The 222570-nt window shown below is 63.6% G+C and carries 214 protein-coding genes, 1 tRNA gene and 1 riboswitch (2 of these 216 only partly in view); of the genes, 120 read left to right on the top strand and 95 right to left on the bottom strand.

From position 1 onward, the window contains the following. On the top strand, positions 1-37 hold the 3' portion of the coding sequence (locus ACGYLC_RS08505) for a hypothetical protein (RefSeq protein ID WP_394422584.1). Its footprint begins 29 nt before the window's first position; only the last 37 of its 66 coding nucleotides appear in the window; its start codon lies off the left edge, out of view; its stop codon occupies positions 35-37. Between the two features lie 440 nt (positions 38-477). Here the strand turns inward: ACGYLC_RS08505 and ACGYLC_RS08500 are convergent, their stop codons facing one another. From ACGYLC_RS08500 to hemN, 4 genes are all read right to left on the bottom strand, one after another. Continuing rightward, positions 478-2262: a TRAP transporter permease gene (locus tag ACGYLC_RS08500; protein ID WP_394422558.1), complete on the bottom strand. Its 1785-nt coding sequence runs from the start codon at positions 2260-2262 to the stop codon at positions 478-480. A gap of 61 nt (positions 2263-2323) precedes the next feature. Then, a complete protein-coding gene (locus tag ACGYLC_RS08495) occupies positions 2324-3277 on the bottom strand; it encodes a TAXI family TRAP transporter solute-binding subunit (protein WP_394422557.1) in 954 nt (317 codons plus the stop codon). Positions 3278-3612: 335 nt separating this feature from the next. Continuing rightward, positions 3613-3957: a DUF3140 domain-containing protein gene (locus tag ACGYLC_RS08490; RefSeq protein ID WP_394422556.1), complete on the bottom strand. Its 345-nt coding sequence runs from the start codon at positions 3955-3957 to the stop codon at positions 3613-3615. Between the two features lie 161 nt (positions 3958-4118). Then, on the bottom strand, positions 4119-5474 hold the full coding sequence (gene hemN / locus ACGYLC_RS08485; protein WP_394422555.1) for an oxygen-independent coproporphyrinogen III oxidase: 1356 nt from the start codon (positions 5472-5474) through the stop codon (positions 4119-4121). 116 nt (positions 5475-5590) lie between these two features. Here hemN and ACGYLC_RS08480 point away from each other — a divergent pair, with 116 nt between their 5' ends. Both ACGYLC_RS08480 and ACGYLC_RS08475 read left to right on the top strand, forming a co-directional pair. Then, positions 5591-6304, top strand: coding sequence for a GNAT family N-acetyltransferase (locus ACGYLC_RS08480; protein ID WP_394422554.1), 714 nt, complete (start codon positions 5591-5593; stop codon positions 6302-6304). A gap of 56 nt (positions 6305-6360) precedes the next feature. Next, complete coding sequence (locus ACGYLC_RS08475) at positions 6361-6909, top strand: helix-turn-helix domain-containing protein (protein WP_394422553.1); 549 nt, start codon at positions 6361-6363, stop codon at positions 6907-6909. Between the two features lie 163 nt (positions 6910-7072). On the opposite strand, the gene ACGYLC_RS08470 is transcribed toward ACGYLC_RS08475, so the two are convergent. From ACGYLC_RS08470 to ACGYLC_RS08410, 13 genes are all read right to left on the bottom strand, one after another. Next, positions 7073-7819, bottom strand: coding sequence for an ABC transporter permease (locus ACGYLC_RS08470; protein ID WP_394422552.1), 747 nt, complete (start codon positions 7817-7819; stop codon positions 7073-7075). Next, positions 7819-8568: an ABC transporter ATP-binding protein gene (locus ACGYLC_RS08465; RefSeq protein WP_394422551.1), complete on the bottom strand. Its 750-nt coding sequence runs from the start codon at positions 8566-8568 to the stop codon at positions 7819-7821. The genes ACGYLC_RS08470 and ACGYLC_RS08465 overlap by 1 nt, the downstream gene beginning before the upstream one ends. Beyond that, complete coding sequence (locus ACGYLC_RS08460; protein WP_394422550.1) at positions 8565-9248, bottom strand: TenA family protein; 684 nt, start codon at positions 9246-9248, stop codon at positions 8565-8567. The genes ACGYLC_RS08465 and ACGYLC_RS08460 overlap by 4 nt, the downstream gene beginning before the upstream one ends. Beyond that, positions 9245-10192, bottom strand: coding sequence for an ABC transporter substrate-binding protein (locus ACGYLC_RS08455; RefSeq protein WP_394422549.1), 948 nt, complete (start codon positions 10190-10192; stop codon positions 9245-9247). Before ACGYLC_RS08455 ends, ACGYLC_RS08460 begins: the two co-directional genes overlap by 4 nt. Positions 10193-10229: 37 nt before the next feature. Then, positions 10230-11192: a HesA/MoeB/ThiF family protein gene (locus tag ACGYLC_RS08450; RefSeq protein ID WP_394422548.1), complete on the bottom strand. Its 963-nt coding sequence runs from the start codon at positions 11190-11192 to the stop codon at positions 10230-10232. Then, entirely contained in the window at positions 11189-11785 is a 597-nt protein-coding gene (locus ACGYLC_RS08445; protein WP_394422547.1) for a thiamine phosphate synthase, read from the bottom strand. The genes ACGYLC_RS08450 and ACGYLC_RS08445 overlap by 4 nt, the downstream gene beginning before the upstream one ends. Beyond that, entirely contained in the window at positions 11782-12543 is a 762-nt protein-coding gene (locus tag ACGYLC_RS08440) for a thiazole synthase (protein ID WP_394422546.1), read from the bottom strand. Before ACGYLC_RS08440 ends, ACGYLC_RS08445 begins: the two co-directional genes overlap by 4 nt. Positions 12544-12546: 3 nt before the next feature. Next, on the bottom strand, positions 12547-12744 hold the full coding sequence (gene thiS, locus ACGYLC_RS08435) for a sulfur carrier protein ThiS (protein ID WP_394400660.1): 198 nt from the start codon (positions 12742-12744) through the stop codon (positions 12547-12549). After that, complete coding sequence (locus ACGYLC_RS08430) at positions 12734-13714, bottom strand: FAD-dependent oxidoreductase (RefSeq protein WP_394422544.1); 981 nt, start codon at positions 13712-13714, stop codon at positions 12734-12736. Before ACGYLC_RS08430 ends, thiS begins: the two co-directional genes overlap by 11 nt. Continuing rightward, positions 13707-14510: a bifunctional hydroxymethylpyrimidine kinase/phosphomethylpyrimidine kinase gene (thiD, locus tag ACGYLC_RS08425; protein WP_394422543.1), complete on the bottom strand. Its 804-nt coding sequence runs from the start codon at positions 14508-14510 to the stop codon at positions 13707-13709. The genes ACGYLC_RS08430 and thiD overlap by 8 nt, the downstream gene beginning before the upstream one ends. A 67-nt stretch (positions 14511-14577) precedes the next feature. Next, positions 14578-14674, bottom strand: a riboswitch (TPP riboswitch). A 111-nt stretch (positions 14675-14785) separates the two neighbouring features. Further along, positions 14786-18115: an error-prone DNA polymerase gene (locus tag ACGYLC_RS08420; RefSeq protein ID WP_394422542.1), complete on the bottom strand. Its 3330-nt coding sequence runs from the start codon at positions 18113-18115 to the stop codon at positions 14786-14788. Beyond that, positions 18115-19602: a Y-family DNA polymerase gene (locus tag ACGYLC_RS08415; protein ID WP_394422583.1), complete on the bottom strand. Its 1488-nt coding sequence runs from the start codon at positions 19600-19602 to the stop codon at positions 18115-18117. Before ACGYLC_RS08415 ends, ACGYLC_RS08420 begins: the two co-directional genes overlap by 1 nt. Next, positions 19550-20284 carry an ImuA family protein gene (locus ACGYLC_RS08410; RefSeq protein ID WP_394422541.1) on the bottom strand — a complete coding sequence of 245 codons (735 nt, stop codon included), beginning with the start codon at positions 20282-20284 and terminating at the stop codon, positions 19550-19552. Before ACGYLC_RS08410 ends, ACGYLC_RS08415 begins: the two co-directional genes overlap by 53 nt. A 144-nt stretch (positions 20285-20428) precedes the next feature. On the opposite strand from ACGYLC_RS08410, the gene ACGYLC_RS08405 reads away from it, so the two are divergent. Continuing rightward, positions 20429-21067, top strand: a complete 639-nt coding sequence (locus ACGYLC_RS08405; protein ID WP_394422540.1) for an SOS response-associated peptidase — start codon at positions 20429-20431, stop codon at positions 21065-21067. On the opposite strand, the gene ACGYLC_RS08400 is transcribed toward ACGYLC_RS08405, so the two are convergent. Both ACGYLC_RS08400 and ACGYLC_RS08395 read right to left on the bottom strand, forming a co-directional pair. Beyond that, the gene (locus tag ACGYLC_RS08400; protein WP_394422538.1) at positions 21064-22494 is read right to left on the bottom strand and encodes a UdgX family uracil-DNA binding protein; all 1431 of its coding nucleotides are present in this window, start codon (positions 22492-22494) and stop codon (positions 21064-21066) included. The genes ACGYLC_RS08405 and ACGYLC_RS08400 overlap by 4 nt on opposite strands. Then, a complete protein-coding gene (locus ACGYLC_RS08395) occupies positions 22494-23729 on the bottom strand; it encodes a putative DNA modification/repair radical SAM protein (protein ID WP_394422537.1) in 1236 nt (411 codons plus the stop codon). The genes ACGYLC_RS08400 and ACGYLC_RS08395 overlap by 1 nt, the downstream gene beginning before the upstream one ends. Before the next feature lie 326 nt (positions 23730-24055). Here ACGYLC_RS08395 and ACGYLC_RS08390 point away from each other — a divergent pair, with 326 nt between their 5' ends. The 11 genes from ACGYLC_RS08390 (at position 24056) to choV (ending at position 36424) form a co-directional block, all read left to right on the top strand. Beyond that, entirely contained in the window at positions 24056-25573 is a 1518-nt protein-coding gene (locus tag ACGYLC_RS08390; RefSeq protein ID WP_394422536.1) for a malonyl-CoA synthase, read from the top strand. A 173-nt stretch (positions 25574-25746) separates the two neighbouring features. Continuing rightward, positions 25747-28605 carry a monovalent cation/H+ antiporter subunit A gene (locus ACGYLC_RS08385; RefSeq protein WP_394422534.1) on the top strand — a complete coding sequence of 953 codons (2859 nt, stop codon included), beginning with the start codon at positions 25747-25749 and terminating at the stop codon, positions 28603-28605. Positions 28606-28607: 2 nt separating this feature from the next. Continuing rightward, on the top strand, positions 28608-28955 hold the full coding sequence (locus ACGYLC_RS08380) for a Na+/H+ antiporter subunit C (protein WP_067260931.1): 348 nt from the start codon (positions 28608-28610) through the stop codon (positions 28953-28955). Continuing rightward, on the top strand, positions 28952-30496 hold the full coding sequence (locus ACGYLC_RS08375) for a monovalent cation/H+ antiporter subunit D (protein WP_394422533.1): 1545 nt from the start codon (positions 28952-28954) through the stop codon (positions 30494-30496). The genes ACGYLC_RS08380 and ACGYLC_RS08375 overlap by 4 nt, the downstream gene beginning before the upstream one ends. A 1-nt stretch (position 30497) precedes the next feature. After that, positions 30498-30998 (top strand): Na+/H+ antiporter subunit E, encoded by a 501-nt coding sequence (locus ACGYLC_RS08370; protein ID WP_394422532.1) that lies wholly within the window; start codon positions 30498-30500, stop codon positions 30996-30998. Further along, positions 30995-31282, top strand: coding sequence for a K+/H+ antiporter subunit F (locus tag ACGYLC_RS08365; RefSeq protein WP_067630872.1), 288 nt, complete (start codon positions 30995-30997; stop codon positions 31280-31282). The genes ACGYLC_RS08370 and ACGYLC_RS08365 overlap by 4 nt, the downstream gene beginning before the upstream one ends. Continuing rightward, on the top strand, positions 31279-31674 hold the full coding sequence (gene mnhG, locus ACGYLC_RS08360) for a monovalent cation/H(+) antiporter subunit G (RefSeq protein WP_394400692.1): 396 nt from the start codon (positions 31279-31281) through the stop codon (positions 31672-31674). The genes ACGYLC_RS08365 and mnhG overlap by 4 nt, the downstream gene beginning before the upstream one ends. Before the next feature lie 145 nt (positions 31675-31819). Further along, positions 31820-33442, top strand: a complete 1623-nt coding sequence (locus tag ACGYLC_RS08355) for a caspase family protein (RefSeq protein WP_394422531.1) — start codon at positions 31820-31822, stop codon at positions 33440-33442. Positions 33443-33570: 128 nt separating this feature from the next. Continuing rightward, positions 33571-34491, top strand: coding sequence for a choline ABC transporter substrate-binding protein (gene choX, locus ACGYLC_RS08350; RefSeq protein WP_394422530.1), 921 nt, complete (start codon positions 33571-33573; stop codon positions 34489-34491). A gap of 86 nt (positions 34492-34577) precedes the next feature. Further along, entirely contained in the window at positions 34578-35411 is an 834-nt protein-coding gene (choW, locus tag ACGYLC_RS08345; protein ID WP_394400700.1) for a choline ABC transporter permease subunit, read from the top strand. Further along, positions 35408-36424 carry a choline ABC transporter ATP-binding protein gene (gene choV / locus ACGYLC_RS08340; protein ID WP_394422528.1) on the top strand — a complete coding sequence of 339 codons (1017 nt, stop codon included), beginning with the start codon at positions 35408-35410 and terminating at the stop codon, positions 36422-36424. The genes choW and choV overlap by 4 nt, the downstream gene beginning before the upstream one ends. Before the next feature lie 69 nt (positions 36425-36493). Here choV and cueR read toward each other — a convergent pair whose 3' ends face one another. Further along, positions 36494-36886 (bottom strand): Cu(I)-responsive transcriptional regulator, encoded by a 393-nt coding sequence (gene cueR, locus ACGYLC_RS08335; protein ID WP_394422527.1) that lies wholly within the window; start codon positions 36884-36886, stop codon positions 36494-36496. A 9-nt stretch (positions 36887-36895) separates the two neighbouring features. After that, positions 36896-39415, bottom strand: coding sequence for a heavy metal translocating P-type ATPase (locus ACGYLC_RS08330; RefSeq protein WP_394422526.1), 2520 nt, complete (start codon positions 39413-39415; stop codon positions 36896-36898). Positions 39416-39757: 342 nt separating this feature from the next. Between ACGYLC_RS08330 and ACGYLC_RS08325 the strand changes: the two genes are divergently transcribed. Continuing rightward, positions 39758-44932: a GEVED domain-containing protein gene (locus tag ACGYLC_RS08325; protein ID WP_394422525.1), complete on the top strand. Its 5175-nt coding sequence runs from the start codon at positions 39758-39760 to the stop codon at positions 44930-44932. 235 nt (positions 44933-45167) lie between these two features. Further along, complete coding sequence (gene purU, locus ACGYLC_RS08320) at positions 45168-46052, top strand: formyltetrahydrofolate deformylase (RefSeq protein ID WP_394422524.1); 885 nt, start codon at positions 45168-45170, stop codon at positions 46050-46052. 130 nt (positions 46053-46182) lie between these two features. Here the strand turns inward: purU and ACGYLC_RS08315 are convergent. Then, a tRNA-Thr gene (locus tag ACGYLC_RS08315) sits at positions 46183-46258 on the bottom strand. A gap of 127 nt (positions 46259-46385) precedes the next feature. Here ACGYLC_RS08315 and ACGYLC_RS08310 point away from each other — a divergent pair. Then, on the top strand, positions 46386-47261 hold the full coding sequence (locus ACGYLC_RS08310) for a hypothetical protein (protein ID WP_394422523.1): 876 nt from the start codon (positions 46386-46388) through the stop codon (positions 47259-47261). Here ACGYLC_RS08310 and ACGYLC_RS08305 read toward each other — a convergent pair. Continuing rightward, positions 47258-48658: a pyridoxal phosphate-dependent decarboxylase family protein gene (locus tag ACGYLC_RS08305; RefSeq protein WP_394422522.1), complete on the bottom strand. Its 1401-nt coding sequence runs from the start codon at positions 48656-48658 to the stop codon at positions 47258-47260. The two genes, ACGYLC_RS08310 and ACGYLC_RS08305, sit on opposite strands and share 4 nt — an antisense overlap. Before the next feature lie 187 nt (positions 48659-48845). On the opposite strand from ACGYLC_RS08305, the gene hpaR reads away from it, so the two are divergent. Continuing rightward, a complete protein-coding gene (gene hpaR / locus ACGYLC_RS08300) occupies positions 48846-49316 on the top strand; it encodes a homoprotocatechuate degradation operon regulator HpaR (protein ID WP_394422521.1) in 471 nt (156 codons plus the stop codon). Between the two features lie 26 nt (positions 49317-49342). Here the strand turns inward: hpaR and ACGYLC_RS08295 are convergent, their stop codons facing one another. Beyond that, positions 49343-50221 (bottom strand): 2-dehydro-3-deoxygalactonokinase, encoded by an 879-nt coding sequence (locus tag ACGYLC_RS08295; RefSeq protein WP_394422520.1) that lies wholly within the window; start codon positions 50219-50221, stop codon positions 49343-49345. A gap of 180 nt (positions 50222-50401) precedes the next feature. Here ACGYLC_RS08295 and ACGYLC_RS08290 point away from each other — a divergent pair, with 180 nt between their 5' ends. The 14 genes from ACGYLC_RS08290 (at position 50402) to ACGYLC_RS08225 (ending at position 64590) form a co-directional block, all read left to right on the top strand. Next, positions 50402-52693 (top strand): bifunctional salicylyl-CoA 5-hydroxylase/oxidoreductase, encoded by a 2292-nt coding sequence (locus tag ACGYLC_RS08290; RefSeq protein ID WP_394422518.1) that lies wholly within the window; start codon positions 50402-50404, stop codon positions 52691-52693. Then, positions 52690-53421: an SDR family NAD(P)-dependent oxidoreductase gene (locus ACGYLC_RS08285; RefSeq protein ID WP_394422517.1), complete on the top strand. Its 732-nt coding sequence runs from the start codon at positions 52690-52692 to the stop codon at positions 53419-53421. Before ACGYLC_RS08290 ends, ACGYLC_RS08285 begins: the two co-directional genes overlap by 4 nt. Further along, complete coding sequence (locus tag ACGYLC_RS08280) at positions 53418-53879, top strand: MarR family winged helix-turn-helix transcriptional regulator (RefSeq protein WP_394400736.1); 462 nt, start codon at positions 53418-53420, stop codon at positions 53877-53879. Before ACGYLC_RS08285 ends, ACGYLC_RS08280 begins: the two co-directional genes overlap by 4 nt. Next, complete coding sequence (locus tag ACGYLC_RS08275; RefSeq protein ID WP_394422515.1) at positions 53869-54669, top strand: enoyl-CoA hydratase family protein; 801 nt, start codon at positions 53869-53871, stop codon at positions 54667-54669. The genes ACGYLC_RS08280 and ACGYLC_RS08275 overlap by 11 nt, the downstream gene beginning before the upstream one ends. Before the next feature lie 44 nt (positions 54670-54713). Next, entirely contained in the window at positions 54714-55865 is a 1152-nt protein-coding gene (locus ACGYLC_RS08270; protein ID WP_394422514.1) for an acyl-CoA dehydrogenase family protein, read from the top strand. Then, positions 55862-57484: an AMP-binding protein gene (locus ACGYLC_RS08265; protein ID WP_394422513.1), complete on the top strand. Its 1623-nt coding sequence runs from the start codon at positions 55862-55864 to the stop codon at positions 57482-57484. Before ACGYLC_RS08270 ends, ACGYLC_RS08265 begins: the two co-directional genes overlap by 4 nt. Beyond that, positions 57481-58308 carry a tryptophan 2,3-dioxygenase gene (locus tag ACGYLC_RS08260; protein ID WP_394422511.1) on the top strand — a complete coding sequence of 276 codons (828 nt, stop codon included), beginning with the start codon at positions 57481-57483 and terminating at the stop codon, positions 58306-58308. The genes ACGYLC_RS08265 and ACGYLC_RS08260 overlap by 4 nt, the downstream gene beginning before the upstream one ends. Then, on the top strand, positions 58309-59496 hold the full coding sequence (gene kynU, locus ACGYLC_RS08255; RefSeq protein ID WP_394422510.1) for a kynureninase: 1188 nt from the start codon (positions 58309-58311) through the stop codon (positions 59494-59496). It begins immediately after the preceding gene. Positions 59497-59578: 82 nt separating this feature from the next. After that, on the top strand, positions 59579-60724 hold the full coding sequence (locus ACGYLC_RS08250; protein WP_394422509.1) for an ABC transporter substrate-binding protein: 1146 nt from the start codon (positions 59579-59581) through the stop codon (positions 60722-60724). Positions 60725-60817: 93 nt separating this feature from the next. Further along, positions 60818-61735, top strand: coding sequence for a branched-chain amino acid ABC transporter permease (locus ACGYLC_RS08245; RefSeq protein ID WP_394422507.1), 918 nt, complete (start codon positions 60818-60820; stop codon positions 61733-61735). Positions 61736-61738: 3 nt separating this feature from the next. Beyond that, entirely contained in the window at positions 61739-62722 is a 984-nt protein-coding gene (locus ACGYLC_RS08240) for a branched-chain amino acid ABC transporter permease (RefSeq protein WP_394422505.1), read from the top strand. 4 nt (positions 62723-62726) lie between these two features. Beyond that, positions 62727-63482 carry an ABC transporter ATP-binding protein gene (locus ACGYLC_RS08235; protein WP_394400758.1) on the top strand — a complete coding sequence of 252 codons (756 nt, stop codon included), beginning with the start codon at positions 62727-62729 and terminating at the stop codon, positions 63480-63482. Then, positions 63479-64168 (top strand): ABC transporter ATP-binding protein, encoded by a 690-nt coding sequence (locus ACGYLC_RS08230; RefSeq protein WP_394422504.1) that lies wholly within the window; start codon positions 63479-63481, stop codon positions 64166-64168. Before ACGYLC_RS08235 ends, ACGYLC_RS08230 begins: the two co-directional genes overlap by 4 nt. Before the next feature lie 23 nt (positions 64169-64191). Continuing rightward, the gene (locus tag ACGYLC_RS08225) at positions 64192-64590 is read left to right on the top strand and encodes a RidA family protein (RefSeq protein ID WP_394422503.1); all 399 of its coding nucleotides are present in this window, start codon (positions 64192-64194) and stop codon (positions 64588-64590) included. An 18-nt stretch (positions 64591-64608) separates the two neighbouring features. Here the strand turns inward: ACGYLC_RS08225 and ACGYLC_RS08220 are convergent, their stop codons facing one another. From ACGYLC_RS08220 to ACGYLC_RS08210, 3 genes are read right to left on the bottom strand one after another with little or no spacing between them, the layout of a single operon-like run. Further along, positions 64609-65415: a metal ABC transporter permease gene (locus tag ACGYLC_RS08220; protein ID WP_394400765.1), complete on the bottom strand. Its 807-nt coding sequence runs from the start codon at positions 65413-65415 to the stop codon at positions 64609-64611. Then, the gene (locus ACGYLC_RS08215) at positions 65408-66169 is read right to left on the bottom strand and encodes a metal ABC transporter ATP-binding protein (RefSeq protein ID WP_394422502.1); all 762 of its coding nucleotides are present in this window, start codon (positions 66167-66169) and stop codon (positions 65408-65410) included. Before ACGYLC_RS08215 ends, ACGYLC_RS08220 begins: the two co-directional genes overlap by 8 nt. Next, the gene (locus tag ACGYLC_RS08210; protein ID WP_394400770.1) at positions 66166-66645 is read right to left on the bottom strand and encodes a Fur family transcriptional regulator; all 480 of its coding nucleotides are present in this window, start codon (positions 66643-66645) and stop codon (positions 66166-66168) included. Before ACGYLC_RS08210 ends, ACGYLC_RS08215 begins: the two co-directional genes overlap by 4 nt. Before the next feature lie 83 nt (positions 66646-66728). Between ACGYLC_RS08210 and ACGYLC_RS08205 the strand changes: the two genes are divergently transcribed. Further along, positions 66729-67835: a zinc ABC transporter substrate-binding protein gene (locus ACGYLC_RS08205; protein WP_394422500.1), complete on the top strand. Its 1107-nt coding sequence runs from the start codon at positions 66729-66731 to the stop codon at positions 67833-67835. Between the two features lie 110 nt (positions 67836-67945). Here the strand turns inward: ACGYLC_RS08205 and ACGYLC_RS08200 are convergent, their stop codons facing one another. The 4 genes from ACGYLC_RS08200 to ACGYLC_RS08185 form a co-directional block, all read right to left on the bottom strand. Next, complete coding sequence (locus ACGYLC_RS08200; protein WP_394422499.1) at positions 67946-69967, bottom strand: PhoX family protein; 2022 nt, start codon at positions 69965-69967, stop codon at positions 67946-67948. Between the two features lie 65 nt (positions 69968-70032). Continuing rightward, on the bottom strand, positions 70033-71091 hold the full coding sequence (locus ACGYLC_RS08195; RefSeq protein ID WP_394422498.1) for a YeeE/YedE family protein: 1059 nt from the start codon (positions 71089-71091) through the stop codon (positions 70033-70035). Beyond that, positions 71084-71422 (bottom strand): ArsR/SmtB family transcription factor, encoded by a 339-nt coding sequence (locus tag ACGYLC_RS08190; RefSeq protein ID WP_394400779.1) that lies wholly within the window; start codon positions 71420-71422, stop codon positions 71084-71086. Before ACGYLC_RS08190 ends, ACGYLC_RS08195 begins: the two co-directional genes overlap by 8 nt. Next, complete coding sequence (locus ACGYLC_RS08185; protein WP_394422497.1) at positions 71419-71790, bottom strand: hypothetical protein; 372 nt, start codon at positions 71788-71790, stop codon at positions 71419-71421. Before ACGYLC_RS08185 ends, ACGYLC_RS08190 begins: the two co-directional genes overlap by 4 nt. Positions 71791-71887: 97 nt before the next feature. Here ACGYLC_RS08185 and ACGYLC_RS08180 point away from each other — a divergent pair, with 97 nt between their 5' ends. The 14 genes from ACGYLC_RS08180 (at position 71888) to ACGYLC_RS08115 (ending at position 83326) form a co-directional block, all read left to right on the top strand. Continuing rightward, entirely contained in the window at positions 71888-72625 is a 738-nt protein-coding gene (locus ACGYLC_RS08180) for a cytochrome c biogenesis CcdA family protein (RefSeq protein WP_394400785.1), read from the top strand. A 27-nt stretch (positions 72626-72652) separates the two neighbouring features. After that, positions 72653-73237: a thioredoxin family protein gene (locus ACGYLC_RS08175; protein WP_394422496.1), complete on the top strand. Its 585-nt coding sequence runs from the start codon at positions 72653-72655 to the stop codon at positions 73235-73237. 136 nt (positions 73238-73373) lie between these two features. Further along, entirely contained in the window at positions 73374-73850 is a 477-nt protein-coding gene (gene soxX / locus ACGYLC_RS08170; protein ID WP_394422495.1) for a sulfur oxidation c-type cytochrome SoxX, read from the top strand. Between the two features lie 122 nt (positions 73851-73972). Then, complete coding sequence (soxY, locus tag ACGYLC_RS08165) at positions 73973-74392, top strand: thiosulfate oxidation carrier protein SoxY (protein WP_394400792.1); 420 nt, start codon at positions 73973-73975, stop codon at positions 74390-74392. 32 nt (positions 74393-74424) lie between these two features. Further along, entirely contained in the window at positions 74425-74754 is a 330-nt protein-coding gene (gene soxZ, locus ACGYLC_RS08160; protein WP_394400795.1) for a thiosulfate oxidation carrier complex protein SoxZ, read from the top strand. Between the two features lie 44 nt (positions 74755-74798). Beyond that, the gene (soxA, locus tag ACGYLC_RS08155) at positions 74799-75650 is read left to right on the top strand and encodes a sulfur oxidation c-type cytochrome SoxA (protein ID WP_394400798.1); all 852 of its coding nucleotides are present in this window, start codon (positions 74799-74801) and stop codon (positions 75648-75650) included. Between the two features lie 86 nt (positions 75651-75736). Then, positions 75737-77437, top strand: coding sequence for a thiosulfohydrolase SoxB (gene soxB / locus ACGYLC_RS08150; RefSeq protein ID WP_394422581.1), 1701 nt, complete (start codon positions 75737-75739; stop codon positions 77435-77437). A gap of 73 nt (positions 77438-77510) precedes the next feature. Beyond that, positions 77511-78773 carry a sulfite dehydrogenase gene (gene soxC, locus ACGYLC_RS08145; protein ID WP_394422494.1) on the top strand — a complete coding sequence of 421 codons (1263 nt, stop codon included), beginning with the start codon at positions 77511-77513 and terminating at the stop codon, positions 78771-78773. After that, positions 78757-79815: a c-type cytochrome gene (locus ACGYLC_RS08140; protein ID WP_394422493.1), complete on the top strand. Its 1059-nt coding sequence runs from the start codon at positions 78757-78759 to the stop codon at positions 79813-79815. The genes soxC and ACGYLC_RS08140 overlap by 17 nt, the downstream gene beginning before the upstream one ends. 121 nt (positions 79816-79936) lie before the next feature. Continuing rightward, complete coding sequence (locus tag ACGYLC_RS08135; RefSeq protein ID WP_067267539.1) at positions 79937-80593, top strand: ATP-dependent Clp protease proteolytic subunit; 657 nt, start codon at positions 79937-79939, stop codon at positions 80591-80593. A gap of 124 nt (positions 80594-80717) precedes the next feature. After that, positions 80718-81986, top strand: coding sequence for an ATP-dependent Clp protease ATP-binding subunit ClpX (clpX, locus tag ACGYLC_RS08130; RefSeq protein ID WP_271689851.1), 1269 nt, complete (start codon positions 80718-80720; stop codon positions 81984-81986). Positions 81987-82053: 67 nt separating this feature from the next. Continuing rightward, positions 82054-82422, top strand: a complete 369-nt coding sequence (locus ACGYLC_RS08125; RefSeq protein ID WP_394422492.1) for a Rid family hydrolase — start codon at positions 82054-82056, stop codon at positions 82420-82422. A gap of 102 nt (positions 82423-82524) precedes the next feature. Then, positions 82525-82908 (top strand): NADH:ubiquinone oxidoreductase subunit NDUFA12, encoded by a 384-nt coding sequence (locus tag ACGYLC_RS08120; protein ID WP_394422491.1) that lies wholly within the window; start codon positions 82525-82527, stop codon positions 82906-82908. 55 nt (positions 82909-82963) lie between these two features. Then, on the top strand, positions 82964-83326 hold the full coding sequence (locus ACGYLC_RS08115; protein ID WP_322329650.1) for a DUF2155 domain-containing protein: 363 nt from the start codon (positions 82964-82966) through the stop codon (positions 83324-83326). Here the strand turns inward: ACGYLC_RS08115 and aat are convergent. From aat to ACGYLC_RS08075, 8 genes are all read right to left on the bottom strand, one after another. Then, the gene (gene aat, locus ACGYLC_RS08110) at positions 83290-83925 is read right to left on the bottom strand and encodes a leucyl/phenylalanyl-tRNA--protein transferase (protein WP_394422489.1); all 636 of its coding nucleotides are present in this window, start codon (positions 83923-83925) and stop codon (positions 83290-83292) included. The two genes, ACGYLC_RS08115 and aat, sit on opposite strands and share 37 nt — an antisense overlap. A gap of 6 nt (positions 83926-83931) precedes the next feature. Further along, positions 83932-85284 (bottom strand): acetyl-CoA carboxylase biotin carboxylase subunit, encoded by a 1353-nt coding sequence (gene accC / locus ACGYLC_RS08105; RefSeq protein ID WP_394422488.1) that lies wholly within the window; start codon positions 85282-85284, stop codon positions 83932-83934. A gap of 9 nt (positions 85285-85293) precedes the next feature. Beyond that, positions 85294-85800: an acetyl-CoA carboxylase biotin carboxyl carrier protein gene (gene accB, locus ACGYLC_RS08100; protein WP_394400822.1), complete on the bottom strand. Its 507-nt coding sequence runs from the start codon at positions 85798-85800 to the stop codon at positions 85294-85296. Positions 85801-85997: 197 nt separating this feature from the next. Next, positions 85998-86750 carry an ABC transporter ATP-binding protein gene (locus ACGYLC_RS08095; RefSeq protein ID WP_394422487.1) on the bottom strand — a complete coding sequence of 251 codons (753 nt, stop codon included), beginning with the start codon at positions 86748-86750 and terminating at the stop codon, positions 85998-86000. A gap of 33 nt (positions 86751-86783) precedes the next feature. After that, a complete protein-coding gene (locus tag ACGYLC_RS08090) occupies positions 86784-87548 on the bottom strand; it encodes an ABC transporter ATP-binding protein (protein ID WP_067261818.1) in 765 nt (254 codons plus the stop codon). Between the two features lie 10 nt (positions 87549-87558). Then, positions 87559-88764, bottom strand: a complete 1206-nt coding sequence (locus tag ACGYLC_RS08085; protein WP_209218747.1) for a branched-chain amino acid ABC transporter permease — start codon at positions 88762-88764, stop codon at positions 87559-87561. Between the two features lie 3 nt (positions 88765-88767). Further along, entirely contained in the window at positions 88768-89796 is a 1029-nt protein-coding gene (locus ACGYLC_RS08080) for a branched-chain amino acid ABC transporter permease (RefSeq protein ID WP_394374192.1), read from the bottom strand. Positions 89797-89897: 101 nt separating this feature from the next. Further along, entirely contained in the window at positions 89898-91244 is a 1347-nt protein-coding gene (locus tag ACGYLC_RS08075; protein ID WP_093925940.1) for a substrate-binding protein, read from the bottom strand. A 234-nt stretch (positions 91245-91478) separates the two neighbouring features. On the opposite strand from ACGYLC_RS08075, the gene ACGYLC_RS08070 reads away from it, so the two are divergent. From ACGYLC_RS08070 to ACGYLC_RS08055, 4 genes are all read left to right on the top strand, one after another. Beyond that, positions 91479-92771: a helix-turn-helix domain-containing protein gene (locus ACGYLC_RS08070; RefSeq protein WP_394422485.1), complete on the top strand. Its 1293-nt coding sequence runs from the start codon at positions 91479-91481 to the stop codon at positions 92769-92771. Positions 92772-92887: 116 nt separating this feature from the next. Further along, positions 92888-93256 (top strand): response regulator transcription factor, encoded by a 369-nt coding sequence (locus ACGYLC_RS08065; protein WP_067261826.1) that lies wholly within the window; start codon positions 92888-92890, stop codon positions 93254-93256. A gap of 6 nt (positions 93257-93262) precedes the next feature. Then, entirely contained in the window at positions 93263-93553 is a 291-nt protein-coding gene (locus tag ACGYLC_RS08060; RefSeq protein WP_394422484.1) for a hypothetical protein, read from the top strand. Beyond that, the gene (locus tag ACGYLC_RS08055; RefSeq protein ID WP_394422483.1) at positions 93553-96252 is read left to right on the top strand and encodes an ATP-binding protein; all 2700 of its coding nucleotides are present in this window, start codon (positions 93553-93555) and stop codon (positions 96250-96252) included. Before ACGYLC_RS08060 ends, ACGYLC_RS08055 begins: the two co-directional genes overlap by 1 nt. A 32-nt stretch (positions 96253-96284) precedes the next feature. Here the strand turns inward: ACGYLC_RS08055 and ACGYLC_RS08050 are convergent, their stop codons facing one another. Together ACGYLC_RS08050 and ACGYLC_RS08045 are read right to left on the bottom strand one after the other, a co-directional pair. Then, positions 96285-96707: a TIGR01244 family sulfur transferase gene (locus ACGYLC_RS08050; protein ID WP_394400837.1), complete on the bottom strand. Its 423-nt coding sequence runs from the start codon at positions 96705-96707 to the stop codon at positions 96285-96287. 67 nt (positions 96708-96774) lie between these two features. Continuing rightward, on the bottom strand, positions 96775-97014 hold the full coding sequence (locus tag ACGYLC_RS08045; RefSeq protein WP_168612596.1) for a hypothetical protein: 240 nt from the start codon (positions 97012-97014) through the stop codon (positions 96775-96777). A 108-nt stretch (positions 97015-97122) separates the two neighbouring features. Here ACGYLC_RS08045 and ACGYLC_RS08040 point away from each other — a divergent pair, with 108 nt between their 5' ends. The 3 genes from ACGYLC_RS08040 (at position 97123) to tig (ending at position 99938) form a co-directional block, all read left to right on the top strand. Further along, complete coding sequence (locus tag ACGYLC_RS08040) at positions 97123-97407, top strand: DUF2312 domain-containing protein (protein WP_067261835.1); 285 nt, start codon at positions 97123-97125, stop codon at positions 97405-97407. A 127-nt stretch (positions 97408-97534) separates the two neighbouring features. Further along, complete coding sequence (locus ACGYLC_RS08035) at positions 97535-98452, top strand: calcium/sodium antiporter (RefSeq protein ID WP_394422482.1); 918 nt, start codon at positions 97535-97537, stop codon at positions 98450-98452. Between the two features lie 154 nt (positions 98453-98606). Next, positions 98607-99938, top strand: coding sequence for a trigger factor (gene tig / locus ACGYLC_RS08030; RefSeq protein ID WP_394422481.1), 1332 nt, complete (start codon positions 98607-98609; stop codon positions 99936-99938). A gap of 319 nt (positions 99939-100257) precedes the next feature. Here tig and ACGYLC_RS08025 read toward each other — a convergent pair whose 3' ends face one another. The 6 genes from ACGYLC_RS08025 to rpsF form a co-directional block, all read right to left on the bottom strand. Beyond that, positions 100258-102216 (bottom strand): bifunctional 2',3'-cyclic-nucleotide 2'-phosphodiesterase/3'-nucleotidase, encoded by a 1959-nt coding sequence (locus ACGYLC_RS08025; RefSeq protein WP_394422479.1) that lies wholly within the window; start codon positions 102214-102216, stop codon positions 100258-100260. A 71-nt stretch (positions 102217-102287) separates the two neighbouring features. Continuing rightward, a complete protein-coding gene (locus ACGYLC_RS08020; protein ID WP_394400849.1) occupies positions 102288-102773 on the bottom strand; it encodes a transglycosylase SLT domain-containing protein in 486 nt (161 codons plus the stop codon). A 129-nt stretch (positions 102774-102902) separates the two neighbouring features. Next, positions 102903-103193, bottom strand: coding sequence for a hypothetical protein (locus tag ACGYLC_RS08015; protein ID WP_394422477.1), 291 nt, complete (start codon positions 103191-103193; stop codon positions 102903-102905). 160 nt (positions 103194-103353) lie between these two features. Beyond that, positions 103354-103980, bottom strand: coding sequence for a 50S ribosomal protein L9 (gene rplI / locus ACGYLC_RS08010; protein WP_067261846.1), 627 nt, complete (start codon positions 103978-103980; stop codon positions 103354-103356). An 11-nt stretch (positions 103981-103991) separates the two neighbouring features. Further along, entirely contained in the window at positions 103992-104219 is a 228-nt protein-coding gene (gene rpsR / locus ACGYLC_RS08005) for a 30S ribosomal protein S18 (protein WP_005852865.1), read from the bottom strand. 29 nt (positions 104220-104248) lie between these two features. Next, complete coding sequence (rpsF, locus tag ACGYLC_RS08000) at positions 104249-104602, bottom strand: 30S ribosomal protein S6 (protein ID WP_067261847.1); 354 nt, start codon at positions 104600-104602, stop codon at positions 104249-104251. A 224-nt stretch (positions 104603-104826) separates the two neighbouring features. On the opposite strand from rpsF, the gene fabD reads away from it, so the two are divergent. The 24 genes from fabD (at position 104827) to cysE (ending at position 125472) form a co-directional block, all read left to right on the top strand. Then, positions 104827-105759 carry an ACP S-malonyltransferase gene (gene fabD, locus ACGYLC_RS07995; protein ID WP_394422475.1) on the top strand — a complete coding sequence of 311 codons (933 nt, stop codon included), beginning with the start codon at positions 104827-104829 and terminating at the stop codon, positions 105757-105759. Between the two features lie 68 nt (positions 105760-105827). Further along, a complete protein-coding gene (fabG, locus tag ACGYLC_RS07990) occupies positions 105828-106565 on the top strand; it encodes a 3-oxoacyl-[acyl-carrier-protein] reductase (protein WP_394400856.1) in 738 nt (245 codons plus the stop codon). A 202-nt stretch (positions 106566-106767) separates the two neighbouring features. Continuing rightward, positions 106768-107001: an acyl carrier protein gene (locus ACGYLC_RS07985; protein ID WP_067261852.1), complete on the top strand. Its 234-nt coding sequence runs from the start codon at positions 106768-106770 to the stop codon at positions 106999-107001. Between the two features lie 159 nt (positions 107002-107160). Continuing rightward, positions 107161-107694, top strand: coding sequence for a GNAT family N-acetyltransferase (locus ACGYLC_RS07980; protein WP_394422473.1), 534 nt, complete (start codon positions 107161-107163; stop codon positions 107692-107694). Between the two features lie 142 nt (positions 107695-107836). Continuing rightward, positions 107837-109096, top strand: a complete 1260-nt coding sequence (gene fabF, locus ACGYLC_RS07975; RefSeq protein WP_394400861.1) for a beta-ketoacyl-ACP synthase II — start codon at positions 107837-107839, stop codon at positions 109094-109096. After that, on the top strand, positions 109097-110281 hold the full coding sequence (mltG, locus tag ACGYLC_RS07970) for an endolytic transglycosylase MltG (RefSeq protein ID WP_394400863.1): 1185 nt from the start codon (positions 109097-109099) through the stop codon (positions 110279-110281). A gap of 221 nt (positions 110282-110502) precedes the next feature. Then, entirely contained in the window at positions 110503-110847 is a 345-nt protein-coding gene (locus ACGYLC_RS07965; protein ID WP_067261859.1) for a hypothetical protein, read from the top strand. Then, positions 110756-112126, top strand: coding sequence for a DNA-packaging protein (locus ACGYLC_RS07960; protein WP_394422580.1), 1371 nt, complete (start codon positions 110756-110758; stop codon positions 112124-112126). The genes ACGYLC_RS07965 and ACGYLC_RS07960 overlap by 92 nt, the downstream gene beginning before the upstream one ends. Positions 112127-112257: 131 nt before the next feature. Further along, positions 112258-113436, top strand: coding sequence for a phage portal protein (locus ACGYLC_RS07955; RefSeq protein ID WP_394422472.1), 1179 nt, complete (start codon positions 112258-112260; stop codon positions 113434-113436). Beyond that, positions 113426-113653 (top strand): hypothetical protein, encoded by a 228-nt coding sequence (locus ACGYLC_RS07950; protein ID WP_394400868.1) that lies wholly within the window; start codon positions 113426-113428, stop codon positions 113651-113653. Before ACGYLC_RS07955 ends, ACGYLC_RS07950 begins: the two co-directional genes overlap by 11 nt. Before the next feature lie 22 nt (positions 113654-113675). Further along, entirely contained in the window at positions 113676-114299 is a 624-nt protein-coding gene (locus ACGYLC_RS07945; RefSeq protein WP_394422471.1) for an HK97 family phage prohead protease, read from the top strand. Positions 114300-114319: 20 nt separating this feature from the next. After that, entirely contained in the window at positions 114320-115498 is a 1179-nt protein-coding gene (locus tag ACGYLC_RS07940; protein ID WP_394422469.1) for a phage major capsid protein, read from the top strand. Positions 115499-115664: 166 nt separating this feature from the next. Next, positions 115665-116264, top strand: a complete 600-nt coding sequence (locus ACGYLC_RS07935) for a head-tail connector protein (RefSeq protein ID WP_394400875.1) — start codon at positions 115665-115667, stop codon at positions 116262-116264. Next, the gene (locus tag ACGYLC_RS07930) at positions 116261-116599 is read left to right on the top strand and encodes a head-tail adaptor protein (RefSeq protein WP_394400878.1); all 339 of its coding nucleotides are present in this window, start codon (positions 116261-116263) and stop codon (positions 116597-116599) included. Before ACGYLC_RS07935 ends, ACGYLC_RS07930 begins: the two co-directional genes overlap by 4 nt. Continuing rightward, the gene (locus ACGYLC_RS07925; RefSeq protein WP_394422468.1) at positions 116596-117006 is read left to right on the top strand and encodes a DUF3168 domain-containing protein; all 411 of its coding nucleotides are present in this window, start codon (positions 116596-116598) and stop codon (positions 117004-117006) included. The genes ACGYLC_RS07930 and ACGYLC_RS07925 overlap by 4 nt, the downstream gene beginning before the upstream one ends. 35 nt (positions 117007-117041) lie before the next feature. Next, positions 117042-117464, top strand: coding sequence for a phage major tail protein, TP901-1 family (locus ACGYLC_RS07920; protein WP_067263135.1), 423 nt, complete (start codon positions 117042-117044; stop codon positions 117462-117464). 2 nt (positions 117465-117466) lie between these two features. Then, complete coding sequence (locus ACGYLC_RS07915) at positions 117467-117781, top strand: gene transfer agent family protein (protein WP_394422467.1); 315 nt, start codon at positions 117467-117469, stop codon at positions 117779-117781. Continuing rightward, positions 117778-117990: a rcc01693 family protein gene (locus tag ACGYLC_RS07910; protein ID WP_394422466.1), complete on the top strand. Its 213-nt coding sequence runs from the start codon at positions 117778-117780 to the stop codon at positions 117988-117990. The genes ACGYLC_RS07915 and ACGYLC_RS07910 overlap by 4 nt, the downstream gene beginning before the upstream one ends. After that, positions 117983-118642 (top strand): phage tail tape measure protein, encoded by a 660-nt coding sequence (locus tag ACGYLC_RS07905; protein ID WP_394422465.1) that lies wholly within the window; start codon positions 117983-117985, stop codon positions 118640-118642. The genes ACGYLC_RS07910 and ACGYLC_RS07905 overlap by 8 nt, the downstream gene beginning before the upstream one ends. 27 nt (positions 118643-118669) lie before the next feature. Next, positions 118670-119302, top strand: a complete 633-nt coding sequence (locus ACGYLC_RS07900) for a TIGR02217 family protein (protein WP_394422464.1) — start codon at positions 118670-118672, stop codon at positions 119300-119302. Continuing rightward, positions 119302-120189: a DUF2163 domain-containing protein gene (locus ACGYLC_RS07895; protein ID WP_394422463.1), complete on the top strand. Its 888-nt coding sequence runs from the start codon at positions 119302-119304 to the stop codon at positions 120187-120189. The genes ACGYLC_RS07900 and ACGYLC_RS07895 overlap by 1 nt, the downstream gene beginning before the upstream one ends. Continuing rightward, positions 120186-120632, top strand: a complete 447-nt coding sequence (locus ACGYLC_RS07890) for an NlpC/P60 family protein (protein ID WP_394422462.1) — start codon at positions 120186-120188, stop codon at positions 120630-120632. Before ACGYLC_RS07895 ends, ACGYLC_RS07890 begins: the two co-directional genes overlap by 4 nt. Continuing rightward, entirely contained in the window at positions 120632-124561 is a 3930-nt protein-coding gene (locus tag ACGYLC_RS07885) for a glycoside hydrolase/phage tail family protein (RefSeq protein ID WP_394422461.1), read from the top strand. The genes ACGYLC_RS07890 and ACGYLC_RS07885 overlap by 1 nt, the downstream gene beginning before the upstream one ends. A 98-nt stretch (positions 124562-124659) precedes the next feature. Beyond that, positions 124660-125472 (top strand): serine O-acetyltransferase, encoded by an 813-nt coding sequence (gene cysE / locus ACGYLC_RS07880; RefSeq protein WP_394403576.1) that lies wholly within the window; start codon positions 124660-124662, stop codon positions 125470-125472. Between the two features lie 70 nt (positions 125473-125542). Here the strand turns inward: cysE and ACGYLC_RS07875 are convergent, their stop codons facing one another. From ACGYLC_RS07875 to ACGYLC_RS07855, 5 genes are all read right to left on the bottom strand, one after another. Further along, the gene (locus tag ACGYLC_RS07875; RefSeq protein WP_394422460.1) at positions 125543-126901 is read right to left on the bottom strand and encodes a pyruvate dehydrogenase complex dihydrolipoamide acetyltransferase; all 1359 of its coding nucleotides are present in this window, start codon (positions 126899-126901) and stop codon (positions 125543-125545) included. Positions 126902-126911: 10 nt separating this feature from the next. After that, the gene (locus ACGYLC_RS07870; RefSeq protein WP_394403574.1) at positions 126912-128303 is read right to left on the bottom strand and encodes a pyruvate dehydrogenase complex E1 component subunit beta; all 1392 of its coding nucleotides are present in this window, start codon (positions 128301-128303) and stop codon (positions 126912-126914) included. 4 nt (positions 128304-128307) lie between these two features. After that, positions 128308-129315 (bottom strand): pyruvate dehydrogenase (acetyl-transferring) E1 component subunit alpha, encoded by a 1008-nt coding sequence (pdhA, locus tag ACGYLC_RS07865; RefSeq protein ID WP_394422459.1) that lies wholly within the window; start codon positions 129313-129315, stop codon positions 128308-128310. Positions 129316-129520: 205 nt separating this feature from the next. Then, the gene (locus ACGYLC_RS07860) at positions 129521-129820 is read right to left on the bottom strand and encodes a septum formation initiator family protein (RefSeq protein WP_067265383.1); all 300 of its coding nucleotides are present in this window, start codon (positions 129818-129820) and stop codon (positions 129521-129523) included. Positions 129821-129932: 112 nt separating this feature from the next. Continuing rightward, a complete protein-coding gene (locus ACGYLC_RS07855; protein ID WP_394422457.1) occupies positions 129933-131120 on the bottom strand; it encodes a phosphoglycerate kinase in 1188 nt (395 codons plus the stop codon). Between the two features lie 127 nt (positions 131121-131247). Between ACGYLC_RS07855 and ACGYLC_RS07850 the strand changes: the two genes are divergently transcribed. From ACGYLC_RS07850 to ACGYLC_RS07840, 3 genes are all read left to right on the top strand, one after another. After that, positions 131248-131754 (top strand): peptidylprolyl isomerase, encoded by a 507-nt coding sequence (locus ACGYLC_RS07850; RefSeq protein ID WP_174858656.1) that lies wholly within the window; start codon positions 131248-131250, stop codon positions 131752-131754. Next, a complete protein-coding gene (locus tag ACGYLC_RS07845; protein WP_394422456.1) occupies positions 131747-132301 on the top strand; it encodes a peptidylprolyl isomerase in 555 nt (184 codons plus the stop codon). The genes ACGYLC_RS07850 and ACGYLC_RS07845 overlap by 8 nt, the downstream gene beginning before the upstream one ends. A gap of 64 nt (positions 132302-132365) precedes the next feature. Beyond that, a complete protein-coding gene (locus ACGYLC_RS07840) occupies positions 132366-133328 on the top strand; it encodes a DUF3179 domain-containing protein (protein ID WP_394422455.1) in 963 nt (320 codons plus the stop codon). 76 nt (positions 133329-133404) lie between these two features. Here the strand turns inward: ACGYLC_RS07840 and ACGYLC_RS07835 are convergent, their stop codons facing one another. From ACGYLC_RS07835 to ACGYLC_RS07820, 4 genes are all read right to left on the bottom strand, one after another. Next, on the bottom strand, positions 133405-133905 hold the full coding sequence (locus tag ACGYLC_RS07835; protein ID WP_209217613.1) for a polymer-forming cytoskeletal protein: 501 nt from the start codon (positions 133903-133905) through the stop codon (positions 133405-133407). Then, on the bottom strand, positions 133895-135223 hold the full coding sequence (locus tag ACGYLC_RS07830) for a DUF5930 domain-containing protein (protein WP_394422454.1): 1329 nt from the start codon (positions 135221-135223) through the stop codon (positions 133895-133897). Before ACGYLC_RS07830 ends, ACGYLC_RS07835 begins: the two co-directional genes overlap by 11 nt. 193 nt (positions 135224-135416) lie before the next feature. Further along, positions 135417-136235 (bottom strand): ferritin-like domain-containing protein, encoded by an 819-nt coding sequence (locus ACGYLC_RS07825; protein WP_209217615.1) that lies wholly within the window; start codon positions 136233-136235, stop codon positions 135417-135419. Next, positions 136232-136705 carry a peroxiredoxin gene (locus tag ACGYLC_RS07820; RefSeq protein ID WP_394422452.1) on the bottom strand — a complete coding sequence of 158 codons (474 nt, stop codon included), beginning with the start codon at positions 136703-136705 and terminating at the stop codon, positions 136232-136234. Before ACGYLC_RS07820 ends, ACGYLC_RS07825 begins: the two co-directional genes overlap by 4 nt. A 108-nt stretch (positions 136706-136813) precedes the next feature. On the opposite strand from ACGYLC_RS07820, the gene ACGYLC_RS07815 reads away from it, so the two are divergent. The 8 genes from ACGYLC_RS07815 (at position 136814) to uvrA (ending at position 149595) form a co-directional block, all read left to right on the top strand. After that, positions 136814-140155, top strand: a complete 3342-nt coding sequence (locus tag ACGYLC_RS07815) for a DUF3971 domain-containing protein (RefSeq protein ID WP_394422451.1) — start codon at positions 136814-136816, stop codon at positions 140153-140155. Positions 140156-140195: 40 nt separating this feature from the next. Beyond that, positions 140196-141260, top strand: a complete 1065-nt coding sequence (gene queA, locus ACGYLC_RS07810) for a tRNA preQ1(34) S-adenosylmethionine ribosyltransferase-isomerase QueA (protein ID WP_394422450.1) — start codon at positions 140196-140198, stop codon at positions 141258-141260. A gap of 72 nt (positions 141261-141332) precedes the next feature. Then, complete coding sequence (locus tag ACGYLC_RS07805; protein WP_394422448.1) at positions 141333-142667, top strand: MFS transporter; 1335 nt, start codon at positions 141333-141335, stop codon at positions 142665-142667. A 65-nt stretch (positions 142668-142732) separates the two neighbouring features. After that, complete coding sequence (locus ACGYLC_RS07800) at positions 142733-143332, top strand: DUF924 family protein (RefSeq protein ID WP_394422447.1); 600 nt, start codon at positions 142733-142735, stop codon at positions 143330-143332. A gap of 97 nt (positions 143333-143429) precedes the next feature. Further along, positions 143430-144824, top strand: coding sequence for a dihydrolipoyl dehydrogenase (gene lpdA / locus ACGYLC_RS07795; protein WP_394422446.1), 1395 nt, complete (start codon positions 143430-143432; stop codon positions 144822-144824). A 73-nt stretch (positions 144825-144897) separates the two neighbouring features. Then, positions 144898-145461: a methyltransferase domain-containing protein gene (locus ACGYLC_RS07790; RefSeq protein ID WP_394422445.1), complete on the top strand. Its 564-nt coding sequence runs from the start codon at positions 144898-144900 to the stop codon at positions 145459-145461. A gap of 6 nt (positions 145462-145467) precedes the next feature. Next, positions 145468-146643 carry an MFS transporter gene (locus ACGYLC_RS07785; RefSeq protein ID WP_394422444.1) on the top strand — a complete coding sequence of 392 codons (1176 nt, stop codon included), beginning with the start codon at positions 145468-145470 and terminating at the stop codon, positions 146641-146643. A gap of 66 nt (positions 146644-146709) precedes the next feature. Next, positions 146710-149595, top strand: coding sequence for an excinuclease ABC subunit UvrA (uvrA, locus tag ACGYLC_RS07780; RefSeq protein WP_394422442.1), 2886 nt, complete (start codon positions 146710-146712; stop codon positions 149593-149595). 36 nt (positions 149596-149631) lie between these two features. On the opposite strand, the gene ACGYLC_RS07775 is transcribed toward uvrA, so the two are convergent. From ACGYLC_RS07775 to ACGYLC_RS07750, 6 genes are all read right to left on the bottom strand, one after another. Further along, on the bottom strand, positions 149632-150696 hold the full coding sequence (locus ACGYLC_RS07775; protein ID WP_394422441.1) for a transketolase: 1065 nt from the start codon (positions 150694-150696) through the stop codon (positions 149632-149634). Positions 150697-150775: 79 nt separating this feature from the next. After that, positions 150776-151660, bottom strand: coding sequence for a 3-hydroxyisobutyrate dehydrogenase (gene mmsB, locus ACGYLC_RS07770; RefSeq protein ID WP_394422440.1), 885 nt, complete (start codon positions 151658-151660; stop codon positions 150776-150778). Further along, positions 151657-152700 (bottom strand): enoyl-CoA hydratase/isomerase family protein, encoded by a 1044-nt coding sequence (locus ACGYLC_RS07765; protein ID WP_394422438.1) that lies wholly within the window; start codon positions 152698-152700, stop codon positions 151657-151659. The genes mmsB and ACGYLC_RS07765 overlap by 4 nt, the downstream gene beginning before the upstream one ends. Before the next feature lie 8 nt (positions 152701-152708). Next, a complete protein-coding gene (locus tag ACGYLC_RS07760; protein WP_394422437.1) occupies positions 152709-153851 on the bottom strand; it encodes an acyl-CoA dehydrogenase family protein in 1143 nt (380 codons plus the stop codon). A gap of 81 nt (positions 153852-153932) precedes the next feature. After that, positions 153933-155042 carry a carboxylate-amine ligase gene (locus ACGYLC_RS07755; RefSeq protein WP_394422436.1) on the bottom strand — a complete coding sequence of 370 codons (1110 nt, stop codon included), beginning with the start codon at positions 155040-155042 and terminating at the stop codon, positions 153933-153935. Between the two features lie 54 nt (positions 155043-155096). Continuing rightward, positions 155097-156596: a CoA-acylating methylmalonate-semialdehyde dehydrogenase gene (locus ACGYLC_RS07750; protein WP_394422434.1), complete on the bottom strand. Its 1500-nt coding sequence runs from the start codon at positions 156594-156596 to the stop codon at positions 155097-155099. A 108-nt stretch (positions 156597-156704) separates the two neighbouring features. Here ACGYLC_RS07750 and ACGYLC_RS07745 point away from each other — a divergent pair, with 108 nt between their 5' ends. The 3 genes from ACGYLC_RS07745 to coaD all read left to right on the top strand — a co-directional run bounded on the left by ACGYLC_RS07745 (position 156705) and on the right by coaD (position 158743). Beyond that, a complete protein-coding gene (locus ACGYLC_RS07745) occupies positions 156705-157625 on the top strand; it encodes a LysR family transcriptional regulator (protein WP_394422433.1) in 921 nt (306 codons plus the stop codon). A gap of 61 nt (positions 157626-157686) precedes the next feature. Next, a complete protein-coding gene (locus tag ACGYLC_RS07740; RefSeq protein ID WP_394422432.1) occupies positions 157687-158121 on the top strand; it encodes a CBS domain-containing protein in 435 nt (144 codons plus the stop codon). A gap of 124 nt (positions 158122-158245) precedes the next feature. Next, positions 158246-158743 (top strand): pantetheine-phosphate adenylyltransferase, encoded by a 498-nt coding sequence (coaD, locus tag ACGYLC_RS07735; RefSeq protein ID WP_394403856.1) that lies wholly within the window; start codon positions 158246-158248, stop codon positions 158741-158743. A 137-nt stretch (positions 158744-158880) separates the two neighbouring features. Here coaD and ACGYLC_RS07730 read toward each other — a convergent pair whose 3' ends face one another. Beyond that, on the bottom strand, positions 158881-159024 hold the full coding sequence (locus ACGYLC_RS07730; RefSeq protein WP_394403857.1) for a hypothetical protein: 144 nt from the start codon (positions 159022-159024) through the stop codon (positions 158881-158883). Between the two features lie 59 nt (positions 159025-159083). Next, positions 159084-160085, bottom strand: a complete 1002-nt coding sequence (gap, locus tag ACGYLC_RS07725; protein WP_394403858.1) for a type I glyceraldehyde-3-phosphate dehydrogenase — start codon at positions 160083-160085, stop codon at positions 159084-159086. 218 nt (positions 160086-160303) lie between these two features. On the opposite strand from gap, the gene ACGYLC_RS07720 reads away from it, so the two are divergent. After that, complete coding sequence (locus ACGYLC_RS07720; RefSeq protein ID WP_394422430.1) at positions 160304-161278, top strand: DUF808 domain-containing protein; 975 nt, start codon at positions 160304-160306, stop codon at positions 161276-161278. 78 nt (positions 161279-161356) lie between these two features. Here ACGYLC_RS07720 and tkt read toward each other — a convergent pair whose 3' ends face one another. Then, entirely contained in the window at positions 161357-163372 is a 2016-nt protein-coding gene (gene tkt, locus ACGYLC_RS07715; RefSeq protein WP_394422429.1) for a transketolase, read from the bottom strand. A gap of 338 nt (positions 163373-163710) precedes the next feature. On the opposite strand from tkt, the gene ACGYLC_RS07710 reads away from it, so the two are divergent. The 4 genes from ACGYLC_RS07710 to rpiB all read left to right on the top strand — a co-directional run bounded on the left by ACGYLC_RS07710 (position 163711) and on the right by rpiB (position 165605). Beyond that, entirely contained in the window at positions 163711-164280 is a 570-nt protein-coding gene (locus ACGYLC_RS07710) for a hypothetical protein (protein WP_394422427.1), read from the top strand. Further along, positions 164280-164672, top strand: coding sequence for a cell division protein ZapA (locus ACGYLC_RS07705; protein ID WP_168613525.1), 393 nt, complete (start codon positions 164280-164282; stop codon positions 164670-164672). Before ACGYLC_RS07710 ends, ACGYLC_RS07705 begins: the two co-directional genes overlap by 1 nt. Next, positions 164669-165004 (top strand): MliC family protein, encoded by a 336-nt coding sequence (locus ACGYLC_RS07700; RefSeq protein WP_394403862.1) that lies wholly within the window; start codon positions 164669-164671, stop codon positions 165002-165004. Before ACGYLC_RS07705 ends, ACGYLC_RS07700 begins: the two co-directional genes overlap by 4 nt. Before the next feature lie 151 nt (positions 165005-165155). After that, positions 165156-165605, top strand: coding sequence for a ribose 5-phosphate isomerase B (gene rpiB / locus ACGYLC_RS07695; protein ID WP_394422426.1), 450 nt, complete (start codon positions 165156-165158; stop codon positions 165603-165605). Between the two features lie 82 nt (positions 165606-165687). Here the strand turns inward: rpiB and grxD are convergent, their stop codons facing one another. From grxD to ACGYLC_RS07680, 3 genes are read right to left on the bottom strand one after another with little or no spacing between them, the layout of a single operon-like run. Continuing rightward, entirely contained in the window at positions 165688-166050 is a 363-nt protein-coding gene (gene grxD, locus ACGYLC_RS07690) for a Grx4 family monothiol glutaredoxin (RefSeq protein WP_394403912.1), read from the bottom strand. A 1-nt stretch (position 166051) separates the two neighbouring features. Beyond that, positions 166052-166396: a hypothetical protein gene (locus ACGYLC_RS07685; protein WP_394422424.1), complete on the bottom strand. Its 345-nt coding sequence runs from the start codon at positions 166394-166396 to the stop codon at positions 166052-166054. A gap of 3 nt (positions 166397-166399) precedes the next feature. Further along, on the bottom strand, positions 166400-166636 hold the full coding sequence (locus ACGYLC_RS07680) for a BolA family protein (RefSeq protein WP_394403914.1): 237 nt from the start codon (positions 166634-166636) through the stop codon (positions 166400-166402). Positions 166637-166780: 144 nt separating this feature from the next. On the opposite strand from ACGYLC_RS07680, the gene ACGYLC_RS07675 reads away from it, so the two are divergent. From ACGYLC_RS07675 to ACGYLC_RS07650, 6 genes are all read left to right on the top strand, one after another. After that, positions 166781-167740: an XdhC family protein gene (locus ACGYLC_RS07675; RefSeq protein WP_394422422.1), complete on the top strand. Its 960-nt coding sequence runs from the start codon at positions 166781-166783 to the stop codon at positions 167738-167740. Beyond that, on the top strand, positions 167737-168738 hold the full coding sequence (locus ACGYLC_RS07670; RefSeq protein ID WP_394422421.1) for a molybdopterin-binding protein: 1002 nt from the start codon (positions 167737-167739) through the stop codon (positions 168736-168738). Before ACGYLC_RS07675 ends, ACGYLC_RS07670 begins: the two co-directional genes overlap by 4 nt. An 86-nt stretch (positions 168739-168824) precedes the next feature. Beyond that, positions 168825-169310 carry a (2Fe-2S)-binding protein gene (locus tag ACGYLC_RS07665; protein ID WP_394422419.1) on the top strand — a complete coding sequence of 162 codons (486 nt, stop codon included), beginning with the start codon at positions 168825-168827 and terminating at the stop codon, positions 169308-169310. A 105-nt stretch (positions 169311-169415) separates the two neighbouring features. Continuing rightward, positions 169416-171791 (top strand): xanthine dehydrogenase family protein molybdopterin-binding subunit, encoded by a 2376-nt coding sequence (locus tag ACGYLC_RS07660; RefSeq protein WP_394422578.1) that lies wholly within the window; start codon positions 169416-169418, stop codon positions 171789-171791. A 65-nt stretch (positions 171792-171856) separates the two neighbouring features. Next, the gene (locus ACGYLC_RS07655) at positions 171857-172645 is read left to right on the top strand and encodes an FAD binding domain-containing protein (protein WP_394422418.1); all 789 of its coding nucleotides are present in this window, start codon (positions 171857-171859) and stop codon (positions 172643-172645) included. 162 nt (positions 172646-172807) lie between these two features. Further along, positions 172808-174742, top strand: a complete 1935-nt coding sequence (locus ACGYLC_RS07650) for an OmpA family protein (RefSeq protein WP_394422417.1) — start codon at positions 172808-172810, stop codon at positions 174740-174742. 112 nt (positions 174743-174854) lie between these two features. On the opposite strand, the gene infC is transcribed toward ACGYLC_RS07650, so the two are convergent. Further along, positions 174855-175403, bottom strand: a complete 549-nt coding sequence (infC, locus tag ACGYLC_RS07645; RefSeq protein WP_209217843.1) for a translation initiation factor IF-3 — start codon at positions 175401-175403, stop codon at positions 174855-174857. A 199-nt stretch (positions 175404-175602) separates the two neighbouring features. On the opposite strand from infC, the gene ACGYLC_RS07640 reads away from it, so the two are divergent. Then, positions 175603-175872 (top strand): hypothetical protein, encoded by a 270-nt coding sequence (locus tag ACGYLC_RS07640; RefSeq protein WP_394422416.1) that lies wholly within the window; start codon positions 175603-175605, stop codon positions 175870-175872. Positions 175873-175956: 84 nt separating this feature from the next. Here ACGYLC_RS07640 and purF read toward each other — a convergent pair whose 3' ends face one another. The 5 genes from purF to alr all read right to left on the bottom strand — a co-directional run bounded on the left by purF (position 175957) and on the right by alr (position 181850). Further along, a complete protein-coding gene (purF, locus tag ACGYLC_RS07635; protein ID WP_394402698.1) occupies positions 175957-177441 on the bottom strand; it encodes an amidophosphoribosyltransferase in 1485 nt (494 codons plus the stop codon). Positions 177442-177674: 233 nt separating this feature from the next. Further along, the gene (locus ACGYLC_RS07630) at positions 177675-178229 is read right to left on the bottom strand and encodes a CvpA family protein (RefSeq protein ID WP_067629130.1); all 555 of its coding nucleotides are present in this window, start codon (positions 178227-178229) and stop codon (positions 177675-177677) included. A 29-nt stretch (positions 178230-178258) separates the two neighbouring features. Then, positions 178259-179626 (bottom strand): DNA repair protein RadA, encoded by a 1368-nt coding sequence (gene radA / locus ACGYLC_RS07625; protein WP_067268243.1) that lies wholly within the window; start codon positions 179624-179626, stop codon positions 178259-178261. A 104-nt stretch (positions 179627-179730) separates the two neighbouring features. Then, positions 179731-180528, bottom strand: coding sequence for a DNA repair protein (locus ACGYLC_RS07620; RefSeq protein ID WP_394422415.1), 798 nt, complete (start codon positions 180526-180528; stop codon positions 179731-179733). Positions 180529-180806: 278 nt separating this feature from the next. After that, complete coding sequence (gene alr, locus ACGYLC_RS07615; protein WP_394402605.1) at positions 180807-181850, bottom strand: alanine racemase; 1044 nt, start codon at positions 181848-181850, stop codon at positions 180807-180809. A gap of 129 nt (positions 181851-181979) precedes the next feature. Here alr and ACGYLC_RS07610 point away from each other — a divergent pair, with 129 nt between their 5' ends. Together ACGYLC_RS07610 and ACGYLC_RS07605 are read left to right on the top strand one after the other, a co-directional pair. Next, positions 181980-182705: a sterol desaturase family protein gene (locus tag ACGYLC_RS07610; RefSeq protein WP_394422414.1), complete on the top strand. Its 726-nt coding sequence runs from the start codon at positions 181980-181982 to the stop codon at positions 182703-182705. Between the two features lie 88 nt (positions 182706-182793). Further along, a complete protein-coding gene (locus ACGYLC_RS07605) occupies positions 182794-184113 on the top strand; it encodes an alpha/beta hydrolase family protein (RefSeq protein ID WP_394422413.1) in 1320 nt (439 codons plus the stop codon). Between the two features lie 145 nt (positions 184114-184258). On the opposite strand, the gene ACGYLC_RS07600 is transcribed toward ACGYLC_RS07605, so the two are convergent. The 9 genes from ACGYLC_RS07600 to ACGYLC_RS07560 all read right to left on the bottom strand — a co-directional run bounded on the left by ACGYLC_RS07600 (position 184259) and on the right by ACGYLC_RS07560 (position 194521). Further along, the gene (locus ACGYLC_RS07600; protein WP_394422412.1) at positions 184259-184684 is read right to left on the bottom strand and encodes a DsrE family protein; all 426 of its coding nucleotides are present in this window, start codon (positions 184682-184684) and stop codon (positions 184259-184261) included. A gap of 589 nt (positions 184685-185273) precedes the next feature. Further along, entirely contained in the window at positions 185274-186773 is a 1500-nt protein-coding gene (locus tag ACGYLC_RS07595) for a replicative DNA helicase (RefSeq protein WP_067268251.1), read from the bottom strand. Between the two features lie 150 nt (positions 186774-186923). Continuing rightward, the gene (locus ACGYLC_RS07590; protein ID WP_394422411.1) at positions 186924-187601 is read right to left on the bottom strand and encodes an orotate phosphoribosyltransferase; all 678 of its coding nucleotides are present in this window, start codon (positions 187599-187601) and stop codon (positions 186924-186926) included. A 56-nt stretch (positions 187602-187657) separates the two neighbouring features. After that, the gene (pyrC, locus tag ACGYLC_RS07585; RefSeq protein ID WP_394422410.1) at positions 187658-188689 is read right to left on the bottom strand and encodes a dihydroorotase; all 1032 of its coding nucleotides are present in this window, start codon (positions 188687-188689) and stop codon (positions 187658-187660) included. 46 nt (positions 188690-188735) lie between these two features. Beyond that, entirely contained in the window at positions 188736-189695 is a 960-nt protein-coding gene (locus tag ACGYLC_RS07580; protein ID WP_394412479.1) for a phosphoadenosine phosphosulfate reductase, read from the bottom strand. Positions 189696-189825: 130 nt separating this feature from the next. Then, positions 189826-190470 carry an FkbM family methyltransferase gene (locus ACGYLC_RS07575; RefSeq protein WP_394422409.1) on the bottom strand — a complete coding sequence of 215 codons (645 nt, stop codon included), beginning with the start codon at positions 190468-190470 and terminating at the stop codon, positions 189826-189828. Positions 190471-190524: 54 nt separating this feature from the next. Further along, positions 190525-192879: a glycosyltransferase family 2 protein gene (locus ACGYLC_RS07570; RefSeq protein ID WP_394422408.1), complete on the bottom strand. Its 2355-nt coding sequence runs from the start codon at positions 192877-192879 to the stop codon at positions 190525-190527. Further along, positions 192879-193505, bottom strand: a complete 627-nt coding sequence (locus tag ACGYLC_RS07565; protein ID WP_394422407.1) for a sulfotransferase — start codon at positions 193503-193505, stop codon at positions 192879-192881. Before ACGYLC_RS07565 ends, ACGYLC_RS07570 begins: the two co-directional genes overlap by 1 nt. Next, positions 193502-194521 (bottom strand): glycosyltransferase family 2 protein, encoded by a 1020-nt coding sequence (locus ACGYLC_RS07560; protein ID WP_394422406.1) that lies wholly within the window; start codon positions 194519-194521, stop codon positions 193502-193504. Before ACGYLC_RS07560 ends, ACGYLC_RS07565 begins: the two co-directional genes overlap by 4 nt. A gap of 185 nt (positions 194522-194706) precedes the next feature. On the opposite strand from ACGYLC_RS07560, the gene ACGYLC_RS07555 reads away from it, so the two are divergent. Continuing rightward, the gene (locus ACGYLC_RS07555; protein ID WP_394422405.1) at positions 194707-195615 is read left to right on the top strand and encodes an AAA family ATPase; all 909 of its coding nucleotides are present in this window, start codon (positions 194707-194709) and stop codon (positions 195613-195615) included. Positions 195616-195619: 4 nt separating this feature from the next. Next, on the top strand, positions 195620-196879 hold the full coding sequence (locus tag ACGYLC_RS07550) for a VWA domain-containing protein (protein ID WP_394422577.1): 1260 nt from the start codon (positions 195620-195622) through the stop codon (positions 196877-196879). A 211-nt stretch (positions 196880-197090) separates the two neighbouring features. Here ACGYLC_RS07550 and purL read toward each other — a convergent pair whose 3' ends face one another. Together purL and ACGYLC_RS07540 are read right to left on the bottom strand one after the other, a co-directional pair. Next, positions 197091-199250, bottom strand: coding sequence for a phosphoribosylformylglycinamidine synthase subunit PurL (gene purL, locus ACGYLC_RS07545; RefSeq protein WP_394422404.1), 2160 nt, complete (start codon positions 199248-199250; stop codon positions 197091-197093). Positions 199251-199533: 283 nt separating this feature from the next. After that, positions 199534-200445 (bottom strand): LysR family transcriptional regulator, encoded by a 912-nt coding sequence (locus ACGYLC_RS07540; RefSeq protein WP_067260717.1) that lies wholly within the window; start codon positions 200443-200445, stop codon positions 199534-199536. 169 nt (positions 200446-200614) lie between these two features. On the opposite strand from ACGYLC_RS07540, the gene ACGYLC_RS07535 reads away from it, so the two are divergent. The 10 genes from ACGYLC_RS07535 to ACGYLC_RS07490 all read left to right on the top strand — a co-directional run bounded on the left by ACGYLC_RS07535 (position 200615) and on the right by ACGYLC_RS07490 (position 211877). Next, positions 200615-204031 carry an indolepyruvate ferredoxin oxidoreductase family protein gene (locus tag ACGYLC_RS07535; protein ID WP_394422403.1) on the top strand — a complete coding sequence of 1139 codons (3417 nt, stop codon included), beginning with the start codon at positions 200615-200617 and terminating at the stop codon, positions 204029-204031. Between the two features lie 57 nt (positions 204032-204088). Further along, positions 204089-204961, top strand: a complete 873-nt coding sequence (locus ACGYLC_RS07530) for a lysophospholipid acyltransferase family protein (RefSeq protein WP_394422402.1) — start codon at positions 204089-204091, stop codon at positions 204959-204961. Positions 204962-204970: 9 nt separating this feature from the next. Continuing rightward, positions 204971-205780 (top strand): glutamate racemase, encoded by an 810-nt coding sequence (murI, locus tag ACGYLC_RS07525; protein WP_394402632.1) that lies wholly within the window; start codon positions 204971-204973, stop codon positions 205778-205780. A gap of 38 nt (positions 205781-205818) precedes the next feature. Continuing rightward, on the top strand, positions 205819-206847 hold the full coding sequence (gene argC, locus ACGYLC_RS07520) for an N-acetyl-gamma-glutamyl-phosphate reductase (RefSeq protein WP_394422401.1): 1029 nt from the start codon (positions 205819-205821) through the stop codon (positions 206845-206847). After that, positions 206844-207287, top strand: coding sequence for a cytochrome c maturation protein CcmE (gene ccmE, locus ACGYLC_RS07515; protein WP_394402635.1), 444 nt, complete (start codon positions 206844-206846; stop codon positions 207285-207287). Before argC ends, ccmE begins: the two co-directional genes overlap by 4 nt. An 83-nt stretch (positions 207288-207370) precedes the next feature. Further along, on the top strand, positions 207371-207982 hold the full coding sequence (locus tag ACGYLC_RS07510) for a holin-associated N-acetylmuramidase (protein WP_394402699.1): 612 nt from the start codon (positions 207371-207373) through the stop codon (positions 207980-207982). Next, a complete protein-coding gene (locus ACGYLC_RS07505; protein WP_394422400.1) occupies positions 207973-208548 on the top strand; it encodes a holin family protein in 576 nt (191 codons plus the stop codon). Before ACGYLC_RS07510 ends, ACGYLC_RS07505 begins: the two co-directional genes overlap by 10 nt. A gap of 74 nt (positions 208549-208622) precedes the next feature. Further along, positions 208623-210587, top strand: coding sequence for a heme lyase CcmF/NrfE family subunit (locus ACGYLC_RS07500; protein WP_394402639.1), 1965 nt, complete (start codon positions 208623-208625; stop codon positions 210585-210587). Beyond that, complete coding sequence (locus tag ACGYLC_RS07495) at positions 210584-211036, top strand: cytochrome c-type biogenesis protein CcmH (RefSeq protein WP_394422398.1); 453 nt, start codon at positions 210584-210586, stop codon at positions 211034-211036. Before ACGYLC_RS07500 ends, ACGYLC_RS07495 begins: the two co-directional genes overlap by 4 nt. A gap of 67 nt (positions 211037-211103) precedes the next feature. After that, positions 211104-211877 (top strand): enoyl-CoA hydratase-related protein, encoded by a 774-nt coding sequence (locus ACGYLC_RS07490; RefSeq protein ID WP_394422397.1) that lies wholly within the window; start codon positions 211104-211106, stop codon positions 211875-211877. Positions 211878-211880: 3 nt separating this feature from the next. Here the strand turns inward: ACGYLC_RS07490 and ACGYLC_RS07485 are convergent, their stop codons facing one another. The 3 genes from ACGYLC_RS07485 to gltX form a co-directional block, all read right to left on the bottom strand. Further along, the gene (locus ACGYLC_RS07485; protein ID WP_394402643.1) at positions 211881-212180 is read right to left on the bottom strand and encodes a hypothetical protein; all 300 of its coding nucleotides are present in this window, start codon (positions 212178-212180) and stop codon (positions 211881-211883) included. 471 nt (positions 212181-212651) lie between these two features. Continuing rightward, entirely contained in the window at positions 212652-213947 is a 1296-nt protein-coding gene (locus ACGYLC_RS07480; RefSeq protein ID WP_394422396.1) for a citrate synthase, read from the bottom strand. Between the two features lie 114 nt (positions 213948-214061). After that, positions 214062-215462 carry a glutamate--tRNA ligase gene (gltX, locus tag ACGYLC_RS07475; RefSeq protein WP_394422394.1) on the bottom strand — a complete coding sequence of 467 codons (1401 nt, stop codon included), beginning with the start codon at positions 215460-215462 and terminating at the stop codon, positions 214062-214064. A 115-nt stretch (positions 215463-215577) separates the two neighbouring features. Between gltX and ACGYLC_RS07470 the strand changes: the two genes are divergently transcribed. After that, positions 215578-217605, top strand: a complete 2028-nt coding sequence (locus tag ACGYLC_RS07470; protein ID WP_394422393.1) for a ComEC/Rec2 family competence protein — start codon at positions 215578-215580, stop codon at positions 217603-217605. On the opposite strand, the gene lexA is transcribed toward ACGYLC_RS07470, so the two are convergent. The 7 genes from lexA to ACGYLC_RS07435 all read right to left on the bottom strand — a co-directional run. Then, on the bottom strand, positions 217599-218294 hold the full coding sequence (gene lexA / locus ACGYLC_RS07465) for a transcriptional repressor LexA (protein WP_394422391.1): 696 nt from the start codon (positions 218292-218294) through the stop codon (positions 217599-217601). The genes ACGYLC_RS07470 and lexA overlap by 7 nt on opposite strands. 72 nt (positions 218295-218366) lie before the next feature. Next, positions 218367-219539 carry a gephyrin-like molybdotransferase Glp gene (glp, locus tag ACGYLC_RS07460; protein WP_394422389.1) on the bottom strand — a complete coding sequence of 391 codons (1173 nt, stop codon included), beginning with the start codon at positions 219537-219539 and terminating at the stop codon, positions 218367-218369. Beyond that, on the bottom strand, positions 219536-220009 hold the full coding sequence (moaC, locus tag ACGYLC_RS07455; protein ID WP_394422388.1) for a cyclic pyranopterin monophosphate synthase MoaC: 474 nt from the start codon (positions 220007-220009) through the stop codon (positions 219536-219538). Before moaC ends, glp begins: the two co-directional genes overlap by 4 nt. Further along, positions 220009-220821, bottom strand: coding sequence for an indole-3-glycerol phosphate synthase TrpC (gene trpC / locus ACGYLC_RS07450; RefSeq protein WP_394422386.1), 813 nt, complete (start codon positions 220819-220821; stop codon positions 220009-220011). Before trpC ends, moaC begins: the two co-directional genes overlap by 1 nt. Before the next feature lie 7 nt (positions 220822-220828). Next, positions 220829-221488 carry a uracil-DNA glycosylase gene (locus ACGYLC_RS07445; RefSeq protein WP_394422385.1) on the bottom strand — a complete coding sequence of 220 codons (660 nt, stop codon included), beginning with the start codon at positions 221486-221488 and terminating at the stop codon, positions 220829-220831. Beyond that, positions 221485-222501 (bottom strand): anthranilate phosphoribosyltransferase, encoded by a 1017-nt coding sequence (trpD, locus tag ACGYLC_RS07440; RefSeq protein ID WP_394422383.1) that lies wholly within the window; start codon positions 222499-222501, stop codon positions 221485-221487. The genes ACGYLC_RS07445 and trpD overlap by 4 nt, the downstream gene beginning before the upstream one ends. Further along, positions 222498-222570: the end of an anthranilate synthase component II gene (locus ACGYLC_RS07435; RefSeq protein WP_394402659.1), read on the bottom strand. It continues 509 nt past the right edge of the window; only the last 73 of its 582 coding nucleotides appear in the window; its start codon lies off the right edge, out of view; the stop codon is at positions 222498-222500. The genes trpD and ACGYLC_RS07435 overlap by 4 nt, the downstream gene beginning before the upstream one ends.

The raw sequence follows: 222570 nt of genomic DNA, 5'->3' as shown, positions 1-222570 counted from the left end.
CGTGCTCGACGTAGCCGTTATCGGCATTCCACATTAGGTTTTTGGTGAAGCCCTGCATGCTGGCCTGCAGTTCCTGCCAGATGTCGACGCTTCAGATGACCTGCGTGACGCCTTGTTTGAATTTTGCGAAAAAAGCTGTCTTAGATCAAATGCCTACGGAGTATCGACGGAGGGATGTGAAGTAAATTGCTTGATGAGACCAAACATAACGCCTGCGTTCGGCATTGAGCTATCTGACCCCGGCTGATTACGGCGAACCCTGACCTCCGCAATCGCTCGCCTTGCCGTGCGAGATGAAAGCGCCGCGTGTTTGGCCATTCCTCAACCTGCGCCAATTGGCGTCAACACTTACGGCGCTCAGGACGGGGCTGGATAAAAGCTCAGCCGCAGGTCATGCCTCCAATCGAACGCGAGTTGGTTTGCGGGTGTGCTGCAAGCTATCGAAATGACTAATCTCCCGCTTCTAACGCCGCGTGATCAAACCCACAGACCAGAAAAAACCACAGCAAGCCCACCTGCGCAGAGCGCGAGCGTCGGCAAGGGCCGTCGTGCTCCGATCAAACCGGATGAAAGCAGGGTCAGCCCCAATGCGACACGACCCGCCGCGAATAGAGCTGCCAGTGGGGCGTCCGAAAGGCTCAGCATATCCGGGTTTGCGACCATGCCGAGCGGGATGATGTAGAGCCCAATGCCGAGCGCCATCGCTGTCAGAGCGACCTTCAGCCAATTCTCACCAATCATTCCCGCGGCGATAAAAACAGCGCCGCAGACCGGAGGGGTGATTGTCGACAGAAGCGCGAACCAAAAGACGAAGAGATGCGCTTGGAGCGGCGACAGACCCAGTTCGATGAGCGCAGGCCCGGCGACGGAGACGCAGATCACATAGGCCGCCGTGGTGGGTACTTCCATGCCCAAGATGAGGCAGGCAAGCGCAGTAAGCAGCAGGGACGGCCAAAGAAGCCCCCCGGACCCCGCCAAAATGAGAGAGGTGATCTTCACGCCAAGCCCGGTGATCGACAGCACACCGATGATGATTGAGGCGCAAAGGATGATGGAGGCGATCAGAGCGACCTGCCGCGCGGCATTGAGAACTGCGCTTGCCAGTCGCGTGGCGATCTGGCGCGGCTCGAAAGTGAGCTGCGCGTTGAAGAACAAGAGCAACGCCGCGGCAAGGATCGCCATAGCCGCCGCATATTCCGGCGTGAACTGCGCGACGAACATCCCCCATAGCAGAACCCAAAAAGGGACGAGGAAGAAGAGCGATGTGACCACCACGTCGCGCAGTGCAGGACGATCCGCCTCTGCGATACCTTTGAGGGAGAAGCGCCGCGCGTAGGCGTTGATGCCAACCCAGACCGCCACGAAGTAAAGCACCGCAGGAAGCGCGGCGGCAGCCATGATGCCGGTGTAGGGTACGCCGGTCAGTTCGACCATCACGAAAGCGCCTGCGCCCATCAGGGGCGGCATGATTTGCCCCCCTGAGGAGGCCACGGCCTCGACCGCGGCGGCGAGGCGTTTGGGATAGCCGAGTTTGGTCATCGCAGGCAGGGTGATCGCGCCGGTGGACGCGACATTTGCAGAGGCTGAGCCAGAGATCGACCCAAAGAGTGCCGACGACAAAACAGACACTTTCGCCGCGCCGCCTTTCAGCCGGCCCGCGGCGGCGGCGGCGACATTCATGAAGCCTTCCCCCGCTTCACCGGCGTTCAGAACTGCGCCGAAGATGACAAAGATCGCCACGACAGAGACCGAGACACCGGTGAGCGTTCCCCAGATGCCGCCCTCAGCGATGGTCAGTGTTCCGAAATAGCTTTCTATTGGCGTGCCGGAATGCCCGAACTCGCCGGGAATATGCTGCCCAAACAGCCCATAGAGCAGGGCCAGAGCGGCGACCAGTGGCAAGGGCCAGCCGATCACGCGCCGCGCCGTTTCCAGCACCACCAAAAGCAGGGTCACCGCCACGGCGAGCTGGAAGTTGCTCTCGATGAACCCGTATTGATCGCCAAGCGCATCGCTGTTGATTGCCACCCAAAGCGCTGCGGCGATGCCCAATGCCGCCAATATGCTTCCGGTGATCCGCCGCAGCGGGGTCTGCGCGTCAAAGACCAAGGCGAAGGGCAGGATAAAGGCCATATGCAGCGGCCTGCTGATGAGGTTCGGCACCAGCCCCGAAAACACCAGCGCCAAGTGATAGCCAACCAGCGCGATGGCCAGCGCGATCCAGAAACTCGCCGCCAATCGGCTTTCGGGGAGGTTTGTCATCTATGGGGGTCCGGCTTTGGCTGGGCAAGCGCGGCGCGGAAAACCCGCGCCGCGCGTCCTGTTATTGCGAGGTCTCTGTCGCGATCCCGGCTTCTTCGTAATAGCGCAGCGCGCCGGGGTGCAGTTCAGTGGTGATATTGGCCATCAACTCGGGCGTGACATTGCCCCACCACGGCGAAGTATCGGCCATCTTGGCTTTGTTTTCCCAATAGGTCTTCGTCAGTTGATAGGCCGTCTCATCGTCCATCTTGGTTGTCGTGAAGGCGACCACGGGCAGGGACGTTGTGGTGACATCTTGCTCTTGCCCCGCATAGGTGCCTGCCGGAATGACAATGCGGGTCCGTTTGGATTGGGTGATCTGCGCGTCCGACAACGGGATCACGGTAACGGGGGTGGAAGCGGCGGCTTCGACGACATTTGGCGCCGGGAAGGAACCCGCTGTGACAAACCCGTCAATCTGCCCGTTTTTCAAAGCGGCCACGGCGTTGCTCAATTCCGCATCCGCGATCTCGACACTGTCCGCCAGTCCGAACATATCCAGATACTTCGCGCCTTCGGTCGCGCCGAAAGACCCTTTGCCCAGCAGGATGCTTTTGCCTTCCAGGTCGGCAAGCGCAGTGGCGCCGCTGTCCTGAGACATCACGAAATGCATGGTCAGCGACGGGATCGGGAAAAGCGCGCGAATCTCATCGAAAGCAGGTGCGGTCTTGCCTTCAAACATGGCTTTGCCGTTCTGTGCCAGACCAACGAGGGAAGGCGGGGTGGTAAAAACAAAGTCGGCCCCACGCGCGCGGACTTCCATGACGTTCTGAACCGACCCTTGGCTCTCTTCCACGGTAACCGAGATGTCTCCGCCGCTGCCCGCTTTCATGGCTTCGGCAAGCTCCACGCCCATTTGATAGTAGGACGAGCCCGATTTGGCCGACTTATAGGTCACTCTGGTTTCGGCGCTCGCGGCACCCCCCACAAGCCCCAGGGCCAATGCCGCACAAATAGTCTGTCTCAACGCATTCATGGTTTTTCCTCCTCCAAGCGCAAGGCCAACGTTCTCCCGGCGAAACTTATGCCGGGCTGCCTTTAGGTGACTTTCTGGCAGCACACTACGGCATTGTCGAGAATGAGGTTTCGCTGTCGGGAGGGCTCGTGAACCAACACGGCGGTCCGCTTTGGTCTCGCGGGGGCGAAGGTATGTGACGAGGGCAGAGGTCGGCGGTTTGCTGCACCCCCGCAGCAAGTTCTGCGGTGCGCGCATCACAGGCCATAAGGGGGGCGGAGATATCGACGCTCAAACCGCGAAGAGGCGCCGCCGCCTGCGCTTCTTCGCAGATCACTCGGGCAAGGCGCAGATCGTCAGCTATCGCCCTTCAAAGGATCATGGCCCCAATTCATCAGCGAATAGCGCCATTTCGAGTCTTCAACACCATCCTTCGGCCCGCCTTGGGAGAGGTGTCGTTTGATATAGCCAACGACGGTTGCCATGTGATCCCACTGATCGTCGGTCAGGTCGTCCTTGTTGGTGCGTTTGATCTTGACGATCCGGCGGCCGGATTTGAGCCCGGTGCTTTCACCGGTTCCGCTGTCGCCCACGGACTTGGAGTCCTCGGTCTCCAACCAGTCCTCCAGTTCCGCCGGTGCCATGTTCACCAGATCGCGCCACTCGTCCCAGATTTCGTCCTTCGATTTCGATGAAGACATTTTCTTTCCCCACTTCATTACTGGGAAGAAACCGGCCCGCGCGCGCATTGTTCCGATCGGTCACGGCGGTCTGCCACAGCGAGTTGGACGCGCGCCCTTCGGCCTGCCGTTAACTGGCGAGAGCCCGAACCGCTCCGGGCCTTGGGCGAGCCGGTCAAAGCTCAGGAAGCTTGCGAATAGCGCATACCCTCCGGCACCTCTCGGTCCAGCATGGATGCGATCATGCGGGTCAGGGCGCGACCTTCGGGCAGGATGTCGAGGCGCGTTCCGGACAAGCGCACGAAGGGCATGTAGCGGGTCGCGATGGCTTTCAACTCGAGCGCGAGATCGAAGGCCCGCGCGCCGAAGGTTTCTGCCAATGCGTTCAGGTCGAGGCTGAAGTCGCACATCAAACATTCGATCGCCCGCGCGGTCAGGCGGTCCGCGTCGTTCAAGGCGTAGCCGCGCGTGCCGGGCAAGTCGCCAGCCGCGATGCGCGCGGTGTAGGCTGCCGTCGCGGGGGCGTTCTGAACGTAACCCCCCGGAAAGCGCGAGATAGACGAGGCGCCGAGGCCGATCAGGGTTTGGCAATTGTCATCCGTGTAGCCCTGGAAATTCCGGCGCAGGCGGCGGTTGTCCCTTGCATGGGTCAGCCCATCCTGCGGCGTGGCGAAATGATCGATGCCGATTGCCTCCATGCCCGCGGCGGCGAAGCGTGCCGCGGCCTCTTCGGCAAACTGATAACGTGCGACCGCGTCGGGCAGTGCCGCCTCGCGGATGAGCTTCTGCCGTTTCGCGACCCATGGCACGTGCGCATAGCCGAAAAGCGCCACGCGATCCGGGGCAAGGGACAGGGTGTTTTCGATGGTATCCTCCAGCCGCGCCATGGTCTGATGCGGCAGACCGTAAACCAAGTCAGTATTGAGCGAGGTGACCCCCGCGGCGCGCAACTGGTCGACACAGCGGCGCGTGACCTCGAAGGACTGGAGGCGCCCGATGGCCTGCTGCACCTCAGGGTCGAAATCCTGAATGCCGATAGAGGCCCGTGTCTGACCCGCGGCGCGAAGGGCCGCAATCTTGGCTGGGTCGATCTGGGTGGGGTCAATCTCGACAGAGAACTCGAAATCCTCGGTCGGGGTGAAGAGCCGATGGAGGGCGCGGTTCAGGCGGTCGATGAGGGCGGGCGGCAGGATGGTCGGTGTCCCGCCACCCCAATGCATCCGCCCCATCCGCATGCCCGCCGGCAGCGCGGCGCGTAGAAGCTCAAGCTCGGCCTCAAGGGCTTCGATATAGCGCTCGACGGGGCTGAGCGTCTTGGTGCCCTGCGTGTGGCAAGCGCAGAAATAGCACAAGCGCTCGCAAAAGGGGACATGGACATAGACCGAGACCGGCGCGCCGGTGGCCAAGGCGCTAAGCGCTGACAGCTGAAACGCGGCACCCTCCGCGGGGGTGAAGGCCGCCGCGGTGGGATAAGAGGTATAGCGCGGCACGCGCGCGTCGAAAAGGCCGAGAGCCTCGAGCATCTGTATCTGTTCCATGGCACTGGTTTAGAGGGGCGGGGTGGCGTGGTCTTTGCGCTGGATCAAAACGACTGCAAATATCAGGGCGGTCCCGCGAGGGCGACGCGCTGCGGCCTTTATGGGTTTGTGCGCCCATGTCGGCATTTGCCGCCCACTCCCTATCCAGCAACGCCCATCGCGGAATTGAAGCGCGCCTCGCCTGCGGTTTTTCGGAACTGCCCGAAGGGCAACAGAATGACGAGCGCGGCAGCCCGCTATTCGCGCGGCGCGGGCCACAGGCTGGATACGCAGGCGTTCCGGCAACCTATGCGAACAGCGCATTTCTCCTGCCCTTTTCCATATCTTCTCCGGGCGAGGCGGCTTCCCATCTTGGAGTTGAGATTGGAGACATCATGCACACCGCCGTTCCAGAACCTCGTTCCGTTCCCTTTCCGCATTTAAAGCAGACCCTCTGCGAACATTACCAAAGGCTTAGCCCCGCCTCGCGAGAGCTGAGGTTCATGGGCCAGCTTAACGATGATGCATTGCTGCGCGTGGTTCGGGGCTCAAGCCCCGACCTGACCCTCGGTGTCGAATGCGATGATGCTCTGCGTGCAATATTGGAGCTTCATTGCATCGACAGCACCCATGCGGAGATCGGGCTTTCGGTTGAGGACGCCTATCAAGGGCGCGGCTATGGTCGAAGGCTATTCCATCGCGGTCTGGCCGAAGCGCGCGCGCGCAATATTGAGACGGTGGATGTGAACTTCTTGCGCAGCAATATCGCGATCAGAAAACTCTGCATCGAAGAAGGGGGAGAGATACGTTGCCGCGGGGCCGAATGTGTTGCGCAGTTGTCGTTGAACTGACCGGAAAAAATACGAGAGGGGCATGCGTAATCTTCCGGCGGCCAATTTTCCCGTCTTTGATTTTTCTTGATGGTAAACCCGCGGCCGACGGGGTCGGTTTCATCGATCAACCATTTGGCATAGCCGATAACTTTGGCGGTGCCCGGATGTTCTTGGACGCTGAGGCGCGGATCACCTGCGCAGGCTCCACTGGGGCATCGGACCTTGCTGTGATGATGCAAGGCCAGCGGGCGGGAACCTTCCCCCAAGCACATTTTTCGAAGAGCACCCATCATGTGAAAGATGAGGTGGTACGGCGCTGTGCTGCATTGATGGAGCAGAAAATCAATATGCCCCCGTCGATGGATGTGCTGGCCGCTGAGGTGGGGATCAGTGTCCGTCAACACGATCGGCGGTTCAATCAGGCGATGGGGCAATCCCCGTCTCGGTATTTCCGTTCGATGCGGCTTAGCTATGCGCGTTGGCGTTTGACGCATACCACGGACCGGATCGCAGAGATTGCCGCCGATGCAGGGTTTTCCGACTCTGCGCATTTTCACCGTGAGTTTCGCAAGTCTTATGGCACGTCTCCGAGCCTGTACCGTCAGTCATCGAATGCTGTCTGATCGGTGGGGGAAACGAGCGCTCTTTCGACATGGTGCTATAGGTCTGCTTTAAGCAGTCGAAAGCTTTATCGGGCTGTTTGCAGTGCACCTCCTGCAAGGTGATAGACAATCGCTCAAGTTGTGGCACATAGGGGCACCACGCGGTTCTGGGGTTCCAAGGGGCCTAATACCGCCGTGCCGTCCAGCGGGCGAGCGCTTCGACCGCGGACCAAAGCAGCAGCGACAGCGCCGCCAAGACGATCAGGGCCGCAAACATCAGGGCGGTTTGGCCGCGGCCGTTGGCCATCAGCATCAGGTGCCCCAGCCCGCGGGAAGAGCCGACCCATTCGCCGATCAGCACCGCGAGGGGGCCGTAGACCACCGCCAGACGCAGGCCCGAGATCAGGCCCGGCAGGGCGTGGGGCAGACGCAGCAGCAGGGTTTCGCGCCAACGGTTGGCGCCCGACAGATGCGCCAGATCGCGCAGCCCTGTGGGCAGCGCCATCAGGCGATCAAAAAGGGCCGAGGCGATGGGAAAATATGTGACCAGCGCGATGGTTGCGATCTTGGAGGGCATCCCGTAGCCGAGCCAGAGGGTAATGACCGGGGCGAGGGCGAAGACAGGCACGGCCTGAGCCACCACCAGCATGGGGCGCAGCAGCCAGCGCGCGCGGCGCGAGAGGGTCAGAAACAGCGCCGTCTCGATGCCGAGAAAAATGCCCAAACTCAAGCCCAGCGCCAGATTGCCCGCCGACCATAGCGCATTCTGCCATAGCAGCGCGGCATTCCCGCCCAGGGCTTGCAAGACAAGCCATGGCCCCGGCAGGATGAAACGCGGCACGCCGCTGAGGGTGACGACAAGCTGCCAAATCGCGAGCGCGAGCGCGAAACAGACCATGCCGCGCCATAATCTATGCAGCGTAAATACCATCAGGCGACCTGCGCGGGGGCGGCCAGCCCCATTTCCAGCCCCATGTGGCGCAGCAGGTCAGCTTGGGCGGCAAGTGTCTCGGGGGCGTCGATCCGGCGCGGTGGCGGCGTTTTGGGCAGGGGGCAGGGGGTCACCCCATCGCGGCTCACGATCCAAGCGTGATCGGCGAGCCTCAGGGCCTCAGCCGGGTCATGGGTGATCAGCACGACGGTTCGCCCGCAAAGCAGTCGTGCCGTCAAATCCTGCATTTTTAGGCGGGTCACGACATCGAGGGCCGAGAAAGGTTCGTCCAGCAGGACCACGGGGCGGTCTTCGTAAAGCGTGCGCGCGAGGGTGACGCGCTGGCGCTGACCGGCGGAAAGCGCGGCAGGTTTGCGGCGCAGCTCCGCGCGCAGCCCGACCTCGGCCATCAGTGCTGCGGCGCGGGCAGGGTCCGCCCGTTCTCCGCGCAGCCGGGCGGGGATGGTGACATTCTCAACCGCATTCGCCCAGGGCAGCAGTTGATCGTCCTGCGCCATCATCGCGACACGGGGGGCGAGGGGGTGATTGTCACGGGCAGCAATACGGCCCTCCAGCCGGGCGGCGGTGGGCAAACCCGCAAGCAGACGCAACAGCGAGGTTTTCCCAACACCCGAAGGGCCGAGCAAGACGTTCCATTGCCCGGCCTTGAGGGTGAAATCGAAATGGTCGATCAAAGGGCCAGCAGCGCCGTGAAGCGCGCCTGATAAATGCACCGCAGGGGCGGTCATGCTGCCGCGGGCGACAGCGCCATGTCCCAAAAGTCAACTTCAAGCGCCGTGGCCGTGCTGAAACGCTCTTGCAAGGTCTTGGCTCGGGGCAGGCTCTGCCAATCCGCGCCCAGACGCCGCGCCAGCGCGCCGTCAATCAGCGCGCCCACATCGCGGCACAGCGCTTGGTACTCTTCATTGCCATAGACGGCGCACCAATCGGCATAGGGGCCGTCATTGCCCCGCAGGGCCAAGCCGATCTCACCATAGCCCAGAACGCAGGGGGCGAGGGCGGCCATCAGGTCAAGGAAATCCCCGGAATAGCCCGCTTCCAAAACATAGCGCGTATAAGCGAGGTTGCCGGGGGCCTCTGCCGTGGCCTCAAGCGTGGCGCGGTCGATGCCTTGGCCTGCACAGGTCTCTACATGGAGGGGCATCTCCACATGCACCAGCGCATGGACCGTAGCACTCGCGGCGGCCATTTCATCCAGCGTTTCCGCCTTGGCGGCGGCAAGCGCCCAAGCACGGGCGAAGTGGATCAGAAAGACATAGTCTTGCCGCAGGTAATGCAGATAGCTGTCCTGTGGCAGGCTGCCGTCGCCCAGCTGTTCGACAAAGTCATGGCGGGTATAGGCCCGCCATGTTTCTCCGGCACTATCGCGCCAAGCGGCAAAGGCCTTGCCATAATCGGGTGCCGTCATGGTTTCGCCTGCGCTGTGACGTCGACCACCAGATCGGCGGCTGGGATCACGGTTTCCACAACGCTGCTGTCCTGCATGAAGGTCTCGAACCGGTCGTAGCGCCCGTGGTCCACTGCGGCGGGGCGGGTGGCGAAACGGGGCCATGTGTCTTCCCATGCGCGGGTGTTCAACTCGTTGCGCAGCTCGGCGTCGGAGGCAAAGAAGACCTCTCCGCTGGCCGCCGGGTCATTCACGATATCGGCGGCGGCGCGTTCGGTGGCGCGCAGGAAGCGGGCGATCATGTCGCGGTCCATCTCTTCGGCATGGGCGACGTAGATCAACTCGTCATAGGCGGGCACACCCTCGGCTTCGGGGTAAAAGCAACGGCCCTCATGGCCTTCGATCGCCATCTGGTTCAGCTCGAAATTGCGGAAAGCGCCGATCACCCCGTCGACTTGGCCCGACATCAGAGCGGGGGAGATCGACCAGCCAATATTGATTTGCTCGACCTCGGCAGGGTCCACGCCATTGTGGTTCAGCATCGCATCCAGCAGCATCTCTTGCACGCCCGCCACGGCGAAACCCACCTTTCGGCCTTTCAGGTCCGCCATTTCTTGCACCGGCCCATCGGCGCGGACGACGAGGCAGGTAAGCGGTGTCTCAATCAGCGTGCCCACGCGGCGCAGGTCCAAGCCCTCGCGCTGGGCGAGATGCAGTTCCGGCTGGTAGGAGACCGCCAGATCGACCCGGCCCGCCGCCACCATGCGCGGCGGCTCATTCGGGTCGGCGGGGGAGACCAGTTCGACCTCCAGCCCCGCATCGGTGAAATAGCCCTTTTCCTGCGCCAGAATGATTGGCCCGTGATCGGGGTTCACGAACCAGTCGAGCATGACGGTCATCTTGTCTTGGGCCAAGGCGGGGGCCGCGATCAGCGTCAGAGCAAGGGGGGCGAGGATGTTTTTCACGAAGGGTCTCCAGTTTATCGTTTGTGCGGGGAAAGGGTTAGGCGCCCGGCAGGGCCAGCAGGGCAATCTTGCCCGGCCAGCGGGGGCGGAGGGTGTTGGCGGCGTGATGCGCGCGCAGGCCGGTGCGGCAGGCGAGCACGATGCGGGGGGTGTCGGGCGGCAGTGGCAGGTCCGGCAGCGCCTCGGGCGGGACATGGCGCGCTTGGGGTGAGAAAGGCACGGGCGCCTCGGCGCGCAGGTCGATGACCATATCGCGCGGGGTGATATGGCTTTCGGCGATGAAACCCGCGGCGCGCGCGGGCTCGGGCGCGGAATCGAACCGAAAGCCCGACATGGGCCATTGCGCGGCGTCCCAGATCAAGAGTTGCCCCAGCGGGGAGGGCGTGAGACCCAGCAGGGCCGAGAGCGCCATCTGCGCCTGTGCCGCGCCGATCATTCCGACCACGGGCCCCAAAACACCCGCCGTGTCACATGTCGCTGCCGTTTGCGGCAGGTCGGGGAAAACAGCGCGGAGCGAGGGGGCACCCCCGCAGAAACCACCGACATAGCCCGACAGCCCAAGGGCCGAGGCTGAAATCAGCGATTTGCCCTGCGCGCGGGCTTCGTCCGACAGGGTCAGGCTGGCGGCGAATGTGTCGGCGCAGTCAAGGGCGATATCGCAGTCCGCCAGCAGCGCGGGCGCATTGGCGGGGGTGAGCCATTCGGCTTGCGGGACAAGGGTCACCTCGGGGTTCAGCGCCGCCATCGCCTCGGCAGCGGCACGGACCTTGGGCCTGCCGATATCGTCCATCCGGTAGAGCGGTTGGCGGTGCAGATTGCTCAATGCCACCTGATCGCCGTCGACCAATGTGATCCGCCCGACACCGGCCCCGACGAGATATTGCAGCACGGGCACCGCCAGCGCACCGGCCCCGACGACCAGCACATGCGCCGCCGTCAGCCGGGCTTGCCCCGCGGCGCCGACCTGCGGCAGAGCGGTCTGGCGGGCATAGCGGCTCATGCGGTCACCTCGAGCCATTCGCGCATCCGCGCCTCGGGGTCTGCGTTCAGCGTGATATCCGTGACCGCCGCCACCGTATCGGCCCCGGCGGCAAAGGCCCCCGGCGCGCGGGCGACTGACATGCCGCCGATGGCGCAAAGCGGGATATCCTTGATCCGCGCCTTCCATTCCGTCAAACGGTCGAGGCCCTGTTCGGTCCATTTCATCTTTTTCAGGATGGTCGGATAGACGGGGCCGAGGGCGATATAATCGGGGGCGAGGGCCAGCGCGCGGTCAAGCTCGGCGTGGTCATGGGTCGACAGGCCCAGTTTCAGCCCGGCGGCGCGGATCGCGGGGATGTCGGCACTGTCCAAATCCTCTTGCCCCAGATGCAGCCAATCGGCCCCCAGTTCAATCGCCAGTTGCCAGTGGTCATTCACCACCAGCAGCGCGCCGTGCCGGCGGCAGAGGTCGAGCGCGGTTGTGATCTCGGCTCGCAGCCAGTCTTCCGGCGAGTCCTTGATGCGCAGTTGCACCAGCTTCACGCCCAAGGGCACGGCCCGCGCGACCCATGCGGCACTGTCGAAGACGGGGTAGAAACGCGGCAAGCTCATAGCCAAGCCTTTCCGATGACGGGGGTGGAGGGCACGGCCATGTCACGCTGGCCCATAGGGCCGGAGGCGGCGGCAAGCGCGCCCGCCCGGCAGGCCAGTGCAAAGGCTTCGGCCATGGCGGCGGGATCGCGGGCCTCGGCCACGGCGGTGTTCAAAAGCACCGCGTCAAACCCCATCTCCAACGCCTGCGCGGCATGGCTGGGCAGGCCGAGGCCCGCGTCGATCACCATGGCCACATCGGGAAATGCTGCCCGCAGACTGCGCAGCCCGTGCAGGTTGTTCAGCCCCAGCCCCGAGCCGATCGGCGCGCCCCAAGGCATCAGCACCCGGCAGCCCGCATCGACCAGCCGCGCGGCCAGCACCTGATCCTCGGTGGTATAGGGGAAGACCTCGAAGCCGTCGGAGCAGAGCGCCTCGGCAGCCTCGACCAGCCCGAAGGGGTCAGGTTGCAGGGTGTCGGCATCGCCGATGACCTCCAGCTTGATCCAATTGGTGCCGAAATACTCCCGTGCCATCTGCGCTGTGGTGATCGCCTCGCGCGCCGAATGGCAGCCGGCGGTATTGGGCAGCAGATGCACGCCCAAGCCGCGCACCATCTCCCAAAACGCCTGTCCCGCGCCCTGTTCGCGGCGCAGGGAAACCGTGGCGACCGGCGCGGCGCTTTGACGAAATGCGGCCTCCATCACCGCGGGCGAGGGGTAGCGCGCGGTGCCCAGCATCAGCGGCAGGGGCAGGGTGGTGCCGTAGAAATCGCGCATCTCTCAGCCCCCCTGCATGGCGCTGAGCACTTCGAGCCGGTCACCGTCGCGGAGCATGGTCTCACCCCGCGCGCCTGCGGGGACGAAACTGCCGTTGAGCGCGGTGGCGACCTTCGCCTCGCCCCAGCCAAGCTCTGCCAATGCCGCGTCAAGCGGCGCGGCGGTGACCTCACGCGGCGCGCCGTTCACTTCAATCTTCACGGAATAAATCCCCCGTTGTCGCTGTTGCCAGAAAGCCCGCCGCCTGTTCGGCCAAGGCGGGTGCCATGAGAAAGCCGTGCCGGAACAGCCCGTTCAGATGCAGCACCGCCCCGCGTTGCACGATGCCGGGCAGATTGTCGGCAAAGGCGGGGCGCAGGTCGGCGCCCATCTCGATGATCTCGCCTTCGGCAAATCGCGGGTCGAGCGCATAGGCGGCTGAGAGCAGTTCCAGCGCCGAGCGGGCGGTCATGCCGCTGCGGCTGGCGCTTTCGATCTGGGTCGCGCCCAGCATGTAGATCCCATCACCGCGCGGCACGACGTAGAGTGGGTGGCGCGGGTGCAGCAGGCGGATCGGGCGGGTGAGGGTGACATCAGGGGCGCGGAGCAGGATCATCTCACCGCGCACCGCACGCAGACCGGGCAGAGCGTCGCTGGCCACCATGCCGCGACAGTCGATCACCGGGCCTGCGATCTGCGTCGGGGCGAGGGCCGTGGTCTCGACCTTTACCCCTTGGGCGATAAGGGTTTGAGATAGATCATACAGCGCTTGGCGCGGGTTCAAATGCGCCTCCTCGGCAAAGAACAACCCGCGGCGATGACGCCCGGCGAGGTCCGGCTCGCATTCTGCAACGGCCTCGACATCGCAGTCGCTGTGGCCTTCGGTGCGGGCGGCGAAGCGTTGCAGTTCCGCGCGGTCCCGCTCGGGGGCGAGGACCAGCGTGCCCCTATGGGTGACCTCCGTGACCTCCCCCCATAGCGCCGCGGCACGCCGCCCGTGGGTCACCACCGCAGGCTCGCTCAGCGCGCCTTCGCAAAAGGGCGCGAGCATGCCGCCCGCCCACCACGAGCAGCCATGCGGCCCGGGCGTGCCTTTGCGGTCAACGAGCCTTGGCCGCAGCCCCTGCGCCAGACAGGCCCGCGCGGCCCAAAGCCCGGCCACGCCCGCGCCGATGATGGTGACGTCACTCATGGGACCAAACGCCGTGAAAGTGATGCACCGGCCCGTGGCCATGGCCGATGTTGAGGGCATCCGCGGCGGCAATGGCGCGTTGCAGATAGCGATGGGCGGCCTCCACCGCCTGCGGCAGGGGCAGGCTCCGCGCCAGCCCGGCGGCAATGGCGGCAGAGAGCGTGCAGCCGGTGCCATGGGTGTTCGTGGTTTGCTGGCGCGGCGCGGAAAGGCGCAGGGTCTCGGCCTCGGAAATCAGCAGGTCGACACAGGTGCAGCCCTTGCCATGGCCGCCCTTCATCAGCACCGCGCGGGGGCCGAACGACAGCAGCGCGCGCCCCTGTGCGAGCATGGTGGCCTCGTCGGAGGCTTCTTCGGTGTCGAGCAGCCGTGCGGCCTCGGGCAGGTTCGGCGTCAGCACATGGGCGCGGGGCAGCATCCGGTCGCGCAGGGTTTTGACCGCTTCGGCAGAGAGCAGCGTATCGCCGGATTTCGCCACCATCACCGGGTCGAGCACAACAGGCGCGGCGCAGTCGGCCAGCCCCTCGACCACGGCGGAGATCGTCGCCGGGTCGCCCAACATGCCGATCTTGACCGCGCCGATGGCCAGATCGTCAAAGACCGCCGTCATCTGTGCGCGGATCATCGCAGGGGTGATCATCGCGACCCCGGTGACGGCGCGGGTGTTCTGCGCGGTCACGGCGGTGAGCACACTTGCCCCATAGACGCCGAGCGCGCTGAAGGTCTTGAGATCGGCTTGTATCCCCGCCCCGCCGCCGCTGTCGGAGCCCGCAATCGTCAGTGCTTGAAACGCCATTCGGCCCCCCATTCGTGAGATGGGCCAAGGGCATGGAGATACGGGGTAAACGACCGCCCGGATGGGGCTGATGCTTGCTTCCGTTCCCTACGCCGGTACGACCCGGATCAGGTTCGATGGGTCGGTTTTCACCTCTCAGCCTTGCGGCACCCCAACGGATTTCCGGCAGGCTAGCGAGGGGCGTTCATAGGGTCAACAGGGGATCGGTTATTTATTAGTTCACGTTTTATATCATACAGTTGTACTGCGTGCCTCATGTATCACGTGAGGATTCGTCAATGAAAATCGCGCGATCTGGGGATCACTTTGGCATCGCGCGGATGGCCATGCATGGCCACCTGACCGGGCAGCGGATGGGTCGGGTGATCGCCCCGCGTCGTGATGCCGGGCATGGGCGCGTCCGAGAGCGCCGCTAGCCGGTCCGAGCGGTTCTCGAGCCGGTCGGCCACCACATGGATCACGCGCCCGTCGGTCTGCACGCGCCCTTCCACGACCAGAAGCCGCGCCGACATGATCGTGGGCCGGTAGAGCTTGAACATATTGGGCCAGATCACAAGGTTGGCGACGCCAAACTCATCCTCCAGCGTAATGAAACACACCCCCTTGGCGCTGCCGGGCTTCTGCCGCACCAGCACCAGCCCCGCCAGCTTTACCCGCCGCCCGTGGCCCATGCGCGAAAGATCGCGGGCGGAGGCGAACCCCTGCGCGGCAAGGCTGGCGCGGTAGAAGGACATCGGATGCGCCTTCAGCGACAGGCGCAGCGTCTGGTAGTCGGCCACCACCTGTTCCGCCTTCGGCATCACCGGCAGATGCACCTCCGGCTCCGGGCCGCGGGCCGAAGCCTCAACATGGTCGAAGATCGGCAGGGCGGGCGCATCGCGCAGCCCCTGCGCCTGCCAAAGCGCTTGGCGCCGGTCGATCCCCATGCTGCGCATTGTGTCGGCGGCGGCGAGTTGTCGGATCGCCTTGGCATCTAGCCCCGCGCGGGTCTTGAGGTCTTCGACATCCGCAAAAGGCGCGTCGCGCCGGTCCATGATCCGCGCGCCCGCCTTCTCCTGCAGCCCATCCACCATGCGCAGGCCAAGGCGCAGGGCGAAACCGTCGCCACAAGGCTCCAGCGTGCAGTTCCAGTCCGAGAGGTTCACGTCCACATCGCGCACCTCGACCCGGTGCTCACGGGCGTCGCGCACGATCTGCGCGGGGGCGTAGAACCCCATTGGCTGGGAGTTCAAGAGCGCGCAGGCAAAGGCCGCCGGGTAGTGGCATTTCATCCAGGATGAGACATAGACCAGCTTGGCAAAACTCGCGGCATGGCTTTCGGGAAAGCCGTATTCCCCGAAGCCCTTGATCTGGTCGAAACAACGCTGCGCGAAAACCGGATCGTAGCCGCGCTTGGTCATGCGGCCCACCATCTTGTCCTGCAGCTTCTCGATCGTCCCGCGCGAGCGGAAGGTGGCCATGGCCTTGCGCAGCTCATTGGCCTCGGCGGGCGAGAAGCGCGCCGCGTCGATGGAGATCTTCATCGCCTGTTCCTGAAAGATCGGCACGCCCAAGGTCCGGCTGAGGATGCTGAACAACTCGTCCTGCGGATAGGCCGGGCCGGGGGCGGGGTAGACGACGCTTTCGAGCCCCTGACGGCGGCGCAGATAGGGGTGGACCATGTCGCCCTGAATGGGGCCGGGGCGGACGATGGCGACCTCGATCACCAGATCGTAGAAGACCCGTGGCCGCAGTTTCGGCAGCATCGCCATCTGCGCGCGGCTTTCGACCTGAAACACCCCGAGGCTGTCGCCCCGGCAGAGCATGTCGTAGGTGGGCCGCCCAGTGGCGTCGTCCTCGTGATCCTCCACCGGCACCGTGGCCAGTTCCAGCGGGCGGTCGTAATGCGCCTCGATCAGATCGAAACATTTGGCGATACAGGTGAGCATCCCGAGCGCGAGGATATCGACCTTGAAGATTTGCAAGGCGTCGATGTCGTCCTTGTCCCACTCGATGAAGCTGCGCTCGGGCATGGCGCCGTTGCCGATGGGCACGATCTCGGTCAGGGGGCGCTCGGTCAGGATGAAGCCGCCGACATGCTGGCTCAGGTGGCGCGGCATGCCGATCATCTGGCTGGCCAGTTTCAGCACCATGCGCAGGTAGGGGTCTGACAGGTCCAGCCCGGCCTCGCGCACGCGGGCGTCGTCCATCTCACCCTCGAAACTGCCCCAGACGGTGCCGGCGAGCTTCGAGGTCACGTCTTCCGAGAGCCCCATCGCCTTGCCGACCTCGCGAATGGCCGAGCGCGGGCGGTAGTGGATCACCGTGGCGCAGAGCCCGGCGCGGTGGCGGCCGTATTTGCCGTACATGTACTGGATGACCTCCTCGCGCCGCTCATGCTCGAAATCGACGTCGATATCGGGCGGCTCGTCGCGTTCCTCGGACAGGAACCGCTCGAACAGCAGGTTGTGCACCGCCGGGTCGACCGAGGTGATGCCGAGGCAGAAGCAGACCGCGGAATTGGCCGCCGAGCCGCGCCCCTGACAGAGGATCGGCGGCTGCGCCTCCTCGCGGGCGAAGCGGACGATGTCGTGGATGGTCAGGAAATAGCGCGCGATCTTCTTGGTCTCGATCAGGGCGAATTCCTTCTCGATGGTCTTTTTCACCGTCTCGGGCAGGCCTTCGGGGTAGCGCCGGGCGGCGCCCTCCCAGGTGAGGCGGGCGAGTTCCTCCATCGGGCTGCTCCCCTCGGGGACGATCTCATGGGGATATTCATAGGCCAGATCGGTGAGGCGGAAGTCGATCCGGTCGGCAAGGCGGCGGGTCTCGGCGATGGCATGGGGCCAGTCGGCGAAAAGGCGCATCATCGCCTCGGGGGATTTCAGGTGCCGTTCGGCATTGGCGGCCAGCAGGTAGCCTGCTTTCGGCACGATCACCCCCTCGCGGATCGCCACCATCACGTCCTGCAGGGGGCGGCGGTGGCGGGCGTGGTAGAGCACGTCGTTGGTGGCGAGGAGCCTCAGCCCATGGGTGCGGGCCAGCGCATCCAGCCGGTTGATCCGCGCCCGGTCATCACCACGGTAGAGGAAACTCGCGCCGATATGGCGCATCCCCGGCAGCGCTTTCAGCAGCCGGGGCAGGCCGGCGGCGAAGAGATCGAGGTTCTCGGGCGGCATGACGATCAGGTGCAGCCCTTCGGCATGGCTTTGCAGCATCTCCAGCGTCAGATGGGTCTCGCCCTTCTGCTGCCATTCGCCATCGACCGATTGCATCTTGCCCGCCGAGAGCAGCGTCGAGAGCCGCGCATAGGCGGCGCGGTCCTGCGGATAGGCGAGGATCTCGGTCCCGCAGAGCAGCACCAGACGGGCGCCGATTAGGGGCCTGATATGGGCCTTTTCCGCCTCCACATGCAGGCGCACCACACCCGCCAGCGTGTTGTGATCCGCGATGCCGAGGCTGTCGTAGCCGTGGTGATGCGCCGTCTCGACCAGATCGACGGCGTCCGAGGCGGCGCGCAGGAAGGAAAAGCAACTGGCCAGCCCGAACTCGACGTAGTCCGCCCGCGGCGGGGCGGCAAAACCGTCCTCGCCCAGGGTGCGGCGCTTATGTCCCTCCTGCTGCGGCATCAGGCGAACATCCCGTGCAGGAACCAGCGCGGCTCGGCGCCGCGGCCGTCGTGGATCACCCCCTCGCGGTAGAGCCAGAAGCGTTGGCCGCCTTCGACCTCCACCTTGTAGTAATCGCGCAGCCGGGTGCCGGGGCGGTCGCGCCACCATTCGGGGGCGATGCGTTCGGGCCCGGCGTGGCGGGTGGTCTTGTAGGTGACGCGGCGCCAGTTGAATTGCGAGGGCGGGCCTTCGGGCACGGCGTAGATCACGCGCACTTCCTCGGGCGGGGTAAGCAGGCGCAGCGGGCGTTCGCGCAGCAGCACCGGGGCGGCGGCGGGGGTGGCCTGCAGGGCCGGGGCGCGTTCCTCCACCGCCTCGGGCTTGTGGGTCTCGCGCCACTGCGGCCAGTTGACCTTGTCGCTGCCCAGTTTCGCCACCAGACGGTCGAGCAGCCCGGCCACGTCGGCCGAGGGGTCGCGCTTGCCGTCGAGGTGGTCCTGCATCAGCGGTAGCGGTTCGCTCGCCAGTGCCTCCAGCGTCAGCAGGTCAAAGCCAAAGCCGCTGTCGATGGTTTCGAGCTTGCCGTCGAAGAGCCGGCGCAAATGCGCGGCGTCGCGGCTGGCGCGGGCGGTGGCAGTGTCGAGGCCGCGCCAATCGCCGTCGATGCGGTAGACGGTCAGCCGCAGCCGCCGCGCGCCGAGTTCGGCCCGGGCCAATTGCCCGCAGAGGTCCTCGACCAGCGCGGGCAGATGCGGGGCGGGGTCGAGCACCGGTTCGGGCAGGCGGCTGCGGGCCATGAAATGGCGGTGATCGGGCGGGGCGTTGAGCGGATCGGCGGCCTTGCCGAGCGCCTTGTCAAGCAGGATCAGCGGGTTGCGCTCGGGCTTCAGGCTGGCGAAGCGGCGCATCAGCGCGGCGCGGGGCAGATCGCTCAGCGCGCCGATGGTTTTGAGGCCGAGCCGGTCCAGGAGCCGCGCGGTCTGCGCGTCGAGCCGCAGGGCGGCGACGGGCAGGGGGGCGAGGGCGGCGCTCACATCCTCGGCCCCGCAGATCTGCGCGCCGGAGCCGAAACGCGCCAGGGCCTGCGCGGCACCGGGTGTGGGGGCCATGGCCACCCGCGCGGTCAGCCCCTGCAGCGCGAAACGGCTGCGGATGTCGCGCAGCATCGCCGCCTCGCCGCCGAAAAGATGCGTGCAGCCGGTCACGTCCAAGAGCAGGCCGTGATCCACGTCCCGCGCGGTCCAGGGGCACCAGCGCCGCGCCCAATGCACCAGCCGCTTGATCAGCGCGGCGTCGCCTTCCAGATCGGCGGGCTCGACATGCAGATCGGGGTGGATGGCCTGCACATCGACCACCCGTGCGCCCGTCTCGATGCCGCGGGCGCGGGCGGCGGCGCTCAGCCCATGGACCACCGGCCCATGGGTCCCGTCGCGCGACAGGACCACCGGCACATCATCCCCCGGAACGCTGCGGTATTGGCTGATCACCCGGCGCCAGCGCTCCATCGTCAGCTCGGGGAACCAGACGGAGACGATCCGCGGCGCGGGGGCTGTGGCGTTTCTCGGGCTCATGGGCGGCCACCCATCGGCCCGGCGCATGGCCGCGCGCGCGAAACAGCTCCAGATCCCACCGCGCCGCGCCCGGCGCCTGCGGGTCGTGCGGATGCGCCTGCGCGGGCAGGGAGGCGATGCGCCAGCGCATCCGCGCCGCGCTCAGCCCGCCGGGATCGCCGCTGCGGATGAGGTAGAGCGGCACGCCCGAAGCCTCGGCCCGCAGCGAGAGCCGTTTGGTGGCGGTGAAATCCAGCACCTCCGGCCCGCCATGCACCTCGCCCACCACGGCGGAAAGACCGGCGCAGGCCGCGCCTTCCTCCATCGTCCAGAGCACGTCGCGCGGGTGGCTGGCACTGACCAGAAGCACCGGCTGCTCCAGCCCGAAAGTCGCGAGGCTCGGGGTATAGGGCGCGCCGTTCTCGCGCCGCGACAGGAAGTCCTGCACCCAGAGCACCGGCCCCTTGCCGCGCGGCAGCAGCGACAGCACGAAGGCGCTGGCCGGTGCCGTGGCGAAGGGGGCGGGAAAGACATCCGTGAGCGGCGCATATGCGGCCAGAACCCCCGGTTCGGGGGGTGTCGACGGCCGCCGCCGCGGCAGGGTAAGGACCTGCCCATATGTAGAATCGGTTGTCATGCACGACTCCATATGTTCACATTTTGTTCTATTCATAAACGACGAACTGCGGTTCTGTCAAAAATTTGAGCCGGGCCGCGAAGCCCTTGCCGGGGCGCGGAAAAACCGCATCTACTAGGCCCAAGGCGGCGACAGGAGGCGAAAATGTGCAATCTTTACTCCCTCACCAAGGGACAGGACGCGATCCGCAGCTGGTTCGACGGGATTGAGGACCAGACCGGAAACCTCGCCCCGATGCCCGGCATCTACCCCGATTACCCCGCCCCGGTGGTGCGCCATGGCGAGGCCGGCCCGGTGCTGCAGATGATGCGGTGGGGGATGCCGTCGCCCGCCTTTGCGCTCAAGGGCAAGAAGACCGACCGCGGCGTCACCAACATTCGCAACATCGCCTCACCGCATTGGCGGCGCTGGCTGGTGCCGGAGCACCGCTGCGTCGTGCCCTTCACCGCATTTTCCGAGCCGCTGAACCGCCCCGGCGAACGTTCTCGCCCGATCTGGTTCGCACTTGGCGAGGACCGCCCGCTGGCCTTCTTCGCCGGGGTCTGGACGCAGTGGACCTCCGTCCGCAAGCTGAAGGATGGGGAGACCACCGACAACCTCTATGGCTTTCTGACCACCGAGCCCAATGCCGAGGTCGCTGCCGTGCACCCCAAGGCGATGCCGGTGATCCTGACCACGCCCGACGAGGTGCAGGCGTGGCTCGGCGCCGAGACCGCCGACCTCCCAAAACTGCAACGCCCGCTGCCGGATGGTGCCCTGCAGGTCATCGACCCCGAGGATTAAGCCGCCTCTGCCATCATCCGCGCGGCCATTGCGAGGTCCGAGCGGAACTGCGCCTCGGCCTCCTCGCGCACGCGGGGATCGGGGACGCGCAGCAGGTAGGAGGGGTGAAGGGTGATCAGCACCGGGATGCCCTCGGGCCCCGCCTCGATCGTGCCGCGCCGTTTCAGGATGCCCGTGCCCTTGCCGGTCAGGCTCTGCGCCGCCGTGGCGCCCATGGCGAGGATCAGCTTGGGCTGCACCTGCGCCACCTCGGCGTTCATCCACCAGCGGCACTGGTCGATCTCCGGCGTCTCGGGGCGCTGGTGAATGCGGCGCTTGCCGCGGGCGGTGAACTTGAAGTGTTTGACCGCATTGGTGACGAAGGCGGCCTCGCGATCCAGCCCCGCTTCCCCGGCGATGCGGTCGAACATCTGGCCTGCCGGCCCGACAAAGGGGCGACCCGCCAGATCCTCCTGATCGCCGGGCTGTTCGCCCACCACCATCAGATCGGCATCTCGCGGCCCTTCGCCCGGCACGGCTTGGGTAGCGTGGCAATGCAGCGGGCAGCGGGTGCAGGCGCGGATCGCGGCGGGCAATTCTTCCATCGGGCCTTCCCACGCGGAATTGAAGGCCGAAAGCTGCGCCTGCACGCGGTCCATCCGCACCGGCGGCAGTGTCGGCGCTGCCTCGGCCATGGCGCGGGCGCGGGCCGGGGCCTCGGCGATCATCTGGGGGATGAAGGCGGCCTCGGGCATGTTCTTCCAATATTTCTTAGGCATCTCCGACTGCATCGCCTTCACCATCAGGCGGGCGGGGTTGAAGATGTTCTGGAAGTAGGTGATCCACAGTTGCTCGCCCGCGTCCTCGGGCAGGTCGGGCTTGGCGTGGCCCTCCTGAAAGCTGAGCTTGCCGCCCTCGAAGATGGCCGAGACGTCGGGCGTCAGGATGCGCCAGTCCATGTCGGAAAACCGCCGCACGAAGAAATCCGCCGTCGGCTCCACCGTGTGATGCGTGGGCTCGAACCAGGCGGCGAAGCTGCGGCGCGGGGCCTCCGGATTGCCGATCTCGCGGAAACGGACGAAGGCTTTCATCTTGTGCTGGCAGCGGCGGACGTTCTTCTCCATCCCCCGCAGCACGGCGAGGTCGGCATCGCCCCGGTCCGACATCAGATGCGGCGCGTCCTTCACGCGCCAGAGGAATGAATAAAGCCGCGCGAAGCGTTCCGGATCGCTGTGCCAGACCGCCGTCTCGGCCATTGAAACAAAGCTGCGCGGCACGGCGGTGCGGCCCGTGGCAGCGGGCGCGGCTTCCCCGCCGAAAAGGTCGGGGGCAGCGGCATGATCGCCCCAGAGGATCTGCTCGGGCGGGACACCGGCGGCGAGAAAGCCGCGTGCCGCCTCGCGCCATGCCCTGGCGGTGCCGATGGGGGGCAGGGAAACGCGGTGCATCAGAACAGGGTCAATTGCTCGGGCGGCGGCGCGAAACGCGCGCGCAGGTCGGCGCTGTCGGTAAGGCCCCCCGGCGACCAGCCCCCGGCGGTGACGAAAGCGCGGGCCTTTTTCATCGAAGCGCCCATGCGGGTCAGGTCCTCGTAGCGCAAGCTGCGATGCCGCCGCGCGGCGAGGATGCGGTTGACGGTCTTCACCCCGAAGCCGGGCACCCGCAGCAGCATCTCGCGGCTGGCGCGGTTGACGTCGAGCGGGAAATGCTCGCGGTGCACCAGCGCCCAGGCGAGTTTCGGGTCGACCTCAAGATCGAGGTTGCCGTCGCGGGTGACCGAGGTGATCTCGTCGAGTTGGAAGTCGTAGAACCGCAGCAACCAGTCGGCTTGATAGAGCCGATGCTCGCGCTGCAGGGGCGGGCGGATCAGCGGCAGTTTCGCGGAACTGTCGGGGATGGGCGAGAAGGCGGAGTAATAGACCCGCTTGAGCTTGTAGCTGGAATAAAGCCGCGTCGATTGCCCCAACACAGTGGCGTCGTTCGAGCCGTCCGCGCCAATAATCATCTGCGTCGATTGCCCCGCGGGGGCAAAACGCGGCGGGCGCTTGCCGGAAAAGGATTTGTCCTTACTCGCCTCCTTGGTCATCCGCACGTTGGCCATGGCCCGGCGGATCTGCTCGGGCTTCTTCTCGGGCGCATATTGCTGCACCGCCGTGTCGGTGGGCAGCTCCACGTTGACCGAAAGACGGTCGGCCAGACGCCCGGCCTCCTCGATTAACTCGGGCGAGGCGTCGGGGATCGTTTTGAGGTGGATATAGCCGCGAAAGTTCTCCTCATGCCGCAGCTTGCGGGCGATCTGGACCATGTCCGACATGGTCGCATCGGGCGAGCGGATCACGCCCGACGACAGGAACAGCCCCTCGATATAATTGCGGTGGTAGAACTCGATGGTGAGTTTCACCACCTCGTCCACGCTGAAGCGCGCACGTTCCACGTTCGACGACACGCGGTTGATGCAATAGCTGCAATCGTAGATGCAGAAATTCGTCATCAGGATCTTGAGCAGGCTGATGCAACGCCCGTCCGGGGCGTAGGCGTGGCAGATGCCGCTGCCTTCGTTGGACCCAAGCCCCTTGCCATCGCGCGAGTCGCGCTTGGTGGAGCCCGAGGAGGCGCAGGAGGCGTCGTATTTCGCCGCGTCGCTGAGAATCGCCAATTTTTGATCGAGGGTCTGTTTGGTCATGCGTTCTATATATGTTCTCGGAGGGGCGGCGTCATCAACCTATCTTAATGCCGCGACAATTTGCGCGGGGGGCTGCCGAGGGGGCGGCGTGATTTCGCGCGGTCGATGTTCCTGCGGGTTTGCCTACGGGACGCTAACCTTTTGGGCGGCACTTCTTAGCATCGCCCTGCAAGGGCGTGTCAGCATCGCCCTACAAGCTATTGCGTCGGTTCGACATTCCCCCTCACCGTAGCCCTCCGCCTGCTTGCATTACCTCGCGTAATACGGTTGTAATTCCGGGAGGAGGCAATCGGCTTTCCCAAGAACAGCACGCGAGGAGCACCGTGATGGCAAACCCCCTTTATGACACTCTGTTTGGCCGTCACGCGGGCAAGACGACCGCCTTTTTGCACCTCGAAGGCGGGGTGACGCTGACTCATGCGGGCTTTCTGAGCCGGGCGGCGCGCTTTGCCAATGTGCTGAGCGGGCTGGGGGTGAAGCCGGGCGACCGGCTGGCGGTGCAGATCGACAAATCCGCCGATGCGCTGGCGCTCTATGCCGCTTGCGTGCAGGCGGGGGTGATCTTTTTGCCGCTCAACCCGGCCTATACGGCGGATGAGGTGCGCTATTTCGTGACCGACAGCGGGGCGGCGGCTTTTGTCTGCCAGCCTGCGCGGCGCAACGAGATGGGGCCGCTGGCCAAGGACACGGGCTGCCAGCTTGAGACGCTCGGCACCGAAAACGATGGCAGTTTTGCGGAGCGTGCGGCCTCGGTCACCGATCAGTTCGAGACCGCCCCGCGTGGGGCAGATGATCTGGCGGCCTTCCTCTATACCTCCGGCACGACGGGGCGCTCAAAGGGGGCGATGCTGACGCAGGCGAACCTTTTGTCGAACGCGCAGACGCTGGCCGATCTGTGGCGCTTTACGAATGCGGATGTGCTGCTCCATGCGCTGCCGATCTTCCACACCCACGGGCTTTTCGTGGCCACCAATGTGACGCTGGTGGCGGGGGGCGCGATGATCTTCATGCCCAAGCTCGACATCGACCGATTGATCGACCGGATGCCCCATGCCACCGCGATGATGGGGGTGCCCACATTCTACACCCGGCTGTTGGACGACGCGCGCTTTACGAGTGAGACGGCGGCGAAGATGCGGCTGTTCATCTCGGGCTCGGCCCCGCTTTTGGCCGAAACCCATGTGGATTTCGAGGCCCGGACCGGCCACCGTATCCTAGAGCGCTACGGCATGACCGAGACCAATATGAACACCAGTAACCCCTATGAGGGCGAGCGCCGGGCGGGCACCGTGGGCCTGCCTCTGCCGGATGTGGAACTCAAGATCACCGACCCCAAGACCGGCGCGACCCTGCCGGATGGCGAGATTGGCAGCATCGAAGTGCGGGGGCCGAATGTCTTCAAGGGCTATTGGCAGATGCCCGAGAAGACCGCCGCCGAGCTGCGCGAAGACGGCTTTTTCATCACCGGCGATCTGGGGCGGCGCGATGCGGATGGCTATGTCACCATCGTGGGCCGCGACAAAGACCTGATCATCTCGGGCGGCTATAACATCTACCCCAAGGAGGTCGAACTGCTGCTCGACGACCAACCGGGCGTGTTAGAAAGCGCGGTGATCGGCGTGCCGCATCCCGATTTCGGTGAAAGCGTCGTGGCGGTGCTGGTGGCGCGCCGGGGTGTGGAATTGGACTTGGAAAAGATCGCTTCGGACGTGGCCGGATCGCTGGCCAAGTTCAAACAGCCCCGCAAGTTGATCGTGCTGCCGGAACTGCCGCGCAACACCATGGGCAAGGTGCAAAAGAACGTGCTGCGCGAAAACTACCGGGATCTCTTCCAGCCGGGGTGACGCGGCCCGAGGGGCGCTGTCTCACGGTCAAAGGCACGGGCATCCCCTCCCACGGGGCGGGGCGGGGGTGTAACCTGCGACAATCTGGCGTTTAATGCCCGGTTTCGCTTGAGGTGCCGGGAAAATTTCTACAGAACGTGGTGACCTTTCAGTCCGCTAGATCAGGAGTTCGCGTGTCCCTCTTCCTTATCGTTGCCTTGCCTTTCCTTGGTGCTTTGCTCCCCGGACTGATGAATTCCGCAGGGCGCCAAGCCTGCGCCGGGGTGACCTTCATGGTTACCCTCGTGGCCTTTGTGGGCCTGCTCACCCATCTGCCCGCCGTATTGGCCGGAGAGGTGCTGACCGCGCGGGTTGATTGGATCCCGCAGCTTGGCCTGAACCTGACCTTGATGCTCGACAGTCTTGGCTTTTTCTTTGCCTGCCTGATCCTTGGCATCGGTCTGCTTATCATCGCCTATGCGCGCTCTTATCTGTCGCGCGATGATCATATGGGTGAGTTTTTCACCTATCTCTTGCTCTTCCAAGGCGCGATGGTGGGCATTGTTCTGAGCGATAACGTGTTGATACTGCTGATTTTCTGGGAGCTTACCTCGCTGTCGTCCTTCCTGCTGATCGGCTATTGGAAGCATCTGCCCGAAGGCCGCCAAGGCGCGCGGATGGCGCTGACCGTGACCGGCATGGGCGGGCTTGCGATGATCGGTGGCATGCTGCTGCTGGGTCAGATCGTCGGCAGCTATGACCTGAGCGTGATCTTGGAAAACCGCGAGGCGATCCAAGCCTCGCCGCTCTATGTGCCTGCGCTGATCCTGATCCTGCTGGGCTGTTTCACCAAATCCGCGCAGTTCCCTTTTCACTTCTGGCTGCCACACGCCATGGCCGCGCCGACGCCGGTCTCGGCCTATCTGCACTCCGCCACGATGGTGAAGGCGGGGATCTTCCTGATGGCGCGGATGTGGCCGGTGCTTTCGGGCACGCCGGAGTGGTTCGTCATCGTCACCACGGCGGGGCTGATCACCATGGTGCTGGGTGCGGTGATCGCGCTGTTCAAACATGACCTGAAGGCGCTCTTGGCTTTCTCGACCGTCAGCCACCTTGGCCTGATCACCATGCTTTTGGGCACCGGCACGGCCTTTGGCGCGCTGGCGGCGGTGTTTCACATCCTGAACCACGCGACCTTCAAAGCGGCGCTTTTCATGTCGGCGGGGATCGTGGATCACGCGGTGCATACGCGCGACATCCGGCGTTTGGGCGGGCTGCGGCATCTGATGCCGGTGACCTTCGTGATCGCCACGCTGGCGTCGCTTTCAATGGCGGGTATTCCGCTGCTCAACGGCTTCTTGTCGAAAGAGATGATGCTGGAAGAGACGCTGCACACGACGCTTTTCGATCTGCCGTGGCTGGTGCCTGCGCTTGCGACCTTCGGCGCGCTCTTCTCTGCGGCCTATAGCTTCCGGCTGATCGGCCACACCTTTCTTGGCAAGGAGCGCGACGATTACCCCGATCATCCGCATGATCCCAAGCCCGGCCTCTGGCTGCCGCCGGCGCTGTTGATCATCCCCGTGGTGGTGATCGGCCTCGCGCCGTTTCTGGCCGAACCTTTCGTCAAACTGGTGACCGCCTCTGTTCTTGGTGACGCGGCCGAGATGTCTTCTGCGCATTTCAAAATCTGGCACGGGCTGGGGCCGGCGCTTTATATGTCGATCGTCGCGGTGGTGGGCGGGCTGATCTTGCTGGCGCTCTTCACCCCGCTGCTGCGCATCTGGGATGCCGCCCCGCGGCCCGAGGCCAAGCGCATCTTTGACCGGATCATCGCGGCCGCTGTCGGCCTGTCGCAGGCGGTATCGCTGCGGCTGCACAATGGGGCTTTTTCGCGCTATGCCGCCGTGATGGCGGTGACCGTCGTGGGCGTGGGCTATTACGCTTGGGCCACCGGCACGGTGGGCGCGGCGAGCCGTGCGCTGCAGCCGACGAATGCCGTGCAGATCGCAGGCTGGCTGATGTTGGTCGCGGCGGCCTGCGGCCTTGTTTTCCTGCACCGCAACCGCCTGTTGTCGCTGATCTTGATCGGCATCGTCGGGCTGATCGTCTCGGCCGGTTTCGTTTTCTTCAGCGCGCCGGACTTGGCGATGACCCAGCTGACGGTCGAGGTGGTGACGATCATCCTGCTGCTCTTGGCGCTGAACTTCCTGCCCAATCGCACGCCGATCGAAAGCAGCGTGCTGCGCCGGACGCGGGACGTTGTCGTCTCTCTCGCGGCGGGGGCGGCGACCATGGCGCTGTCCTATCACTACCTGCTGCGCGACACCGTGGCACCGAGCATTTCCGAATTCCACCTTGCCAACTCCTACAAAGGCGGCGGCGGCACCAATGTGGTGAACGTGATCCTCGTCGATTTCCGGGGCTTCGACACCTATGGGGAGATCATCGTTCTGGGCATCGCGGCCCTGCTGATCTACGCGCTGACCGAGACGCTGCTCTCGGGCCCGGTGCGTGCGCTCTTGCTGAACCGCAAGCCCGACCAGCCGCGCGCGGGGGACCGTCACCCGATGATGATGGTGGTGATGACCCGCGTGATCATGCCGGTGGTGCTGATGGTAGGTTTCTACATCTTCCTGCGCGGCCATAACGAGCCGGGGGGCGGTTTCATCGCCGGTCTGATCGTCTCTATCGCCGTGGTGATGCAATATATGGCCAGCGGCTTTGCCTGGGCCTCGGCGCGGCTGCGCTATCCCTATCATGGGATCATCGGCACCGGCGTCTTGATCGCGGGGCTGACGGGGATCGGATCGTGGCTCTTTGCCAAACCGTTCCTGACGTCGGACTTCACCTATGTGCGCATCCCGCCGTTCTACAAGTTCGAACTGGCCACGGCGGCGCTTTTCGATCTGGGCGTGTTCCTTGCCGTGGTGGGGGCGGTGATGCTGTCGCTTGAAAGCTTCTCGCGGCTGGCGCGACGGGCGCATGTGCCCGAAGCCGAACATGCGATGGACATCGACCCCTCGCGCGAAGACACCACCAAGGCGGAGGCATAAACATGGAACTTCTCGTCGCATCCGCCATCGGCATCCTGACGGCCTCTGGCCTCTATCTTGTGCTGCGCTTGCGGAGCTTTCCGGTCATCATGGGCACCTCGCTGCTGACCTATGCGGTGAACGTCTTTCTCTTTGCCTCGGGCCGTTTGACCGTGGGCGCGCCGCCGATCCTTTCGGATGCCGCACGCTATACCGATCCGCTGCCCCAAGCGCTGGTGCTGACCGCCATCGTGATTTCCTTTGGCATGACCGCCGTGGTGGTGATGATCGCCCTCGGCGCCTATCTGGGCAATAAGGATGATCATGTGGACGAGCCGCTGACCGATACCAAGGCGGAGGACCGCACATGACCCATTGGCTGATCCTGCCCATCGTGCTGCCCGCGTTTATCGCGCCTTTCATCGTGCTGGCGGCGCGCTATCACATCACCATCCAGCGGGTGCTGTCGCTGTTCGGGGTGCTGGCGCTGGTCGCCGTGGGCCTTGGCCTCTCGGTCGAGGCGGCGAGCGGCAATGTCATGCTCTACCGTCTCAGCGATTGGGCCGCGCCCTTTGGCATCGTGCTGGTGGGCGACCGTCTGTCGACGCTGATGGTCACGCTGACAGCGGTGCTGGCGCTCTTCGTGCTGCTCTATGTCATCGGGTCGAAATGGGACGAACGCGGGCGGCATTTTCATGCGCTGTTCCAGTTCCAGCTGATGGGGATTATGGGCGCTTTCCTGACGGGCGACCTGTTCAACCTCTTCGTCTTTTTCGAAGTGCTGCTGATCGCCTCCTACGGGTTGATGATCCACGCGGGCGGCACGCCGCGTCTGCGGGCGGGGGTGCAATATGTGCTCTATAACCTGCTGGGCTCGACGCTGTTTCTCTTTGCGCTTGGCGCGATCTATGCCGAGACCGGGACGCTCAACATGGGCGATCTGGCGCAGCGCGTTGCCCTGATCGACGCGGGCGCGACCGTGGGCATCCGCATCGCGGCGGTGTTGCTCTTGATGGTCTTCGCGGTCAAAGCCGCCGTGGTGCCGCTGCATTTCTGGCTCCCGTCGAGCTATGCCGAAGCGCCCGGCCCGGTGGCGGCGCTTTTCGCCATTATGACCAAGGTCGGCGCCTATGCGATCATCCGCGTCTATACGCTGATCTTCCCGCCCGAACTGGCCGTGACGGCGGATCTACATACCACATGGCTGTTGCCTGCCGCACTGCTGTCGCTGGCGCTTGGCATGATCGGCGTGCTGGCGGCCAAGCAGTTGGACCGTATGGTGGCCTTTTCCGTCATCGGCTCCATGGGCATGGTGATGATCTCGATCGCGCTGTTCACGCCCGAAGGGATCGCCGCGGCGCTCTATTATATCGTGCATTCGACACTGGCCGCTGGCGCGCTGTTCCTGATCGCCGATCTGGCGCGGGCCGGGCGCGACAATCTGGACCTGACGGCGCAGCCGCAGGTGGCGGGGGCCAAGCTGACCTCGGCCCTGTTCTTTGTCGCCGCCATCGCCATGGTCGGCGTGCCGCCGCTTTCGGGCTTTCTGGGCAAGCTGCTGATCATGGATGCCGCCGCCGCCAGCGATGCCTGGGTGTGGATCTGGGCCGTGATCTTGGGCGCGAGCCTTTTGAGCCTCGTGGGCTTTGGCCGCGCGGGCAGCGTGGTCTTCTGGAAGGCGCGCAGCGTCACCCCGCAGGAGGGGGCGACCCCGGCCGCGCGCCCCTCGGCGCTGAGCTATGTTGCGGTGGGCGGGCTCTTGGCCCTTTTGGTGGCGCATACGCTGCTGGCGGGTCCGGCCACCCAATATGCCACCGCGATTTCAATGCAATTGTTCGGGCCGGAGCGTTATCTGACCACCGTGCTGGAAACCCCCGGCAAACTGTCGGACGGCAAAGAGGAGGCCCATTGACATGATGCGACCGATCCGTTGGCTTTTGCCGCACCCGTTTCTGACCCTGCTGCTCACCATCGTGTGGATCTTGCTGCAAAACAAGTTCAGCGCAGGCATGTTGGTCTTTGGCCTGATCCTCGGGATCGTGATCCCGGTGTTGACCGCGCGGTGGTGGACCGACCGGCCCCAAGGCATCCGCCCGCTGCGCATGATCGCCTATGTGATCTTGGTCCTGTGGGACATCATCATCGCCAATATCCAAGTGGCGTGGATCATCCTGACCAAATCCAACGCCAGCATGTCGCCGGCTTGGGTCGTCGTCCCGCTCGACCTGAAAGAACCCGAGGCGATCACGATCCTTATGGGCACCATCACGCTGACCCCCGGCACCGTCTCGGCGGACCTGTCGGACAATGGGCGCTACCTCTTGGTGCACGCGCTGGACGCAACCGATCCCGATGCGGTGCGGGATGAGATCAAAGACCGCTACGAACGCCGCTTGAAGGAGATTTTCGTATGACCCAAGCGACCGACCTTTTGACGCTGGCGCTCTACGGCGCGCTGACCCTCGTCGCCATTGCGCAGTTCATGGCGATGATCCGCCTGTGGATCGGCCCCGGCACGGGGGACCGGATTCTGGCGCTGGACACGATGTTCATCAATGCCATCGGCATCATCGTGCTGTTGGGCATCTTGCAAGGCACGCAAATCTATTTCGAGGCGGCGCTGATCATCGCCATGCTGGGTTTCGTCTCGACCGTGGCCTATGCCCGTTTCGTCCTGCGCGGAGATATCATCGAATGAGCCCTGAGATCATCGCTACCTATTTCGTTATCGCACTGCTGGTGATCGGCAGTTTCTTCGTGCTGGTCGCCGGGATTGGCTTGCTCAAACTGAACGACCCGATGACCCGACTGCACGCGCCGACCAAAGCCGCGACGCTGGGGATCGGGGCTTATCTGTTGGCGGCCATGGTAAACTCCTTCCTGTCGGGCACGGGGTCGCTGCATGAGCTGCTGATCATGGCCTTCATCTTTGTCACCGCGCCGGTTTCGGCCAATTTCATGGCCAAGGCGAACATCCATCGCCGCGATTGCCTGCCGAACCCGCCGGAACTTCCGGAGGGCGATACTTGGGCCACGCTCAACGTGCCGGAGGAAGACCGCGAGATCGAAGAGATGTCGCCGCAGGCCTGAGCATGACGCCTTGGCCTCCGGGCGGATGCCGTGGGGCCAAGGTCGGATTCATTTCAAACTGTTACGATGGTGGAAACCTTTTCCTGCCAGCATAGGTTAATGGGCGGTGCTGCCCAAGCTAAGCTGACCGAAAGGATCCTGCCATATGCGTCTGACCTTGCTCCTGCTGATGTTGCTCCTGCCCCTCGCCGCGGCGGCGCAAGACCGTGTGGCGATGGTGATCGGCATCTCCGCCAATGAGGATGCCGCTGCCGCCACGCCAGATCGCCCGCGCGCGGATGCGACGCGCCTGTCTCAGGCGCTTGAGGGGCAGGGTTTTGACGTTACCACCCTGATCGACGCCGACAGCGCGGCGTTCAAACAGGCGCTTTCCGACTTTGCCTTTCACGCCGAAACAGCGGATGTCGCCCTGATCTACTACGCGGGCCGCCGTGTCGCCTCTGGCGGGCAGAGCTATCTGATCCCGGCGGATGCGCCCTCGGCCCCGGCTTCGGCCCTGCGGCGCGAGGGGGTGGCCCTGCCTGCGCTCCTGCGTGCAGCGGGCAAGGCGCGGCAGATACGGCTTGTTCTGCTCGACAATTGCCACGCCGCCCCGCAGCAAGCCGCCGCGCCCCTGCCACCGCCTGAACCGCGTCTCGGCACTTTGGTCGTGACTTCTGGCGAGGTAGGCGCTTGTGACGAAGGCGGCGAGAACGCGGGCCTTTTCGCCGAAACGCTGGCCGAGGTTTTGGCGCAGCCGGAGGTCGAGGTCGGGGCCATGCTGGATGATTTCCGCGCCACTCTGCGCAGCCGCAGCGGCGGCAGCCTGTCGGCCCGCCGTTTCGGGCGGCTGAACCCCGCGCCGTTCTTCCTCGGCAGCGGTGACGGGGAAGCGGCCCCAGAGGGGTGGGCCGATTTGAACGAGACACAGGGCCAGCGTTTGGCCGAATTGGCGCGGCAGGGCGATACCCGCTCGCAACTCGGCCTTGCCGCCCTGCAAAGCGATCCCGACGATCCGCGCTATGATCCGCAGAATGCGGCGGCGCAGCTGATGCGGGCGGTCGAGACCGGCTCGGCCGAGGCGCGCTATCAACTGGCTCAGCTTTACGAAGAGGGGCGGGGCGTGGCGCAGGACGAGAGCCGTGCGATGCAGCTTTATCGTGACGCTGCCGCGCGGGGCCATGCGGGGGCGTTGAACGATCTGGGCTTTATCCATTTGCAGGGCGAATTGGGGCAGGAGGCCGACCCCGAATTGGCGCTCGACTACTTCCGCCGTGCAGCCGACAGGCGACACCCCGCCGCGATGTTCAACTTTGCCGCGATGATCGACGACGGCAAAGTGCCGGGGCGCGGGGCGGCGGATGCCGCGCTCTACCTCTATCGCGCGCTGCGGGCAGGGGATGGCACCTTGCTGGGGCTGATGCAGGAAGAGCCGCGCTTGTTCGACAGCGACACCCGCAAAGCGCTGCAACGCAAACTGTCGGATTTCGGGTTCTACGATGGCGCGATCGACGGGCTTTATGGCGACGGCACCCAAGCTGCGATCCGCGCGGCATTCGGGTTGGAGGCTGGCGCGATTGAGGGCGAAGATACTGAAGTTTCTGAACAAACGCCCGAACAGGAGACTTCGGAAACGTCTCCGATAACATCCGAGACGCCGCAGGAGGAGCCTGCCCAAGAGCCGGCAACCCAAGCCGAAGACACCCCCGAAATCAACGCCGAGCCAGAGCCCGGCGCGGATGAAAATGTCACCCCGGTTCTGCGCCCGAAACAGGCCGCGCGGGAGTGAATTTTGAAACAAGTAGTATTGCTTTTTCCCCTCCAGTAAGTTGGCAAAATTAATCCGGTTGCAATATCGCGGCCGATGGCTTTTGATTGGCGCATCAGTCAATAAAAACTTCTCTGGGGAGAACACCAATGAAAAAACTGCTTATGACATCCGCTCTGGCGACAGTCGCCGCGACCTCGCTGGCCGCTGCCGAGTGCAGCGAAGTCACCTTCTCCGACGTCGGCTGGACCGACATCACCGCCACCACCGCCGCCGCCTCTGTCGTGCTCGACGCGCTTGGCTATGACACCGAGACCAAGATCCTCGCCGTGCCGGTGACCTATACCTCCATGGCGTCCGGCGACATCGACGTGTTCTTGGGCAACTGGATGCCAACGATGGAAGGCGATATCGCCAAATACCGTGAAGAGGGCAGCGTCGACACCGTGCGCGCGAACCTCGAAGGCGCGAAATACACGCTGGCCGTGAACAAGGCCGCCGCCGACATGGGCATCAAGACCTTCGCCGACATCGCCGCCAATGCCGACGCGCTTGATGGCAAGATCTACGGCATCGAGCCGGGTAATGACGGCAACCGCCTGATCCAGTCGATGATCGACGAGAATGCTTTTGAACTCGGCGAATTCGAAGTCGTTGAATCCTCTGAGCAGGGCATGTTGGCTCAGGTCCAGCGCGCCAGCCGCAAGGAAGAGCCCGTGGTCTTCCTTGGTTGGGAGCCGCACCCGATGAACGCGAACTTCGACCTGACCTACCTTGAGGGTGGTGACGATTACTTCGGCCCCGATCTGGGCGGTGCGACGGTTTACACCAACACCCGCGCCGGTTTCGTCGAAGAATGCCCGAACCTTGGCAAATTCCTCCAGAACCTCGAATTCAGCCTTGCGATGGAGAATGAGATCATGGGCGCGATCCTCGATGATGGCGAAAAGCCGGAAGAGGCCGCGGCCGCTTGGATCAAGGCGAACGCTGACGTGCTCGACACATGGCTGGACGGTGTGACAACCGTCGATGGTGGCGATGCGATGGAAGCTGTCGCTTCGCTGAAGTGATCCGCAGGCTATGATGGACAAGACCCGCCCCAGATCGATGGGGCGGGTCATTCTCATGCGCAATTCTCCAATCCTGAAGGACTGACATGGACTGGCTGACAGAAAACAAGATCCCCGTGGCCGATGTGGCCGAAGACGCGCTGGATTGGTTGCAAACGAACGGGGCGTGGTTCTTTGACGGGCTGTCGGACCTGATGGAACGGCTGATCGACGCGATCCTCTGGCTGCTGCAAACCCCGCATCCGCTGATCCTGATCGCCGTCTTCGCCGCGATCACTTGGGCCATTCAGCGCAACTGGAAAACCGTGGCCTTTGTGGTGCTCGGCTTTCTGTTCATTCTGAACCAAGACTACTGGGAAGAGACGATGGAGAGCCTGACGCTTGTGCTCTCGGCCTGTGTGGTCTGTATGGGCGTCGGCGTGCCGATTGGCATCGCCGTGGCGCATCGGCCCCGGCTTTACGCATGGGTGGCCCCGGTCTTGGACCTGATGCAGACGCTGCCGACCTTTGTCTATCTGATCCCCGCGATCGTCTTTTTCGGCATCGGCATGGTGCCGGGGCTGATCGCCACGGTGATCTTCGTGCTGCCCGCGCCGATCCGGCTGACGCAACTGGGCATCTCCTCGACCCCCAAGGCGCTTTTGGAGGCGGCGCAGGCGTTTGGCGCGAAACCGCGCCAGACGCTGTGGAAGATTGAGCTGCCCTATGCGCTGCCGCAGATCATGACGGGTCTGAACCAGACCATCATGCTGTCGCTGTCGATGGTGGTGATTGCGGCATTGGTGGGCGCAGACGGTTTGGGCGTGCCGGTGGTGCGTGCCCTGAACCAAGTCAATACAGGCTTGGGATTTGAATCCGGGTTGGTGATCGTCGTCGTGGCGATCATGCTCGACCGTATCCTGCGGGTGGGACGGAAATGACGAAAGCAGTAGAATTCGATAACGTATCCATCGTCTTTGGCGACAAGCCAGAGAAGGCGCTGCCCTTGATGGACGCGGGCCAAAGCCGCGCCGAGATCGAGGCGGAAACGGGGCAGGTGCTGGGCGTGCACAATTGCTCGCTCACCGTCGAGAATGGCGAGATCCTTGTGCTGATGGGCCTGTCAGGCTCGGGTAAATCGACGCTTTTGCGGGCGGTGAACGGGCTCAACCCCATGGTGCGCGGCACGGTGCATGTGCATGATGAAAACTGGTCTTGCGACATCCACGCCAGCAATGCCGCCGAGCTGCGCCGTGTGCGCCGTGAATGTGTGTCGATGGTGTTTCAACAGTTCGGCCTGCTGCCCTGGCGCACGGTGCGCGACAACGTGGCGCTTGGGCTGGAACTGTCCAATGTGCCCAAGGGCGAGCGGCTGGAGCGGGCCGAGCGGCAGTTGAAGCTGGTCGGTCTCAGCGATTGGGCCGACCGCAAGGTGGGGGAGCTTTCGGGCGGGATGCAGCAGCGTGTGGGTCTTGCCCGCGCCTTTGCCACCGAAGCGCCGATCCTGCTGATGGACGAGCCTTTTTCGGCCCTCGATCCGCTGATCCGTACGCGGCTGCAGGACGAGTTGTTGGATCTGCAACGCGATCTTAACCGCACGATCATTTTCGTCAGCCATGACCTTGATGAGGCGTTCAAACTTGGCGGGCGTATTGCCATCATGGAAGGCGGGCGGATCGTGCAGATCGGCACCCCGCGCGAGATTTTCTCGAACCCCGCTTCAGACTATGTGGCGGAATTCGTGGCCAATATGAACCCGCTTGAGGTGTTGACCGCCCGTGATGTGATGGGGCCAGCCGAGGGTGCGGCCCTTCCCGAAACCAGCGCCGAGACGCCGGTGCGGGATCTGATGGACGGGCTGCGCGGCCCCGACGCGGGTTTTGCGGTGATGGAAGATGGCAGGCAGATCGGCACGGTGACGGCCCATAGCATCGTGGAACGGCTGAAACGCTAGGGCGGGGGCCACGCGCCCGGCAGCGCTGTCTCACGGAGGGCAGCGCTGCCCTCCGTGGTCACTGGGGCATCAGGTCGCCGCTGTCCCAAGTGTTTTCAAAATCGGACAATCCGGCCGGTCATCGCCCGCACAGTCGCGCACCAGCGTGCTGAGCGTGTCGCGCATTTCTTGCAGGCCGCTGATCTTGGCCTCGATCTGGGCCAGATGGTCCTTGGCGATGGCGCGCACATCGGCGCTGGCGCGGTTCTTGTCCTCCCAAAGCGCCAGCAGGTTGCGGCAGTCTTCGATGCTGAACCCCAGCGTGCGGGCACGGCCCAGAAAGGCCAGCTTGTGCATCTCGCTTTCGCGGAAGGCGCGGTAGCCATTGGCGTCGCGCAGCGGTTTGACCAGCCCGATATCCTCGTAATAGCGGATGGTTTTGGGCGGCAACCCGGTGTGTTGTGAGACTTCTCCGATGTTCATGGGACGATCCTATTCTGCAGCTACGTCTGCGGCCACGGGGGCGGCGACCCGCTGGCCGTGGGATGGGGGGGTGCTTTCGGTCAGAGGGGCGGCGATCCAGCGCAGGCGCAGGGCGTTGCTGAGAACGAAAACGCTCGACAGGGCCATCGCCCCGGCAGCCAGCGCGGGCGACAAGAGCCAACCCGTTAGCGGGTAAAAGGCGCCGGCGGCGACGGGGATCAGCAAGACGTTATAGCCGAAGGCCCAGAAGAGGTTCTGCCGGATATTCGCCATGCTGCGCTGGCTCACGTCGATGGCATTGACCACGCCGCGCAGATCGCCCGACATCAGCACCACATCCGCCGCTTCGATCGCCACATCGGTGCCGGTGCCGATGGCGAGCCCCACATCGGCCTGCGCAAGTGCGGGGGCATCGTTGATCCCATCGCCGACGAAAGCGATTCGATTGTCACCCTCTCTGAGCTTGTCGATGGCGGCCACTTTGCCATCTGGCAACACTTCCGCGATCACCCAATCAATGCCCAGTTGTGCGGCGATCGCGTCTGCCGTGATCCTATTGTCGCCGGTGATCATCGCCACTTCGAGGTTAAGGTCGTGCAGCCGCGCGATGGCCTCTGGCGTGCCGGGTTTGATCGGGTCGGCCACGGCGATGACCGCCGCCAATTTGCCGTCGACCGCGGCGAAAAGCGGCGTTTTGCCCGCCTTGGCTAGTTCCGCGCTGATCGGCGCCGAAGTGCCCAGATCGATCCCCTCGCGCGTCATCAGCCGGTCCGCGCCCAGAGTGACCCTGCGGCCTGCAACCAAGGCGCTGACGCCGTAGCCGGTATAGGATTGGAAGCCGCTCACTTCGCGGGGCACGGGGCCAGCCGCCTCGGCCCGGCGCAGGATGGCTTGGGCGATGGGATGTTCCGAGCGCGCCTCGACCGCGCCGATCAGCGGCAATAGCGCCTCTTCGGTCATGTCGTTCATCAGCACCAGATCGGTGAGTTCGGGGGTGCCCTTGGTCAGCGTGCCGGTTTTGTCCAAGGCGACGGTCGTGACGCCCTGCAGGCTTTGCAGCGCATCGCCTTGCCGGAACAGCACGCCCAGTTGCGCCGCCCGCCCAGTGCCGACCATGATCGACGTGGGCGTGGCCAGACCCATGGCGCAGGGGCAGGCGATGATCAGCACCGCCACCGCCGCCACCAAAGCGTGGCTGAGCGAGGGTCCGAAGGCCAGCCAGCCGCCAAAAGTGACCAGCGCCACGGCGATCACCGCGGGGACGAACCAAAGGGTGATGCGGTTGACCAAGTCCTGAATCGGCAGCTTCGCGCCTTGGGCTTCTTCGACCATGCGGATGATCTGTGCCAGAACCGTGTCGCCGCCCACTTTGGTGGCGCGATAGGTCAGGCTGCCCGTGCCATTGACCGTGCCGCCGACAAGTGCCGCACCGCCGGTCTTTTCCACCGGCACAGGCTCGCCGGTGATCATGCTTTCATCGACATAGGATCGCCCATCGACGACGATGCCGTCGGTGGCGATCTTCTCGCCGGGGCGGAGGTAGATGGTGTCGCCAGTCCTGATTTTTTCCAAGGGCAGTTCGATGACGGTGCCGTCGCGCTCGACCCGCGCGCTGGAGGCGCGCAGGCCCATAAGCTTGGCAATCGCGGCCCCGGTGCGCCCCTTGGCGCGGGCCTCAAGATAGCGGCCCAGCAGGATCAGCGTCACGATCACGGCGGCGGCTTCGAAATAGACCACGCGGCTGCCTTCGGGCAACAGCCCCGGCGCAAAGAGCGCGGTGACCGAAAAGAGCCATGCCGCCCCCGATCCGAGTGCCACGAGCGAGTTCATATCCGGCGCGCCCTTCGCCAGCGCACGCAGGCCATTGCTATAGAAATGCCGCCCCGGCCATGCCAGCACGAGGGTGGTGAGGAGGAATTGGATAAGCCAGCTTGTCTCCCTCCCGATGGTTTCCGCGGTCCAATGGTGGAAAGCGGGCACCAGATGGCCGCCCATTTCAAGCACAAAGACGGGCAGGGTGAGCGCGGCGGCCAGCAGGGTCATCCGTTTGAGGTGGATGGCCTCCGCTTCCTTGCGCGTCGCGGCGTCGGGGGTGCCCGCCGCGGTTGCGTCGACGTTCGCGGGATAGCCCGCCTTTGCTGCTGCATCGCGCAAGGCGGGCAAGATATCGGCATCTTCCAAGGTTTCGACCCGCGCCTCCTCGCTGGCGAGGTTCACGGTGGCCGAAAGCACCCCCGGCACCGCAAGCAGCGCGCGTTCCACACGGCCCACGCAGGAGGCGCAGCTCATGTTCGACAACCGCAACCGATGGGTGGTCTTGCGCGCCGGGTAGCCCGCCTGCGCCAAGGCGGCGTCGAGCCTGCCCGCGTCAAATCCCGGATTTGCCGTCACGCGCACCGTCTCTGCTGCAAGGTTCACCCGCGCTTCATTGATCCCGTCCAGCGCGCTCAACGCTTTTTCAACACGCCCCACACAGGACGCGCAGCTCATGTTCTGCACGCCGAAAGTGAGTGTTTCCACCTTGCCCATATCAAGCCCTCTATCTGTCTTGAGACAAAGATGGGGCTTCCAGCTGCTGGAGGGTCAAGGGGTCATTTTCGAAAAATTGGTGAGGAGGCTTTGCGACGCACGGGCGGGCGCCGCGCGACGGGATAGGGGCACGGCAGTTGAGCCTGTGCGCAGGGGCAGGGGCATATGCGCAAAGGGGAACGGCGCTTATCCTTTCGCCGCCCGTATATCCGGAAGCATATCTTAATACCTTTCTGCGTAAGTCCTCAGAACCCGCTTCGTCGCTAGACTGAGTCTCAAAAGGTTGTGAGCAAAGATATGCATTTTTACATTCATTCTCTTGGCAGGTTCGCGGCTCAGCGTTTGCGCCGCCTTTCGGCTTTGGCAGGGCAGGGTCCGTGGCTTCGGTTGATCTCGGCATCGGTCTGGTCGCTGTTTTTGCTGGCGGTGCTGACCAAGGCGGCTTTGGCGCAGCAGTTGATTCTCAACCCCGTCGCCGCGCCCACCGTGGTCGGGGCGGGCGTGGGAGAACGGGCCTTGTGGCGCAACGCGGGCACGGTTGGCGGGGTGTCGGTCGATATTGTCGGGGAAATGGCCTTTGCCGCGCAGGATCATGTTTTCGCCTCGGGCAATGGGCAAATCCAGATTACCTCGACAGGGCAAGACCCGCATTTCATGGATTTCTACCTCTATGAAGCAGGCACCCATGACATCACGACCAATACCGGCGGGGTGCCGGTGGTGGCGGATGTTTTCTTTCAGATCAATGACATCGACGGGCCGTTGAATGAGCAGGTCTATGTGAACATTTGCGACGGTACGGTCGAATATGTCCGCATTGACCGCAGCGCGACGACCTATCGGGGCTATATCGAAGGGCCGGATGCAAACCTCGGGACAGAGGTGTTCTATCTCGCCGGGGACCGCAACTATAGCAACCAGCCGGTATCTGGTCTTGAAATTTTCTACCCGCAGACTTCGACCTTCCGCTTTGGTCGGACCGCCAACAGGGGCTTCCTCGTCCGGCTCGCCAATCCGACCTATGACGAAGCGCAGACCTATGACCTGCAATGCGGTGACTTCAAAGCGCCCGTTTTGCAGGACGATCTGAAAGAACAGGTGCTGAGCGAGCCTGTGGTGGTCAACATCCTGTTCAACGACAGTGTGGCGACGGAAAACAACAATGCACCGGCCAATAATTCGGGCCAGCCCAGCGAATACTCCAAACAGGCCATTGATCTGATCCCCCCTGCCGGGGCGCAGAACATCGTGACAGATTCCGAAGGCCACCGGGTGGGTTTCGACATTCTGGGGGAGGGCACATGGAGCTATGACGACCTGACCGGGGAACTGACCTTTACCCCCTTTGTCGCCTTCTTTGCCGCGCCGACGCCGATCGGCTACCGCTATCAGTCGCCCATCATCCTGCCAAATGAGCCGCGGGCCTATTCCGCGCCCGCGCAGGTCTCGATCGATGTGGGCTCTGTCGGTTTGCTGAAACTGGCGCAATTGGTCGATACCAACCTCAACGGCTACGCCGACCCCGGTGAGACCATCGCCTATGTCTTTACGGCTGAGAACTTCGGCAATGTCGATCTGACCAATGTGCAGCTTGCTGAAACGCAGTTCAGTGGCAAGGGCGTGCCCCCAGTGATCACCTTTCAGGCGGCCACGGCGCTGTCGCCCGAAGGCACGCTGCTGGTCGGGGAAAAGGCTGTCTATACGGCGACCTACACGCTGGTGCCTGAGGACTTGGACACCACGATCAGCAACCAAGCTGTGGTCACGGCCGAGACACCGGGCGGCACGCCAGTCTCGGATCTGTCGGATTCCGAGAACCCCGGCGACGGGGATGGCGTGGCGTCGAACGGGCCGGGCGCAGGGCGTGATGATCCCACGACGATCTATGCAGGCTCTGGCCCCGACCGGGGGGATGCGCCAGTCACCTATGGCGATCCGCAGCATGCGGACACCGCGCAATATTGGATCGGCGCGCTCAACGGGGATGGCGACGGCTCGGCGCAGCATTCTGTCGATGGCACCGGCGATGACCTCGATGGCAAGGATGATGAGGACGAAGAGAGCTTTCCCCAGCTCTACGGTGATCTGACCCGCACTGTGACCGTGGTCGTAAACGAACCCACCCCCGGCACTGGCTACCTGCAGGCTTTCGTCGATTTCGGCGGCGATGGCCTCTTTCTTGGCGATCAGGTCGCGACGGATATCCAAGACGGCGGGGCGCAAGACCTCGACGGGGTGGTGAATGGAGAGATTTCATTCCCCGTCAGCGTGCCGGTCACCGCCGTGCTGACCCCGACCTTCGTTCGGCTGCGCTGGTCTTCGACCGCGGGGCTCGATGCGATCACCCCCGCCCCCGATGGGGAGGTCGAAGACTATGGCATCACCATCAAGACACCGCCCGACGCCGACCGGGGCGATGCCCCGGCGAGCTATGGCGATCCGCAGCATATCATCGAAGGCCCGGGCGCGCCTGAGGTCTATCTGGGCAGCACACCGCCGGACATCGATCTGCTGACGCAGAACTCCATCGGGGCCACGGGGGATGATGCCGACGGGTCGGATGATGAAGACGGGGTGATCCTGCCGCAATTCTACCGTGGCGGTCTGGCTGAGATCACGGTGACGGTCAGCGATCTGATTGCCGCGCCGGGGTCGTCTTATCTGCAAGCCTTTATCGACTTCGATGGCGATGGCACTTTCAACCAAGCCGGGGAGCAGGTGGCGGTGAACCTGCAAGACGGCGGCCCGCAGGACAAGGACGGCCTCAGCAATGGCACGATCCTGTTCGAAGTGGCGGTTCCCGCGGGGGCAACGACACTGCCCACCTATGCCCGCTTTCGCTGGTCGACCGACAGCACTGGCCTTGTCACAGCCTTTGAGGGGGAGGTGGAGGATTATACGCTCACCATATCAAGCGATCCCCCGCCGCTGGTCTGCGATGCCTCGCTCTATGCCATCGTCGACAGCCCCTCGGCGCTGAGGCGTATGACCTTCCGCGACGGCGGGGGGAGCTATGCCACAACGGTGGAGACGTCGGGCAGCACCGGGCAGAACCGCGATGGCGCATGGGGCTATAACGCGCTGGACGGCTATATCTACGGCGTCGATCAGAACAGCCGACGGCTCTACCGGATCGACGGGGCGGGGGATATCACGGATTTCGGCAATATTTCTGGTGCGGAGGATGCTTTGAATGCCGGGGATATCCTGCCGAATGGGCGGCTGATCTACGAGGTTGATCAAAATACATGGCAGATCGTCGATCTGACCAATCCCGCCACGCCCATCGCTCTGGGCGAGATCAACCTCTCTATCGGCGTCAATCCCGAAGACCTCGCCTTCAACCCCGTTGACGGCATCATGTATGGGATCGACAGAAACTCGGGCTTCCTGTTCCGCGCGGCGGTCAACAACGGCACCCCGGGGAGCGTGACACCCCAAGCGATCGGCCCTGCCGTCTATGCGGGCATGTTCGACGCGCTCTGGTTCGACCGTGACGGCAGGCTCTATGGCTATTCCAATACCACCAACAACCTCTTCGTCATTTCCACGGCGACAGGCGTGCCGCAACTGGTGTCTGGCATTCCGGTCGATGAGGGCGGACGCAGCGATGGCATCTCTTGCCGGGGGCCGGCACCGATCCCGCTGGGCGGCATTTCGGGCAATATCTACGAAGATGCAGATGCTTCGGACGTGAAAGACAATGGGGAGACGAATTTCGGGGCGGGCGTGGGCATCTCGGTCTATGCCGACAATGGCACCCCGGCCAATACCGCCGATGACATCTTTCTGGTGACCACGGATACTTTGGCCGATGGCACCTATGCGGTGGGGGAGTTGATGGTGAACTCGACCTACCGTGTCGCACTGGACGAAGCGGACCCCGATCTGCCGCCGGGGCTGACCATCGGCACGTCCAATCCGCTGCTTGGCGTTCCGGTGTCCGGCAATAGCGTGACCAGTGACCAAGACTTCGGCTTCGATCCGGCAGGCAGTGACCTTGAACTCAGCAAAATCGCCGTTGCCACCGGGACGACCACGCCGATCACCAATGTGTCGGAAGGGGATACCATTGATTGGATCATCACCGTCACCAATGTCAGCGGCGGCTCGCCCTCGGGGGTCAAGGTGATCGACCAGATCCCGAGCGGTTTTGCCTATGTCTCGGATGATGCGCCCGCGACGGGGGATACCTATGACCCCGATACAGGCTTGTGGTTCGTGGATGAATTGCTGAGCGGAGAGAGCGAGACCCTGACGATCACCACCACCGTACTGGGCAGCGGTGATTTCACCAATCAGGCCGAGATCATCTATAGCTCGCTGCCCGATCCCGACAGCGATCCCAGCACGGGGCCGCTGACCGATGACCTGTTCGACCAACTGCCCGATGATGACGAAGCCTCGTATTCCGTGAACCTCGTTACCGGAGAGCGGATTTTGACAGGCCGGGTCTTTATCGACAATGGGGCAGGCGGCGGCACTGCCCATGACGCCCTGCGCAACGGCAGCGAAGGGGGGGCATCCTCGGCGGTGTTGGAGATCCTCGACAGTGGCGGCGCGTTGCTGGCCACCCCCGGTCTGGCGACGGATGGCACGTGGAGCTATGGGCTCTCTGGCAGCTACAGCGGGCCGATCACAATCCGCGCGATCCCGGCGAATGATTACCGGGCGATCTCGGAAGCGACGGCTGGGTTGCCCGATCTGGTCGACACCAACCCGCATGACGGTGAATTCACCTTCACGCCCGAGGCTTTCGGCAATCGCATGGGGTTGGACATCGGACTGCTCCAACTGCCCAGCCTGTCCAACGACCGGACAACGACCGTCGCACAGGGGCAGGTCGCGACCCTGCCGCATATCTATACCGCCACTTCAGACGGGCAGGTGACCTTCTCCTACGCCGGGGCTACCTCGACCCCTACCGGCGCCTTCAGCGCAGCGCTGTTCCAAGATATCGGCTGTGACGACAGCGTCGACGGGCCGATCACCGGCCCCATCGCCGTCACCACGGGGCAGACCATCTGTATCGTCTCACGGGTGTCAGCCGGTTCGGGCGCTGGGCAGGGCAGCACTTATGTCTATCAAGTGCTGGCGACCACGGCATTCGCCCGGACCACGGTAACCAGTTCGGCCAGCAATACCGATGAGGTCTCGGTCGGAGGGCGCTCCACCCAGATCGAACTGCGCAAAACGGTCGAGAATGAGACCCAAGGCACTGGGGAGGGCACCACCAACCTCGGCAGTGTGAACGATATCCTCCTCTACCGCATCTATCTGCAAAACAACGCGACCACGCAGGCGTCGAACGTCAAGATCTACGATAGAACCCCGCCCTACACTCAGTTGTCGGAGCCTATCGTCGATCCGCAACAGGTCTCGCCCAACCTCAGTTGTGATCTGGTGGTGCCGGCAAGCAATGTGGCCAGCTATGCCGGGACGATCGAGTGGAATTGCACGGGCCAGATGTTGCCGGGGGAAACCGGGGCCGTGCAATTCAGGGTCGGCATTCAATAGGTCGATCGTTCTTGCCGTGGCGGCGGTGCATTTCGATGCGCCGCCGCTCGGTTTTTGGCGGATCATCAACATTGATGCGCATAGGAAATCGTCACTTGGGCAGGGGTGTCGATCTGGCTTGGGCGCGTGCTGTCATACGCGCGCTATCGCTTGCCTTCCGCCGCGGAGCTTGCAAACGGTGAGGCAAGTTAAACAGATCCTTCCGCCCCCGACAAAAGCCCTCAAGGACCGCCCGATGACCAAGTTCTGCCTGACCGTGACCTGCCCCTCGCAACGCGGGATTGTCGCCGCCATCGCCAATTACATCGCCGAAACCGGCTGCAACATCACCGACAGCGCGCAGTTCGACGACACCGAAAACGGCCAGTTCTTCATGCGCATCAGCGCCGAGGCCGAAACCGGTGCCACGCTTGATACCCTGCGCGAGGGGTTCACAGCGGTCGCGGACCCCTTCGGCATGACTTACGAATTCCACGACCAAGACACCACGATGAAGGTCGTGGTCATGGTCTCGCGCTTTGGCCATTGCCTGAACGATCTGCTCTACCGGGTGCGGATCGGCGCGCTCCCGATTGAGATCGTCGCCGTGATCTCGAACCATATGGATTATCAAAAGGTCGTGGCGAACCACGACATTCCATTTCACTGCATCAAGGTGACGAAAGAGAACAAACCGCAGGCCGAAGCGCGGATCATGGAGGTGGTTGAGGACACCGGCGCGGAGCTGATCGTGCTGGCGCGCTACATGCAGATTCTGTCGGACGCCATGTGCCAAAAGATGTCGGGGCGGATCATCAACATTCACCATTCCTTCCTGCCGTCTTTCAAGGGGGCGAACCCTTACAAGCAGGCCTATGAACGGGGCGTGAAATTGATCGGTGCCACGTCGCATTACGTCACCGCCGATCTGGACGAGGGGCCGATCATCGAACAGGACACCGTGCGCATTACCCATGCGCAAAGCGCCTCGGATTATGTCTCGCTCGGTCGCGATGTGGAGGCGAGCGTCTTGGCGCGGGCGATTCACGCCCATGCCCACCACCGGGTCTTTCTGAATGGCAATAAAACCGTGGTCTTTCCCGCATCGCCCGGCAGCTACAGCTCCAAGCGGATGGGCTAGGGGCCACGGCCCCGCGTCTGCCCCATGCGGCGGGGGCGCGGGGCCATCGGGCGGCTTGGCCGAGTCCATCGCCCGCTACAAACCAGCCCCTTGGGGCCGCGGACCGATGTATCTTATTTAGAGAGAGAAGTGGTGCCCCCACACGGACTCGAACCGCGGACCTACTGATTACAAATCAGTTGCTCTACCAGCTGAGCTATAGGGGCACTGAGGGCTCATTTAGAGAAAGGAGCCGGGGGGTGCAAGAGGGGAAATGCGAGATTCTTTCGGATTTTACACGCGCGGCGGGACGGGCTATTCAACGCCAAGATCTTCAGGGGTAAGCAGAGTATCATGCAGCTCGTTTTGCACACAGGTGTCCATTTCACGGAAGACGAGCGGCTGCTGAAATGCCTGCTGCGCAATCAGGACGATTTCGCCAAAGTGGGCGTCAAAGTGCCCGGCCCCAGCACCTATCGCAACCTGTTTCGCGACACGCTCAACGCGATGCATAAGGCGGAGCCGTCGGAGGTGGCGCGGGACGTTCTGCTCGATGCCATTTTGGATGAGGGCGCGGCCAGCCGGGTGATCCTGTCGGATGCGAATTTCTTCCGCTCTCCCGCCACGGCCCTGCAAGAAGGCCTGCTCTATCCCGCCGCCGCCGTGCGCATGTTGCGCATGGCGCAGCTTTTCCCCGAGGATGAGATTCGCATCTTCATGGCGATCCGAAATCCCGCCTCCCTCGTGCCGGTGCTTTACGAGAAAGCGGCGGATAAAACCTCGGCGGCGTTCTGGGGGGAGCGGGGGCCGGAAGACCTGCGCTGGTCCGAGACGATCGGCCAGCTGCGCGAGGCGGCGCCGGGGGTTCCCATCACCCTTTGGTGCAACGAGGATGCGCCGCTGATCTGGGCTCAGATCATCCGCGAAATGGCCGGATTGGTGCCCGAGACCAAGATCAAGGGCGGTTTCGATCTTTTGCAGACGATCATGTCGGAAGAGGGGATGAAGCGTTTTCGCGGCTATCTCGACACCCACCCCGATATGTCCGAGGCGCAGAAGCGCCGCGTGATCACCGCGTTCCTCGACAAATACGCGCTGGAGGAAGAGATCGAAGAAGAGCTCGACATGCCTGGCTGGACCGAGGAGTTGGTCGAGCGGATGACGGCGATCTATGACGCGGATGTCGAGGCCATCCGCGCCATGCCGGGGGTCTCCCTGATTGCGCCCTAAGCCTCGGCCAATTCGGTGATCACGTCATGGGCCATTGCCACATCTTCGGCCGTGGCGGTGAAGGCACCTGCTTGAAAGCGGATCACCAGCGCCCCGTCGATCCGGGTCTGGGTCAGGTAAATGCGCCCGTCGTCATTGATCCGGTTCAGCAGGTCTTGGTTATGGGCATCAAGGTCGTCGCCGCCGAGATGGCGGAAGGTAAAGAGCGAGAGCATCGGCGGGGTCACGATCTCGAACCCCTCCGTCGCCTCCAGCCGCGCGGCCAAGTCCTGCGCCCATGAGACGTGATTGCGGATCATCTCGCGCAGCCCCTCCAGCCCGTGGGCACGGATCAGGAACCACAGTTTCAGCGCGCGAAACCGGCGGCCCAGCGGCACGGACCATTCGGAATAGTTCACCACACCATCCGCGCCATGGGTTTTCAGGTACTCCGGCTGGATCGCCAAGGTGCGGACCAGATCGCCGGGATTGCGCAGGAAATGCGTGGTGCAGTCAAACTGCGCCCCAAGCCATTTATGCGGATTCATCACCACCGAGTCGGCCCGTTCGACCCCGGCCCAAAGGCTGCGGAATTCAGGACAGATCATCGCCGACCCGGCCCAGGCGGCGTCGACATGGGTGTAGAGCGCTTCGGCCTCGGCCACATCCATCACGGCGGCGATATCATCGCTGGCCCCCGCGCTGGTGCCCCCGGTGCAGGCGATGATGCCCGCAGGCAAATGCCCCGCCGCGCGGTCGGCTTCGATGGCGGCGCGGAGCGCTTTTGCATCCATCGCGCGGGTCGTGCCCTGGGTCGGAATGCGAACAAGGTTCTCTTCGCCCAGCCCTGCGACCCAGATGGCCCGGTCGACCGAGGTATGCACCTCTGCTGAGCAATAGACCCGCAGGCGCGGCTGGCCCGACAGACCCGCCTTGTTGCCCTGCCAATCAAGCGCGCGTTCGCGCATGGTCAGCACGGCGCAAAGCGTAGCGGAACTGGCGCTGTCTTGGATCACCCCGGTGAAGCCATCCGGCAGACCGATCGCCTGACGCATCCAATCGCAGACGCGGGTCTCCAACTCCGTCGCTGCCGGAGAGGTCTGCCACAGCATGCATTGCGCCGCGATGGCCGAGACGAAATATTCCGCCAGCACCGAGACCGGCGCGGCATTGGCGGGAAAATAGGCAAAGAAGCGGGGGTGCTGCCAATGGGTTATGCCCGGCATGAGGGTCTGTTCGAAATCGTCGAAGATCGCCTGCATCGCCTCGGCCCCTTCGGGCGGGGCGTCCGGCAGGGCGGAAAGCACCGCGCCGGGGGCCACCTGTGCGCGCACCGGACGATCGCGCAGACCTGCGTGGTAATCGGCGGCCCAATCGGCGGCGCGGCGGCCCCAAGCTCGGAAATCCTCCCAATTCATGCGCGGCTCCCGTGGTGTGGGATTCTGGTTGTCATACGCATTTCCTGCCCCATGTTGTTGTATTGTCTCACTGTTGTTCCGCTGAGCCTGGCCTCTTCAAGAATGTCGTCGCAGCGGCTATGGTGGTCGTCACGCCCTTTCCGGGCGGTCTTTGACTTGGTAAGTAGCGATCAGGAATCCGTCAAGAATGGCCACAATGCCCCCTCTGCGCCGCACGGCCCGCTCCCTTCCGATTGCGCTTTTGCGCGCGCGCGAAAGGGTGATGGGACCGATCCGCGAAATCTTGAACGAAAGCGGCATCTCGGAACAGAAGTTCCGCGTGCTGCGCGTGGTCGAGGAATCCGGCCCGATGGAGCAAACGGCGCTGGCGCAGCAGGCCTGTTTGCTCCTGCCGAGCCTGACCCGCATGTTGCGTGCAATGGAGGAAGAGGGGCTGCTCAATCGCGCCAGCGATCCCGATGACGGGCGCAAATCCATCGTGACAATTACCGAACAAGGGCAACAGATCTTGCAAGACCACGCCGGCGATGCCGCGGCACTGTTTTCGGATTTCGAGGCCCGCTTTGGCAAGCAGCGGATGGAAGACCTGCTGGATATGCTCGAAGACCTCGTCAATCTGGATATGCAGAAAAAGACCGACGGGCAAAAGACCGACTGACGGAATTGTCACGGGCGGGCAGGGGGTTAGCCCCCTTGCGTTGCCCGCCGCACCGCGCAAATTCCCGCCAGCGCCATGCGGCTGCCATCGGCCTCGGTCGCCGGTGCGCCCTGTTGCGACAGAGCCCGCAAATAAAGCGGCACAGCCCCGCCCGTGCCAATCACCGCCAATGTTTGCCCCAGCCAATAGGCCCGCGCCGCCGCCAGTTCCGCGCCGATCAAAGTGCCCGCCAGCCGCGCCTCTGCGGTAGGCGGCGGGATGTCCTGTAAGGCCAGATCGGCCCGGATGGAGGCAAGCCGCCCCGCCATACGCTCAGGCCGCGACAGCCCATCGCTAAGCGCATCGTCAAAGGCCGTGTCGTCCAGCGCCGTGCCCTCGGCAGGGGTGCCATCGCCCAAAAGGCCCAGCAACTCCCCGGTCAGGAAGGTTTGAAAGCTCACCACCTCGCCCGCGCTGATCTGCGCCCAGACCGACGTGGCCCCCGGCAGGCAAATCACCCCGTCCCAGTCTTTGTTGAGGCTTAGAAACCCCGCAATCCGCGTCTCGGCCCCTTGTAGAAGGCCGCTGGGGTTTTGCTGGCGCAGGGGCGGGATAACCTGAAGGTCGAAGTTCTCGGTGGTGACAGCCATCGTGCGCTCTGCCGTGGCGGTACAGGGCACCATGCGCGGCGCGGGATCGGTCCAGCCGATGGGCATGCCAGCGACGATAACCGGCAGGCGGGGCAGTTGCCACGGCGCGGTGAGCTTCGCCAGCGCGGCGTCGAAGGTCGCAAGGCCGCCGGGTTCGGCAGTCCCGCTATCGCTCATGGCGCACTCAAGCACCGATCCGCCCTGCATGGCCCAGACCTGCAAACGCGCCTCGTGAACCTCAACCGCCAGCCAATCTGCATTGCTCAAACCCGTCATCGCGCTGCCCTCGTCGTGGAATGTCCCAACGGCATAGGCCCTATGGCCTGCGGGTTCAACGTGTCCGCCACGCACAACAAAGACGCGCCGCCAATTTGCTTCAAGCCTAAAATATTTATTCTTGAACGAAAAAGCGACTCGCCCTAGGCTTCCTCAAACGAGAACCGGAGGGGATATTCGATGCGTGCAATCTGTCTTGGCGGCGGTCCTGCGGGGCTTTACTTCGCGATCTCTCTCAAGCTGCGCCAGCCCGAGGCCGATGTCACCGTGCTGGAGCGCAACCGGCCCGACGACACCTTCGGCTGGGGCGTCGTGCTCTCGGACGAGACGCTGGACAACCTCGAGGCCAACGATCCGGTCTCGGCCAAGGAGATCCGCAGCCATTTCGCCTATTGGGGCGACATCGCGCTGCACCACAAGGGCAACACGATCCTCAGTTCCGGCCATGGTTTCTGCGGCATCGGGCGCAAGCGCCTGCTGCTGATCCTGCAGGAGCGGGCGCGCGAACTGGGTGTGAACCTGCAGTTCGAGACCGAGGTGAAAGCCGCCTCGGACTACATGGCCGACTACGATCTGGTGGTCGCCGCCGACGGTCTGAACTCCAAGACCCGGATGGAGTTCGAGGAGACCTTCAAGCCCGATATCGACGTGCGCCGTTGCCCCTTTGTCTGGCTCGGCACGCATCAGAAGTTCGACAACGCCTTCACCTTCATCTTCGAGAAGACCGACAAGGGCTGGATCTGGGTCCATGCCTACCAGTTCGACAAGGACACAGCGACCTTCATCGTCGAATGCAGCCAAAAGACCTTCGACGCCTACGGTTTCGGCGAGAAGTCGCAGGAAGAGACCATCGCGATCTGCGAGGAGATCTTCAAGGACCACCTCGACGGGCATAAGCTGATGACCAACGCCAGCCACATCCGCGGCTCGGCCTGGATCAAGTTCCCCCGTGTGCTTTGCGAGAAATGGAGCCACGAGAATGTCGTGCTGCTGGGCGATGCCTCGGCCACGGCGCATTTCTCGATCGGTTCGGGCACGAAACTGGCGCTGGAATCGGCGATCTCGTTGGCGAAACATGTCACCGACGACGCCGATCTGCCGACCGCCTTCGAGAAATACGAGGAGGCCCGCCGCCTTGAGGTGCTGCGCCTGCAATCGGCGGCGCGCAACTCCGTCGAATGGTTCGAGGATGTGGAGCGCTATCTAGACCTGGACCCGGTGCAGTTGAACTATTCCATGCTGACCCGCAGCCAGCGGATCAGCCACGAGAACCTGCGCGAGCGTGACCCAAAGTGGCTCGAAGGGGCCGAGAAGTGGTTTTTGGAACAGGCCGGTGCCGACACCAACGGCCCCGTGCGCGCCCCGATGTTCGCCCCCTTCCGCCTGCGCGACATGAAGCTCGAGAACCGCATCGTCGTCTCGCCCATGGCGCAGTACAAGGCTGTCGACGGCTGCCCGACCGACTGGCATTTCGTGCATTACGCCGAACGCGCCAAGGGGGGCGCCGGGCTGGTCTATACCGAGATGACCTGCGTCTCCCCCGAGGGCCGGATCACCCCGGGCTGTCCCGGCCTCTACGCGCCCGAGCATGAGGCGGCGTGGAAGCGGCTTACGGATTTTGTCCATGCCGAGACCGACGCGAAGATCTGCTGCCAGATCGGCCACTCGGGCCGCAAGGGCTCGACCCAGCTCGGCTGGGAAGAGATGGACGCGCCGCTGAAAGAGGGCAATTGGGAGATCATCTCGGCCTCCGCGATCCCGTGGTCCGAAAATAACGCCGTCCCGCGCGAGGCGACCCGCGAAGACATGGACAAGATCCGCGACGAATTCGTCGAAGCCGCCCGCATGGCCGACCGCGCCAATTTCGACATGATCGAATTGCACGCGGCGCACGGCTACCTGATCTCGTCGTTCATCTCGCCGCTGTCGAACCGGCGCGAGGATGAATACGGCGGCAGCCTCGAGAACCGCATGCGCTACCCGCTGGAGGTCTTCCGCGCCATGCGCGACGCCTGGCCCGAGGAAAAACCGATCGCGGTGCGCATCTCGGCCAACGACTGGGTCGAGGAGGATGGCGTCACGCCGGAAGAAGCGGTCGAGATCGCGCGCATGTTCCATGAGGCGGGCGCAGACATCATCGACGTCTCGGCAGGCCAGACCTCGACCGATGCGAAGCCCGTCTATGGCCGCATGTTCCAGACCCCCTTCAGCGACCGCATCCGCAACGATGGCGGCATCAAGACCATGGCCGTGGGCAATATCTATGAGGCCGACCACGTGAACTCGATCCTGATGGCGGGCCGCGCCGATCTGGTCTGCCTCGCCCGCCCGCATCTGGCCGATCCCTATTGGACCCTGCACGCCGCCGCCGCCATCGGCGACCGCCACGCCGATTGGCCGCTGCCCTACGGCCCCGGCCGCGATCAGGCATGGCGTCTGGCGGACCGCGCCGCCGAGATGGAGAAGGTATGAGCCATATCGTCATCACCGGCGGCGGCACCGGCGTGGGGGCCGAGATCGCCCATGCGGTGGCCGGAACCGGCGCCAAGGTGACCATCATGGGCCGCCGCGAAGCGCCGCTGCGCGATCAGGGGCTGCCGTTCCAGACCTGCGACGTGACCGATCCGGAGGCCGTGCAAGCGGCCTTCGCCGCCGCGCGCGTAGAAAACGGCCCTATCACCGGCGTCATCGCCAATGCAGGCGCCGCCCATTCGGCGCCTTTCCACAAGATCACCGCGCAGGATATGAGCGACATGATGGCGGTCAACGTCACCGGCGTCTTCAACGTCTGGCAGGCCGCACTGGCGGAGATGAAGGACGCCGGGCAAGGGCGGCTCATCGCCGTGGCCTCCACCGCGGGGCTCAAGGGCTACCCCTACGTTGCGGGCTATGTCGCGGCGAAACACGGTGTCGTGGGCCTCACCCGCGCGCTGGCGCTGGAACTGGCGCGCACGGGCATCACTGTGAACGCGATCTGCCCCGGTTTCATCGACACACCGCTGCTGGAGCGCTCGGTCGAGAATATCACCAGCACCACCGGCAAGAGCGCCGAGGAGGCCCGCGCCCTGCTGAAACGCGCCAGCCCCCAGAACCGCTTTGTCGAAACCTCCGAGGTCGCCGGCGCCGTGCTCTATCTGCTGTCGGACGCGGCGGCTTCCGTCAACGGGCACGCGCTGGCGCTATCGGGGGGCGAGGTGTGAGCAATGCGGCCAAGGATCGTGTAAGGCTCTGGCTGCGGCTGCTGAAAGTGGTGCGCGGGCTGGAGCAGGAGTTGCGCGATACACTGCGGCGCGAGCATAACACCACGCTGCCGCGGTTCGACGTGATGTCGGCCCTCTCGCGCCATCCCGAGGGGCTGAAAATGAGCCAGCTTTCCGGCGTGCTGCGGGTCTCCAACGGGAATGTGACCGGCATCGCCGACCGCCTCAGCGACGAGGGGCTGGTGGAACGCATCCCCGTGCCGGGCGACCGCCGCGCGATGATGCTGCGGCTGACGCCTGAGGGGGCGGCGCAATTCGCCCGCCAAGCGCAGGCGCATGAAGACTGGATCAACGAAAAACTGCGCGGAATCTCCTCCGAGGAAGCCCGCGCCATGGCGGCCCGCTTGCAAGCCTTCGCCGCCCAAACGGAAGAAGAGGAAAAAGCCAATGCGCAGTGATGTGACGCATTTTCAATGCGAGATCAAAGACCGGATCGCCACCGTGCGGCTCGACCGGCCCGACCGCAAGAACCCGCTGACCTTCGACAGCTACGCCGAACTGCGCGACTGGTTCCGCGATCTGGTCTATGCGGATGACGTCGATGTGGTGATTTTCGGCTCCAATGGCGGCAACTTTAGCTCCGGCGGGGATGTGCATGATATCATTGGCCCTTTGACCAAGATGAACATGAAGGAGCTCTTGCGCTTCACCCGGATGACCGGCGATCTGGTCAAGGCCATCGTGAACTGCGGCAAGCCGGTGATCGCCGCCGTCGACGGTGTCTGCGTCGGCGCGGGCGCGATCATCGCCATGGCCTCGGACCTGCGGCTGGCGACGGCGGAGGCCAAGACGGCCTTCCTCTTCACCCGCGTGGGCCTTGCGGGCTGCGATATGGGCGCCTGCGCGATCCTGCCGCGCATCATCGGCCAGACGCGCGCGGCGGAACTGCTCTACACCGGCCGCTCAATGTCGGCCGAGGAGGGCGAACGCTGGGGCTTCTACAACCGTCTCGTGACGGGCGAGACGCTGGAAGAAGAGGCCATGACGCTGGCCAAGAAAATCCAAGCCGGCCCCAATTTCGCGCATATGATGACCAAGACGATGCTGGCGCAGGAATGGGCCATGTCGATCGAACAGGCGATCGAGGCCGAGGCACAGGCGCAGGCGATCTGCATGCAGACCGGCGACTTCGAGCGCGCCTACAACGCCTTCGTCGCCAAGGAACGCCCGGTCTTCGAAGGGGACTGAGCCGATACCGAAAGCCAAAAGAAAATACGCGGGGAGGCGTAACCATGGCTGACAAAAGTTTTCTCGACTGGCCGTTTTTCGAGCCGCGCCACAAGGAGCTGGCGCTGAAGCTCGACGATTGGGCCGGGCGCGAGCTGAAAAACGTCGATCACGGCGATACCGATGGCGCCTGCCGCGATCTGGTGACGATGATGGGGCAGGACGGCTGGCTGCGCCACAGCGGTGCCGAGGGGGATGAGGTGCTCGACGTTCGCACCCTCTGTCTGATCCGCGAAACGCTGGCGCGGCACGACGGGCTGGCGGATTTTTCCTTTGCGATGCAGGGGCTTGGCACGGGCGCGATCTCGCTCTTCGGGAGTGATGCGCAGAAAGCCGAATGGCTGCCAAAGACCCGCTCGGGGCAGGCGATCTCGGCCTTTGCTCTGACCGAGCCGCAGTCCGGCTCCGATGTGGCCAATTCTACCATGACCGCCAAGCCTGATGGCAACGGCTATGTGCTCGACGGGCGCAAGACGTGGATCTCCAATGGCGGGATCGCGGATGTTTACACTGTCTTCGCCCGCACCGGGGAAGCGCCGGGCGCCAAGGGGCTTTCGGCCTTCATCGTGCCCGCCGACACGCCGGGGCTGAAAGTCGAGGAACGGCTCGAAGTCATGGCCCCGCATCCACTGGCGACGCTGCATTTCGATGGGGTGAAACTGCCCGGCTCGGCCCTTCTGGGCGAGGCGGGGCGCGGTTTTGCCATCGCCATGTCGGTGCTAGACGTTTTCCGCTCCACCGTCGCTGCCGCCGCCCTCGGCTTTGCCCGCCGCGCGCTCGACGAGGCGCTCACGCGGGTGACCAGCCGTCAGGTGCAGGGCGCGCCTTTGAGCGAGTTGCAGATGGTGCAGGGCCATATCGCGGACATGGCGCTCGATGTCGATGCCGCGGCGCTGCTGGTCTACCGCGCGGCTTGGACCAAGGACAGCGGCGCGCCGCGCGTCACCCGCGAAGCCGCGATGGCCAAGCTTTTTGCCACCGATCAGGCGCAGAAGGTCATCGATAAGGCCGTGCAACTGCACGGCGGCGATGGTGTGCGCAATGGGGAGGCAGTCGAGCGACTTTACCGTGAAATCAGGGCCTTGCGCATTTACGAGGGCGCCTCGGACGTGCAACGTGTGGTCATCGCGCGACAGACTTTGGGAGCCATGTCATGAAGCTGCATCCAACCGGACATGAGGACACTTTCGCCCGCGACAACCTGCCGCCCTTCGACCAGTGGCCGGACCTCCTGCTGGAGCGCTTCGATTACCCAGAGCGCCTGAACGTCGGCGTCGAACTCACTGACAAGATGGTGGAAAAGGGCTTTGGCGACCACACAGCGCTGATCGGAAACGGGCGGCGGCGGACCTACAAGGAGTTGTCGGATTGGACCAACCGTCTGGCCGCCGCGCTGGTCGAGGATCTGGGCGTGAAACCCGGCAACCGGGTGCTGATCCGCTCCGCCAACAACCCCGCGATGGTGGCCTGCTGGCTGGCGGCGACCAAGGCGGGCGCGGTTGTGGTCAACACCATGCCCATGCTGCGCGCGGGCGAGCTGTCGGCCATCGTCGACAAGGCCGAGATCACCCATGCCGTCTGCGACACGCGGCTGATGGATGAAATGACGGCCTGCGCCAAGACCTCGAAGTTTCTCAAGACCGTCGCGGGCTTCGACGGCACCAGCAATCACGATGCCGAATTGGACCGCCTCGCGCTGGAAAAACCGGTTCATTTTGAGGCGGTGGACACCGCACAGGACGATGTGGCGCTGCTCGGGTTTACATCAGGAACGACCGGTAACCCTAAGTCCACAATGCATTTTCACCGCGATCTTCTGATCATCTCGGATGGCTATGCCCGCGAGGTGCTGAACGTCACCCCTGAAGATGTCTTCGTCGGCTCCCCGCCCTTGGCCTTTACCTTCGGCCTTGGCGGGCTCGCCGTCTTCCCGCTTCGCTTCGGCGCCGCGGCGACGCTGTTGGAGACCGCCAGCCCGCCCAACATGATCGAGATCATCGAGAAGTACAAAGCCTCCGTCTGTTTCACCGCCCCCACCGCCTACCGCGCCATGCTGCAGGCGATGGAGGAGGGCGCGGACCTCAGCAGCCTGCGCGCCGCCGTTTCTGCCGGGGAGACGCTGCCCGCGCCTGTCTACCACGAGTGGCAGGAGAAGACCGGCAAGCCCATGCTCGACGGCATCGGCGCGACGGAGATGCTGCATATCTTCATCTCCAACCGTTTTGACGACCACCGCGCGGCCTGTACCGGCAAGCCGGTGACGGGCTACGAGGCCAAGGTGATCGACGCGGATGGCAAGGAGGTGCCGCGCGGCGAGGTGGGCCGTTTGGCAGTGCGCGGGCCGATCGGTTGCCGTTATCTAGGGGACAAGCGGCAGGCCGATTACGTCAAGGACGGCTGGAACATCACCGGCGACAGCTTCATCATGGACGAAGACGGCTACCTGCATTTCGCCGCCCGCAACGACGACATGATCATCAGTTCGGGCTACAATATCGCGGGGCCGGAGGTAGAGGCCGCACTTCTGAGCCATCCTTGGGTCAGCGAATGCGGCGTGGTCGCGGCCCCCGACGAGGCGCGCGGCTCAATCGTGCAGGCGCATGTGGTTCTGGTCGAGGGGGCGCCGGAAGATGCCAATACGATCAAGACCTTGCAGGATCATGTTAAAGCGACGATCGCGCCTTACAAATACCCGCGCGACATTCGTTTCATCAAGGAACTGCCCAAGACTGCGACCGGCAAGATCCAGCGTTTCGCGCTGAGAGAGGACAAATGAGCACTTTCGACGAAGCCTCCCGCGGCGCCAAGATGGATTTCGCCAAGGACAAGTCCTATGGCGATTACCTTGGGCTGGACCAGATCCTGACAACCGAAAACCCGCTCGACATGGCGCATGACGGGCTGCTCTTTATCATCCAGCACCAGACCTCGGAGCTTTGGATGAAGCTCGCGATCCACGAGCTAACGGCTTGCCGCAAGGCGTTGCAGGCCGGCGATTTGCGCCCCAGTTTCAAGATGTTGACCCGGGTGGCGCGGATCTTCGAGCAACTCAATTCGGCCTGGGACGTGCTGCGGACCATGACGCCCAGCGAATACAGCCAGTTCCGCCCCTACCTTGGCGCTTCCTCGGGCTTCCAGTCCTACCAGTATCGCTTGATCGAGTACCTTCTGGGAAACCGCATCGCGGCGCTGACCAAGCTGCACGAACATACGCCCGCGCCACATGCCGCGCTGGTGGCGGAGATGCAGCAGCCGAGCCTTTATCAAGTGGCGATCGACCTGATGTGCGACCGGATGGGGGTGCCCGCGTTGGCGGGCGATCCCGAGCCGCGCGCATGGGAGGCCAAGCAAGAAGTGCAAGACCTCTGGCAGAAGGTTTACGAAGACCCGACAACCCATTGGGAACTCTACGAATTGGCGGAAAAGCTCGTCGATCTCGAGGATTACTTCCGGCGCTGGCGGTTCAACCACGTTACCACCGTGGAACGTATCATTGGGTTCAAGCGCGGAACCGGGGGCACCTCGGGGGTGACCTACCTGCGCAAAATGCTCGAAGTGGAGCTCTTCCCCGAGCTTTGGCATGTGAGAGGAGCACTGTAAGTGTCTGTTTTGAAAAAAGATCAGTTCGTCTTGCCCGAGGGCGTCATCTACCTCGACGGCAACTCTCTGGGACCATTGCCAAAGGCCGCCGCCGCGCGGGTGCAGGAGATGATCACCGGCGAATGGGGCGAGATGCTGATCCGCGGCTGGAACAAGGCCGGCTGGATGGAGCAGCCCGCCCGTGTCGGCAATATGGTGGCGAAGATCGTCGGCGCGCCGGAAGGCTCGGTCGTCATGGGCGACACGCTGTCGATCAAGGTCTTTCAGGCGCTGGCCTCGGCGTTGAAGCTGCGCCCGGGCAGGAAAGTGATCCTGTCCGACAACGGCAACTTCCCGTCGGACCTCTACATGGCCGAGGGGCTGGTGGGGCTCTTGGAGCAGGGGTACGAGCTGCGCACCGTGGCGCCCGAGGAGGTGACGGAGGCCATTGGCGAGGACATCGCCGCCGTGATGCTGACGGAGGTCGACTACCGCACCGGGCGCAAGCACGACATGAAGGCGGTCACCGAACTGGCCCATGCCAATGGCGCGGTGATGATCTGGGACTTGGCGCATTCGGCGGGCGCGCTGCCGGTGGATTTGGCGGGCTCCAACTGCGAATTCGCCGTGGGCTGCACCTACAAGTATCTCAACGGCGGCCCGGGCGCGCCGGGCTTCATCTACGTGCGCCCCGATCTGGCCGACGAGGTGCAGCCGGCGCTGGCGGGCTGGCTCGGCCATCGCCAGCCGTTTGCCTTTGAGCAAAGCTATCAGCCGGGACTGGGGATCGAGCGGATGCGTGTCGGCACCCCGCCGGTCATTCAGCTCACCGCGCTGGAAGTGGCGATGGAGCTTTGGGCCGATGTCGACATGCAGGCGCTGCGTGAGGCCTCGGTGGCGCTGCAAGAGCAGTTCATCGAGGAGGTCGAGCGCGACGTGCCGCAGCTGACGCTGGCGAGCCCCCGCAACAGCGCCGAGCGCGGCAGTCAGGTCTCCTTCCGTTTCGAGGAAGGCTATGCCGCGATGCAGGCGGTGATTGACCGCGGCGTGATCGGCGACTTCCGCGCGCCCGACATCATGCGCTTTGGCTTCACGCCGCTCTATCTGGATGCCGAGGATGTCTCCAAAGCCGTCGCGATCATCCGCGACGTGATGGAGAACCGCCTCTGGGACAACGAAAAATACAAGACCCGCGCGCGGGTGACCTGACAGCGTCAGGCACCCTCGCTAAGCTGGCGAGACGACCAACCAAACGGACCCGGAAAAGAGGTCCAAACTTAGGGAGAGAAAGATGAAATTGAAGTCATTCGTGATGGCGGCCTCGGTCGCGGCATTGGCGGCGGGCGGCGCATGGGCCGAAGAGGGCAAGGTGAAGGTCGGCATGATCACCACCCTCTCGGGCGGCGGCGCGGGCCTTGGTATCGACGTGCGCGACGGGTTCCTGCTGGCCACCAAGATGGCGGGGAACGAGAACCTCGAGGTCGTGGTGGAAGACGACCAGCGCAAGCCCGAGATCGCGGTGCAACTGGCCGACAAGATGATCCAGTCCGAGAAGGTCGACGTGATGACCGGCATCATCTGGTCCAACCTCGCCATGGCCGTGGTGCCGGCGGCGACGGCGCAGGGCAAATTCTACCTCTCGCCCAACGCCGGTCCTTCCGCGCTGGCGGGCAAGGGCTGCAACCCGCTTTACTTCAACGTGGCATGGCAGAACGACAACCTGCATGAGGCCGCGGGCGCCTATGCGAACGACGCGGGCTATGCGAACACCTTCATGCTGGCGCCGAATTACCCGGCGGGCAAGGACGCGTTGACTGGCTATAAACGCACCTATGAGGGCGAAGCGGCGGGCGAGGTCTATACCGATCTGGGCCAGACCGACTACGCCGCCGAGATCGCGCAGATCCGGGCCTCGGGTGCGGACAGCGTGTTCTTCTTCCTGCCTGGCGGCATGGGGATTTCCTTCCTTAAGCAATACGCCAACTCGGGCGTGGACCTGCCCGTGGTGGGCCCGGCCTTCAGCTTTGATCAGGGCATCCTTCAGGCCGTGGGCGAGGCCGCACTGGGCATCAAGAACACCAGCCAGTGGAACAAGGACCTCGACAACGAGGCCAACAAGACCTTCGTCGAGGCTTTCCAGGCGGAATACGACCGTTTGCCTTCGCTCTACGCAAGCCAGGGCTATGACACCGCCAACCTGCTGCTGAGCGCGATGGAAAAGGCCGATGTATCGGATCAGGACGCCTTCCAGGCAGCGCTGAAAGAGGCCGATTTCGAGAGTGTGCGCGGCAAGTTCTCCTTCGGTAACAACCAGCACCCGGTGCAGGACTACTACGTGCGCGAAGTGGTCAAGGAGGGCGATATCTATACCAACAAGCTCATCGGCCCCTCGCTGACCGACCACGCGGACGCCTACGCGGCTGACTGCAAGATGTAATCCCGCGCGGCCCCGGTGCGCCTTGCGCCGGGGCCGACGGTCCAACGCTTTCACGCCGGTCCCTCGGTCCGGCGCGCCGGGAGGCTTTGCCAAATGTCATTCATCCTGCTCGTCGAACAGGTGCTGAACGGGATCCAGTCCGGGGTCATGTTGTTTCTCATGGCCGCGGGGCTCACGCTCATTTTCGGGGTTATGGGGCTGATCAACCTCGCCCATGGGTCGCTCTACATGGTCGGCGCCTTTGCCGCCGCGGCGGTGGCGGCGGCCACCGGGTCGTTCCTCCTGGCGCTGGTGGCGGCCCTTGCCGCGGCTGCGCTGGCAGGTTGCCTCATAGAGATGACGGTGATCCGTAGGCTTTACGACCGCGACCATCTCGACCAAGTGCTGGCGACCTTCGCGCTGATCCTGATCTTCTCCGAAGGCACGCGCTTCCTCTTCGGCTCCTTCCCGCTGTTTCTCGACATGCCGGACGCCGTCGCCGGGCCGGTGACCCTGCCGGGGGGCATCCAATATCCGCTCTACCGCCTCGTCATCATCGGCGTGGGCCTTGCCATCGCCGCCGGTCTCTTCCTGCTGATCGCGCGCACCCGCATCGGCATTCAGATCCGTGCAGGGGAGGCCGACCGCGAGATGATCGCGGCGCTCGGCGTCGATATCGCCAAGCTCTACACGCTGATCTTCGCGCTTGGTGCCGCTCTGGCGGGGCTCGCCGGTGCGCTCGTGGGGGCGATCCAGTCGGTGCAGGTGGGCATGGGCGAGCCGGTGCTGATCCTTGCCTTCGTGGTCATCGTCATCGGTGGCATCGGCTCGATCAAGGGCGCGCTCATCGGCGCGCTGCTGGTGGGGCTGACGGATACGCTGGGCTCGGTCCTGCTGCCGCTGTTCTTTGCCAATTTCATGGAGGCCTCGGCGGCCACTTCGGTCGGCTCCTCGCTCGCCTCCATGTCGATCTACATTCTCATGGCGGGGGTCTTGCTGTTCAAACCCACCGGCCTGTTCGGGGAGGCCTGAGCCATGATGCGCGAAACACTTCTGAACGTCTTCCTCTTCCTGCTCCTGCCGGTGACGGCGCTGGCGGCCTTTGTGCTGGATGAGCCCTTCATCATCACGCTGGCGACCAAGGCCGCGATCCTCGCGCTGGCCGGCGTGGGGCTGAACATCGCGCTCGGGCTGGGCGGGTTGGTCAGCTTTGGCCACGCCGCCTTCTTCGGGCTTGGCGGCTATGCCATGGGCATCCTTGCCGCCCATGCGCAGAGCTATACGCCGATCATGGAAAGCCCGTTCCTGATCGAGGGCACGAAGTCGATGCCGGTGATCTGGCTGGTCGCGATCGTGGTCTCGGCGCTGGCGGCGCTGTTGATCGGCGCGCTGTCGCTGCGCACCTCAGGCGTCTATTTCATCATGGTCACGCTCGCCTTCGGGCAGATGCTGTTCTACTTCTCGATTTCTTGGCCGGCCTATGGCGGCGAGGACGGGCTGTCGATCTATGTGCGCAATGGCTTTCCGGGGCTGAACACGCTGGACCCGCTGACCTTTTTCGCCATCGCCTTTGCCGTGCTGGCGCTGGTGCTGTTGTTCGCAGGCCGTTTGGCGCGCGCGCCCTTTGGCCTCGCGCTCTCGGCGGCGCGCCAAAACGCCGAGCGGGTCGAGAGCGTGGGCCTCGCGCCCTTCCGGCTGCGGCTGGTGGCTTTTGTCATCTCGGGTGCTGTCACCGGGCTTGCGGGCGCGCTGTTCGCCGATCTCAACCGCTTCGTGAGCCCAACGATGTTTTCGTGGCAGACCTCGGGCGAGATCATGATCTTCGTGATCCTCGGCGGGGTGGGGCGGCTGTTTGGTCCCGTGGCCGGGGCGGCTCTGTTCATCTTGCTGGAGCATGTCTTGGGCGGGCTGTCGGAGTTCTGGCATATCTATCTGGGGCTGCTGCTCCTTATGGTCGTGCTCTTTGCCCGGGGCGGCATGATCGGCCTGATCGCCGGACGGGAGGTGGCCCATGACTGAGCAGATGACTGATGTGCTTTTGGACGTGCGCAACCTGCACAAGAGCTTCGGGGCGCTGAAGGCCACCGACGATGTCTCCATCACCCTGCGCCCGGGCGAGATCCATGCGCTGATCGGCCCCAACGGGGCGGGCAAATCGACGCTGATCAAACAGATCGCGGGCGGGCTGCGCTCGGACAGTGGCACGGTGCATTTTGCGGGGCAGGACGTGACGCCGCTCAGCACCGTGCAGCGCGCGCGGGCCGGGCTGGGGCGGACCTTCCAGATCTCCTCGCTGGCGATGGAATACACGGTGCTGCAAAACGCGGTGCTGGGGGCGCTTGGCCAATCGGGCCGGGTGATGCGCTTCTTCGCGCCGGTGATGCGGCAGCCTGAGTTGCGGGCCGAGGCGATGCGCGCGCTGGAACTGGTGGGGCTGGCCGATCACGCGGCCAAGCGCACCTCGGACCTGTCGCACGGACAACGCCGCCAGCTCGAGGTGGCGGTGGCGCTGACGCTGCGGCCCAAGGTCTTCCTGATGGATGAACCGATGGCCGGGCTTGGCGCAAGTGGGTCGCGCGAGATGACCGGCTTTCTCGATGGCCTTCGGGCCGAGGCGCCGATCCTGCTGGTGGAACATGACATGGACGCGGTCTTCGCACTCGCCGACCGCATCTCGGTGCTGGTCTACGGGCGCATCATCGCCAGCGGCACGGCGGCCGAGATCAAGGCCGATCCACAGGTCCGCGTGGCCTATCTGGGCGAGGAGGACGCGGCATGAGCCTGCTGGAACTGAAAGACATCACCGCCTCCTACGGGCCGACACAGGCGCTTTTCGGTGTCGATCTGACGCTGGAGGCGGGCGAGGTCTGCGCGCTGATGGGGCGCAACGGGATGGGCAAATCCTCCACCATCAAGGTGATCTGCCGGATGCTGAAACACGATGGCGGGAGCCTGCGGCTGAATGGGCGCGACATTGCCGGGCTGCCGTCCTTTCGTGCGGCTCAGGCCGGGCTGGGGCTGGTGCCCGAAGGCCGGCGCTGTTTCGCGCCGCTGACGGTGCATGAAAACCTCATCGCCGCCGCGCGCTCCGGCCCGTGGGACGAGGCGCGGGTGGTCAAGCTCTTCCCCCGCTTGGGCGAGCGGCGCGACCAGACCGCAGGCTCCCTCTCGGGCGGGGAGCAGCAGATGCTGGCGATCGGCCGCGCGCTGATGACCAACCCGCAGCTTTTGCTGTTGGACGAGGCGACCGAGGGGTTGGCCCCGGTGGTGCGTCAAGAAATCTGGGCTGCCGTGGCCGAGTTGAAGCGCGACAGCGGTCTGGCGCTTCTGGTGGTGGACAAATCCCTCGCCGAGTTACGGCGCGTGGCCGATCACGCCGTCATCCTTGAACGGGGCCGCTCGGTCTGGGCCGGTCCGATGCCCGCGCTCGACACCCAAATCGCCGATCAATTCCTCGGCGTGTGACTGTTAACAAAAAGGAACACGACATGTCGCATCAAATCATTCAGCCCGACGGCTGGGCCCCCGCGAAAGGCTATGCAAACGGCGTGCTGAGCGCGGATGGCCATCTGTTCGTCGGCGGTCAGATCGGCTGGACCGCCGAGCAGACGTTTGAATGTCATGACTTCATCGGTCAGATGAAACAGGCGCTGCAAAACATCCGCGATGTGGTCGAAGCCGCCGGCGGCACGCCCGAGGATATCACCCGTCTGACGTGGTATGTGACGGATAAGAAAGAATATCTCGCCGCGCAAAAGGACGTGGGCCGCGCCTATCGCGAGGTGATGGGCAAGCATTTCCCGGCAATGGCGATGGTGGTCGTCGCCGGTCTGGTCGAGGATGAAGCCAAGCTTGAGATCGAAGCCGACGCGGTGATCGCGCGCTAAGCCAAGCCGCCATCGGGGTCAGCCCCGGCGGCGCAGCGCCGGAAGGGCCGCCGAAAAGGCCGAGGAAAGCGCAAAGAGACCCGCCGCGATGCTGACAATGCTCGGCCCCGTGGGCGTGTCGAACTCCAGCGAGGCCATCAGCCCCCCGAGGGCCGCCACCGCGCCCAGACCCATGGCCCAAAGGGCCATGGTTTCCGGCGTGCGGGCAAAGGGGCGGGCGGTGGCGGCGGGGATGATCAGCATCGCCGCGATCAGCAGCGCGCCGACCACCTTGATCGCCACGGCCACCATGATTGCCAGCGCCAGCGTCAGGATCAATTGCTCGCGCCGCGGATTGCCGCCAGCGGCCTGCGCCAGATCGGGGTTCAGCGTCGCCGCCAGCAGCGCCGACCAGCGCCAGGCCAGCAACAGCGCCACCGCCACGGCGCCGCCCCAGATCACGCCAAGGTCAAAACGCGTCACGGCGAGGATCTCACCAAAAAGATAGGACGACAGATCGACCCGTTGCCCCGGCAGCAGCGACACGGCCACGAGGCCAAGGGCCAGTGCGGAATGGGCCATCACACCCAAAAGCGCGTCGGCGCTGACATTGCGGCCCGACAGCGTGCTGATCACCAGCGCCATGACGAGTGCCACCAAAAGCACGCCCGCGGTGATCGGCAGATCGGTCGCCAGTGCCAGCGCCACGCCCAGAAGCGCGGCGTGGCTGGTGGCATCGCCGAAATAGGCCATGCGCCGCCAGATCACGAAACAGCCCAAGGGGGCGGCGGCCAGCGCCACGCCGAGGCCGGCGAGGGCGGCGCGCAGAATGAAATCGTCAAGCATTCTCAGTCTCTTGGTGGTGGCCGTCACAGACAGCGCCGTGATGGTGGTGGTGGTGATGGTCGTGATCGTGCCGGTAAAGCGCCAGCGCCCCTTGGGTGCCGCTGCCAAAGAGGGCGCGGTATTCGGGCGCTTCGGAGACGGTCTCGGGCGTGCCTTCGCAGCAGACATGACCGTTGAGGCAGAGCACACGGTCGCTCGCCGCCATGACGACATGCAGATCGTGGCTGACCATCAGCACAGCGCAGCCGAGGTCTTGGCGCACGGCTTCGATCTGGCGGTAAAAGGCGGCGGAGCCGGGTTGGTCCAGCCCCTGCGTCGCCTCGTCGAGGATCAGCAGATCGGGCCTTTCCAGCAGTGCGCGGGCCAGCAGCACGCGCTGGAACTGCCCGCCTGAGAGGTCGACCATCTGCCGCTCGGCCAATTCCGGCACGCCAGCGGTGGCCAGCGCCTCGCGGATCGTCTCGGGCTTCTGGCGGCGGGGCAGGTTGATGAAGCGGCGCACGGTAAGCGGCAGGGTCGCGTCGATCTGCAATTTTTGCGGCACATAGCCGATGCGCAGCCCCGGTTTGCGGGTGATCTTGCCCGCCGCCGGTCTTAACGCGCCGATCAGCGCGCGCAGCAGGCTGGATTTGCCTGACCCGTTGGGGCCGACGATGGTGACGATCTCACCGGCGTCGATGTTGAAGTTCACGTCGCGCAGGGCGATCTGACCGTCATGGCGCAGGGTCAGGCCGCGCGTCTTGATCAGGCTCATACACCGGGCTCCTGACAGGCGGGGCAGAGGCCTTCGGCCTCGACCACGCTGCGTTCGATGCGGAAGCCTGCGGCGCGGGCAGCATCGCCAAGGCGGCTTTTGTTCGGGGTGGTCTCGGCCTCGGCCACCGAGCGGCAGCTGCGGCAGATCAGAAAGGCGGGCGCGTGATCCTCGCCCGGGTGCACGCAGCCGACATAGGCGTTGAGCGCTTCGATCTTATGGGCAAGCCCCGCCTTCACCAGAAAATCCAGCGCGCGATAGGCCACGGGGGGCTGTGCGCCCAGCCCCTCGGCCGACAGGTGGGCGAGCAGGTCATAGGCGCCCAAGGCGCGGTGTTCCGACAGCAGGATCTCCAGCGCGCGGCGGCGTACCGGGGTCAGCCGCAGCCCACGTTCGGCGCATTGCGCCTCGGCAGCCTGCATGGTGCTGCGCATGCAGGCGGCGTGGTCATGATCACTAAATCCAATGGGGCGCATGGGGGGCCTCAACTCGTTTCGGTGTTGATATGTTATAACAGCGGTGTTAGCAAGGTGATACTATAACATTTTGAAGGTCTGCCATGTATCGTTTCTCGCTTCCCGCCGCTGTTCTCGCCGCTGCCGCCTTGCCGCTTTGGGCGGATGTCCCCGCCGTTGCGACAGATATCGCCCCGGTGCATGGGCTGGTGTCGCAGGTGATGGAAGGGGTCGGCGCGCCCGATCTCATTGTGCCGCCGCGCAGCTCGCCCCATGGCTATGCCATGCGCCCCTCCGAGGCGCGCGCGCTGAGCGGGGCCGATCTGGTCGTCTGGGTCGGCCCGTCGCTGACCCCATGGCTGGTCGATCCGCTGCAATCGCTGGCCGGCAGCGCCAGCCATCTGGCCTTGATGGAACAGCCCGGCACGCGGGTTCTGGCCTTCCGCGAAGGGGCGACCTTCGAGCCGCATAGCTATGGTGACGAGGGGCAGGGGCAGCACGCGGGTCATGATCATGCCAAGGAAGGGCATGACCACGACGCGCATGGGCATGAGGAACATGACGACGCGCATGACCACGGGGCGCAGGACCACGAAGGACATAACCACGAGGACCACGGCGATCGGGACGATCACGGACATGGCGAGAAGGATCACGACGATCACGGCCACGAAGGTCACGATCACGCCCATGGCAGCGATGATCCCCACGTCTGGCTTGACCCGCGCAACGGGCAGCTTTGGCTCGGCCAGATCGCCGAGGCGCTGGCGGAACTGGACCCTGAGAACGCCGCGCAATACCGTGCGAATGCCGAGGCCGCTCAGGCCGAGCTTGGCGTCTTGGAGGAAGACATCGCCGAGACTCTCGCCCCGGTCAAAGACCGCCCCTTCATCGTCTTCCATGACGCCTACCACTATTTCGAAGCGCGTTTCGACATCGAAGCCCGTGGTGCCATCAGCGAAAATGACGCCCGCGCCCCGGGGGCGGCACGTGTGGCCAAGCTGCGCGACTTCGTGGCCGAGAGCGGCGCGAAATGCGTCTTTGCCGAACCGCAGTTCAACCCCGGCCTGATCGCCGCCGTGACCGAGGGGCAGGAGACCGGGACCGGCACGCTCGACCCGATCGGCGCAGACCTAGAGCTTGGCGTATCTTTCTACCCCGATCTGCTGCGCGGCATGGCGCAGAGCATGTCTGACTGCCTGTCGAACTGATTTGGCCACTGGCAAGGAAACGGCCTATAGGAACAGGCCAATGAAAAGTGGTGCAGCCGGGGAAGCTGCACCACATCTTACATGCTGAAATGACTTTTATGGAATTCTGATCAGACGGCGATCTTACCGCCGCCTTGCTTGGTAATGACGACCACCGCAGGGCGCGGGGGCATCTTGGGGTCGAAGTCGGGCCAGCGGGTGGCCGGATCTTCAAAGGTGCTTTCCCGTTCGAAACCGGGGATGTCCTTGGTGCCATCCGTCCCCGGGTGCTGCACCGCGACGAAGAGCGTCTCGCCATCCTCGGTAAAGTAGGGGCCGCACATCTCACCGCCCACGGGGCAGCGGAAGAAGAGCTTTGAGGTGCCACGCGCCTCGCCTTCGGTCTCAAGCGCATACAGCCCATCGGATTTGCCGGTCTTGCCCCAGCCGCTGCCCTGATCGGTGCTGATCCAGAGCCGCCCGTCGGCATCCATCGCGGCATTGTCGGGGCTGCCGAACCAGCCGTTCTCCGATGCCTCGGGGTTCCACTGGGCGCCGACCTCGGCCACCTTCGGGTCACCGCATTGCACGAGGATCGACCAAGTGCCGCTGGTGGCCGCGTGGTCGGCATTCGCCTCCTTGATCTCGATGATATGGCCAAAGCTGCTTTCCGGGCGCGGGTTGGCGGCGTTGGTGTCGCCCTGTTTGCGCTTGGTGTTGTTGGTCAGCAGGATATAGGCCGTGCCATCGCCGCGCGGCTGCGCGTCTTCGGGGCGGTCCATCGGGGTGGCGCCCAGCAGGTCGGCGGCAAGACGGGTGTCGATCATCACGTCGCCTTGGTCGTTGAACCCATTCTCGGCGGTCAGCGGCCCGGTGCCATGCACCAGCGGCAGCCAATTGATCGTGCCGTCCTCCTCAAACCGCGCGACATAAAGCGTGCCTTCGTCCAGCAGATCGCCATTGGCCGCCGGATCATCGGAAACGGTCCCGGCGGAGACGTATTTGTATTGATAATCAAAGCGGTTGTCGTCGCCCATATAGACCACGAGCTTGCCGTCTTTGCTGACCGTGGTCTCGGCGCCCTCATGGCGGAAACGGCCCAAAGCGGTGCGTTTGACGGGGGTCGAACTCGGGTCCATCGGGTCAACCTCGACCACCCAGCCGAATTTATTGGGCATATTCGGCTCGGCATCCACATTGAAACGGTCGTGTTTCTGACCCCAAGCGTACCACATGCCCGGCACGCCGTAGCGGTCCCATGATTTCTCTTCCGCGGCACCGGTGATGTCGGGCTTGCCATCGGCATCCAGCTTGTCGGTCCAGAAATAGCCGTGGAAGTTCTCCTCGGCCATCAACCATGTGCCCCAAGGGGTCAGCCCGCCCGCGCAGTTGTTGAGCGTGCCGATGACCTTGGTGCCGCTGGGGTCGTCGTTGGTTTGCAGCCGCGCGTGACCGGCGGCGGGGCCGCTCAACGTCATCGCAGTGTCGAGCGGGGTGATGCGGCGATTCATCTTGCCGTCGCGCACCACTTGCCACTTGCCCGCCGCGTCGCGGGCGATCTCGACGACCGAGCCGCCGTGGGCTGCCATCTCGATGTCGATCAACTCAGGCGTCATGCCTTTGAAGTTCACCTTGTCCTGACGGCCAAGGCCGGGGAACATGACCTCTTCGTTGGTGTATTCGTGGTTCACGCAGAGCAGCCCGCGGCTGGCGTCGTCGTTCAGGGGCACGAAGCCGACATAGTCGTTGTTATAGCCGAACTGTTTCGACTGCGCCGCGGCGGTCTGGTTCATCACGTCGAATTCCGGCGCGTCGGCGGTGATCGGATCGCCCCACCGCAGCAGGATCTGCGCGTCATAGCCGGGGGCGACGTGGTGGGTTTCATCATTGCCCCAAGCCAGTTCGTCAAAGACATAGCGGCTTTCGGCGGCGCGGGCCTTGGACGGGGCGAGGGCGGCGGCACTGCCGAAAAGGGCGGTGGTGGCCGACACCCCAAGCATCCCGCGCAGAATGTCGCGGCGGCCATAGCGGGCGTTGATCACATCGCCGATGGTGCGCGACAGGTTCGCATTGGTGGGGATGTCGTCAAAGGCTTCAAAGGCTTCGGCCTTGTTGCCGATGGCGGGGTCGTTGAGAATCTCGCGGCGGGTCATCATATGTCCTTTGGTGACTTGGCTGGCCCCCATCTGCACCATGACTGTCACGGTTTTATGACGCGTCAGACGGCGCTGCGGCGAAATCCTACGATGAGTTGGCGCAGGCCCAAAGCCGCGCCCGCAAAGATTGCAGCGAGGGTCACCGGCCCGCTGAAGGCCAGCACCGAGATGGCCGAGATGCCTTGCCCGATGGTGCAGCCCATGGCGATCACCGCACCCGCCCCCATGAGCCCCGCGCCGAATATCTGGCGGCGGAGTTCGCGCGGGTCTTCGCAAGCTTCCCAGCGGAAATGCCCCTGCCAGAGCGACCCCAGAAAGGCTCCGATCCAGACCCCGGCGACCGAGCCGATGCCAAAGCTCAGCGGGCGGACCGACCCCTGCATCGCATAGAGCAGTGTCTCTCCCACGGGGGCGGCATAGCTATGCGACATTAGCGTTTGCGCGCCGAACCCGGTTTGCGCCAGCCATGCCGTGCCCGCCCAGCCCGAGGTGATGGCCAGCCCGGCCACGGCGCCCCAGACCACTTTGCGCAGATCATGCCGGAAGCTGCGGGCGCTGAGCATCAGCAGGCAGACCGCAAGGCCCAGCAGAATGCCGACCAGCGCCACCGATCCGCCCGTCAGCGCGGCGACCGCATGGGCGATCCCATCGGGCAGGCCGGTGTTCATCTGGCGCGGAAAGAGCAGGGCGCGCGCCGGGGCAAGCGGGCCGGAGAGTACGGCGAAGGCCGCAAGCCCCATCACCAAGACGATCACGAAGGCGCGCAGATCACCCCCGCCCAACCGCGCCAAAGCGCCAAAGCCGCAGGTGCCCGCCAGCGCCATGCCATAGCCGAAGATCAGCCCGCCGAAGACCGCAGGCGCCCATGCGAAGGCAATCGTCAGATGAAAGGCGCGGTCGAGGTTGATCAGGCCCAGCCCCGAGAGGGTGAAACTGCCCAGCATCGCCATGCCGATGGCCAGTCCCCACATCCGCATCCGGTCGCCCGATCCGCCATAAAGCAGGTCTTCGATCGCGCCCAGGGTGCAAAACCGCCCCAATCGTGCGGCGAGGCCCAGCAACACGCCGCCCAGCCCGCCCAGAAGGGCGGCGGTCAGCGGCTGGCCCCAAAGCTCAATCATCCTTGCAGAACAATTCGTAGACCAGTTCCAGCATCCTGCGCGGGCGGTCGTCGGCCAGCCGGTAATAGATCGTCTTGCCATCGCGGCGCGGCGTGACCAGACCTTCGAGCCTGAGCCGCGACAGTTGCTGCGACACCGCCGCCTGCCGGGTGGACAAAAGCGCCTCCAACTCGCTCACCGATTTTTCGCCAGAGACGAGGTGGCACAGGATCATCAACCGCCCCTCATGGCTGATCGCCTTGAGGAAATTCGACGCGGTCACGGCATTTGTCAGCATCCGGTCCATGTCCTCTTGGGACATGTCGGGGGTCATCACGGGCAAGGTTGTCATTCGCTCGGATCCTCGAAATCGGTCGTGTCGTGCAAGAGCTTATCAAGCATGGGCCAGAAGAACTCCGCACCGGGGTAGCCTTCGAGGCGGCCCAATTCGACATCGTCTTCGACCAGCAAAAAGGTCGGGGTAAAGATCACCGCACGTTGCGGGGTGACGCTCTCTTCCACGGCAGAGATATCGACGCGGCGCAGCGGGGCGAATGCTCCTTCGGCGGTCTTGGGATAGGCGGGGGCGATCTCTTCGTCCCAACGCTGGCAATAGATGCAGCCGGGTTGTTCGACCATGACCAGTTCCACCGCCTGTAGGGGCTGGGCGGGCAGGGCGGTCAGGGTCGCAAGGCTCAAGGCGGTCAGGGTGCGGATCATCGGCTTGCCTGATTGACGTTTGGACGACACTCAACGTAATTTGAATATGTGAATTGTTCAAGCGCGGCGGACCAGCGCGGCGTGGGCGGGGGGTAACATGTTCGACATCACCTATGCAGGCGCGCTTTTCGCAGGGCTGCTCAGCTTCTTTACGCCCTGCATTCTGCCGATGGTGCCATTCTACCTCAGCTATATGGCGGGGCTCAGCGTGACCGAATTGCGCGGCGATGGTGCAATCGCGCCGGGGGCGCAGCGGCGCTTGGTGCTGTCTTCGCTGCTCTTCGCGCTTGGGGTCACGACGATCTTCGTTCTGCTCGGCATGGGTGCCACGGCCATCGGGCAGGTGTTCACCCAGTACCTCGAGCCGCTGAGCTGGGTGGCGGCGGCGATCCTGATGGTTTTCGGTCTGCACTTCCTCGGCGTGATCAAAGTGCCGCTGCTCTACCGCGAGGCGCGGCTGGAGGGGGGCGGCAAGCCCACTTCGGTCTGGGGCGCCTATGTCATGGGGCTGGCCTTCGGCTTTGGCTGGACACCCTGCGTCGGCCCCGCGCTGGCGGCGATCTTGATGATTGCCTCGGGCATGGGCGATGTCGCGCGGGGTGGGCTGTTGCTGGCCGCCTATGGCGCGGGGATGACCGCGCCCTTCGTGGTGGCGGCGCTTTTCGCCAAACCGTTTCTCAATTGGGCCGCGCGGCATATGGCGCTGGTGCAAAAGGTGGAAAAGGCGATGGGGGTGATGCTGATCCTCTTTGCCGTGCTGATCGTGACCGGCGGGGTGCAACTAATCGCGGATGCGATGATCCGTTGGTTCCCCAGCTTCACGACGCTAGGATAGACGCACAATCAGGAGGAGGACGCCAAGATGATTGGATCGAGGATAGGGGCCGCGGTGGCGGCGGCGACGCTGGCTTGGCCTTTGGCCGCGGCGGAACTGGGCGACGACGGGCTGCACAAGGCGCCTTGGATGCGCGACACCTTCAAAGACCTGCGCGAGGATCTGGAGGAGGCTCGGGGCGAGGACAAACGTCTGATGCTGATGTTCGAGCAACGCGGCTGCATTTATTGCACCAAGATGCACGAAGAGGTTTTTCCCACCCCCGAAATCGCCAATTACATCGATGAGAATTACTTCGTCGTGCAGCTGAACCTGCACGGCGATATCGAAGTGACCGATTTCGACGGGGAGACGCTTTCGGAAAAGCAGATGGCGCGGAAATGGGGGATTCTCTTTACCCCGACGCTGATGTTCCTGCCCCATGAGGTGCCCGAAGAGGCGACCGCGCCGCAGGCCGCGGTGGCGGTGATGCCGGGGGCCTTTGGCAAGGGAACCACGCTTGATATGCTCACATGGGTCAACGAGGAACGCTACGCGCTCGAAGGGGGTGAGGATTTCCAACGCTACCACGCGCGGATGATCCAAGAGCGCAACAATGGCAGCACGGATTGACCGGGGGAAAGCGGCGCCGCACGGGGAAAGCTATTCAAAAGTTTGAATTTGTTGTTGCGCCGCGCCGCATCCCTGTCTTAGGGTCAGGTAAACCGGATCACACATGACCGTGATCGGCACTGGGAGGAAGTTTTCGATGATGAGATGGATCGCCGCCGCAATTGTGTCGGGCGCGCCCGTTCTGGCCGCCGCTGAAACCGTGGCACCTGCCGACGTGACCTATGATGACTATGGTTCGGTTGAACAATCCCTGACAGGGACACCCGGCGATGCCGCCAAGGGGGCGGCCATCGTCGGCAGCAAGAAGGCGGGCAACTGCGTGGCCTGCCACCAGATCAGCGCGCTTAGCGAGGTTCCCTTTCAGGGCGAAATCGGTCCGATGCTCGACGGGGCGGGCGACCGCTGGAACGAGGCCGAGTTGCGCGGCATCGTGGCCAATAGCAAGATGACCTTCGAAGGCTCCATGATGCCTTCCTATTACAAGACCAGCGGCTATATCCGCCCCGGCGACGGCTTCACCGGGAAAGCGGGGACAGAACCGTTGCCACCGCTGCTCGACGCGCAGCAAATCGAGGATGTCGTGGCCTTTTTGGCGACGCTCAAGGACGAGTAACGCGGCCCCGCCACCCTGCGAGAGCAGGCGGCGGCGGTGGACCGGCGCAAGAGATCGCGAGCCTAAGCCTCGTGGAACGGAACGACGGCGCCGCGCGCCGCAGACGAACAAGGAGATGCGAGATGAACTTCTCAAGACGTGAAACTCTGGGCCTCGGCCTTGGCGCCATGGCGCTGACCATCCTGCCGGTGGGGGCTTCGGCCGCCACGGTGGACGAACTGATTGCGGAATTCACCGGCGGGGCCGACATGGCCGAGACCGGCGTGACCCTGACCGCGCCCGAGATCGCCGAGAACGGCAACACCGTGCCGATCTCGGTTGAGGCGCCCGGCGCCTCGGCGATCATGGTGCTGGCCGCAGGCAACCCGACGCCGCCCGTGGGCACCTTTAACTTCGGCCCGCTGGCAGGCTCCCGCAGCGCCTCCACCCGCATCCGGTTGGCGCAGACCCAAGATGTCATCGCCATCGCCAAGCTGGAAGACGGGACCTTCGCCCGCACCAGCGCCGAGATCAAAGTCACAATCGGTGGCTGCGGCGGCTAAGCCCGCGCGCCCCATATTCAGGAGTCAAGAAAATGGCAGAAGGTGTAACACCCCGCGTCAAAGTGCCGAAATCGGCAGAGGCCGGTGAGGTGATCACGATCAAGACGCTGATCAGCCACCCGATGGAATCGGGCCAGCGCAAGGACAGCGACGGCAACCCGATCCCGCGCTCGATCATCAACCGCTTCACCGCCGAGTTCAACGGCGAGAGCGTGATCGACGTTAAGATGGAACCGGCGATGTCGACCAACCCCTATTTCGAATTTGACGCCACCGTGCCGGAAGCGGGTGAGTTCAAGTTCACGTGGTACGACGACGACGGCTCGGTCTACGAAGAAGTCAAATCCATCACTGTCGGCTGACCTTTCGGGTCAGCCAGACGGCGCATGGAACAGGGAGGAAAGACATGAAATTCAAGGCAATGACCGCGGTCGCGGCGCTTTTGGTGGCCGCCCCCACGCTGGGGGCCGCCGATGAGGAGGCCGAGCTTGTCGTCAACGGCGAGATCGAGATGGTGACCAAGACCGAACCGCCTGCGCATCTCGACGGCGCCTTGCCCGAGATCATGTCTGGCTGGCGCTTCCGCTCGGACGAGACGCAGCAGCTTCAAATGGACGACTTCGACAACTCCGGCATGATCTTCGTCGATCAGGCGCAGGCGGCGTGGGACACGGCAGAGGGCAGTGAGGGCAAGTCCTGTGCGTCGTGTCATAACGAGGTGGAGACCTCTATGAAGGGTGTCCGCGCGGTCTATCCGAAGTGGAACGAGGACGCGGGCGAAGTGCGCACGCTGGCGCAGCAGATCAACGACTGCCGCGAGAACCAGATGGGCGCGGAACCCTACAAATACACCGGCAGCCAGATGACCGCGATGGAGGCGCTGATCTCGGTCCAGTCGCGCGGCATGCCGGTCAACGTGGCGATCGACGGCCCGGCCCAGAGCACATGGGAGCAGGGCAAAGAGATGTATTACACCCGCTACGGCCAGCTTGAGCTGAGCTGCGCCAATTGCCACGAGGACAACTACGGCAACATGATCCGGGCCGACCACCTGAGCCAGGGCCAGATCAACGGCTTCCCGGTCTACCGTCTGAAAAATACCAAGCTCAACAGCGCCCATGCGCGTTTTAAGGGCTGCGTCCGCGACACGCGGGCTGAGACTTTCAGCCCCGGCAGCCCCGAGTTCGTGGCGCTGGAACTCTACGTCGCCAGCCGCGGCAACGGCTTGTCGGTCGAAGCGCCTTCGGTGCGTAACTGAATTAACATCCGGGCGTTTCGCCTGACATGATCCCGCCCCTCACATGGGGGCGGGCCTTTCCCTGTTTTCAAGTGCTGGAGCGTAACATGCTGTCTCGCCGTGATTTTCTGCAAATGTCCATGGCTGCGGCCTCCATCTACGGCGGCTCGGGCTTCGGCAACTGGGCGCGGCTCGCGGCACAGGACAAGTTCGATCAGGACGCGCTACTGGAATTCGAGACCTTCGGCAATGTCACTCTGATGCATGTGACCGACATCCATGCCCAGCTGAAACCGATCTATTTCCGCGAGCCTGCCGTCAACATCGGCGTCGGCGAAAACCGCGGCAAGGTGCCCCATATCACTGGCGAGGATTTCCGCATCCGCTACGGCATCGGCGGCGGCACGCCGCTGGATTACGCGCTGACCTATGACGATTTTGTCGCCCATGCGCAGGCCTACGGCAAGGTCGGCGGGCTTGACCGCGTGGCCACCGTGCTGAACGCGATCCGCGCCGACCGTCCCGATGCGCTGCTTCTGGACGGCGGTGACACCTGGCACGGCTCGATGACCTGCCTGAAGACCCAAGGGCAGGACATGGTCAACGTGATGAACGCGCTGAAGCCTGACGCGATGACCTTCCACTGGGAGTTCACGCTCGGCTCCGAGCGGGTGCAGGAGATCGTCGAGGGGCTGCCCTTCGCCGCCCTTGGCCAGAACATCTTCGACCGCGAATGGGACGAGCCGGCGGAACTGTTCAAACCCTACGAGTTCTTCGAGCGCGGCGGCGTGAAGATCGCCGTGATCGGGCAGGCCTTCCCCTATATGCCGATCGCCAACCCCGGCTGGATGTTCCCCGAATACTCCTTCGGCATCCGCGACGAGCACATGCACCAAATGGTCGACGAGGTGCGCAGCAAGGGGGCCGAATTGGTGGTCTGCCTGAGCCACAACGGCTTTGACGTCGACAAGAAGATGGCAGGTATCGTCAAGGGGATCGACGTGATCCTCTCGGGCCACACCCATGACGCGCTGCCCGAGCCGGTGCTGGTGGGCGCGACGCATATCATCGCCTCCGGCTCGAACGGGAAATTCGTCTCCCGCGTCGATCTTGACGTGCGGGACGGCAAGATGATGGGGCTGCGGCACAAGCTCATTCCGATCTTCTCGGACCTGATCACGCCGGACGCGGAGGTGGCCAAGCTGATCGACGCGCAGCGCGCGCCCTTCCTTGAGGAACTCACTCATGTGGTGGGACAGTCGGATGCGCTGCTCTACCGGCGGGGCAACTTCAACGGCACATGGGACGACCTCATCTGCGACGCCCTGCTGAGCGAGCGCGACGCCGAGATCGCGCTCAGCCCCGGGGTGCGTTGGGGGCCGTCGATCCTGCCGGGGCAGGACATCACCCGCGAGGACATTTTCAACGTCACCTCGATGACCTACCCGAACGCCTACCGCACGGAAATGACGGGCGAATTCCTGAAAGTGGTGCTGGAGGACGTGGGCGACAACCTATTCAACCCCGACCCCTATTACCAGCAGGGCGGCGACATGGTGCGGGTCGGCGGCATGGGCTTCAAGATGGACATCGCCAAGCCGCAGGGTGAGCGGATCAGCGAGATGACCTTGCTCAGCACCGGGGAGCCGATTGATCCGCAGCGCAGCTATGTCGTTGCCGGCTGGGCCTCGGTCAACGAGGGCACCGAAGGCCCGCCGATCTGGGACGTGGTGGAAAGCCATATCTCGAAACTGAACACCGTGGGCGAAGGCGCCCGGACCCCGGTGAAAATCGTTCTGCCAAAGTAAGAAAAATGAGAATAGGGGTTCTCACATAGATACAAATTCAATAAAATGAATTTGAATATGTGAGGGCCACGACATGACAGAAGAGAACCACAAGGGGCCATCGCGCCGTGCCTTTCTGACGGGGGCAGGGGCGGCGGCTGCGGGGACATTCGCGGGGCAGGCCAGCGCTGCCCAGATCGATCCGGGCATTGCAATCCATCCATGGATGCAAGAGTTGGGCGACGGCGTCGACGTCGCGCCCTACGGGATGCCCTCGCCGCATGAGGCGGACGTGAAACGCCGCACCGTGGAATGGCTGACCGCCGACCCGGTAAGCTCGATCAACTTCACCCCGCTGCACGATCTAGACGGCACCATCACGCCCAATGGGCTGTGTTTCGAGCGGCACCACTCAGGCGTTGCCAAGGTGGACCCGGCCAAGCACCGTCTGATGATCAACGGGCAGGTCGACAAGCCGCTGGTGCTGACAATGGACGACCTGCACCGCTTCCCGCGCGAGAACCATGTCTATTTCCTCGAATGCGCGGCCAACTCAGGTATGGAATGGCGCGGCGCGCAGCTCAACGGCTGCCAGTTCACCCACGGCATGATCCACAACGTCCAATACACCGGCGTGCCGCTGCGGCTGGTGCTGGAAGAGGCCGGTGTGAAGCCCGAGGGCAAGTGGCTTCTGGCCGAGGGCGCGGATGCCGCGGCGATGAGCCGCTCGATCCCAATGGAAAAGGCGCTCGACGATTGCCTCGTCGCCTTCAAGATGAACGGCGAGGCGCTGCGTCCCGAACAGGGCTACCCAGTGCGCCTCGTGGTGCCCGGGTGGGAGGGCAACATGTGGGTCAAATGGCTGCGCCGGCTCGAGGTTGGCGATCAGCCCTGGCACCACCGCGAGGAGACCAGCAAATACACCGACCTCATGGCCGACGGCGTGGCGCGGCGGTTTACCTGGGAGATGGACGCGAAATCGGTCATCACCAGCCCCAGCCCGCAGGCGCCGATCACCCATGGACCGGGGCCAACCGTGCTTACCGGCCTCGCGTGGTCGGGCCGCGGCACGATCCCGCGCGTGGACGTGACGCTGGATGGCGGCATCACGTGGCATCAGGCACGGATGGACGGGCCGAGCACACCCAAGGCGCTGCACCGCTTCTACTTTGACTTCGAATGGGACGGCAAACCCCTGCTGCTACAGAGCCGCGCGCATGACAGCACCGGCTACGTCCAGCCCACCAAGGACGCGCTGCGCGCGGTTCGGGGCGAGAATTCGATCTATCACAACAACGGCATCCAGACCTGGGCGGTCGATGCAGACGGAAAGGCCGAAAATGTCGAGATTTCTTAAAGCTGCCCTCCTGACCACCGCGCTGGCAAGCCCGCTGGCCGCCGAGCCTTTGGGCCTCGGCCGCGCCGCCACGCCCGAGGAAATCGCGCTGTGGGACATCGACGTGCGCCCCGATGGTCTGGGCTTACCCGAGGGCCGTGGCGACGTGATGACCGGGGATGAGATTTACACCGCGAAATGCGCCTCCTGCCACGGCGTCTTTGGCGAGGGCACGGGCCGCTGGCCGGTGCTGGCAGGCGGGCAGGGCAGCCTGACCAACGCCCGCCCCGTCAAGACGATCGGCAGCTATTGGCCATATCTCTCAACGGTTTACGATTATGTGAACCGGGCGATGCCCTTCGGCGATGCGCAGTCGCTGAGCGATGATGAGGTCTATGCGATCACCGCCTATCTGCTCTATCTCAATGACGAGGTGGAGGAGGATTTCGTGCTCTCGTCAGAGAACTTCGCCGGGCTGCGCCTGCCGAATGAGGCGGCCTTCAAACCCGATGACCGGGCGGAGGTCGAGCTTGCGTCCTTCAAGCAAGAGCCCTGTATGAGCGATTGCAAACCCTCGGTCGAGATCACCATGCGCGCCGCCGTGTTGGACGTGACGCCTGAAGAGACCGCCGCTAAGGCCGCAGCCGTGGAGGCTAAGGCCGAAGAGACCAAAGCCGCGGCGGAGCCTGCGCCCGAGGAGACCCCCGCGCCGGTCGAAGTGGCCAAAGCCCCCGCCGCCGATCCGGTCCAGATCAAGGCCGGAGAGAAGGTGTTTCGCAAATGCAAGTCCTGCCACCAGATCGGCGCCAAGGCCAAGAACCGTGTCGGCCCGATGCTGAACGGCATCGTGGATGGCCCGGCGGGTGCGGTCGACGGCTTCCGCTACTCCAAAGCCATGCAGGCCGCAGCGGCAGAGGGGTTGGTCTGGTCTCACGATGAGTTGAGCGCCTTTCTGGCGGACCCTAAGGGCTTCATGAAAGGCACAAAAATGTCGTTCCGGGGCGTGCGCAAGCCCGAGGATATCGACGCGTTGATCGCTTACCTGCGCGACGCGTCGGAGTGATCGGCGCGATTAGCGCAGACTGTCGTGCCTGCCCCCCTTGAACCCCCATACCGGGGGGACTAATCTCTGGGTAACAGTTTTGCGGGTATGGTCCCGCGAACAGGAACTGAGGCAGGCACGCATGAACGATCCGATCAACACCTATATGAACACGCTTGTCCCGATGGTGGTTGAACAAACCAGCCGGGGCGAGCGGTCCTACGATATCTTCTCGCGTCTGTTGAAAGAACGGATCATTTTCGTCAACGGGCCGATCCACAGCGGGATGAGCCATCTGGTCGTCGCTCAGCTGTTGCACCTTGAGGCCGAAAACCCCTCCAAGGAAATCAGCATGTACATCAACTCGCCCGGCGGCGAGGTGACGGCGGGCCTGTCGATCTACGACACGATGCAATACATCAAACCCAAGGTCTCGACCCTGATCTGCGGCATGGCGGCCTCCATGGGGTCGGTCATTGCGATCGGCGGCGAGAAGGGGATGCGTTTTGCACTGCCCAATGCCGAGGTGATGATCCACCAGCCCTCTGGCGGCTCGCAGGGCATGGCCGAAGATATCCTGATCTCGGCGCGCCACATTGAACGCACCCGTGAGCGCATGTACCAGCTCTACGTCAAACACTCCGGCCAGCCGCTGGAGACCGTTCAAAAAGCCCTCGACCGTGATTTGTGGATGACGCCCGAGGAAGCCAAGGAATGGGGCCATCTGGACGAGATCGTCGAAAGCCGTGGCAAGGCCGATGAGGCCGCTGCCGGTGGCAAGGACAAGAAAGACAAGTAATCGAAGGGGTCCGGCGCTGCATATTTTGCGATTGTAGCGCCGGGGTCACTGGCCTAAGCTTGAGGCCAAATCTCGCGGCCCCAAGACCGGGGCGGACATACACGACAGACCTGAAAGGTTTGAGATGGCGAATAATTCCGGCAACGACAGCAAAAATACGCTCTACTGTAGCTTCTGCGGCAAGAGCCAGCACGAGGTGCGCAAGCTGATTGCGGGGCCGACCGTGTTCATCTGCGACGAATGCGTCGAGCTGTGCATGGATATCATCCGAGAAGAGACCAAAGCCTCGGGCCTCAAGGCGACCGATGGCGTGCCCACGCCCCGCGACATCTGCGGCGTGTTGGACGACTATGTCATCGGTCAGGCGATGGCCAAGCGCGTGCTCTCGGTGGCGGTCCACAACCACTACAAGCGGTTGAACCACGCCCAGAAGGGCGGCGATATCGAACTGGCGAAGTCCAACATCCTGCTGATCGGTCCCACCGGCTGCGGCAAGACGCTGCTGGCGCAGACGCTGGCGCGCATCCTTGATGTGCCCTTCACCATGGCCGATGCGACCACGCTTACTGAGGCCGGCTATGTTGGTGAGGACGTGGAGAACATCATCCTCAAGCTGTTGCAGGCGTCGGAATACAATGTCGAGCGGGCGCAGCGCGGCATCGTCTATATCGACGAGGTCGACAAGATCACCCGCAAGTCGGAAAACCCCTCGATCACCCGCGACGTGTCGGGCGAGGGCGTGCAACAGGCGCTCTTGAAACTGATGGAAGGCACCGTGGCCTCTGTCCCGCCGCAGGGCGGGCGCAAGCATCCGCAGCAGGAGTTCCTGCAAGTGGACACCACGAACATACTCTTCATCTGCGGCGGTGCGTTTGCCGGTCTCGACAAGATCATCGCGCAGCGCGGCAAGGGCTCTGCCATGGGCTTCGGCGCCGATGTGCGTGACAATGACGCCCGCGGCATTGGTGAGATTTTCACCGATCTCGAACCCGAAGATCTGCTGAAGTTCGGCCTGATCCCGGAATTCGTAGGCCGTCTTCCGGTTCTGGCGACGCTCGAAGATCTGGACGAGGACGCTTTGGTCACCATCCTGACCGAGCCGAAGAACGCTTTGGTCAAGCAGTATCAGCGTCTGTTCGAACTGGAGGACACGCAGCTGACCTTCACCGATGACGCGCTGCAAGCCATCGCCAAACGCGCCATCGAGCGGAAAACCGGCGCCCGGGGTCTGCGCTCCATCCTCGAAGACATCCTGCTCGACACGATGTTCGAACTGCCGGGGCTGGAAACGGTGAGCGAAGTGGTCGTCAACGAAGAGGCCGTCACATCCGAGGCCAAGCCGCTGATGATCCACGCCGACAGCGAAAGCAAAGAACCGGCCAGCGCGGGGTAAGCGCGCCAAGCGAAGGCATAGGGGCGGGCCATCTGGTCCGCCCTTTCGCGTTTCAGGGGAGGGTTTGATGCGGCGCATTTCATCGGGCGGCATCTATGAGGACAAGATCGGCTATAGCCGCGCAGTGGTGGCGGGGGGCATGATCCATGTCTCGGGCACCGTGGGTGAGGGGGCAGAGGTGACGGCGCAATGCGCGGCGGCACTGGCAACGATCGGGGCCGCCTTGGCCGAGGCGGGCAGTGATTTCGCCCATGTGGTGCGCGTCACCTATATGCTGCCCGACGCGGCGGAGTTCGAAGCCTGTTGGCCGCTTCTACGGGCGGCCTTCGGCGCGCATCCGCCCGCCGCGACGATGATCGAATGCGGGCTGATCGACCCGAAATACCGGATTGAGATTGAATGCACGGCCCTTCTGCGCGCGGCGGCAGAAGGTTAACTTTCGGCGGTGAATCCTGCCGCGCGGGGAACTCCTGCGCGGTGAGGCTGGACGCCAAAGCCTCCATGGTGCATATAACGGGCAACAGGAACGGAGACCTCGATGGGCATTCTCAATTCACTTCTGCGCGGTGTCACATGGTGGAACGGCCAGACGCTGAACACCCAGCTTTTCACTTGGCGCAAGGGCAGCAAGGTGGGCGAAGACGCGCAGGGCAACATCTATTACCGCAACGCCGATGACAGTAAACGCTGGGTCATTTTCAACGGTGAGGCCGAGGCGAGCCGCGTGAGCCCCGATTGGCATGGCTGGCTGCACCGCACATGGGATGAGCCGCCGACCGACAAGCCGCTGGCGCATAAGCCGTGGGAAAAGGCCCATGTGGAGAATCGCACCGGCACCGCCATGGCCTATGCGCCCGCCGGGTCGCTGCGCCGCGCCGAACCTGTCGAGCGTAAGGATTACGAGGCCTGGCAGCCTGAATGATCGGTTGGCCGCGTCTTTTGCGCGGTCCCAAGTCTCACGCAATCCGGGTGGTCCCATGAAAAAGCTTCTCTTGGCCGCGCTTGTGCTGGCCGCGCCGCTTCACGCTCAAGAGGGGGGGCAGGTCGCTAGTGCCTCGGGCGGCGTGTTGCGCGCCTTGGACAAGATTTCGGGCGATACGACCGATCTGGAGATCGCCAAGGGCGACCGGCTGACCTTGGGCAATTTGCAGATCACCATGGTCGATTGCCGCTATCCGGCTGGGGATCCGGCGGCCAATGCCTATGCCGCGCTTGAGATCACCGAAGAGGGCAGCGACAGCGCGTTGTTCTCTGGTTGGATGATCGCCTCCGCGCCCGCGCTGCACGCGCTTGAGCATTTTCGCTATGACATCTGGGTCATGCGCTGCAGCACGTCCTGAAAGCTGTCCAAACTGGGCGCGCTGAACCGCGCGTTGCCTCGTTTCGCCACATCAAGCTGCGCGTGATAGTCCGCCCGCGAAATCTCCACCGCCCCGAGAGAGGCGAGGTGATCGGTCAAAAACTGCGTGTCGAAGAGGGTGAACCCCGCGCGGCGCAGCCGATCCACCAGCGCTGCCAGAGCCATTTTTGACGCATTGGTGCGGCGTGAGAACATGCTCTCGCCAAAAAACGCGCGGCCCAGCGTCACGCCATAGACGCCGCCCACCAGCGCATCACCGTCCCAAACCTCAAGCGAATGGGCATAGCCCGCGCGGTGCAACGCAGTGTAGAGCGCGGTGATCTCGGCATTGATCCATGTGTCTTCGCGGTCGGCACAACCGGCGACGACAGCTTGAAAATCACGGTTGATCGTATGGTGGAACGCGCTGCGCCGCATGGCGCGGGCCAGAGAGCGCGAGATGTGGAAACCATTGAGCGGCATCACCCCACGGCGCCGCGGGTCGACCCAGAAAATTTCCGGGTCGTCGCGGTGTTCCGCCATGGGGAAAATCCCGATGGAATAGCCGTGGAGCAGGATCTCGGGCGTCAGATCCGACATGTCATGTCAGCCGTCGCCGAGGTTGTTTTCCAGCCAATGCTCAAGCCAATGGATGTTGTAGCCACCCGACTGGATGTCTTCCTCGGCCAGCAGCGCGTGGAACAGCGGCACGGTGGTGTCGACACCATCCACGATCAGCTCACCCAGAGCGCGCCCCAGTCGGGCCAGCGCCTCGGGCCGGTCGCGGCCGTGCACGATCAGCTTGCCGATCAGGCTGTCGTAGAAGGGCGGGATCGAATAGCCGTCGTAGAGCGCCGAATCCATCCGCACGCCAAGCCCGCCGGGGGCGTGGTACTGCGTGATCTTGCCCGGGCAGGGCGCGAAGTTCGGCAGACGTTCGGCGTTGATCCGCACCTCGATGGCATGGCCGTTGATGCTCAGATCGTCCTGGGTGAAGGACATCGGCAGCCCTTCGGCCACGCGAATCTGCTCGCGCACCAGATCGACGCCAAAAATCGCCTCGGTCACCGGGTGTTCCACCTGCAGGCGGGTGTTCATCTCGATGAAGTAGAACTCGCCGTTCTCGTAGAGGAACTCGATCGTGCCGGCGCCGATGTAGTTGATATTGGCCACGGCGTCGGCGCAGGTCTTGCCGATGCGGGCGCGCTCTTCGGCGGTGATCGAGGGGCCGGGTGCTTCCTCGAAAACCTTCTGGTGGCGGCGCTGCAACGAACAGTCCCGCTCGCCCAGATGCACGGCGTTGCCCTTGCCGTCGCCAAAGACCTGAATCTCGATGTGGCGCGGCGTGGTGAGGTATTTCTCGATATAGACTTCGTCGTTGCCGAAGTTCGACTTGCCCTCGGCGCGGGCGGTCTGGAAGGCCTTTTCCATGTCCTTGGCGGTCTTGGCGACCTTCATGCCCTTGCCGCCGCCACCGGCGGTGGCCTTGATGATGACCGGATAGCCGATCTCCTCACCAATGCGCTTGGCCTCTTCCAGCGAGGTGACCCCGCCGTCGGAGCCGGGCACGCAAGGCACGCCGAGCTTCTTCATCGTGTCCTTGGCGGTGATCTTGTCACCCATGACGCGGATATGCTCGGCGGTGGGGCCGATGAAGGTAAGGCCGTGATCCTCGACCACCTGAACGAAATTGGCGTTTTCCGACAGGAAGCCGTAGCCGGGGTGGATCGCCTCGGCACCCGTGATCTCGCAGGCTGCGATGATCGCGGGGATCGAGAGGTAGGATTGCGTCGAGGAGGGCGGGCCGATGCAGACGGATTCGTCGGCCATGCGCACGTGCATCGCGTCACTGTCGGCGGTGGAATGCACCGCGACGGTCTGGATGCCCATTTCGCGGGCCGCGCGGATCACGCGCAGCGCGATCTCTCCCCGGTTGGCGACTAGGATTTTGCTGAACATGTCCGGCCCTTATTCGAGAATGACCAGCGGCGCGCCGAATTCGACGGCATCGCCGTCACCGACGAGGATGCGTTTGACGGTGCCTGCGCGGGGGGCGGGAATATGGTTCATCGTTTTCATCGCTTCGACGATCAGAAGCGTGTCACCTTCGGAGACAGAGGCACCGACCGAGATGAAGGCGGGCGCGCCCGGCTCACCTTGCAGGTAGACGGTGCCGACCATGGGCGATGTGACCGCGCCGGGGTGATCCGCGGGATCGGCATCGGCGGCAGGGGTCGAAGCGGCGGGCGCGGCTGCGGCAGGCGCCGGTGCCGCGGCAGGCGCGGGGGCGGCTTGGTACTGCTGCTGGGGGGCGGCCATGATCTGCTGCGGGGGCTTGCGGCTGACGCGCACGTTCAGGCTGTCATCCTCGGCATAGTCGCGTTTCACCTGAAGCTCGGTCAGGTCGTTTTCGTTCAGCAGCTCGGCGAGGGCCTTGATGAAGGCCACGTCAGCGTCATGGGTTTTGTTTGTCATTGGATCCTCGAAGATTTCGGCAGGCCTGCGGCCCGTCGCTGCGCGATTGATTGGCACGCTTATAGGGCATGGGCAAAGCCATGAAAAGCCAACTGTTGTCTAGGGGGTAGGATCGGTTTTTTGTCGCCAAAGCGGTCCCGGGGCGCGAGATTGAGGCTGTGCCCCAGCCCCGCGCCCCGGACCTGAGTGACCTTGGGTCAGATCGCGAGGTATTCCGCGCGCAGTTCCGCGTTGTCCAGCACCTCGGCGGCGGTGCCGTCGAAGACCACGCCGCCGGTGTCGAGGATCACCGCCCGGTCGGCCAGTTTCAGCGCCCGCACCGCGTTTTGTTCGACCAGAATCGTGGTGATGCCCTGCGCCTTGATCAGCCCGAGCGTCTTTTCGATCTCATCCACGATCACCGGCGCCAGCCCTTCGTAGGGTTCATCGAGCAGCAACACCTTGATGTCACGGGCCAAGGCGCGGGCGATGGCGAGCATCTGCTGCTCCCCGCCCGAGAGGGTCACCCCCTCTTGATGGCGCCGCTCACGCAGGCGGGGGAAGAGATCGTAGAGCCGGTCGAGCGACCAGCCGATGGGCGGGGCGATCTGGGCGAGCTTGAGGTTCTCTTCGACGGTAAGGCCGGAAATGATGCGGCGGTCTTCGGGCACCAGCGCCAGCCCCGCGGCAGACGCTTGGTGGCTGGCCATATTGTGCAGCGGCTGATGGTCAAGCCAGACCTCCCCGCGTTTCAACTCCGGGTCGCTCACCCGCGCGATGGCCCGCAGGGTCGAGGTCTTGCCCGCCCCATTGCGGCCCAGCAGGGCGAGAATCTCCCCCTCATGGACGTTAAAGCTCACCCCCTGCACGATGTAGCTTTCGCCGTAATAGGCGTGAATGTCCCAGATCGAGAGGAAGGCCGGGGCGGTTTGGGCGTGGTTGGCGTTTTTGTCGAGCGTGCTGGTGGTCATATGCTGTCCTAGATCTGCGGCAATAGGAGGGGGTCAGGCGGCGTCTTGGCTTTCGCCGAGATAGGCTTCGCGCACCTTGGGGTGGCCCTTGATCCGGTCGGGGGTGTCTTCGACCAGTGGCGTGCCTTGGGCCAGCACGGTGATCCGCTCGGCAAGTGAAAAGACGACATGCATGTCGTGTTCGATGATGGCGATGGTGATGTCGCGCTCGTCCTTGATCTGTTTGAGCAGGTCGATGGTGTTGTTGGTATCGGCCCGCGCCATCCCGGCAGTCGGTTCGTCCAAAAGCAGCAGGCGCGGATCCTGGGCAAGGCACATGGCGATTTCCAGCCGCCGCTTGTCGCCCCGCGACATGGAGGCCGCGGGCATGTGCCGTTTGTCGATCATACGCATGTCCCGGAGCATTTCCTCGGCCTTGTCTATCATGTCGCGCTGGCCCACGACCCGCGACCAGCCGTTCAGTTGAAACGCCCCGTCGCGTTTGGCAAGGCAGGGGATCAGCATATTCTCCATCACCGTGAGATCGCCAAAGATCTCGGGCGTTTGGAACACGCGGGAAATGCCCATCTGGTTGATCTCATAGGGTTTGCGCCCCAGCACCGACTGCCCGTCGAACATGACTGAGCCGGTGTCGGGAATGAGCTTGCCCACCAGACAGTTCAGCAGCGTGGATTTGCCTGCCCCATTGGGGCCGATGATCGCGTGGACGGAGTTCTCCGCCACGCTGAGGTTCACATCGCTCAGCGCCTGCAACCCGCCAAAGCGCTTGCCGACATTTTTGACTTCGAGAATGGCCATGATGTCTCTCCTATTCCGCGGCTTCGCTGCGTTGTTGGGCGGCGTCGGCCTCGACCGAGCCTGCGTTCTTGTCCCGGCGGCGGAAGACCCGGCCCAGACGTTGCCCACCCTCGACCAGCCCACCGGGCAGGAAGATCACGACCAGCATGAACAGAAGGCCAAGCGTCAGGTGCCAGCCCTTGCCGACGAAGGGGTGAATGATCGCGACCATCGCGTCTTCGATCCCGTCGGGCATGAAGGCGAACCAGCCGTGCAGCACGTTGTCGTTGATCTTGGCGAAGATGTTCTCGAAATACTTGATGAAGCCCGCGCCCAGCACCGGCCCGATGAGCGTGCCCGCGCCGCCAAGGATCGTCATCAGCACCACCTCGCCCGAGGCGGTCCACTGCATCCGTTCGGCCCCCGCCAGCGGGTCCATCGCCGCCAGCAGACCGCCCGCAAGCCCGGCATACATGCCCGAGATGACAAAGGCCGCCAGCGTATAAGGCCGCGTGTTCAACCCGGTGTAGTTCATCCGCTGCTGGTTCGATTTCACCGCCCGCAGCATCATGCCGAAGGGCGAGCGGAAGATGCGGATCGCCAGATAGAAGGCGAGAATCAGGAAGACCGCGCAGAAGTAGTAGCCGACCGAGAAGGTGAAGGTCCAACCGCCGAAGAAGAGTGTCGTCGAGGAGTTCATCGCCGCCCCGAAAAGATTGGGGAAGCTGGGCGCATCTACGGATTGGAGGTATTGCGGATCGGAAGTGTAGATCTGCAGCCCCGTCTCACCATTGGTGATCGGCGTCAGCACTGAATAGGCGAGGTTGAAGGACATCTGCGCGAAGGCCAGTGTCAGGATCGAAAAGTAGATGCCCGAGCGCCGCAGGCTGATGTAGCCGATGAGTGCCGAGAACAGCCCGGCCATGATGACGGCGAGTACCAGCGCGGGCACGACGTTGTAGCTGAGCAGTTTGAACATCCAGACGGCAGAGTAGGAACCGACCCCCAGAAAGGCCGCATGGCCAAAGGAGAGATAGCCGGTCAACCCGAAGAGGATGTTGAACCCGATGGCGAAGATGCCAAAGATCACAAAGCGTTGCATCAGGTCGGGGTAGCCGGCGTTGAACTGTGCAAGGCCCGAATCCGCCGGAAAGGGGTTGAGGATGAAGGGGGCGAAGAGCGTGAGAACGATCACGACCCCCAAGAGAAGCGTATCGCGTTTTTCCAGTCCGAACATGTCTTATTCCTCCATCACGCCGCGGCGCCCCATCAGACCGCGCGGGCGGACCAGCAGGATCACGATGGCAACGACGTAGATGATGATCTGGTCGATACCGTAGATGATGTTTTTGATTTCATTCATGGATGCGAGGCTTTCGAGGATGCCCAAAAGGAACCCCGCCAGCACTGCGCCGGGCAGCGAGCCCATGCCGCCGACCACGACGACGACGAAGCTCAGCACCAGAAAGTCCATGCCCATGTGATAATTCGGCGAGTTGATCGGCGCATACATCACGCCCGCAAGCCCCGCCACGGCGGCAGCAATGCCGAACATGATGGTAAAGCGGCGGTCGATGTCGATGCCCAGAAGGCCCACGGTCTCACGATCCGCCATGCCGGCGCGGACGACCATGCCGAAGGTAGTGAATTGCAAGAAAGCAAAAACCGCAGCGATGATGAGGGTGGAAAAGCCAAAGTAGACCAAGCGCCAATAGGGGTAGGCTAAAGACGTGTCCAACCCCAAAAGCGGGGCAAAATCGAAGCTGCCCACGAAAGCCTGCGGCGCAGGGGTGGGGATCGGGTTTGCGCCGTAGAAATATTTGACGACTTCCTGCAGGACGATGGCAAGGCCGAAGGTCACGAGGATCTGGTCCGCATGGGGACGCTTATAGAAGTGCTTGATCAGTCCGCGTTCCATGATGAAGCCAATCAGCAGCATCACCGGGATCGCAAAGAGGATCGCCAGCGGCACCGACCAGTCAATGATCGCCTGTCCCGTTTCCGGCCCGAACCATTGTTCGACATAGGGGGTTTTGACCTTTAGCGGATTGCCGAGGAAATCCTTCTTGGTCTCGTCGATGGTCTCGACGCTCAGCGTCAGAATGCGTTGCAGCGTGACCGAACAGAAGGCCCCGATCATGAAAAGCGCCCCATGGGCGAAATTGACCACGCCAAGGGTGCCAAAAATCAGCGTCAGCCCGAGCGCAATGAGCGCATAGGCCGAGCCTTTGTCGAGGCCGTTGAGTATTTGCAGAAGGATTGCGTCCATGGTCCCCACCTGTAAGGGAAGCGTTTACAAGCGGCCTTGCCGCTTGCAGCGATAAAAAGGGCGCGCAGGATCAGGCCCGCGCGCCATCTGATGTCAGCGGATCACGCGCCGGGGTTGCATTTGCCCAGATCACCGCCCGCGAACATCGGGTGATCGGGGGCATATTCGACCTGTGCACGGGGCGTCTGTTCGACGATCTCCAGCGTGTCGTATTCGTTGGTCGGGTTCTCCGCCCCCTTCATCACGAGCACGTCCTTGAAACACTGGTGATCGTCCGCACGGTAGAGCGTCGGCCCGTTGCCCAGACCGTCGAACTCATAGCCCTCAAGCGCCTCGACCACGGCGCAGGGGTTGAACGAGCCTGCGCGTTCCACCGCATCGGCATAGAGCAGCGTTTGCACGTAGCAGGTATGCGCCGAGTTCGAGGGCGGGCGGCCATATTTCTCACCAAAGGATTTGGTGAAGGCCTTCGACCCCTCATCCTGCAGCTGCCAGTTCCAGTTCATCGAGCCGATAACCCCCTGCACGTTGGCCCCGGCACCGGCGGCCATCAGTTCGGAGTAGAGCGGCACGACGATCTCGAACTTCTTGCCGTTGACCTCTTTGTCGAGCAGGCCGAACTGCACCGCGTTGGTGAGCGAGTTCACCATGTTTCCGCCGTAGTGGTTCAGCACCAGCACGTCGGCGCCCGAGTTCAGCACCGGCGCGATATAGGAGGAGAAATCGGTCGAGGCGAGCGGCGTCAGCACGTTCTCCACGGTCTCCCAGCCCATCGCCTCGGTCGCGGCGGCGATGGATTCCTGCTGGGTCCAGCCCCAGTTGTAATCCGCGGTCAGGTGATAGGCGCGACGCTCAGAGCCATAGGCGTTTTTCAGCACCGGGGCGAGGGCGGCAGCGGACATATAGGCGTTGAAGAAATGCCGGAAGCCATTGGCCTTGCGGTCCTTGCCGGTGGTGTCATTGGCGTGGGTCAGACCCGCCATGAAGATCACGCCCGCCGATTGGCAAAGGTCTTGCACCGCCACGGCCACGCCCGAGGACGAGCCGCCGTTGATCATCACCGCGCCGTCTTTTTCGATCATCGACTTGGCGCTGGCGCGGGCGGCGTCGGATTTGGTCTGGGTGTCGCCGGTGACATATTCGACCTTCTTGCCCAGAATGCCGTTCCCTTTCAGCGCCTTGGAGCTGAAGGTGTTCATCATGCCGCCGTCGCCCCCGCCATTGAGGTGTTCGACCGCAAGCTCCTGCGCGCGCAGCTCATCCAGACCTTCTTCGGCATAGGGGCCGGTCTGGGGCACGTTGAAGCCAAGCGTCACGGTGCTGCCCGTGGGGGCGTTGGTAAAGCCCGCGTGATTTTCCGCGCGCAGATAGGTCGGCAGCGCCAACCCTGCACCGGCAACCGCGCCGGTCTGGATAAGTCCGCGGCGTGTCAGTTTCGTAAACGACATGAAGTCCTCCCTTTTTTGTAAGTCGCGGCAGCGGAACCTCCCCCCGATGCCACAACACGCAATAGTGCAAAGAAACTATGGCGCGGAAAATGAAAACCGATCAATAAGGCGCTTGATCGAAACGATTTTTTTGTAAATATATTCGCAATACTGCCGGGAGGATTGTAAAGAATATGATATTGCGGCGCAGAAAGGCCTTGAAACAACGGGCGAAACATAGGGCCAGGACGTCCCATGCGTGAGGGTCTGACCGGCAGCCGCATTCGTGAGCGGCGTGTGATGGCGGGGCTGAAACAGGCCGAGCTTGCGCAGCAAAGCGGCATCTCGGCCAGCTATCTTAACCTCATCGAACACAATCGGCGCAGAATCGGCGGAAAGCTCTTGCTCAATATCGCCCATGCGCTTGGGGTCGAGCCGCAGGCGCTGACCGAAGGGGCCGAAGCCGCGCTGATCGCCACACTGCGCGAGGCGGCAGAGGATGCGGGGCTGACCGGGCCCGAGGGCGACCGGGCGGATGAATTCGCGGGGCGGTTTCCGGGCTGGGCCAAGGTGCTGGCCAACAGCCAGCGGCGCATTGCGGCGCTGGAGCAGACGGTCGAGGCGCTCTCGGACCGTCTGGCCCATGATCCGCAACTTGCCACCTCCATGCACGAACTATTGAGTACCGCCGCGGCGATCCGTTCTACCGCCGCTATTCTGGCCGAAACGGACAGTTTGCAGGCCGAGTGGCGCGACAGGTTTCACGCCAATATCCACCAAGACAGCCGCCGCCTGTCCGACAGCGCGCAAGCGCTGGTGACCTATTTCGACAATGCCGCCGAGACCCGAGAGGTCGCTCATTCGCCACAGGCCGAGGTTGAGAGTTTCCTCGCCGCGCATGACTACCGTTTCGACCCTTTGGAAGAGGCGCGCGCCCCGCAGGCGGCGATTGCGGCGCTGGTCGAACAGGCCGAAACGCTTAAAACCAAGGCCGCGCAGCATATCGCGACGGGAGTGTTGCAACAGATCGCCCGCGACGCGGCGGCGCTGCCTTTGGCAAGGCTGGAGCGGGCGACGGCGGAGGCGGGGCATGACCCTGCCGAACTGGCGCGGGCACTCGATCAACCGATGGGCCGGGTGCTGCGGCGCTTGGCCTCACTGCCCGACCTCGGCGCGGGGCTGGTGGTTTGTGACCGCTCTGGCAGCGTCACATTCGCCAAGTCGGTCGAAGGTTTCACCGTGCCGCGCTTTGGCGCCTGCTGCCCGCTTTGGCCGCTCTTTGCGGTGCAGGGGCAGCCGGGGTTGGTGATGAAATCCCGCGTCATGCAGATGGGGCGCGGGCAGGCGCAGTTCGAGGCGATTGCCACCTGTGAGGTGCAGGCCGCCGCCGCCTATAACACGCCGCCGCTGAGCCAGTCGGTCATGCTGCTCTTGCCGGTGCCCTCGGGGGCGGCGCCTGCGCAGCCGGTGGGGGCGACCTGTCGCATTTGCCCGGTCGAAGGATGCCGCGCGCGGCGCGAGCCTTCGATCCTGCGCGAGGGGATCTAAGGCCGCGCGGAAGGCAGTTTTTGACAGGGCTGGCAAACCGATGCATGCTCCCCCCGGTGCGCGAGACCCCGCAGCAAGACGGGGCGGCCGCACACCGAGGGGGAGACTTTTTGCCGATGAGCAAACTCGTAGTTCTGGTGGAGGACGAGGTGAATATCGCCGAGGCCATCCGCTTTTTGCTAAGCCAAGAGGGCTGGCGTGTGGAGACCTTGGCCAATGGGTCGGGGGCGGTGGAGGTGATCCGTAAGGCATCGCCGGATCTGGTGATGCTCGACGTGATGCTGCCGGGCAAAAGCGGTTTCGAGATATTGGACGAGCTGCGCGGTGACCCCGAAACCGGCGCGTTGCCGGTGCTGATGCTGACCGCGCGGGGCCAGAGCCGGGACCGTGCCATGGCCGAAAAGGCGGGCGTCAGCCGCTTCATGACCAAGCCGTTTTCGAATGCCGAAATGCTCGACGCGGTGCGCGACCTGATCGCCAGTTGATCCGCCATGCCCCGTAGGCCGATCTTTCTGGAAAAACGCGGCTACCGTCAGCGGCGGATGATGGATGCGGTGCGCCTGCTGCCGTTTCTGGGGTTGATGCTGTGGATGGTGCCGCTGCTCTGGCCCGTGCCAGCGGACAGCCCGGACCCCACGGCACCGACCATCCCGATGAGCGTGGCGCTGCGCTATCTCTTTGGGGTTTGGGCGCTGCTGATCTTGGGGACATGGGCGCTTTGGCGGCGGACGCGGGATGTGGTCTCGGGTGAGGATGCAGCGCAGCCGGACGGGCCGCGCTGATGGTGTCGCTCAACCAGTTGGTGGCGGTCTGCCTGATGTATGTGGCGGGGCTGTTCATCGTGGCCTTCGCCGCCGAACGCGCGGCGCTGCGCGGGCAGGGCGGCTGGCTGCTGCGCTCGCCACTGGTTTATACCCTGTCGCTGTCGATCTATTGCACCGCTTGGACCTTTTACGGCGCGGTGGGATATGCGGCGCGCTCGGGGCTGGAATATGTGACCATCTACCTCGGCCCTTCGCTGGTGATGATCGGCTGGTGGTGGGGGCTGCGGCGTTTGGTGCGGATCGGGCGAAGCCATCGCGTCACCTCGATTGCGGACCTGATTTCATCGCGCTACGGCAAGTACAACACGCTGGCGATCGTCGTGACGGTCATGGCCGTGATCGGTGTGACGCCCTATATCGCGCTGCAATTGCAATCGGTTATCCTGTCGCTGTCGATCTTCGCGGCCGCCGACGTGCCGCTGGCCGAGGCAGGGGGCGATGTGATCAACCGGGGGCAGGCGGCGCTTTGGGTCGCAGCGGGGCTGACGCTCTTTACCGTGCTTTTCGGCACTCGGAACCTGACCGTAAACGAACGGCATCACGGCGTGGTCATCGCCATCGCGGTGGAGGCGGTGGTCAAGCTCTTGGCGCTGGTGGCGGTGGGGGTCTACGTCATCTGGGGGCTGGCCGGCGGCTTGGGCGAGACTTTGGCCCGGATAGACGCCTCCGCCATCGGCCAATGGGAGGTGCAGGGCAGCCGTTGGGCCGCGTTGACCGTGCTTTCGGGGGCCGCGCTTTTGTGCCTGCCGCGCATGTTCCAAGTCATGGTTGTCGAGAACGACGACGAGCGGCAGTTGCAAATCGCAAGCTGGGCCTTCCCCCTTTACCTCATGCTGATGAGCCTTTTCGTCGTGCCCATCGCGGTGGTGGGGCTGGACCTGATGCCCGAAGGCGCGAACCCCGATCTTTTCGTGCTGAGCCTGCCGCTCAGCCAAGGGCAAAACGGACTGGCGATGCTGTCTTTCTTGGGCGGTTTCTCTTCGGCGACCTCGATGGTGATCGTCGCCACGCTGGCGCTCTCGACCATGGTCAGCAACCATATTGTCATGCCGATCTGGTTGGCCCTGCGCCGCGATGGTGCGACGCAGTCGGGGGATGTGCGCAATATCGTCATCCTTGCGCGGCGGCTGTCGATCTTCTGCGTGGTGGGCTTGGGTTATCTCTATTATCGCGCCTCGGGCGGCAGCGGGGCGCTGGCAGCGATCGGCACGATCTCTTTCGGTGGGGTGGCGCAGTTTCTGCCCGCGATGCTGGGCGGGGTGCTCTGGCGCGGGGCCACGCGGACCGGCGCGCTTTGCGGGCTGGGCACGGGCTTTGTGCTTTGGGTTTTTACCATGTTGCTGCCGAGTTTCGGCCCGGATGTGGCCCTGTCGACCGCGACTTTGGAGCAGGGGCTTTGGGGCCTCGCTTGGCTGCGGCCCGAGGCGCTTTTCGGACTGCCGGGGATCGACCCGACGGTGCATGCGGTGGTCTGGAGCCTCGCGCTCAACGCGCTGGTTTTCGTGGTCGTGTCTCTCTTTAGCTTCCCCACACCGTTGGAGCGGCTTCAGGGCGCGCAATTCGTCAATGTCTTTGACCATTCCGGCCCGGCGCGGGGGTGGACGGCCTCGGTCGCGGGCAGCGAAGACCTGATGATCATGGCGCAGCGTATCTTGGGCGCAACGGAGGCGCAGGCTTTTTTCACCCGTGAGGCCGAGCGGCAAGGGCAGGGGCAGCGTCTGCCGGAGCCCACGCCGCGATTCGTGCAGGCGCTGGAGCGGGAGTTGGCGGCCTCTGTCGGGGCGGCCACGGCCCATGCAATGGTGGCGCAGATCGTCGGCGGAGCCTCGGTCTCGGTCCAAGACCTTTTGGCCGTGGCCGACGAATCCGCGCAGATGCTGGAGTATTCCAGCCAGTTGGAGGCCAAGTCCCGCGAGTTGACCGAGACGGCGGCGCAGCTGCGCGCGGCGAATGAGAAGCTGACGCAGCTGTCGCTGCAAAAAGACAGTTTCCTCAGCCAGATCAGCCATGAATTGCGCACGCCGATGACCTCGATCCGCTCGTTTTCCGAGATCCTGCGCGATGCGCCCGGTCTCACGGACGCCGACAAGAACCGCTATGCCACGATTATCCATAGCGAGACGATCCGCCTGACGCGGCTATTGGATGACCTGTTGGACCTCTCGGTGCTGGAGAACGGGCAGGTGACGCTGAACCAGCGCGAGGGCAACCTGCGTGATCTGCTGGATCTGGCGGTGACCACGGCGCAGGCGGGGGCCACGCGGCCGCTCAAAGTGCTGCGTGATCCGCAGGCCGAGGATATCGTGCTGACCAGCGATCTCGACCGGCTGGTGCAGGTCTTTATCAACCTCGTCACCAACGCCCGTAAATACTGCGCCGCCGATCACCCACAATTGGTGATCACCCCGCGGGTGACGGCGCAGGGGCTGGTGATTGATTTTGTCGACAACGGCCATGGGATCGACGCAGGGTCAGAGGCGCTGATTTTCGAGAAGTTCTCGCGCATCACGGGGGAGGGCGATGGCGCGGGGCTTGGCCTTGCCATCTGCCGTGAGATCATGTGCCGCTTGGGCGGAGAGATCAGCTTCCTGCGCGATGTGCCCGGCACGGCCTTCCGGGTGCAACTGCCCGCCCGTGCCTTGACCGCAGCGGCGTAAAATACCGGCCCCCGATGGGACCGGCAGAGACCTCAGGTATAGCTTTGCCCCAGCATGGGGCGCATGTTTTCAAGGTCATACCCGCCCTGACGCGCCGCTTCGATGATCGCGTCGCTGTCCATCGCACCGGCTTGGCCCAAGGCCCAAGCGATGGTGGAGCGGGTGCCCGAGGCGCAATAGGCCAGCACGGTGTCATCGGTCTCCACGCCAAGGGCGCGGTTCTGGGCGATGACATCGGGGGTCATGGTCTGATGGGTCAGCGGCTGTTCGGCAAAGGCAATCCCTGCGGCCTCGGCCGCGTCGCGCATGGCGGCGGCCTGATGGCTGGGCGGCACTTCCGCGTCGGGGCGGTTGCACAGGATGCGGGTGATGCCTTGGGCGCGCAGGCTTTCCATGTCACCGGGCTCGATCTGCGGGGCGACGAAATAGCGGGGGGTGATTTGGCGAATATCCATGGGCCGATTTAAGCAGATGCAGCGGCCCTGTCCAGCACCGCCGAAGCGGGCCGTTCAAACCTGCCGATCAGCCCAGCGAAATCCCGAGGATCACCAGCATCAGGCCGATGACAGAGAGAAACAGCGCGCCCATGTTCAGCGGCACGACCTTGCGCAGCACCACGCGCATCTCCTCATCGTCGAGCTGCGCGCGTTTTGCACGGCTCACCTTGATGATGCACCAGCCCAGACCGAGCAATCCCAAGAGGGACAGACCCGCACCGCCCCAGACCATGAGATCGAAAATAGATGTGTTTGCGCTTTCCATGGGGCCAGAGCTACGCCAAACCGCCAAGGGGGGCAAGTCCCGCTTGCGGGCTAGGCGTGCAGCCTGTAGTCAAACCCGCCAGAGCCAGCCATTCCGTGAGGACTTCCCATGAGCGATACCAGCACCAATCCCGATGTCGTCGAATCCCAGGGCGACGCGACCTACCGGGTCACCGCCAATGAGCTGCGCCAGTTCGTCGAGCGGATCGAGCGTTTGGACGCCGAGAAGAAAGACCTTGCCGAACAGCAAAAAGAGGTGATGGCCGAAGCGAAATCGCGCGGCTACGACACCAAGGTGCTGCGCAAGGTGATCGCCTTGCGCAAGCGCGACAAGGACGACATCGCCGAAGAAGAAGCGGTGATGGAGATGTACAAGGAAGCCTTGGGCATGTGAGCGCCCTGCCGCAGCGGACCTGAATTTTCCGCGCGGCCTTGAACGCCTGCGGCCCATCCCCATCTGCATCGGGCGTCTGCGCGGTCTCCGCGGCGCCCGATGGTCTGAGGCCGGTGAGATTTTTCCCGTGAACATTCTATTTGTCCTTGGTGGTCTGCTGGGGCTCGTGCTCGGTGGTGAGTATCTGGTGCGCGGCGCGGTGGCGCTGGCGCAGAGGGTGGGCTTGTCGCCCTTGGTGATCGGGCTGACGGTCGTGGGCTTTGGCACCTCGGCACCTGAATTGGTGACCTCGGTTCAGGCGGCTTTGCTGGGTGCGCCGGACATCGCGCTTGGCAATGTCGTGGGATCGAACATCGCGAATATCCTGCTGATTCTCGGCCTTGCGGCGGTGATCGCCCCGGTGGCCATCTCTGGGCGTAGTTTCGCGCGGGACGGGACGGTCATGCTGGCGGCGAGCCTGCTGTGCCTCGGCGCCGTGCTGCTGGGGCAGGTGGATCGGCTTGCGGGGGGTGTCGCCCTCATGTGGCTGGCGGCCTATCTGATTTACACCTTTCGCAGCGACCGAAGCGCGGCGGAGGCGATGGCGCCGCTGCCGGATCAAGCGCCGTTTTGGCGGGCGCTCGTCTGGCTGCTTGGGGGGCTTTTGCTGACCATTCTTTCGGCGCGCTTTCTCGTCACCGGGGCCGTGGCGCTTGCGCAGGCCGTGGGGCTGTCGGAGGCGGTGATCGGGTTGACCATCGTGGCCGTGGGCACCTCCATGCCGGAATTGGTCACGTCCATCATCGCCGCACGGCGCGGGCAGAGCGATGTGGCATTGGGCAATGTCGTCGGCTCCAACATTTTCAACATCCTCGGCGTGCTGGGCATCACCGCGCTGATCCAGCCGGTGGGGGTGGGCGCGCAGATCGCCACGCTCGACATCTGGGTGATGCTGGGCGCCACCGTGGCGCTGATCGCCTGCGCCTTTGGCGGGCGGCTTTCACGCGGGCAGGGGGCGCTCTTTGCGCTGGCCTATGTGGCCTATGTCGCCGTGCTTTTGGTCTAGCCCGGCACTGGGTTGTCCGGCGGGGCTGGGGGCGAATTCTGCGGATGTGGCGCGATGGGCCGCGGACCCCCTTGCGCAGGCGGTTCAACACCCATAGAAGGACACAAATTTTCGCCCGCGCCCCCGCCGCGCGGCCTTACCCTATGGAGCACACATGCAGGTCAACGAGACGCTGAACGAAGGTCTGAAACGCGGTTACAACATCACCGTCACCGCCGATGAGCTTGAAGCCAAGGTCAACGAGAAGCTGGCCGAAGCGCAGCCCGAAGTCGAGATGAAGGGCTTCCGCAAGGGCAAGGTGCCGATGGCGCTGCTGAAAAAGCAGTTTGGCCAGCGGATCATGGGTGAAGCGATGCAGGAAAGCATCGACGGCGCCATGAACGAGCATTTCGAGAAGACCGGTGACCGCCCCGCGATGCAGCCCGAGGTCAAGATGACCAATGAGGACTGGAAAGAAGGCGATGATGTCGAAGTCTCTATGTCCTACGAAAAGCTGCCTGAGATTCCCGAAGTTGATCTGAGCAAGATCGAACTGGAAAAGATGGTGGTCAAAGCTGACGATGCGGCTGTCGAAGAAGCGCTGGCGAGCCTTGCCGAGACCGCGCAGGACTTCAAAGCCCGCGAAGAGGGTGCCAAGGCGGAAGATGGCGATCAGGTTGTGATCGACTTCAAAGGCTCCGTCGACGGCGAAGAATTCGAAGGCGGTGCGGCGGAAGATTACCCGCTGGTGCTGGGCTCCAACTCCTTCATCCCCGGTTTCGAAGAGCAGCTGGTTGGCGTGAAAGCGGGCGAAGAGAAATCTGTCGTCGTCAACTTCCCCGAAGAGTATCAGGCCGCGCATCTGGCCGGTAAGGAAGCGACCTTCGCTTGCACCGTGAAAGAAGTGAAAGAGCCCGTCGCCGCTGAAGTGAACGACGAGATGGCCAAGAAATTTGGTGCCGAGGATCTCGAAGCGCTGAAAGGTCAGATCGCTGAGCGTCTGGAAGCGGAATATGCCGGTGCATCGCGTGCCGTGATGAAGCGTAACCTGCTGGACGCGCTCGACAAAGAGGTCAGCTTCGACCTGCCGCCGTCGCTGGTCGACGCCGAAGCCAAGCAGATCGCGCATCAGCTGTGGCACGAGGAAAACCCCGACGTTCAGGGCCATGACCACCCCGAGATCGAGCCCACAGACGAGCACAAGACATTGGCCGAGCGCCGCGTCCGTCTGGGCCTGCTGCTGGCCGAGCTGGGCCAGAAAGCCGACGTTCAGGTGACCGACGCCGAGATGACCCAAGCGATCATGAACCAGGCGCGTCAGTACCCGGGTCAGGAGCGCCAGTTCTTTGAATTCGTGCAGCAGAACCAGCAGATGCAGCAGCAGATGCGCGCGCCGATCTTCGAGGACAAGGTTGTCGATCACGTGGTCGAACAGGCCAAGGTGACCGAGAAAGAAATCTCGAAAGAAGAGCTTCAGAAAGCTGTTGAAGAGCTGGAAGACGAGTAAGTCTTACCAGATCGGAATTTGGGGCAGGGGCGACGGGCAACCGTCGCCCCTGTTTCCTTTGGACCGCACGATAAGCGTGACCTTTGCCTGCCACGCTGGATGGGCTTGAAGGATTACCGAACCTACTGCCGACGGCCCGCCCGGGGGCACCCCGGGCATCGCCCTCCCTCCCCCCCCGGAGGGCGATTTTGCGAGGTCTCGGTTGAGTGCGGCATTGGTGGAGGCGGCGCCGATCCGTCGAACTCAAACGCGGCAACGCCCCCCGAGGGAGGGCGCTGCCCTTTGTGGCAGTGTCAGATGCTGATACGTATCGGGGATGTCACAAAGTAATCCGGAACTGCGCGAAACCGTCTTCCGTGTCGCCTACCTGTTCCATCTCTACGCCGGTCACCTCATCGACGTATTCCGCCGCCTTCGGCCCTGTTTCGAACAATACGCTCGTCCCCTCCAACGGCGAGAAACGCCAGTTGCCATCTGCGCGGGGGCTGATGGTGCCTTTCTCGACGATATAGCGCACGATGACATCGCGGTTGGTGTCTGGCCCCTCGAACACGATGGTATCGCCCATGGCACCGGGGAAGGCACCGCCGCCGCTGGCGCGGTAGTTGTTGGTGGCGATGATGAATTCGGCCTTCGGATCAACGGGTTTGCCTTCGAACTCAAGGTTCACGATCCGGCTCGCCTCAGGGTTTGCCACGGTGCCCTTGGGGCCGAATTTGGAAGGCTGGCTAAGGTCGATCTGATAGCTCACCCCGTCGATCACGTCGAAATTATAGCTGGGGAACTCCGGGTTCAGCAGTGGTTGGTTGGCCTTGCCGGGGGTGATCTGGTTGAACATGCCAGCAGAGCGTTCGAGCCAATCCTTCACCTGCGCCCCGGTCACGCGCACCGCGCGGGCGGTGTTGGGGTAGAGGTAGAGGTCGGCAACATTCTTGATCGCCACATCGCCTTTGGGCACATCAGTATAATACTCCGACCCGCCACGGCCACCGGCCTTGAAGGGGGCGGCGGCAGAGAGGATCGGCAGCCCCTCATGCGCGGTGCCCTTGAGCATCTGTTCGATATACCAGCGCTGCGCGTTTGAGACGACCTGCACCGAAGGATCATCCGCCACCAGTGCGAAATAGCTGTGCAGATTGGCATCTGTCTTGCCCACGGCGCGGCGGACATAGGCCAGCGTCTCGTCATGGTCCTGCTGGACGGAGGCGAGCACCTCGGCATCGCTTTCCACCAGCGGCATCACTGAGCGGTCTTCGTTGCGCTGCGAAATGGCGCGGGCCTCGGCGCTGTGGCTGGCGATGCGCCAGCCGCTGCCGTCACGTTCAAGCATCAGGTCGATCAGGCCGAGGTGGCTGCCCCAGAATCCGCCCATGGTGGCGGGCTTGCCGTGGATCGTGCCCTCGCTAACGTCCACGCCCGGATAGTCCGCATAGCTGCCCGAGGGGAAGACGAGGTGGCTGTGCCCGGTCATGATGGCGTCGATCCCTTCCACAGCGGCGAGGGGGACAGAGGCGTTTTCCATCATATCCTCTTCCTTGGCCGCACCGATGCCCGAGTGGGACAGGGCAATGATGATGTCCGCGCCTGCCTCTTTCATCTGCGGCACCCATGCGCGGGCAGCCTCAAGGATATCGCGGGCCTGCACCTTGCCTTCGAGGTGGCGGCGGTCCCAACTCATGATCTGGGGCGGGACAAAGCCGATGATGCCGATCTTGATGGGATGCGTCTCGCCCGCGCCATCGGTCAGCATACGGTCCAGCAAGACATAGGGTTTGACCAGCGTCTGGTCGTCGCTTGGCTTGGCGCCGATCTTTTTGACGACATTGGCGCTGACCACGGGGAATTCGGCCCCGGCGAGGGATTTCATCAGAAAGTCGAGCCCGTAATTGAACTCGTGATTGCCCAGGGTCGAGGCGTCATAGCCAAGCGTGTTCATCGCTTGGATCACCGGATGCATATCGCCCTCTTTCATGCCGCGCTCATAGGCGATGTAATCGCCCATCGGATTGCCCTGCAAAAAGTCGCCATTGTCGAGCATCAGCGTATTGGTCGCCTCGGCGCGGATCGACTTGACGATGCTCGCGGTGCGGGCAAGGCCCACGGTGTCGACATCCTTGTCGGCGTAATAGTCGTAAGGAAAGACATGCACATGCAGGTCCGTCGTCTCCATCAACCGCAGATGGGCTTGATTGGCCGCGGCGCGGAGAGAGAAGGGGTGCAGGGCCAGCAATCCGGCAGTGCCGGCGAGGAAGTGACGGCGGTTGAGGCGGAGGGTCATGCGGCGTTCCTTCTGTCGTGGTCAACACCTACCTGAGGCGAAGCGAGAGGCCGCGCAAGCCCGAAAATTAATCACCCGTCCCGTAGGCCGGTTTCCACAAGCATGCCGCGGCGCTTGGCCTCGTAATAGTAACCGCGGGCGTACCATTTGATGGCGGTGCCATGGTCACCGTCCGACAGGAGCCAGGCGCCGCGCAGGTATTTTAGCGCGTATTTCAGATTGGTATCGGCATCCAAAAGATCGGAAGGCTGGCCCTGAAATCCCATCGACCGCGCGGTGGCGGGCAGGATTTGCAGCAGCCCATAATAGGGGCCGTTTCGGGCGCGGGGATTGTGGGTGCTTTCGCGGATGGCCAGACGGTGAACCAAGGGGCGCGGCAGCTCATAGAAGTCGGCCCAGTGGTTGATCTTGCGCCGCAGTTCGGGCGTTTCATTCGGGTGCAGCGGCAGGGCGGGGCGCTGCGGCGGCGCGGGAGAGACATCGGGCGCGGCACTGCACGCGGTGATCGTGCTGGCGGCGATGAACGAAAGGAACATGCGGCGTGTGGTCTGAGGCATGATGCACCGGAGGCTTGTTATATCCGGCGCGAAGATCACCCCATGGGGGCAATCGGGCAAGGGTGCAGGCGCAGGATACGCGGCCCCTTGCCCAAGCTTCGAGGCGTCAGGCGCGGCTTTCCGCCACGCTTAAACGTCGGCGACGATTTCGCCTTTCATTTCGCCGGTCATGCGGCTTTGATCTTCGCGCTTTACCGAACGGCGGACCTCGTCGATCTTGAGTTCGGCGGCGTCGCGCGTGGCCCTGTCGGGCCATTCGGTGATCACGGCACTGGTCCGCTCAGAGGTGCGGACCACGGTGATGCGGTTGGCGCCAAAACCCTTGAGGGCGGGCAGGCGCTTTTCTTCGATGGCGCGCAGGGCCAGGTCGTAATCCGCCCCGTCGGTGAGTTCCCAAGTGGTGATGGTGATGTAACGCATGTGTCATCCTCCATGCTGAATGGAGGTATCATAGCATAAATCGCGCTGTTTTTGCAGGGCTTTGCGTCAGAGGCGCAGGCCGGGCGGTTCTCGCTCCGTCACAAAAGAAAACGCCGCGCGGGGACCGCGCGGCGTTTCATGTCAGATCGGACAGGCCGGATCAGCTGTTGCTGTCGTCCTGTGCGTCGCCCTCGGGGGTGCGCACCACGTCCGAGTCGCCGTCTTCGTCAGCGGCGGAGCCGATGTCGTCGAAGAGTTCGGAGATCTCGAATTCAGCGGCGGCTTCCTCTTCGGCGGCCAGTTCCTGAATCGATTTGCCCGATGCCTGAAGCTCGGCCTCTTCGGGCGAACGGGCAACGTTCAGCTCGATCGTGGCGTCGACTTCAGGGTGCAGGATGATGCGCACGTCGTGCACGCCCAGTTCCTTGATCGGGTTGCCTAGAACGACCTGTTTGCGGTCGATCGAGAAACCTTCGGCGGTCGCGGCTTCGGCGGCGTCACGGGTGGTGACGGAGCCGTAGAGCGCGCCGGCGTCGGAAGCGGAGCGAATCACGACGAACTGCTGACCGTTCAGCTTCTCGGCGAGTTTCTCGGCTTCTTTCTTGGTCTCGAGGTTCTGTGCTTCGAGCTGGGCTTTCTGGCCTTCAAAGGCTTCGACGTTGGCCTTGGAGGCCGACAGCGCCTTGCCCTGCGGCAGCAGGTAGTTGCGGGCATAGCCGGGCTTTACGTCCACGACTTCGCCCATCTGGCCCAGTTTGGCCACACGTTCCAGAAGGATAACTTGCATGTGCTCTCTCCTTACTTGACGGCGTAGGGCAGCAGGGCGAGGAAACGGGCGCGTTTGATGGCACGGGCCAGCTCGCGTTGTTTCTTGGCCGATACGGCGGTGATGCGGGAAGGAACGATCTTGCCACGCTCAGAGATGTAGCGTTGCAGCAGACGTGTGTCCTTGTAGTCGATCGCAGGTGCGTTGTCGCCCGAGAAGGGGCAGACTTTGCGACGGCGGAAAAATGGTTTTGCAGCCATGGTTTATGTCCTCTTCTTCAAGCTGGCGATCAACGGCGCTCGCGACGGTTGTCGCGTTCGTCACGTTTCTGCATCTGCACGGAGGGCAGTTCCTTGTGCTCGTCGACCTTGATGGTCAGGACGCGCATCACGTCATCATGCAGACGCATCAGGCGTTCCATTTCCTGCACGGCGGTCGCGGGTGCGTCCGAACGCAGGAAGGCATAGTGGCCCTTGCGGTTCTTGTTGATCTTGTAGGCCATCGTCTTGACGCCCCAGTACTCGCTGTCGACGAGCTTGCCGTCGTTGTCCGCGAGGACGGTGCCAAAGTGTTCGATGAGGCCTTCTGCTTGCGTGTTGGACAGGTCCTGACGCGCAATCATAACATGCTCATAAAGCGGCATGTGCACTCCTATTTGTATCAAGGCGCATTTCATAGGCGGGGCGGTCATCCTTGCTCCCCACCACGAGAGTCTGCGCGGTTCATATGCTGTGCAAGGAAGCGCCCGTATACACGGTTTCCCGGCTACGGCAACCCCTTGGTGGGGCCGCGTGGGCCGGGACGGGCTTGCCCTTGCGGCATGGGACGCGATACATCGGGTGAAACCGCTAATAAGAGGCTGCAACCATGAGCATCGCATTCGTTTTCCCCGGGCAGGGCGCCCAGACCATCGGCATGGGCCGCGATCTGGCCGAAGCCTACCCCGAGGCCCGCGCCGTTTTCGACGAGGTCGATGCGGCCTTGGGCGAGAAGCTGTCGGAGCTGATCTGGGAGGGCGACATCGAGACGCTGACCCTGACCGAAAACGCCCAGCCCGCGCTGATGGCGACCTCGATGGCTGCCATGGCCGCGCTGAAGGCTGAGGGTGTGACCGTTGAGAAAGCCGCTTTCGTGGCCGGTCACAGCCTCGGCGAATATTCCGCGCTCTGTGCCGCAGGTGCCCTGTCACTGGCCGACACCGCGCGGCTGCTGCGGATCCGCGGCAAGGCCATGCAGGCCGCGGTGCCGGTGGGCGAGGGCGCCATGGCGGCGATTCTCGGCCTTGGCATCGAAGAGACCGAGAAACTGGCCGAAGCCGCTGCCGAGGGCGCGGTCTGTCAGGTCGCCAATGAAAACGACCCGAGCCAGAACGTGCTCTCGGGCGAGAAGGCCGCGGTCGAACGCGCCGTCGCCATGGCCAAGGACGCCGGGGCCAAGCGCGCGCTGCTGCTGCCCGTCTCCGCCCCTTTCCATTGCCCACTGATGGGGCCGGCTGCGGAAGAAATGGCGAAAGCACTTGGCGAGGTGACCTTCAACGACCCCGTCGTGCCGCTGGTGGCCAATGTCACCGCCGAGGCGGTTTCGGACGCCGCCCGCATCCGCGAGTTGCTGGTCGAGCAGGTCACGGGCCCGGTGCGCTGGCGTTCCTCCGTCGAATGGATGGCGGCTCAAGGCGTGACCGAGGCTTGGGAGATCGGCGCGGGCAAGGCGCTTTCGGGCATGATCCGACGCATCGACAAGAGTCTCGCCACCCGCAGCATCGGCACGCCGGATGAGGTAAAAGCCGCTTCTGACGTCTGAGGCATAGAATAAGCGGCATTTCCGCCGCATCGGGGCCTCGCGCCCTTTAAGGGAATAAAGGAAGAGACATGTTCGATCTTACAGGAAAGAATGCCCTGATCACCGGCGCTTCGGGCGGCATTGGCGCGGATATCGCGCGCAAGCTGCACGCCCAAGGCGCCGCCGTTGGTCTGTCGGGCACGCGGACCGAACCGCTTGAGGCGCTAAAGGCCGAGTTGGGCGAACGCGCCCATGTGCTGCCGTGTAACCTGAGCGATATGGAGGCCGTCGACGCGCTGCCGAAACAGGCGGCGGAGGCCATGGGTTCGGTCGATATTCTGGTGAACAACGCGGGCATCACCCGCGACAATCTTTTCATGCGCATGTCGGATGACGAGTGGAATTCGGTGCTGAACGTGAACCTCACCGCGACCTTCAAGCTCTGCAAAGGGGTGATGCGCGGCATGATGAAGGCGCGTTGGGGCCGGATCATCAATATCTCCAGCGTGGTGGGCGCCACAGGCAACCCCGGTCAGGCGAATTACGCGGCCTCGAAGGCGGGTGTCGTGGGCATGTCCAAGTCGCTGGCCTATGAGGTGGCAAGCCGCGGGATCACCGTGAACGCCGTGGCGCCGGGGTTCATCACCACCGCCATGACCGACAAGCTGACGGATGAGCAAAAGTCTGGAATCATGGGGCAAATTCCCGCAGGCCGCATGGGCGACCCGGATGAGATCGCCGCCGCCGTGGTCTATCTTTCCAGCGCCGAGGCCGCTTATGTGACAGGGACCACCTTGCATGTGAACGGCGGTATGGCCATGTTGTGACCCTGCGCCTCAATAGCGTTTGCCAAGCCCGGCGCATGTGCTAAAGGGGGCGCAGAATCGAAACGGAGGGTGCTTGATCACCCCCTGCGCCTTGTGCGAACAAGGAAATAGCCGCCCCTTTTGGGGCATCCTCCAAACGCTGATCATCGGCGGGCGGAAACCAAAAGGGGCCTTGAATGGCCCGAAGACATGAGGACTTATTATGAGCGACGTCGCAGACCGCGTGAAAAAGATCGTTGTAGAACACCTGAGCGTGGAAGAGGACAAAGTGACTGAGAATGCGTCGTTCATCGACGATCTCGGCGCAGACAGCCTCGACACCGTGGAACTGGTGATGGCGTTCGAAGAAGAGTTCGGCATCGAGATCCCCGATGACGCGGCTGAGAACATCCAGACCGTTGGCGATGCGGTCAAGTTCATCAAAGAAGCCTCCTAAGGCTTTGCCGGGCGACCGGCGGATTTGAGTTTTGAAAACGGCGTTGTTCCTAGCGGAATGACGCCGTTTTTATTTGTCTGGACGGGGTGGGCTTGTCCCTTGGAGGCGGAGGCCGCATGTCTGCGCCAAGAAGTCTCAAGCGTGAAGGCAATTCACCCCATGTCCCGCACGATCCCGACCATCAACACCGCCAGACTGACCCTGCGCGCCATGCGCGCCGAGGACTTTCAGCGCTATGCCGAGATTTGGGCGATGCCCGATGTGGCGGACCGGATCCTCGACCAACCTCGGCCCAAGGGGCAGTCATGGGACGCTTTTCTGCGCAACGCGGGCCATTGGCAGATCACGGGATTTGGGCAGTGGGCGGTGCAGCTCCATCGCCAGCGCGAGATGTTGGGCCAGACCGGTTTCGTCTTTGGCACCCGCAATTTCGGTGAGGATTTCGACACTTATCCCGAAGCGCGGCTGGTCTTGGCCCCTCAGGCGCAGGACCAGCGGCTGGGAGCCGAGGCCGCCCGCGCCGCGCATGAGTGGTTTGATCGGGTGATCACGGGCCGGACGGTTTGCGTGATCTCTGCGGGGAACGAGGCCGCTTTGCGGATCGCGGGGGCGCTTGGCTATCAGGCGCTGCGCGACGTGACAACGGCAGGCGGCGCGGTGCATCTGATGACCCGGCGCGGCCCGCCGGACTGAGCCCCAATCGGGCGGCGGCCCCTGAGATCTGACCCATCGGCGTTTTTGCGCTTTGCCTGCGGACCCCTGCCGATATGCTTGTGCCTACAGGCTTTTGCAGGGTAAGAGGTTCGCCGAGACATTATCGGCAAGGGGCACTGAGATGCGCAGAGTTGTAGTAACGGGTTTGGGTTTGGTTACCCCGCTCGCGGACGGCGTGGAAGAAAGCTGGAAACGGATCCTCGATGGGCAATCCGGGGCCGGGCCGATCACCGGCTTTGACGCCAGCAAACTGGTGACCCAATACGCTTGCGAAGTCCCTTTGGGTGACGGCAGCGATGGCACCTTCGATGCCAATAAATACATGGAGCCGAAAGAACAGCGCAAGGTCGATACCTTCATCCTCTTCGGCATGGCGGCCGCCCAGCAGGCGGTTGAAGATTCGGGCTGGATGCCGACCGAACAGGAAGATCAGGAGCGCACCGGCGTTCTGATTGGCTCGGGCATCGGGGGGTTGAACTCCATCGCCAATACTGCCGTGATGATGCACGAAAAAGGCCCGCGCCGGGTCAGCCCCTTCTTCGTACCGGGCGCGCTGATCAACCTGATCTCGGGTCAGGTGTCGATCCGCTATGGTTTCAAGGGGCCGAACCACTCGGTCGTGACCGCCTGCTCGACCGGCGCGCATGCCATCGGCGATGCGGCGCGGCTGATCAAATACGGTGATGCGGATGTGATGATCGCGGGCGGTGCCGAGGCGGCGATTTGCGAGATCGGCATGGCGGGCTTTAACGCCTGCAAGGCGCTGTCGACCAAACGCGGCGACGATCCGCAAAAGGCCAGCCGCCCCTATGACGTGGACCGCGACGGTTTCGTCATGGGCGAGGGCGCGGGCATCGTGGTGCTGGAAGAGTATGAACACGCCAAGGCGCGCGGTGCCAAAATCTATGCCGAGGTCTTGGGCTATGGCCTTTCGGGCGATGCGCATCACATCACCGCCCCTTCCGAGGATGGCGAGGGCGGCGAACGCTCCATGCGGGCTGCGCTGAAGAACGCGGGGCTGGAGCCTGCGGATGTGGATTACATCAACGCGCATGGCACCTCGACCATGGCCGACACGATTGAATTGGGCGCGGTCGAGCGTCTGATGGGCGATGCGGCGGGCAATGTGACCATGTCTTCGACCAAATCCGCCACCGGGCACCTTTTGGGCGCCGCGGGTGCGATCGAGGCGATCTTCTGCATGCTCGCGATCCGAGATCAGGTGGCGCCGCCGACGATCAACCTCGACAATCCGGCGGTGGAGACCAAGATCGATCTCGCGCCGAACAAGAAGGTCGAGCGCAAGATCGACGTGGCGCTTAGCAACTCCTTTGGGTTCGGCGGCACCAACGCTTCGGTTCTGTTCGGGAAAGTCAGCTAAATGTGGCGTCATATCGCCTCTAACGCCGTGACGTTTCTGTTGGTCGGCCTGTTTCTGCTTGGGGGGATCATCCTCTGGGGCAAGTCGGCCTATGTCTCGGAAGGGCCGTTGGAGCAGGCGATCTGTGTGCAGGTCGAGCGCGGCTCGAATATGCGGCAGGTGAGCCAGAACCTTGAGGAACAGGGCGCGGTTTCCTCGCCCGCGATCTTTCGCATTGGCGCGGATTATGAGGAGAAGTCGAGCAGCCTGAAAGCGGGCAGCTTTCTGGTGCAGCCCGGCACCTCGATGCAGGGGATCGTGGATATCGTGACCCAAGGCGGGGCCAGCACCTGCGGCACCGAGGTTGTTTATCGCGTGGGCGTGAACCGGGTGAGCGTGCAGGTTCGCGAGTTGGACCCGGTCACCAGCCGTTTCGTCGAACGCGCAGAGTTCACGCCGGGTGAGGAAGAGGCCCCTGAGGCATATTCCGAAATCTCCAGCAAGAACGACACGCGGTTTCGTGTGGCATTGGCCGAAGGTGTGACCAGCTGGCAAGTTGTCGAAGCGCTCAAGCAGGTCGAGCAATTGACTGGCGAGGTTGAGGAGCTTCCGGCCGAGGGCAGCCTCGCGCCCGATAGCTATGAGGTGCGCCCGGGCGACGACCGCGCCGAGGTGATCGCACGAATGGCCGCAGCGCAAGAGGTGCTCTTGGCCGAAGCCTTTGAGGCGCGCGACCCCGATCTGCCGATCGAGACGCCCGAAGAACTGTTGATCCTTGCGTCGATCATCGAAAAGGAAACCGGTGTCGCTGCCGAACGTGAGCAGGTGGCGAGCGTTTTCGTGAACCGTTTGAACCAAGGGATGCGGCTTCAGACCGACCCCACGGTGATCTACGGGGTAACCGAGGGCAAGGGCGTGCTGGGCCGGGGACTGCGGCGCTCGGAACTGCGGGCAGAGACGCCGTGGAACACCTATGTGATCGACGGTCTGCCGCCCACCCCCATCGCCAACCCGGGCCGGGCGAGCCTGATGGCGGCGGCGCAACCGGCGGAGACGGATTTCGTTTTCTTCGTGGCGGATGGCACCGGGGGGCACGCTTTTGCGGAAACCTTGGACGAGCATAACCGCAATGTCGCACGCTGGCGCGAGATCGAGGCGGAGCGCGGCGCGGAAGCGGCGGGCAATGCCTCAACGGGCGGAAACTGAGAGATTTGAAAACCCCGCTGGAGACAGCGGGGTTTTTATTGCCCGGGTACTTTACCGAACGGCGCTGTAAGGTCTTGTTAACACAGTTTTTCTTGACTTTGCGCACGGTCTGACGTAGGGCTTGTGGCACGCTAGAGGACATGGGCGAACGGCCCCGGGGGGACCCGGTGGTCGTTTTTTTGTGTCTGCTCGGTTGGGGATAACCAACAAGAGGTAAAGCGATGACGATCATTACCCCGGAGCAAGAGACGGAAGACAGCGCGGAAATCCTGCGCGGTCTCCAAGAAGCAATCGGCGCGTTGCGCCGGGAAATCGAAGGCCTGACGGAACAGGCCCGGTCCGGGGGGGAACTCAAGGAAACTGCGGTGTCTGGCAAAACGTCCAAAGTGGCGGGATTGCTGGCGCATTGCCTGAAAGCGGAGAACACGCTGAATGACTGTCGAAACCGACAAGCTGGAATCGCGCGCGGGGGCTATGCCCTCGACATGGACAAAGCGCGGGCTGACATCGGGTGCAAGCTGGATCGCCTGCGCCGATGCTCAGACCCAGGCGCAGTTTCTGAATGACCTCGGTGAGGGAGAGCTTCTGGCTCTCCCTTTTTTGTTCGAGTTCTGGGCGCTTGACCACCAATTGCCGCCCAAGGGCGATTGGCGGACATGGGTGATCATGGGCGGGCGCGGCGCGGGCAAGACGCGGGCCGGGGCGGAATGGGTGCGCAGCAAGGTTGAGGGGAGCCGACCGCTTGACCCCGGTGCGTGTAGTCGCGTGGCGCTGGTGGGCGAGACCATCGAGCAGGTGCGTGAGGTGATGATCTTTGGCGACAGCGGCATTCTGGCCTGTAGCCCGCCGGATCGGCGGCCCGATTGGGAGGCGACGCGCAAGCGGTTGGTCTGGCCGAATGGGGCGATTGCTACGGTGCATACGGCGCATGACCCTGAAGGGCTGCGCGGCCCGCAGTTTGATGCGGCTTGGGTGGATGAATTGGCGAAGTGGAAACGCGGGCAGGAGGCTTGGGACCAGTTGCAGTTTGCGCTGCGCTTGGGGGAGCGGCCTCAGGTCTGTGTCACCACGACGCCGCGCAATGTGGATGTGTTGAAAGCGCTTTTGGCCGCGCCTTCGACGGTGACGACCCATGCGCCGACAGAGGCGAATGCGGCCAATCTGGCGGGGTCGTTTCTTGAGGAAGTACGGGCGCGCTACCGCGGGACGCGGTTGGGGCGGCAGGAGTTGGATGGCGTGCTCTTGGCGGACGCAGAGGGGGCGCTCTGGACCTCGGGCTTGTTGGAAGCGGGGCGCCTGCGAGAGGCACCGGAGTTGGACCGCATTGTGGTGGGCCTCGACCCGGCGACGACCAGCGGGGCGGGGTCGGATGAGTGCGGCATCCTGGTGGTGGGCGCACAGACCAAGGGGCCGCCGCAGGATTGGCGGGCGGTGGTGCTCGCTGATTGCACGGTGCAGGGGGCCACGCCCAATGGCTGGGCGCAGGCGGCGATTGCGGCGATGACGCGCTATGGGGCGGATCGCTTGGTGGCCGAGGTCAATCAGGGTGGGCAGTTGGTCGGCGAGGTCTTGCGACAGGTCGATCCGCTGGTCTCGCTCAAGACCGTGCATGCGGCGCGGGGCAAGGTGGCGCGGGCAGAGCCAGTGGCCGCGCTTTATGAGCAGGGCCGGGTGAGCCATTTGCCGGGGCTCGATGCGCTGGAGGATCAGATGTGTCTGATGACGGCGCGGGGGTACGAGGGCAAGGGCAGCCCGGACCGCGTCGATGCGTTGGTTTGGGCGCTGCATGAGCTGATGATCGAACCTGCTGCGCAGTGGCGCAGCCCGGGGGTGCGAAGCCTGTGAGCGGGCCGTTGCGCGGGGCAGCGCACGGTGGGTTTCTCCAGCGTTAAGAGATTTCAGGGACAGTCTGACAACGCCGGGCAATGCGGGGCAGGTCTTCGCCGCCGGGGCCGGGCAGAATGAGGAGCGACGACATGGTATTCGATTTTCTACGGCGGGGCGCGGCGGGTGAGACAGCGGAGCGCAAGGCATCTGCCACGGGGCCGGTCGTCGCCTATCAGACCTCGGGTCGTGTCGCCTGGAGCCCGCGCGATAGCGTAAGCCTGACGCGCGCCGGGTTCTGCGGCAATCCGGTGGGGTTCCGCTCGGTCAAGCTGATTGCCGAGGCTGCGGCGGCGCTGCCGCTGGTCGTGCAGGACAGCGCACGGCGCTATGATGAACACCCGCTGATCGAGCTGATGCGCCGCCCGAATGCGGGTCAAGGCCGGGCGGAAATGCTCGAGGCGCTCTATGGGCAGATGCTTTTGAGCGGCGATGGCTATGTCGAAGCCGTGGGCGGTGAGAGCGGTTTGCCGGTAGAACTGCATGTGCTGCGCTCGGACCGGATGAGCGTGGTGCCGGGGGCGGATGGCTGGCCTGTCGCCTATGAGTATGCGGTGGGCGGGCGCAAGCACCGTTTTGATGCGAGCGGTGCGGCGACGCCGGTTTGTCATATCCGCAACTTTCACCCGCAGGACGATCACTACGGGTTCAGCCCCATGCAGGCGGCGGCCATGGCGATGGATGTGCATAACGCGGCGAGCCGGTGGTCGAAAGCGCTGTTGGACAATGCCGCGCGGCCCTCTGGTGCGATCGTCTATCGCGGGGCCGAGGGGCAGGGCAAGCTGAGCGAGGACCAGTATGACCGGCTGGTGAGTGAGATGGAGAGCCATCATCAGGGCGCGCGCAATGCCGGGCGGCCGATGCTGCTGGAGGGCGGGCTCGACTGGAAGCCGATGGGCTTTTCGCCCTCGGACATGGAGTTTCAAAAGACCAAGGAGAGTGCGGCACGGGAGATCGCGCTGGCCTTTGGTGTGCCGCCGATGCTGATCGGCGTGCAGGGCGATGCGACTTACGCGAATTATCAAGAGGCGCATCGGGCTTTCTATCGGCTGACGGTGCTGCCCTTGGCGACACGGGTGACGGCAGCATTGGCGGAGTGGCTGAGCGGGTATCTGGGGGCGGCGGTGATGGTGAAGCCGGACCTTGACCAAGTGCCTGCATTGGCGGCGGAGCGCGATGCGCAATGGGCGCGGGTCTCTGCTGCGGCGTTTCTGAGCGATGCCGAGAAGCGCAGCCTGTTGGGGCTTCCGGCGGTGGCCGATGATGCCTGAGCTGCGTGAGATCGAGCGTTTCGAATGCGCGCCGGGGTTGCGGCTTCAGGCGCATGAGACGCTCAGCGCGGTGCACCGCGAGAACATGCAAAAGCGGCTCGACCGGATCGAGCAGATGATGGAGCGGTTGGAGCGGCGGCTGTGGCTTACGGTCTACGGCGTGGTGGCGGTGATCTTGGCGCAGGCGATGCAATCCTTTCTGGCGGTGGCGCCGTAGTGGGCTGAACGAGGGAAAAACGATGACGTATCAATTGGATGCCTCTGGCGGCTGGCCGGAGAACGGGGAAGCTGTGCCTGTGGGAAGCGGGTTGGAGCATAAATTTGCCCGTTTCGGCAGCGTGACGCCGGTGGAGGATGGGCTGGAGATCAGCGGCTATGCCAGCCTCTTTGGCGCGGTTGATCAGGGCGGCGATGTGGTCGAAGCGGGGGCCTATGCCGCGAGCCTTGCGGCGGTCGCGAAGGCGGGCCGCAGCGTCAAGATGCTGTGGCAGCATGACCCGGCCCAGCCCATCGGCGTTTGGGACGAGGTGCGCGAGGATGGCCGGGGTCTTTGGGTCAAGGGGCGTATCCTCAGCACTGTGGCCAAGGGTCGAGAAGCGGCGGCGCTGATTGAGGCGGGGGCCATCGACGGGCTCAGCATCGGCTACCGGACCGTTAAGGCGGGCAAGACCACCAAGGGGCAGCGGCTGCTCTCGGAGCTGGAGCTTTGGGAGGTGTCTTTGGTGACCTTCCCGATGCTGCCGTTAGCGCGGGTCGCGGCCAAGGGAGAGTTCAGGGCCGTGGGCCATGTCCTGCGCGAGATGGCGGCGGCCTTTGATGCCGCGCGGGCCGAGATGGCGCGGGCTGTGCCTGAGTTTGACTGAGCAAGATCAGAGGGAAAGCGATGACCAAGAGTGAGATGAGCACAAAGGCGGGCAAAGACCTGTCCCCGGCAGAGGAAGTGCGGCAGGCCGTGAGCGGTTTTGTCAGTGACTTCAACGGCTTTCGGGCCGAAATCAATACGAAACTTCAACAATCAGAAGAGCGAATTGCCATGATGGACCGCAAGATGACCCTGCCTGCCCGCAGCCCTTTGGGGGGCGCGATCGATCACGATGCGCCGCATAAGAAAGCCTTTGACGCCTATCTGCGCAACGGCGACGACGACGGGCTGCGCGGGCTGGAACTGGACGGCAAATCGATGTCGACGGCGGTTAATTTGGATGGTGGCTATCTGGTGGATCCCCAGACGGCAGACCGGGTGCAATCTGTGCTGAACGCAGGCGCGTCGATCCGCGCGATTGCCTCGGTGGTGCAGGTGGAGGCCACGTCTTATGACGTGCTGGTCGATCACGCCGATGTGGGCGCTGGTTGGGCGACCGAGAGCGGCGCGCAGGCCGAGACGGACACGCCCCAAATCGACCGGATCACCGTGCCGCTGCATGAGCTGAGCGCGCTGCCTAAGGCGAGCCAGCGTCTGCTGGATGACAGCGCCTTTGATATCGAAGGTTGGCTGGCGGGGCGTATCGCCGACAAATTCGCACGGGCCGAGGCCGCGGCCTTTGTCAGCGGTGACGGGATCGACAAGCCCACCGGTTTTTTGACCCATCCGGCGGTCGATAACGACGTCTGGAGCTGGGGCAATCTGGGTTATGTTCCCAGCGGCACCAATGCCAACCCCGAGGCCGATGCGATTATCGAATTGGTGTACGCCCTTGGCGCGGCCTACCGCAAGAACGCGGTCTTCGTGATGAACTCCAAGACCACGGCCAAGGTGCGCAAGTTGAAAGACACCGACGGGCGGTTCCTGTCGTCGGACGGGTTGGCGGCGGGGGAGCCTGCGCGGCTCATGGGCTATCCGGTGCTGGTGGCCGAGGACATGCCCGATCCGGCGACCGATGCGATGGCCATCGCCTTTGGCGACTTCTCGGCAGGCTACACCGTGGCCGAGCGCCCCGATCTGCGGATCCTGCGCGATCCGTTCAGTGCCAAGCCGCATGTGCTTTTCTATGCCACCAAACGTGTCGGCGGCGACGTGAGCGATTTCGCGGCGATCAAGCTGATGAAATTCGGCCTGGCGTAAGCTGGTGCCGAAGCCGGGGCCGGGGCAACTTGGCCCCGGTCCGGACGTGCGCCTGCAAGGTTGCGTTGTCTAGCTGCTCCCCTCCGACCGAGCAATGCAACCGGTGCGCGTCCGGGATTAACCGCATGGCCCCAAGGGGCGCGGGAGCGATTTTTGGAGACGTTCGATGATGTTGATCGAAGAGACAAATGTGCCGGATGCGGTCTTGCCGGTTGAGGCCTTCAGAATGCATCTGCGCCTTGGCACCGGCTTTGCGCAGGACGGCCTTCAAGACCCGGTGTTGCGCAGTTTCCTGCGCGCGGCGATGGCGGCGGTGGAGGCGCGGACGGGCAAGGTGCTTATCGTTCGGCGTTTTGCCCTGTCGCTGACCTTCTGGCGCGATGCGGCGGCGCAGGTCTTGCCCGTGGCACCGGTGCAAGAGATCGCGCGGGTGGCGCTGGTGGCGCGAGACGGGGTGGAAACGTCGGTGAACCCCGAGCGCTACTGGCTGGAGCGCGATGCCCAAGCGCCGCGTTTGCGCGCCAGCACCGCGGCCCTGCCGCGCATCCCGAGCGCCGGAGCCGCTCTGATCAATTTCGACGCGGGCATGGCCGCCGATTGGAGTGGATTGCCCGATGATCTGGCCCAAGCGGTGATGCTGCTGGCGGCGCATTACTATGAATACCGCGACGATACGGCGCTTGGCGAAGGGTGCATGCCCTTTGGCGTCAGCAGCCTGATCGAACGCCACCGCCGGGTGCGCCTCGGCTTTGGGGGAACGGCATGAGCCGCCCGCAGTTGAACCGGCCCCTTATATTGGAAGCGCCGCAGCGCGTGAGCGATGGCGCGGGGGGGCATCGCGAAGTCTGGCAGCCCTTGGGCACCCTCTGGGCCGAGCTGCGCGCGCGCACGGGGCGGGAGACCGCGCAGGGCGGTGTGGCCGTCAGCCGGATGGGGGTCAAGATCACAGTGCGTGCGGCGCCGGAGGGCACCCCGCAGCGACCGACCCCCGCGCAGCGGTTTCGCGAGGGCACGCGGGTTTTCGTGATCCGGGCCGTGGCCGAGAGCGATGCGGGCGGGCGGTATCTGATCTGCTTTGCCGACGAAGAGGTGGCGGTATGACCTACGCGCTTTCAGGGGCTTTGCAAGCGGCGGTTTATGATCTGTTGCAGGGTGATCCAGGGCTCACCGCGTTGATCGGTGACGCGGTCTATGACGCGGTGCCGGGGGGGAGCTTGCCCGAGACCTACGTTCTGCTTGGGCAGGAGATGGCGAAGGATGCGTCAGACCCTGAGGGCGCGGGCGCGGAGCATCGCCTGACCCTGTCTGTCGTCACCAGCGCGCCGGGGTTCAGCACGGCGAAGGGCTGCGCGGCGGTGATCTCGGACCTGTTGCATGGGGCGGAGCCGGCGCTCGGCCGGGGGCGTGTGGTGGATATGGCTTTTCTCAAAGCTGCGGCGCGGCGGATTGACGGGGCCTCGGCCCGGCGGATCGACCTGCAATTCCGCGCCCGGGTCGCGGACGCATAAGACTTTAGATTTCAGATTGGTGCGAGGAGACAGTGATGGCAGTTCAAGCGGGCAAAGACCTATTGGTCAAAGTGGATATGACCAGCGATGGGCAGTTCGAGACGATCGCCGGGCTCAGGGCCAAACGGGTGAGTTTCAACGCTGAGACGGTGGATGTGACCTCGCTCGATTCAAGTGGCGGTTGGCGGGAGTTGCTGGCGGGTGCGGGTGTCCGCTCAGCCGCGATCAGCGGGTCGGGAGTATTTCGCGATGCGGGCACGGACGAACGGGCGCGGCAGTTGTTCTTCAACGGGCTGACGCCGGATTTTCAGGTAATCATTCCGGATTTCGGCGTGGTGCAGGGGCCGTTTCAGGTCTCCGCTTTGGAATACGCGGGGTCGCTGAATGGGGAGGCCACCTTTGAGCTTAGCCTGCAATCGGCGGGGGAGCTGATCTTTACCCCCGATGTGGTGGTGTGAGCATGACCAACCCGTGGCGCGGCGAGGTGAGCATCGTGATTGATGGTGAACGTCATGAGGCACGGCTGACCCTTGGGGCTTTGGCCGAGTTAGAGATGGCGTTGCAGTCCGACAGCCTTGTCGCGCTGGTCGAGCGGTTTGAAGGCAATCGTTTTTCGAGCCGGGATGTCTTGGCGCTGCTGCTGGCCGGGCTGCGCGGCGGCGGGGCGCAGATGGATGCCGCGACGCTTGAGCACGCGCAGATCGAGGGTGGGCCGATGGCGGCGGCACGGGCCGCGGCGGAATTGCTGGCGCGGGCCTTTACGGTGCAGGCATGAGCCCGGCACGCGGCTTTGACTGGTCCGCGTTGCTGCGGGTGGGGCTGTCGCGATTGGGGCTGCTGCCGGACCAATTCTGGGCGCTGACGCCGGCGGAGTTGCAGTTGATGCTGGGGCCGAAGTCCGGCCCCGCGCCGCTGCTGAGCGACGGTCTCGCCGCGCTGATGGCGGCCTATCCAGATGAGACGAAAGGGGCCGGTGATGGCTGACTTTGACGATTTCGAGAACCTTGAGAGCCGCGCCGAGGGGTTGAATGAGACGTTGGCGCAGACCAGCGGCTTGGTGGCCGGGTTCGATGGTGAGCTAAGGCGGATGCGCGGCGCGCTTGCCGCGACGGGCAAAGACGTGGCGACCCTTGAGAAGGGGCTGAGCCGTGGGTTGCGGCGGGCCTTCGACGGGGTGGTCTTTGACGGGGCCAAACTCTCGGACGCGCTGAGCGACTTGGCGCAGTCGATGATCCGCACGACCTACAATGCCGCGATGCGCCCGGTGACGGACCATTTCGGCGGGCTGATCAGCGAGGGTGTGGGCAGCATCGTGGAGGGGATATTGCCCTTCGCCGATGGCGCGCCTTTCTCGCAAGGTAAGGTCATGCCCTTCGCGCAGGGCGGTGTGGTGACCTCGGCCACGGCCTTTCCCATGCGCGGCGGCACGGGGCTGATGGGGGAGGCCGGGCCGGAGGCGATCATGCCCTTGGCGCGGGGGGCGGATGGCAAGCTGGGCGTGCGCGGCATGGGCGGCGGCGCGACGACCGTCGTGATGAATATCACCAGCCCCGATGTGCAGGGGTTTCAGCGCAGCCAAAGCCAGATTGCCGCACAGTTGAGCCGTGCCCTCAGCACCGGCAACCGCAACCGATAGGCCACGCGGCGGATAAAGGAGTAGATCATGCAGTTTCACGAGGTCAGATTTCCCCCGTCGTTGAGCTTTGGTTCTGTCGGGGGGCCGCGGCGGCAGACGGATGTGGTCACCTTGGCCAACGGCCATGAGGAGCGCAACACGCCATGGGCCCATTCGCGGCGGGTTTACGATGCCGGGTTGGGGATGCGCTCGATCGACGATCTACAGGTGCTGATTGCCTTTTTCGAGGCGCGTATGGGACAGATGTACGGCTTTCGCTGGAAGGATTGGGCCGACTATAAGTCGGGGAAGATGGCGCTTCCGGTGGCTTTCGACGACCAGAGCATCGGCTATGGGGATGGGGTCCGGGCGGCGTTTCAACTGACCAAGACTTACCGCTCGGGCGCGCAATCCTATCGCCGTCCGATCACCAAACCGGTGGCGGGAACGGTGCGCGTGGGGCTTGAGCAAGATGAGTTGCGCGAGGGTGTCGAATATGAGGTCGACGCAGAGAGCGGGATCATCACCTTTGCGCATCCGCCCGACCCTGAGATCGAGATTTTCGCGGGTTTCGAGTTCGACGTGCCGGTGCGCTTTGACACCGACCGCATTCTGGTCTCGGTCGAGAGTTTTCAGGCCGGACAGGTGCCCGATGTGCCGGTGATCGAGGTGCGGGTTTGATGGCGGGGCTGGATAGGGATTTTGCCGCCCATATCGCGCAGGGCGTGACGACGCTCTGCCATTGCTGGCAGGTGACGCGCGCGGATGGGGCGGTGTTTGCCTTTACCGACCACGACATGCCGCTGGTGTTCGACGGGGTCACCTTTCGCGCCGATACCGGGCTGAGCGCGCGGGCGCTGGCCCAAACCAGCGGGCTGTCGGTTGATAACACAGAGGCGCTTGGCGCGCTCAGCGATGATGCGATCCGCGAGGATGAGATCGAACAAGGGCGCTTTGATGGGGCCGAGGTGCAGGCGTGGTTGGTGAACTGGGCGGACCCCGCGCAGCGGCTGCTGCAATTTCGCGGCTCAATCGGTGAGTTGCACCGCGCGGGAGGCAGCTTTCGCGCTGAGTTGCGCGGGCTGACGGAACCGCTCAACCGGCCCTTGGGGCGGGTCTATCAAAAGCCCTGTTCGGCGGTCTTGGGGGATAGCGCGTGCGGGTTCGATCTCACCGCGCCCGGCTATGCAGAGACGCGCGCGGTCGAGACGGTGTCGGAGGCGCAGTATTTCCGTTGGGCAGCTTTTCCGGGCTACGAGGAGGGTTGGTTCGCCCGGGGGCGGCTTGATGTGCTGGAGGGGCCGGCGGCCGGGCTCTGGGGCATGGTCAAACGTGACTACCGCGAGGACGGGGAGCGCGTGATCGAGCTTTGGCAGCCGATCCGCGCCGCGGTGGCGCCGGGCACCCGTGTTCGGATTACCGCAGGCTGCGACAAGCGGATGGAAACCTGTCGGTTGAAGTTCAACAACCTGCTGAACTATCGCGGCTTTCCCGATCTGCCGGGGGACGATTGGATGATGGCCGTGCCCCGGTCGGACGGTGCGAACGGCGGCGGGTCGCGCCGATGAGCGCGGCGGGGGAGGGTTTGGTGCAGGCCGCCCGCGGATGGATCGGGACGCCCTATGTGCATCAGGCCGCAACGAAAGGGGCGGGCTGCGATTGTCTCGGGCTGATCCGGGGGCTTTGGCGGGAGTTGCTGGGCGCGGAGCCTGAGGCGGTCCCGGCCTATTCGATGGATTGGTCCGAGCCGCAGGGGGAGGAGCGGCTCTGGGCGGCGGCCTTGCGGCATATGGCGGTAAAAGACAGCGGCGATGCTGCCCCTGGTGACGTGTTGCTTTTCCGAATGCGGCAGGGCGCGGTGGCAAAACATCTTGGGCTGCAGGCCCGCGTCGGGGCCAACGCCAGTTTCATTCACGCCTATGCGCGGCACGGGGTGGTGGAAAGCCCGCTCAGCCCGCCATGGCAGCGGCGCGTCGTGGCGCGATTTCTATTTCCTGAGGAGGTCTCCTGATGGCGACGATTGTTCTTTCGGCAGCGGGGGCGGCGGTTGGCGGCTCCATCGGGGGCACGCTGGCGGGGCTGTCTTCGGTCGCGGTGGGCCGCGCGGTGGGGGCGAGCCTTGGGCGATTGGTGGATCAGCGCCTGCTTGGCCAAGGCGGGGAGGCGGTCGAGACCGGTAAGGTGGATCGCTTTCGCCTGACAGGCTCGGGCGAGGGGGCGGCGATCGCGCAGCTATACGGGCGGATGCGACTGGCGGGGCATGTGATTTGGGCCTCGCAGTTCCAAGAGGTCACCCAAGTCAGTGGCGGCGGCAAGGGCGGCCCGCCGTCGCCGAAGACCACCGAATACAGCTATACCGTCAGCCTTGCCATCGCGCTTTGTGAAGGGGAGATCACCAGCGTCGGGCGCATCTGGGCGGATGGGGAGGAGATTGCCCCCAATGATCTGAACATGCGCGTTTACCGGGGCGCGGCGGACCAGCAGCCTGACCCGACCATCGCCGCGATCGAGGGCGCAGATCGGGTGCCCGCCTATCGCGGCACGGCCTATGTCGTTATGGAAGACCTCCCGCTTGCACAATTCGGCAACAGGGTGCCGCAGTTCTCTTTCGAGGTGATGCGCCCCGAACAGGCGCAGGCGCCGGGGTGGGAACACGCGCCTGCCTATGGTGTTCAGGGGGTCGCCTTGATCCCCGGCACGGGGGAATACGCGCTGGCGACGACGCCGGTGCATTACACCGACGGCCCCGGCAGCCGGTGGAGCGCCAATGTCAATTCGCCCGCCGCCAAGACCGATTTCGCGGTGTCCTTGGAAAGCTTGACCGAGGAATTGCCACGGTTGGAAGCGGCCTCTCTCGTTGTGTCGTGGTTTGGGGGCGATCTGCGCTGCGCCGACTGTCGCCTGCGCCCCAAGGTCGAAGACCCGGATATTGACGGCGAGAACATGCCTTGGCGGGTCTCTGGTGTGACGCGTGGCACGGCGGAGGTGATCGCCCAGCAAGACGCGCGCCCGATCTACGGCGGCACGCCAGCCGATGCGGCGGTGGTCGAGGCCATCCACGCGCTGAAGACGGCGGGCAAGGCGGTGATGTTCTACCCGTTCATCTTGATGGATCAGACCGAAGGCAACGGGCTGCCGGACCCCTATAGCGATGCCGAGGACCAGCCCCGCCTGCCGTGGCGCGGGCGGATCACGCTTTCGGTGGCCCCGGGGCAACCGGGCAGCCCGGATGGTACGGCGGCGGCAGAAGCCGAGGTGGCCGCGTTTTTCGGAGCCGTCACCGCTGCGGATTTCGCGGTAGGCGAAGGCTCGGTCGTCTACAGTGGCCCCGAGGAATGGACCCTGTCGCGGTTCATCTTGCACTATGCCGCGCTCTGCGCCGCGGCAGGCGGGGTCGAGGCCTTTTGCATCTCCTCGGAAATGCGCGGGCTGACGCAGATACGCGCGGCGGGGAACAGTTTCCCGGCGGTGGCCGCGCTGCGGGCCTTGGCCGGAGAGGTGCGCGCCTTGTTGGGGCCAGAGGTCAAGATCAGCTATGCCGCTGATTGGTCAGAGTATTTCGGCTATCACCCGCAGGATGGCAGCGGCGATGTCTTCTTTCACCTCGATCCGTTATGGGCCGATCCGCAGATCGACTTCATCGGGATCGACAACTACATGCCGCTGTCCGATTGGCGCGACGAGGAGGGGCATCTGGACGGCGAGAACTGGCCCGCGATCTACGATGTCGGCTATTTGAAATCCAACATTGAAGGCGGCGAGGGCTATGATTGGTACTACCATTCGCCCGAGGCCCGCGACGCGCAGATCCGCACGCCGATCACCGATGGCGCGCATGATGAGCCTTGGGTCTACCGCTACAAAGACCTGCGCCGCTGGTGGGAGAATTATCACCATCCGCGTATTGGCGGGCAGCGGCAGGCGGCCCCAACGGAATGGCAGCCGATGTCGAAACCGATCTGGTTCACGGAATACGGCTGCGCGGCCATCGACAAAGGGGCGAACCAGCCCAACAAGTTCCTCGATCTGAAGAGCTCGGAAAGCGCTTTGCCGCATTATTCCACCGGCGCGCGGGACGATCTGATGCAGATGCAATACCTGCGCGCGATCTCGGACTACTGGTGCGATCCGGCGCATAACCCGATCTCGGATGAATATGACGCGCCGATGCTGGATATGACCCGCGCTTTCGTCTGGGCATGGGACACGCGGCCGTTTCCCTTCTTTCCCAATAATGTCGATCTCTGGAGCGATGGGGAGAATTACAGCCGGGGCCACTGGCTGAACGGGCGGGCCTCGGCGCGGTCGCTGGCCTCGGTCGTGGGGGAGATTTGCCGCCGGGCGGGTGTGGTACATTTCGATACCTCCGCGCTGTTCGGCTATGTGCGCGGCTATACGGTGGCCGAGGTTGGCGCGGCGCGTACCGCCTTGCAACCGCTGATGCTGCGCTATGGGTTCGACGCAATCGAACGCGACGGGGTTTTGCAGTTTCAGATGCGTGACGGGGCGGATGCGCTGCCCCTCGACCCAGATCGCCTCGCGGTTCACCCCGACCTGAGCGGGCTGACCAAGCAGTTGCGCGAGGCGGAGGCCGAAGTTTCGGGCCGTGTGCGGCTGCGGTTCATTCAGGCCGATGCGGATTTCGACGCGATTGCCGAAGAGGCGGTTCTGGCGGATGAGGCGACCCATGCGGTCACCGGGACCGAGCTTAACATGGCCCTGACGAGGGTCGAGGGGCGGCAGGTGGCTGAACGTTGGCTGACCGAAGCGCGCGTTGCGCGTGAGACGCTGCGGTTGGCGTTGCCGCCGTCGCAGATGGCTGTCGGGGCGGGGGATGTGATCGAACTGCCGGGCGATGGGGCGGAGGGGCCGGGGCGCTACCGCGTCGACCGGGTGGAGCAGGCCGGTTCGTTGCTGATCGACGCGGTCCGGATTGAGCCCGAAGTCTATGATCCCGCACCGCTTGAAGAGGAGCTTGCAACGTTGCGCCCCTTCGTCCCGCCGCTGCCGGTTCTGCCGCAGTTCATGGACCTGCCGCTGTTGCGCGGGGACGAGGTGCCCCATGCGCCGCATCTGGCGGTGACGGCGACCCCGTGGCCGGGGTCTGTCGCGGTCTACCGTTCTGCCGTGGATTCGGATTATGCGCTGAACGCCATCGTGGCGAACCGGTCGATCATGGGCGTCACCCAAACGCCGCTGCGCGCGGCACGGCCGGGGGTGATCGACGCGGGGCCGGTGCTGGAGGTCAAACTGACCAGCGGCAGTCTTCAATCCGTTACCAGAGAGGCGCTTTTGAATGGGGCGAACCTTGCCGCCATCGGGGATGGGAGCGCGGACCGGTGGGAGTTGTTCCAGTTTCAAGAGGTGCAGCTTGTCGCCCCGATGACCTATTGGCTGACGGGCCGTCTGCGCGGACAGGCGGGCAGCGATGGGTTGATACCCGAGGTTTGGCCCGCTGGCTCGCGCTTTGTGCTGATGAACGGAACGCCGCAACAGATCGAGCTGAGCCCGCATCTGCGCCGCGTGGCACAGCATTACCGCATCGGGCCTGCGCGGCGACCGGTGGATGACCCCTCTTACCTGCATCAGGTTCATGCCTTTGACGGGAATGGTCTGCGGCCCTACAGCCCCTGTCATCTGCGGGCCGAGGCTGGCGCCAATGGCGATATCACCTTTGGCTGGATTCGCCGAACACGGATCGAAGGCGACGCTTGGGAAGGGCCGGAGGTGCCACTTGGTGAAGAAAGTGAGCGTTACCTTCTGCGCGTTTTCGAGGGCAACCAATTGCGACGGGAGGTGCTGCTGGAAGCGCCGCGATGGAGCTACAGCACTTCCGCACGGGCAGCGGATGGCGTTAGTGGGGCGTTTGACGTGACGGTGGCGCAGGTCTCGGCCAGCTATGGGGCTGGGCCGGCTACGGGGCGGACCGTCACCGGATAGGCCCGCGCGTTATCACGATTTTGAGCATGTGCGGATTTACAAATGGCCCTACGCTATTGCATGAGCTACCCTTACGGCAGAGTGAAGGAGCCCGTCCCATGGCGCAGACACGCAGACATATCTCGAAAGTGGACCCGGTCTGGGATCAGATTCAGCAAGAGGCCGAAGATGCCGTGCGCGACGAGCCGCTGATCGGCGGCTTTGTCCATGCCTGTATCCTGCATCACAAATCCATCGAGAATGCGCTTTCCTACCGCATCGCGGCCAAGCTTTCGTCGAATGAGATGTCGATGATGGTCGTGCGTGAGATGGTCGAGGAAGCCTATGCCGAAGACCCGGATCTCGTGGCGGCAGCGCGTGCCGATCTCGTGGCGATCTATGACCGTGACCCGGCCTGCCACCGGCTGTTGCAGCCGATTCTGTATTTCAAAGGCTATCAGGCGGTGCAGGCCTACCGTGTGGGCCACCACCTTTATACCAAGGGCAAACGCGATCTGGCCTATTTCATCCAGATGCGGGTGAGCGAGATTTTCGGCGTGGATATCCACCCGGCGGCCAAGATGGGCAAGGGCATCATGATCGACCACGCGCATTCCATCGTCATCGGTGAGACGGCGGTGGTGGGCGACAACGTCTCGATGCTGCATTCGGTGACCCTTGGCGGCACTGGCAAAGAGGAAGAGGACCGTCACCCCAAGATCGGCAATGGCGTGTTGATTGGCGCGGGCGCGAAGGTTTTGGGCAATATCTCCATCGGCCATTGCAGCCGCATCGCGGCGGGGTCGGTTGTGCTGGAGCCGGTGCCTGCCTGCAAGACCGTTGCCGGGATCCCGGCGCGGATCGTTGGGGAGGCGGGCTGCGATCAGCCGTCGATGTCGATGAACCATCTTTTCGGGCCGGACGCCGAATAGGGGCAGTTGCCAGTATCGCATTAAAAAGCCGGGGCATGCCCCGGCTTTCTTCGTTTGAATGGTGCAGCCCTCAGGCCAGCATGATCATCGGATTTTCAAGGTTCTCGACGATCGCGTTCAACAACTGCGCACCGAGCGCCCCGTCGATCACGCGGTGATCGACCGAGAGGGTGACGGACATGACTGTCGCTGCCGTGATCTCACCATCCTTGCCGATGATCGGTTTTTTAACACCAGCCCCCACGGCGAGGATCGCGCCATGCGGCGGGTTGATGACCGCGTCGAAGTTGTCGATCCCGAACATGCCCAAGTTGGAGATGGCAAAGCTGCCGCCCTGATACTCATGCGGGGCGAGCTTGCGGTCGCGGGCGCGGGTGGCGAGGTCTTTCATCTGCGCCGAGAGGGTCGAGAGCGACTTGGTGTCGGCGTCCTGCAAGACCGGTGTGAAGAGCCCGCCCTCGATGGCCACGGCCACGGCCACGTCCGAGGGCTTCAGCTTCAGGATGCGATCCCCGGCCCAGACCGCATTGGCATCGGGCACCGATTGCAGCGCCAGCGCGCAGGCTTTGATGATGAAATCGTTGACCGAGAGTTTCACACCGCGGGCTTCGAGCTGCTTGTTCAGATCGCTGCGGAAAGACAGCAGCGCGTCGATCTGGATGTCGCGGCGCAGGTAGAAATGCGGCACCGTCTGCTTGGCCTCGGTAAGGCGCGCGGCAATGGTCTTGCGCATCCCGTCAAGCTTGACCTCTTCGACCTCTCGGTCCTCGTACATCTTGCGCACGGCATCGGAGGAGGGGCCAGCGGGGGCAGGCTGTGTCACCGGCGCGGCGTCTTTGGTGGCGGCGGGGCTGTCAGCCTTGGCAGCCATTGGCTGGGCGCTTTCCACATCGGCTTTGACGATCCGGCCACGCGGGCCGCTGCCTTCGATCTGGGTGAGGTCGAGACCCTTGTCCGCCGCGATCCGGCGGGCGAGGGGGGAGGCGAAGATGCGCCCGCCCTTTTCGTCTTTGGGGGCGGCGGGGGCTTTGGCGTCACTCTTGGTCGGCCTGTCATTCGCCTCCGTCGCACCGCGGCCATAGCCGGCTTCGGGCGTCTCAGCCTCAGCTGCTTTGGGCGCTTCCTCGGCCTGCGGCTTTTCTTCCTTGGCCGGGGCGGAGGATGCCGCGATATCGTCGGCGCTTTCGCCGTCTTCGAGCAGCACAGCGATGGGGGTGTTCACCTTCACGCCTTCGCTGCCTTCCTCGATCAAGATTTTGCCGATGGTGCCTTCGTCGACGGCTTCGAACTCCATCGTGGCCTTGTCGGTCTCGATCTCGGCGAGGATGTCACCGGAGGCGACTTCGTCACCCTCCTTGACCAGCCATTTGGCGAGCGTGCCTTCCTCCATCGTGGGAGACAGGGCGGGCATGAGAATTTCTGTGGGCATGATCCGCTCCTTACCGGTAGGTGACTTTGCGCACGGCCTCAATCACCTCGTCGGTGGTGACCAGCGCGTGTTTCTCGAGGTTGGCGGCATAGGGCATGGGGACGTCCTTGCCGGTGCAGGTGATGACCGGGGCGTCGAGGTAGTCGAACGCCTCTTGCATGATCACGCCGCTGATGTAGCCGCCGACGGAGCCCTGCGGCCAGCCTTCCTCGACGGTGACGCAGCGGTTGGTCTTCATCACCGATTTCAGCACCGTCTCGGTATCCATCGGGCGCAGGGTGCGCAGGTCGATGACCTCGGCCTCGATACCGTCCTCGGCCAGTTTCTCGGCCGCTTCGAGGGCATAGGTCATGCCGATGCCGAAGCTCACAATGGTGACATCCGCGCCCTCGCGCCAGATCCGGGCCTTGCCGAAGGGGACGGTGTAATCCTCGATGTCGGGCACATCGAAGCTGCGGCCGTAGAGGATCTCGTTCTCGAGGAAGATCACCGGGTTGGGGTCGCGGATTGCGGTTTTCATCAGGCCTTTGTAGTCGGAGGCCGAATAGGGCATCGCGACCTTGAGGCCGGGGATCTGCATAAACCAGGCGGCGTAATCCTGGGAGTGCTGGGCACCGACGCGGGCCGCCGCACCGTTGGGGCCGCGGAAGACCATGGGGGCGCCCATCTGGCCGCCGGACATGTAAAGCGTCTTGGCCGCGGAGTTGATGATCTGGTCCATCGCCTGCATGGCGAAGTTGAAGGTCATGAACTCGACAATGGGGCGCAGGCCGCCGAAGGCCGCGCCGACGCCGATGCCGGCAAAGCCGTGCTCGGTGATCGGCGTGTCGATCACGCGTTTCGCGCCGAATTCGTCCAGCAGACCTTGGGAGATTTTATAGGCGCCTTGGTACTCCGCGACTTCCTCTCCCATGAGGAAGACGTTTTCGTCGCGGCGCATTTCCTCGGCCATGGCGTCGCGCAGCGCTTCGCGGACGGTCTGTTGCTTCATCTCGGTGCCCTCGGGCCAGTCCGGGCTGGTGTCGGGCTCGGGCTGTTTCTTGCCTTCGGCAGGCGTTTCGCGGTCATCGTCCGAGGATTTGGCCTGTGCGGGCTTGGCCTCTTCGTCCTTGTCCTCAGCGGGGGCGGATTTCGCGGTGTCGATGTCGTCGGCGCTTTCGCCCTCTTCGAGCAGCACGGCGATGGCGGTATTGACCTTCACGCCTTCGGTGCCTTCGGCGATGAGGATCTTGCCGATGGTGCCTTCGTCCACGGCCTCGAATTCCATCGTCGCCTTGTCGGTCTCGATCTCGGCCAGAATGTCACCGGAGGAGACTTCGTCGCCTTCCTTGACCAGCCATTTCGCCAGCGTGCCTTCTTCCATGGTGGGGCTGAGGGCGGGCATGAGAATTTCGGTTGCCATTGCTTCAGGCCTCCTGCGGAACTTCGGTTGCGTAGATGTCGGTCCAGAGCTCGTCGAGATCGGGCTCCGGGCTTTCCTTGGCGAAATCGGCGCTTTCGTTCACGATCTTCTTGATCTCCTTGTCGATGGCCTTGAGATCTTCCTCGCTCGCGTGGTTGCCCTCCAGAAGCAGGCTGCGCACGGCCTCGATCGGGTCGCGTTCGTCGCGCATTTTCTGGACTTCTTCGCGGGTGCGGTATTTCGCGGGATCGGACATGGAGTGGCCGCGGTAGCGGTAGGTCTTGATCTCCAGAATATAGGGGCCGTCCTTGCGGGCGTGTGCCACGGCCTTTTGACCGGCTTCCTTGACCGCCAGCACATCCATGCCGTCGACCGCCTCACCGGGGATGCCGAAGGCGCGGCCGCGCTCCCAGATCTCGGCCGAGGAGGTCGAGCGCTGCTGCGAGGTGCCCATGGCGTATTGGTTGTTCTCGATGACAAAGATCACCGGCAGTTTCCACAGCGCGGCCATGTTGAAGGTCTCGTAGACTTGGCCCTGGTTGGCGGCGCCATCGCCGAAATAGGTGAAGGTGACGCGCCCGTTGCCCTTGTATTGATCGGCAAAGGCCAGCCCCGCGCCAAGCGGCACCTGTGCCGCGACGATGCCGTGGCCGCCGTAGAAATGCTTCTCTTTCGAGAACATATGCATTGAGCCGCCCTTGCCCTTAGAATAGCCGCCCTCGCGCCCCGTCAGCTCGGCCATGACGCCATTGGGGTCCATGCCGCAGGCCAGCATATGGCCGTGATCGCGGTAGGAGGTGATGCGCTTGTCGCCCTCCTCGGCCGCGGCCTCAAGGCCGACAACGACCGCTTCTTGTCCGATATAGAGGTGACAGAATCCCCCGATCAGCCCCATGCCGTAAAGTTGTCCGGCTTTCTCTTCAAACCGCCGGATCAGCAGCATGTCGCGGTAGTAGCTGGTGAGCTCCTCCGCCGAGACATTGGGTTTCTTGCTCGATTTCCTCGCGGCCATGGGCGTCTCCTCCGTCGGCTTTGGTCAGGTGCCAAAAGTAGTTTAGCGTTAAACTATTCCCTAACGCATTCCAAAGTGGATTGCGAGAGACTTTGTGACGTGGTGCGCGCACCACGGCTGACAAGGCGAAGGAGGCCAGAGATTTCGCGTGATTGCAAGGCCGCAGGCGCGGGGCAGGGGCCGATAGACGATGCGCCGGGGAACCTCAGCGAATGACGATCTCATCGGTGCGGACCATGCCCAGCACCTTGCGCGCGCGTTCGTCCAGAAGATCGAGGTCGAGATAGTCGTCCGACAGGCGGCGGGTGAGGTTCTCCATCCGGGCCACCTCGGCGCGGACCTCGGCCAGACGGTCGCTCAGCTTTTGGTTCTCGGCCACAATCTCGGTCCGGCGGAACAGGCCGAAATCCCCCTGCACGGCGGCAAAGGTGAAATACAGGCTCAGCGCGAAAGCGATTGCGAAGAACAGCAATGTGCCGAAAGCCGGTCGGGTGTTGCGTGTCATGGTACTGCCTCTGCGTCTCTTGGCGGACGTGACATCAGTATGGCACAGGCGATTCGTCATGGGAATCCCACAATTGCGGGAAACCCGTTGTTTTTAGCGTTAAATCGCCTTTTTACCCAGCCGATGCGTCCAATGCGGCGACGCCGGGCAGGGTCTTGCCCTCCATCCACTCAAGGAAGGCGCCCCCGGCGGTGGAGATATAGGTGAAATCATCCGCCACGCCCGCTTGGTTCAGCGCCGCGACCGTGTCACCGCCCCCGGCGACGGAGATCAGCGTGCCGTCGCGGGTCTTGGCGGCCGCAGCCCGAGCGGCGGCGACGGTGGCGGTGTCGAAGGGCGGAATTTCAAAGGCGCCCATGGGGCCGTTCCAGATAAGGGTGCGCAGCTCGGCGAAGGCCGTTTCGACCTGTGCGACGGTCTTGGGGCCAGCGTCGAGCACCATCTGATCTTTCGCGAGCTTCGCATCGGGGCCAAGCGAGGCCACCTCATGGGCCGCATCCTTGGCGAACTCCCGCGCGACCAGACCGTCGACCGGCAGGATGACCCGGCAGCCCGCCTTCTCGGCCTGCGCCATGATGTCCTTGGCCGTGTCGTAATAGTCCGGCTCTTCCAGCGATTTGCCCAGATCGGCCCCGAGTGCAGCGAGGAAGGTGTTCGCCATGCCGCCGCCGATGACCAAAACGTCCAGCCGGTTCACGAGGTTTTCCAAAAGCGCGATCTTGGTCGAGACTTTGGCCCCGCCTACGACCGCGCCCACCGGGCGCTCGGGCTTGGCCAGTGCCGCCTCCAGCGCCGAGAGTTCCGCCTGCATCAAACGGCCCGCGCAGGCGGACAGCAGCCGCGCCAGCGCCTCGGTCGAGGCATGGGCGCGATGCGCGGCAGAGAAAGCATCGTTGCAGTAGATATCGCCGAGCGCGGCCAATTGGCGGGCGAAACCTTCGTCATTGGCTTCTTCACCGGGGTAGAAGCGGATGTTTTCCATGAGTTGCAGATCGGCCTGCGCGTCGCCTGCGGCATCGAGCGATGGCAGGAATGCCACATCACGGCCCAGTGCCTTTTCCAGCGCGGGGAGGACTTGGCGCAGGCTCATCTCCTCGACGACCTTGCCCTTGGGGCGTCCGAAATGCGCCAGCAGCGTCACCTTGCCGCCGCGCGACAGGATGTCGTTCACCGTGGGCACGATCCGCTCGATCCGCGTGGCATCGGTGACGCGGCCCTCTTCGACCGGCACATTGATATCGACGCGCAAGAGCACGCGCTTGCCGTCCAGTTCCATATCGTCCAGTGATTTCCAGCCCATCGGTCTTCTCCCAATCCAGTCTCTTGCGCTGTGTTTTGCTGTTATCTGGCCTCAGGTCAATGCGCGGCTTGGCAATCGCGGCCAAGCTCCTTAGGTATCTGGCAAAGACAAACCAAAGGATTGCCCCATGGCCGAGATCAAAGACCCCGAGAACACCATCCTGATGGAGCTGAAAGGCGGCACCGTCACCATCGAGTTGATGCCCGACCTTGCGCCCAAACATGTGGAACGGATGAAGGAACTGGCCCGCGCCGGGAAATACGACAACGTCGCTTTCCACCGCGTGATCGAAGGCTTCATGGCCCAGACTGGCGACGTGGCCAATGGCAATATGGAAGACAACTTCAACCTGCGCGCAGCGGGCACTGGCGGCTCGGACCTGCCGAACCTGCCTGCGGAATTCTCCAAGGTTCCTCATGCGCGCGGCACCATCGGTGCGGCCCGTTCGGCCAACCCCGACAGCGCCAACAGCCAATTCTTCATCAACTTCAAGGACAACGACTTCCTTAACGGTCAATACACCGTTTACGGGCAGGTCATCTCGGGCATGGAACATGTCGATGCGATCACCCGGGGCGAGCCGCCTGCGAACCCCGACCGCATGATCTCGGTCAAGGTCGCTGCAGATGCGTAAGATCGCAGGCACCAGCGCACTTCTCGCGCTCCTCGGCTCGGCGGCCATGGCCACCGGGCTCGAGATCGAAGTCGCGGGCGAGGCCAATGGCACCGTTCGAATCGACCTGCTCGAAGATGTGGCGCCCAACCATGTCGCGCAGATCACCGCACTGGCCGAAGAAGGCGCCTATGACGGGGTGGTCTTCCACCGCGTGATCGACGGCTTCATGGCCCAGACCGGCGACGTGCAGTTTGGCCGGGCCGAGGGCGACACCGCCCGTGCGGGCATGGGCGGCTCTGACAAGCCCGACCTGAAGGCCGAGTTCTCGGACATCGCCTATGAGAAGGGCGTTGTCGGCATGGCCCGCAGCCAGAGCCCGGACAGCGCCAACAGCCAGTTCTTCATCATGTTCGACGAGGCGCCCTTCCTCAACGGTCAGTACACCGTCGTTGGCAAGGTGACCGAGGGGCAGGACGTGGTCGACGCCATCAAGCGCGGCACGGGTCCGAACGGAAGTGTCGTCGGCGCGCCGGACGTGATGCAGAAGGTCACCGTGACCGAGTAACGCCCGATCAGGATCGCGTGGGGTGGGCTTGCTTGCCCGCCCTCGCATGGGTCAGGCTGGCGGCATGAGATATATCGCCGCCCCGATCCTCGGCCTCTGGGCCAGCACCGCCGCCGCCGACCCCGCCCGCTGGCAGGGCGAGTGGCCGCACACCGATTTCTCCAAGACAAGCATTTCCAACTGGTCCGAGATTATCTCGGGCGGGCCGCCGAAGGACGGCATCCCGGCGCTGGAGTCGGCGCAGTTCCTGCCCGCGTCCTCCGAGACCCGCATCGCCCCGCGCGAGCCGGTCATCACGGTGGAGATCGAGGGCGCCAAGCCGCGCGCCTATCCGATCCGCTACCTGACATGGCATGAGATCGTGAACGACAGCGTGAACGGCCGGCCCATCGCCGTCACCTTCTGCCCGCTGTGCAACTCCGCGCTGGTCTTCGACCGGCGGGTCGGGGGCCGGGTGCTCGACTTCGGCGTCTCGGGCAAGCTGCGCCATTCCGACATGGTGATGTACGACCGCCAGACAGAAAGCTGGTGGCAGCAGGCCGAGGGCCGCGCCATCGTCGGCACGCTCACCGGCACCGAGTTGCGCCACCTGCCGAGCTGGCTGGAAAGCTGGGCCGATTTCACCGCCCGCAACCCCGACGGGCTGGTGATGGCCGAGCCGTCCTACAACCGCGCCTACGGGCGCAACCCCTACCGGGGCTATGATTCATCGGCCAAACCCTTCCTCTATGACGGGCGCCAGCCGCCGCATGGCATTGCGCCTTTGGAGCGTGTGGTGCGGGTGGGGGAGCGCGCTTGGCGGCTGAAACGTCTGGCCGAGGCAGGCGAGGTGCGCGAGGCGGGGGTGACGATCTCTTGGCAGCCGGGGCAGGCTTCGGCGCTGGACAGCAGCGCGATCGGGCAGGGGCGCGACGTGGGCAGCATCAGGGTGCGCGACGGCGCGGGCCGCGACCTGCCGCATGATGTGATGTTCGCCTTTGCCTTCGATGCCTTCTGGCCCGACGGCATCTGGATGCTGGGCCGCTGACCGCGCGATAGCTTCAAAAGCGAACGGGCGCCGCGGTTGCCCGCGACGCCCGCCGATGACTCTTCCGACCGCGGTCTTAGGACGCTGGGTTCGGCTTCTGCGCCGGTGCGGATTTCGCGCCGGGATTCAGCGGGTCGTCCTGACGCTGCACAGAGCCTTCGAAATGCGCGCCGGATTCGATCGCGATGGTCTTGTGGATGATGTCGCCCTCGACCCGCGCGGTCGATGTCAGACGTACCTTGAGGCCACGCACGCGGCCCACGATGCGGCCATTGATGACCACGTCATCGGCAACCACTTCGCCCTTGATTGTCGCCGTCTCACCGATGGTCAGCAAATGTGCGCGGATATCGCCTTCGACGGTGCCTTCAACTTGAACGTCGCCTGTCGTTTTCATGTTGCCGGTCACATGCAGGTCCGAAGACAGAACGGATGCGGGCGGCTTTGCCTTGGGGGCGCTGGCCTTGAATTCGCTCTGCTTGGAGGGCGCGGGGGCCGAGGATGCACCGGAAGGTGCCGGTTTGGACACATCTGCATCCTGAGGGGCGGGATCGTTGATTTTGCTTTTAGAAAACATCGTTTGCAGCCTTGATATAGATCATGGGGTTAACAGCCTTGCCACCTACGCGGACTTCATAGTGGAGATGGACACCGGTGACCCGTCCTGATGCTCCCATATCACCAATATGCTGCCCGCGCGAGACTCTTTGACCAACTTTCACGCGCAGCTTGGACATATGGGCATAACGGGTCTCTATGCCGAACTCATGCTGGATCTTGACCAGACGGCCATAGCCCGAAGACCAGCCTGCATGAATCACCACGCCATCGGCGGTCGCATAAAGCGGCGTGCCCATCCCGGCGGCAAAGTCGACGCCCTTGTGCATCCGGCGGCCGCCGGTCTTGGGGTCACGGCGATAGCCGAACTGGCTGGTGAAGCGGAAAGCGTTTTTGACCGGGTTGGCGAAGGGGGCCTTTTCGGCGGCAATGCGGTAGAGGTTCAGCCGGTCCATCTGCCCCAGCAATTTGTTCGCGCGCAGCGTGTCGGGGCTCAGCTCCTCGCCGCGGGTGGTGAAGGACAGCGGCGTCATCGGCCCGCCTTGGCCCGAATAGCCCCGGCGCACGGTGGCGAGAATGCGGTCGGTCGGCATGCCCGCGCTGCGGAACATCTTGTCGAGCGGGGCGACGGAGACGCTCATTGCCTCTTCAAGCTGGCGGAAGATCGCATCGTTCTGATCGCGCATCAGGGCGATTTCCTGCGCCATCTCATCGGCCTGCAAAAGCGCATCCTGCGCGTCGACCACGACTTTGTCACGCTCCGCCGCGGTCCGGGCAAGGGCTTGGGCAAGGAAATCGACCGGCGCCTGATCGGCGTCGGCGCGCAGGCTTCCCGCCTCGCCATTCTCAAGGCTGCCTTCCAGTTCGGCCAGTTTCAGCCGGGCCTTCTGGCGGTCTTTCATCGTGTCCCGCAGGGTGGATTGGATCACTTCGATCCCGGTTTCCAATTCGCGGCGGCGGGTCTCGGAAGCCAGCAGTTCGGACTGCATGACGGAAATCTGCGTCAGCGCGGCGTTAAAACGGTCTTGGGCGGCAAGCGCCTCTTCGGCGCGCAGATCGCGCTGCGCGGAAAGCTCGTTCAGCCGGGCCTGATAGGTGCGCTGGTCGCGTTTGGCCTGCTCGCGGAAATTGCCCGAGCCAATACTGTCCATCAAAATAATGGCGGTGGCGATGATGGCCCAAGAAACCAGAAAGGCCGATCCCGCCAGCCCGATGATCTGGGTGCCGGGCCGCAGGCGGATGAAACGTGTGTCGCTGTCGGATTTCAAAAAGACGCGGCGTTCGGGAAAATACTGCTCAAGCTGAGCATGCGTCTTGATGGCAATCCGTGTGCGCACGTTGTCGTCCTTTGTCCCGTCCCGTCGGTGCGCGGGGCTCGGCCCCTTCGCGCCCAACGTCAATAGCCAGTGCCCGCGAATGGGGCAAGCCTATTGACCCGCGGCTGCGCGGCATTCCCCCATTCGCCTGAAAAAGCGCTTTGTCATTGGCAAAAATCCGCCGATACCAAGCACTTGCTGCGTCAGATCCTGATCAGCTAGGCCCGCCATCCGCCGTCAGGGGCCAGTAGAAATCTGGTGGGATTCCCGCCTCGGCGCGCTTTTCCTCGTTGAAGGGCGGCTTGAGATCGCCGTGAAAATACTTGCGCACGAGGGCATGAAAACGGTCCTTTGGGTCGTCGTCATGGCGGCCACAGAGGAAGTGGAACCACTTGCTGCCATAGGCCACATGGGCGACTTCTTCGGCATAGATCGTCTCAAGCGCCGCCACGGCGCTGTCGGCCTTCGCCTTGCGGAAAATCTCGATCATGCCGGGGGTCACATCAAGGCCGCGCGCCTCCAGCACCATGGGCACCACGGCAAGGCGGCCCATCAGATCGTCCACCGTGTCTTCGGCGGCGCGCCACATGCCGGCATGGGCGGGCATGGCGCCATAGTGGCTGCCCATTTCCTCAAGACAGTCGCACATCAGATTGAAATGTTTGGATTCGTCATCCGCCGCTTTGACCCAATCGTCATAAAAGCCCAAGGGCAGGGGCACATGAGAGAAACGGGCGATCACATCCCAATGCAGATCGACCGCGTTCAACTCGATATGCGCCACGGCATGAAGCAGAGCCGCGCGGCCTTCAGGCGTGCCGGGGCGGCGGCGCGGGACGTCGCGCGGTGAGAGCAACTCGGGCTGCGCGGGCCGGGCAGGGTGCAGCGGCGGGTCGGCGCGTCCCACTTCGGGGCGTTCACCGGCCTCGCGGGCCGAGAGCCACTGCGCCGCGTATTTCCGCGACAGCGCCGTCTTCTCGCGCCCATCCGCCGTGCGCAGCACCGCCTCGGCCATTTCCGCCAGCGGCATCATGCGCCGCGCACCGCGTCGAGCACGGCATCCACATGGCCGGGCACCTTCACCTTGCGCCAGACCTGCGCAATCTGCCCTTCGGCGTCGATCAGATAGGTCGCGCGTTCAATGCCCATGGATTTCCTGCCGTACATGTTTTTTTCAACCCAGACCTCATAGGCTTCGGTCACCGCGCCATCGGTGTCAGACAAAAGCGGCACCGTCAGCGCGTGTTTGGCAGCGAATTTGTCGTGTTTGTCCATGCTGTCGCGCGAGATGCCAAAGACCTGTACGCCTGCCTCGGCGAAGTCAGACAAACGCTCGGAAAAACCGATCGATTCCTTGGTGCAGCCGGGCGTGTCGTCGCGCGGATAGAAGAACAGCACCACCTGCGCGCCGCGTAAGGTAGACAGCGTGATCTCGCCACCGCCGGTCACGGGAAGGGTGAAATCCGGGGCCGGTTGGCCGGGCTGGGGTCCGATCTGCGACATGGGGCGGTTCCTTTGGCTTGTGAAGGGTCGTTCAGGGCTGTCATACTGCATCTGATTTGACAACGTCAAAGCCGCCCCAGAAAGCCGCCCTGTTCGAAACGGAGCCCGATGCGCGACCCGTCCCCTTCCAGCCCCCCTGCGCCAGATGGCGAAGGGCCGCCGCGCCGCCGGTCGCGCCGCCGCGCGGGCATCGTCTCGGCCTTGGTGCTGGTGCTCTTGGCGGCGCTGGCCACCGGGGCGGCGGTCTATTTCACCGGGCGTCCGATCCCGGCGCCGCTTTGGGTACAGACACGGATCGAGGCCCGGATCGCGAACGCATTGCCGCAGGCGCGGGTGGAGTTCGGCGCGATGGAATTCGTCGTCGATGAGGGATGGCGCCCCCGCGTGCGTTTGCAAGACATCTTTGTCACCACGCCCGAGGGCGATGAGATCGTCAGTTTCAATGAGTTCAAGGCCAGCCTGTCGATGCGGTCCCTGCTGCGCGGGGTGGCGCAGCCCCGGGCGATTTCGCTTTCGGGCGTGGTGGCCAACCTGCGCCGCGGGGCGGATGGCCGGGTGAGCCTGAGCGCCGGGGCCGGGATCGCTCCGCCGGAGCGGGAGGCGGCGACTCTGCCGCAACTCATCGGCCAGATTGACGAGGTGCTGGCCGCCCCCGCGCTTTCCGCCCTCCGTTCGGTCGAGCTGCGCGCGCTGACACTGCGGTTCGAGGATGCCCGCGCGGGCCGCGCCTGGACCGGGGATGGCGGGCGGCTGCGCCTGTCGCGCGACGGCGATGCGCTTGACCTCTCGGCGGACCTCGCGGTGCTCAGCGGGGGCGCGGGGGTGGCCACGCTGACCGCGAATTACAGCAGCCGGATCGGGGACAATGCGGCGACCTTTGGCGTAACCTTCGACGGGGTCGACGCGCGCGACATCGCGGCGCAGGGGCCTGCCTTTTCGTGGCTTGAGGTGTTGCGGACCAATATCTCGGGCGCGGTGCGCAGCGGCATCGACAGCGCAGGGCGTTTCGCGCCGATCAATGCTTCTTTGCAGATTGGCAAAGGGGTGTTGCAGCCCAATCCGCAGACCAAACCGATCCCCTTCGACGGGGCGCAGAGCTATTTCAGCTACAACCCCGCGCGGCAATTGCTGCGCTTTGACGAGATGTCACTCGACAGCCCTTGGGTCTCGGGTAATATCACCGGAACCTCGCAACTGGGCGATGTCACGGGCGGCATTCCGGGGCGGATGGTGGGGCAGTTTTCCCTACGCGATCTGCGGGCCAATCCGGCGGAAGTTTACCCCGAGACGGTGGCCTTGGATCAGGCGGATATCGACTTCGAACTCAGCCTCGACCCGTTTCGCCTGAAGCTGGGCCGTCTGGAAATCAGCGATCAGGGCCGCACCCTGCGCCTTGACGGTGCGCTGGTGGCCGAGCCTGAGGGCTGGAACCTGTCCCTCGATGGGCGGATGGACCGGCTCAGCCCCGAACGCCTGCTGGCGCTTTGGCCCGAGGGGGTGAAGCCCAAGACCCGCAAATGGCTGGACGAGAACCTTCACGCGGGCCGGATGCGCAACCTCGATCTGGCGCTGCGCATGGTGCCGGGGCAGGCGCCGCAGACCTATGTCGCCTTCGACTATGCCGGGGCCGAGGTGCGGTTTCTCAAAACCCTGCCGCATATCACCGATGGCAGCGGCCATATGAGCCTGCTCGACAACCGCCTTGTCGTCACGGTGGACGCGGGCGAGGTGATCGCGCCGCAGGGCGGGGCGGTGACGCTGGATGGGTCGTCCTTCATCATTCCCGATGTGCGGGTGAAAGACGGCAGCCCCTCGGTGATCCGGCTCAACACGCGCTCCACCCTGACCGCGGCGCTGTCGCTGCTCAACCAGCCGCCGATGCGGGTGATGGATAAGGCCGGGTTGCCCGTGACGCTTGCGGATGGGGAGGCGGTGCTGAAAGGCACGCTGGCGCTGCCGTTGAAAAAGGGCGGCAAGCCCGAAGATGTGCGCTATCACTTCGCGGGGGACCTGCTGGCGCTCTCGACCGATACGCTGGTCAAAGACCGCAGCCTTCAGGCCAGCAAACTGTCCATCACCGCCGACAATGACCGCATCACCATCGGCGGCGCAGGGCGTATCGACGGGGTGGGCTTCGACGGGGAATGGTCGCAGGCGATCGGCCCCGGTTCGGACGAAAGCCGCCTGACCGCGCAGGTGGCGCTGACCCCGGCGGGGCTTGAAGCCTTTGGCGTGGCACTGCCCCCCGGGAGCCTGAGCGGGGAGGGGCGCGGGCGGCTGGTCGTGGACCTCAAGAAGGGCGACGCGCCGCGCTTCACCTTGCAAAGCGATTTGGCGGGCTTGGGCGTCTCGGTCCCGCAACTGTCGTGGAGCAAGGCGACGAAAACGAAGGGCGAACTCCGACTGGCGGGGCGTTTGGGCGAGACGCCGAATATCGACGCCTTCCAACTGAACGCGCCGGGGCTCCGGGTGGCGGGCTCCATCGACCTGAAACCCGGCGGTGCGCTGGACCGGGTGCGGATCGACCGGCTGCGGCGCGGTGATTGGCTGGATATCCCGCTGCAACTGATCGGGCGGGGCAAGGGCAAGCCGGTGCAAGTGGTGCTAGGCGGCGGCACGCTTGATATGCGCCGGGCCGAGTTCGGCGGGGCCGGGGGCCAAGCCGGTCCGCCGATGCGCGTGGCGCTCGACCGGTTGCAGATCACCGACACGATTTACCTGACCGATCTGTCGGGCACATTCGACACCACCAAGGGGATGGATGGCGCCTTTACCGCCCGGCTCAATGGCGGAACGCCGGTGCAGGGGCGGGTGCTGCCCCAAGCGGGGCGCAGCGCGGTGCGGGTCGTCTCGGACGACGCCGGCGGGGTTCTGCGCTCGGCCGGGTTGGTGAAACAGGTGGTCGGGGGCAACCTGTCGCTCACCCTTCTGCCCGTGGGCTCGGGCGGCGCCTTTGACGGGCAGCTCACGGTCAGCGATGTCGCCATTCGCGACGCGCCGGGGATCGCGGCGCTGGTCAATGCCATCTCGGTCGTGGGGCTGATCAATGAACTCAACGGCGACGGGATTTACTTTGACGATGTGGAGGCAAACTTTCGCCTGACCCCGAACCGCCTGACCTTGACCGAGGCCAGCGCCGTGGGCGCTTCCTTGGGTCTGTCGATGGATGGGGTCTATGCGCTCGACAGCGGGTTGATCGACATGCAAGGGGTGATCTCTCCGGTCTATATGTTCAACGGGATCGGGTCGCTTTTCACCCGCAAGGGCGAGGGGTTGATCGGGTTCAACTACCGGCTCACGGGGGCAGCGAAAGACCCCAGCGTTTCGGTCAACCCGCTCTCGGCGCTCACCCCCGGCATGTTCCGCGAGCTGTTCCGCCGCCCGCCGCCCCAGCCGCCACAGGTGCAGGGCCAGGCGAATCCGGTTGCCCGGGTGCCGGAGGAACGCTAAGCGCCGGGGCGACCCTGCCGCCAGACCCGGAGCCGCGCCGATGAAGCTATCCGATTTCGATTTCGATCTGCCTGAGACCCTGATCGCCACCCGTCCCGCCAACCCGCGCTCCTCTGCGCGGTTGCTGGTGGCCGAGGGCGACGCTCTGCACGACCGGCGCGTGACCGACCTGACAGACTGGCTGCGCCCCGGCGACCGACTGGTGCTGAACGACACCCGCGTGATCCCCGCGCGGCTGAGCGGTATCCGCCACCGCGCCTCGGCCCAAGGGGCGGTGCAGGCCAAGATCGAGGTCACCCTGCTGGAGCCGCGCGGCGATGGCACATGGTCGGCGCTGATCAAACCGCTGCGCAAGCTGAAAATCGGCGAAGAAGTCATCTTCTCCGATGATCTACGCGCCACGCTGGAAGCGGTGGAAGACGGGCAGGGGCATCTGCGGTTCAACTGCGCGGGCGATGACTTCGACGCGGCGCTCAATGCGGCGGGCGCGATGCCGCTGCCGCCCTATATCGCCGCCAAACGCGCCGCTGATGCGCAGGACATGACAGACTACCAGACCGTTTTTGCCCGCCACGCGGGCGCGGTCGCGGCGCCCACGGCCTCGCTACATTTCGACGAGGCGCTGCTCGAAGCGCTGGCCGCGAAGGGCGTCACCTTTAGCCATGTCACCCTGCATGTCGGCGCGGGCACCTTCCTGCCGGTCAAGGTCGACGACATCTCGGAACACAAGATGCACGCCGAATGGGGCCGGGTCAGCGCAAAGGCCGCCGAAGAGATTGCCGCCACCCGCGCCGGCGGAGGGCGCGTGATCCCCGTGGGCACCACCGCCCTGCGCCTGATCGAGACGGCGGCTCGCGATGGTGACATCACCGCTTGGGAAGGGGATACCGACATTTTCATCACGCCCGGGTTCCAGTTCAACGTCACCGACGGGCTGATGACGAATTTCCACCTGCCCAGATCCACGCTGATGATGCTGGTCTCGGCCCTCATGGGGGTGCAGCGGGTGAAAGATATCTATGCCCATGCCATCGGCGAGGGGTACCGCTTTTTCTCCTATGGGGACTCTTCCCTTCTGCTGCCCGAGGCGCAAAAACCCGCTTGAATGTCGCACTAGGGGGTGACTAGCCTGCGATTGCCGTCCATGGGAGGGCTTGAGCGAACAAGGAATTGACTGATGATTCAAGTGGTTTCAAGCGCATGGGCGCTTTTGCTGGGCATGTGCCTTTTGATGGTCGGCAACGGCATGCAGGGCACATTGCTGGGTATCCGCGGCGGCATCGAAGGTTTCTCGACCCTGCAAATGTCGATCGTCATGTCGGCTTACTTCGTCGGTTTCTTGGGCGGGTCGCGGATGGCGCCGGGGATGATCCGGCGAGTGGGCCACGTGCGGGTTTTCGCGGCGCTGGCGTCACTGATCTCGGCGGTGATGATCCTCTACCCGACATTCCCCAACACCATCGTCTGGTCGCTTGGCCGGGTGCTCATCGGTTTTTGCTTTTCCGCTGTCTATGTCACCGCCGAAAGCTGGCTCAACAATGCCGCCACGAACGAGAACCGGGGGCAGGCGCTTTCGGCCTATATGATCGTCCAAACTCTCGGCATCGTTATCGCCCAAGCGCTGCTGCTGACGGCTGACCCTTCGGGCTTCGTGCTCTTTGTCATTCCTTCGGTCTTGGTGAGCATCGCGGTCACGCCGATCCTTTTGTCGATCAGCCCCACACCGCCCTTCGGCACCACCAAACCAATGAGCCTGAGCACCCTGATGGAGACTTCGCCGCTCGGCTGCGTCGGCATGTTCCTTCTGGGCGGCGTCTTCTCGGCCCAGTTCGGCATGGCGGCGGTTTATGGCGCCGAGGCGGGGCTGAGCGTCGCGCAGATCTCACTTTTTGTGGCGGCCTTCTTTGTCGGTTCGGTGATCCTGCAATATCCCATCGGTTGGATTTCTGACCGGATGGACCGACGCAGCCTGATCGTCATCACCGCGCTGATCGGTGGCGCGGGCTCCATGGTCGGGATGATGCTGGGGCATATCTTTCCGATCCTGCTCGCCACGGCCTTTGTCGTGGGCGGCATGTCGAACCCGCTTTACTCGCTCATCATGGCCCATACCAACGACTTCCTCGAACAAGAGGACATGGCTGCGGCCTCAGGCGGGATGTTGTTTATCAACGGCTTAGGCGCGGTCCTTGGCCCTGTGATTACCGGTTGGATGATGGGCACGGCGCTTGGCCCGGGTGGCTTTTACCTCTTTACTGCCGTGCTTTTTGCCGCACTGGCGAGCTATGCTTCCTACCGTAAAACGCAGCGTGCTGCTGTTCCGGTTGATGAGACAGGCAGCTACGTGCCGATTTACCCCTCTGCCACCGCTGTGGCCGTGGAAATCGCGCAGGAATATGCCATTGAAGCAGAGCAGGACGCCGTCGAGGACGCTGCTCAAGAAAACGCCGAAGCGGATAAAAACGGCCGTGATAGCGATAACGATGTCGCGGATGACATAAAACGTGACTAGGCTTTTGCGGTAAGACGTTCTTAACTTTAACGAAACGCCCAGATTGCGGCAAAGGAGTGTGCGGGATGGCTGCCACAAATGCAGAACCCCAAGACGTACTGAATTTCTGGCTCGAAGACGTCGGCCCAGCCGGGTGGTACAACAGTTCCGAAACGCTGGATGCCGATATCCGCGCGCGTTTCGAGGGGCTCTGGAATGAGGCACAAGCCGGGAAACTGAACCACTGGCTGACCAACCCCACCGACGCGCTGGCCTTTTTGATCCTGACCGATCAATTCCCGCGCAACATGTTCCGCGACACGGGCAAGGCGTTTTCCAGCGACCGTATCGCGCTGGCGGCGGCAAAACTGGCGATCGAGAAAGGCTGGGACATGCGCGTGGAGGCGCCCGAGCGGCAGTTCTTCTATCTGCCGCTGATGCATTCCGAGAACCTCTGCGATCAGGACCGCTGCGTGCGTCTGATGTGCGAACGGATGCCGAAAAGCGACGGCAGCAACCTGCTCCACGCCCGCGCCCACCGCGAAGTGATCCGCCAGTTTGGCCGTTTTCCCTATCGCAATAAGGCGCTGTCACGCAGTTTCACCGCGCAGGAAACCTCCTACCTTAACGCGGGCGGCTATGGCCGCACGGTCAAGGAACTGCGCGCGGAACGGCAAGCGGCCTGAGCCTTCGGCAGGTGGGGGCCACACGCGTGGTTGTGGCGATTGCAAATATGGTTTAGCGGTAAACTATATTTGCAAACCCTAACGCGAGGTCCTTGCCATGGCTGCCAAATCCTTTGATCTGATCGTGATCGGTGCGGGGCCGGGCGGCTATGTCGCCGCGATCCGTGGCGCCCAGCTTGGCCTCAAGGTTGCGGTGGTCGAACGGGAGAACCTCGGCGGCATCTGTCTCAACTGGGGCTGCATCCCCACCAAGGCGCTGCTGCGCTCGGCGGAAGTGTTCCACCTGATGCATCGCGCCAAGGATTTCGGTCTGGCGGCGGATAAGATCGACTATGATCTTGCCGCCGTGGTCAAACGCTCGCGCGGAGTGGCCAAACAGATGGAAGGCGGGGTGAAACACCTGCTGAAGAAAAACAAGGTCGAGGTCTTCATGGGCGAAGCCTCGATCCCCGCGAAGGGGAAGGTCTCCGTCAAAACCGACAAGGGCAGCGAAGAGTTGACGGCCAAGAACATCGTGCTGGCCACCGGCGCACGGGCCCGCGAACTGCCGGGGCTTGAAGCGGACGGCAAACGCGTCTGGACCTATCGCCACGCCCTTCAGCCCGCGCATGACCCCAAAAAACTGCTGGTCATCGGGTCCGGTGCCATCGGCATCGAATTTGCGAGCTTCTACAACACCCTTGGCGCCGACACGACCGTGGTTGAGGTGATGGACCGCGTGCTGCCTGTCGAAGACGAAGAGATTTCGAAATTCGCCAAAAAGGCATTCGAGAAACAAGGCATGACCATCATGCAAAGGGCCACGGTCAAGAAACTCGACCGTGCGGACGACAAGGTCACCGCCCATATCGAACGGGACGGCAAGGTCGAGAAGCTTGAGTTCGACACCGTGATTTCTGCCGTCGGCATCGTCGGCAATACCGAAGGGCTGGGGCTGGAAGAGCTTGGCATCAAGGTCGACCGCACCCATGTGGTGACGGATGAATACTGCCGCACCGGGGTCGATGGGCTCTTTGCCATCGGCGACATCGCCGGTGCGCCCTGGCTTGCGCATAAGGCCAGCCACGAGGGGGTCATGGTGGCCGAGCTTATCGCGGGTCAGAAACCCCATCCCGTCAAACCCGAAAGCATCGCCGGGTGCACCTATTGCCACCCCCAAGTCGCCTCCGTCGGCCTGACCGAGGCGAAGGCCAAGGAACAGGGCTATGAGATCAAGGTCGGGCGCTTCCCCTTCATCGGCAATGGCAAGGCCGTGGCCTTGGGCGAGCCCGAGGGGATGGTGAAGACCATCTTCGACGCCAAAACCGGCGAGCTTCTGGGCGCGCATATGGTGGGCGCCGAGGTGACGGAGCTGATCCAAGGCTATGTCGTGGGGCGCCAGCTTGAGACCACCGAAGAAGACCTGATGAACACCGTCTTCCCGCATCCGACACTAAGCGAAATGATGCATGAATCGGTGCTCGACGCTTTCGACCGCGTGATCCATATGTAGGGTGCGCGGGGGCAGGGCGCGTTCGACGTGCTGTGCCCCGCCGCACCTTGGCCAAACCGTCGGGAGCCCTGTCGTGGTCAGCCTTAACCGTGTCGTCATGCATCGCAGCACCCGCCGGATGATCGGTGGTTTGACCCCTGAAACGCTGGATGCCGCCGAGATCTCGGGCAAGTTCGGCAAACGGTTCGCGTTCAAAAGCTATACTCAGTTCACCTATCCAACCTATGATATCTGCGCAGGGCCCTTCACCGATCCCGCGAGCGGTGCCGTGCGGCAGTTCGATCTGATCCTCGCCAATCAGGTGTGGGAGCATCTTGATCGGCCCTATACGGCCTTGGGGCATGTTCAACAGATGCTCAGGCCGGGCGGATATTTCTGGATCGCCGTGCCGTTTTTCATCCCCTTCCATGCCGCCCCGAATGACAATTCGCGCTGGTCTGCCCGGGGTCTGAAAAATCTGCTCATCGAAGCCGGGTTCGAGGCGCATCGGATCACCGCCAAACAATGGGGCAACCGCGCCGCGGCCGCCCGCAATCTGGAGGCTGACTGGCCCCCGGCTTTCGACAAGGCCACAGATGATCTGACCAACGACCCCGAAATGCCGCTTTGCGCTTGGGCGCTGGCCCAGAAGGCTTGAGGGCAGATGGCTGAACACACCTCTTTTCTGCGCGTCTTCGCACTTTGGGCCGCGGGGCTGGGGGCGGCAGCGCAATATGGCAAGATGAGTGTCATCTTCGACCTGCTGCCCAGTATCTATCCGCAGGCCGGGGCGGCGCTTGGGTTTTTGGTGTCCTTGGTGGGTGGTGTCGGTATTCTCCTCGGTGTCGTGGCGGGGTTGGTGGTCGCCCGGGTCCGCTATCGCCGTGCGCTCCTCTTCGCGCTATGGCTCGGCGCGGCAGTATCGGCTTTTCAGGCGCTCTTGCCGGGCTTTGGCTGGATGTTGGCCAGCCGTGTCGTCGAAGGGCTGTCGCATCTGGCCATCGTCGTCGCCGCGCCGACCCTCATTGCGCAGCTGAGCGCCGTAAAAGACCGCGGGTTTACCCTGACCCTCTGGGGCACCTTCTTCGGCGTGGCCTTCGCGATCCTCACGCTTCTCGGCCGCCCGCTTGCATTGGGCTGGGGTGTGCCAGCGCTTTTCGCCGTTCACGCGGCCTATATGGCGGGCTGCGCGCTGGTGCTCTCCGCCAGCCTGCGCAGCTTGCCGGAGGAGGGCGCACAGCCGCCGTTCTCCCTGCCGCAGATGCTCCGCGATCACCTTGCGATTTACTGGTCACCCTTCCTTTCCGCCCCGGCGGCGGGTTGGCTGTTCTATACATTCAGCTTTGTCTCCATCCTCACTGTCTTGCCGCCCTACCTGCCCGAGGCATGGCGGGTGGTCACCATGGCGGCCATGCCGCTCACCAGCATCGCGGTGTCGATGACCATCGGCGTGGCGCTTTTGCGCCACTTGCCAGCGGTCTATGTTGTGCAAGCGGGCTTTGGCCTTTCGGCCCTTTCCATGGTTTGGCTTTGGCTCGCCCCCGGTGCCCCGCTGGCCTGTCTGGCGCTTGCAGGTGCCATGGGGCTGATCCAAGGGGCCAGCTTTACTGCCGTGGCGCAGCTGAACACCGGCCCCGCCGCGCAGGCGCAGGCGAACGGCGCCGTGGCGCAGATGGGCAACCTCGGCAACAGCCTTGGCACGCCGGTCATGGCCTTCGGACTGGCAAGCTTCGGCGCCGCGGCGCTGCCGCTCCTCGCGGGCGGGGCTTTTATCATGGGGCTTGTGGCACATCTCCTCCTCGGTGCGGCCCGGCGTCGCAGGCAGCGCGTTCCTGTTTAGTTCTCACTTTTCCGTTGGAAAACACTGCATCAGCACCTATGTACAAATCGTTAAGAGGGGCATGTGATGGCTGAGCTGAAGAACATTGAAGTGCGCGGCGCGCGCGAGCATAATTTGAAAAACATCGACGTGGATATTCCACGGGATCAACTGGTTGTAATCACCGGGCTTTCTGGTTCGGGCAAGTCGAGCCTTGCCTTCGATACGATCTATGCCGAAGGGCAGCGGCGCTATGTGGAATCGCTCTCGGCCTATGCGCGGCAGTTCCTTGATATGATGCAAAAGCCGGATGTCGATCACATTTCCGGCCTCAGCCCCGCCATTTCGATCGAGCAAAAGACCACCTCGAAGAACCCGAGGTCGACCGTTGGCACGGTGACCGAGATTTACGACTACCTGCGTCTGCTTTTCGCCCGCGTCGGCACGCCCTATAGCCCCGCCACCGGCAAGCCCATTGAGGCCCAGCAGGTGCAGGACATGGTCGACCGGATCATGACGATGCAAGAGGGCACGCGGGCCTATCTGCTGGCCCCCATCATCCGCGACCGGAAAGGTGAATACCGCAAGGAATTCATTGAGTTGCGCAAGCAGGGTTTCCAGCGGGTCAAGGTGAATGGCGACTTCTATGATCTCGATGAGCCGCCCACCTTGGATAAGAAATTCCGCCATGACATCGACGTTGTCGTCGATCGGATCGTGGTGCGCGAAGGTTTGGAAACGCGGCTTGCGGACTCGCTCCGCACCGCGCTCGACCTTGCCGATGGGATCGCCGTTTTGGAGACGGCCCCCAGTGAAGGTGAACCGGAACGCCATACGTTCTCTGAGAAATTTGCCTGTCCCGTCAGTGGCTTCACCATTCCAGAGATCGAGCCTCGGCTGTTTTCTTTCAACGCGCCCTTTGGGGCTTGCCCGTCTTGCGACGGCCTTGGCGTCGAGCTTTTCTTCGACGAGCGTTTGGTGGTGCCGGATCAGAACCTGAAGATCTACGACGGGGCGCTGGCGCCGTGGCGTAAGGGAAAGTCACCTTACTTTAAGCAGACCATCGAAGCCATTGCGAAACATTATAATTTCGATCAGAAGACGCGCTGGAAAGACCTCCCTGAAAAAGTGCAGAACGTCTTCCTCCACGGCTCCGGTAAGGAAGAAATTACCTTCCGTTATGACGAGGGTGGCCGCGTCTATGAGGTCAAGCGGGTGTTCGAAGGGGTGATCCCCAATATGCAGCGGCGCTACCGCGAAACCGACAGTAATTGGGTCCGCGAAGAGTTCGAACGCTACCAGAACAACCGTCCCTGCGGCACCTGCGGCGGCTATCGCCTGCGGCCCGAAGCATTGGCGGTGCGGATTGGCCCGCGGGACGGCGGCGAAGATGAATTGTTGCATGTCGGCAAAGTGGTCGAGATGTCGATCCGCGAGGCCTTCGACTGGTGTCAGACGGTGCCGAACCACCTGACCGATCAGAAGAACGAAATTGCGCGGGCCATTTTGAAGGAAATCCGGGAGCGTCTCGGATTTCTAAATAACGTTGGTCTAGAGTACCTTACGATGTCACGTTCAAGTGGTACTTTAAGTGGCGGTGAGAGCCAGCGCATTCGTTTGGCAAGCCAGATCGGCTCCGGGTTGACGGGCGTCCTTTACGTTCTGGATGAACCGTCAATTGGTCTGCACCAGCGCGACAATGACCGTCTGCTCGATACCTTGAAGAACCTGCGCGATCAGGGGAACACCGTGATCGTGGTGGAGCACGATGAAGAGGCCATCCGCGAAGCGGATTACGTCTTTGACATCGGGCCGGGAGCAGGGGTGCACGGCGGGCAGGTTGTCAGCCATGGCACGCCGCAAGAGGTTGCAGCTGATCCGAATTCTGTGACGGGCCAATACCTTACCGGCGTTCGCGAAATCTCCGTCCCGGTAAAGCGGCGCAAGGGGAATAAGAAAAAGTTGCAGGTGGTAAAAGCCACTGGCAACAACTTACAGAATGTGACGGTGGACTTTCCGCTGGGGAAATTCGTTTGCGTCACGGGCGTGTCGGGGGGCGGCAAATCCACCCTGACAATTGAGACATTGTTCAAGACCGCTTCGATGAACCTCAATGGGGCGCGGCAGACGCCTGCGCCCTGTCAGACCATTAAGGGGTTGGAGCATCTCGATAAGGTCATCGATATCGACCAGCGCCCGATCGGGCGAACTCCGCGTTCTAATCCAGCAACTTACACCGGCGCCTTCACCCCGATCCGCGACTGGTTTGCCGGTCTGCCGGAGGCCAAGGAGCGGGGCTACAAGCCCGGGCGCTTTTCCTTCAACGTGAAGGGGGGGCGTTGTGAAGCCTGTCAGGGCGATGGGGTCATCAAGATCGAGATGCACTTCCTGCCGGATGTCTATGTTGAATGTGAGACCTGTAAGGGCGCGCGCTATAACCGCGAGACGCTGGAGGTCAAGTTCAAGGGCAAGAGCATCGCCGATGTTCTTGATATGACTGTGGAAGATGCGCAAAGCTTCTTTGCCGCGGTGCCGTCGATCCGTGAGAAGATGGATGCGCTGATGCGGGTCGGACTTGGATATATCAAGGTCGGTCAGCAGGCGACGACCCTTTCCGGCGGAGAGGCGCAGCGCGTGAAGCTTAGCAAGGAACTCAGCAAGCGTTCCACGGGCCGCACGCTCTATATCCTCGATGAGCCGACCACCGGTTTGCATTTCGAAGATGTGCGTAAGCTCTTGGAAGTGCTCCATGAACTGGTGGATCAGGGCAACTCCGTTGTGGTGATCGAACACAATCTCGACGTGGTGAAAACCGCGGATCATATCATTGATATTGGCCCCGAAGGGGGGGACGGCGGGGGTCGGGTCGTGGCCACGGGCACGCCGGAGAAGGTCGCCGAGGTGGCTGAGAGCTACACGGGCAAATACCTCAAGCCGATGCTGCATAAACAAACGAAAGTAGCGGCGGAATAACCGCCGCCACCCAAACGCTTTGCCAGCGCTGTGTCCTTAGAGCACGGCGCGGGCGATGCGGATCAACTGCAAGGTTTCATAGGCGCTGTCTTTCAGCGCGATGACCTGACCGTTCAAAACCGCGTAGTTATAGCCGTCTTGTGGTGCCTCTAAGCCGTAGAGGTTAATCAGATCGGCCTGAGTAAGCGCTGCGGTCGGTGCGACGTTGATGCCTGATCCGATGGTCGGCACCCGGGCGAGTTCGTTGATACGCAGCAGGGCGGTGTGATCTTCGTTGCTGAGCAGCACAGGCTGCCCGTCGATCAAGGCGTAGCGATGCCCGTCGGGGGCAGCGTCTAGGTTGTAGAGCTGCGCGATTTGATCCGACCGCAGCAAAAGCAATTCGCGTTCCGTAAGGGGGTCGGCCTCCAGATAGGGTTCGCGGCGCTCTTCCAACAGCGCATTGAGTTGATCATCGGAATAGCTTGCCCATTGTTCATAGGACACGCCTTGTTTCGCCAAGCCCGGCGGGACACAGGGCGGGTCTTTCTTGGCCAGTCCGGGCGGGCAATTGCGATAGGTGATCAACTCTTCCTCGGGAAGCGCGGCGGCATTCAGGTCAGGCGCGGCCAATGCCAGGGCTGCGGCGCCGAGGATGACGGCCATGTCGCGCCCCTCGGGGGCGGGGGTGTTCAGAAGACGGGTGACGGTGGTCTCGCGGTCTTGGGTAAATCGGGTCACGCGCTGATCAAACTCGGCACGGTCAATGCCCTTCGGCAGTTCGATCTTATCGCCCTTGATCTTGACCTTGTCGCCATTGACCTTGATCTCGACCTTGTCGTCCTTCTTGTCTCTCTTTGCCTTTTTCTCTTTGTACTTTTCAGCCGTCTTGTCGCGCTTGTCTTTCTTTTTCTCCGCCTTCTTTTCGTGCTTTTCCTTCTTCTTTGCCTTTTTGTCTTTCTTGTCCTTGCCCTTATCGTCTTTGGCGAGCCAAAGCGTCTCGGGGCCATCGGTGTTGACAGCGGTGGCAGGCAGGGCCGGGGCAAAGCCGGTTCCGGCGGCGGCCAGCGGGCCCGCCGCGCAGGCGGTCGTCAGGATCGTGGTGAAGAGCAGGCGTCGCATCAGGGATCTCCATAGATAGGATCGTTCTGAAGCCAACGCCTGCCCGGATCAGGTCGTTCCCGAGAAGAATGCGATCAGCTTAACCTTGCCAACCGCGCTTTTCAAAACGGGGCAGCATGGCAGAGAAGTCTTTGCCCTTGCCGCCTTCCTCTTCGACGAAGCGGGTGTAGAGCTCTTTCGCCAATGCGCCCATCGGGGTGTCTGCATTGGCCATTTCGGCGGCTTGTTGCGACAGGCCAAGGTCTTTCAGCATCAGTTCCGCGGCAAAACCCGGTTTGTAGTCGTTGTCTGCAGGTGACTGGGGGCCGACGCCGGGGGCGGGGCAGTAGGCGTTCATTGACCAGGAATAGCCAGAGGAGGTGCTGACCACATCGAACATCCGTTCGCGATCAAGGCCCAGTTTGTCGGCCAGTGCGAAGGCTTCGCAGGTGGCGATCATCGTGGCACCGAGGATCATGTTGTTGCAGATTTTCGCAGCTTGGCCCGCGCCTGCATCGCCACAGTGAACGGCTTTCTGACCCATGATGTCGAAGAGCGGTTTGGCCTTCTCGAAGGCCGCCTCAGCACCGCCTGCCATGAAGGTCAGCGTGCCGCCCTGCGCGCCGCCGATGCCGCCCGAGACGGGGGCGTCCACGAAGAGTAGTCCGGCTTTCTGCGCCGCATCCGCCGCGAAGCGCGCGCTTTCCACGTCAACGGTGGAGCAGTCGATCAGCAAGGCACCCGGGGCCATATGGGCAACCGCTTCTTCGGCGACTTGGCGCAGGATCGCGCCATTGGGCAGCATGGTGATGACGACATCGGCATCGGCGACCGCCTCGGCGATGGTCTTGGCCTCGGCGACCCCTTCGGCGGTGGTGCCGGCCACGTCATTGCCGCGCACCGTATGACCCGCGGCGGCGAGATTGGCCGCCATCGGGCCGCCCATATTGCCCAGACCGATGAAACCGATTGTGAGTTTGCTCATGAATTTTCCTCCAACTTCAATTCGTTGTCGCCCAAGGGGGCGAGCATGGCGTCGACATCGGCCTGCGGTACATCCCAATCGGCATGTTGCCAGTTGGGGCTGCGATCCTTGTCGATGATCGCGGCGCGCACGCCTTCGATGAAGTCGCCTTTTTCAAGCGACCGCGCGGTAAAGCGGTATTCCTGTTGCAGCGCCGGGACCATGCCGATGCCCGGACCGCGCAGACGGCGCAGCATTTCCAGCGTGCAGGCCATCGACAGGGGGGAGTTGCGGCGCAGGGTCTTCAGCGTCTCGGTGGCGAAGGCGCTTTCCGATATGGAAAATGTGGCTTCGATCTTTTCTAAATTCTCCGGGGCGAAGAGGTGGTCGACCTCTTCCTGAACCTCGGCCAGTTTGGACGGGGGCGGGGTGGTCGCCGCGCGGTCGAGGATGAAGGGATCGCCGTTTTCTTCCAGTTGCGCGATCAGCGCGGGCCATTGGTCTTCGGGGATGAAGCAGTCGGCAAAGCCCGCGTGCAGCACATCCGCCGGCCCCATGCGCGCCCCGGTGAGGCCGAGATATTCGCCCATCCGCCCCGGCGCATGCGCCAGCAGCAGCGTGCCGCCCACGTCCGGCACCAGCCCGATGCCGCATTCCGGCATGGCGATCTTGCTCGTCTCGCCCACCACGCGGTGCGAGCCGTGGCAGCCGATGCCGACACCGCCGCCCATGGTGAACCCCTGCATGAAGGAGATCACCGGCTTGGGATAGCCGTGCAGCTTGTTGTTGAGCCGGTATTCATCGGCCCAGAACTGCCGGGCAAAGTCGAGGTCACTGTCCTTGCCGGTCTGGTAGAGTTGCGCCACGTCGCCGCCAGCACAGAAGGCCTTTTCGCCTTCCGCATCCAGCACCACGACAGCGACCTCCGGGTCGTCGCGCCAAGCGTCGATCGCCTTCTCGATGGCGATGCACATGTCGTAGCTTAGCGCGTTCAGCGCTTTGGAACGCGTCAGCGTGATGCGGCCCGCGCGCCCCGTTTTGCGGATGTCGATGTCACTCATGGACGGCCTCAGCGGTTCTTAAGCATGTCGCGGGCAACGATCACGCGCATGATCTCGTTGGTGCCTTCGAGGATCTGGTGCACACGCAGGTCGCGGACCAGCTTCTCGATGCCGTAGTCGGCAAGGTAGCCGTAGCCGCCGTGCAGTTGCAGACATTGATCGACAACCTTGCTGCCGGTCTCGGTCACGAATTTCTTGGCCATGGCGCAGAACTTGGTGGCGTCGGGCGCGCCGGTGTCGAGCTTCCATGCCGCCTGACGCAGGAAGGTGCGGGCGGCCTGAAGCTCGATCTCCACGTCGGCAAGGCGGAACTGCAGCCCCTGGAACTGGTCGATGGTTTGGCCAAAGGCCTTGCGGTCGCCCATGTAGTCCAGCGTCTTGTTCAGCGCGGTCTGCGCGGCGCCGAGCGAGCAGGCGGAGATATTGAGCCGCCCGCCGTCGAGGCCGGCCATGGCGTATTTGAAGCCCTTGCCCTCTTCCCCGACGAGGTTCTCGGCTCCGATCTTGCAATCGTCGAACTGCACCAGCGCCGTCGGCTGGCTGCGCCAGCCCATCTTGTCTTCCAGACCGCCGAAGCTGAGGCCCGGGGTGCCGTCCTCGACATAGACGGTGGAGACACCGCGCGCGCCCTCGTCGGAGGTGCGGACCATGGTGACATAGGCGTCCGAATAGCCGCCGCCCGAGATGAAGGCCTTGGTGCCGTTCAGCGTATAGCCCTCGTTGGTGCGCTCGCAGCGGGTCTTGAGCGCCGCCGCATCGGAGCCGGAGCCGGGCTCGGTCAGGCAGTAGCTCAGGACCGTCTCCATGGTGAGCACCTTGGGCATGACGCGCGCTTTCATCTCGTCACTGGCGAAGGTGTCGAGCATCTTAGCGCACATGTTATGGATCGAAAGGAACGCCGCGACGGAGGGGCAGGCCATCGAGAGCGCCTCGAAGACCAGCGTGGCGTCGAGGCGCGTGAGCCCCGCGCCGCCGGTCTCCTCGGAGACATAAAGCCCGCCAAAACCCAACTCACCGATCTGCGGCCACAACTCCTTGGGAATGGTGCCGTCCTTCTCCCACTGATGGGCATGGGGGGCGATATTGTCCTGCCCGAAGGCGTGGGCCATATCGAAAATGGCGGTCTGTTCCTCGTTCAATGCGAAATCCATCGCGGCTCCTCCCTGAAGTCATGTGTCCTTGGAACTGAACACTTGTTTAATTCTATCAGCCGAAAGGAGTCGCAACAAGCGTCACAGATCGGCGTGGTATTCCTCGATCAGATGGCGCACGACGGCTTTGCCGCCTTCGCCCTCGGGGGCCTCGGCCCAGACCTTGCGTTGACGGGTGGCGGAGGTTTCGCCCCGCGCCGCCTCGCGCAGGGCGCAGACTTCGTCGAGGCAGCCAAACGCCTCGGCATCCTCGGCCAGCATCGAGACAATCTCGTCGAAAAGCTGGTCGAAGGGTTTCATCTGCCGATCGCCGAAGTCGATCAGCGCGTCACCGGTGCCGTAGCGCTGCGCGCGCCAGCGGTTCTCGCCGATCAGGAAACGGTCGTATTTGCGCCAGCTCAGGTTGCTGTCACGCAGGCGCAGCAGCATCCGGCATAGCGCCTGCGTCAACCCGGCAAGGCCAAGCGTATGCGACAACTGCGGCTGCACATCGAAGATTCGCGTCTCCAGCGTGGGGTAGTGGACCGAAGGCCGCAGATCCCACCAGACCTTTGAGGTGTCGGCGATGATGCCGAGGTCGACCAGCGTGCCGGTGGTCCGCTCGTAGGCCGCCCAGCTGTCGAACTGCGGCGGCAGGCCGGTGCGGGGCATGTTGTCCATCACCGACATGCGGTAGGAGGCGAGCCCCGTGTCCTCGCCCTGCCAGAACGGCGAGGAGGCGGAAAGCGCCAGCATATGCGGCAGGAAATAGGATAGCTGCGGCATCAGGTCGATGCGCAGGTCGTCACTGTCGATGCCGACATGCACATGCATGCCGCAGATCAGCATCCGGCGGGCGATGTCCTCCAACTCGGATTCAAGCTGCGAATAGCGTTGTTTCTCGGTCGTGCCTTGGGTCTTCCAATCCGAGAAGGGATGGCAGGCGACAGCGATGGGGGAAAGGCCATGGTTCCCCGCCAGCCGGGCGATGGTGGCGCGCAGGTGGCGCAGGTCGTCGCGGGCCTCGGCCACGGTCTTGCAGGGCTTGGTGCCGATCTCGATCTGGCATTGCAGGAATTCGGGGCTGACCTGATCGCCCAACTCCTTGCGGCACTCCTCCATCAGCGCTTCGGGGGCGTCGGCCAGAGCCAGTGAATCCGCGTCGACCAGAAGGTATTCTTCTTCGATTCCGATGGTGAATTCTTTTTGCATGGCTCTGACCTTTGGCAGGGGCCGACCGCCACATTGGGCGACCGGCGGGATGGATCACTCCATCACGGGGATGGAGAACTCGCCACCCTCCTTGATGCCCGAGGGCCAGCGTGCCGTCACGGTCTTGGTGCGGGTGTAAAACTTGAACGCATCCGGGCCGTGCTGGTTCAGATCGCCGAAGACGGATTTCTTCCAGCCGCCGAAGGTGTGGTAGGCCAGCGGCACCGGGATCGGCACGTTGACACCGACCATGCCGATGTTGATGCGGTTGGCGAAGTCGCGCGCCGCGTCACCGTCGCGGGTGAAGATCGCCGTGCCGTTGCCGTACTCGTGGTCCATCGCAAGGCCAAGCGCCTCTTCGTAGTCCTTGGCGCGGACGCAGGTCAGCACGGGGCCGAAGATTTCCTGCTTGTAGATGTCCATGTCCTTGGTGGCGCGGTCAAACAGATGCGGCCCGACGAAATAGCCGTTCTCGTAGCCCTGCAGTTTGAAGTCGCGCCCGTCGACGACAAGCTCCGCACCCTGATCGATGCCGGTCTGGACCAGACGTTCGATGTTGGCCTTGGCGGCGGCGGTGACCACGGGGCCATAGTCCACGTCGTTGCCTGCGGTGTAGGGGCCGACTTTCAGCTTTTCGATGCGCGGCACCAGCTTTTCGATCAGGCGGTCGGCGGTTTCCTCGCCCACCGGCACGGCGACGGAGATCGCCATGCAGCGTTCGCCCGCGGCACCGTAGCCTGCACCCACCAGCGCGTCGGCGGCCTGGTCGAGGTCGGCGTCGGGCATGATGATCATGTGGTTCTTGGCACCGCCGAAGCACTGCACGCGTTTGCCGTTGGCGCAGCCGGTGGCATAGATGTACTCGGCGATCGGGGTCGAGCCGACAAAGCCGATGGACTGGATCACGTCATGATGCAGGATCGCGTCGACCGCTTCCTTGTCGCCATTCACGACCTGAATGATGCCCTTGGGCAGACCGGCCTCTTCCAGCAGTTCGGCCAGCATCAGCGGGACGGAGGGGTCACGCTCGGACGGCTTCAGGATGAAGGCGTTGCCGCAGGCGATAGCGGGGGCGAACATCCACATCGGGATCATGGCCGGGAAGTTGAAGGGCGTGATGCCCGCGGTGACGCCCAGAGGCTGGCGCATGGAGTACATGTCGATGCCCGGGCCGGCGCTGTCGGTGAAATCACCCTTCAGCAGTTCCGGCGCGCCGATGCAGTATTCCACCACTTCGAGGCCACGCTGCACGTCACCGGCGGCGTCGGGCAGGGTCTTGCCGTGCTCGCGGCTCAGCGCCTCGGCCAGCTTGTCCATGTCGCGGTTCAGCAGGGCCACGAACTTCATCAGCACGCGGGCGCGGCGCTGCGGGTTGGTGGCGGCCCATTTCGGCTGCGCGGCTTGGGCGTATTCCACCGCCTTGTTCAGCTCATCGCCATTGGCCAGCGGCACCTTGGCCTGCACTTCGCCGGTGGCGGGGTTCATCACGTCGGCGAAGCGCCCGGAGGTGCCCTTGACGTGCTCGCCGTTCAGGTAATGCGTCATCTCTTGCATGATCGGTCTCCTCTATGGTTGGCGGCACGATAGCCTTGCAAAAAGAACCGGAACAGAGGAAGGATGGCAAAACCGTCTTGCATTTTTGCAAAGCGTGAGGGCAGATGGATGGATCAGAATTGGGACGACCTGCGGCTGTTTCTGGCGGTCGCGAGAGAGGAAAGCCTGTCTGGCGCGGGCAAGCTGCTGCGGCTCGATCCCGCAACGCTGGGCCGCCGCATGGCGCGGTTGGAAAAGGCGTTGCAGACCGTGCTCTTCGTGAAATCCCCTCAGGGCTATATGTTGACCGAAGCGGGGCGGGATCTGATGCAGCGGGCAGAGCGGGCCGAACAGGCGATGCGCGCGGCCACCGCCGGGGTGCAGGTGCAAAGCGATCAGCTATCGGGCCAGATCCGTGTCGGCGCGCCCGATGGGGCTGCGAACTATCTGCTGCCACAGGTCTGTGCGGCGATTGCCGAGAAAAACCCCGATCTGGATGTGCAGATCATCGCATTGCCGCGCGTCTTCAACCTGTCCCGGCGCGAGGCGGATATGGCCATCGGGGTGAGCGCGCCCACGGCGGGGCGGTTGGTGGTGCAGAAAGTGACGGACTACCATCTCCATCTTGCCGCCGCCGAAAGCTATCTGGCGCAGCATCCTGAGGTGACCGCCGTGGGCGATCTGCAAGGGCACCGGATGGTCGGCTATATCCCCGATATGATCTTTGACCGTGAGTTGGATTATCTCGCCGACCTTGGCATCAGCCGGGTGGCGCTGGCGTCGAATTCCGTATCCGTACAGGTGCGAATGATCCAGCAGGGCGGGGGGATCGGGGTCGCGCATGACTTCTCGCTCGCCGCGACACGGGGGGTGCGGCGCATCCTCACCGATGCCGTGAGCCTCAAACGCGCCTTTTATCTGATCCGCCACGCCGATGACCGGCGCAACGCTCGATTGGCGGCCTTTGCCGAGGCGCTGGCCACCGGGCTGCGGGCCGAGACCGCGCGGCTGGAGGCGCTGGCCTCGGGGCGGGCTGCGCCAAAAGCTTGACAGAAAAGGATTTCGCGGTGACGCTGAAGGTGACTTAGCCCTGTACCCAAGGAGGCGCCAGATGCTCGTATCGCAGATTCTCAAGACCAAGCCCGATGATAAGGTGGTGACGGCCAAACCCGGATTGGCGATCTCCGAGGCGGCGGCGATACTGGCCGAGAAACGGATCGGGACGCTGGTGATTTCGGCCGATGGCAAAACGCCGGATGGGATTCTCTCCGAGCGCGACATCGTGCGCGAGTTGGGCCGCGCGGGGGCGGGCTGTTTGGAGCAGGCGGCCGAAACTCTCATGACCCGCAAACTGGTAACCTGTAGCCGCGACGACCGGTCCGATGCGGTGCTGCAAAAGATGACCGATGGGCGCTTCCGCCATATGCCGGTGCTGGAGGACGGCGAGTTGGTGGGGCTGATCTCCCTCGGCGATGTGGTCAAGGCGCAATTGCAAGAGCTGTCGATGGAGAAACAGGCCCTCGAAGGCATGATCATGGGGCACTGATGCGGCATCGAAACTGTGGTTCCCGCCGGCTGACGGCGGGGCACTGCTATCGCTAACCGACTTGCGCTTGGGGCGGTGAAATGATTGGCTGTGCCGCAACGCAGCAGATACGCAGGACAATTACATGCGCATAGCCCTTTACCCCGGTACGTTCGACCCGATCACGCTGGGGCATATCGACATCATCCGCCGCGCGGCCCGCATGGTCGACCGGCTGGTGATTGGCGTGGCCATCAACCGCGACAAGGGGCCGTTGTTCACCCTCGAAGAACGGGTCGCCCTGATCGAAGCAGAATGCGCGCAATTGGCCGAGGAGACCGGCGTCGAGATCGTGGTGCATCCTTTCGAAAACCTGCTGATCGACTGTGCCCGCGACGTGGGCGCCCAGACCATCGTGCGCGGTCTGCGCGCCGTGTCCGATTTCGAATATGAGTTCCAGATGGTTGGCATGAACCGGCAGTTGGACGATTCCATCGAAACGGTCTTCTTGATGGCCGAGGCCACCCATCAGGCGATCGCCAGCAAATTGGTGAAAGAGATCGCGCGGTTGGATGGGGATGTCAGCAAATTCGTGACGCCGGCGGTGAATAAGGTGCTGATTGAGCGGTTTTCGCAGGGGTAGCGTTTAGGTGGCGAGTGGGCCGTGTGCGGCGCGGTTCTGCGAGGTATTTTTAAAAGGATGAAGGGGAGGGGCGTGGCGCTTGAATGGCGGCCGCGTCTTTTTTTGGGCTGCTGTGGAGGGTGGCGATTGGGGGGAGGTTACCGCCAGAAGGCCATCCATTCGATCAGTGCAAAGAGTTTCTTGCCGAGATAGATCATGTGGTCGGCCCCATAGAAAGAGAGGTCGACTGCCATCGCCCCAGCGATCACAAGGGCCAGCATGATGGCGATGGGATTGGTCATGATGGGGCTCCGGCCGGGGAATGGCCTGATATTACAGGCACATCCCCGCCGTGCAAGCCTCAGCCCAGTTTGCCCATGGCGACGGCGACATCGGCCATGCGCACCGAGAAAGCCCATTCGTTGTCATACCAGCCCAGCACCCGCACGGTGCGGCCTGCCACGACGATGGTTTGGTCGGGGGCGAAAATGCAGCTTTCCTCGGTATGGTTGAAGTCGATGCTGACCTTCTGTTCGGGGTCATAGGCCAGCACGCGTTTCATCGGGCCATCAGCGGCGGCGCGGGCGGCGGCGTTGATTTCCTCCACGGTTACGTCGCGGCTGGCCTGGAAGGTGAGGTCGACAGCGGAGACATTGGGAGTGGGCACGCGCATTGCGGTGCCGTCGAGTTTGCCCTTCAGCGCGGGCAGCACTTCGCCCAGAGCCTTTGCAGCGCCGGTGGAGGTGGGGATTAGCGCCATGGCGGCGGCGCGGGCGCGGTAGAGGTCGTTGTGGCGGCGGTCGAGTGTCGGCTGGTCGCCGGTGTAGCTGTGGATCGTGGTCATCAGGCCGCTTTCGATGCCCACGGCCTCGTGCATCACCTTGGCGAGCGGGGCGAGGCAGTTGGTGGTGCAGGAACCGTTGGAGATCATCCGATCCGAGGCTTCGAGCTGGTCGTCGTTGACGCCGTAGACGATTGTCTTGTCGACGTTCTTGCCGGGCGCTGAGAGCAACACGCGTTTGGCGCCGTTCTCGAGGTGCACATTGGCCTTGTTGCCGTCGTTGAACTTGCCGGTGCATTCCAGCACCACGTCGCAGCCGGACCAGTCGAGCTCTTCGAGGTTGTAGGTCGACATCATCTCAATGTCGTTCTGGCCGAGGTTCATGTAGCCGTCGTCGATCTGCACCTCGCCCGGGAAGCGGCCATGGACGGAATCGTATTTGATGAGATGCGCCGCGGTGCTGAGCGGGCCGGTGGCGTTGACTTTGATCACTTCGATATCATCGCGCCCCGAGGCCGCGATATGGCTGAGCGTGCAGCGGCCGATGCGGCCAAATCCGTTGATGCCAACTTTGATGGTCATGGTGCATTCCTTGTCTCGGGCCGCGCGATGGGGGGCCGTATGTCGGGGTCGCGGGTTCTATATCCGGCACGGGCGGTCAGGGGAAAGGGGCAAAACCAAATGATTTCCACATGTTAGCGTTAAACTTCCATGTTAGCGGTAAAGGTGGCAGCGGCTTCGGACTTGCCAGATGGGCTGCACATGCTACTTCGGATGCAGCACGCAAAAAGGGGCATGGAATGAGCGGTTTACTGGCACTTGTGGATGACGTGGCGGCCATTGCCAAGGTTGCAGCGGCGAGCGTGGATGACGTGATCGGGCAGGCGGCCAAGGCGGGCTCCAAGGCGGCGGGTGCGGTGATTGACGATGCTGCCGTGACGCCGAAATATCTACACGGGTTCAAGGCCGAGCGTGAATTGCCGGTGATCTGGCGGATCACCAAGGGATCGTTGCGCAACAAGCTGGTCTACTTGCTGCCCGTGGGTCTGCTTTTGGCGAATTTCGCGCCATGGGCGATCCCGCCGCTTTTGATGCTGGGCGGGGCTTACCTGTGTTTCGAGGGGGCCGAGAAGGTCGCCCATGCGCTTGGTTGGGGGCATGGGCATGAGGATTATCCCGATAAGGGGAAGGTGGTCGAAGACCCTGCGCAGCTGGAAGAGAAGAAGGCCGCGGGCGCGATCAAGACTGACTTTATCCTGTCGGCAGAGATCATGACCATTGCCCTTTCTGCGATTCCGGAGAGCAACTTTTGGATGGAGGCGGCGACGCTTGCGGCGGTGGCGATCATGATCACCGTGGCAGTCTATGGCTCCGTCGCCCTGATCGTCAAAATGGACGATGTGGGTCTGGTGATGGCGAACAAGGGGCGATTTGGCCTAACGCGGAGCGTTGGCCGGGCGTTGGTGCGCGGGATGCCGGGGTTCTTGAAGCTGCTCACCATCGTCGGCACGGCGGCCATGCTTTGGGTCGGCGGGTCGATCATCATTCACGGGCTAGAGCAGATGGGCTTTGCCGCCCCCTATAAGTGGATCCACGACATTGCCGTGACCGTCGGTCACGCGGTTCCGGCCCAGTTCGAGGGGGCGGTTGAATGGATCATCACGGCGGGGATCGACGGGCTCTTTGGTTTAGCGCTTGGTCTGGTGCTGATCCCGATTGGAGAGAAGATCGTGACCCCAATCTGGCGCAAGGTGTTTCATAAGGCAGCCGTTTAAGTACGACCTTATCTAGCAGATGAAAAAGGGGGCGACGGATGAACCGTCGCCCCCTTTTTGTATTGTATGATCCGCAGATCAGAGCAGCGCTTTGGCCTTCTCTGCCACGTTCTCTGCGGTGAAGCCGAAGCGTTCGAAAAGTTCTTCCGCCGGGGCGGAGGCGCCGAAGCGGTCCATGCCGACGAAATCCGCCTTGCCGTATTTGCCACGTTCGCCAAAGAGCCACTGGTCCCAGCCCTGACGGGCGCCAGCCTCGATCCCGACGCGCACGGCGCCACCGGGCAGCACGCGCTTGCGGTAGGCTTCGTCCTGTGCGGCGAAGAGTTCCATGCAGGGCATGGAGACGACGCGGGTGCCGATGCCTTCGGCTTGGAGCAACTCGCGCGCGGCCAGTGCGACATGCACCTCAGAGCCGGTGGCAATCAGGATCACCTGACGTTTGCCCTCGGCATCGGCCAGCACATAGGCGCCTTTTTCGGTCAGGTTGTTGTTTTTGTGCTCCAGACGCACGGTGGGCAAGCCCTGACGGGTCAGCGACAGAACCGATGGGGTGGTTTTCGCGGTGAAGGCGATTTCCCAAGCCTCTGCCGTCTCCACCGCGTCGGCGGGGCGGAAGACATAGGTGTTCGGCGTGGCACGGCTGATCGCCAGATGCTCGATCGGCTGGTGGGTCGGGCCATCTTCGCCAAGGCCGATGCTGTCATGGGTCATGACGAAGGCCGTGGGAATTTGCATCAGGGCCGCCAGACGCATCGCGGGGCGCGCATAGTCGGTGAAGCACATGAAGGTGCCGCCATAGGGGCGCAGGCCGCCGTGCAGCGCCATGCCGTTCATCGCCGCCGCCATACCATGTTCGCGAATGCCCCAGTAGACATAGCGCCCTCCGCGGTTGTCGGTGTCGAAGATGCCGAGATCGCTGGTCTTGGTGTTGTTCGAACCGGTCAGGTCCGCCGAGCCGCCAACGGTTTCCGGCAGGATCGGGTTCAGCACTTCGAGGGCTTTCTCGCTCGCCGCGCGGGTCGCCATCTTGGGCGCGCCTTCGGTGATCTGCTTCTTGAAGGCCTTGACCGTCGCGCTCATCTTTTTCGGCGCGTCGAGGGCGAAGGCGCGGTTAAAGGTCTCGCGCTTGGCGCGGGGCAGTTTGTCGAAACGCTCTTCCCAGTCGCGGCGGGCGTCGGCGCCGCGTTTGCCGATCTCTTCCCAAGCGGATTTCACGTCAGCGGGCACTTCGAAGGGGCCGGTGGTCCAGCCGTAAGCCTTTTTGGCCTCGGCCATCTGGTCGGCGTCGGTCAACGCGCCGTGGCCTTTCGAGGTGTCCTGCGCCGCGTGGCCCAGAGCGATATGGGTTTTGCAGGCGATCATGGTGGGCAGGTCGGAGGCTTTCGCCTCGGTCAGGGCCGCGTCGATCTCATCGGGGTTGTGGCCGTCGATCTCGATCACATGCCACTGTGCGGCTTTGAAGCGCGCGACCTGATCGCTGGTGTCCGACAGGGTGACGGGGCCGTCGATGGTGATGTTGTTGTTGTCCCACATCACGATGAGCTTGCTGAGCTTATGACGACCCGCCAGTGTGATTGCCTCTTGGCTCACGCCTTCCATCAAGCAGCCGTCGCCAGCGATGACATAGGTGTAATGGTCCACGACCTTCGCACCGTATTGCGCGCGCAGCATCTCTTCGGCCATGGCGAAACCGACGGAGTTGGCGATGCCTTGGCCCAGTGGGCCGGTGGTGGTCTCAATCGCATCGGCGAGGAAGTTCTCCGGATGGCCCGCGGTGCGCGCGCCCATCTGGCGGAAGTTCTTCAACTCCTCGATGGGGAATTGCTCATAGCCCGTCAGGTGCAGCAGCGAATAAAGCAGCATGGAGCCGTGGCCCGCCGACAGGATGAAGCGGTCGCGGTCGGGCCAAAGCGGGTTGGACGCGTCGAACTTCAGGTGCTTTTCGAAAAGGACGGTGGCGACATCGGCCATGCCCATCGGCATGCCGGAGTGGCCGGAATTGGCGGCGGCCACGGCATCGAGGGTCAGCGCGCGAATGGCGGTGGCCTTGGACCAGTGGTCGGGGTTTGCGCTTGCGAGGGCTGTCAGATCCACGGGGGCTTCCTTTGGGGCTGTGGCAGATTGGGCCTGTGCATACCAGCGATCGGGCAAAGTTCAAGCACAACTCGGGTGCGCGGGGGGGGGCGGGGCGGCCCCCGGCGCGGGCGAGCGCGGACTTGGCGGCCCAAGTTGCTGAAACGAAAGGGGGGGCGCAATTTAGGCGCGCTTTGGCTAGGATTGCGAAAACCGGCTGATACGGGCGATTCGCCCGCGTGACATTGGGCGGGGCGCGCGCTATCTGCGGGACGGGCCGCCGCAACAGGGCGCAGCCCGGGGCACGGTAGGCGAAAACGCCGCCGAAAGAGCAGGACGAGTGAGGAGAATTCATGCGGATGAGTGAACTTGAAGACTATCAGCGCCGCATCACGGCCGCGATGGATCAGATGGCCAAGGGGGTGGATCGGCTCAGCGCCGCACCGGCAGAGCCGGATGAGGATATCGTGCAGGCCTTGGAAGAGGAGCGCCAAGCCAACGCTCAGCTGTCCGACCGGATCAAGACGCTGAAGGAAAGCCATCAGGGCGAGTTGGACGACCTGCGCGCGCAGATGGACTTCAACAACGACCGGGTGACCCAGCTCGATATGGACGTGCAGCGTCTGCGTCAGGCGAATGAGCAGCTATCGGCGGCCTGCGAGCAGTTGCGACTGGCCAATGCCGAGGGGCTGGCCAACCCCAAGCTGATCGACACTGCCGTGATTGCCGAATTGGAGAGCCTGCGCGCCACCCGCGCGATCGAAATGGCCGAGATCGACGCGGTATTGACTGCGCTGGCCCCCTTGGTCGAAGAGGGCGAGCCCGAAGGTGAAGCCGCCGCAGAGGGCAGCGCCGAAACGCCCGCGACCCATAAGGCGGCGCAAAACAACAGCACCGAAGAAGAACCCAAGTCAGGAGGGGCCGACTGATGCCCGAGGTACGGATCACCATTGGCGGCCGCCATTTCGAGGTCGCCTGTCAGGAAGGTGAGGAAAGCTATCTGCAATCCGCCGCCAAGATGCTGGACGACGAAGCCCGCGTGCTGAGCGATCAGGTGGGCCGTATGCCCGAGGCCAGGATGCTGCTGATGGCGGGCCTGCTTCTGGCCGACAAGACCGCAAGCGTCGAGGACCGCATCGCCGAGCTGCGCGCGGAATTGGCCGAGCGTGAGGCCGAACTCACCAGCTTGCGCAACGTCAAGGTCGAACCTGAGCGGATCGAAGTGCCCGTGGTGCCGCAGGGGGTGAAAGACACCCTTGCCGAAATCGCCGCCCGGGCCGAGGCGCTGGCCGCCGAGATCGAGGAGAAGGCGGGCAAATGAGCATGGGCATCAGGGCAGCGATCTGCGCGCTGCTTTGGGCGGCGCCCGTAGGCGCCGAAACCACCGCGGTCTCGTATCTTTGCGAGCGCGGAGTCTCGGTGCCGGTGGTCTATGTGCCCGGTGCCGATCCCGCCGTGGCGGTGCTTTATGTCGAGGGGCGGTTGATCCAGTTGCGCAGCCTGCCATCCGCCTCGGGCGCGCGCTATGGCTGGCCTTCGGACGGAGCCGCCTATGAGTGGTGGGAACATCAGGGCCGTGCAAGCCTGTCTTGGCGGGCAGGGGCCGATGGCGAAGTGACCCCCATTTACACTGACTGTTTACCGCAAGATTGAAGGGGCGGGATTGCGGCGCAGGCTGCAATATGCTCTGGGGGGCGCGAAAAGCGCCCCTTTGGGGCTTCACCCTTCTGCGCCCCTCCGGGGCTTCTCCTTCTGCGCCCCTCCGGGGCGACCCTCCATGACGTAACAATCAGGACGCCTTCCAATGACAACAAAACCCCGTATCATCATTTCGAGTGACCACGCCGACATCGCCCTGCGCCAAGACATAGCGCGCCATGTGGCCGAACGCGGGTACAAGGTCGAAGACATCGGCCCCGCCACGGCGGAAAGCACCGATTACCCCAAACATGGCGAAGCCGCCGCACGGCGCATTGCGGCGGGAGAGTTCGATCTGGGCATTCTGATCTGTGGCACGGGGCAGGGCATCATGATGGCGGCCAACAAGGTCAAAGGCATCCGCTGCGGCGTGTGCAACGACACCTTCTCGGCCAAGATGATCCGGGCGCATAATGACGCGAATATGCTGTCGATGGGCGCGCGGGTGATCGGCGGCGGTCTGGCGCTTGAGATCGTGGATGCCTTTCTCGATACCGAATTCGAGGGCGGGCGGCATGGCCGCCGTGTCGATATGATCTCGGCCATCGAAGATTGAGGCATCGCCCCGGCCTTACATGCAAAAACACCCCGGCGCGTAAAACCGCTCCGGGGTGTTTTCTTTGACGCGGGCGCCCGGCTTAGCCGTTGGCTTCGCGGATCTTGTCGGCAGCGTCCTTGTCGAAGGCAACGCCGTTCTCTTCGAAAAGCGTGTCCAACTCGCCCGACAGCGTCATCTCGGTAATGATGTCGCAGCCGCCGACGAATTCGCCTTTGACGTAGAGCTGCGGAATGGTGGGCCAGTCGGAGAAATCCTTGATCCCCTGGCGCAGACCTTCGTCCGCCAGCACGTTCACGTCGCTGTAGTTCACGCCCATGTAGTTCAGCACCCCGGCCACGCGGCTGGAGAAGCCGCACTGCGGCATTTCCTTGGTGCCCTTCATAAACAGAACCACATCGTTCTTGGTGATCTGTTCCTTGATTTGGCTTGCGGCATCGCTCATGTCATTCGTCCTTCGTATCTGGTTTCTTGAACGCAGCGTGATAGCGCCGCGCATAGGTTTCGTCGTCGGCCCAGGGTTCGACCTCAACCTCGGCCCCGCCGAGGAAAAAGCCGCCCCGCTTCTTGGTCCAATTCGTATGCCCGCGCTCGAGGCTTTCGTTGCGCCGCGCGGTGCTGGCCACGGCATCCAAATCCAGCGCCTCCATCCCCAGCGGCACCTTGCCGGTCTCAGGCCGGGGGGGCTGGCGCTGCGACAGCGGCACATGCCGGCCACGCCGGGCGCGGTGCTGGGCATAGGCGGTGGCGGCGATCCCGCCCACGACTGCCGCAGCGACCCAGCCCCACATCGTTTAGTCCGGGGTCCGGGTGGTCAGCGCCAGCGCGTGCAATTCGCCGTTCGATCCGTCCATCTTGCCCTTGAGGGCGGCATAGACGGCGCGCTGCTGCTGGACCCGGTTCATGCCACGAAAGCTTTCGTCGACGACCATGGCCGCCATATGCACGCCGTCATTGCCTTCGACGGTGATCTTGGCGTCCGGAAAGGCCGCGCGGATCAGGTCTTCGATTTCGCTGGCTTGCATGGGCATGGAGTGGCTCCGGCTGTTGTGTGTGCTTGGGCTAGATGTAGTGCCGCTGGCCACGGCGTGCAAGGCGAAGCCGAAGGCCGGATGGCCATTGACCTTTGCCCGCAATGCGACACACTTTGCGCCCTCACGACGAAAGGACGACCGATGGACCGGATCCCCGAACAAGCGCTTGACTGGGCCGAGGCCGGACAGCCCGTGGCCCTTGCCACGGTGGTGGAAACATGGGGTTCCGCCCCCCGGCGGGCTGGCGCGCAACTGGTCGTGGCGGGCGATGGCACGATGATGGGCTCCGTCTCGGGCGGCTGCGTCGAAGGGGCGGTGGTGGTCGAGGCATTGGAGGCGCTGGAAGACGGGCGCACGCGGCTCTTGGAATACGGCGTCAGCGATGGCGATGCCTTTGCCGTGGGGCTGGCTTGCGGCGGCACGATCAAGGTGCTGGTGGAGCCGGTGGGGCCGGATGCGCTCAGCCTTGAGATGCTGCGGGAACTGGTGGCAAGGCGCGCGGCCCGTCAGCCGGTGGCCTATGCGGTGGCCTTGGACGGCAGCGTCCGTCGCCTGACAGGGGCGGGGCATGAGGACCGCTTTCGCCGCGACCGCTCTGGCGTGGAGGATGAAACCGGGCGGTTCATCGCCATCCACAATCCGCCGCTGCGGCTGGTGATCGTGGGCGCCGTGCATATCGCGCAGCATCTGGTGCGCATGGCGACAGAGGCGGGGTTCGATCCGATCGTCGTCGACCCGCGGGAGGCTTTCGGCTCACCCGCCCGCTTCCCCGATTGCCAAGTGGTGAACGATTGGCCCGACGCCGCGCTGCGTGAGATCGGGGTTGATGCGCGCACCGCCGTGGTCCTGCTGACCCATGATCCCAAACTCGACGATCCGGCACTGCATGTCGCGCTTGGGTCGGATGCTTTCTATATCGGCGCGCTCGGCTCGACCCGGACGCAGGCCAGCAGGCTTGACCGGCTGGCGGAAGCAGGTGTGGCGGCAGAGCAGGCGGCACGGATCCACGGGCCGGTCGGCCTCGACATCGGCGCGGCCAGCCCGGCTGAGATCGCCGTCTCGATCCTTGCCCAGATGATCCAAAGCCTGCGCCGCCCATGAGGTTTGGCCCGGTCCCTTTGAGCGCCGCTTTGGGCGCAACGCTGGCCCATTCTGTTGCCGTTGAGCAGGGGCGGCTGCGCAAGGGCCGCGTGCTGACCCAAGAGGATATCGCAGCACTGGAAGGCGCGGGCATCGAAGAGGTGATCGTCGCCCGGCTCGACCCCGGTGATATTGACGAGAACGCAGGCGCCGCGCGGCTGGCCCACGCGCTCTGCGGTCCGGGCCTGCGGATGTCGAAACCCTTTACCGGGCGGGTGAACCTGCTGGCCGATGGGCCGGGGGTGGTGGTGATGGACCGCGCGGCGCTTGAGGCGGTCAATGCGGTAGACCCGATGATCACGCTGGCCACCGTGCCCCCCTATCAGCAGATGGGCGAGAGCGGCATGGTGGCGACGATCAAAATCATTTCCTACGCCCTGCCTGAACGCACGGTCGAAGCCGCCTGTGCGGCGGCGGGAGAGGGCGCCTTGCGCCTCGCGCCGCCCGTGCTGCGCGATGCCACGCTGATCGTCACCGATGTGCCCGGCGGCGCCGGGGACAAGGGCCGCGCCGCGGTGGAGGGGCGGCTGACCGCGCTGAATGTGGCCCTCCGCGATGTCGTCACCGTCCCCCATCGCAGCGCCCCGCTGAGCGCGGCGATTGCCGCGGCTGAGACCGATCTGGTCCTGATCCTCACCGCCTCTGCCACGTCGGACATCAACGACGTGGCCCCCTCCGCCCTGCGCGCGGCGGGCGGCGAGGTGACGCGCTTTGGGATGCCGGTCGATCCGGGCAATCTGCTCTTTCTCGGACAACTCGGCACCCGCGCGGTGATCGGCCTGCCGGGCTGCGCCCGTTCGCCCGCGCTCAACGGGGCGGATTGGGTGCTGTCGCGGCTGGTCTGCGGCATTCCGGTCACCAGCGCGGATATTGCGGCCATGGGAGTGGGCGGCTTGCTGAAAGAGATCCCAACGCGCCCGCAGCCGCGCAACCCCGGCAAAAGCGCGGGCGCCAGCTGAGGCAAAACCTTAAGAAAATATATGTTCTCAACTAGGGTTTGTCGTGCTTAACTGATCTCAACAAGCGTCAGACTGGGAGGAAGAAAATGACACAGGTCAAGATGACCGTGAACGGCAAACCCGCGTCGGGAGAGGTCGAAGGCCGCACTTTGCTGGTGCATTTCCTGCGCGACGATCTGGAACTGACCGGCACCCATGTGGGCTGCGACACCAGCCAATGCGGTGCCTGCGTGGTGCATGTGAACGGTGCTGCGGTCAAGGCCTGCACCATGTTCGCGGTCGAGGCTGATGGCGCCGAGGTCGAGACCATCGAAGGGCAGGCGGCCCCCGATGGCACGCTCAACACCATCCAACAAGCGTTTCAGGATCACCACGGTCTGCAATGCGGCTTTTGCACCCCGGGGATGGTGATGTCGGCGGCGGCCTTGCTCAAAGAGAACCCGAAACCGAGCGAGGCCGAGGTGCGCCATTACCTTGATGGCAACATCTGCCGCTGCACCGGCTATCACAATATCGTCAAAGCGATCATGGCGGCAAGCGGCCAAGAGGTCAGCGCGCTGGCGGCTGAGTAACGGCGTCACGCCGGGCGGGCCGGTGATGGCGGAGGGAGGACCGCCAGAACCGGAGGCCGCGTGACGGATCAGGTGCATCGCACCGCCACCAAACGGGAGGATATTATGCCAAAGGATTTTGAACCGACGAGCGGCATTGGGGCCAGCAGCAAAAGACGGGAGGATGTGCGCTTTCTCACCGGGGCGGGGCGCTATACCGATGACATCAACCTGCGCCGCCAGACCCATGTGTTTTTCCTGCGCTCGGATGTGGCCCATGGGCGGCTGACCGGGGTCGATACCTCTGCCGCCGAAGACATGCCCGGCGTGCTGAAAATTTTCACCGGCGCGGATTTCGCCGAAGTGGGCGGGATGCCCTGCGGCTGGCAGGTGACCGACAAACACGGCCAACCCATGCAGGAGCCGAAACACCCCGTACTGGCCCATGAGAAGGTCCGCCATGTGGGCGAGCCCATCGCCGCCGTGGTGGCCGAGACGCTGGCGCAGGCCCGCGACGCCGCCGAGGCGATTGTCGTCGACATCGACGAGTTGCCCGCCGTGGTGAACATGAAAGATGCGGTGAAAGAGGATGCGCCCAAGGTGCATGACGATCTGACCAGCAACCTCTGCTACGACTGGGGGTTCGTGGAAGAGAACAAGGAGGCGGTGAACAAGGCTTTCGACGACGCCGCCCATGTCACCACGCTGGAGCTGGTCAACAACCGCCTCGTCGCCAACCCGATGGAGCCGCGCGTGGCCATCGGCGATTACAACCGCTCGGACGGGGAACACACGCTCTATACCACCAGCCAGAACCCGCATGTGATCCGCCTGCTGATGGGCGCCTTCGTGCTGGGCATTCCCGAGCATAAGCTGCGCGTGGTGGCCCCGGATGTGGGCGGCGGCTTTGGCACCAAGATCTTCCACTATCAGGAGGAGGCCTTTTGCACCTTCGCCGCCAAAGCGGTGGGGCGGCCGGTGAAATGGACGTCGAGCCGGTCGGAAGCCTTCATGTCCGACGCCCATGGCCGGGATCATGTCACCAAGATCGAATTGGCGCTGGATGCGGAGAACAATTTCACCGCGATCCGCACCGATACCTATGCGAACATGGGGGCGTACCTCTCGACCTTCGCGCCCTCGGTGCCGACATGGCTGCACGGCACGCTGATGGCCGGTAACTATAAAACGCCGCTGATCTATGTGAACGTCAAGGCGGTCTTTACCAATACCGTGCCAGTCGATGCCTATCGCGGGGCCGGTCGGCCCGAGGCGACCTATCAGTTGGAGCGTCTGATCGACAAGGCCGCACATGAGTTGCAGGTCGACCCCATCAAACTGCGCCGCCAGAACTTCGTGACGGAGTTTCCCTATGCCACCCCGGTGGCGGTGGAATATGACACGGGCGACTACAATGCCACGTTGGACAAGCTCGAAGAGATCGCGGACCATGCCGGTTTTGAAGCCCGGCGCCGTGAGAGTGAGGCGAAGGGCAAGCTGCGCGGCTTTGGCGTGAACTGCTACATCGAGGCTTGCGGCATTGCGCCGTCGAACCTCGTGGGCCAACTCGGCGCGCGGGCAGGGCTCTATGAGAGCGCCACGGTAAGGGTCAATGCCACCGGCGGCTTGGTCGTGATGACCGGCAGCCACAGCCATGGGCAGGGGCATGAGACCTCTTTCGCGCAGGTGGTGGCCGATATGATCGGCATCGACGAGAATATGGTCGAGATCGTCCATGGCGATACGGCGCGTACACCGATGGGCATGGGCACCTATGGTTCCCGTTCGCTCGCAGTGGGCGGCAGCGCCATGGTGCGCGCGACCGAGAAGATCATCGCCAAGGCCAAGAAGATCGCAAGCCACCTTCTGGAAGCCTCGGAAGGGGACATCGAGTTGAAGGATGGCGCCTTTAGTGTTGCGGGCACGGATAAATCCGTGGCTTGGGGCGACGTGACGCTCGCGGCCTATGTGCCACATAACTTCCCGTTGGAGGAGATCGAACCGGGGCTTGAGGAAACCGCCTTTTACGACCCGTCGAACTTCACCTATCCGGCGGGGGCATACGCCTGTGAGGTCGAGTTGGACCCCGAGACCGGCCATGTCACGGTCGAACGCTTCACCGCCGCCGATGATTTTGGCAATGTGGTGAACCCGATGATCGTGACGGGCCAAGTCCACGGCGGTCTGGCCCAAGGTATCGGTCAGGCGCTGTTGGAGAACTGCGCCTACGACGAGGACGGCCAACTGCTTAGCGCGTCCTACATGGATTACGCCATGCCGCGCGCCAGCGATTTGCCGTTTTATGACGTGGATCACTCCTGCCAGACGCCTTGCACGCACAACCCCTTGGGCGTCAAAGGCTGCGGGGAGGCGGGGGCGATCGGCTCGCCGCCCGCGGTGGTCAACGCGGTGCTCGATGCTATGCGCTCGGGCGGGAAGGACATCGGCCATATCGACATGCCGGTCAGCCCCGCGCGGGTCTGGGAGGCGATGAATGGCTAAGCGCCTGCTGAAGATTGGTTAGAGAAAAGAGGCGACGCTCGGGCGGCCTTTGGGAAGGATGAAAAATGTATGATTTCGAAATAGAGCGCCCCGGCAGCGTGGCGGATGCGGTCAAGGCTTTGGGGCAGGAGGATGCGCAGCCGCTGAGCGGCGGGCAGACGTTGATCCCCACGCTGAAGGCGCGGCTGGCGATGCCTTCGATTTTGGTATCGCTGGCGGGGATTGATGCGCTCAAGGGGGTTGAGATGCGCGACGGGGCGCTGTGGATCGGGGGCGGCACGACCCATGCCACGGTGATGCGCGAAGCGGCGGAGAGTTACCCGGCGCTCGCCAGCCTCGCCGCAAGGATCGGCGACCCGGCAGTGCGCAACCGGGGCACCATCGGCGGATCGCTCGCCAATAACGACCCTTCTGCCTGCTACCCGGCGGGCGCTTTGGCCAGCGGCGCGACCATTGAGACCGACCGTCGCGAAATTGCTGCGGATGACTATTTCCAAGGCATGTTCACCACCGCGCTTGAGGAGGGCGAGATCGTCACCGGCGTCCGCTTCCCCATCCCTGAAGCCGCGCATTACGAGAAGTTCATTCAGCCTGCCTCGCGCTTCCCGCTCGTTGCGGCCTATGTTGCACGGTTTGGCGATGGGGTGCGCGTGGCGATCACCGGCGCGTCGAACGACGGCGTCTTCCGCTGGACCGAGGCCGAAGCTGCCCTGTCGGAGCGGTTCGCGCCGGAGGCGTTGGAGGGGCTAACCCTCGACGCGGGCGATATGATCAGCGATCTGCACGGCAGCGGCGCCTACCGCGCCCACCTTTGCGGCGTGATGACCCGCCGCGCCGTGGCCGCCGTCGCCTGATAGCCGATAACACCCCCGTAAACCTTTGCCGCGTCCTCCTCGGGGGCGCGGTATTTTCTTGGGGTAAGCTATTGATATTGGATAGCGGAACCAGCGGCCCCATTATGCGTTGGGTGACAAGCGCTGCCCGAACGGCGTTCCCGTAATGATGAGGACGTGAACATGAAAAACCTACTGAGATCTACGACTTCGCTGGGTCTGAGCCTTGCATTGGCTTTCCCGCATGGCGCCTTTGCGCAGGAGCAAAATCTGGCTGAATGCGGCCCCGTGGGCGAAGCGACAGAGTTTCCCTGCGCCTTCAACGATCAGACGGTAGAGAATGCTGAAGAGCTTCGGCTTATCGCCGGGCTGAGCGCTGAGGCCGAAGCGGAAGTTGAAGGTGAAGCGGAGGTCGAGGCCGAAGCGGAAACCGAAGCCGATGCCGAGGCTGGTACGCTGCTTGATCAGGCGACCGGTGCACTCGAAGCCACCGGCGACGCTGCTGCGGCTGCAGTGAATGACGCCACCGAACAGGCCGAAGAGGCAGCAGATGCGGTAGAGTCGCAGGCAGAAGCCGCAACCGAGGCGGCTGAAGAAACCGCGAGCGAAGCGGAAGCGGCGGCTGCTGAGGCGGAAATGACGGCTGAGGCTGAGGCTGAGGTCGAAGTTGAAGAGCAGGTAGAGGCCGAAGCGGAAACCGAGGCGGAAGCTGAAGTTAGCGAGAGCGCCGAGGTAGAAGCCGAGACCGCGCAGGATGCGGAGGTGGAAGCCGAAACAGCGACAGAAGCGGACGCAACAACTGATGCTGAGGCGACCGAGACCGTAGAGACCGAGCAAACTACCGAAGCTGCTTCCGAAACGGAAACTGCTGAAACCGACGCAGCCACCGCCGAAACCTCGGAAGAAACCGCAGCCGAAATGGAAGCGGAGACCAGCGGCGAAGCGGTCGGTGAAGAAGACAACGCCGGTCTGACCGAAGAGCAGATCCAAGCCCGTGAGGAGCGCCGTGAAGCCCGCCGTGCCGAACGTCGTGAAGAGCGCCGCGCGGAGCGTCGTGCTGAACGTGAGGCTGCCGCAGCCGCCGCTGCTGCTGCCGCAGAAAACGATTCGGATGCCGAAGTCGTGACCGAGGAAGTGACCGAAGAAGACGTGCGCAGTTCGGACGAAGATTTTGATACCAAAGTGACTGCCGCTGGCGAAGCTAATGCCGCAGCCGCTAATGATGACGACAGCGGGCTGTCGGACTTTGAAAAGGCACTGCTGCTTGGCCTCGGTGCTGTGGCGGTCGGCTCTGTTCTGAACAACGGCGAAAAAATCGTCAGCCGCTCCGGCGACCGGGTGGTGGTTCAGGACGACACCGGTGAGTTGCGCGTGCTCAAGGACGACAACGCCCTGCTGCGTCGCCCCGGGGATGAGGTGCGGACCCAGACTTTCGATGATGGCTCCACCCGGACCATCGTCACCAAAAGCGACGGCAGCCGGATTGAGACCATTCGCTCGCGCGATGGCACCGTGCTGCGCCGGACCAATTTTGACGCGCAAGGCCGCGAATACGTGCTGGTTGATGACCTCGTGGAAGAGCGCGAAGTCGTCGTGAACGACCTGCCGCAGATCCAGCAAAACCAACAGGTCCAGCGCGCCAGCAATCAGGACGAAGCAGCACTGCGCCAAGCGTTACAGGCAGAGATGCGCAACGATCAGGGGCGCACATTTTCCCTCCGTCAGGTGCGTGAAATCCGCGAAGTGCGCTCCCTCGCGCCCGAGTTGGAACTAGATGCCGTGCGCTTCCCCACTGGCTCCGCCGCGATTCAGCCGGAACAGGCCCGCGCATTGGCCAATATCGGCACCACGCTGCGTGACCTGATCCAGAAAGACCCACGCACCGTGATCCTCGTTGAGGGCCACACGGATGCGGTGGGCGATGCGAGCTATAACCTCGCCCTGTCGGACCGCCGTGCGGAAACTGTGGCACTGGCGCTGACGGAGTACTTTGATGTGCCCCCAGCCAACCTGATCACGCAGGGCTACGGTGAGAGCCAGCTGCGCGTGCCGACCACATCGGCGGAACCCGCGAACCGTCGTGCCGTGGTACGCAACATAACAGGTCTGCTGCGCTAAGCAGACCGCCACCCCAAACAGAAAACGCCCCCGGAGCGATCCGGGGGCGTTTTGCGTTATCGGATGGTGAAAGTGTCAGTCAGGCCCATCACGCGGACCCGATTGCGCCTCATCACTTGTTGGGCAGGGGACCGATCACCATGACCATTTGGCGGCCTTCCATCTTGGGGAAGTTCTCTACCCGGCCAATCTCTTTGGTGTCGGCAGCGACCCGCTCCAAAAGCTCGCGACCGAGGTTCTGGTGCGCCATCTCGCGGCCACGGAACCGGAGGGTAACCTTCACCTTGTCGCCACCTTCAAGAAACTTGAAGACATTGCGCATCTTCACATCGTAGTCGTTCTTGTCCGTGTTGGGACGGAACTTGACCTCTTTGATCTCGATGATCTTCTGTTTCTTGCGGGCTTCGCTCTCGCGCTTTTGCTGTTCATATTTGAACTTGCCGAAATCCATGATCTTGCACACGGGCGGCTTGGCATTGGGCGAAATTTCAACAAGGTCGAGGCCGGCGTCATCGGCCATTTCCATGGCGCGCTGCGGCGAGACAACGCCGACGTTTTCGCCATCGGCACCGATCAGGCGGATTTCGGGGGCACGGATCTTGTCGTTGACGCGCGGGCCGGTGTCACGTTGGGGCGGCGCGTTATGAGGTCTGCGAGCGATGGTGATGGTCCTTTGATTGTTACCTAATTCGAGAATGCAAGGTAAACCCGCGTGGGGCCATCTTCAAGCCGCAAAATCACGCTATGCGTGGGGTTTGAGGCGATTTACCCTTGATCTGGGGCGATTGTGACGCAATTCACGGCTATGCGGCCCCGGGGGAAATCTTTAACCTCGCGGGGCGTAGATTAAGGGGAATGGAATGAAGAATCTGGTCTGGTTGGTCGTCGCGGCGCTGATTGCGCTGGCAGGCTATATGCTTTTCACCGGCAAGGGGCCGCAGGAAGTGGCCATCGAAGCCTCTGAGGCGATCAATGCGCCCGAGGTGGCCGAAGATATGACCAAGGCCGCCGAAGACGCCGCCGATGCGATCGGGGGCACCGTGGATGCCGCGGGGGAGGCAATCAGCGATGCCGTGGACGACGCCACCGACAGCGCCAATGACGCGGCAGAGCCTGCGGCGCAGAATTAAGCAGGCCCACGCAAAGCCAAAAAGCAAAGGCCGCGTCCGGGGAACCGGGCGCGGCCTTTGCTTTGGTGTGATCTGTTTGACCGGTTACTCGGCGGCGGGCTTCATCTGGAAACCTTCCTTGACCTGATCGGCAGGGGTCACCGGGTAGTCGCCAGAGAAACAGGCGTCACAATACTGCGGGCACTCGGGCTTGCGGCCTTCGGCTTCGCCCACCGCGCGGTAGAGGCCATCGAGCGAGATGAACTTGAGGCTGTCGACCTGCAAATGGTCGCGCATCTCATCTTCGGACATGGTTGCCGCCAGCAGCTTTTCGCGCTGCGGGGTGTCGACGCCGTAGAAACAGGGCCAAGCCGTGGGCGGGGAGGCGATGCGGAAGTGCACCTCCTTCGCGCCCGCGTCGAGGATCATCTCTTTGATTTTGCGCGAGGTCGTGCCGCGCACCACTGAGTCGTCGACCAAGATCACCCGCTTGCCCCGGATCAGCGCGCGGTTGACGTTGAGCTTAAGACGGACCCCCATGTTGCGGATCTGCTCGGTCGGCTCGATGAAGGTGCGGCCCATATATTGGTTGCGGATGATGCCCATCGCATAGGGAATACCGGATTCAAGGCTATAGCCAATCGCCGCCGGCGTGCCGCTGTCTGGCACGGGACAGACGAGGTCGGCCTCTACGGGGCTTTCCTTGGCCAATTCGCGGCCGATATTCTCACGCGTTTCATAGACCGAGCGCCCGCCGAGGATGCTGTCGGGGCGGCTGAAATAGACGTGCTCGAAGATACAGAAACGCGAGGCGACACGGCGGAAGGGGAAATGGCTCTCGACCCCTTTCTCGGTGATCACCACCATCTCGCCCGGTTCGATCTCGCGGACGAATTCGGCACCGATGATGTCGAGCGCGCAGGTTTCCGAACTTAGCGCCCAGCCATCGCCGACACGGCCCAGCACCAGCGGGCGCACGCCGAGCGGGTCGCGCACGCCGATCAGCTTGGTGCGCGTCATCGCCACGACGGAGAAAGCCCCCTCGACCCGGCGCAGCGCATCTTCCATCCGTTCGGGGATGTTTTGCTGCAAGGACCGGGCCATCAGATGAATGATACACTCACTGTCGGATGAGGATTGGAAGATCGAGCCGCGTTCGATCAACTCACGGCGCAGGGCGTTGGCGTTGGTGATATTGCCGTTATGGGCAATCGCGGCCCCGCCCATGGCGAACTCACCAAAGAAGGGCTGCACGTCGCGGATCGCGGTGGGGCCTTTGTTGCCGGATGTCGAATAGCGAACATGACCGATCGACAATTCGCCGGGCAGGGTCTGCATGACATCCTGCGAAGTGAAGTTGTCGCGGACATAGCCAAAGCGGCGGGCGGATTGGAAACCGGCGGTGGGATCGTAGCTGACGATGCCGCCAGCCTCTTGCCCACGGTGCTGGAGGGCGTGCAGGCCAAGGGCCACGAAAGTGGCGGCATCGGCAACGCCAACCACGCCAAAGACGCCGCATTCCTCCTTTAGTTTATCCTCATCTCCGCTGTCGCGCAGATAGGAAGTGTCAAAGGGATGGGCGGGCGGCATGTGCTTGGACAACGGGGCAACTCCGAATCCGGGTGAGGTCGTTGCCTATGTAGGGGCTTCGCAAGCGGCTGTCACCCCGCATGTCGCCGATGGGGCGCAACAGGCAGGATAAAGCGCTGCAATGGTCGCCCTCTAGGCGGCCCCCGCATCTGGCCCGACGCAAACGCAAAACAGGCGGCCATGATGCTCTGGCCGCCTGTCTAAAAGGAGTGTGTTAAGAGAATATGAAGGCCTTAGGCGCTACATTTGCCGACCAGCGCCTCGTAGCGGTTGGTGATCCAGCCAAGCGCCTCTTGCGGGTCTTTCTCTTCAATCTGGCCGGTGAAACGCGAGAATACGGCGGCAGAGCGGCTGTTTTCGACCATCGTGGTCCGCTCACCGGTGATGACGGTATCGTAGACGAAGAAGGCAATCGCCACCAAGAGCACGCCGCGCACGACGCCAAAGATAAAGCCAAGCCCTTGGTCCAGGCCGCCCAGCATCGAGCGGTGCACGAGCGAGGAGAACAGCGGCGTGAAGAGCGAGACCACGATCAGCGCTGCGGCAAAGACCAGCGCGAAGGCACCGATCACCGACAATTCGCAGCTATCGGCCAAGAATTCACCCACATAGGGCAGTTCACGCACCAGTGGTTCGACCTGCGGCGCGAAAAGAAAGGCCAGGACAGCCGCTGCAATCCAGCCGACAATCGCCATCAACTCGCGCACCAGCCCGCGGCCATAGGCCAGCAATGCCGATAGCACGATGACAACCGCGACCACCCCGTCAATAATGGTAAAACCGTCCATGCGCGTTCTCGCCCTCGTCTAAGGGGGGATCAGCCCGCCCCGAAAATTTCGCCAACAAATCCGGTCAGATCGCTCATCGTATTCAGCGCAATTCCGGTCACACCCACAGCCTTGCCGCCGCGCGGTGCAATAGCGCTCGTAAAACCAAGTTTTTGCGCCTCTTTCAACCTGTTTTCCGTCTGGCTGGCGGGGCGCAGCGCACCGGAGAGGCTAATCTCGCCGAAAACAACGGTTTCTGCGGGCAGGGCCGCGTCCTCCCGCGCCGAGAGGATCGCGGCGGCCACAGCCAGATCGGCGGCAGGTTCGGAGATCTTCATGCCCCCTGCCACGTTGAGGTAGACATCCAAGCCCGCGAAGGGAATCCCACAACGCGCCTCCAAGACTGCGAGGATCATCGCCAGACGGCCCGAATCCCAGCCCACCACCGTGCGGCGCGCTTGGGAATGGGGCGAGGGGGCCACGAGCGCCTGAAGCTCGACCAAAACGGGCCGGGTGCCTTCGATGCCCGCAAAGACGACCGACCCGGGGGAGGGCTGTCCGCGTTCCGACAAGAACAGCGCCGAGGGGTTGATCACCTCCGACAAGCCGCCGCCCGTCATCTCGAAAACGCCGATCTCATCCGCCGGGCCGAAGCGGTTCTTGACCGCGCGCAGGATGCGGAACTGATGGCCGCGCTCGCCTTCGAAGTAGAGCACGGTGTCGACCATATGCTCCACCACGCGGGGGCCAGCGATCTGGCCCTCTTTGGTGACATGGCCCACCAGGATCACCGCGACCCCGCGGCGTTTGGCGAAACTGGTCAGCTCATGCGCCGCGGCGCGAACCTGACTGACCGATCCGGGCGCGCTTTCGACGTTGTCGGCCCACATGGTCTGGATCGAGTCGATGATGGCAAGCTGCGGGCGCTCGGCCTCGAGCGTGGTCAGGATGTCGCGCAGATTGGTTTCCGCGGCCAGCTTCACCGGCGCTTCGGAGAGCCCCAGACGCTGCGCGCGCATGCGAACCTGCGCGCTGGCTTCCTCGCCGCTGACATAGATTGTCTTGAGCCCTGAGTTGGCGAAATGCGCGGCGGCTTGCAGCAGAAGGGTCGATTTCCCGATGCCCGGATCGCCGCCCACAAGGATCGCCGAGGCAGGCACCAGCCCGCCGCCCAACACCCGGTCCAATTCCGCGATGCCCGACTGTGCACGCGGGGGCGGGGTTTCCTGTGTGGCAAGATCGGTGAGTTCGATGGCCGATCCGCGCCTTGCGCCCAAGGATTTACTGGGCGGGCCTGCGGAGATGCCTTTGTCTTCGACGATAGAGTTCCACGCGCCGCAGGCGTCACAGCGCCCGGACCATTTGGAATGTTTCGCGCCGCATTCGGCGCAGGAAAAACTGGAGGAGGATTTGGCCATGGGCCCTTTTCGCGTAGCTGCCCGATGGCGTCAAAGGAAAAGCATCCGGCCCTTGGGTGATGATCCCGGGGGGGAACCCATTGGGCCGGATGCCGCCGCTGATTTTACTCGGCGGCTTTGGGCGGCAGGTCGATCACGATATTGTCGAGCGATGTCGTCTCTGGTTTGCGCTCGGGCGTTTCGGTCGGGACGACACGCTCAAGGCCGAGCTCTGGCATGATTTCACGCATCTCGTCACGCAGGCGTTCAAGCTGTGCCACGGCGACGCTTTCTTCCAGTTCGACTTCGTGCAGCCAATGTTTCATCTCGGTCGAGATCGCCTTGGCCTGATCGAGACGGCTGTTGAAAAGTTCAACCTCCTCCTGACGTTGCTTAAGGAAGCTGCGGGCGCGGGCCAGTTTCTCATCCGAATAGACCTCGGCCAGATCGCGGGCCACGTGGCTCATCTGAGCGGCCATCTCCAGCACCGCAGGCTCAAGCGTGCTGAGGTCGGGGTGATCGCGCAGGTAAGCCAGACGTTCGCGCACCGAATCGAATTCCGAACTCATCTGAAAGGTTTCGGCACGGTCGGCGGCATGTACGGCGGCATAGGCGCGGGCCACGTCCTGCATGCCGACGTTGAACTGACGGTGCGAGGTTTCAAGCTGCATGACGCGGCGGTTGGTGGGCAGAAAAAAGCACAGACCCACGGCAAGCACGGTCAGCGCCAGTTGGGCGTACATCCCGGCGTTTTCGACAGGCTCACCACCGTATTGAAGATCAAGGCTGATCCAATTCCACAGGCCGAGGGCCGCCATGATGCTGGCCCCGGTCAGCGCGAGCGCCGCGAGGGCGAAGACCACGACAGCAAGTCGCTGAAAGGCGAATTGGATGAGGTAGGCAAAGGAACGAAGTTGGGACATACTTTCTCCCCCCTGGAAGAGCTACTAAGCAAGTTTCTGCCGACCAACGCCTCCTTATCCTTCTTTGTTCCCATTCCCTGCGGAATTATGCTGAGGATTTAACATAGTGATGCCGGGATTATGGCACAACCTCAGGTTTTTCGGAAGTTTTTTGCGCATCTACGTGTGATTTTAGATCCGCGTCACGGGCTGGGGCCACGCTGTGTCGGGGAGATCAACCATCGGTCGCTCTGCGATTCTATTGGCTATGCAATGCCGAGCGGGGGAAAATTGCCGACCTAATTGGCGTAGTTTCGCGCGTATCTTGCGCCCAATGAGGTAAGCACCTCATAGCCGATCGTGCCCGCCCAATCCGCCAAATCGTCAACGCCCTGGCTTTGCCCCAGCAGTTGCAGGGTCGCGGGCACCTCGTCCAATGCCGAGACATCCACCGTGATCAGGTCCATCGAGACGCGCCCGACGATGGGCAGGGGGACACCCTCATGCTGGAAACAGGCGTTGCCGGTCGCATTGCCCATGGCACGCTGTAGGCCGTCGGCGTAGCCCGCAGCCACGGTGGCGAGCTTTACGGTGCTCTCCGCCGTCCATGTGTTGCCATAGCCCACCGTTTCACCGGGGGTGACGCTGCGGGTCTGTATCACCGGCACGTCGAGGGTGACCACGGGCCGCGCCTCTGTGAAAGGGCGCCCGCCGTAAAGCCCGATGCCGGGCCGGGTGACGTCAAAATGATACTCCGGCCCCAGCAGAATGCCCCCCGTGGCGGAGAGCGAGCGCGGGGCTTCGACCCCTTGGGTCATGTCGCGGAAACTGCGCAGTTGCGCGTCGTTCATCTCGTGATCCGGCGCGTCCGAGCAGGCCAGATGCGACATGATCAGCCCGGGGTTCTGGCTCAGCGCGATGTCGCGCAGGGCCGCCCATTCCGCAGGCTCCATCCCCAGACGGTTCATCCCGCTGTCGAGTTGGATGCCGAAACCATGGCCGGGCAGAGTCTCAAGCTGGCGCAGCAGCTGCTCGGTCGAATTGATCATCGGCGTCAGTGCGGCACCGGAAATCGCCTCGGCATCGCCCGGCATATGACCGGAAAAGACATTGATCACCGGGCCTTCGCCCAAGGCTTGCCGCAGGGCCACGCCCTCTTCGGTCAGGGCCACGAAGAACTGCCGCGCACCGGCCTCGGCCAAAGTCTTGGCCACACGGGCGGCGCCCAGCCCATAGCTGTCGGCTTTGACCACGGCGGCGGTCTCGGCTTTTGTCATTCGGTCGAGGGCACGCCAGTTGTCGGCGATGGCTTGTAGGTCGATGGTCAGGGTCGCTTTGCTCATGCGCGGATGTGGGCCGGAATGAGGGGGGAGGTCAAGCGGCCAAGGGCACCTAACGTCATCCGCGACAGGGAGGCGGGGGATTTGTTACAGTTTTGCCTACGGGATGCGCAGGATGGGGAGGTCAGGCGGATGTCACGGATCAAGATCATGTTCGGCCATGCGGGCGTGTCGCTCATGGCACTAGCGGCCTTGGTGGCCTTTGCTGCCATGCTCTGGGGCGCGCCGCTGTGGTGCTGGGCGCTGGTGCCGCTGGGGGGCGCGGCGCAGATGCTTAATGAGTACACCCTGCACCGGCATGTCTTTCACCTCGCCCCGCCCAAACGGCAATGGGCTTTTGATCTGCTTTACCGCGCCCATTACGGGCACCATGATTTCCCGACCAATCACGGGCTCTTCTTCGTGCCGGTCTGGGTCGCGCTGCCGATGCTGGTGGGAAACTTCCTTCTGGTCTGGGGCATCGCGGCGCTTTTGGGGGCCGAGGCGGCAGTCTGGATTGCCACGGCGATCGTGCCCTTGGGCGGGGTGCTGACCTTTCTGGGCTATGAGTGGTTTCATATGACGGCGCATCTGACGCTGCCGAAGACGGCGGTGGAGCGCCATGTCACGCGGCTGCACAACCAGCATCACTTCCGCGATTTCAACAAGTGGTTCCACGTGAGCCCCGGCGGGCAGATCATTGACCGGGCCTTGGGCACCGATATCGACACCGAGGCGCTGAAGCGCCAGCAGCGCATCGCCTTTATCCGCACCTTGGGGATGCGGCCCGATGACCCGAGGTTGCTGGCCGCGCGCACGCGGTTCGCCGGGAAATACGGGCTGAGCGCGGCCGAAGTGGCCCGGGCCGCGCGGGGCTAGATGTGAAACTTCCGTAACGTCACGGCGCCAGGGGTTGCGTGGTGTCGCGCGCCGCTTACTCTGCTCCCAAATATAAAGGGAGAGAGAGATGAAGCACCATTTGATGACCACAGCGCTCGTCGCATCGGGCTTGGCTGCCGGGGCGGCGCAGGCGGAGAACCGGATCGACACACAATTGCCGGGCGCGCCCGAGCTTGCGGCCTACGGTGATCACGCCGTCGGCGTGCGCACGCTGGAGATGGTCAACCCCGACCAGATCGACATCCTCGCCATCGACCCCGCCGCCGACAAACCCGAGGAGATGCCGCGCTATGACCGGCCGCTGACGGTCGAGATGTATTACCCTGCCGCCGAAGGGGCGGAGGGCGAGACCGCCTTCAAAGCCTTCCTGCGCGATGGCACCACCGAGGTGACGTTGGAGGGGCAGGCGATGCGCGATGTCGATCCGGCGACGGGCAAGACCTTCCCGCTGGTGCTGATCAGCCACGGCTATCCGGGCAACCGGTATCTGCTGTCGCATCTGGCCGAGAACCTCGCCTCCAAGGGCTATGTCGTGGCCTCCATCGACCATACCGACAGCACCTACCGCACGCAGGCGGCCTTTGGCTCGACACTGGTGAACCGCTCGCTGGACCAGCTTTTCGTGCTGGAGCAGATGGCGCAGAAGGCCGCCGAGGGGGGCGATTTCGCGGGGCTTTATGACGCCGAGAACACCGGTCTGATCGGCTATTCCATGGGCGGCTACGGCGCGATCATCACCGCCGGGGGCGGGGTGACCGAGGCGTCGGTCGGCTACACCTGGGGCGGGCCGCATGGCACGCTCGGGATCCATCAGGCGGGCTCCGAGACCCATGACGCGTTGCCCGATCCGCGCATCAAGACCGCCGTGGCCTTCGGCCCCTGGGGGATGAACCGTGGCTTCTGGGATGCCGAAGGTCTGGCCGGCGTGCAGATCCCGATGCTCTTCATCGCAGGCTCGCAGGATGATGTCTCGCTTTATGAGAACGGCATCCGCGCGATCTGGGAGAACACCTCGAACGTGGACCGCGCGCTGCTGACCTACATGAACGCGGGCCATAACGCGGGCGCCCCGATGCCTGCGCCGGAGGAGGCCTATTACTTCAGCGAAGACAAGGGCTTCAATATCTCGGAGCATTACACCGACGCGGTCTGGGACACGGCGCGGATGAACAATATCGCGCAGCATTTCGTGACCGCTTGGATGGACAGTCATTTGAAGGGTGAGGCGGCGAAGGCTGCGTATTTGGACCTGGTGGAGAACTCAAACGACGGCGTCTGGTCGGTCGAGGAGGACGGAACCGAGAAGGAAGACCACAGCTACTGGAAGGGGTTCCCGGAAGGGACGGCGAAGGGGCTGATGTATGAGGTGAAACCGGCCTCCGAGTAAGGCCGGTGGCCCGGTGTAAATGCCGGGCCTCTCTTTTCTGCCCTCCTGAACTGGAACTGTCCGAGGGCCTCGCGTCGGACCGAACCGCCCGGGGCCGCCCCCCGGGCGACGTGGCTCAGGGCTTGATATAGGTATAACCCATCTGTTACAGCCGCGAGAGTTCGGCGACGCCTGAGGGGACGATATCCTCCTGCCAGACATCGTAGAGATCGTTCTCGTAGCTGATCTTGCGGCCGCGCAGGGTGTTCTCGCAGACATGGAAGGCGACGTTCTGGCCCTTCAGCGAGGAGACGGTGGTCTGCATCTTTTCGTTGCCCTTGGTGTCGGCCAGAAGGCTCAGACCGTTGCCGTGCAGCACGACCTTGATGTCGATGTTCTCGGCACCGACAGCATTGATGTGGTTCTGGATGTTGCGCATGGCCCCGAGGTGCGCCTTGGAGGCCTCGCCGCCGTCGTAGTTGATGTGGTAGACGACCTTCTGCTTGCCATAGCGCTCGGTCTCCTCGGCTTGAAGGGCGAAGGCGAGGCTGCTGGCCAGAAGGATGCAGATGGCGCGGATCAGATTTGTCATGTGATGGCTCCCTGTTGCTGCCCGCCCCACGGGGTGCGGGGCCGGGACGGGATCAGCCTAGCAGCGGCCCGGCACATTCCAAATCATTTATTCGCATATGATGTTTTGACGGGTGACTTAGGCGCGCTCTCCTTGGGCCAGAGCTGCTCCGGGCCCGGAATCAAGCCGCAGGCGCCGGGCCATCGCCTGCCCGCTCCGTCACGCCGAAGGCGTGCCGGTTTTCATTGGCGCACCTTTGGTGCGACCGGGTAGGCGATTGGTGGGGCTTGGCGCGACTGCGCTGAACACAGGTCACGGTTGAGCTATAAAAGGGGCATCGAACCTCTGTCGCATCGCCGACCCGCGGGCAGACGGTGGCCCTTCGGCCAGTATTGCCACCAGGCCCGGAACAAGCCGTAGGCGCCGGGCCATCGCCTGCCCGCCCGGACGGGTAGGCGATTTGGTGAGGTTGGCTGGTACCTCGCGGAACGCATATCTTAACTGAACCATAAAGTGGCACGAGGCCACCGGGGATCGCCCACCCGCGGGCAGGCGATGGCCCTAAGTTCTTTAGGATCGCTGCTCAGGAGAAACGGAAGGCCCTCGGCCCTCAGAATTCCTGATCGTCCCCGCCACCCTGCTGCCAAGGCTGCACGAGGTTCCCGAAGCGGGTGAACTTGCCCTCGAAGCTGAGATCCACCGTGCCGATGGGGCCGTGACGCTGCTTGCCGATCACCACTTCGGCGCGGCCGTGCAGGCGCTCCATCTCTTCTTGCCAGACCGCCATCTTGTCGAGCTCGTGATCGCCGGGCTTTTCGCGTTCCTTGTAGTATTCCTCACGGTACACGAACATCACCACATCAGCGTCCTGTTCGATCGAGCCGGATTCCCGGAGGTCCGAAAGCTGCGGGCGTTTATCGTCCCGGCTTTCCACCTGACGCGAGAGCTGGGACAGGGCGATCACCGGGATGTCGAGTTCCTTGGCGATGGCTTTGAGACCCATGGTGATCTCGGAAATCTCGTTCACCCGGTTTTCGGATTTGCCGGTGCCGCGCACCAGCTGCAAATAGTCGATGATCAGCACGTCGAGCCCGTGGGTCCGTTTCAGCCGCCGTGCGCGCGCGGCAAGTTGGCTGATCGGCAGGGCGGGCGTGTCGTCGATAAAGAGCGGGCAGGCTTCGAGCGCCTTGGCGGCATCAACAAAACGGCGGAACTCGGCCTCGGTCATGTCGCCCGAGCGGATCTGGTGGCTGGGAATCTCGGCGGCTTCCGACAGGATCCGCGAGGCAAGCTGCTCGGCGCTCATCTCGAGGCTGTAAAAGCCCACGACGCCGCCGTCGATGGCGCCCTCGGTGCCGTCGGGCTTCATCCCGCGCTTATAGGCCTTGGCCACGTTAAAAGCGATGTTTGTCGCGAGCGATGTCTTACCCATCGAAGGACGCCCGGCGAGGATCAGAAGGTCAGAGCGGTGCAGACCGCCCAGTTTCTTGTCCATGTCGATCAGCCCGGTGGAGACGCCCGAGAGGCCGCCATCCCGCTGGTAGGCGGCATTGGCCACGTTGACCGCATCCGTGACGGCCTTGAGGAAGGACTGGAAACCGCTTTCCACCTGACCCTGTTCGGCCAGCTTGTAAAGCTCCTGCTCGGCCTCGACGATCTGCTCGCGTGGCTCGGAAGAGACATCGACCTGTGCTGCCTTGGCCGAGATGTCGCGGCCCAGTTGGATGAGATCACGGCGCACGGCGAGGTCATAGATCATCTGCGCGTAGTCGCGCACGGCGAAGGCGCTGATCGCCGCACCGGCGAGGCGGGCGAGATAGGCTGGGCCGCCCAACTCCTTCAGCCCCTCGTCGTCCTCCATAAAGGCTTTGAGCGTAACCGGGGAGGCGAGGTTGTTCTTGGCGATCCGCTGGGCTGCGATATCAAAGATGCGGGCGTGAACCGGCTCGTAAAAATGTTTGGGGCCAATGACGGATGCCACGCGGTCGTAGACGTCATTGTTGGTCAGGATCGCGCCCAAAAGCTGCTGTTCGGCCTCGATCGAATGCGGCATCGATTCCGGTGCCTGCACGGCCAATTGGTTCGCGTTCAGCGATGTAATCTCGTTCATGACCTCACCCATTTCTACCCAGGTGGACCTCATAGCCAGTGGGTTCGCCCGGCGCAAATTGTATCTTTTGTGGATATCTTTACCGACAAAAGGCCCCACCACATTTTGCCTTGTGGTGGGGCCTTCGGTCAACATCTTGCGGAAATTCGGTTAACCTTTGCGGGATTCCTGCCAGTCGCGCGGGGCATTCAGGAAGGTTTCAACCTCGCTCAGCGTGCCCGCGTCAAAGGCCCCTTGAGCGCGGGCCTCGGCCAGCACGTCCCACCATGTGCAAAGCGCATGAAGCGTAACGCCATGGTCGCCAAGGGTCTTTTCGGTCTGGGGGAAGATGCCATAGTGAAAGATCACCGCCGTGTGGGCGCAACTCGCCCCGGTTTCGCGAATCGCGTCGACGAAGCTGAGTTTGGAGCCGCCATCGGTGGTCAGGTCTTCGACCAGCAACACGCGTTGGCCGGGCGTCATCTCACCTTCGATCCGCGCGTTGCGGCCGTAGCCTTTCGGCTTTTTGCGCACATAGGTCATTGGCAGCGCCATCCGTTCGGCAACCATGGCCGCAAAGGGGATGCCTGCCGTCTCGCCCCCGGCGATATTGTCGAACGCCTCAAAGCCCGCGTCACGCATGACGGTGACGGTGAGGAAATCCATCAGCGTCGCGCGGATCCGCGGGTGGGAGATCAGTTTGCGGCAGTCGATATAGGTGGGCGATGGCAGGCCCGACGCCAGTGTGAAGGGCTCATCCGCGTTGAAATGTACCGCGCCGATCTCCAGCAGCATGCGCGCGGTGAGGCGGGCCATTTCTTGGGGGCTTGGGTGGCTGGTGGGGATCATGGCAGGCGTCCTTGGGCGGGGGAAAGGTCGGAGCGGTATTTAAGAAAGGATGAAGATCAGGTGGTCCAGTGCAGATCGAAACCGGGGTCGAAGACCGTGACCGGCCCGTCGGGCGTGTCGATGCTGCTGGGGTGGTGGGGCGCTTCGCGGCGCAGGGTGATCTGTGCCTCGTTCGGCGGCAGGCCGTAGAAGGCGGGGCCGTTGAGCGAGGTGAAGGCTTCGAGCTTGTCGAGCGCGCCGTCTTCTTCGAACACCTGAGCGAGGATCGACAGTGTGTTGGGCGCGGTGAAGCAGCCGGCGCAGCCGCAGGGTTGCAGTTTCGCGCCATCGGTATGGGGCGCGCTATCGGTGCCGAGGAAGAAGCGCGGATCGCCGGAGGTGGCCGCTTGGCGCAATGCGCGGCGGTGGGTCTCGCGTTTGGCGACTGGCAGGCAGTAATAATGTGGGCGGATGCCACCGGCGAGGATGTGGTTGCGGTTGATCACCAGATGGTGCGTGGTGATCGTGGCGGCAAGACCGCTGTCGTTGCTGCGCACGTAGTCGGCGGCCTCGGCGGTGGTGATATGTTCCATAATCACGCGCAGCGCGGGGTGGGCGCGGCGGATTGGGTCGAGCACACGGTCGATGAAGACGGCTTCGCGGTCGAAGATGTCGACCTCGCTGTCGGTAACCTCGCCGTGGGTGCAAAGGGGCAGGCCGATTTCGGCCATGCGGTCGAGCACCGGGGCGACATTGTCGAAGTTCGACACGCCGCTGGCAGAGTTGGTCGTGGCACCTGCGGGGTAGAGTTTGACGGCGTGGATCAACCCTTCGGCATGGGCGCGGGCGACATCGTCGGGGTCCGTCTCCTCGGTCAGGTAGAGGGTCATCAGGGGGGTGAAATCGGCGCCTTCGGGCAGCGCGGCCATGATCCGGTCGCGGTAGGCGGCGGCCTGGGCGCCTGTCACCACGGGGGGCACGAGATTGGGCATGATGATGGCGCGGGCGAAGTCGCGGGCGCTGTGCGGGACCACGGCGCGCAGCATGTCGCCGTCGCGCAGGTGCAGGTGCCAGTCATCGGGACGGCGGATCGTGAGGCTTTGTGTCATGGGCGCGGAGCTAGCACAGAGCGGGGCGGCGCGCCAGATTGAAAACCTATCCGGTGGCGGTTGCGGCCTCGGACACGCGGGCCTTGCGTCTGGCGCGGATGCGTTCGAGGCGGCGGGCAAAGCGGGGGGCCTTCATCCGGGCCGAAACATTGGCGCAGAGCGCTTCGAGCAGCCTTTCGCGCCCTTGGGTGTTGATCGCTTGGCTGAGGTTGCGCAGATAGGGCAGGTAATCGCGCCGCGCGCGGTAGAGGGCGGCGAAGCGGGCCGCGTCCAGCGTGCCTTCGGCGGCGGCTTGCAGCAGCGGGTCGAGCTGGTCGATCTCCAGCAGGTCGGTTTGCAGCGCATCGCCCATGAAGGGCATCCGCAATTTGGTGACATTGGCGCGGGTGAAGAGCGCCGCATGCATCGCGTCGAGCCTCTCGCGCGGGTCGTAGAGGACAAAGACCCGTTCGGCGGCGTCGAGCATATCGGGCGCATAGCCATAGCGGGAGGTGAAATCGAGGATGCGCATATCGGCGAAACGGTCATCCCATTCGGTGATGCGCGGGTTCAGCGTGGCCTGCGGTTGGATCGCCACCACAGCCGCGCCGGGGGCGGCGACGGAATAGGCGGCGGCGGCATAGGCGCAGGGGCCAGCGCCATAGAAGAGCACTTGATCGAATTCGTCGAAGAAGCCGTCGTCGATCAGCCGGTCGAAATAGGCATAGACCTCTTCGGCGCGGAACCATGTGTCGCCGTCGCTGGCCAAGCATAGATGCGACCAGTCGTGATTGCGCACCATGTCCCAGCCCAAGGGCTGCGCCTTGTCGGAGAGGGCATGCATGCCTTGGTAGGTCTCGAAGGTGACGAGCAGCGTCGTCTCACGTTCGATGAAGGCGGAGAAGTGGCTTTTGCCCAGAGATTGGAAATAGCCGTCTTCTTCGGCCACGGCTTCAACCGCGCGCAGCCATTCGCGTTTGGGCATATCGGCCAGTGAGCTTTCGATTGTGGGCGTCTCGCGCGGCATCGGGCATCCTCGGGCTTGTCGGGGCGGGGCAGATCCGCCGTTTCAGCTGGGTCTAGCCGGATATTAGGGCGAAAATGCGGAAAATCCGTGAGAAAATGAAGAGAATGTGACGGTTTTCCGGGGGCGCTGCCTACCAGTTGCGGCGGAAAGCCACGACTTTGTTGTGCGAGCCGCGGTGATAATAGGCCAAGCCCGCCTGCATGAAGGCGGTGAAGACCTTGTTGACGCCCTCGGGGCCGATCCATTGTGGGTGCAATTCGATGATCGCGGCGCGGAGGCTGTCGAGCGGCATGGTGGGGATCAGATCGACTTCGGCACCTTCGATATCGCAGATCAAGACGCTCGGGGTAAGGTCGGCAAAGACTTGGGCCGCGTCGAGCACGTCGATCTGATGGGTTTTAGGTGGGTCTTCGTCTTTGAAACGGGTCAGGGAAGACGACAAAATGCGGTCGCGCACATAGAACGCCGCTTTGCCGGGGGTGGGGCCGAGGATGGCGTTGACGACATGGGTGTTGGACAGGCCGTTGGCCGCGTGGACCCTTCGGATATAGGGGATAAGGTCCGGGTTCGCCTCAAAGGAGTGGACCGAGGCGACATTGCGTTTACTGGCCACCAGCGTCGACATATAGCCGATACCGCCGCCCAATTCGATCACCCTGTCGCCTTCGCGGACCACGCGCAGCGCGGCTTCGCTTTCCTTCGCTTCATAGGCGTTCTGTCGCAACAGCTTGCGGATCCGCCCGCGCAGGATTGCCGGATCGTCGGGAAATTTCATGCCGCGGGAGTGGAGGGAATTGGATTCTGGCGGGGGCGCTGCCTGGGTCACGGGTCAGCTTTCCATATCGAGGGCAAGGGCATAGGCGGCACGCTCGGTCGCGGTTAACTTGATGTTAAGCGCTTGGCGGTAGAGATCGCGGAATTCCGGTGTCTGGCGCAGGTCTTCGGCCTTGGCGCGGTGCCAGTCGAGGCCCGCTTTATGGTGTTTGCGAAGTTGGGCGTCGGCGAGGAGGCGGTCCATCTCGGTGCGCAGACGGGGCAGGTTGCGCTGGATCGACAGGTCACGGTGGTCGTTCCAGTCCATTCGGATCCAATAGTTGATCCCGATGGAGCGGTCGACGTGAAGCGCGCGCCCGCGTTGGCGTTTGATGAGGAAGGAGTCGGCTGAGCGGAGGGCATAGTGGTTCAACTGTAACAGGTCATAGCCGATGTTGCTGCGCGAGGACCGCCAGCCATTGCGCAACGCATCGCGCGTCATGTCGCGGCCCGCGCCATTGACCCATTTGACTTGGCCCGCCGCGGCCTCATTCAATTTGTTTGGCCGGTGGCAGGAGAGTTTGCCATAGGCGCCGAGGTTGCGGAACATCGTCTTGAACCCCCATGCGGTATGGGGTTTGGGGCAAAAGCTCGGCGCGCAGTGGTCGAATTGGCCGATCACGGGGGTTGCCGACAGGGCAGTCACGCCGTTGTGGCCGAAAAGGCGCCACGTCATCGCGATATTCGTGGCTTCGGGGGCGGCGGCGAAGAAGTCTTGGAGCCTGCCGTTGCCGGTGCGGATATTGACGAATTCATCCACGTCAATATGCGCGATCCATTCCGCCTGGCGGACGAGCGGTTCCTTCGGCGCTTGGTTCAGCGCGTGTTGTTGGGGGGAGTTGCCTTTCCAATCGTCGTTGTTGCGGTGCTGTAGAATGCCCATGTCTTGCAGCCGCCCCAAAACGGCATCGGTGCCGTCGCTGCAATCATTGGTGTAGATCAGGAAGTTATCGAAGCCCACAGCGCGGTGATAGGCCACCCATTCGACGATATAAGGCGCTTCGTTCTTCATGCAGGCGACGATGACATTGCCGCTGTTGCCGGGTGGCAATGCGCGCGGGGGGACGGCGGTGTAAACGGGCGCGGGCTGGTCTTCGCCCGCAGGGGCCGCGCCGTTGTGGGGGCGGAAAGGGCCGCGCAGGATCGTTTCGTGGTTGACCTTCAGCCGGGTGAGGAGCCGGGCATTCGCGGCGCGTGCCTCTTTGGGGGCGTCGGGATCGTGCAACAGCGCCTCGAACTTTGCGGCAGATCGGCGCGCCTCCTCAACCTCCGCGCGTTTTTGCGCGAGCGGGGTCGCGGCGCTGCGGATGCGGTGGGCGAAGGCTGTGAGGTATTGGGTGGCGCGAAAGCCGAACTGAGGGTCGGCTTCTTGCCATGTAGCCTCGGGCGCATCGGGGGTAAGCGCCTGATCCAGCGCGGGAAAACGGGCGATGAGCGCGGCATTGTCGCGGGCGAAATGGTCAGAGATCGCGGCGAGGCTCCCGGGTTTGATCACGGGGCCGCCGATTTGCAGCGCCTGCAACATCTGGCTCCATGTGCTGCGCGGGCAGGCGAGGTCATGGGCCTGTTGATAGCGGATCAGCACATCATTGAACTGCCGCATCCGCGTCAGCCAAGGCGCGGGCAGGGCTGCGAGGGCGCGGCCCGGAGCGACGGGGCCGAGGGGCGTGGAAAGGCCCAAGCTCTCGGTGATCTCGCTGGCCCCGGCCTTGGACATAAGATGTGGCAGGTCGAGGGGGCGAAACGTAATGCTCGCTGTGCCGAAGGCGGCGGCCCAATGGGCGTGCAGCGCTTGATAATCAAGCCAAAAGGGCGGGGCTTGCACCTCGGGGAAGAGGCCGAAATCCGGTGCGACCTCCCTTTGAGCAAGCGCGCCTTGCCACCAGTCGCCGCGCTCGGCCAAGGCCAATTCCTGTGACAGCGGATGACGGCGGCTTTCGGCCACGGCAAAGCCGTAATGCGCAACCAGCGTTCGCGCCTGTTCATCCAGATGGGCGACCACGCGGATGTCGTCGAAATAGGGGCGCAGCAGATCGTGCAGGGCGCGCAGCTCTTCGGGGTGTGACAACAGATTGCCCAATTGTGCCGCGCTCAGCACCACATGTTCGGCGCGGGTCTTGGCCAACTCATGCGGGATCAGCGCGTGAAATTCATCGCGCAGGGTGGTGCCGATCAGGGGGCTGTCCAAGCCGCGGCGGTGGCGTAGCAGACCCACCGCTTCCGGGGCGGCGCAGGCGGCATAGAGGCGGACGTGGTTCCAATCGGCGGCCAGAACCCCCTGCTTGAGCAGCGCGTCCTTTTGCTGATGCAAGATAGTGCGCAGCCGGGCGGCAGCGCGTTCGGTCGGGCCGATAAAGAGGGTCAGCCGCATCACCCGGCCTCCGCCTTGCCACTGTTGCTTTGGCCCCACCACGGCAAGTCGATCTCTAGATAATCCGCGATCTTGTCGCGCGCCTCGGGGTCTTCGATGTCGAACTCCAAAAAGTTGGCACAGCCGGCAAAGACACGGCGGCAAAAGGCGAAATGCCCTTCGATCCACCGGGCGAGCTCGGCCTCGTCGCGGCCGAAACCGCGGGGCAGCCCCGGCACATCGGCCTGCGGCAAACGGCGGCGGCCCAGATTGTTCCAACGCATCATGCTATTGGCCGTCTTGGCCGGATCACGGTGCGAGAGCAAAAACTTGACCTTGGGATGGTGGTGCTGAATGGCGCTTATCACGCCCCAATCGGTCTGCGGCCAGAGGCTGCGGTCATGGCGTACGGCGCTCATCTCATTAATTGCATCGAATTCATGCAACCGCGCCAGCGGGTCGCCGCTGGCAAAGTAGTCGGCATAGATGATCCGCCCCAGATGCGCTCCGGTGATCTCGGGCGCGTTGCTTTGGCCCTTGCGAATGCGCCAATCCGCGACCCTGAGCCCGGCGTGGCGCAGCGCATCCGTGAGCGTGGTTGTCCCGGTTTTGGGCAGGCCGAGGTTGACGATCCGCGGCCCCGTCATGTCAGGCCGATCTCGGCGCGGACCCGCGCCTCGGCGGCACTAAACGGGCTGGCTGCGCGCAGTTGCGCCTGCATCGCGCGGTATGCCGGATCGGTCAGCAGCGCGTCGCGGCGCGCGCGGTGAGCGGCCACGCAGGCGGCATGCAGATCGGCGACGCCGGGCAGCGCCTTCAGGCGGTCGATTTCGGCGTGCAAGGCAGGCAGGTAGCGCTGAACCGAGCGATCCTCCCAAGCTGCATCGTTCCGGTCGCGCCAATAGCTGTCATCGAAAGCGCGGTGCTCCCGGTTCACGTCGCCCCGGTCGTTCTTGACCAGATAGCTGTCAAGCGAGCGCAGCGCGTAGTGGTTCAGCGTGGCAAAGCGCCGTGCATCACGGGCCGGAAAGGCGCGGATGCGGCGTTTGCTCGCGGCACTGCGAAAGGGCGCGGGCACCTGTCGGCCTGCGCCATCGGTCCAATGCGGCTGGTGTTTCGTGTCATCGTGGAAGGGCCGATGCGCGCCGTAATAGCCCAAGGGGAAATCTTGGCGCACCAAAGTCTTCACCTCGATCGCCGTATCGGCACAGCAAATGTCGGGATTATGGCTATGGGTGAATTGCGCGATGACGGGAGCGTCGGCGAACTCCTCGACCCCGCCATTGGCGAAAAACTGGAAATGCAGCGAGATCGCCTGCGGGTTGCCGCAGGCCGTGATCAAATCGGGCAGGCGGTGGTCGCCGACATGGATGTTCAGAAATTCGTCCACATCGGCGATCCAGACCCAATTGGCCTGCGTGATGATTGGGCGACGCCGCGCATCCTTGAGCGCTTGCATCTGGTAGTTTCGATTGGTGGCCGGGTTGGGCAGATGGGTGACGATACCGTGGCGGGCAAGCGCGTCGAGCAGCGCATCGGTACCATCGCTGCAATCGTTGGAGTAAAACAGGAAATCCGTGACCCCGATCACCCGGTTGAAGGCAATCCATTCCAGCAAAAACGGGCCTTCGTTCTTGACGCAGGTGACAGCGGTGATGCGCATGTCAGACCCCGCCGCGCCGGATCGCGATGATTATGCTCTGTCCCATATCCGCCCCTGTGGCCCCCTTGTTGCCGGAAGCCGTCGTTTATTGCGCGGAACTATGCCAGCGCGGGGAAATCCCGTCAATCTGCCGCGGCGCGGTCTGCCCTCTTGACGGGGCGGGGCGGGGATGCACCACTGGGGCCATGAAAAACATTGATACGATCGACGCGGTCCAAGAGATGCTGAGCGCCGAGGGCTATGTCTGCGACCGCGCGCTTGGGGTCGTGGTGTTTCTCAGCCTTACGCTGGGGCGGCCCCTGTTTTTGGAGGGCGAGGCGGGCGTCGGCAAGACCGAGATCGCCAAGGCGCTGGCCGCCGGTCTGGGGCGTCGGTTGATCCGGTTACAATGCTATGAGGGGCTCGACGCATCCAGCGCGGTTTACGAATGGAATTTCCCCGCGCAGATGGTCGCGATCCGCACGGCGGAGGCGGGCGGCGGTGCAGACCGGCGCGCGCTGACGCAGGAGTTGTTCAGTGACGACTACCTGATCGAACGCCCACTTTTACAGGCGCTGCGCCCGGATGAGAAGGGCGCCCCGGTGCTGCTGATCGACGAGTTGGACCGCACAGATGCGCCTTTCGAGGCGTTCTTGTTGGAGGCGTTGAGCGATTTTCAGGTGACCATACCCGAGCTTGGCACGATCCGCGCGCCCGAGCCGCCGATCGTGATCCTGACCTCGAACCGCACCCGTGAGGTGCATGACGCGCTGAAACGGCGCTGTCTTTACCACTGGGTCGATTACCCGGATATGGCGCGCGAGATGGCGATCCTTGCCGCCCGCGCGCCTGAGGCCGCAGAGGCGCTGAGCCGTGAGGTGGTGGCCTTTGTCCAGCAATTGCGGACCGAGGATCTGTTCAAGAAACCGGGCGTGGCGGAGACGATTGACTGGGCGAAATGTCTGTTGGCCTTGGATGTCACGACGCTCAGCCCCGAGGTCATCGCCGATACGCTGGGGGCCGTGCTGAAGTATCAAGATGACATTGCCAAGCTGCAAGGCTCCGAGGCGGCGCGCATTCTTGATCAGGCCCGCGCATCGCTGGCGCCTGCCTGAACCGATGGGCGAAGACCTGCCCTTGGACCTGCCCGACGACCCCAAACTTGCGGGGAATATCACCCATTTCGCCCGCGCCCTGCGCCGGGCGGGGCTGTCAATCGGGCCGGGCCGGGTGGTAGAGGCGGTGGAGGCTGTCGCCGCCGTGGGCTTCACCAGCCGCCGCGATTTCTATTGGACGCTGCACGCCTGTTTTGTGAGCCGGCCCGAACAGGCGCGGGTCTTTGCGCAGATATTCCGGCTTTATTGGCGTGACCCGCGCTATCTGGAACATATGATGGCCGCGATGTTGCCTGCGATCCGCGGCGTGCAAGAGGATCGCCCCGCCACACCCGCAGAGAAACGCGCGGCGGAGGCTCTGTTGGACGGGGCCGAGGCGCCGGAGCGAGAGGACGCGCCTCAGCCCGAGGAGACCCTCGTCGAGGTGGATGCGAGCCTGACCATGTCCGCGCGGGAGCGGTTGCGCAGTTTGGATTTCGAACAGATGAGCCTTGCCGAAATGGCTGAGGCGAAACGGATGTTGGCCAAGATCGACCTGCCGGTGCCGCCGATGCCAAGCCGCCGCGATGTGGCGGCGGCGCGGGGGCGGATCGATGTGGCCCGCACGATGAAAGCCGCGCTGCGGCGGGGTGGAGAGATGGACCGGCTTTATCGGAAGACACCCCGCGCGCGCTATCCGAACCTCGTCGTGCTGTGCGATATTTCCGGCTCGATGAGTCAATACAGCCGGGTGATCCTGCATTTTTTGCATGCGGTGGCCAACCGCAGGGGCAAAGGTTGGGCGCAGGTGCACGGTTTCACCTTTGGCACCCGGCTGACCAATATCACCCGGCATCTTGCCACCCGCGACGTGGATGCGGCGCTTGCCGCGGCGGGGGCGAAGGCGCAGGACTGGGAGGGCGGCACGCGCATCGGCGCGGCGCTGGCGACCTTCAATCGCGACTGGTCGCGGCGGGTAATGGGGCAGGGCGCGGTGGTCTTGTTGATTACCGACGGGCTGGACCGGGACGATCCGGAGGAACTGGCGCGGCAGATGCAGCGGCTACACCTGACCGCGCGGCGGGTCATTTGGCTGAACCCGCTGCTTCGCTGGGACGGTTTCGCGCCCAAGGCGGCGGGGATTCGCGCGATGCTGCCCCATGTCGATAGTTTTCGCGCGGGGCATTCGATTGCATCTTTGGAAGCGCTGGCCCAGGCGATCTCGCGCCCCGATGATGCGGGCGAAAAGGCGCGGATGCTGGCGGGGTTGAACGCAGAGGTTTAGCCGATGAAGGGCAGGCGGAGGGCTGCGGGTCTCACCAAAACCAGAGGGGTTTCGGACCCACCCTTGATTGATCCCGGCCTGTCACCCGCCTGTCGTCGGTTCAAGCGAAATAGCCGTATCCCCTGAAGGGGCCCCTCGGCGATTTCGCTTGCCCCGCCGCCCTGCGCGCGACCGTTTGGTCTCAAGCAAGGGCGGCTCCGAAACCAGAGGTTCAGGCGAAGGTCTGGGCGAAAGTGGTGCGGTAGATCGCGCGCAGGTCCGACAGGGGGGCGGAGGTGTTGCCGAAGCTGATCTTGTCGCCGCCAAAGGCGCCGACGGCGGTGACCGGCACGCCGGAATCCTTGCCCGCCGCGATCAGGGTTTCCGCGGCTTCGGCGGTGCAGGCCACGAGGTAGCGGGCTTGGTCTTCGCCAAAGAGGGTCGCGGTGTCATCGCTTTCGATCTCGACGCCGATGCCTGCGGTCTCGGCCAGCTCGAAGGCCGCGAGGGCGAGGCCGCCGTCGCCGAGGTCGGTACAGGCGGAGATTTGGCTGGCTTGGGCGCGGATGAATTCGCCGTGGCGGCGTTCGGTGGCGAGGTCGACATGGGGGGCGTCGCCCTCGGCCCGGTCGAAGGCTTCGGCGAGCAGGGCGGATTGGCCGAGGTGGCTGCCCGCCGCGCCGATCAGCAGGGCGACATGGCCGTCGCGCAGCTGATTGCTGATGACTTGATCGAGGCTGTCGATCAGACCGACCGCGCCGATGGTGGGCGTGGGCAAGATGCCCTTGCCGTCGGTTTCGTTATAGAGCGACACGTTGCCCGAGACGATGGGCATGTCGAGCGCGCCCACGGCTTCGCCGATGCCTTTGATGGCGCCAACGAACTGGCCCATGATCTCGGGCTTTTCGGGGTTGCCGAAGTTGAGGTTGTCGGTCGTCGCCAGCGGTTTGGCGCCCACGGCGCAGAGGTTGCGGTAGGCTTCGGCGACGGCCTGTTTGCCGCCTTCGGTGGGGTTGGCTTTCACATAGCGCGGGGTCACGTCGGAGGTGAAGGCCAGCGCCTTGTCGGTGCCATGCACCCGCACGATGCCCGCGCCGAGGCCGGGCAGGCGGACCGTGTCGCCCATGACCATCGTGTCGTATTGTTCGTAAACCCAGTCTTTCGAGGCGTGGTTCACGGAGCCGATCAAGGCGCGCAGACCTTCGATCGGGTCGATGCTGGGCGCGTCGGTCAGTGCGGCGGCGGCGGGGGTTTCCACCCAAGGGCGATCGTATTCGGGCGCGGTGGAGGCGAGTTTCGACAGCGGCAGGTCGGCTTTGACCTCACCATCGAGACAGATGAGGAAGCGGTCTTCGGGGAGGGTTTCGCCGACGATGGCGAAGTCGAGATCCCATTTGTCGAAGACGGCTTTGGCCTCGGCCTCAAGCTCGGGGCGCAGCACCATGAGCATACGCTCTTGGCTTTCGCTCAGCATCATCTCATAGGCGGTCATATGCGGCTCGCGCGTCGGAACCTTCTCAAGGTCGAGACGCACGCCGAGACCGCCTTTGTCGCCCATTTCCACCGCCGAGCAGGTGAGGCCCGCAGCGCCCATGTCTTGGATCGAGATCACGGCGCCGGTGGCCATCAGCTCGAGCGTGGCTTCCATCAGGCGCTTTTCGGTGAAAGGGTCGCCGACTTGAACGGTGGGGCGTTTCTCTTCGATGGTGTCGTCGAATTCGGCGCTGGCCATGGTCGCACCGCCGACACCGTCGCGGCCCGTCTTCGCACCGAGGTAGACCACGGGCATGCCCACGCCGGAGGCGGCGGAGTAGAAGATCTTGTCGGCATCGGCGAGGCCCGCCGCGAAGGCGTTGACGAGGCAGTTGCCGTCATAGGCTTTGTCGAAACGCACTTCGCCGCCAACGGTCGGCACGCCGAAACAGTTGCCATAGCCGCCGACGCCTTCGACGACGCCATGCACAAGCTGGCGTGTTTTGGGGTGGTCGGGGCGGCCGAAGCTGAGCGCGTTCATCGCCGCGATCGGGCGCGCGCCCATGGTGAAAACATCGCGCAGGATGCCGCCCACGCCGGTGGCCGCACCTTGGTAGGGTTCGATGTAGGAGGGGTGGTTGTGGCTCTCCATCTTGAAGACCAGCGCTTGGCCATCGCCGATGTCGACCACGCCCGCGTTCTCGCCCGGGCCGCAAATCACCTGCGGGCCGTCGGTGGGCAGGGTGCGGAGCCATTTCTTGGAGGATTTATAAGAACAGTGCTCGTTCCACATGGCCGAGAAGATGCCCATCTCGGTGTAGTTCGGCTCGCGCCCGAGGATGTTGACGACCTCGGCGTATTCCTCGGGGGTGAACCCGTGGCTGGCGATGAGGTCGGGCGTGATGGCTGGATCTTGCATGGAAATTCCCCGGCTGGCGCGTTTGCGCCCTCATACAAGGGGAAATGCCGGGGGGGAAGTGGCTTTGGCCGCCTGCGGGCTGAAAGAAGGCGTTGGGTCAAAAAAAAGGCCGAGCTAAAAGCTCGGCCAAGTCCAACAGGGAGGTATGAAGCGACGCGCCCTCAGGCTGTCAATCTTCATGATGGTGAAATAGGAGGCAGGGCTGCCCAAATCAAGGCTATTTAACATCGCAAGTCATCATGGCCGATATGCGCCTGTTGCATGGCTGGCCATAGGCTGCGGTTCAGCCTTCGCCCTCCACCCGTTCGCGCCATTGTTTGCGGTAGGTGATGATCTCTTCCTGAACGAAATCCTTGAAGGCGGCGACGCGTTTGGATTGGCGCAATTCCTCTGGATAGGCGAGGTAGACCGGCACTTCGGCGGATTCGATATCGGGCATGACCTGCACGATATGCGGGAAGTCTTGGATGAGGTAGTTCGGCAGCACCCCGAGGCCAAGGTGGTGCACCACGCCTTGGAGCACGCCGAAGTAGTTGTTCACCGTCAAGAGCGAGCGCAGGTCGTACATCATCAGCTCTTTGACAAGTTGCAGCCCTGCGCCGACCTGATCGCTGTCGGTGTTCTGACAGATCAGCCGGTGATCGGTCATATCCTCCATCCGCGCGGGCGTACCGTGTTTTTCCAGATACTCCGGGCTGGCGTAGAGGCCCATGCGCACGGACATCAGCCGTTTGCGAACCAGATCGGCTTGGCTTGGTTCCTTCATGCGGATCGCCACGTCGGCCTCGCGCATCGGCAGGTCGAGCACGCGTTCTTCGAGCATCAGATCGACTTTGAGGTCTGGATATTGCTCGTAGAGTTTGGGCAGGCGTGGGGCGAGCCAGAGGGTGCCGAAGCCGGTCGTCGTCGTGACACGCAGCTCGCCAAAAACCTCTTCTTCGCTGTCGCGGATGCGTGCGGCGGCGGCATCAAGGCGTTTGGCCATGGCCGAAGTCGCGTCGAACAAAAGCTCGCCCTGTTCGGTCAGGATCAGCCCGCGCGCATGTCGGTGAAAGAGGTTGGTGTTAAGCTGCTCTTCCAGCCCGCGAATCTGCCGGCTGACGGCGGATTGCGACAGGTTCAGCTTGTCGCCTGCATGGGTCAGCGACCCCGCATCGGCCACGGCGTGAAAAATTCTGAGTTTGTCCCAATCCATGGCCCGTACTTTCCTTGCCCAGCCTTTCTCCTACCTTAATAGACGGGAGAAAACAGCACAAACCGTCGCCTGCGAGACTGTCGTTGCGGAATAACTGCTATACAGGTCAGCAACTGTGACCTATAATCCGGGCAATCATGCAAGACTGACGTGCTAGGGAGGGCCCGCCATGACGACGCAAAAGATTTCACTGAACGACCGTTTTGACCTCGACAAAAGCCCGGTGCTGCTGAACGGCACACAGGCGCTGGTGCGCCTGATGATGATGCAATCGGCGCGGGACCGTGCCGCGGGGCTCAATACCGCGGGCTATGTGACCGGCTACCGCGGCAGTCCGCTTGGCGGCGTGGACCTGCAGATGCAGCGCGCGCAGAAGTTCTTGACCGACTACAACGTGCGCTTCGAGCCGGGGCTGAACGAAGACCTCGCGGCGACCATGCTTTGGGGCAGCCAGCAGGCGGAACTGCGCGGGGAGGGGAAATACGACGGCGTCTTCGGCTTGTGGTACGGCAAGGGGCCGGGCGTGGACCGCACCGGCGACGTGATGCGCCACGCCAATATGGCGGGCACCTCGCCCCACGGCGGCGTGCTGATGGCCATGGGCGATGACCACACCGGCGAATCCTCCACCGTGCTGCACCAGTCCGAATGGGCGATGGTGGATGCCTATATGCCCGTAGTCTCCCCCGCCGGTGTGCAGGAAATCCTCGACTACGGCATCTACGGCTGGGCGCTGAGCCGGTTCTCGGGCCTCTGGGTCGGTCTCAAGACCATGAAGGACACCGTGGAGGCCACCAGCGTGGTTGACGGCGATCCGAACCGGATGAAGCTGGTGATCCCTGACTTCGACATGCCCGACGGCGGCCTTAGCATCCGCCTGAACGACACGCCGCATCTGCAGGAAGCGCGGATGATCGACTACAAGCGCTTCGCGGCCGAGGCGTTTTCCCACGCCAACAAGATGGACAAACGTGTCTGGGGCAAGCGCGGCGCCAAGATTGGCTTTGCCGCGGCAGGGAAGAACTGGCTCGACCTCGTGCATGCGATGAGCCTGCTGAACATCGACGCGAACGAGGCCGAGCGGCTCGGCATCACCACCTACAAGATCGGCCAGACCTTCCCGCTCGACATGCAGGGCTTCCACGACTGGGCCGATGGGCTCGATCTGGTGGTCGTGGTCGAGGAAAAGCGCAAGCTGATCGAAGTGCAGATCAAGGAAGCGCTGTTCAACGACACTCACCGCCGGGTCTATGGCTGGCACAAGGGCGGTGCGGGGATGGAGCACGGCGAGGAACTGTTCCCGACGCGCGGCGCGCTCGACCCGATCCTGATTGCCGAGAAGATCGGCGGCATCCTTCTGGAAGAGGGACGCGAAACCGATGGCATCCGCGCCGGGCTGGAAGCGCTGAACGAGGCGCGCCGTTCTGACAATGCCGAGGATATTGCCGCCCGTCTGCCGTATTACTGCGCCGGTTGCCCGCATAACTCCTCAACCAAAGTGCCGGACGGCTCCCGCGCCTATGCGGGGATCGGCTGTCACTACATGGTGCAGTGGATGGACCGCGAGACCACCGGCTTCACCCATATGGGTGGCGAGGGCGCGAACTGGATCGGGGAGGCGCCGTTCTCGAACACCCAGCATGTTTTCCAGAACCTCGGCGACGGCACCTATAACCACTCCGGCGTGCTGGCGATCCGTGCGGCCATCGCGGCGGGCACCAATATCACCTATAAGATCCTCTACAACGATGCCGTCGCCATGACCGGCGGCCAGCATAACGAAGGCGACCTCGACGCTTACCGCATCGTCGATGAACTGAAAGCCATGGGCGTGAAGAACATCGCCGTGGTCTATGACGCGAAGGAAGACGTGGACCTTGCCCGTTTCAAGGGCGTCGAGATCCACGAGCGCGCCGAGATGCCGGACGTGCAAAAGGCCTACCGCAAGCACAAGGGCGTCAGCGCCATCGTCTACATCCAGACCTGCGCCGCCGAGAAACGCCGCCGCCGCAAGCGCGGGCTGTTCCCGGACCCCGACAAGCGTGTCTTCATCAACGAGGACGTCTGCGAGGGCTGCGGCGATTGCGGCGTGCAGTCGAACTGCGTGGCCGTGGTCCCGAACGAGACCGAACTGGGCCGCAAGCGCGCCATCGACCAGTCGCAGTGCAACAAGGACTTCTCCTGCCTCGACGGGTTCTGCCCCTCCTTCGTGACGCTGGAAGGCGCCAAGATTCGCAAGGATCCGACCACCGACCTGACCATCCCCGACCTGCCGCAGCCCGAGCTGCCCAAGATCGACGGCACCCATAACGTCGTCATCACCGGCGTCGGCGGCACCGGGGTCGTGACCATTGGCGCGCTCTTGGCGCAGGCGGCTCAGCTCGACGGCAAGGGCGCGGGCATGATGGAGATGGCGGGCCTCGCCCAGAAGGGGGGTGCGGTGCATATCCACTGCCGTCTGGCCGAACGCCCCGAAGACATCAGCGCGATCCGCGTGGCCACCGGCGAGGCCCATGCGCTGATCGGCGGTGATCTGGTGGTCTCTGCGGGCCACAAGACGCTGGGGCTGACCCGCGCCGGGCGCACCGGGGCGGTGGTGAACTCGCACCAGATCATCACCGGCGATTTTACCCGCGACACCGAGTTCCAGATGCCCTACGACCGGCTGAGCCTCGCGCTTGAGGCGCGTCTGAAGGACGACGTGGCGATGTTCGACGCTTCGGATCTTGCCAAGGCGACTTTGGGCGATTCGATTTTCTCCAACATGATGATCTTCGGGGCCGCGTGGCAGCGCGGTCTGCTGCCGCTCACACTCGAAAGCCTGATGCAGGCGATCGAGATGAACGGCGCGGCGGTGGAGCGCAACAAGCGCGCCTTCGAGATCGGCCGTTGGGCGGTGCTCTACCCCGAGGATGCGAAAGCGGTGAGCCTGCCCGATAACGTCGTGGAACTGCCCAAGTCGCTGGGGGAGAAGATCGCCTTCCGCGAGAACCACCTGACCGACTATCAGGGCAAGAAACTGGCCAAACGCTACCTGACAATGCTCGACGGTATCGAGGATCGTGACGTCAAGGCGGCGGTGGCCTTGGGGTATCACAAGCTCCTGAGCTACAAGGACGAATACGAGGTCGCCCGCCTGCTGATCACCAGCCGAGACAAGGCGCGGGCGGAGTTCGAGGGCGACTTCAACATGACCTTCCACATGGCGCCGCCGCTGATCTCGAAGACGGGCCCGAATGGCCGTCCGCAGAAGCGTGAGTTCGGTCAGTGGCTCGAAGGGCCGCTGCGGGTCATGGCGAAGTTCAAAGGGCTGCGCGGCACGCCGCTTGATCCTTTCGGCTATACCGCCGAGCGCAAGATGGAGCGTGCGCTGATCAAGCAATATGAGGCCGATATGGCCGAGGTGGTGCCAAAGCTGACCGACCAGACCCGCGACGCCATCGTGGCGCTGGCCGAGCTGCCGCTGCAAATCCGCGGCTTCGGGCCGGTGAAGCAAGCCAATGAGGCTAGGGCCGCGAAACGGCGCGAGGAACTGCTGGCGGTGATCCGCGCTGGTGGCACCGCCACGGCCAAGGCGGCGGAGTAATACCGCTGTTACATCTCTGCCTTAGGGTGTGCTCCAAGACGCTCCTGAGGCCGAGATGTGACCTACGCCCGTGACATAAGCTATGCCCATTCCGCCCGAACCCGGGGCGGAAGGGCGCTCATTCGATTGATGGAAAACACCACGGGCCGCGTTTCCTTGCTAAAACGGGCCGAAGGCTACGAAGACGATCTGGCCGCGGGGCTGGGGTTCTTCGATGCGATGGTGCAGCGCTGTGGTCTGACGCTGGAGGTGATGCGCGGCGCTTTGGCGGATATCCCGACGCGGGGGCCGGTCATTCTGATCGCCAATCACCCATACGGCATTCTGGACGGGCTGATGCTTGGCCATATCCTAAGCCAGACGCGCGGCGATTTTCGGATCATGGCCAATGCAGTTTTCAGCCAAGCGCCCGATCTGGCGCATCATCTGCTGCCCATCAGCTTTGCCGAAGACCGCGCGGCACTGGCGCTGAACCTCGCCACCCGCCGGAACGCGTTGAACTATCTGGCGCAGGGCGGGGCGATTGGCATCTTTCCCGGGGGCACGGTCAGCACCGCCGCGCGGCCCTTTTCGCAGCCAATGGACCCCGGCTGGCGCAGTTTCACGGCGCGGATGATCGCGAAGTCTGACGCCGCGGTGGTGCCGGTCTATTTTGACGGTCACACCAGCCGCTTGTTCCAGATCGCCAGCCACCTGCACGCCAACCTGCGCATGGGGCTGTTGATCAAAGAATTCCGCGCGCGTGTCGATAGCCCCGTGCGCGTAGCCATCGGCGCGCCGATCCCGCGCGCCACGCTCGACCCTCTGGCGGGGGATGCAAAAGCGATGATGGATTTCCTGCGCAAAGCCACCTATGAGTTGTCATCAAGGCCGGGCCAGTATCTGGGTCTCGGCTATGAGTTTGAGGAACGGCATAGAGCCGACAGGTGACGACAGACCATGGCAGTTGGTATTTTCGATTCGGGGCTGGGCGGGCTGACCGTCTGGAACAAGGTGCAAGAACGGCTGCCGGAGGTGGATTTCGTCTACCTCGCCGACAGCGCTCACGCGCCCTACGGCGTGCGCGACGCGGATGACATCTATGAGCTGACCTGCGCCGCCGTGCAGCGGCTCTTCGATGCGGGCTGCGATCTGGTGATCCTCGCCTGCAACACCGCCTCTGCCGCCGCGCTGCGCCGGATGCAGGAGGGGTGGATCCCGCGCGACAAGCGGGTGCTGGGCGTCTTTGTGCCGCTGATTGAGGCGATGACGGAGCGGCAGTGGGGCGACAATTCCCCGCCGCGCGAGGTGGCGGTCAACCATGTGGCGCTCTTCGCCACGCCCGCCACGGTGGCAAGCCGCGCGTTTCAGCGTGAACTGTCCTTCCGCGCCATCGGTGTGGATGTCGAGGCGCAAGCCTGCGGCGGGGTGGTCGATGCCATCGAAGAGGGTGACATGATCCTTGCCGAAGCACTGGTGCGCAGCCATGTCGACGCGCTGAAGCGCAAGATGCCCAACCCCGATGCGGCGATCTTGGGCTGCACCCACTATCCGCTGATGCAGGAAGCCTTTCAGGCGGCCTTGGGCGGGCAGGTCAGGGTCTTCAGTCAGGCCGAATTGGTGGCGGAGTCCTTGGCCGATTACCTCGAGCGGCACCCTGATATGACAGGCAAGGGTGAGGCGGCCTTTCTCACCACCGGTGATCCTGCCCGGGTGAGCGACCGCGCGACGCAGTTCCTGCGACGACAGATCACATTCACCGCCGCCTGAACTCCGATTACATTTCGTTCCGAACAAGGGGACAGACCATGACCCAGAACATCGCCATTCTTGGCGCCTCCGGCTATACCGGGGCAGAACTCATCCGGCTGATCGCTGGCCATTCCTCTATGCAGATCAAGGCTTTGGGCGCGAATTCTAAAGCGGGCCAGTCCATGGCTGAGGTCTTTCCCCATCTGCGTCACCTCGATCTTCCCACATTGGTCACGATCGAAGAGATCGACTTTTCGCAGATCGACCTGTGCTTTTGCGCATTGCCCCATAAGACCAGCCAAGAGGTGATCGCGGCGCTGCCCAAAGACCTGAAGATCGTCGATCTTTCCGCCGACTTCCGCCTGCGCGATCCTGAAGATTATGCCAAGTGGTACGGCAATGAACATGCCGCCCTTGAGCAGCAGAAAGAGGCGGTCTACGGCCTCACCGAATTCTACCGCGAAGAGATTGCCGCCGCGCGGCTGGTGGCGGGGACGGGCTGCAATGCGGCCACGGGGCAGTTTGCCCTGCGCCCGTTGATCGCGGCGGGGGTGATTGATCTGGATGATATCATTTTGGACCTGAAATGCGCCGTTTCCGGTGCGGGGCGGTCGCTCAAGGAAAACCTGCTTCATGCGGAGTTGAGCGAGGGCTATCACGGCTATGCGCTTGGCAGCACACACCGGCATCTGGGGGAGTTCGATCAGGAGTTTTCGGCCCTCGCCGGGCGGCCCGTGCAGGTGCAGTTCACCCCGCATCTGGTGCCTGCGAACCGGGGCATTCTAGCGACCTGCTATGTCAAAGGCGATGCGCGGTCGATCTATGAGACGATGCAAAAAGCCTATGTCGATGAACCCTTTGTCGAGGTGTTGCCCTTTGGCGAAGCGCCCAGCACGCGGCATGTGCGTGGCTCAAACTTCTGTCATATCGGCGTGGTGGCCGACCGTCAGACCGGGCGGGCGACGGTGGTCGCGGCGCTGGATAATCTGACCAAAGGCTCCAGCGGGCAAGCCTTGCAAAACGCGAACCTGATGCTGGGTCTGCCAGAAACCGACGGGCTGATGATGGCCCCGCTCTTCCCATGAAGAGCCTCAAGAAACAGCGCCGGATCCAGATCATCGCCGTGGCGGCGGTGGCCTTGGTCCTGTCGACCGCCTTGATCGGCTATGCGCTGCGCGACGGGATCAACTATTTCCGCGCTCCGAGCCAAGTCATTGCCGAACCGCCGGGCCCATCAGAGGTGTTCCGCATCGGCGGGCTGGTCGAAGAAGGGTCGCTAAAACGCGGGCAGGGCGAGCAGATCAGCTTTGCCGTGACCGATGGCGGGGCTTCTGTTCCGGTGGTTTTCACGGGCGTCTTGCCCGATCTCTTTGAAGAGAACCAAGGCATGGTCGGCACCGGCAGCTATGTCGGCGGCGTGTTCAAAGCCACTGAAATCCTTGCAAAACATGATGAGACCTACATGCCTAAGGAAGTGACGGACGCGCTGAAAGAGCAGGGCGTTTATCGCGAACCCGAGGGCTGACCGCTGCGCGCAACGCGCGGGGGCGTGAGCATCGGTTAACCAATCCGGCGGAGCCTGTTTGCATGCAAAACAGGAGAGCCGCGATGCAGTCCGTGCGTGAGATCGCCAGCGCCATCGTCGCCCGCGAGGGCGGCTTTGTGAATGATCCCGATGATCCCGGCGGGGCGACGAAATACGGGGTGACGATCCATACCATGCGCCGTTTGGGGCTCGACCTGACCGGCGATGGGTCGGTCAACGTGGCGGATGTGTGGCGCCTCAGCCGCGCGCAGGCGGTCGATATCTTTGTCCGGCATTACTTCAACGCGCCGCGTATCGCCGAACTGCCCGCGCCTTTGCAGCCGAGCGTTTTCGACATGTATGTCAACGCTGGCAGCAATGCGGTGAAAATCCTGCAAAACCTGCTGCGCGAGATGGGGCAGGACATCAGTGCCGACGGGGCGATCGGCCCGCAGACAATCCGCGCCGCTCATGCCGCCTGGCAGGTCGCCCCCGATCATCTGGTCGACGCCTACGGCATCGCGCGGCGCAACTATTACTTTCGCCTTGCCGACCGCCGCCCCGCCAGCCGCAAATACGCCCGCAGCCGGGCGGGGGGCAAGGGCGGCTGGATCCGGCGCGCAGAGGAGTTCATCGCACCGCAGTATCACATGAGCGACGCCGATTTCGCACGGAGGGTGGCACAATGGGGCTGATCGAACGTATCTTCACGACGATCTTCGGCGGTGAGCGGAACGTCATCCGCGACACGGTCGAAGTGTTCCGCGAGAATGCCGAGGCCGGGGCGCAGCGCGCCCATGTGGTGCAGGGCCAAGCCATGGCGCAATATGGGGCCGAGTTTGCCCAAGCGCGGCAAGGTGGCTTTGACCGCTTCATGGATGGGGTCAACCGGCTGCCGCGCCCGATGCTGGCGCTCGGCACGCTCGGCCTGTTCGTCACCGCCATGGTCAATCCGCTGTGGTTCGCCGAACGGATGCAGGGGATCGCCTTGGTGCCCGAGCCGCTTTGGTGGTTGTTGGGGGTGATCGTCTCCTTCTATTTTGGGGCGCGGCAGCAGGTGAAATCGCAGGAGTTTCAGCGTGCCATCGTTGGCACCATCACGCGGGTGCCGCAGGTGGTCGAGAATATCGAAGCCTTGCGCGAGATGCGCGCCGATAGCCCTCGGGTGGCCGACACAGGTGCCGACAGCCGTTTGGCCCTCGCCGCGGTCGCACCGTCGGAGAATGCGGCCCTTGAAGCCTGGCGTCGCAGCCGCGCCTGACTGCGACCGATTGACCGTTTTTCACGTTTGATTTGCCATGGCTTAGGGGGCTTCGGCCCCCTATAGTCCGGCCCATGATTACAGAGCTTGGACATTTCGCGCTGGTGCTCGCCTTTGGCGTGGCGCTTGTACAGATGGTGGTGCCGATGTGGGGCGCTTGGCGGGGCCGCGCGGGCTGGATGGCGGTGGCCGAACCGGCGGCGGCGGCGCAATTTATCCTGATCGCCCTGTCCTTTGGCGCGCTGATGTGGGCCTTTGTCACCTCGGACTTCAGCCTGCAACTGGTGGTGGCCAACAGCCATTCCGCTAAGCCGATGCTTTATAAAATCAGCGGTACATGGGGCAATCACGAAGGGTCGATGCTGCTGTGGGTGCTGATTGTGGCGCTCTTCGGGGCGATGGCCGCGTGGTTCGGCGGCAACCTGCCGCCGCGCCTGCGCGCGCGGGTGCTCTCGGTACAGGCGGCGATCGGAGTGGCCTTTCTGGCGTTCATCCTTTTCACCTCGAACCCCTTTCTGCGCATGGGCACGCCGCCCTTTGACGGCCAAGACCTGAACCCGCTCTTGCAAGACCCCGGTTTGGCCTTCCACCCGCCGTTTCTCTATCTCGGCTATGTCGGCCTTAGCATGGCTTTCAGCTTCGCCGTGGCGGCCCTCATCGAGGGGCGCGTGGATGCGGCTTGGGGCCGGTGGGTGCGGCCCTGGACGCTGGCGGCTTGGGTGTTTCTGACCATCGGCATCGCGCTTGGGTCTTGGTGGGCCTATTATGAGCTTGGCTGGGGCGGTTTCTGGTTCTGGGATCCGGTGGAGAACGCCTCCTTCATGCCTTGGCTCTTGGCGGCGGCGCTGTTGCATTCCGCCATTGTGGTCGAGAAGCGCGAGAGCCTCAAAAGCTGGACCATTCTACTCGCCATTCTCGCTTTCGGCTTTTCGCTGATCGGCACTTTTATCGTGCGCTCTGGCCTGCTGACCTCCGTCCATGCCTTTGCCAATGACCCCGAGCGCGGGGTCTTTATTCTGGCCATTCTGGGGATCTTTACCGGCGGGGCGCTGGTGCTCTATTCGCTGCGTGCCTCGGCGCTGGAGGCGAAAGGCGTCTTTGGCCTGCTGAGCCGCGAGACCGCCCTTGTGGTGAACAACCTGCTCCTCGCAGTGGCTTGTTTCGTGGTTTTCGTGGGCACCATGTGGCCGCTGGTGGCCGAGATGTTCCTCGACCGGAAACTCAGCGTCGGCCCGCCGTTCTTTAACGCCGCGTTTACCCCTTTCATGGTAGCGCTCGGGCTGATCCTGCCGATTGGCAGCGCGATGCCATGGAAACGCGCCAAGATTATGCGCGCGCTCTACCCGCTGCGCTATGCCTTCCTGCTGGCGCTGGCGCTTGGGGGGCTGGCCTTTGCCGTGCAGACCGGGCGCGGCCTGCTGGGGCCTGTGGGCCTGTTCCTCGGGGCGTGGCTGGTGATGGGCACGGTGGTCGATGTGATGCAGCGCCTTGGGCGCGGTCCGGGCAAGCTGCGCCGTCTGCGCCGTCTGCCGCGTGCGGATTGGGGCAAGGCCACCGCGCATGGCGGGCTGGGCGTCACCATGGCCGGAATCGCGGGGCTGATGGCCTGGGCCGTGGATGACATCCGCGTGGCCCGGATCGACGCGCCCTTTGACGTGGGCAGCTACACGCTGACCCTGCGGGACGTAAGCGAGGTTCGGGGGCCGAACTACCTCAGCACCATGGCCGAGATTACGTTGGCGCAGGACGGCAAGCTGATCTCGACCCTGCGACCTGAAAAGCGGTTCTACCCCGTGGCGCAGATGCCCACGACCGAAGCGGCGATCGACTATAACCTCGCGCGCGATGTCTATGTGGTGATCGGCGATGCGCAGGACGGCGGCGGTTGGGCCGTGCGGACCTATATTAAGCCGATGACCAATTGGATTTGGATCGGCTGCGCGCTCATGGCGCTTGGCGGGGTGCTGAGCCTCAGCGACCGGCGCTTCCGGGTCGCGGCGGGTGCGCGCAAGCAGCCGGCGGGGGTGCCTGCGGAATGAAACGGCTGCTGCTGATCCTTACGCTGCTCGCCAGCCCCCTCTGGGCAGTGCAGCCTGACGAAGTGCTCGACGATCCCGCGCTGGAAGCCCGCGCGCGGGAGTTGAGCCAGGGTCTGCGCTGCCTCGTTTGCCGGAACGAGAGCATTGACGAGAGCAACGCGAGCCTTGCGCGCGATCTGCGCATCTTGCTGCGCGAGCGGCTGGTGGCGGGCGACAGCGACGCAGAGGCGGTGGATTTCATCGTCGACCGATACGGTGAATATGTGCTGCTGAACCCGCAGGCGACCGGGGCCAATTGGCTGCTTTGGGGGGCAGGGCCGCTGATGCTCTTGCTGGCCGGGGGGCTGGGCGTGATCTATCTGCGTGGTCGCGCCCGCAGCAAAACCCCAAGCGAGGCGCCCCTCTCGGCAGAGGAAGAAACCCGCCTGCGCGATATTCTCGACCGCTGACGCCCCGTTGCACTGGCAGCGGCACATTGCTTTGATATGCTGCGGCCAAGCAATCGAGGATAGCAAGATGGACTATGAAACGATCACCTATGCGCTGACCGACGGTGTCGCGCTGATCACGCTGAACCGCGCCGATAAGATGAACGCGCTCACCACACAAATGCGGGCGGAGCTGACCCATGCGGTGACCGAAGGCGGGCGCGCGGCGCGGGTCGTGGTTCTGACGGGAGCGGGGCGTGCCTTTTGCTCGGGCCAAGACTTGGCCGACCGGGCGGGCGGCGTGGCCGATCTGGAGAAAACCCTGCGCGAAGAATACGCGCCGCTGCTGCGCGCCATCATCAGCTGCCCGGTGCCGACCATCGCCGCCGTGAACGGCCCGGCGGCGGGGGCAGGGGCGAATATCGCGCTGGCCGCCGATGTCGTCTTTGCCAGCGAGAGCGCCTATTTCATGCAGGCCTTCACCCGCATTGGCCTGATCCCCGACGCGGGCGGCACCTATGCGCTGCCGCGGCAGATGGGCATGGCCAAGGCGATGGGGGCGGCCCTCTTTGCCGATAAGATCACCGCGCGGCAGGCCGATGATTGGGGCATGATCTGGCAGGCGGTGCCGGATGCGGAATTCGATGCCCATTGGCGTGCCAAGGCCGCGCAACTGGCGGCGGGCCCGACGGCGGCCTATGCCGAAGCGAAAAAGGCGATCCGCGCCTCTTGGGACAATGGGTTGGAAGATCAACTCTCGCTCGAGGCTGAAGCGCAGGGCCGCTGCGGCAAGTCGCAGGACTTTGCCGAGGGGGTGAGCGCCTTTACCCAAAAACGCAGCCCCAAGTTTCAGGGGCGCTGAGCGCTAGCAGCTCCGCTCGACCAGCAGCACGTCACTCGCCGAAGGCGCCGGGCCATTGGCCCGCGCCACCACCGCCACGGCGACCCCATCCGCCAGAACCGTATGAACCGAGTTCGAGACCTGCGCGATGGTGATGCGCGGCGGGGTCTGGCCCTTGTCATAGACCACGGCGATCTGATCGCAATCATGCAACGTGTCGGGGACAAGCGCGCCCTGCGGGCCGGGGATGTTCTCGGTCTTTGCGGGCGTCAAGCCGGTGGCACAGTCCCAGCGAAGCCCTTTGGTCCGGTTCGTTGCGGTCATCCTGCTTTCCCTCGTCGCGGCCCGACTGCACTGCTGGGCGTCTGCAATGGGATGGACGCCAACCGCACCGCGAAAGAGCGAACCCCTTCGGCAGTGCCGCAATGATGCCCGTCCCACCCCGAAAGGACATCTTGAAAAAAAGCTACCGTCGCGGGGGGAAACCCGTCAAGCGGGTCGGGCAGATTGTCACGCAGCCCGAAACAGTGCCGTAATTTGGCCGTAATTTCCGCCTCGGTGTTTCGCGTCCGGCAAAACGCTTGGAAACATTAATGGAATTTCCGGGGCATTGCTCACACCGCAAGAGAGGGAAGCAAGTTTCGCGATTCGCGCGGGCGGACTCAGTCCCTCCACTGGCGGCGCCATTGTTGCCCTAGGGTCAACGACCTCAATCATAGGTATTGTCGGGAACGGCGGGAGAAACGCGAAACGCCCCGGAAATCCGGGGCGTTTGCAAAGTCATCGAAAGCCGGTTCAGCGGTCCTCGATATCGACGTAATCGCGCTTGTCCTCGCCGAGGTAGAGCTGACGCGGGCGGCCGATTTTGAGCTGCGGATCGCTGATCTGCTCTTTCCATTGTGAGATCCAGCCCACGGTTCGCGCCAGTGCGAAGATCGGGGTGAACATCGACGTGGGAAAGCCCATCGCTTCGAGGATGATGCCGGAATAGAAATCCACGTTCGGGAAAAGCTTCTTCTCCGCGAAATACGGATCTTCAAGCGCGGCTTTCTCCAATTCCTTGGCAACCTGAAGGATCGGGTTGTTCTCCACGCCGAGCAGTTCGAGAACCTCGTCGGCGCTTTCCTTCATCACGGTCGCGCGGGGGTCGTGGTTCTTGTAAACGCGGTGGCCAAAGCCCATCAGACGGAAGGGGTCGTTCTTGTCCTTGGCGCGGGCGATGAACTCTGGGATGCGATCGGGCGTGCCGATTTCCTTGAGCATCTCAAGGCAGGCTTGGTTCGCGCCACCATGCGCCGGACCCCAGAGACAGGCGATGCCAGCGGCGATACAGGCGAAGGGGTTCGCACCGGAAGACGATGCCAAACGCACGGTCGAGGTCGAGGCGTTCTGCTCGTGGTCGGCGTGTAGGGTAAAGATCCGGTCCATCGCGCGGCTGAGGATCGGGTTGACCTCATGCTCTTCGGCGGGAACGGCAAAGCACATGCGCAGGAAGTTCGACGCATAGTCAAGGTCGTTGCGCGGATAGATGAAAGGCTGGCCGATGGTGTATTTATAGGCCATCGCCGCGATCGTCGGCATCTTGGCGATCAGGCGGATCGTGGCGACCTCACGCTGGTGCTCGTCGTTGATGTCGGTGCTGTCGTGATAGAAGGCCGACATTGCGCCAACCACGCCCACCATGATGGCCATCGGATGCGCATCACGGCGGAAGCCGCGGAAGAAGTTCATCATCTGCTCGTGCAGCATGGTGTGGTTGGTCACCAGACACTCGAAATCTTCCAGCGCCTTGGGGGAGGGCAGCTCACCGTAAAGCAGCAGGTAGCAGACTTCGAGGTAATGCGACTTCGAGGCCAGTTGCTCGATCGGGTAGCCGCGGTGCAGCAGCACGCCCTTGTCGCCGTCGATGAAAGTGATCGTGCTGTCGCAAGCCGCGGTCGAGGTGAAGCCCGGGTCGTAGGTAAAGACACCTGCCTGCGCATAGAGCTTGCGGATATCGACGACATCGGGCCCGTCGGTGGGGCTGTGAATCGGCAGATCGAAGCTCCGATCGTCGATCGTCAGCGTTGCGGTTTTATTGTTATTGGTCATGAAATCCCTTCCCGAATGTAGGCTGCGGAGATGCCCCCGCCGTCTGGGCCTAGCCCCAAATGGGGCTGTCCCGTTCAGTTATACCTGCCGCCCAAAGAAGTGGTGAACCAAAACTTAGGCCGCGGCGTCCGTCAGTCGGGCAAGGGTCTCATCGCGCCCCAGCACCAACATCATGTCAAAAACCGATGGGGTGACTGCCCTGCCAGCCAAGGCCGCCCGAAGCGGCCCCGCCAGCTTGCCAAATTTGGTGTCATGCGCGGCAGCAAAGCCGTTCAGTACCTCCTCCAGCGTTTCTTTGTCCCAGCTAGCATTTTGCAATTGCGGCGTCAATTCCGACAGTATGCCACGGGATACCGAATCGAGATTCTTTGCCGCTTTCTCATCCGGGGTGATCGGGCGCTCGGCCAAGACAAAGGCCGCTTTTTCAAGCAGTTCAGGGAATTTCTTCGCGCGATCTTTCAGGCAGTACATGGCCCGTTCCAAACCCTCGGCCTGACCTTCGGTCAGCGTGGGCTCTCCTGCTGCTTCAAGATAGGTTTCGATCTCGCGCCGCAGCGCGGCATCATCGGCCTGCGCGATATGCTGACCGCAGAGGTTTTCCAGCTTTTTAAGGTCAAACTGCGCGGGGCTTTTGCGGATGCCGTCCAGATCGAACCATTCCTGCGCCTGTGCATCGGTGAAGAATTCGTCATCCCCATGGCTCCAGCCAAGGCGGGCGAGGTAGTTGCGCATGCCCGCTGCGGGATAGCCCATCACCTGATATTCCTGCGCGCCCAAGGCGCCGTGGCGTTTCGACAGCTTCTTGCCATCCGCGCCGTGAATCAGCGGGATATGCGCCCAGACCGGCACGTCCCAGCCCATCGCCTCATAGATCATCATCTGGCGGGCGGCATTGTTGAGGTGATCGTCGCCGCGCACCACATGGGTCACGCCCATATCGTGATCGTCCACCACCACGGCCAGCATATAGACCGGCGTGCCGTCCGAGCGCAGCAGGATCATATCGTCAAGCTGGTCGTTGCGGATGGTGACATCGCCTTGCACCTGATCGCGGATCACGGTGGTGCCTTCCAGCGGGGCCTTGATGCGGATGACGTAAGGCGCATCCGGATGGCTTGCCGGATCGGCGTCGCGCCACGGGGAGCGGTAGAGCGTGCTGCGCCCTTCGGCCTTGGCGGCCTCCCGGTAGGCGGTGATTTCTTCTTGGCTGGCAAAGCACTTATAGGCTTTTCCTGAGGCCAGCAGTTCCTGCGCGACTTCGGCGTGGCGCGATGCATTCTCGAACTGGCTGACGATTTCGCCATCGTGGTCAAGACCGAGCCACGACATGCCCTGCAGAATCGCCGCGGTCGCTTCGGGGGTGGAACGGGCGCGGTCGGTGTCTTCGATGCGCAGCAGGAATTTACCCCCCCGGCCACGGGCATAGAGCCAGTTGAACAGGGCGGTCCGCGCCCCGCCGATATGCAGGAACCCGGTGGGAGACGGGGCGAAACGGGTCACAACAGGGGCGTTCATGGCGGCGGGCCTTTCGGTCAGAGATATGGTGTTTGGAGCGGCGTTTACCAATTGGTAACCATCCCGGTCCTAGGATTTGACGCCTGTCTACCCAGTGCGATCCGCGGGGGCAAGCATGGGCCTTTGGAACCAGTTTAGCGCCGTGATGCTCCGCCAGCGCGGGCATCTGTTTTGCTGGGTGCCGGTCTGCCTCGCCTTGGGGATCGGCTGGTATTTTTCGCTGCGGGCGGAGCCTTCGGGGGCGATGCTGGCTGCGGTGGCATGTCTCGTGGTCGCGCTGGCGGTCGTCGCGCGGGCGCTGCCCGAGGCGACGGCCCCCTTTGCGGTCGGCGCGGCTTTGGTCCTGCTGGGAGTGTTGCTGGCGGCGTTTCGGGCGCATTCGGTCGCGGCCCCGGTTCTCGGCTGGCGCTACTATGGCCCGGTCGAGGGGCGTGTCGTGGCGCTTGACCGTAGCCAATCCGACGCGCCGCGCGTGACGCTCGATCAGGTGCGGTTGGACCGGGTGCCGCCCGCGCGCACGCCGCCCCGGGTTCGCGTCTCACTCCATTCGACGCTTCCCGGTGCAATTGCCCCGCGCCCCGGCATGCAGGTGATGACCACGGCGCATCTGTCGCCCCCCGCAGGCCCGGTCGAGCCGGGCGGTTTCGATTTTCAGCGCCATGCGTGGTTTGCCGAGTTGGGCGCGGTGGGCTACACCCGCGTGCCGCTCTTGGGGATGGCGGAGCCTGTGGGAGGAGGCATCGCGCTGTTCCTGTTCCGGCTGCGCATGGCCGCCTCCGCGCGGGTGCGCGCCCATCTTCCCGGCGATATCGGAGGTTTCGCCGCTGCCATCACCACTGGCGACCGCAGCGCGATTTCGCAAGACGCCTTGCAGGATCTGCGCAGCAGCAATCTGGCCCATCTTTTGGCAATCTCGGGCCTGCATATGGGGTTGCTCAGCGGCGTCGTCTTCGGCGCGGCGCGCCTGTGTCTCGCGTTGCATCCGGTGACCGCCACCCGTTGGCCCAGCCGAAGCATCGCCGCCGGGGCTGCCCTGATCGCCGCCACCGGATACCTCGCGCTCTCGGGCGGAAATGTCGCGACCGAGCGGGCCTATATCATGTGCGCCGTTGCACTATGCGCCCTGATGATCGGGCGGCGGGCGATCTCTCTGCGTGCCGTCGCCATCGCAGGCATCATCGTGCTGACCCTACGGCCTGAGGCGCTGATGGGGCCGGGGTTTCAGATGTCATTCGCCGCGACCACGGCGCTCGTCGCCGTTTTTGGTTGGATCCGCGATTTCGAAGGTGAGGTCATTCCCAAACGCCTCCGCCCCGTTGCCGCGGTGGTGATCTCTTCGGCTGTTGCGGGGCTTGCCACCGCGCCCATATCCGCCGCGCATTTCAATACGATCGCGCATTACGGATTGGTGGCGAACCTGCTCTCGGTCCCCTTGATGGGGGTCTTGGTCATTCCCGCCGCCGTGCTCGCGGCGATCCTTGCACCCTTCGGCGGTGAAGGGATACCGCTTTGGGCGATGGGTCTCGGCCTTGAGTGGATCCTATTGGTCGCGGATGTGGTGGCGCATCTCCCCGGCGCGCGCAGCTTCGTGCCGGGGCCGGGGGGCTGGGTGTTGCCGCTCCTGTCGCTCGGGTTTCTTTGGGTCGTCCTGTGGGAAGGCCATCTGCGCTGGCTTGGCTTGCCCGCGATCTTGCTGTCTTTCACCCTCTGGCAAGACACCACACGCCCTGACGTGCTTGTTGCCGACACGGGCACGCTCGTGGGTGTCATGACCCCGGGGGGCAGGGCGCTCAGCAAAGACAAAGCCGCGGGTTTCGTCGCGAGCAATTGGTTGGAGAATGACGGCGATGGCGCGGATCAGGCCGTGGCCGCGCAAAGATGGGCGGACCAAAGAGCAGGTATCATCCATCTATCCGGAAAACGGGCGGTCGCCACCTTCAGCGGCTGCCAACCCAAGGAGATCGTGATCGCCTCCGCCGAGATTCAGACCGCCCGAAATTGGGCATGCCAGGTCTACGATTCCAAGCGCTTGCGTGAGACCGGCGCGATCGCCCTCAACAAATCGCCCAACGGTTGGCAAGTCACCACCGCGAAAGACCGCGCCGGGACGCGCTTGTGGAACAGCCGCCCGCCGCGTCAGTAGGTGCGGATCAACCCAACAAGACGCCCCTGAACCTTCACCTTGTCCGAGGGCAGCACCCGCGTTTCATAGGCAGCATTGGCGGCTTCCAGAGCCACGGAAGACCCCTGTCTGCGGAAACGTTTCAGCGTGGCCTCTTGATCCTCGACCAAGGCCACCACGATATCGCCATTGTCGGCGACGGAGGTTTCGCGGATCACCACGATATCGCCATCGTTGATACCCGCCTCGATCATCGAGTCGCCGCGCACTTCGAGGGCGTAATGCTCCCCCTGACCGGCGATCATCCCGCCGGGCACCGTGACGCTATGGGAAACTTGCGAGATGGCCTCGATCGGGACACCGGCAGCGATCCGACCCATCACCGGCACATCAAACGCGTGATGCGCGGTGACCGGTTGCGCCGAGGGCGGAGGCGGGGCGTCGGGCCGGTCCCCGTCAATCACGCGGGGGGCAAAACCGGGCGCACCGCCGAGGCTCTCGGGCAGTTTAACCACTTCGATCGCACGCGCACGGTGGGCAAGGCGCCGGATGAAACCGCGCTCCTCCAATGCTGTGATCAGCCGATGGATGCCGGATTTCGACCGCAAGTCGAGCGCCAATTTCATTTCATCAAAGCTGGGCGGCACGCCGTCGCGCTGGACGCGTTGGTGGATGAAAGAAAGCAGATCGAGTTGTTTTTTGGTCAGCATCGCGCAGCCCCTGAAGGTTTTATTGCTTTTGTTCTAGGGATGTTCTTGTTTTGTGTCAACCGTGGGTTGGCTCTAAATCAAGATGTACTTTTGCAAATCGCCCCCCTTACGGGCCGGTTCACCAGGAGGGCGGATCATCAGCGCATCGGCCTGCGCCAGCACGGAGAGAAGAGACGAATCCTGCCGATCATCCGGATAGAGCGCGCCATCGCGGAGATGAGCACGCATGTAATGCGCGCGCGGCCCATTCGGGCCAATCTCGCGTCCAAGGGGGGCTTCGCGCATGGCAGCATGGACTTCGGTCAGCCCAAGCATCCGCCGGAGCATCGGCAACACGAAGATCGCACCGCAAACCATTGCAGAAACGGGGTTTCCCGGCAATCCGATCATTGCGGAATTGCCGATCTTGCCTGCCATCAACGGCTTGCCGGGGCGCATCGCGACCTTGTAAAAAGCCTGCTCCATGCCAAGCTCAGCCGCGACCGGCGCGATAAGGTCATGATCGCCCACCGAGGCGCCGCCGATGGTTACGATCAAATCCGCACCCCGGGCTAGGGCGAAGGCCTGTTTGAGCGAGGCTGTCGTGTCCCGCGCGATGGGCAGCATGCGCACTTCGGCGCCGGCGTCATCGAACATGGCGGCGAGGCCATAGCTGTTGGAGGCGATGATCTGGTCGGGGCCGGGGCTGTCACCCGGTTGCACCAATTCATCCCCTGTGGCGAGGATCGCGATGATAGGTTTGCGGGTGACGGGCACCCGTGCCACGTTCATCGCGGCGAGCAGGGCGACATCGGCGGGGCGCAGAATGCGCGGGGCGCTCAGTTCTTTGCCTTCGGTGAAGTCTCCGCCAGCAGGGCGAATATTGTCTTTATAGTCAATACGATGGCCGAGAGTGATAAGGTCGCCGCGGCGGGTCACATCCTCTTGAATCACCACGAAATCGGACCCTTCGGGCACCGGCGCGCCGGTGAAAATGCGCACGGCCTGTCCCGCCCGCAACGTGCCTGCGTAGGCGTGACCCGCCGCCGCTTCGCCGACGACTTTGAACATCGCATCGGGTTCAACCTCGGCACGGCGCAGGGCATAGCCGTCCATTGATGAAGCGGCGAAAGGCGGTTGGCTGCGCTGCGCGCGCACGGGCTGCGACAAGATACGGCCATGGGCGGCCCGCAAGCCGACTTCTTCGGTTTCCAGAGGGGCAACGAGGTTCAGGACGGCTTCCAAAGCCGCTTCGACGCTGATCATGTCGCCTCGTAACGGCCTGATTTACCGCCATCTTTCAGAACGACCCGCGTGCCGCCAATCTCCATCGCCTTATCCACCGCTTTGGCCATGTCATAGACGGTGAGGGCGGAGACAGAGGCCGCAGTAAGGGCCTCCATCTCAACCCCGGTTTGACCGGTGGTTTTGACGGTGGCGAGAATGCGGATGCCGGGCAGGGCGGGATCGGGGGTCAGATCGACGCTGACCTTGGTGATCGGCAAAGGATGGCAAAGCGGGATCAGGTCCGCCGTGCGTTTGGCCGCCATGATCCCGGCGAGCCTCGCGACCCCCAAGACGTCGCCCTTCTTGGCGCGACCTTCAGTAATGATATCAAGCGTTTCCGGTGCCATCTTAATGTGGCTTTCGGCCTTGGCAACGCGTGAAGTCACGGCCTTCTCCGAAACATCGACCATATGGGCGTCGCCCTCGGCGTCGAAATGGGTGAGCGCCATTACATCCCTCCGGGAACGAGCGGGTTTGCCAGCAGATCGCGGGTGGCCTGTTCGACATCTTCCTGCCGCATCAGGCTTTCGCCGATAAGGAAGCAGCGCGCGCCGTAGACCGCCATATCGGCAAGATCCGCGGGGGTGTAGAGGCCGGATTCACAGACCAGCATACGGTCGTGGGGGACGGCCTCGGACAGGTGACGTGTCACATCAAGAGAGGTCTCGAAAGTATTGAGATTGCGGTTATTAATGCCGATCATGCGGCTTTTGAGCTTCTCGGCCCGGGCCAGTTCCTCGGCGTCATGAACCTCGATCAGCGCGTCCATGCCCCATTCATCTGCGGCTTGTTCAAGTTCCGCGGCCTGCGCGTCAGAGACGGAGGCCATGATGATCAGGATGCAGTCGGCACCAAGGCTGCGCGCTTCGGCGACCTGATAGGGGTCGTAGAGGAAATCCTTGCGCAGTACCGGGAGATCGCATTCGGCGCGCGCTTCGACCAAGAACTCCTTCGCGCCCTGAAAACTCGGGGTGTCGGTAAGCACCGACAGGCAGGTCGCGCCACCTGCGGCATAGGCGCGGGCGAGGGTGGCGGGTTTGAAATCTTCGCGGATCAAACCTTTGGAAGGGCTCGCCTTTTTGATCTCAGCGATCAGGCCATAGCCTTCGCGGGAGGCCTTGTGCAAGCTCTGAGCGAAGGGGCGGACCGGTGGGGCGGCGCGGGCTGCGGCCTCGACCTCTGCCTGCGATTTTTCGGCCTTGGCCGCGGCGATTTCGTCCAGCTTATAGGCTTTGATTTTTTCAAGAATTGTGGCGGTCATGGCATCCTCACGGCTTTGTCCAATGTATGCCGGGCTTGCCTTGGCCCTGCAACCAGTCATTCACGCGGCTGAAGGGGCGTGAGCCGAAGAAGCCGCGCCTTGCCGACAGCGGTGAGGGGTGCGGCGTCTCAATCTTAAGGTTGCGCGCCGGGTCGACTTCTGCTGCCGCCTTTTGCGCATGCGCCCCCCAAAGCAGGTAGGCGCGGGGGCGATCAGACAGCCGGGCGAGCACCTGAGCGGTCAATCTTTGCCATCCGAGCCGCGCATGGCCATTCGCACAACCCGCCGGAACGGTCAGCACGTTGTTGAGCAGCAGAACCCCTTGATCGGCCCAGAACCGCAGGTCTGGGTCTTGAGGTGATGCACCAAGATCGGCGTCTAACTCCTTGAAGATATTGCCAAGAGAGCGGGGAATGGGGCGCACATCCGGTTCGGCAGAGAAGGCATAGCCATGTGCGTGGCCGGGTGTCGGATAGGGGTCTTGGCCAAGGATCACAACCTCCACAGCCGAGGGTTGCACATGCTCAAGGGCGGCAAATATCTGCGGGCCGGGCGGTAGGATCAGCCTCGTTTCCGCAGCAAGTTGCTCGGCGATACGCGGCCAATCCTCGGCGAAAAAGGGCAGCTCGGCCCATGACCCGAGGGCAGTGAGGCTGGGTGGCGTCATGCCGACTGGCTGATCCGCGCCACCTTTTCGATCCGGTCACGGGCCGCGCCGCTGTCGATGCTTTCGCGGGCCATCTCGACACCGGTTTTCAGATCGGGCGCCACATCGGCCACCACCAAGGCGGAGGCCGCGTTCAGCAGCACCGCATCGCGGTAACCTGAGGGAACCCCGTCGAGAAGCGCTTTGAAATGTTTGGTGTTTTCGGCGGGCTCGCCCCCGGCGATTGCCTCGAACGGATGGACCGGCAGGCCCGCATCCTCGGGGTGCAATTCGCGCAGGTTAACGACACCGTCTTCCAGTGCTGCGACCCAGCTGACGCCGGTGATGGTCAACTCATCCGTGCCGTCCGAGCCGTGCACGAGCCATGCTTTTTCCGAACCAAGTTGTTTCAGCGTCAGCGCCATCGGTTCGATCAGCTGGCGCGTATAGGCGCCGGTCAACTGCCGTTTGACCCCTGCCGGATTGGTCAGCGGGCCAAGGATGTTAAAGATCGTGCGGGTGCCAAGTTCGGACCGGGTCGGCATGACATGGGCGACGGCGGGGTGATGCATGGGCGCCATCATGAAACCGATGCCAGCTTCGGCCAATTCACGCTCGACCACCGAAGGGCCGACCATGACGTTGATCCCCAATTGCGACAGCGCGTCGGAAGCACCCGATTTCGAGCTGAGGTTGCGGTTGCCATGTTTCGCCACGACAGCGCCCGCGCCTGCAGCCACGAAGGCGGCGGCGGTCGAGATGTTCAGCGTGCCCTTGCCGTCACCGCCGGTGCCGACGATGTCGATCGCGCCTTCGGGCGCATGGACAGGGTTGCATTTGCTGCGCATGACCTGTGCCGCGGCGGCATATTCGGTGACCGTTTCGCCGCGCGTGCGCAGCGCCATGAGGAAGCCGCCGATCTGGCTTGGGGTCGCTTCGCCCTCGAACAGAATTTCAAAGGCCTCAATGGCCTGATCCGAGGACAGCGGCCCGTTCGCGGCGGCATCGAGCAGGGGTTTCAGCGCGCTACTCATGCCGGGACCTTCATCTCGTTCAAAAAGTTTTGCAGCAGGGCGTGGCCATGCTCGGACCGGATCGATTCC

The sequence above is a fragment of the Sulfitobacter sp. 1A12157 genome (genome assembly GCF_043557345.1).
Lineage (GTDB): Bacteria > Pseudomonadota > Alphaproteobacteria > Rhodobacterales > Rhodobacteraceae > Sulfitobacter.
Note: the sequence above shows the minus strand (reverse complement) of the source record. Positions and strands in the feature narration are given on the sequence as shown.

Excerpts from the sequence above, each read along its gene's own strand:
- ACGYLC_RS08500 (WP_394422558.1), bottom strand. The coding sequence starts at position 2,262 with ATGACAAACCTCCCCGAAAGCCGATTGGCGGCGAGTTTCTGGATCGCG.
- ACGYLC_RS08495 (WP_394422557.1), bottom strand. The coding sequence starts at position 3,277 with ATGAATGCGTTGAGACAGACTATTTGTGCGGCATTGGCCCTGGGGCTT.
- ACGYLC_RS08490 (WP_394422556.1), bottom strand. The coding sequence starts at position 3,957 with ATGTCTTCATCGAAATCGAAGGACGAAATCTGGGACGAGTGGCGCGAT.
- hemN (WP_394422555.1), bottom strand. The coding sequence starts at position 5,474 with ATGGAACAGATACAGATGCTCGAGGCTCTCGGCCTTTTCGACGCGCGC.
- ACGYLC_RS08480 (WP_394422554.1), top strand. The coding sequence starts at position 5,591 with ATGTCGGCATTTGCCGCCCACTCCCTATCCAGCAACGCCCATCGCGGA.
- ACGYLC_RS08470 (WP_394422552.1), bottom strand. The coding sequence starts at position 7,819 with ATGGTATTTACGCTGCATAGATTATGGCGCGGCATGGTCTGTTTCGCG.
- ACGYLC_RS08465 (WP_394422551.1), bottom strand. The coding sequence starts at position 8,568 with ATGACCGCCCCTGCGGTGCATTTATCAGGCGCGCTTCACGGCGCTGCT.
- ACGYLC_RS08460 (WP_394422550.1), bottom strand. The coding sequence starts at position 9,248 with ATGACGGCACCCGATTATGGCAAGGCCTTTGCCGCTTGGCGCGATAGT.
- ACGYLC_RS08450 (WP_394422548.1), bottom strand. The coding sequence starts at position 11,192 with ATGAGCCGCTATGCCCGCCAGACCGCTCTGCCGCAGGTCGGCGCCGCG.
- ACGYLC_RS08445 (WP_394422547.1), bottom strand. The coding sequence starts at position 11,785 with ATGAGCTTGCCGCGTTTCTACCCCGTCTTCGACAGTGCCGCATGGGTC.
- ACGYLC_RS08440 (WP_394422546.1), bottom strand. The coding sequence starts at position 12,543 with ATGCGCGATTTCTACGGCACCACCCTGCCCCTGCCGCTGATGCTGGGC.
- ACGYLC_RS08430 (WP_394422544.1), bottom strand. The coding sequence starts at position 13,714 with ATGAGTGACGTCACCATCATCGGCGCGGGCGTGGCCGGGCTTTGGGCC.
- thiD (WP_394422543.1), bottom strand. The coding sequence starts at position 14,510 with ATGGCGTTTCAAGCACTGACGATTGCGGGCTCCGACAGCGGCGGCGGG.
- ACGYLC_RS08420 (WP_394422542.1), bottom strand. The coding sequence starts at position 18,115 with ATGCCGCAGCAGGAGGGACATAAGCGCCGCACCCTGGGCGAGGACGGT.
- ACGYLC_RS08415 (WP_394422583.1), bottom strand. The coding sequence starts at position 19,602 with ATGGAGCGCTGGCGCCGGGTGATCAGCCAATACCGCAGCGTTCCGGGG.
- ACGYLC_RS08410 (WP_394422541.1), bottom strand. The coding sequence starts at position 20,284 with ATGACAACCGATTCTACATATGGGCAGGTCCTTACCCTGCCGCGGCGG.
- ACGYLC_RS08405 (WP_394422540.1), top strand. The coding sequence starts at position 20,429 with ATGTGCAATCTTTACTCCCTCACCAAGGGACAGGACGCGATCCGCAGC.
- ACGYLC_RS08400 (WP_394422538.1), bottom strand. The coding sequence starts at position 22,494 with ATGCACCGCGTTTCCCTGCCCCCCATCGGCACCGCCAGGGCATGGCGC.
- ACGYLC_RS08395 (WP_394422537.1), bottom strand. The coding sequence starts at position 23,729 with ATGACCAAACAGACCCTCGATCAAAAATTGGCGATTCTCAGCGACGCG.
- ACGYLC_RS08390 (WP_394422536.1), top strand. The coding sequence starts at position 24,056 with ATGGCAAACCCCCTTTATGACACTCTGTTTGGCCGTCACGCGGGCAAG.
- ACGYLC_RS08380 (WP_067260931.1), top strand. The coding sequence starts at position 28,608 with ATGGAACTTCTCGTCGCATCCGCCATCGGCATCCTGACGGCCTCTGGC.
- ACGYLC_RS08375 (WP_394422533.1), top strand. The coding sequence starts at position 28,952 with ATGACCCATTGGCTGATCCTGCCCATCGTGCTGCCCGCGTTTATCGCG.
- ACGYLC_RS08370 (WP_394422532.1), top strand. The coding sequence starts at position 30,498 with ATGATGCGACCGATCCGTTGGCTTTTGCCGCACCCGTTTCTGACCCTG.
- ACGYLC_RS08365 (WP_067630872.1), top strand. The coding sequence starts at position 30,995 with ATGACCCAAGCGACCGACCTTTTGACGCTGGCGCTCTACGGCGCGCTG.
- mnhG (WP_394400692.1), top strand. The coding sequence starts at position 31,279 with ATGAGCCCTGAGATCATCGCTACCTATTTCGTTATCGCACTGCTGGTG.
- ACGYLC_RS08355 (WP_394422531.1), top strand. The coding sequence starts at position 31,820 with ATGCGTCTGACCTTGCTCCTGCTGATGTTGCTCCTGCCCCTCGCCGCG.
- choX (WP_394422530.1), top strand. The coding sequence starts at position 33,571 with ATGAAAAAACTGCTTATGACATCCGCTCTGGCGACAGTCGCCGCGACC.
- choW (WP_394400700.1), top strand. The coding sequence starts at position 34,578 with ATGGACTGGCTGACAGAAAACAAGATCCCCGTGGCCGATGTGGCCGAA.
- choV (WP_394422528.1), top strand. The coding sequence starts at position 35,408 with ATGACGAAAGCAGTAGAATTCGATAACGTATCCATCGTCTTTGGCGAC.
- cueR (WP_394422527.1), bottom strand. The coding sequence starts at position 36,886 with ATGAACATCGGAGAAGTCTCACAACACACCGGGTTGCCGCCCAAAACC.
- ACGYLC_RS08330 (WP_394422526.1), bottom strand. The coding sequence starts at position 39,415 with ATGGGCAAGGTGGAAACACTCACTTTCGGCGTGCAGAACATGAGCTGC.
- purU (WP_394422524.1), top strand. The coding sequence starts at position 45,168 with ATGACCAAGTTCTGCCTGACCGTGACCTGCCCCTCGCAACGCGGGATT.
- ACGYLC_RS08310 (WP_394422523.1), top strand. The coding sequence starts at position 46,386 with ATGCAGCTCGTTTTGCACACAGGTGTCCATTTCACGGAAGACGAGCGG.
- ACGYLC_RS08305 (WP_394422522.1), bottom strand. The coding sequence starts at position 48,658 with ATGAATTGGGAGGATTTCCGAGCTTGGGGCCGCCGCGCCGCCGATTGG.
- hpaR (WP_394422521.1), top strand. The coding sequence starts at position 48,846 with ATGGCCACAATGCCCCCTCTGCGCCGCACGGCCCGCTCCCTTCCGATT.
- ACGYLC_RS08295 (WP_394422520.1), bottom strand. The coding sequence starts at position 50,221 with ATGACGGGTTTGAGCAATGCAGATTGGCTGGCGGTTGAGGTTCACGAG.
- ACGYLC_RS08290 (WP_394422518.1), top strand. The coding sequence starts at position 50,402 with ATGCGTGCAATCTGTCTTGGCGGCGGTCCTGCGGGGCTTTACTTCGCG.
- ACGYLC_RS08285 (WP_394422517.1), top strand. The coding sequence starts at position 52,690 with ATGAGCCATATCGTCATCACCGGCGGCGGCACCGGCGTGGGGGCCGAG.
- ACGYLC_RS08275 (WP_394422515.1), top strand. The coding sequence starts at position 53,869 with ATGCGCAGTGATGTGACGCATTTTCAATGCGAGATCAAAGACCGGATC.
- ACGYLC_RS08270 (WP_394422514.1), top strand. The coding sequence starts at position 54,714 with ATGGCTGACAAAAGTTTTCTCGACTGGCCGTTTTTCGAGCCGCGCCAC.
- ACGYLC_RS08265 (WP_394422513.1), top strand. The coding sequence starts at position 55,862 with ATGAAGCTGCATCCAACCGGACATGAGGACACTTTCGCCCGCGACAAC.
- ACGYLC_RS08260 (WP_394422511.1), top strand. The coding sequence starts at position 57,481 with ATGAGCACTTTCGACGAAGCCTCCCGCGGCGCCAAGATGGATTTCGCC.
- ACGYLC_RS08250 (WP_394422509.1), top strand. The coding sequence starts at position 59,579 with ATGAAATTGAAGTCATTCGTGATGGCGGCCTCGGTCGCGGCATTGGCG.
- ACGYLC_RS08245 (WP_394422507.1), top strand. The coding sequence starts at position 60,818 with ATGTCATTCATCCTGCTCGTCGAACAGGTGCTGAACGGGATCCAGTCC.
- ACGYLC_RS08240 (WP_394422505.1), top strand. The coding sequence starts at position 61,739 with ATGATGCGCGAAACACTTCTGAACGTCTTCCTCTTCCTGCTCCTGCCG.
- ACGYLC_RS08235 (WP_394400758.1), top strand. The coding sequence starts at position 62,727 with ATGACTGATGTGCTTTTGGACGTGCGCAACCTGCACAAGAGCTTCGGG.
- ACGYLC_RS08230 (WP_394422504.1), top strand. The coding sequence starts at position 63,479 with ATGAGCCTGCTGGAACTGAAAGACATCACCGCCTCCTACGGGCCGACA.
- ACGYLC_RS08225 (WP_394422503.1), top strand. The coding sequence starts at position 64,192 with ATGTCGCATCAAATCATTCAGCCCGACGGCTGGGCCCCCGCGAAAGGC.
- ACGYLC_RS08220 (WP_394400765.1), bottom strand. The coding sequence starts at position 65,415 with ATGCTTGACGATTTCATTCTGCGCGCCGCCCTCGCCGGCCTCGGCGTG.
- ACGYLC_RS08215 (WP_394422502.1), bottom strand. The coding sequence starts at position 66,169 with ATGAGCCTGATCAAGACGCGCGGCCTGACCCTGCGCCATGACGGTCAG.
- ACGYLC_RS08210 (WP_394400770.1), bottom strand. The coding sequence starts at position 66,645 with ATGCGCCCCATTGGATTTAGTGATCATGACCACGCCGCCTGCATGCGC.
- ACGYLC_RS08205 (WP_394422500.1), top strand. The coding sequence starts at position 66,729 with ATGTATCGTTTCTCGCTTCCCGCCGCTGTTCTCGCCGCTGCCGCCTTG.
- ACGYLC_RS08200 (WP_394422499.1), bottom strand. The coding sequence starts at position 69,967 with ATGACCCGCCGCGAGATTCTCAACGACCCCGCCATCGGCAACAAGGCC.
- ACGYLC_RS08195 (WP_394422498.1), bottom strand. The coding sequence starts at position 71,091 with ATGATTGAGCTTTGGGGCCAGCCGCTGACCGCCGCCCTTCTGGGCGGG.
- ACGYLC_RS08190 (WP_394400779.1), bottom strand. The coding sequence starts at position 71,422 with ATGACAACCTTGCCCGTGATGACCCCCGACATGTCCCAAGAGGACATG.
- ACGYLC_RS08185 (WP_394422497.1), bottom strand. The coding sequence starts at position 71,790 with ATGATCCGCACCCTGACCGCCTTGAGCCTTGCGACCCTGACCGCCCTG.
- ACGYLC_RS08180 (WP_394400785.1), top strand. The coding sequence starts at position 71,888 with ATGTTCGACATCACCTATGCAGGCGCGCTTTTCGCAGGGCTGCTCAGC.
- ACGYLC_RS08175 (WP_394422496.1), top strand. The coding sequence starts at position 72,653 with ATGATTGGATCGAGGATAGGGGCCGCGGTGGCGGCGGCGACGCTGGCT.
- soxX (WP_394422495.1), top strand. The coding sequence starts at position 73,374 with ATGATGAGATGGATCGCCGCCGCAATTGTGTCGGGCGCGCCCGTTCTG.
- soxY (WP_394400792.1), top strand. The coding sequence starts at position 73,973 with ATGAACTTCTCAAGACGTGAAACTCTGGGCCTCGGCCTTGGCGCCATG.
- soxZ (WP_394400795.1), top strand. The coding sequence starts at position 74,425 with ATGGCAGAAGGTGTAACACCCCGCGTCAAAGTGCCGAAATCGGCAGAG.
- soxA (WP_394400798.1), top strand. The coding sequence starts at position 74,799 with ATGAAATTCAAGGCAATGACCGCGGTCGCGGCGCTTTTGGTGGCCGCC.
- soxB (WP_394422581.1), top strand. The coding sequence starts at position 75,737 with ATGCTGTCTCGCCGTGATTTTCTGCAAATGTCCATGGCTGCGGCCTCC.
- soxC (WP_394422494.1), top strand. The coding sequence starts at position 77,511 with ATGACAGAAGAGAACCACAAGGGGCCATCGCGCCGTGCCTTTCTGACG.
- ACGYLC_RS08140 (WP_394422493.1), top strand. The coding sequence starts at position 78,757 with ATGTCGAGATTTCTTAAAGCTGCCCTCCTGACCACCGCGCTGGCAAGC.
- ACGYLC_RS08135 (WP_067267539.1), top strand. The coding sequence starts at position 79,937 with ATGAACGATCCGATCAACACCTATATGAACACGCTTGTCCCGATGGTG.
- clpX (WP_271689851.1), top strand. The coding sequence starts at position 80,718 with ATGGCGAATAATTCCGGCAACGACAGCAAAAATACGCTCTACTGTAGC.
- ACGYLC_RS08125 (WP_394422492.1), top strand. The coding sequence starts at position 82,054 with ATGCGGCGCATTTCATCGGGCGGCATCTATGAGGACAAGATCGGCTAT.
- ACGYLC_RS08120 (WP_394422491.1), top strand. The coding sequence starts at position 82,525 with ATGGGCATTCTCAATTCACTTCTGCGCGGTGTCACATGGTGGAACGGC.
- ACGYLC_RS08115 (WP_322329650.1), top strand. The coding sequence starts at position 82,964 with ATGAAAAAGCTTCTCTTGGCCGCGCTTGTGCTGGCCGCGCCGCTTCAC.
- aat (WP_394422489.1), bottom strand. The coding sequence starts at position 83,925 with ATGTCGGATCTGACGCCCGAGATCCTGCTCCACGGCTATTCCATCGGG.
- accC (WP_394422488.1), bottom strand. The coding sequence starts at position 85,284 with ATGTTCAGCAAAATCCTAGTCGCCAACCGGGGAGAGATCGCGCTGCGC.
- accB (WP_394400822.1), bottom strand. The coding sequence starts at position 85,800 with ATGACAAACAAAACCCATGACGCTGACGTGGCCTTCATCAAGGCCCTC.
- ACGYLC_RS08095 (WP_394422487.1), bottom strand. The coding sequence starts at position 86,750 with ATGACCACCAGCACGCTCGACAAAAACGCCAACCACGCCCAAACCGCC.
- ACGYLC_RS08090 (WP_067261818.1), bottom strand. The coding sequence starts at position 87,548 with ATGGCCATTCTCGAAGTCAAAAATGTCGGCAAGCGCTTTGGCGGGTTG.
- ACGYLC_RS08085 (WP_209218747.1), bottom strand. The coding sequence starts at position 88,764 with ATGTTCGGACTGGAAAAACGCGATACGCTTCTCTTGGGGGTCGTGATC.
- ACGYLC_RS08080 (WP_394374192.1), bottom strand. The coding sequence starts at position 89,796 with ATGGACGCAATCCTTCTGCAAATACTCAACGGCCTCGACAAAGGCTCG.
- ACGYLC_RS08075 (WP_093925940.1), bottom strand. The coding sequence starts at position 91,244 with ATGTCGTTTACGAAACTGACACGCCGCGGACTTATCCAGACCGGCGCG.
- ACGYLC_RS08070 (WP_394422485.1), top strand. The coding sequence starts at position 91,479 with ATGCGTGAGGGTCTGACCGGCAGCCGCATTCGTGAGCGGCGTGTGATG.
- ACGYLC_RS08065 (WP_067261826.1), top strand. The coding sequence starts at position 92,888 with ATGAGCAAACTCGTAGTTCTGGTGGAGGACGAGGTGAATATCGCCGAG.
- ACGYLC_RS08060 (WP_394422484.1), top strand. The coding sequence starts at position 93,263 with ATGCCCCGTAGGCCGATCTTTCTGGAAAAACGCGGCTACCGTCAGCGG.
- ACGYLC_RS08055 (WP_394422483.1), top strand. The coding sequence starts at position 93,553 with ATGGTGTCGCTCAACCAGTTGGTGGCGGTCTGCCTGATGTATGTGGCG.
- ACGYLC_RS08050 (WP_394400837.1), bottom strand. The coding sequence starts at position 96,707 with ATGGATATTCGCCAAATCACCCCCCGCTATTTCGTCGCCCCGCAGATC.
- ACGYLC_RS08045 (WP_168612596.1), bottom strand. The coding sequence starts at position 97,014 with ATGGAAAGCGCAAACACATCTATTTTCGATCTCATGGTCTGGGGCGGT.
- ACGYLC_RS08040 (WP_067261835.1), top strand. The coding sequence starts at position 97,123 with ATGAGCGATACCAGCACCAATCCCGATGTCGTCGAATCCCAGGGCGAC.
- tig (WP_394422481.1), top strand. The coding sequence starts at position 98,607 with ATGCAGGTCAACGAGACGCTGAACGAAGGTCTGAAACGCGGTTACAAC.
- ACGYLC_RS08025 (WP_394422479.1), bottom strand. The coding sequence starts at position 102,216 with ATGACCCTCCGCCTCAACCGCCGTCACTTCCTCGCCGGCACTGCCGGA.
- ACGYLC_RS08020 (WP_394400849.1), bottom strand. The coding sequence starts at position 102,773 with ATGCCTCAGACCACACGCCGCATGTTCCTTTCGTTCATCGCCGCCAGC.
- ACGYLC_RS08015 (WP_394422477.1), bottom strand. The coding sequence starts at position 103,193 with ATGCGTTACATCACCATCACCACTTGGGAACTCACCGACGGGGCGGAT.
- rplI (WP_067261846.1), bottom strand. The coding sequence starts at position 103,980 with ATGCAAGTTATCCTTCTGGAACGTGTGGCCAAACTGGGCCAGATGGGC.
- rpsR (WP_005852865.1), bottom strand. The coding sequence starts at position 104,219 with ATGGCTGCAAAACCATTTTTCCGCCGTCGCAAAGTCTGCCCCTTCTCG.
- rpsF (WP_067261847.1), bottom strand. The coding sequence starts at position 104,602 with ATGCCGCTTTATGAGCATGTTATGATTGCGCGTCAGGACCTGTCCAAC.
- fabD (WP_394422475.1), top strand. The coding sequence starts at position 104,827 with ATGAGCATCGCATTCGTTTTCCCCGGGCAGGGCGCCCAGACCATCGGC.
- fabG (WP_394400856.1), top strand. The coding sequence starts at position 105,828 with ATGTTCGATCTTACAGGAAAGAATGCCCTGATCACCGGCGCTTCGGGC.
- ACGYLC_RS07985 (WP_067261852.1), top strand. The coding sequence starts at position 106,768 with ATGAGCGACGTCGCAGACCGCGTGAAAAAGATCGTTGTAGAACACCTG.
- ACGYLC_RS07980 (WP_394422473.1), top strand. The coding sequence starts at position 107,161 with ATGTCCCGCACGATCCCGACCATCAACACCGCCAGACTGACCCTGCGC.
- fabF (WP_394400861.1), top strand. The coding sequence starts at position 107,837 with ATGCGCAGAGTTGTAGTAACGGGTTTGGGTTTGGTTACCCCGCTCGCG.
- mltG (WP_394400863.1), top strand. The coding sequence starts at position 109,097 with ATGTGGCGTCATATCGCCTCTAACGCCGTGACGTTTCTGTTGGTCGGC.
- ACGYLC_RS07965 (WP_067261859.1), top strand. The coding sequence starts at position 110,503 with ATGACGATCATTACCCCGGAGCAAGAGACGGAAGACAGCGCGGAAATC.
- ACGYLC_RS07960 (WP_394422580.1), top strand. The coding sequence starts at position 110,756 with ATGCCCTCGACATGGACAAAGCGCGGGCTGACATCGGGTGCAAGCTGG.
- ACGYLC_RS07955 (WP_394422472.1), top strand. The coding sequence starts at position 112,258 with ATGGTATTCGATTTTCTACGGCGGGGCGCGGCGGGTGAGACAGCGGAG.
- ACGYLC_RS07950 (WP_394400868.1), top strand. The coding sequence starts at position 113,426 with ATGATGCCTGAGCTGCGTGAGATCGAGCGTTTCGAATGCGCGCCGGGG.
- ACGYLC_RS07945 (WP_394422471.1), top strand. The coding sequence starts at position 113,676 with ATGACGTATCAATTGGATGCCTCTGGCGGCTGGCCGGAGAACGGGGAA.
- ACGYLC_RS07940 (WP_394422469.1), top strand. The coding sequence starts at position 114,320 with ATGACCAAGAGTGAGATGAGCACAAAGGCGGGCAAAGACCTGTCCCCG.
- ACGYLC_RS07935 (WP_394400875.1), top strand. The coding sequence starts at position 115,665 with ATGATGTTGATCGAAGAGACAAATGTGCCGGATGCGGTCTTGCCGGTT.
- ACGYLC_RS07930 (WP_394400878.1), top strand. The coding sequence starts at position 116,261 with ATGAGCCGCCCGCAGTTGAACCGGCCCCTTATATTGGAAGCGCCGCAG.
- ACGYLC_RS07925 (WP_394422468.1), top strand. The coding sequence starts at position 116,596 with ATGACCTACGCGCTTTCAGGGGCTTTGCAAGCGGCGGTTTATGATCTG.
- ACGYLC_RS07920 (WP_067263135.1), top strand. The coding sequence starts at position 117,042 with ATGGCAGTTCAAGCGGGCAAAGACCTATTGGTCAAAGTGGATATGACC.
- ACGYLC_RS07915 (WP_394422467.1), top strand. The coding sequence starts at position 117,467 with ATGACCAACCCGTGGCGCGGCGAGGTGAGCATCGTGATTGATGGTGAA.
- ACGYLC_RS07910 (WP_394422466.1), top strand. The coding sequence starts at position 117,778 with ATGAGCCCGGCACGCGGCTTTGACTGGTCCGCGTTGCTGCGGGTGGGG.
- ACGYLC_RS07905 (WP_394422465.1), top strand. The coding sequence starts at position 117,983 with ATGGCTGACTTTGACGATTTCGAGAACCTTGAGAGCCGCGCCGAGGGG.
- ACGYLC_RS07900 (WP_394422464.1), top strand. The coding sequence starts at position 118,670 with ATGCAGTTTCACGAGGTCAGATTTCCCCCGTCGTTGAGCTTTGGTTCT.
- ACGYLC_RS07895 (WP_394422463.1), top strand. The coding sequence starts at position 119,302 with ATGGCGGGGCTGGATAGGGATTTTGCCGCCCATATCGCGCAGGGCGTG.
- ACGYLC_RS07890 (WP_394422462.1), top strand. The coding sequence starts at position 120,186 with ATGAGCGCGGCGGGGGAGGGTTTGGTGCAGGCCGCCCGCGGATGGATC.
- ACGYLC_RS07885 (WP_394422461.1), top strand. The coding sequence starts at position 120,632 with ATGGCGACGATTGTTCTTTCGGCAGCGGGGGCGGCGGTTGGCGGCTCC.
- cysE (WP_394403576.1), top strand. The coding sequence starts at position 124,660 with ATGGCGCAGACACGCAGACATATCTCGAAAGTGGACCCGGTCTGGGAT.
- ACGYLC_RS07875 (WP_394422460.1), bottom strand. The coding sequence starts at position 126,901 with ATGCCCACAGAAATTCTCATGCCCGCCCTGTCTCCCACGATGGAGGAA.
- ACGYLC_RS07870 (WP_394403574.1), bottom strand. The coding sequence starts at position 128,303 with ATGGCAACCGAAATTCTCATGCCCGCCCTCAGCCCCACCATGGAAGAA.
- pdhA (WP_394422459.1), bottom strand. The coding sequence starts at position 129,315 with ATGGCCGCGAGGAAATCGAGCAAGAAACCCAATGTCTCGGCGGAGGAG.
- ACGYLC_RS07860 (WP_067265383.1), bottom strand. The coding sequence starts at position 129,820 with ATGACACGCAACACCCGACCGGCTTTCGGCACATTGCTGTTCTTCGCA.
- ACGYLC_RS07855 (WP_394422457.1), bottom strand. The coding sequence starts at position 131,120 with ATGGGCTGGAAATCACTGGACGATATGGAACTGGACGGCAAGCGCGTG.
- ACGYLC_RS07850 (WP_174858656.1), top strand. The coding sequence starts at position 131,248 with ATGGCCGAGATCAAAGACCCCGAGAACACCATCCTGATGGAGCTGAAA.
- ACGYLC_RS07845 (WP_394422456.1), top strand. The coding sequence starts at position 131,747 with ATGCGTAAGATCGCAGGCACCAGCGCACTTCTCGCGCTCCTCGGCTCG.
- ACGYLC_RS07840 (WP_394422455.1), top strand. The coding sequence starts at position 132,366 with ATGAGATATATCGCCGCCCCGATCCTCGGCCTCTGGGCCAGCACCGCC.
- ACGYLC_RS07835 (WP_209217613.1), bottom strand. The coding sequence starts at position 133,905 with ATGTTTTCTAAAAGCAAAATCAACGATCCCGCCCCTCAGGATGCAGAT.
- ACGYLC_RS07825 (WP_209217615.1), bottom strand. The coding sequence starts at position 136,235 with ATGATGCCGCTGGCGGAAATGGCCGAGGCGGTGCTGCGCACGGCGGAT.
- ACGYLC_RS07820 (WP_394422452.1), bottom strand. The coding sequence starts at position 136,705 with ATGTCGCAGATCGGACCCCAGCCCGGCCAACCGGCCCCGGATTTCACC.
- ACGYLC_RS07815 (WP_394422451.1), top strand. The coding sequence starts at position 136,814 with ATGCGCGACCCGTCCCCTTCCAGCCCCCCTGCGCCAGATGGCGAAGGG.
- queA (WP_394422450.1), top strand. The coding sequence starts at position 140,196 with ATGAAGCTATCCGATTTCGATTTCGATCTGCCTGAGACCCTGATCGCC.
- ACGYLC_RS07805 (WP_394422448.1), top strand. The coding sequence starts at position 141,333 with ATGATTCAAGTGGTTTCAAGCGCATGGGCGCTTTTGCTGGGCATGTGC.
- ACGYLC_RS07800 (WP_394422447.1), top strand. The coding sequence starts at position 142,733 with ATGGCTGCCACAAATGCAGAACCCCAAGACGTACTGAATTTCTGGCTC.
- lpdA (WP_394422446.1), top strand. The coding sequence starts at position 143,430 with ATGGCTGCCAAATCCTTTGATCTGATCGTGATCGGTGCGGGGCCGGGC.
- ACGYLC_RS07785 (WP_394422444.1), top strand. The coding sequence starts at position 145,468 with ATGGCTGAACACACCTCTTTTCTGCGCGTCTTCGCACTTTGGGCCGCG.
- uvrA (WP_394422442.1), top strand. The coding sequence starts at position 146,710 with ATGGCTGAGCTGAAGAACATTGAAGTGCGCGGCGCGCGCGAGCATAAT.
- ACGYLC_RS07775 (WP_394422441.1), bottom strand. The coding sequence starts at position 150,696 with ATGCGACGCCTGCTCTTCACCACGATCCTGACGACCGCCTGCGCGGCG.
- mmsB (WP_394422440.1), bottom strand. The coding sequence starts at position 151,660 with ATGAGCAAACTCACAATCGGTTTCATCGGTCTGGGCAATATGGGCGGC.
- ACGYLC_RS07765 (WP_394422438.1), bottom strand. The coding sequence starts at position 152,700 with ATGAGTGACATCGACATCCGCAAAACGGGGCGCGCGGGCCGCATCACG.
- ACGYLC_RS07760 (WP_394422437.1), bottom strand. The coding sequence starts at position 153,851 with ATGGATTTCGCATTGAACGAGGAACAGACCGCCATTTTCGATATGGCC.
- ACGYLC_RS07755 (WP_394422436.1), bottom strand. The coding sequence starts at position 155,042 with ATGCAAAAAGAATTCACCATCGGAATCGAAGAAGAATACCTTCTGGTC.
- ACGYLC_RS07750 (WP_394422434.1), bottom strand. The coding sequence starts at position 156,596 with ATGCAAGAGATGACGCATTACCTGAACGGCGAGCACGTCAAGGGCACC.
- ACGYLC_RS07745 (WP_394422433.1), top strand. The coding sequence starts at position 156,705 with ATGGATCAGAATTGGGACGACCTGCGGCTGTTTCTGGCGGTCGCGAGA.
- ACGYLC_RS07740 (WP_394422432.1), top strand. The coding sequence starts at position 157,687 with ATGCTCGTATCGCAGATTCTCAAGACCAAGCCCGATGATAAGGTGGTG.
- coaD (WP_394403856.1), top strand. The coding sequence starts at position 158,246 with ATGCGCATAGCCCTTTACCCCGGTACGTTCGACCCGATCACGCTGGGG.
- ACGYLC_RS07730 (WP_394403857.1), bottom strand. The coding sequence starts at position 159,024 with ATGACCAATCCCATCGCCATCATGCTGGCCCTTGTGATCGCTGGGGCG.
- gap (WP_394403858.1), bottom strand. The coding sequence starts at position 160,085 with ATGACCATCAAAGTTGGCATCAACGGATTTGGCCGCATCGGCCGCTGC.
- ACGYLC_RS07720 (WP_394422430.1), top strand. The coding sequence starts at position 160,304 with ATGAGCGGTTTACTGGCACTTGTGGATGACGTGGCGGCCATTGCCAAG.
- ACGYLC_RS07710 (WP_394422427.1), top strand. The coding sequence starts at position 163,711 with ATGAGTGAACTTGAAGACTATCAGCGCCGCATCACGGCCGCGATGGAT.
- ACGYLC_RS07705 (WP_168613525.1), top strand. The coding sequence starts at position 164,280 with ATGCCCGAGGTACGGATCACCATTGGCGGCCGCCATTTCGAGGTCGCC.
- ACGYLC_RS07700 (WP_394403862.1), top strand. The coding sequence starts at position 164,669 with ATGAGCATGGGCATCAGGGCAGCGATCTGCGCGCTGCTTTGGGCGGCG.
- rpiB (WP_394422426.1), top strand. The coding sequence starts at position 165,156 with ATGACAACAAAACCCCGTATCATCATTTCGAGTGACCACGCCGACATC.
- grxD (WP_394403912.1), bottom strand. The coding sequence starts at position 166,050 with ATGAGCGATGCCGCAAGCCAAATCAAGGAACAGATCACCAAGAACGAT.
- ACGYLC_RS07685 (WP_394422424.1), bottom strand. The coding sequence starts at position 166,396 with ATGTGGGGCTGGGTCGCTGCGGCAGTCGTGGGCGGGATCGCCGCCACC.
- ACGYLC_RS07680 (WP_394403914.1), bottom strand. The coding sequence starts at position 166,636 with ATGCCCATGCAAGCCAGCGAAATCGAAGACCTGATCCGCGCGGCCTTT.
- ACGYLC_RS07675 (WP_394422422.1), top strand. The coding sequence starts at position 166,781 with ATGGACCGGATCCCCGAACAAGCGCTTGACTGGGCCGAGGCCGGACAG.
- ACGYLC_RS07670 (WP_394422421.1), top strand. The coding sequence starts at position 167,737 with ATGAGGTTTGGCCCGGTCCCTTTGAGCGCCGCTTTGGGCGCAACGCTG.
- ACGYLC_RS07665 (WP_394422419.1), top strand. The coding sequence starts at position 168,825 with ATGACACAGGTCAAGATGACCGTGAACGGCAAACCCGCGTCGGGAGAG.
- ACGYLC_RS07660 (WP_394422578.1), top strand. The coding sequence starts at position 169,416 with ATGCCAAAGGATTTTGAACCGACGAGCGGCATTGGGGCCAGCAGCAAA.
- ACGYLC_RS07655 (WP_394422418.1), top strand. The coding sequence starts at position 171,857 with ATGTATGATTTCGAAATAGAGCGCCCCGGCAGCGTGGCGGATGCGGTC.
- ACGYLC_RS07650 (WP_394422417.1), top strand. The coding sequence starts at position 172,808 with ATGAAAAACCTACTGAGATCTACGACTTCGCTGGGTCTGAGCCTTGCA.
- ACGYLC_RS07640 (WP_394422416.1), top strand. The coding sequence starts at position 175,603 with ATGAAGAATCTGGTCTGGTTGGTCGTCGCGGCGCTGATTGCGCTGGCA.
- purF (WP_394402698.1), bottom strand. The coding sequence starts at position 177,441 with ATGCCGCCCGCCCATCCCTTTGACACTTCCTATCTGCGCGACAGCGGA.
- ACGYLC_RS07630 (WP_067629130.1), bottom strand. The coding sequence starts at position 178,229 with ATGGACGGTTTTACCATTATTGACGGGGTGGTCGCGGTTGTCATCGTG.
- radA (WP_067268243.1), bottom strand. The coding sequence starts at position 179,626 with ATGGCCAAATCCTCCTCCAGTTTTTCCTGCGCCGAATGCGGCGCGAAA.
- ACGYLC_RS07620 (WP_394422415.1), bottom strand. The coding sequence starts at position 180,528 with ATGTCCCAACTTCGTTCCTTTGCCTACCTCATCCAATTCGCCTTTCAG.
- alr (WP_394402605.1), bottom strand. The coding sequence starts at position 181,850 with ATGAGCAAAGCGACCCTGACCATCGACCTACAAGCCATCGCCGACAAC.
- ACGYLC_RS07610 (WP_394422414.1), top strand. The coding sequence starts at position 181,980 with ATGTCACGGATCAAGATCATGTTCGGCCATGCGGGCGTGTCGCTCATG.
- ACGYLC_RS07605 (WP_394422413.1), top strand. The coding sequence starts at position 182,794 with ATGAAGCACCATTTGATGACCACAGCGCTCGTCGCATCGGGCTTGGCT.
- ACGYLC_RS07600 (WP_394422412.1), bottom strand. The coding sequence starts at position 184,684 with ATGACAAATCTGATCCGCGCCATCTGCATCCTTCTGGCCAGCAGCCTC.
- ACGYLC_RS07595 (WP_067268251.1), bottom strand. The coding sequence starts at position 186,773 with ATGAACGAGATTACATCGCTGAACGCGAACCAATTGGCCGTGCAGGCA.
- ACGYLC_RS07590 (WP_394422411.1), bottom strand. The coding sequence starts at position 187,601 with ATGATCCCCACCAGCCACCCAAGCCCCCAAGAAATGGCCCGCCTCACC.
- pyrC (WP_394422410.1), bottom strand. The coding sequence starts at position 188,689 with ATGACACAAAGCCTCACGATCCGCCGTCCCGATGACTGGCACCTGCAC.
- ACGYLC_RS07580 (WP_394412479.1), bottom strand. The coding sequence starts at position 189,695 with ATGCCGCGCGAGACGCCCACAATCGAAAGCTCACTGGCCGATATGCCC.
- ACGYLC_RS07575 (WP_394422409.1), bottom strand. The coding sequence starts at position 190,470 with ATGAAATTTCCCGACGATCCGGCAATCCTGCGCGGGCGGATCCGCAAG.
- ACGYLC_RS07570 (WP_394422408.1), bottom strand. The coding sequence starts at position 192,879 with ATGCGGCTGACCCTCTTTATCGGCCCGACCGAACGCGCTGCCGCCCGG.
- ACGYLC_RS07565 (WP_394422407.1), bottom strand. The coding sequence starts at position 193,505 with ATGACGGGGCCGCGGATCGTCAACCTCGGCCTGCCCAAAACCGGGACA.
- ACGYLC_RS07560 (WP_394422406.1), bottom strand. The coding sequence starts at position 194,521 with ATGCGCATCACCGCTGTCACCTGCGTCAAGAACGAAGGCCCGTTTTTG.
- ACGYLC_RS07555 (WP_394422405.1), top strand. The coding sequence starts at position 194,707 with ATGAAAAACATTGATACGATCGACGCGGTCCAAGAGATGCTGAGCGCC.
- ACGYLC_RS07550 (WP_394422577.1), top strand. The coding sequence starts at position 195,620 with ATGGGCGAAGACCTGCCCTTGGACCTGCCCGACGACCCCAAACTTGCG.
- purL (WP_394422404.1), bottom strand. The coding sequence starts at position 199,250 with ATGCAAGATCCAGCCATCACGCCCGACCTCATCGCCAGCCACGGGTTC.
- ACGYLC_RS07540 (WP_067260717.1), bottom strand. The coding sequence starts at position 200,445 with ATGGATTGGGACAAACTCAGAATTTTTCACGCCGTGGCCGATGCGGGG.
- ACGYLC_RS07535 (WP_394422403.1), top strand. The coding sequence starts at position 200,615 with ATGACGACGCAAAAGATTTCACTGAACGACCGTTTTGACCTCGACAAA.
- murI (WP_394402632.1), top strand. The coding sequence starts at position 204,971 with ATGGCAGTTGGTATTTTCGATTCGGGGCTGGGCGGGCTGACCGTCTGG.
- argC (WP_394422401.1), top strand. The coding sequence starts at position 205,819 with ATGACCCAGAACATCGCCATTCTTGGCGCCTCCGGCTATACCGGGGCA.
- ccmE (WP_394402635.1), top strand. The coding sequence starts at position 206,844 with ATGAAGAGCCTCAAGAAACAGCGCCGGATCCAGATCATCGCCGTGGCG.
- ACGYLC_RS07510 (WP_394402699.1), top strand. The coding sequence starts at position 207,371 with ATGCAGTCCGTGCGTGAGATCGCCAGCGCCATCGTCGCCCGCGAGGGC.
- ACGYLC_RS07505 (WP_394422400.1), top strand. The coding sequence starts at position 207,973 with ATGGGGCTGATCGAACGTATCTTCACGACGATCTTCGGCGGTGAGCGG.
- ACGYLC_RS07500 (WP_394402639.1), top strand. The coding sequence starts at position 208,623 with ATGATTACAGAGCTTGGACATTTCGCGCTGGTGCTCGCCTTTGGCGTG.
- ACGYLC_RS07495 (WP_394422398.1), top strand. The coding sequence starts at position 210,584 with ATGAAACGGCTGCTGCTGATCCTTACGCTGCTCGCCAGCCCCCTCTGG.
- ACGYLC_RS07490 (WP_394422397.1), top strand. The coding sequence starts at position 211,104 with ATGGACTATGAAACGATCACCTATGCGCTGACCGACGGTGTCGCGCTG.
- ACGYLC_RS07485 (WP_394402643.1), bottom strand. The coding sequence starts at position 212,180 with ATGACCGCAACGAACCGGACCAAAGGGCTTCGCTGGGACTGTGCCACC.
- ACGYLC_RS07480 (WP_394422396.1), bottom strand. The coding sequence starts at position 213,947 with ATGACCAATAACAATAAAACCGCAACGCTGACGATCGACGATCGGAGC.
- gltX (WP_394422394.1), bottom strand. The coding sequence starts at position 215,462 with ATGAACGCCCCTGTTGTGACCCGTTTCGCCCCGTCTCCCACCGGGTTC.
- ACGYLC_RS07470 (WP_394422393.1), top strand. The coding sequence starts at position 215,578 with ATGGGCCTTTGGAACCAGTTTAGCGCCGTGATGCTCCGCCAGCGCGGG.
- lexA (WP_394422391.1), bottom strand. The coding sequence starts at position 218,294 with ATGCTGACCAAAAAACAACTCGATCTGCTTTCTTTCATCCACCAACGC.
- glp (WP_394422389.1), bottom strand. The coding sequence starts at position 219,539 with ATGATCAGCGTCGAAGCGGCTTTGGAAGCCGTCCTGAACCTCGTTGCC.
- moaC (WP_394422388.1), bottom strand. The coding sequence starts at position 220,009 with ATGGCGCTCACCCATTTCGACGCCGAGGGCGACGCCCATATGGTCGAT.
- trpC (WP_394422386.1), bottom strand. The coding sequence starts at position 220,821 with ATGACCGCCACAATTCTTGAAAAAATCAAAGCCTATAAGCTGGACGAA.
- ACGYLC_RS07445 (WP_394422385.1), bottom strand. The coding sequence starts at position 221,488 with ATGACGCCACCCAGCCTCACTGCCCTCGGGTCATGGGCCGAGCTGCCC.
- trpD (WP_394422383.1), bottom strand. The coding sequence starts at position 222,501 with ATGAGTAGCGCGCTGAAACCCCTGCTCGATGCCGCCGCGAACGGGCCG.